This window comes from Gordonia sp. w5E2, assembly GCF_036540975.1.
Lineage (GTDB): Bacteria > Actinomycetota > Actinomycetes > Mycobacteriales > Mycobacteriaceae > Gordonia > Gordonia jacobaea.
On sequence record NZ_CP144213.1, the window covers coordinates 2,532,807 to 2,763,492 of the forward strand.

Here is a 230,686-nt window from a genome sequence, read left to right on the forward strand (position 1 = left end):
ATCATCGGAATGCTCGCCCCGAGGAACATGGCGAGCATCGCGCCCGCACCCACCCACAGCCACCACGCGTCCGCGGGCGCAGCGGCAATACCGAACAGCAGGATCGACACCCAGAACATGAACTCGCCAAAATAGTTCGGGTGCCGCGACCACGCCCAGAGACCGATGTCGACGGTCTGACCGGGCTCGCTCGACCGCCGGAACAGTCTCAACTGTCGGTCGGCGATCGACTCGAGTGCGATCGCCGCGAGACCGACGACGAACGCGACAACGCTCAACCACATCAGCCCGGCGTCGGCCCTGGTGAGCGCGACGTACGCCGGGATCATCGCGAGAAACACCTGCAACGTGGGGATGAGGTGAATGGCGAAGAGATCGGCGACGAACGAGAACCTTCCGGCACGTCGCCGCAGCAACTCGTAGCGCCAATCCTCGTGGACCAGCCCGGGAAACGACCGCACCCAGTTCGCGGTCAGCCGCACCGCCCAGATCACGAGAACGATGCCGAGGAGGGCACAACGCCACTTCGCTTGGGAGCCACCATGTATGGCGTCGCCCGCGAACCACCAGTACAGGGCAAGAAATACCGGGACGACACTCCAGTAGGCGTCGTAGCAACTCGAATTGCCGACCGCCCGGCTCACCACGAAGATGACGAGCGTGGCGAGTACATCGGCAATGAGCGTGTCCGCCCAGAGTTGCCCGACGCTGGGTCCCCATGTCAACCACAGCAACGCCACCGCCAGGGCAACGACGTACGCGGCGGTGATCACCACCAACGACGCTCGTCTCCCCATAAGAGGGATGGTGTCAGGCGACGCCCCACTTCGCGGCGTTTTGGCTGCGACCGGGCGGCAGCGCGCGTCGGGGTCGCAGATGCTCCAGCAGCCAGCGGTAGACGTCGTCGTCGTTGAGGAGGGTGAAATGGCTCGCCCCACCCAGATGCAGTCCGTGCTCGGTAGTGAATCCGACGCTGCGAGCGCGACTTTCGCCGCGACCGCTGGGCGTCAGCACCAATCCGTCGCCGATGAACCTGCCCAGGGGATGGTTGGGATCGCGCGTCAACGATGCGGTGACGAACAAATGTCGCGCCTGTGGCAGCAGCGGTACCGCGGTGGCGGGATGCTGCCGGAAGGCATCCGGATCCCTCCCACTCCAGTCGTCGTCGACAAGACTTCCGTGAAAAAGGTCGCGCACTCCTGCGCTGCGTCGTCCGAGCAGGTTGCCGAACGGGGCGGTCACCGAAACCGACCTGAGCGCTCCGGCCGCAAAGTGCACAGTCCGAGCCAGCGGAGCCCCGAAATGCGGCGTCCCCAAACTCACTGTCTCCGTGACCAATCCGCACCAGTACGCGTCTTGGGTGGCGGCACTGTGGCAGGCGCTTCGGATGATCAACCCGCCCATCGAATGCCCGATCAGGGTCAGTCGCGACACAGGCACCGGCCATTGGAGCATCAGATCATTGAGTAATGCGGCGAGTTCGCGCCCGTTATCGCTGATGTGGCGTCCGGTGTTGAATCGCAGCCGCACCTCGGTCGCGCCGATATCGGTAGCGAGCCGCTCGCCATACGTCGGGCGGTTACCTCTGCGCCACGCGTGCTCGGACTCCATGAGGCCGTGCAGAAAGACGACGATGTGCCCGGCAGCCTCCGGAAAAGCCGCGCGGAGCGCTTCGGCCTCGACCGCCACCGGCATACCGTCGACACGGATCGACATCGGCTGGGCGAGCGGCGAGCGCTGGTCGGCGAGCGAGTCGCCGATCAGCCCGTCCAGAATGGCGAGCACCAGCGCGCCCCGTGAACCCTCCGATGGCGAGTGGCGCGGTTCCGGGAGTGTGGCACCCACCTCAGCGATGGCTTCTAACATTGCCGACAACGACTCGTAGGTCGTGTCGGCTACTGCGTCGTGGACCAGATGTGCCGATCGACTCGACGATCCGCCGAGTCGATCGGTCACCCCGAACACACGATCGGTTACCGCGCGATGCACTTTCGCGACACCGCGGATAGCTCCTGCTAGCTCACTGCACCCCAATTGCGCCAGCGCCGCCAGTTCGGTCGGGGCGACTTTGTCGGCTGTGGTCACAACCCACAGAGTACAACTGTTCACTCACTTGCGGGAGCCCTTGCAGCAACCGCCACCCGAGCACACAGGCAACTCAGGCGTCGACGGTCTCGCGGTAGCCGAACTCGACGACATCGACATCAGAGACGTGCTTACGGCGCTCACGCCTCAGGCCGAGGCCGTAGAGCGCCAGGCCACCGAGAAGCCAGCACCCGAGCACGATGAGCGGATGCGCAATGGCGTTGCCGTTGAAGAACACGACATCCCGCAGGAGCGATCCCGTTGCGCCCGGCGGCAGGAGCTGGCCGATCGCGCCCCACGGGGTGGGCAGTAGTTCAGGGGCGCTCGAGAGTCCGGACAGCGGGTTGCCCAGGAGTATCAGTGCAATGGCCGCGACGACCAGACCCGGACCCCCGAGCGCTTCCCGAAGGCCGAGCACCGCGAAGCACGTGGCCGCGATTCCGAGCATCGCCGCCAGCGACGTCAGCCAGTAGTTTCCGTCGAACGTCCCGACGAGGAACTGCAGAATCGCGATCAGCGCGAAGCCACCGACAACAGACACACCCAGCGCCGCGATGATCCGACCACCCGCCGAGCTGATCACGAGCATGATCACCATCGCACTGATCCAGCCCCCGAGAGCCAGGGGAAGAGCGCCTGCCGCCAATCCGGCACCGCGCGGGTCCTTCGCCGGGAAACTACGCACATCGACGACCTGAGTTTGTGCGTGAGTGGCGTCGGCGACACCTTGTCCCATCGTTTCGATCATCGTTGCCACCGTTGGACTCGCCGCAGAGGCGACGAGCACAGTGAGGTCTGCGCCGGGCTTGACGACCAGCGCGCCGTAAATCGCGCGCGTCTCGATCGCGTCGCGCGCAGCCACCTCGTCGGAGTATGCCGTGACGTCGAACGAGTCACCGGTGAGGCGATCGACCTGACTGACCACCTGCTCAGACCCGACGACCCCGATCGGGACGTGATGAGGCGCCGACCGCGCAGCGGGAAGCGCGAACATCGTGACCATCACCGACAACAGGACTGCGGTTCCGAGCACGACCGCAATCACTCTGACGGGCGCCGGTGGCCCCTTCTTTGCAGGGGTATCGGTCACGGGAATGTCGGGCGCACTCGTCGCACCGGGCGTCGTGGTGGTTTCATCGGCACTCATGGCGCCTCCCTCAAATTAGATACGGTTCGTTTCTTAGCAGAGTAGGACGATCCGATAAGATACGCAACGTATCGGAAGGAGATTATGTGACCAGACGTCGCCGTGGCACAGAACTCGAAGCAGACATCTTCGAGGCCGTCCGTGCCGAGATCACCGAACGCGGATACGCCGGCCTCACCTACGAGGGGGTCGCGGCTGCCGCCGGAACGAGCAAGACCGTCCTGTACCGACGCTGGGACACCAAGGTCGAGATGGTCATGGCAGCAATGGTCGACGTCGCCCGAGAGGTTCTGACCGTCCCGGACACCGGATCGCTCGCCGACGACCTCCGGATGGTCCTTGCCCGCATGCGGGTGCGGTTGGCCGAGGTGGGTCCCCGGACGATCCGCTCGCTGCTCGCGGATCTGCCCGAGGGTTCCACGGGTTCTGTCATCGGACTCATCACCACACATGTCGACGAGGTCATGGCTCCCGTGCTCGAGCGCGCTCGCCGACGGGGCGAGCTCGGTCCGCACCCGCTGCCGCCTCGCGCCGCGTCTCTCCCTTTCGATCTCGCCCGGCACGAGGTCTTCATCGCCGGCAACATGTCCGAGGACACCATCGACCAGATCATCTCGGTATGCGTGATCCCGCTCTGGACGACCTGGACAAATACTCCCGAGTCCGATACTCCCGAGACCGACCGCCACATGACTTCGTCGAGAGGGATGACCCACACATGAGTTCGTCAGCACCGCCGGCCGCCGCCGATCGTCACGACGAGATACGTGTCGTCGGCGCACGGGTCAACAATCTCAATGACGTGACAGTCGTCCTTCCCAAGCGGCGCCTCACCGTCTTCACCGGCGTCTCCGGTTCCGGCAAGAGTTCACTCGTCTTCGGCACGGTGGCCGCCGAGTCGCAAAGATTGATCAACGAGACCTACAGCGCATTCGTTCAGGGATTCATGCCTTCGTTGAATCGGCCGGATGTCGACGTCCTCGACGGACTGACGACCGCAATCATCGTCGACCAGGAGCGTCTCGGTACCGACCCGCGCTCGACCGTCGGAACGGCGACGGACGCGAACGCGATGCTCCGCATCCTCTTCAGCCGACTCGGGACTCCACACATCGGTTCGGCGCAGGCGTTCTCGTTCAACGTCGCGTCTGTCAGTGGCGGGGGCTCCGTCACGACGGAGAAAGCGGGCCGAAAAGTCAAGGAGCAACGGACTTTCGAGGTCGTCGGCGGAATGTGCCCTCGATGTGAGGGCAGGGGCTCGATCTCGTGTTTCGACCTGACTGCGCTCTACGACGGCTCCAAGTCCATCAACGAAGGCGCGATCACGATCCCCGGCTACAGCATGGATGGGTGGTACGGGCGCATCTTCCGCGGCTGCGGCTTCTTCGATCCGGACACACCGATCGACAAGTTCACTGCCCGCCAACTCGACGCCCTGCTGTACAAGGAACCGACACGCATCAAGATCGACGGCATCAACGTCACCTACGAGGGCCTCATCACCAAGATCGGAAAGTCGTTCCTGGCCAAGGACAAAGACGCGCTGCAACCCCACATCCGCGCGTTCGTCGACAGGGCGATCACCTTCTCGGTCTGTCCGGACTGCCAGGGGACTCGACTGTCGGAGAAGGCACGAAGTTCGACGATCGGTGGCGTCAGCATCGCCGATGCGTGCGCGATGCAGATCACCGATCTCGCCGACTGGGTCGGCTCGCTCGACGAGCCGACACTTGCACCGCTGCTCGAATCCCTGCGCGCCACGCTCGATTCGTTTGTCGACATCGGTCTCGGATACCTCTCGCTCGACCGTCCGTCCGGGACGCTGTCGGGTGGAGAGGCGCAGCGTACCAAGATGATTCGCCATCTCGGGTCGGCGCTGACCGACATCACCTACGTCTTCGACGAGCCGACGGTCGGGCTGCATCCACACGACATCGACCGTATGAATCGGCTTCTCCTGCAACTGCGGGACAAGGGCAATACGGTGCTGGTCGTCGAACACAAACCCGAGGTCATCGCCATCGCCGACCACATCGTCGACCTCGGACCACGCGCGGGGACCGGTGGGGGCAACGTCGTCTTCGAAGGCGGCGTCGACGACCTGCGCGCAAGCGACACGTTGACCGGACGCCACCTCGACGACCGCGCCACCCTCAAACCGCAGGTGCGAGAGCCCAATGGAGCGTTGGAGATTCGCGGCGCGAGTTCGCACAACCTGAAGGACGTCGACGTCGACTTCCCGCTCGGGGTGCTGTGTGTGGTCACCGGCGTGGCCGGCTCCGGGAAGAGCTCTCTTGTCGACGGATCGCTATCGGGCCGAGACGACGTGATCACCGTCGACCAATCCGCCATCAAGGGTTCGCGGCGCAGCAGCCCGGCGACGTACACGGGCCTCCTCGAGCCGATCCGGAAGGCTTTCGCGAAGGCAAACGGAGTGAAACCCGCTCTCTTCAGCGCCAATTCGGAGGGTGCGTGTCCGAACTGCAAGGGAGCGGGTGTCATCTACACCGATCTCGCGATCATGGCGGGAGTCGCCGTCACGTGCGAGGTGTGCGAGGGTAAGCGATTCCAGCCCGGTGTACTCGACTACACGTTCGGCGGTCGCGACATCTCCGAGGTCCTCCACATGTCGGTCGACGCGGCGCTCGAATTCTTCTCCGCAGGTGAATCGAAAGTGGCTGCGGCACAGAAGATCCTGGAACGGCTCGCCGACGTCGGACTCGGCTATCTCACGATAGGACAACCGCTCACGACGCTCTCCGGCGGGGAGAGGCAACGGCTGAAACTCGCGACACACCTCGGGGACAAGGGCGGGATCTTCGTCCTCGACGAGCCGACGTCAGGTCTGCATCTTGCCGACGTCGAGCAACTGCTGGGGCTCCTCGACGGCCTCGTCGACGGTGGTAGATCGGTGATCGTGATCGAGCATCACCAGGCGGTGATGGCTCATGCCGATTGGATCGTCGACCTCGGTCCGGGCGCCGGTCACGACGGCGGGCGAGTGGTGTTCGAGGGCACCCCGGCCGATCTCGTCTCAGCACGTTCGACGCTGACCGCACAGCATCTCGCCGACTACGTGAAGAACTGAACCGCCCGACTCACCCGGCGCTACGGTGTCTCATCCGCCCGGGGCGTCGTTGACGACTCCGGCCAACGAGTCGCGGTCGGCGACGTCGAGTTTGATGCAGGCGCGATAGATGTGACCCTCGACAGTCCGTACCGAGACGGTCAGGCGTTCGGCGATCTCGCGGTTGGTCAGGCCGCGACCGATGAGAACCGCGATCTCCCGCTCCCTGGCCGTGATCGGCAGCGGTCGTGCTGTCGCCCTGATGGCGGGAGTCGTCGCGCCATCGCACGCCTTCGACAGCGCGAGAACTCTCGCAGAGCAGGCGGTGGCGTCTCCACGCCGGCCGGCACGCTCGTACAACTGTGCCGCCTGCGCCGCAGCGTCGGCGGCCGACAGCAGCACTCCCGCATCCTCGAAATCATGTGATGCCGCTGCCAATTCGTCCGGATCGCCCGCTGCGTAGGCCGCTGCGTGGCGTGCGTAGACGTGGCCGAGCTCGCCTTGGATGAGTCCTGCGAGCTCCGCGAGGCGCGGAGCCGTGGTCTTGTCGCCGAAGCGAGTCGCGTGATGCAGGGACTCGGCCTCGAGTGCGAGTTGCCCGGAGTCGTGAGCGATTGCGGCCGCGCGATGCGCGTGATCGATTGCCGCGCGTTCGGCGCCCTGTGCAGCGCAGATCCAGGCTTGCGCGAGCACCCGCTGCGAGTCGTGGATCGCCAGGTGCGGACCCCGGTGCTCATCTGCGTCTCGTAGCACCCGTTCGGCTTCGTCGACGTCGTTGAGCGCCGCGTACGCCCGTACCAGAATCAACCGGCCGGGCAAACGCCACGGGAGTGGCTGCTTGGCGTTGAGAGCGGCGAGTGCCTGTTCGAACTCGCTGATCGCCTCACGAAACGAGCCGCTGTACGTCGCCGCAACACCTGCCGCGATCTTGGCGATCGCCCATCCGAGGAACTGACCCGAGGAGGAGAACTGCGTGTACTCGGTGGCGCGGTTTCGCGCCTCCTTGAGGTCGCCGACCATCGTGAGCGCCAGGACGTCGCAGTAGCGCACCATGACGCTGATCATCCCGTCCGTCGCCTTTTTCTTCGCACGGGTGCGCTCTGCGTAGGGGGCGTAGTCGCGCCCGCGCCCGGCAATCGACATGGCCAGCCCGGCACCGAAGGCCGCGAAATCGATGGCCTGTGACGGCGCGTTCGGACTCTCGAGAACGTGCTCGGCGAGCGCGATTCCCTCGTCGAGCCGGTTCTCGTGAACGGCCATCGCCGCGGCAACCGCGTCGACGACGAGTCGTAGCGACGGATGCTCGACCTTCTCGTTGAGCAGTTCGAGCATGCGATAACTCTCATCGACGTCGCCGAGCATCCAGAAGATCAGGCTCATGCGCGATACCGCCCACACCACGAGCTCGAACTCATTGAACGACTCGGGCTCGAACTCGGTGAATACAGCGTCGGCCTCGACGACTCGCCCCTGCCACATGATCGCGCGGGAGAGCAGCTCTCCCGCGGTCAGACTGCCGTCGTGCTCGAAGGCGACGCGGGCGAGCCGCTCACCGAGCGGGAGATTGGCCAGGAAGATCGCATCCTTGGCCGCTGCGATGAGCAGCGCTACGTCGACGTCACGGTGCGCGTCGACGCTCAACTGTGCGAGGCGGATACGCTCGGCGGCGGTGTCGGTTGCGTGGTCGCGCAATGCGTCGACGAGTTCGGCGCGTAGCCGTCGGGCCGCGACGGTGCTGATACGTCGCCGAACCACGTCTCCGTAGAGCGGGTGGGTGAATCGGACGTTGGTCGTGTCGCCGTCGCGAGTTGTCGTGATGAAACCCAGAGTCTCGGCGTCGTCGACCGGTTCCTCGCCGATCAGCCCGATCAGGAGATCGATGTCGATCGGCTCATACAGCGACAACACCTTGAGCGCATCGACAACGTGCGGACCAGCACGGTCGAGACGGTCGTCGAGCAGTGACACCAGGCCGGACGGAACCGCCGTCGCGCCCCGCAATTGCCAGACGCCCGACACCTCCGACAACGCACCGGATTCGACGGCCCCCTCGATCATATTTCGGAGGAACAGTGGATTTCCGCCGGACGAATCCCAGATGACGTCGGCGCTCAAGCCCTCCAACGATCCGCCGAGCACACGTTCGACCAGTTCAGCGCACTGTTCTTTCGTGAGGTTCTGCAGTTCGAGTCGGTGAAGGTAGCCGTCCTTCCACAACGAGGTCACCGCATCGGGCACAGGTTCGCCCGTGCGGACTGTGGCGATGATTCGTGCGCTGCGATCAATCGCGATCTGATGCAGCAGCGTCGCCGAAAGCTGATCGAGCATATGGGCGTCGTCTATCCCGATGACCGTTCCGGGCTCGGCAACGAGGGTCTCGCGCGCGGAGACCAACGCCGCTATGGGATCGCGCGACGCGGTAGGAGCTACCCACGGCGCGAAGGCTCCGAGCGGTATGGCACGCGACGACTCGGTACATGCAGCCCATCGGACAGGCCTACCGAGCGAATCGGTGACCATCCGGGCGAGCGTGGTTTTGCCGACGCCCGCGGGCCCGACAAGTACCACTCCACAGCGATCGCTTGGTCGCAAGAGCGCGGAGCGGATGAACTGTTGCTCGGCGGGCCGGCCGAGGAGTTGCCAGCGCCCTTCCATGGTTGAGCAGTATAGGGCGAATTGCCAGAAATTGAGTCGTGAAGGTTCGAGCAAGGAAACTCACTCGGGGAGTTCGTCCACGCTCGTCGGCTCACACATCGGGGCATTGTTCTTTTGATGCCGGAATCGACTCGACGCATCGTACACGTCGCGCTTGAGGCGGTTAATCGATCCGAGCGGGGTATGTACCTTCAGGCCACGCCAGGAATTGAACGACAGGACGTCGTCGCCGTATGCGCGTCGCTCCGGTGTGTAGGGATTCTGCGTCGGGAATCTGATCGTGGCAACTGTCCGGTGCGGTGACTCCTCCTCCGACCACGCCTTTGTCGCATCGTCGATCGGCATCCGGTCGACATTCGTGCACAGTTGCACCCGCAGTTCATATTCGGCCGGATGCGACTCGAAGAAATCGACGGTCATGTCTTGCAGCGCATTTACTCCGCGATAGTCGGGTGTCGGTTGACCGGCGAGCGCACGAACCTCGGCCGACGACGGCGCGTACAGCATCTTCGCGACATATTTGCCGTAGCGCAGCGGCGCTGACGTATAGAAGGTGTCCCCGAGAATATGCGTGTTCTCCCTGATGAAAACTCTCAGGGTGTCCGGAAACGGGCGCCCGATCTTTGTCAGAATCCTGGCGTCGACTGCGGCCAACAAGCGTTCGCCGAACCCGAGAACGGGATCGGAAACACGGGCGAGCAGCACCGCCGTCGGCATGCCCTTGAGGAGATACTCCTTCGCGTCCGCGAACAGGAACTCCCGATGGGTCACCATGATGAAGTCCTGGGTGACCGCGGTGTCGTCGGGCAGGGCACGGTCTGCGGTCGGATCGACGCCGACGACCTTGATCCCGAGGCCGCGCACGCCTCTCATCTGATCGGTACGTATGGCTCCCGACGTGCTCGATAAGCGGGCGATGATCGGGTAGGTCCGTGGTTCCGCGAACAGCCCCTGGGCGAGTTCTTCCGGCAGGTCGGCGTGCACCTCGAGTTCACCGCGTAGGACAGCGTGACTCTTGGCGTGGGCGTCTCGGATGCCGCGCTTGTACTTGGCGTACGCGTGCTCGTTGTTCGTGTGCAGGATCTGCACCATCTTCGCCACCACCTCCGCCTCACCAGGCGGGGTGTCCTCCATCTCCGGCTCCCACAACACGTACTCACGACTCATCGTCACGGTCCTCTCGGCGCATCAGGGTGCGGGCCAGGGTGCGAAAGGGTTGGTGGCATGTGCGAGCACCGGGGTGAGCGTGGGGAAGTGGCGGAGCAACACTGTGCGCATCGTGTTGTCGCGGATCCACGCCATGCCCGCTTCGGTGTAAACGTCGGCGGTGAAGTCCGTCGTCAGGAATCGATCAGCGGCGATCCTGCGTGATGCCATCAAGATGAACACCCGAAACGCGGTGTCGGAGAATCCGAAGCCTCGGGGTTTGCGTTCTGCGTAGAGACCGATCATGAGATCAACGTCATCGATGTCGCGGTACATCTGCTCGAGCTGCTTCGCCCACTCGGCGTTGTTCGTCAAATCTGCGAAGCTCTTGGCGGGCGGGAGCCGGAAATACCGCCGGAATTCGTTGTAGCGTGGCACGCCACGCTCTCGGCTTCGGAGGACATCGATAGTGGCGAGGTCAATCGACTCAGCGTCCGGCCGCGGGAGATCTCGGAGAGCTTCCGGGAAATTGTGGAGCGTCAAAGCTCCCGGAAATGCCCTTCCGAAGGAATACAGCAAATCGTCCATCGACCATTCCGCCATTCGCTGGTGCACGTTGTCGGCCAGAAGCTCTCCGAGCGGGTGAGTATGCCTGGTCTGGCCCGTGGCCAGGCTCCGTACATCGAGGTGGTCGGGTAGCAGGGGATGCATGCGATACACCGCCACGAATTCTTCGGTCAACGAGAACGGCACCCCGTCGAGATGAGTTCCGCCACCTGGAATCCCGAAGAGTATCTCGCTGTCGACAAGCCGCCCGAACTTCGAGGTGAACTTCTCACCCAGTAATCCGAACCAGTTCGCGTGCATGCCGGTCACGGTTGTGGGGTGCGCGATGATCGCAGGTGTCCAGTCGACAGTGTGGATCTTTGCCATCAGTGCCGAGTTGATCAGTCGCGCAACGTTATACAGCCGCTCTTGATCAGCTGTGAATTCAGGGTGTGCGACCGTGAGTCGTCGACATATCGCGTTGTGTTCCCGCAGGAACAACGACTGCATCAGCGCGAGTCCCAGCCACGAATTCGCCTTGGGTCCGTTCTTGTCCAGCAATTGCTCCGCTGCCAACGTGGGGAGTCCGTCGTCAGCGAGTTCGATGGTGGCGAGCAGATTGCCGTCGGCATCTCGGTGGCGGATCGCGGCCGCGTACTCCTCGGTGTCGCCGTAGATCTGCGACGCGTCCCACCAGTGCGTGTCACGGTTGGCGTACGTCGGCGGGGCGTCGGCCGGGCCGTCGAGTGTCGGCGTTCGTGGAACCTGCATCGGCCGGGAGTGCGGCCAGTGGTCGTCGGCGTCGAGCTCGATGAGCCACGGCTCGGGATCGGGAGGAGTGAGATGACTCACCCAGTCATGCACCTGAAACTGGATCCACGCGGCGGCGAGCAGGTTGAGCGTCTCAGCGGGCTGAAACTCGGTGCGCGCGAGCAGCTTCTCGCTGACGACGCGCGGACTCGGCTCACGAAATCTGTCCCCGAGCTCGGGCCAAGTCGCGTCAAGCGGCACGTTGCGACCGAATCGAGTGCCGACGGACCCCATGTCGGGGTGCGCGAGGTTGTCGAAGCGCCCGTCGATCGTGCGCTTGCGATGGTCCGACGCCGGTAACGGTGGGTCGAGGGGCGGGGCGGGATCGGGATCGGTGTCGACGAGGTTGAGTGCCCGGAGCTGGCTGCGGATGCCGACCAGCACCGCCAGCCCCAACGGTTTCGGTAGTCGCGACCAGCCGACCACCCGGTCGAGCTGCTCCGCGGTCACTGCGAGGACCCGCTCAACGGTACTTCTCTGATCGACCACCGATTCCTCTTCCGTACCCGTGTCGCCCGCCCTGACCGATGTGACGCGATCAGTATCCCCGACGGCGGCGTTCGGGTGCATGCGTACCGGACTACCTCATCGGGAAAACGCTGATTCGAGTACCCCGGTACTCGTGCGACCGCCATCCATGTCGCGAAGGCTGGAAACCCAGTCGGTTCACGCATGTCCGACGCAGGGTCAATCGGCACGATCAACGATGTCGTGCACTACGGGAGAATGGCAGGTGATTCGTGATCGTCCCGATCGGCATCACGCTCAACATCGAGACCGAACTCGACGACGCGGTGTCGGCGCTGGGGTGCCGCGTGGGCGACGCGCGGCACAGTCGATTCTGGTTCGCGGAGGCACGCCACGCATCGATCGACACCCCGACACCCCTCTACGACAACAGAGTGGCGATCAGGTTGCGCACGGGTGCCTTCGACGACCTCACGGTCACCATGCATCCCGAGCGAAGCGAGTGGCTGACAGGCGATTGGGCCAACTCGTTCGACCGTGACCAGTTCGAATATCGCATCTCAGATCAGTGGTGTGGTGGCGATCGAAGGCTCAGGGCGTCGGCACGTACCCGTCATCCGTCCGGGAGCATGTCCGAGGCGATCGAGAACGGCGCCGACCCCACCCACCTCCTCGACACGGCGCAACGACGCTTTCTGGTCGCGTGCGCGTCGTCGGGGCCGCCGATCGACCACCTCGTACTGCGTGGGCCGATCACGTCGCAGGTCTGGGATACGTCGGTGCGCGACGTCCGACAGGTTCGGGTGGCGAGGTGGCTGTCCGATGACATCGACGTCGTCGGGGTCTCCACGTGCATCGGTGTCCGCCCCGGCGAGTCGTCGCACGACCTCGCGGCGCGGGCCTCGGCGGTCGCGAGCGATCTCCGCGACAGCCTCCACGACGCCGGGTGTCACACCAGCCCGCTGACGAGCAAAACCGCTCTGGCGCTTCGTGTGCTCGCAGGGGCGACCCCGTGATTACCCGTCGACGGAGACGATCGTCAGCTCGAAGACCAGACTGTCACCCTTGTTGATGCCCGCCGCAGGATTGCCATTCGGGTATCCGTCCTCAGGGTTCATCGCGACCGCAACCGACGAACCCACCTTCTGACCCGCGATGGCCTTCTTGAAACCGACCACGACCCGGTCGAGCGGGAACTGAACGGGAGTACCCCCCGAGTAGCTGCTGTCGAAGGTCTTACCGTCACGGCCATCGACGCCGACGTAACAGACGCTGACGGTCGCCGTGTCGGGGACAACCTCGCCGCTGCCCTCCCGCAGGGTGTGAACCTGCGTCTGCTCGACCGCGAACGGAGTGGTCACCGTGACTGCCGGTGCCGTCGTCGAGGTCGAGGCGACGACGTCGACACTTCCCGTCGTGCCACGAAGGGTCCAGTCCGGCTTGGCATCCGCTGCCGGTGCCGCAGACGGGCAGGAGGGCGACGCCGCGGAAGTCGATGACGACGCGGCAGAGTCGGAACCGGAATCGGAGCCGCACGCGGCGAGTCCGATCGTCAGCGAGGCAACGGCTACGGGAAGTACGACACGGCGGATGTTCACGGGCGTCACGCTACCGAACGGCTTACCTCAGACCGTGAACCGCATCGAACCACATCGCCGACGTCACGAACCCTGGAGTCCCAGTGCGCGGGAGATGGTGAAGAACAGGTCCGTCTGATCGGTCAAGCCGACGACATTCGCCGCGCTGGGGCCGTATGCGGCGATCCGCACCTGCGTACCGGTGTGGCCCTGATCCATCGCGTCCAGATTGTCCGACGTTCCGTATGACACCGTGAGCGGCTGGCCGTCCTTGCCGGTCAACACGCGGGTCAGTCCGGGGTAGATGGCGTCCTTCTCCACCTGCAGGGGCAGCTTCGCGTCGTCGGCGGCCTTCTGTACGTCCTCGGCAGTCATCGACTCGACGATCTGGCTGCTGTGCGCGTGATCGGCGGTCACGATCACCAGCGTGTCGCGGTTGTCCTTGGCGTAGTCGAGCGCCACCTTCGTCGCTTCGTCGAGGTCGACGGTCTCGCCGATCTGACCGCACGGGTTTGCGGCGTGATCCTGCTTGTCGATCGACGCGCCTTCCACCTGCAGGAAGAAGCCCTTGTCGTTGCCCTTGAGGAGGTCGATGGACTTCTTCGTCATGTCGGCGAGCTTCGGCGTGGATGCGCCACGTTCGGGGTTGTCGGTGCACGTTGCGGCTGGTTCGAGGTAACCACCCTTGGTCGCGACGGGTCCGTTCCAGCGGACAGGCATGTTGCCGTCGGCGAAGAGTCCGAGGACCGGAGAGTCCTGGTTGGCCGTTGTGACGCCGTTGAGCTCGTCGGCGCTGCGCACCATGGTGTAGCCCCGTTCCTTCGCCTGCACCTCGAGCGTCTTGCCCTGGTATTCGCCCGCAGTAGCGGTTTGCTGGAACGACTTGGCGCCACCACCGAGCACGACGTCGGGTCGCGTTCCCAGCAACTGCTCGGTGATCGACCCCTTGCCACCCTTTTCCAGGGCGTCTGTCGGACACTTCTCGGATGTTTCCTCGGGCCCATAGCATTTGCGATTGGTGACGTGCGCGACCTGTACCGCGGGTGTGGCGTCCTGGATCTCAGCGGTGGTGACATCACCGGTCGCCTTGCCCGACTTCTTCGCCAGTTCGAGCAGCGTCTGCTGAGATCGGCCCTCGATGTCGACGGAGATTGCGCCGTTGTAGGTCTTCGTGCCCGTCGACCAGGCCGAACCGCTCGCGGCCGAATCGGTGACGAAGGTCGGCTTGCCGTCCTTGTCGAGCGAGTAGTGCGTGTACTGACCCGTCAGCGGCAAGGCGTCGAGTCCATTGAATGCGCCGCCCGCGCCCTGCGCGTAGTCGCGAGCAACGGTGATCTCGGAATCTCCCATGCCGTCACCGATCAGCAGGATGACGTTCTTGGCGCCGGAGTTTCGGATGGAGTCGGCGATGAGCGAACTGCGGTCATCGCCCGCCCTCGTAGCCCCGCCATGTTCCGAAAGCTTGCCCTTGGCAACGGGATTCAACAGCGGTCCGGCCGCATCGTTGCTTCCGTCACCGCCGCACGCCGCAATCACCGTCGTCGCACACACCAAAGCCGTGACCGCCATGTACCGATGTCGTCGCATCCGCATTCTCCCCATATCCGCCGTTTTACTGAACTCGGACATGGTCGTTGCGATATGTGAACAAAAGTTGTCGCGGGATCGACGCCGGTGCGGCCACCCGACCACGACTCGGGTGACCGCACCACCTCAGCGCTTGAGCGGGCTGTAGAAAACCAGTCCGTTGCCCTTGTTGTCGTAGACGACCGCACGACGCTCGTGCGCGTCGTCGTACGGGCCTTTGATGATGGCGCCACCGCTTTCCTCGACGGCCTTCGCGTCGCCGTCGACGTCGTCGGTCTTGATACCGACCACCACCTTGCCCGGTATGGGATGGTCGACGTCAGTTGCGAGCGCAAGTGTCAGCGATCCGCCGTCGAGGGCGGCGAAATGCGCCCCGTCACGAAACTTGAGCGCCATACCCAACGTCTCGCTGTAGAACTTGATGGAATCGTCGAGATCGTCGGTCGACAGAACGATCATGCGGACTTCGTGGTCACTCACGTTGGCCTCCTTTGGCCGAATCCAGCTTGCTCAGCGTGGGCCCCAACCCCGTATTCGACGCTAGTGCAACCGACAGCCAGACGAATGGGACTTTCGGTCCGCACCCGAGGGTTGCGCACAGGACGCACACAGACCCAGGAAATACAGGCAGACCCCAGAAATACGGGCGGCTCCCGACCTGAATCAGGTCGGGAGCCGGTGTCGTCTGACCGCGCGTCAGCTGCGAACGGAGTCGAGCGCCTCGTTGAACGTCGCGCTCGGTCGCATGACCGCAGCCAGCTTGTCCGAGTCGGGAGCGTAGTAACCGCCGATGTCGACCGCCTGGCCCTGCGCCTTGTTCAGCTCGGCCACGATCGCATCCTCGTTGTCGGCAAGCGTCTTCGCGAGCGGCGCGAAATGCTTGGCCAGTTCCTCGTCGTCGGTCTGCTTGGCCAGTTCCTCAGCCCAGTACATCGCGAGATAGAACTGGCTACCCCGGTTGTCGAGCTCGCCGGTTTTGCGCGACGGCCCCTTGTTGTTCTCCAGCAACCGGCCGGTCGCGGCGTCGAGCGTCTTGGCCAGCACCTCGGCCTTGGGGTTGTCGTTCTTCTTACCGAGGTCCTCGAGACTGACCGCGAGGGCGAGGAACTCACCGAGCGAATCCCACCGCAGGTGATTCTCCTCGAGAAGCTGCTTGACGTGCTTGGGCGCCGACCCTCCCGCGCCGGTTTCATACAGGCCGCCGCCGGCCATCAGCGGGACGATCGACAACATCTTGGCGCTGGTCCCGAGTTCGAGGATCGGGAAGAGGTCGGTCAGATAGTCACGCAGGATGTTGCCGGTTGCCGAGATCGTGTCGAGGCCGCGGATCAGACGTTCCATCGTGTAGCGGATGGCACGAACCTGCGACATGATCTGGATGTCGAGGCCCTCGGTGTCGTGATCCTTCAGGTAGGTATTGACCTTCTTGATCAGCTCGTTCTCGTGCGGGCGGTAGGGATCGAGCCAGAAGACCACCGGCATTCCCGACTCACGCGCACGGGTCACGGCCAGCTTCACCCAGTCGCGGATCGGGGCGTCGCGCACGATGCACATGCGCCAGATGTCGCCCTCTTCGACGTCCTGCGACAGCAGGATCTCACCGGTCTCGAGGTCGACGAAGTTCGCGACACCGTCTGCAGGGATCTCGAAGGTCTTGTCGTGCGAGCCGTACTCTTCGGCCTTCTGTGCCATGAGTCCGACGTTGGGCACCGTGCCCATCGTGGTGGGATCGAACTGTCCGTTGGTCTTACAGAAGTTGACCATCTCCTGGTAGATCCGCGAGAACGTCGACTCGGGGTTGACCGCCTTTGTGTCCTTGGGGCGGCCGTCCGCGCCATACATTTTGCCGCCTGCGCGGATCATCGCGGGCATCGAGGCGTCGACGATGACGTCGCTGGGGGAGTGGAAGTTCGAGATGCCGCGTGCGGAGTCGACCATCGCGAGTTCGGGTCGATGCTCGTGGCATTTGTGCAGGTCGTCGATGATCTCTTCCTTCTTCGACGCCGGCAGCGATTCGATCTTCGCGTAGAGATCAGACAAGCCGTTGTTCACGTTGACACCGAGCTCGTCGAACAGATCGCCGTGCTTGGCGAACGCTTCTTTGTAGAAGGTGCGCACCGCGTGGCCGAACACGATCGGGTGGCTGACCCGCATCATCGTCGCCTTCACGTGCAGCGAGAACATGACACCCGTCTTGTAGGCGTCTTCCATCTCATTCTCGTAGAACTCGATCAACGCCTTCTTGCTCATGTACATGCTGTCGATGACGTCGCCGTCGAGCAGCTTCACCTCCGGCTTGAGCACGATCGTCTCGCCGCTGTCGGTGACGAGTTCCATCTTGACCTTGCGGTCGCCCTGCACGGTGATCGACTTCTCGCCGTGGTAGAAATCGCCCTCCCGCATGTGTGCGACGTGGGTACGCGATGCCATCGACCAGTCACCCATCGAATGGGGGTGCTTCTGTGCGTACTCCTTGACGGCCCTGGGCGCACGACGATCCGAATTACCCTCACGCAGAACGGGATTCACGGCGCTACCGAGACACTTGGTGTAGCGGTCGCGAATCTCCTTCTCCTCTTCGGTCTTCGGATTGCCGGGATAGTCGGGGATGTTGAACCCCTTGGCCTGCAGCTCCTTGATCGCTGCGAGCAACTGCGGCACAGAGGCGCTGATGTTGGGGAGCTTGATGATGTTGGTGTCGGGCTCCTGGGTCAGGCGCCCCAGCTCTCCCAGGTGATCGCCGACCTTCTGCTCGTCGGTCAGGTAATCGGGGAACTCGGACAGGATGCGCGACGCAACGGAGATGTCGGACGTCTCGACGTTGATGTCTGCGGCATCGGCGAACGCCCGGATGACGGGCAGAAAGGAGTAGGTCGCCAGCATGGGCGCCTCGTCGGTCAGGGTGTAGATGATGGTCGGTTGCTTGTCGCTCATAACCTGCCTTCGCTCTCGAGTGCGGTCGCCCGACACAATGGGTCGTGTGTCTCAACCGCTGGCCACGCGCGGGTGTGCACGTCCAGCGTCAACCCTATTCGGTCGGCGAAACCCGTGCCGCATGTGCTCGCGAAATGAGCTGGGTCGCGTCGTGATCGCAGGGTGCCCTCGCCCACTGTGGTGCGCTCGCGACGACGCCGCGGGGCCATGGCAGACTCGACCGCGGTCCGTGAACGAGGTGCAACCGTGAGGTGACGATGGTGAACTCTGCCGTGGATGGGACTCTGACGCTGACCGACACGTTCGAGGCAAACCGCTCGATCCAGCGCTCTGCCGCCGTCCGACTGTTCGCGGCCTCGAACTCGGCCCTGTACGTCACGCTGATGGAACGCCATCTCGACTTCGGAACTCGCCACACCGAGTCGGAGCTCGCTATTCGCCTAGACCGCGACATCGCCGCACTCGGCACGTCAGACCAGCCCGCCGGGCTCGATCTCATCAAGTCGTGGGCCAAGCAGGGGTGGCTACACCGTGTGACCGACGCCGCGTCGCCGTCGGCACCCAACGTGTGCTTCCTGAGCACCGAGGCGCGCTCGGTGATCGCATACATGCGTCGATTGCGGCGCGAGGACAGCGTCGCGACCGGCGGGTCGATCATGGGCGTGGCCGCCGGTCTGCACCGGGTTGCCACGCAGGTGACCGACGATCCCGAACGAATCCGCGAGGACATCGAGAACCAGATCGACGAACTCGACGCCGAACTCGTCGAACTCAATGAGGGCCGCCGTCGACCATTCGACCTGCGGGGAGCCGAGGACGAGGCTCGGGCGATCGCGTATCAAATGGAACAGATCATCACCGACATCGGCCAATACGGCGCGATGCTCGATCGGATCACCACAGCGCTGCTCGACGACCCGCACGACTCCGACCTCGCCTACCGGGATCGGCAGCGTCAGATGTTCGACGACTATGAGTCGCTCCTCGAGTCGTCGCAGAGCGCGTCGTATCACGCCTTCACGCAGATGATTCAGGATCCGATGCAGCGCGCACGCCTCATCTCCGACATCGAGCTCGTCGTCGACAGGCTGCCGAGCATCGATACCGGTCTGCGGGCAGTGATGGAGAATTTCTTCCCGTTGGTCAGTGAGCAGATGGCCGAGGTCGGGCGGATCAGGCAGCGCTGTGCGCGTCGAATCCGACGGTTCGTCGCGTCGGGGACGCTCGAGCAGAGCCGTGGCGTCGCCCGACAGCTCAACGACGCGCTGGCGACAGCCAATGAGCTTCTCAAGGATTCGCTCGCCGACCGTCGTCTCGGCTACGAGTTGCCTGTCGCGACGCCGCAGGTGACGTCGATCGGTCGGCTCGCGTTCGAAATCCGCAATCCGGCACCGCCGGAGCAGGCACGTCCCGCAGACGGACGAACCAACCTGGCATCGTTCGCGTCGCTCGCGGGGCAGGTCGACACGGTGGAACTCGCCGACGTCGTGAACGACAAGCTGACATCGGGACCGCTGTCGTTGAGCGACGCGATCGCCGCGCTCGACGAGCCGTACCTCGCGCACGTCATCGTGTTGTGGTCGTGGGCCCTGCGCCAGCCTCGGGAAATGCCGCGCCAGCATGGGGCGGGGTCGTCGTTCGTGCGGTTCCGGTCGCTGGAGGGCGAGGATCGCGCGATCGAAGTGCCGACGTTGTTGTTCAGCGAGCCTATTCCTTCCCAGCACAGCGATACCGATTCGATTCTCAGCACGGAAGCCGACGCCTGATGACCAGCACCGACACCACGAACACTGACACCACCGACCCGAACACGCCCGGGGCAACGACGAACACCTCGGCCACCTCCGCGCCCGCCGACGAGTTCGCCGGATACGACGACCTGCCGACCGCGGCGACGCACGGAAGAATCGACGGACCACGCGCTCCTCGATTCGACGGCGATGTCTCGGCGATGCCCGATCGCGCATGCTGGGCATTGCAGAATCTCCTCACGCGCAGGCACGTCAGCGGCGACCGCAACCCGCAACTGTGGGCGTGGGTCACCGAGTATCAGGATCTGCTCCGTAGTCGGCTGTCAGAGCTCGACCTTCGACTGCGCCTCGTCGACGAGCTCCAGGTCGCGTTCGTCGAGCAGGCTGGATACGAGTCACGTTGGGGTAGAAAGATTCTCAAACGCGAGACCATCCAGACCTACGACGCGATTCTCGCGTTGCACCTCGCCAAGTTCTTGCGCTCGTCGCGTGAGGAGACAGCGATCATCACCCGTGAGGAGATCCACGAGATGTTCGCAGGCGTGACCAATACGATCGACCGTGATCTCGCGTTGTTCGACAAGCGGATCGAACGTGCGATAGACAAGCTCGAGGAACTCGACTTCTTGCGCCGACACCGCGACGATCCAGACACGTTCACCGTCAGCCCGGTGATCACCGCTGTCATGACCGCCTCGGTGATCACCGACCTGCAGCATCAGTTCGAGCAGTTCATCGGCGCCGGCGACACGGGCGACGATCTCGCGGTCGACGCCGATTCGGTAGGCGCAGAAGGCAGCTCGGCGCCGACCGGCCAGTCGGACTCCACCGACGAATACTCCACTGGCGAATACTCCGACGACGAAGGAGACCAGTGGTGAGTGATCTCGACAAGCTCGATCAGCGGGAAACAGCCGACCAGCAGGACACGGCCGCCCAGCAGGGCAAGGTCGATCAGCGGGACACCGCCGACCAGCGAAGCACCCCGGACCGGCGGGGAACGCTCCATCGCGGCGAGGGGGACGAGCAGTACTACCTGTCGCGGTTGCAGCTCATCAACTGGGGCGTCTTCGACGGCTATCACTCCATCGGGTTCAGCCCGGGCGGCGCGCTCATCACGGGTTCGTCGGGAAGTGGCAAATCGTCACTGCTGGACGCGATCTCGCTGGCCTTCCTGCCCGATCACCGCCGCAACTTCAATGCCTCGGGCGATACCACCGCGGCCGGCTCGTCCGGCGGTCGACGTACCGTCGGCAAGTACGTGCGCGGCGCGTGGGGCGAGCGTCGCGACGCAACGGGAGCGCACCGCGAGATCATGTATCTCCGCGGGAGCGGCCCCGCGTGGGCGGCGATCGCGGTCACCTACACCTCGACGTCGGGCACGGCTATCACCGGGCTTGTTCTGAAATGGCTTGGCGCGGGCAAACTCACCGATGCGCACAGCGCTTACTTCATCCACGACGGTGACGTCGACATCGTGGACGCCTGCAACGAGTGGGCCGCCAATGGCTACAGCGCTGCCCGGTTCCGCGATCGCGGTTGGCAGGGCGGTCCGGGAGAGGGCAAGTACCTGTCGACGCTGTATTCGTTGATCGGCATCCGCGGCTCCGATGCCGCACAGCAGTTGCTCGGAAAGGCCAAGTCGCTCAAGAGCGTCGGCGGACTCGCGCAGTTCGTCCGGGAGTTCATGCTCGACGAACCCACGAGTATCGCGGGCATCTCCGACGCTCTCGAGCAGATCGATCCACTGGTCGAGGCGCGTGAGCTCCTCGACGTATCCCGGCGCAAGCGCACCATTCTCGACAACGTCGAGGCGATGCAGGAGCGCTATGCGGCGGAGTCGGCGACGTTCACGGTGCTCGACACCATCGAGCCAGAAGTCGTCCGCTCGTACGTCACCAACCTGCGGCTGCACAACGCCGAACCCGAGATCGCCGACCTCGACGATCAGATCGCCCGGCTCGATTCCGACCTCGCCGCACTCAACTCGCAGCACGATCAACTCCGCCAGGATCACAGCCACCTACTCGGTCGGATCGCGACGTCGACGGGCGATCTCGCGCCGCTGCAAGAACAACTCTCGACGGCACAGAAGGCAAGCAACGAGGCATCGATCCGGCGCGCCACGTACGAACACAAGATCTCCGCGCTCGGATTCGACATTCCTGAAGACGGCGAAGCGTTCTGGGAGCTGCGTGAGCACCTGATGGAGGAGGCCACCCGACTCGACGGCCAACTCGAGGCCGGCAAGCCACATTTCGCCGAGACGCTCGCCACCGAGGTGGCAGCGCGATCCCAACGCGACGCTGCCCGTGACGAACTCGAGCGTGTACGCCACGCCGGTTCCGCGCTGCCCCGCGCCGAGCACGAGATGCGTCGAATCATCGCCAGCGCACTCCAACTCGACGAGTCCGAACTGCGGTATGTCGCCGAACTCGTCGAGCTCGAACCGTCTGCCGAGAGGTGGCGACTGGCCGTCGAGAAGGTCCTACGTAACGCCGGGCTGCGACTCCTGGTGCCGGACAAGCACTTTGCGGCCGCGCTCAAATTCGTCAACGAGCACGACATGCGCGGACGGATTCAACTCCACCACGCGGAGACGCGTCCCGCGCCGATGGTGGAGCCGGGCACGCTCGGGGCAACGCTACGGGCGGCCGAGCCCGACCACCCGTGCACCAACGAGGCGCTCACGATCCTCGCCAAACTCGGCAATTACGTGTGCGTCGATTCAACTGCCGACTTCGTCGAGCACACCAAGGCCGTCACCGACCGGGGTCTCCGCAAGGATTCGGCGAAACTCGCCATCAAGGACGACCGTCAGCAGTTGCGTCCGTCCCAATACATCTTCGTCGGAAACGTGAGCGCGAAAATCACTGCGCTGCAAGAAGAACTCGAACTCGAAAACGAGCTGTACGAACAGGCGCGAGCTCGCAGCGCCGAACTCGATCGGGAGCGCACCGCCAAGGAACAGCGACGCGACGCGTACCGACGAGTCTGTGAGCAGTTCGCCGGGTGGAACGAGATCGACCTCGACACCGCGGACGATCGCGTCGACGCGCTCACCGAACAGTACGAGCTGCTCATGGAGGAGAATCCCGACACCGAGGCACTGCAACGCAAGGCCGAGGACATCTGGGAGCAGGTCCGCGCCGCCATCTCACAGGCGGCACTTGTGCGTGACAAAATCGCCACTCACGACAAGCGTCGTACTCAGCTACTCGATCTGGTCGACCGGTTGAAGATCGAACCCGTGTCGGCCCACGCAGAGGCGACACTCGATCGCTTCCGTGAGGAGTCCGCGGCGGTGCTCGACGTACTCGCACCGGATCCGTTCCGCCAGGATCTACTCAAAGCCGTTGGGCGCGAGCGTGATCGGATGCGTGCAGACACTCGCCGCTCGCGCGACGAGTTGGGGCGAATCCTCGACGCCTACGACAAGGAGTTTCCCGACGCGATCCCCAACGACAGCGACGATTTCGACGAGCGTGTCCACGACTACGTCGCGCTGTGTCGCCGCATCGACGAACGCGAGTTGCCTGCCGCCTACGAACGGATGCGACGACTCATCACCGAGCAGGCACCGGGCGCGATCCTGAGCCTGCACATGGCGGCCGAAGCCGAGGAGCGCCGCATCGTCGAACAGATCGAGCGAGTCAACTCCGGACTCGGCTCGGTCGCCTTCAACCGCGGGACCCGCCTGCGGCTCTGCCCGGGCCGCAAAACGCTCGCAGCGGTTGCCGAACTGACCGACAAGGCGCGGCAGATCTCGTCGCGTACCGCCGCCGTCGGATTCGGCGACGAGGAGGCGATCCTCGAGCAGTACGCCGACATCCTGCTTCTCCGTGAACGACTCGCCGGTGCAACGCCCGAGGACCGTCAATGGACGCGAGATGCACTCGACGTGCGTAACCGATTCGACTTCTACTGCGAGGAACGCGACGCCGAGACCGGCGAGACCATCCGCACATACAGCAACGCGGGAGACAACTCCGGTGGTGAGCAGGAAAAGTTGATGGCGTTCTGTCTCGCCGGGGCGTTGAGCTTCAACCTGGCGAGTCCGCACGGCAAGGGAAACCGTCCCATCTTCGCGCAGTTGATGCTCGACGAGGCGTTCTCGAAGTCGGATCCCCAGTTCGCGCAGCAGGCTCTTGCGGCATTCCGCAAGTTCGGCTTCCAGTTGATCATCGTTGCGACGGTGCAGAACACCAGCACCATCCAGCCCTATATCGACAACGTCGTCATGGTGTCGAAGACCGAGGACGTCAACAGCCGTCCCATCGCCACCGCGATTTCGACGTCGATTCAGACGTTCTCGGATCTGCGCCGAACCAGTTCGAGCCGCCTGCCGGTGTGAGTGGTCGGGCGACCACCGACGAGAGAGCCTCGGCTGGCAGGCGCCAGCCGAGGCTCTCGTAAGTCAGATCGCGTGTCGCGTCAGGACGCGTAGTCGTAGAAGCCCTTGCCCGACTTCTTGCCCAGGTAACCGGCCTCGACCATGCGACGCAGCAGCGGCGGCGGCGCGTAATGGGGCTGACGGAACTCGTCGTACAGCGATTCCGCGACGTCGAGCACGACGTCGAGTCCGACGGTGTCGCTGAGCGTCAGCGGACCCATCGGGTGGCCGCAGCCGTTCACCATGCCGGTGTCGATGTCTTCCTTGGTGGCGTATCCGCTCTCGTACATCCGGATCGCGTCGACGAGGTAGGGGATGAGCAGGGCGTTGACGACGAACCCGCCGCGGTCGCCTGCCTGAATCGTCTTCTTGCCGAGGTGATCTCGTGCGTACTCGGTGACCGTCGCCACTGCTTCCGGCGAGGTCGCCAGGCTGGAGATGATCTCCACGAGCGGCATGACCGGCACCGGATTGAAGAAGTGCACACCGACGACGCGGCTGGGATCGGCGACGTCCTTGGCGATCCGGATGATCGGGATCGACGACGTGTTGGTCGCGAGAATCGCTGTGGGGGCGGTGATCTTGTCGAGCTCGGCGAAGAAGCCCACTTTGAGTGCTTCGATCTCGGGCAGCGCCTCGATCACGAGCTCACGGTCGGCGAAGTCGGAGACCGACGTGGTCAGCGAAAGACGCGCGAGCGCCTGTTCGGCGTCGTCGGCGCTGATCTTCGACTTCGAGACCGCACGGTTGATCGACTTCTCGATGCGTGCGCGGGCCGCGTCGGCGGCAGCCTGGTCGCGCTCGAGCACGAGTACGTCGTCACCCGCGCGGATCGCGATCTCGGCGATACCGGCACCCATCGTGCCGCCGCCGACTACTCCGAGCTGTGTCATGGAGCTCCTCCAGATTGTGAAACGTGGTCGCAGGTCAGCCTACTGCGCCACTCCCTGCCACCCGGATTCAGCGTCCGCCACTCATCGAACCCGGCGCACCTCACCACGACGCGAGGACGTCAGATCATGTTCTTCCTGGTGAGCCAGTGCATCACCGGCCATCCGATGAACACCGGAAGCCAGCAGGTCAGTACGCGGTAGAGGAGCACACCGGGGACAGCGACCGCCGAAGGGACGCCGAACGCAGCCAAGCCACCGATCAGTGCCGCCTCAACGGCACCGACACCACCCGGGGTCGGTGCTGCCGACGCCAAGGTCCCACCGACCATCGTGACCACGGTCACCGTGATGAACGAGACGTGTCCGCCGAACGCGTGCACGCTCGCCCAGAGCGCGAGCGCACCGCCGAGAGTCGTTGCACCGCAACCCAGTGTGATGATCGCGAGCCGTTTGGGTTCACGCGCCACCGCCCGCAGATCTGCGAATACCTCGATCAATCGCGGCCGCAGCGAGGTGCCGAGCCAATGGCGAAGCGTCGGGATGAACAGGAACAGACCAATCGCACCGAGCACGATTCCCGCGACGAGGTAGAGCACCGTCGCCGATGGAACGAAATGCGACAGGTTGGCCGACGTCCCCGCGATCGCAGTGAAGAACAACAGCAGCACCACGTGCACGATCACCTGCACGCTCTGTTGCAGCGCGACAGCCGTTGTCGCCCGAACACCCCCGAGGCCCGCCTTCTGCAGAAACCGCGTACTGAGCGCGAGCCCGCCGACGCCGGCCGGAGTTGTCGTCGCGGCGAATGTGTTGGCGAACTGCATGACTGTGAGCTTCCACATACTGGTGAGACCGTCGGCGCACGCCCATAGTGCAGCCGCCGCACCGACGTAGGTGAGCAGCGACGCCGCCAGACCGGCCGATGCCCAGGCCCAGTCGAGGGTGCGCAGCTCACTGAAGAAGGTCGGCACCGTACTGATGAACGGGTAGGCCACGTAGACCAGCGCCACCAGCAGGACCAACTGGATGATCTGGGAGCGACTGAACCTCGTGATCGTCTCGGCACGGATCTCGTCCGCGCCTGTCTGCGACCGGATCTCGTCGCGCGCCGACGACAGCACCTTCTTCGCGTCGCTCAACTGATCACGTATCCGCCTCGGCAATGCCGACGAGCTCAACCGACGCGATGCGATCAGGACCGCGTCGGCGCCAAATGCATTGATCGCCGCGGTAACGGCCGGCTCGGGACCGTAGAGATCGGTTGTAGTGGCGAGCAATTGAGCAATGTCGGACTGAAGCTGGACGTCGGTGGCACCGAACTCCGAGAAGTGAAAACCACCGAACACGATGCGGCCGTCAATCACGGTGATCTGCGTAGCTCGAAGGTCTCCGTGCGAGATCCGCTCCGAATGCAGTGTGTGCAACGCGGACCAGATATCGGCCACCGCGACGTCGTCGCTGCACCTGTCGAGCGGGGTCCCGCGGGGCGGTGTGCCCGCGTACATCGTCCAATCCAGATCGAGGGGCGCAACGGCTACCGTGCAGCTATTCGCCAGATCGAGGTCGTTGACGACGACCGTCATGAGACCGCGGTGCTCGACCATCCGATGCACGGAAAGCTGCAGGGGCGCGGTCTCCTCCGAGCGCAACCGGATCTTGCGCCAGAACTCTCGCAGCAGACCTGCACTGCGCTGATTGGGTCCATACAGGTCGACGATGATGTCCTTGTCCGCGTGGGCGACGAGTTCGAGCGGACCGCGACTGGCCGGGCGGACCACACGGAGCGCGGTCACGCGCACACCCCGTTGCTCGAGCATCCGTACCGCATCTTCGAGCGGCACGACCAGCGCGGGCGTGCCCGCAACCCACACGACGAGTGAGCCGACGAACCATCCGGTCGCGAGTCCCAAGACCGCGCGCGCTGGTACGACGGCGCTGACCACGAGGTGGATGGGGACGAAGGCAAGGAGCAGGATCCACCACCAGCGTCGCCAGCGCGCGGGTAGCCACGGTCCCGACACAGTCAGCACCGCGGCGAGCATCGCGATCCACCGCGGATCGTCGAGGAACTGCGACAGGAGCGAATCGAGTCGCTCGTTGCGATCGAAATGCCACGTCGGCGCGGCGATGCCGTTCTCGCTGACCGACAATGCGAGGAAACTGATCGCGGCCGCCGTCGCGTACGCCCAGAGCAGGCGCCATTGTCGGGCGGCAAGCAAGCCGACGAGGACCATGAACGGCAGTGCCAGAATCGCGAGGCCGTAAGCCAGATAGACCAGCCCGGCCTGGGTGGGGGTCAACACTCCGACGATGTCGGAGATCGACTTCTCCAATGCCACCCAGTCACCGCGGGTGATCAGCGAACTGACGATGACGACGATCAGCACGATGGCCGCGGTGATGAGACGAAGGATGTCCGACGTGCGCCGCGTCAGCGGTTGCAGCAGATCACCGGATACGGTGATCTCGCGTCCGTCGACATCCATCGGCTGTTCGTGTCTTCCCACGTTCTGGCACGCCAGCGGTCTGCCGGGCGCGTAGTAAGACCCCAACATATCCGGACATGTGCTTACAACCCGGGAGGCGACGGGTTACCGAGCCGCACGCGCTCTTTCGACAACCAGCGCACCGAGGCTCACGAGATCGGCGTCGGCGTGGGATTGCCTCACGTAGATCTGGAGGTCGGCGACGGCCTGCGCGTGCTCGGCGTCGTGGACCAGCGGACCGGGTCCCAGCGCGCGCCCAACCCGATCGATCACGGAGCTCGCCCGCTGTTCGGCCGACCAGCGAACCCTGAAAGCGCGCCTTCTGGCCGAGTCGATGTCCGACGGGCAGGCATCGACCTCCCGTGCAGCGGCGTCGAGCAGTGCGACAACCGTCGCGATCTCGGCCTCCACGGCGCCGAGGTGCATCAGCAGGATGTCGGACAGTCCACTGTGCGCCGACACCGCCTTGGCGTACAGCGCGTCGGCAACCTTCTGCGTCCCGCCGACCCAGCACGCCGCGACACCGATTCCTCCGTGCCAGAATCCGGCGCGATCGAGGTAGGCGCCTGGCTCGCCGACCGGTCGTCCGACGACGCCGTCGAGGACAACGGTTCCGGTCTCCGTGCGGTCCATGCCCGCGTTGGTCCAGTCGGCCGACTCTCTGCGGACACCCGCCGCGTCGAGTTCGACGGCGAACAGTCGACGCTCGCCGGACGCACATCCGCCGTCGACGACGTCGGCGGTGATCAGTGCGTGATCACACGACAAAACCCCCGAACACCACGGCTTCGCTCCCGTGAGAATCCACCCACCTCCGCGACGAAGCTCAGCGGTCACGCGCGGTGCGGGAGGCTCCGCGGCCCACACACCCCAGAACTCACCCGGCTCGGTGCCACGGCCGGTCAGCTCCCAGAGGATGGCATCGGCGTCGAGGTGTGCTTCCACCAGCCGTCCGACGGCGATGTCGATATGACAGAGCTCCCGTAGCGCTTCCCATCGCCTCCCGGTGTCGCCCGCGCCGGGAAGCGGGACGCACAGGCCATCGTCGAGGAGATGGCGTGCTCGCGCTGAGGCGTCGTCGATCATGCGAAGCCGCCCGTCGGAGAAGCGGCGGGCCGAGACGGGTCGGGCAGAGACGGGTCGGGGAAAGGTGCGGCGGGGCGCGATGCGGAATCGAGCGAGCGAAGGTGAGCGGCGAATCCGTGCTCTGCTCGACCACGAGCGCGGGTCGACGTGATCACCGGCGCGTGATGCGACGCCACGACCCGCGCACCGAAAGCGCGGACACGATGAACCAATTCGACGTCCTCTCCGTGCGGTAGCGGCGAGAACCCGCCCACCGCGTGATAAGTCGCGGCACGCATTCCGAGGTTCGCGCCGTGGATGTGACTGTGGCCCTCTTCGTTTCGATACGACTCGGTGTATCGACGCTCGACGTCTCGCGTCCATCCCGTCCATCCGTCGGGCGTCACGGTGCCGAGGAAGCAGTCGGCGCCCTGGTCGGCGAAGTGGAGTTGCTGTTGGAACCAGTGTGGCGGGACTCGGCTGTCGGCGTCGGTGCTGGCAAACCACGTCGCAGAGTCGTCGACGGCGCCGTGTCGCGCGAAGCCTTCTCGTCGTGCTGCGCCCACGGAGCCGAACGAACACGAGATCACTTGCACGCCAAGGGGTATGCGACGCGCGGTCGCGTCCGTGCAGTTGTCGAGGACTACCGTCACTGCCACTTCATGCGGCGTGTGGCGTGCCGCGACGAGGACACTCGTCACACAGTCGGCGACGAGATCTTCCTCATTGTGTGCCGGCACGACTACTGCAATCCGGTTGACGACGATCGAGACAGGGAGAGTAGAAGCACGCACATGGCCCCCAGGATGGTTCGGACTATCGTGATGCCCATTGGCTGAAGGCGTGGTTACCCAACTCTAGCCCGTATGTGCTCGAACGGTCATCTTCGGCGAGGTCACGCGGCACTTTCGAGCGCCAGCAGAGCCGATTTGACCTCCAGCCCACCGAGGTAGCCGCCGAGCGTCCCGTCGGTACGCAACACCCGGTGACAGGGAACGACAACGGGCAACGGATTGGTGGCGCAGGCCGTTCCGACGGCGCGGATCGCGGCAGGATTGCCCACCCGCTGAGCGAGTTGCTTGTACGTCGTGGTCTGTCCGTACCCGATCCGCGGCAGGTAGCGCTGCACTTGCTCCCGGAAACCCGACGACAAGCGATGATCGAGAACCAGTCCGAACTCCTGTCGGCGCCCGTCGAAGTACTCGTCGAGCTGGGCGGCGGCGTCGTCGAGCATTGCCGGCACTCGCAGAATTCGTGGTCCGACCTTGTCTGCCATATCTTCGAGCACGGCGTCGAACCCCTCGTTCTCGAACGCGACGCGCACGAGTCCTGTGTCTGTCGCCGCCAACAGCAGTGTCCCGATGGGGGTATCGACGGTCCGGTAGCCGACGTCGAGGAGTCCTTGTTGCACTGCACCGATTTCCAGTCGTGCGTGTAGGGCGGTGAGATCTCCGACGGAGACCGGAAAGTCGTCCATGTCGAGATCAGTTGTGTTGTCGTTCATAGTAATTCGTGTCCTCGTTGGTCGTCGGCATCGATGTACACGCGGCGCAGCGTTTTCATACCGTCGGCAGCAGCTCGCCGGACGGCATCGGGTGTGCTGCCGAGCAGTTCAGCGGTCTCGGCGTGGGGCAACCCGCCGATGTAGTGGTAGGCAATGGCGAATCGTTGACGGTCGGGGAGTCGGGCAACCGCATCCCACACCCCCGCACGATCGGAGGGCACAGCATGCGGGTCCGGCGTCTCCGGGATGGCATCGGTGGGGAACGCACGACGCTGTCGACCTCGGATGATGTCGATGGCCTTGCGTTGGGCGACTCGCACCAACCACGCCTCGACATTGGTGTCGTCGGCGAGGTCCGGCCATGCGCGCAGTGCCGCCAGAAACGTCTCTGACCAGGCGTCGTCGGCGTCGGGTCCGACACCGAGGCTGGCCCGGCAGACCCGTAACACCGTTGCGCCATGCGTCGACACAGCACGTTCGAAAGGTTCTTTCATGTCCATCACACGGTAAACGTCGCGGAACGTCAGAACGTGAGATCGGGTCCCGCGACGGTCAGAACAACCTCGATGCTCGGATCTCTGTCGGCTCCTCGAGCTCGAGAAGATGCCGCTTACGCTCCAGCCCGCCTGCGTAACCGGTCAACGAACCGTCGGCTCCGATCACCCGATGGCAAGGGATCACTATGCCAACAGGATTGCGTCCGACGGCCTGTCCGACCCGCTGAGCCTGCCGCGGCATTCCGATCTCTGCGGCCACCCGCCCGTAGGTCGTGGTGGTGCCATATGGGATGGCGCGCAACGCATCCCATACCGCTCGATGGAACGTATCGCCGTGAGTACTCACCGGAAGATCGAAGTCAGTTCGGTCACCCTCGAGGTACTCGAGAAGTTGCGATGCCGCGGCGTCGAGCAACGCATCGTCGTCGACGTGGCGGCCGAACTCCGCGTCGTCGGGGCGACGTCGCTGATCGGAGAAGTAGACCCCGGTGATCGCATCATCCGTCGCGACGATGGTCACCGCACCCAGGGAGGTCGTGACCAGGTCGTATCTCGCCGTACTCGTCGTGTGTGCATTCGTCATTTCCGTAATCCTTGTGTCACCGCACCGTGCTGTTCTTGCCCTGCAGTCGCACAAGTGGGGGCAAACGTGAGGCTCGCGTGTGGCGTCCGCGACCGGTGGACGTGCCACCGGTGAGTCGTCACGGGTCGTTGTCGTTGTGTCTGCTCGCGCCGCTTGCGTCAGGGTCGATCTCGGCAGTGGCCGGATTGTCGAAGGAGACCTCGATCTCCTCGAATCCCTTGCTGCGCTGCGCCTGCGCCTGCGCGGTGTACGCGGCCTCGTCACCTGGGGTCAGGACCACGTTGTCCGTGAATGGCGTCAAAAGCGAACGAGGATAAAGCTTGTCGACGCGGACCGCGTTGCTTTCCACGCAGAAGATGACGAGCACCGCCGCGACGTAGAGGAAGGCCAGCAGCCCCAGCACCACAGCGAACACACCGTTGGTCGCACTCGATCGCACGATCACTCGCTGAACGTAGACACTGCCGAACGTTTGCAGAGCCTGCCAGCACAGCGCTGCCGCGATCGCTCCGGGCAGTACGTCGCGCACACTCACCGAACGCGCAGTTCCGATGACGAACGCGATGGTGAAGACTGTCGCGTACAGGACCACCGACGCGATAATGGCGAGGGGCCTGCCCACCGAGCCGAGGTCGACCGCGGCGATTACGCCGTTCAAGACGGTCAGACCGATGATCGAGCCCCCGATCGTCAGCAGGAGCACAGCCCCTTTGAGACGCGCCTGTATCGGATTCGGCCGCTCATTTCTCGGGACATTCCAGATGATGTTCATCGCATTCTGAATTGCCACGGCCACCCCGAGTCCGCCGTAGATCGCGCCGATGACGCCGATGGCGACCGCCACACCGCTGCCGCTGATCGTGCCCGTCTCGCGCAGTTGCGACCCGATGACAGGTATTTGCGACAACGCGGAGTCAAGGATTCGTTGCTCTAGTTCCGGGTTGTCCCGCAGAACAATTCCCAGAATCGATGTGAAAACAAGGAGCAGCGGAAACAACGAGACGAAGCCGTAGTACGCGATCAGTGCTGCAAGGTATCCGCCCTGGTCGTCGAAGAACTTGTAGAGCACAGCGAGCGGGTATCCGGTCCTTGGATGCCGGTGTTGAAAGTTGTCGATTCGTTCGGGAATCGACAACCGTTCAGATCGTGACAACCGCTCGCCTCTCTCGCCTCCGAGTGGCGACGTTCCGAACTGGCCGCAACCCGCCCACCAGCGAATGCGACTGGCCGCGATTTCCGCCGTCTGGCCTTGTTGAATCCTATTCCGAAGCGTCCCATTCAGTCAGTGCGGCTCGCCGTGGCGACAAGCGCCAAACCCTGACAAAGACAGCCGACGACCCTTACCGCACCGAGTGCTGGTAAGGGTCGTCGTTGATCGTTAAAGCTGCTCCGACGCGACTACTGGGTCGGAACGACCTTGCCATTCACCGTGACCTCGACGGTGTTGGTCGACGAGTTCCAGGTGATCTTCCCGTGCTCGAACGTCGAGGTCTTGACGCCGCCTTCAGTGGTCTCGTCGCTGGTTGCCGTACCGAGCGGACCCTGCGATCCGCCCTTACCGTCAGCGGACGGGTTGCCCTCGGCATCACGCTTGACGTTCCACGCGTCGCGGATCTTGCCCCAGGTGATGTACGCCGGGGTTGCCTCTTCGCCGTTCTTTGCAGTGATGACACCGCCGGCGAACTGCTGGAACACGACGCCGTTCGAGCCGGTGCCCGATGCGTCTACCCCAGTGCTCGGTGCGCCCAGATCGGTCTTTTGCTGTTCGGTCGCCGCCTGATACTTCGCTGCGATCGGTCCACTCAACGTGACCGTGCTGCCGTCGGCAGCTTTGAGGTCAACGGATGCACCGGCAGCCGCCGATCCTGACATCCCCGACATTCCCGCCATGCCGGATTCGCTTGCCGACACCGACGACGACGCCGCCGAACCCGAATCGTTGTCGTCGCTACAACCGGCAGCGACGAGCGCGACTGCCGACGCCGCTGCAACGACACCGGCGATACGACGAGTGGTCTGCTTCATTGGTTCCCCTTCGGTTCGAGACTCTCGAGCACTACACGGTTCTCAAGACCGCATTCAGGACCGTAAGCACACCGGCGGCAGGGATCGACCAGAAATCGGCGACTGGTGCAGTGTTGCAACATCAGCCCGGCAAGGCCGACGTAGCGGACATCGATCGTGTCCCAATCGTGAGTTCCACGTCGAAGCAACCCCGCTATAGGGCCGCGGAATATGTCGGGACTATCGATAGTTGAAGGATTCGACGGTGCCGGATTCATTGCCCCGGGTCCCAACCTTCACCGCTTCGAGCGGATTATTCGCCGAGAGGCGCATTGACCGACACCGTCCATCCAGAAACCACCGACCGCACCGGTCGGTGGTTTCTTGTCTGTCGGGCTGTGGATGCCGGCCCACGATTTTCGGTGACCTGCCGTCGTGCTGTGGTGCACCTGTCCGCGCCGTGCGGAGGGGATGACAGGTCACACTGTCCGAAACCACAACAATTCATCTCGATCCGGAACACTGTCCGCAACCAGCCGACTAGCGTCGAAGTTGTTCGAGTTCGATCCTGACGCGGGCGCATGATGTCCGACGACGAAAGGCGAGACGCACGTGTACCGAAGTAACGGAAATTTCGAGGCATTCGGACGGCCGGAGAAGCCTGCAGATGTCGACGGCAAGAGTGCCTACTTTGTCGGTTCCGGACTCGCGTCCCTGGCCGGCGCGGCGTTCCTGATTCGTGATGCACAGTTGCCGGGCAACAAGATAACGATCTTCGAGGAGCTCGGACTTCCCGGCGGCAGCATGGATGGAATCCTCGACGAGCACAAGGGCTTCATCATCCGCGGTGGGCGCGAGATGGAGGCGCATTTCGAGGCCCTGTGGGATCTGTTCAAATCGATCCCGTCACTGGCCGTCGAGAACGCGTCGGTGCTCGACGAAATGTACTGGCTGCACAAGGACAATCCCAGCTCCAACCCGGCACGCGCAATCCACAACCGGGGCGAGAAGATCGACCAGATGAAAGACCTCACCCTGACGCGGGGTGCCGCTGAGGAACTCATGAAGCTGGTCCTCACGCGCGAAGAAGACTTGCAGGACAAGCGCATCGACGAGGTCTTCGGCAAGGAGTTCTTCGAATCGCACTTCTGGCTCTACTGGGCGACGATGTTCGCGTTCGAACCGTGGGCGAGCGCACTCGAAATGCGGCGCTACACCCTGCGTTTCATCCACCACATCTCCACGCTGGCCGACCTCACGTCGTTGCGCTTCACCCGCTACAACCAGTACGAGTCGCTCATCAAGCCGTTGGTCGCCTACCTCGAGGGCAACGGTGTCACCTTCGTGTACAACACGCAGGTCGACAACATCGAGCTCGACAGCTCCGGAAGCAGCAAGCTCGCCAAGCGAATCCTGCTCACCGAGAACGGCGAATCCAAGTCCATCGACCTGTCCGAGAACGACATCGTGTTCGTCACCAACGGGTCGATCACCGAGTCGTCGACGTACGGCGACAACGACACACCCGCACCCGTCGTCGCCGACAAGGGCGGCGCATGGTCACTGTGGAAGAACCTCGCCGCCCAGGATGCCTCGCTCGGTCACCCCGAGAAGTTCTGCGAGAACATCCCGGAGGCCAACTGGTCCATCTCGGCTACCGTCACGCTCACCGACGACAAGATCTGGCCCTACATCGAGAAGATCACCGGTCGCGATCCGCGCAACGGAAAGATCGTGACCGGCGGCCCCTGCAACATCGCGGACTCGAGTTGGCTTTACGGGTTCACCGTGAGTCGTCAGCCGCACTTCGAGGCGCAGGACCCACAAAAGGAGATCGTGGCCTGGATCTACGGCCTGTTTTCCGACAAGCCGGGCGATTACGTGAAGAAGACGATCAGGGAATGCACGGGAGCAGAACTCTGCGCTGAGTGGCTCTACCACCTCGGCGTTCCGGAGGATCAGATCGACGATCTGGCCCACAATTCGGCGTCGACGGTTCCGTGCAACATGCCCTACATCACGTCGTACTTCATGCCGCGCGCACTCGGCGACCGTCCGCTCGTCGTACCCGAGGGTTACAAGAACCTCTCGTTCATCGGCAATTTCTCCGAGACCGAGCGTGACACGGTCTTCACCACGGAGTACTCGGTGCGCACCGCCATGGAGGCCGTGTACACACATCTCAACGTCGACCGTGGCGTTCCCGAGGTCTTCGACTCGTCGTTCGACATCCGCGTGTTGCTCTCGTCGATCTACTACCTCAACGACCGAAAGCCGTTGAGCGAGATCAAGTTCCCCCTCATCGAGAAGCTGATCGGCAAGGCCGCGCTGAAGAAGATCGAAGGCACCTACATCGAGCAGTTGCTCCAGGACGCCAAACTGGTCTGACGGCACGCGAGGACGAGCACGCCGACGCCGCGACCCACCAGGTCGCGGCGTCGGCTTGTCTGCGTCAGCCATGATCCGCGTAGATTGACGGAATGCCGTCGTCGAAGGACTCCGCTGGTCCGTCTGAACCTGCTGGTCCGTCCCATCCCGCTGGTCCGTCCACAACCGTGCAGATCGATCGCGATGACGAGATCGTCATCCTGCGACTCAACCGGCCGGATCGGCTCAACGCCTTCACACATGAGATGGGCGAGGAGATCAAGGCAGCACTCGCCGTCACCGACGCCGACGATTCCGTGCGCGCCGTCGTGATCACCGGGAACGGCCGGGCATTCTGCGCGGGCGCCGACCTCGAGGCCGGTGCCGACACGTTCGTCCACGGCGAGACCACCCCCGGGGTCGTTCCGCCCGACTCCGGCGGGCAGACCGCGCTCCGAATCTTCGATTCTTTGAAGCCCGTGGTGGCGGCGATCAACGGCCCCGCGGCGGGTGTCGGTGTGACGATGACGCTGCCCGCCGACGCCCGCATCGCTTCCGACGACGCGAAGTTCGGCTTCGTGTTCACCCGTCGCGGCTTGGTGCCCGAGGCGTGCTCGTCATGGTTCCTGCCACGCCTCGTCGGTATCCCGACAGCGCTCAAATGGACGTACGGCGGCCAGATGGTCAGTGCCACAGAGGCATTGGACTCCGGCCTGGTCCAGCAGGTAGTCCCCAAGGATCAGGTTGTCGACACCGCGATCGCCGTGGCACGCGAGATGACCGCCGACAGCGCCCCCGTGTCGGTTGCTCTCACACGTCAGTTGATCTGGCGAATGGCCGGTGCGCCGAGTCCTCGCGACGCGCACGAGGCTGACTCGAAAGCGATCTTCGTCAGGGGTTCGATGCCCGACGTCGCCGAGGGCGTGACCGCGTTCCTGGAGAAGCGTCGAGCAGTGTTCACCGACAAGGTGTCGAGCGATCTGCCCGAGATCTTCTGATCGTCGACGAAACCCACCCACCAGTGAATCCCACCTCTTCGACCGAAAGGTACCCATGGCCGACGTCGACGTAAGTGTCGAGTCGAATCTCTCACCCGAACAGGCGTGGAATTTGGCGTCCGACCTCTCGCGGTTCCCCGAATGGATGACGATCTTCGGCGGTTGGCGCAGTGAACTGCCGGACCAGATCACCGTCGGAACCCACGTGTCGTCACTGATCAAAGTCAAAGGATTTCGCAACGTCATCCACTGGACGGTGACCGAATACTCTGAGCCGGAGACGATTTCACTCTCGGGGCACGGGATCGGCGGGGTCAGGATCGGTCTTCGAATGACAGTCACGAAGACGACGAACGGGTCGCGATTCCACCTCAATGCCACTCTCGACGGCGGCCTACTGAGCGGCCCCATCGGCCGCCTCGTCGCCAAGGTCATCACCTCCGACGTTCGCCGCTCCATCGAGAATCTCGCGGCGCTCCACTGATCGAGGAGAAGACGTTCGCTATGCCCGACATGAGAGATTTTTCTATCGGGCGATAGGCTCCATGATGGTGTCCGGCGGCCTGACCGGCCGTTTCGGCGAGCGCATGGAGGTGTGAGGTGTCGTTCTTCGACGAGAAGGTGCAGGATCTCTACGACGAGGTGGTGGCCCGCAACCCCGGCGAGGTCGAGTTCCACCAGGCGGTACGCGAGGTGTTCGACAGCCTCGGCGCCGTTCTCGTCAAACACCCGCACTACGCCGACGCGGGGATCATCGAGCGCCTCTGCGAGCCCGAACGCCAGATCATCTTCCGGGTTCCGTGGGTCGACGACACCGGAGCAGTTCGTATCAATCGAGGTTTCCGCGTCGAATTCAACTCCGCGCTCGGGCCGTACAAGGGTGGTCTACGGTTCCACCCGAGCGTGTACCTCGGAGTGATCAAGTTCCTCGGCTTCGAACAGATTTTCAAAAACGCGCTCACCGGTCTCCCTATCGGCGGGGGCAAGGGCGGATCGGATTTCGATCCGAAGGGTCGATCCGACGGCGAGATCATGCGGTTCTGCCAGTCGTTCATGACCGAGCTGTATCGCCATATCGGTGAGCACACCGACGTCCCGGCGGGTGACATCGGCGTCGGCGGTCGCGAAATCGGCTACCTCTTCGGCCAATACAAGCGCATCACCAACCGCTACGAGTCCGGCGTACTGACCGGCAAAGGACTGTCGTGGGGCGGCTCGCAGGTGCGGACCGAGGCCACCGGCTATGGCGTCGTCTTCTTCGTGCGCGAGATGCTCAACGCCAGAGGACAAGACCTTGACGGCAAGCGCGTCGTCGTCTCAGGCTCAGGCAACGTCGCGCTCTATGCGATCGAGAAGGTCCACCAGCTCGGCGGGCGAGTTGTCGCCTGCTCGGATTCCGGTGGCTACGTCGTCGACGACGACGACGGAATCAACCTCGAACTCCTCAAGGAGATCAAGGGTGTTCATCGCGGGCGTGTCTCCGACTACGCCGAGAAGCGTGGTGCACCAGCATATTTCGTGTCCTCGGGATCGATCTGGGATGTGCCGACAGACATCGCCATTCCCTGCGCCACCCAGAACGAACTGGATTCCGACGACGCCGCGAGCCTCATCGCGAACGGCTGCACCATCGTCGCCGAGGGCGCCAACATGCCATCCACCCCGGAGGCGATCAAAGCTCTTTCGTCGTCGGGCGTCCTGTTCGCTCCCGGCAAGGCCGCCAACGCCGGCGGTGTCGCAACGAGCGCACTCGAGATGCAGCAGAACGCTTCTCGCGACTCGTGGAGCTTCGAGCACACAGAGCTACGACTGGCACAGATCATGCGCGGCATCCACGAGAATTGCCTGAGCACCGCCGACGAGTACGGAGCGCCCGGTGACTACGTGCTCGGCGCAAACATCGCAGGTTTCACCCACGTCGCCGATGCGATGCTCGCGCTCGGGGTGATCTGAGGCGGCGCCCATCAGCGCGATTGCGGCTGATCGTCAAGCCTCTCGCGGACCGTCCACCGCGGTTGCTGTTTCGGCCGCATGGTTGCCAAGAGTCGACGCCTTCGGCACGGTGGAGGTATGAGCGAACACACGAGTGTCACGGTAGAACGAGTCATCGACGCACCGGCCGACCAGGTCTTCGACGTGCTCAGCAATCCTCGGCGCCACCCGGAACTCGACGGTTCGGGATTCGTCCGCAGCGTCGACCACGCCGATCGGATTCAGGAGGTCGGCGACGTATTCACCATGAACATGGAGGGCGCGCACATGGGTGGTGAGTACAAGACCGACAACAACGTCACCGGCTACGCCAAGGACAAGCTTCTGGCGTGGCAGACCGCACCCGCGGGTACCGAGCCTCCCGGGTGGGAGTGGGTGTGGGAGTTGGAAGCCCAGGGCCCCGACAAGACGCTCGTGCGTCACACCTACGACTGGTCGAAGGTCACCGACAAAGATCTCCTCAAGAAGGTCAGCTTTCCGCTGGTCACCGAAGAACAGCTCGAAGACACACTGGGGCGTTTGGCCGCGGCGGTCAGCGGCTGAGACCCAGGCGCGCCATCACCGATGAGTTCCGCGCTGGCGCATGGTCAGTCGTAGGGTGACTGCGATCAGCAGTCGCTGACGACGAGGACAAGGAGTCTGACGATGGCACGCAAGGCGCAGGTACGGGTCGACCTGATGAGCGTCTCGCTCGACGGCTACGCCGCAGGCGATCACATCACGCTGGACGAACCGATCGGCGGCGCCGGGGAACTGTTCAGCAACTTCGACGGACGCGTGATCGCCGGTGTCCAGAATGCGGACGCACCGATCAGTGCTGACCGCGTCTTCTCCAGCGTGTGGGGTCAGGGTGTCGGCGTGGAGATCATGGGCCGCGGCAAGTTCGGGCCACAACAGGGCGAGTGGCCCGACGACGGGTGGCGCGGGTGGTGGGAAGACGAGCCCCCGTTTCAGACTCCGGTGATCGTGTTGACCCACCACGAGCGCGAACCCATCACGTTCGACAACGGAACCGTCTTCCACTTTGTCGACGCCTCTCCTGCGAAAGCGCTCGAACTCGCCCTCGACCTCGCCGAGGGGCGCGACGTGCGCATCGGCGGAGGACCGTCGACCGTGAATCAGTTCCTCCGCGACGATCTCGTCGACTTCATGCACCTCTCCATCAACCCGATCGTGCTCGGCGGGGGAGTGTCGCTGTGGTCAGGACTCGGCGGGATTCACACACGCTTCGACATCGAGTCCGTCCCGACGTCGACCGGGCTGATCCATCAATTCTGGAATCGTAAATAGCGACCAGGAATCGTAAGCAAGGCCCAGTCTGCTTCTCGCTGGCTAGACTCATTCGATCAGCGTCGACGACCTGCGAGGTACGGGCTATGCGAGTGAAATCTGCAGCAACGCGAGCGTTGGTCGTCGCCGCGACGATGGCCTTGTTCGTTGGGTCGGTTCTGGTCGGGTCGTCGGCCGCCCGTGCCGATGTGATCGCACCCGCCGCCGGCTACGGCTTCGCTCAAGGTGCCCCGCAATTGACCATGAGTGCGGCTGATCTGAATCGCGAACTCGACGCTGTATCGAAGACGCGCGGCGAGTGGTTGCGCGTACTCATCAACTGGTCGGAGATCGAGAGTACGAAGGGCACGTACAACTGGGCGGTGACGGACCGGGTGATCAAGGCAGCGCGTGCTCACAAACTGAAAGTGCTGTCGTTGGTGTTGTCGACTCCGGCATGGGCGCGCCGCGGGGGTGCGTTGGCGGGGATGTACGCACCCCCGTCAAACCCCGCGAGCATTGCCCCATTCCTCAAGGCTTTCATCAAGCGCTACCCCGACGTGACGCGTCACGAGATCTGGAACGAGCCGAACCTGCCGGCCTTCTGGGGCTTGTATCCGGCGAATCCCACCGAGTACACGGCGTTGCTGAAGGCGTCGTATACCGCGATCAAAGCGGTACAGCCGTCGTCGACTGTCGTTGCCGCGGGCATGAGCCCTGGCGCCGGGGCGGTCGACTTCGTCACCAAGATGTACGCCGCGGGTGCCAAGAACTATTTCAACGCGACTGCCATGCACGCGTACGTGTTTCCGAAGGGCATTAACTCAAAGCCGAACGGCTGGAGCGAGACTCAGCAAGTCCGCTCGGTGATGACGTCGAATGGTGACGCCGGCAAGAAGATCTGGCTGACGGAGATGGGTGCTCCGACCCGACCGGCAGCGGGGACATCGGGCTCCAGCGACTTCGGTCTTGGCTCACTGGGATTCGGGGCCACCGACATGGTGACCCAACAGGAGCAGGCGACGCAGATCGTCGACGTTCTGCGGGCAGCCGGACAGTCGGGCTATTGCGGCCCCGCGTTCCTCTACTCGGTTCGGGACCAGGGAACGTCGTCGAATAATCGGGAAGACAACTTCGGTGCGCTGCTCACTAACGACTGGCAGCCGAAGATCACGGCGACGGTGCTGGCCAAATAGGTGCGATACCGCTCGGTGGTCGCACCAGTCCGCCTCGGCCTTCCCGTTTTCAGTCATTTCTGAACAGTCCCGGCGAGCCGACCTGGCCTTTTGCTGTCGGGCAGCTCCGAAATTGACTGAAAACGGGAGAGGTCCAGAACGTTTGCCGACAGAGGTCGGGTTGGCCCACGCCGTGTCAGACGTAGCCGCTGAAATCGGTGGCCGAGTTGCCTACCCCTGGCGTCGACGATCCGTACTCACCGACATACGCGGCTTTCCAGCGCGGCCAGTCGAGGAAGCGATCGCCTGCGTCGTCGCGGTAGCGCCGGTAGAGCCGTTTCTTGGTGAGCCACAGCGATCCTCGTGCAGCGCTGGCCGCGGCCCGTGCGGCTCGGCGGCCTCGGTCGACCTCGATGGCGCTCAACGCGGGTTGTGCCTTGTCGGAGAAGATCGAGCGCTTGGTAGTGCGTGCCATGGGATCTGTCCCCTCGCATGTTTGAGGCTGACTCTTGCAGATTGGTGCGGCTTTGGAAATGGGTGTCGGTCGTTTGAAGGGCGCCTCACCACCTGCGCGTCGAACCCTTTCTCGCACAGTCGATGCACTGGCGTGCGGCGGGCAGAACGTCGAGACGTTCGGGATCGATCGGCTCGCCGCACGTCTCGCATCGTCCGTACGAACCGTGCTCGACCCGCTCGACAGCGGAATCGATCTCGACCAGCCGGTCGCGGGAACGTTGGAGTTGAGCGACGAGTTGTCCGCGCTCGACGGCGAGCGTCGATCCCTCCGGGTCGTGCTCGTCGTCGGACGCCTCGTCGGAGGTCGCCTCGAGCACCGCAGTCAGCCGCGCAGACAGTGACTCGATCAAGTCCATCGTTCGGTCCCGCTCGGCGACGAGCGTCTCAATGGACTGGTTGTGCGAGTTCATGTCAGCCACACTCTACGTCTGGGCCATGCCACGTCTGGGACATGATACGTCCGGGTCGCTCACGGGTGCCCGCATCGGCGTCGAGTAAATATCCCCGTGAGCACAACGGGTGCCAGCGACACACGAACATGACAGCTTGACTTTCCATGACCACCTCATTGACGCAGGATCGTCCCAACCAGGTCGACGACCGTCCCACCGATTTCGACCCCACCTCCTTCGACGACGTCTACGCGACCATTGCCTCGGGTGCGGTCGAGCGCGAGCGGTCGCGCACTCTGGCGCACCCTGAGGTTGCTCTGCTGTGGGAGCGTCGCTTCGGTGCGCAACGGCTGCCCGTCGAACTCGGTGGCTCCGGCGCGTCGGTACGCGACCTATTCACCCAACTGATCGACCTCGCCACAGCAGACTCCAACATCACGCAGGCGCTGCGCGTGCACTTCTCGTTTGTCGAAGACCAACTCATCGCGCGTAACGAACGCCTGATCGCCGCTATCGCCGACGGCATCCTTGTCGGCAACGCGATCACCGAGCCCGGTGCCGGCGCCATCGACGGCTACCGCACCGTGTTGACCCGAACGGGCGACGAGTGGCGGTTGAACGGCGAAAAGTTCTACAGCACAGGCTCGTTGTACGCCGACCACATCCTCGTCGCTGCTGACCGTGACGGTGAACGGGTCAGCGTTCTCGTACCGGCAACACGGGAGGGTGTCAAGCGCATCGACGACTGGCGCGGGTTCGGCCAACGTCTCACCGCAAGCGGCACAACCGTTTTCACCGACGTTGTCGTCCACGACGATGAGATCCTCGGTCCCGGATACGGAGCAGCGGGCCCAACGTATGCCACCGCCTACCTTCAACTGTTCCAGTTGGCCGGACTCGCGGGTATCGCGCAGCGTGCCACCGACGACCTGATCGATTGGGTGTCCAAGCGCGAGCGCACGTTCACCCATTCGGTCGCCGATCGTCAGCGTGACGACCCGCTGGTTCAGGAGATCGTCGGACGCCTCTCTGCCACTGCGTTCTCGGCGCGATCGAGCGTCCTGGCCGTCGCGGATCTACTCGACGAGCTGCTCGCCAACGACCCCGAGGACGCCGAGGCGATCACCCGCGTCGAGCTTGCCGCGGGACAGGCGCAAGCGGCGATCGCAGCGCAGGTACTCGCGGCGACGAACGAACTCTTCGAGGTCGGCGGGGCATCGATCGTCGCGGAAGAGCTTGCGCTGGACAGGCATTGGCGCAACGCACGCACCCTTGCCGTGCACAACCCGATCAACCAGAAGCTGCGGTCGATCGGTGACTACCTGCTCAACGGAGCGGATCTCCCGTATGCCTGGAGTGCCGGTGTGCGCACCGATACCGCTGCGACCGCCGGAGACGCGAAGGGGTAACGCCTCATTTCGTGCGCAGGTCGATCATCAGGAGGACCTTGTCGTAGCGACGTTCCCCGGAGGCGACAAATCTCGGTAGGCGCCCGTACTCGGTGAAACCCAGGGATTCGTAGAGGGATAACGCCGCTATGTTGTCGCCGCGCGCATCCAAGGTGAGTACTTCGACGCCGGCTGCCCTGGCATCGTCGATCAGGGCAGCCGTCAGCGCGCGACCGATGCCCATGCCCTGGGCGCTCGGGCTGACGGCGATCTTCTCGATGTCGGCGTGCGGCCGATGCGTCGGGCGGGCATAGCGACTCCAATAGCCAAGGCCCACAAGCACATCGTCGACGTACGCAGCCTGTAGTGACGCGTCGCCGACTGCAACATGGCTGAGGATCTCGTCGATCAGCTCGGCCACCTCCGCTTCCGATGGCGGATCAACCCATCCGAGCGCGGCGCCGTCGCGGACCAGGCCGAGCAGGATCTGGCGAGCTTCGCGGGCAAACTGCTGCCGCGCCTGCGGATCTCCGGTTGAGTGCGCCGCGTCGACGATCTCGGTGTGCATGGTCGGCAGCATAGCCAACAGGCGCGGTGATTCTCGACGAGCGCGGCGTCGAACTCATTTTCCGGGAGGCGGGAGCTCACCGAAACGGAAGAACGAATCCCACAGTCCCACATAGGTTGACGAGACGGGACCGCCCGTCGGGTTGGCGTTCGCGTCGCCCGGATTCAGCCACTTGTAGGTAATCGTGACGCTGATCGGCGTCGAACCCGTCACGGACACGAAGCCGGTGGGCTTCCAAGCGGAGCCGAGGTACTTTCCGGGTCGGAACAGCAGTACAGCTACGGGTGATGAACCCGTGCCGCCCGATGTGTCGAACGCGGCCCACATCAGTGGCGGGCACCACGGGGTACGGTCATTCGACTTCGCCCGCAGGACCCAGTGCAGATCGTTTCGACCGAGTGGCGGACCTATCTGGCGGAGTCCGCGCTGCACTTCTGACGAAGCAACCGACAGACAGGCGCCACCGACGGAGGTACCGGCGGCATGGGCGCCCGGCGGGGCAGCTGCTGCGGGCGCCGCCGCGAGGGACGTCAGGAACGCGGATGCGGCGAGGAAACTCAGTACACGTGTGCGACGACGAGACATTGATGGCTCCAAGGTTCGAGTGGACGTTTCCCGGCCCTGTGGTGTCTTTCGGCTCGACGTCGTGCCGCGTTAGCCGCTATACCGTTCGATGCGGGGCAGACGCGCGATCGTTATCGAGTGGACCAGACCCATCGACGGTGCATGGTCGATCTGTGGCCGCAATGCCCGACTGGCTACGCTTGCCCCATGAGTCTGCTGCTGAACCCTGCCACCAACGACTACTCGCAGTTCGACGCCGAGACCCGCAGGTTGTTGCGCGCGACGATTGACTTCTTCGAGTCGTACGGCAAGGAGCGCCTGCTGCAGGCCGATCTGAACGCTGAGTGGGTCACCGACTTCCTTGAGTTCGAGAAGAAGGAAAAGCTGTTCGCGACGTTCCTCACGCCCGCCGCATATGCCGACGGCGACGAGAACCGACGCTGGGACGCCGCGCGCAATGCCGCCCTCAGCGAGATCTTCGGCTTCTACGGTCTGTCGTACTGGTACGCCGAGCAGGTCACCATTCTGGGTCTCGGGCCGATCTGGATGTCGAGCAACGAGGTCGCGAAAACCAAAGCGGCACAGCAGCTTCTCGACGGCGAGGTCATGGCCTTCGGGTTGTCGGAGCGAACACACGGTGCCGATGTGTACAGCACCGACATGGTGCTGACCGACGATGGCGCCGACGGGTTCACCGCGTCGGGCACCAAGTACTACATCGGCAACGGCAACGTCGCGGGCATGGTGTCGGTATTCGGCCGCCGCGCCGATATCGAGGGACCCGACGGCTACGTGTTCTTCGCCGTCGACAGCAGGCACGAGAACTACCGTCTCATCGACAACGTGGTGCACGGACAGATGTTCGTGTCGACCTTCGAACTCGAAAACTACCCGGTGAGCGCCGACGACATCCTGCACACCGGCCCCGAAGCATTCGCCGCCGCGTTGAACACGGTCAACGTCGGAAAATTCAATCTGTGTCACGGCTCGGTCGGGATGTGCACGCATTCGCTGTACGAGGCGATCGACCACGCCAACAACCGGATTCTCTACGGCAACCCGGTCACCGACTTCTCGCACGTCCAGGGCAATTTTGTCGACGCATTCGCGCGACTGTCGGCAATGAAACTGTTCAGCGACCGCGCCGTCGACTACTTCCGTTCTGCGAGCCTCGACGACCGCCGCTACCTGCTGTTCAACCCGGTGACGAAGTCGAAGGTGACCTCCGAGGGCGAAACCGTGATGACCCTGCTTCTCGACGCCATCGCCGCCAAGGGCTACGAGAAGAACACGTACTTCCACCAGGCCAACCGATTCATCGGGTGGCTGCCGCGGCTCGAGGGCACCGTGCACGTCAACGTCGGGCAGATCCTGAAGTTCATGCCCAACTACCTGTTCGAACCGGTCGAGTATCCAGAGATCGAGACGCGGCTCGACGCCACCGACGACGCTTTCTTTTTCGCGCAGGGTCCCGTCGGCGGTGCGGGAAAGGTGCGCTTCGGCGATTGGACCGCCCCGTATGCGGCGCGCACCGATGTGCCGAACGTCGCGGTTTTCTACGAGCAGGCGCAGGCACTGCAGAAGCTTTTGCAGACCGCTGCGCCCAGCGCGGAGCAGCAGAAGGACCTCGACTTCGTCCTCACCATCGGCCACCTGTTCTCGCTGGTCGTCTACGGACAACTGATCCTCGAACAAGCCGCGCTCATCGGACTCGACGCCGATCTGCTCAACCGGATCTTCGACTTCCAGATCCGCGACTTCTCCGGCTACGCCGTATCGCTGTACGGCAAGCCGACGGCCACACCCGAGCAGCAGGCGTGGGCACTCGACGCCGTCCGGCGACCCGTCGCCGATGCCGACTCTTTCGACCGGGTCTGGCAGCAGGTGAAGGACCTCGACGGCGCGTACGTGATGCCGGCCTGACAGCCGGCGATCAGTACAGTCGGCAGTGCGCGACGCCCAGCCGCGTCAACCACCCGAGGGAGCTGCGCATGGACTTACCTGATGACCTCGTCGAACTACTGCGTACACCTGCGCTCTGCTACGTCGCGACCGTGATGCCGGACGGATCACCGCAGTTGACACAGACCTGGGTCGACACCGATGGCCAGCACGTCGTGATCAACGTCGTCGCGGGCATGCAGAAGGCCCGCAATTTCGAAAGGGATCCACGAGTCGCTGTCGCGATCTCTGATCCCGCGAATCCGGCGCTGTTTACTCAAATTCGCGGTCGAGTGGTTGAGATGACCACCGACGGAGGCGTCGACTCGATCAACGAGTTGGCTCACAAGTACACCGGCAAGCCGTACGCCTGGTACGGCGGCCAGGAGCAGACCCGCATCATCGTCACCATCGAGGCCGACCGGATTTCGCGGGTGCCGTGACGGCTGTCCGGCCCCGCACCTCATCTGTGTCTATTCACCTTCGGCGGTGCAGAAGGTAAATCGCGACAGATGAGGTGCGGTGCAACCGATGAGTCCGTCGGTGTTGCGGCAGAGCCGAATTCGTCAACTCACGGCGGCCCGCAGCCGGGGGAGTTGCTGCAGCGGGTTGATGCGTTCGACCTCGTAGCGCTGATCTGTGGTGAATACCTTGCTCAATCCGGGAGCGGGATCGCCCGAGCCCTCGAGGAACACTGCTTGGCTGAACGGCCAGTCGGAGCCGAAGACGATATGCGAGCGCGGCGCGACCGCCAGCACAGATCGCATCGCAGCTTCCGACGCGCTGAGCGCGGTGTCGAAGTAGAAGGTGCGGATCAGTTGTTGCACGTCGAGGGCAGAGGGACGAGGCGCACCAGCGGGCCAATGGTTGCCAACGGGTGTTTCGGCAAGGACGCCGATGCGCCAGGACAGGAACGGCAGCGTCCCGCCGGCGTGTGCGAGTTGAAACCGGATACCGGGGTAGCGGCGCAGGGTTCCGCCCGCCAACATCAGAGTTGCCGCCCGAGTGGTATCGAAAGTGAACTCCTCGAGGAAATCCGGTAGTGGCAGTGAGGGTTTGGCGTCGTCGGGGATAGCGGCGGGATGGACGAAGACGAACGCCTTGCGGCGGTTGAGTGCCTCCATGAGCGGCTCGAAACGGGGATCGCCAAGGTAGACCCCGTCGTAGGCCGATAGCAACACGACGCCGTCGAGGTGGAGAGTGTCGAGTGCGTACTCGAGTTCGGCGATCGAGGCCGCGACGTCGGGCATGGGCAGTACCGCGAATGCGCCGAAGCGAGTGCGGTGTGTGCGAAAGAGCCTGGCGGCGTAGGTATTGCAGTAGCGGGCAAGATCGCGGGCTTCTTTGCCTCGCAGGAACGACACACCGGGGTCAGACACCGAGAGCGCCTGGGACTGAATGCCCCATCGGTCCATGAAGTCGATCGCTGATTCTGGCGACCACTGCGGGGTGGGATAGCCGCCGATGGTGACATGGCCGTGTTCGAGCAGTGCGGCACGGTACTCAGGTGGCAGGAAATGGGCATGGAGATCGATCCGGTACCTTCCGGACGGTGCGGCCGAAGCGGTCGCCGGCACAGCGCTCGTTGCGACAGCGATTCCTGCGGCCGCCGCGCCTGCACCGATCAACAGCGACCGACGGCTCATGCCGAAGGACTCGCCAGTGCTGGACGAGGACAGGTTGATATCAGCAGTCATCGGTTGTGAACCTCTCGGAAAATGAGTGTGGACGCTTACGCGTCATGGGTGAGAACGACAGTCTGAGAACGGCTTCCGTCGAGCAAGTCCAGCGCGATGTCGACGAGCATGTCTTCTTGCCCGCCGACCATGCCCCGTCGGCCTGCTTCCACGAGCAGGCTGCGGGCATCGAGGTCGTAGCGTTCGGCAATGCTCTCGGCGTGACGCAGGAAGCTCGAGTACACGCCGGCGTATCCGAGAGTCAACGTTTCGCGGTCGACACGCACGGGTCGGTCCTGCAACGGGCGGACGATGTCGTCGGCGGCGTCTTCGAGCGCATTGAGGTCACAGCTGTGTTCGATCCCGGCTCTCGACGCGGCCGCCACGAGCACTTCCAACGGAGCGTTGCCCGCGCCTGCGCCCATACCTGCCAGCGACGCGTCGACACGATTCGCGCCATGCTCGAGCGCCACGAGCGAGTTGGCCACTCCCAGGGAGAGGTTGTGGTGTGCATGGATACCGATCTCGGTGTCGCCGTGCAGAACTCCACGCATCGCGTCGCAGCGCTCAGCGATGTCACGCATGGTCATCGCGCCCCCGGAATCGACGACGTAGACACAGGTGGCGCCGTAGGACTCCATCAACACGGCTTGCCGCGCCAACTCCTGCGGACTGGCCATGTGGCTCATCATCAGAAAGCCGACGGTGTCCATGTCGAGTTCACGGGCAGCGGCGATGTGCTGGGCGGAGATGTCCGCCTCCGTGCAGTGCGTCGCGACCCTCACGGTGCGCGCACCGGCGTCGTAGGCGTCCTTGAGGTTCTGCACAGTGCCGATCCCGGGAAGGAGCAGGGTGGCCACGGTCGCTCGTTTCACCACGCCTGCAACGGCTTCGATCCATTCCAGGTCGGTGTGGGCGCCAAAGCCGTAGATGCAACTGGAGCCGGCAAGGCCGTCGCCGTGCGCCACCTCAATCGAATCCACACCGGCCGCATCGAGTGCCGTAGCGATGGTGACCACCTGCTCGGTTGTGTACTGATGCCGGATCGCGTGCATGCCGTCTCGCAGCGTGACATCGCTGACATACACCTTGCTCACCGTGTGGCTCCTGTTGTCTGCGCGGCATGAACTGCAATGCGTTCGGCGGTGGCTTTGGCAGCCGACGTCATGATGTCGAGATTGCCTGCGTAGGCGGGCAAGTAATGGGCTGCGCCCGTCACCTCGAGCATTGTGGTCACCCGCGTGCCGCTGAACTTGCCCGTCTCGGGGATGTAGAGCGGATTCTCCGCGGTGAACGTCTCGAACTGCACACGTTGCTTGAGCCGATATCCGGGAACATAGGCGTTGACGCGCTCGACCATGTCGGTGATCGACGCTTCGATCGCCGAGTGGTCGGTGTCGCCGTCGACAAGGCAATACACGGTGTTGCGCATCAGGATTGGCGGGTCGGCCGGGTTGAGGATCATCACTGCCTTAGCGCGCTGCGCACCCCCGACGTCACGTAACGCCGCGGCGGTCGTCTCGGTGAACTCATCGATATTCGCGCGGGTTCCCGGCCCCGCTGACTTGGACGAGATGGACGAGATGATCTCGGCGTAGGAGACCGGAGCAACTGCGCCGACCGCAGCGGCGATCGGCACGGTCGCCTGACCACCACAGGTCACCATGTTCAGATTCGGCGCATCCAGATGCTCGTCAAGGTTCACAACGGGCACACAGAACGGACCGATCGACGCAGGCGTGAGGTCGAGCACCCGGACCCCGGCGGGCTCGAGGGCGGACCAGTTGGCGCGGTGCGCCCCGGCAGACGTCGCGTCGAAAACCATTCGCACATCGGCGAATTCGTCCATGGCAAGCAGTCCGTCGACGCCCGCGGCGGTGGCGGCGACGCCCAGTCGTGTGGCACGCGCCAAGCCGTCGGAGTTCGGATCGATCCCCACCATCGCAACCACCTCGAGTGGGCCGTCGCTTCGGAGGATCTTGATCATGAGATCGGTGCCGATATTTCCCGAGCCGATGATGGCAACCGGGTAGCGCTGAGTCGTGGTCATCGATGGCTCTCTCAGGTGAAGTCAATGGATACGCGGCCGAGACCGGACAGATCCGCTGCTGCGGTGTCGCTGGCGTGAACGAACACGGCTGAGGTGATCGATCCGGACATGACGAACTCGCCGACCTGCAGCCCGATGTCGAACGCGGCCAGGGCGTTCACCAACCAGGCCACCGCCTCGGCGGGGTGACCCAGAACCGCGGTGGCAATTCCGGTGTCGACCTGCTCATTGTTGACGTACAGGTAGGCAGAAATGTCGTCGAGGTCGGGTGCGTCGTTGATCGGCACCCACGGACCGAGGACCACCGCGGCAGAGCTGGCGTTGTCGGCGACGGTGTCGCACAGAGTGATCCGCCAGTCAGCGATCCGGCTGTCGACGATTTCCAGGGCAGCAGCAACTGCGTCGGTGGCATCGAGGACATCGGCGACGGTGATACCTGGTCCTTGCAGCGGACGGTTGAGCCGGAACGCGATCTCCGGCTCGACGCGCGGCGCGCAGAGAGACGACGCCGGAATGGCGCCGCCGTCGGGGTACACCATGGTGTCGAGAATGAATCCGTAATCGGGCTCGTCGACGCCGAGCAACTGTTGCATGGGCGCTGACGTCAGACCGATCTTGCGGCCGACCAGCCGAGCCCCGTCGTCGAGCAGTCGCGTGAGATTTCGTTGCTGAATCGCATAGGCACCGGCCACGTCGAAGTCGGGGATGCTCTCGCTCAGCGGGGCAATCGGCGCGCTGTCGAGCAGTGCGGTGTGCAACCTGTCAGCCCAGTCGTCAAGGTCGGCCGGTGGCAGGGGAGAGATCATGAGTCCTCGTCTCGCGGTGATTCGGTGAGTCGGAGTGCGGCATCGATCAACATGCGTCCGTGGAGTTCGAACAGCGCTGGTAGATCGACAGAGTCACCGCCGATCTCCTTGGCGATGAACAGACCGTCGGCGCCCGCCATGGCGTAGGTGGCGAGTTGATCGACAGCGGCCTCGTCGAGATCCGGCGACAACTCCTTGGCTGCTTCGCGAATTCGGACCTGAGCCTCAGCTCGCACCTGGAGATACATCTCGCGGGCGCGCGGCTCCACTGGTCGGCGTTCCAACGCGAGCATCAGCCCGAGCCGCAGAAAGTCGGGTGACTCCAGCAGCGCCTTGGCAACCTGCATGGTCATCTCCGCGACTCGGTCACGGGCCGTCCCGTCGTCGGGCATTCTCCACGCCGACAGCCACTGGCCGAAGCTTCGCTCGATGACAGCCGCGATGAGGTCGTCCTTGTCGGTGAAATGCCAATAGATCGAACTCGCAGGCAACCCACACCGCTTGCTCACCAGGTTGATACTTGTTCCCTCGTATCCGCGCTCACTGGCGATTTCTGTTGCCGCGTCGAGGATTTTGGCTCTCGACGTCTCGCCGTTCGCTCGACGTCGCCGCGATGTCTCTGCCATTGGTTCACTCTTCTCGATTGGTCGGGGAGTGGCCGCAATTGCCGTAGTGGTCATTACAGTAAGTCCTTGACGGCCCGGGGTCAAGGACTTAGCGTAGTGATCACTACAGCTCGTTTATGTGGCATCTCGCCCTGGTGGCGAGGTCAGGCTCTAGGAGACTTCCGTGTCCGACATTCCGCACTACGACGTGGCGATCATCGGCTATGGCCCCACCGGGGTAACCGCAGCCAACCTCCTTGGTCGACAGGGACTGAATGTGGTTGTGCTCGAACGTGATCCAGACGTCTACAGTCGCGCCCGCGCAATATCGACAGACGAGGAGGTCATGCGTATCTGGCAGCAGGTTGGCCTGGCCGATACCCTGCAGCGCGACATGCTGCCCGGCGGCGTCGTCGCATTCGTCGACGCCGAGGGCAAGCCGTTCTCGGAGGTACAGCCGACATCACGAGGCGCCGGTCATCCACCGCAGCAGTTCATCTACCAACCTGCCGTCGACACGACGCTGCGCGCAGGGGTGGAACGGTTTGCCAACGTCACGGTGCTGACGAGGCACGAGAGCCTCAAGGTGCTCAGCGGCGCCGACGACGTCGAGATCCTGGCCGCCGACCTTGCCGACGACAGCTTCGTGCGGATTCGCGCGTCGTACGTGATCGCCGCCGATGGGGGGTCGTCGGCGACACGGGGACAGCTGGGGATCGGGTATCAGGGCACGACCTACACCGAGCGATGGGTCGTCATCGACACCAAGGTGCTCCGCGACTGGGAAGGTAGCTCGCGCTTACGTTTTCATTGCGACCCGGCGCGTCCCACCGTTGACTGTCCGACGCCGCTCGAGCATCACAGGTGGGAGTTCCCGGTCCGCGACGGCGAAGACGAGGAGTATCTTGCTACGCACCAAGCTATTTGGGCCATTTTGAACAGTCAGGGCATCACCGAGGAGAACGTCGAGATCCTCCGCGCGGTCGTCTACAGCCACCATGTGCGGGTGGCCGACCGTTGGCGTGTGGGCCGGGTGTTCCTGGCAGGCGACGCCGCGCACGCGATGCCGCCATGGATCGGGCAGGGGATGGCGTCGGGCGTACGCGACGCTGCCAACCTGTGCTGGAAACTTGCCGCAGTCGTCGACGGAAGTCTTCCGGAGTCAGCACTCGACAGCTATCAGGTCGAACGTGAGCCCCACGTGCGCGAGACAACCGATCATGCCGTATTCGCCGGCAAGGTGATCACCGAACGTCGCCCATGGGCGGCAAGCGTGCGCAACAACGTCTTTCGGTTCGTATCCAAGTTCTCCATCTACACGCGCTGGATGGTGGACAACAAGTGGATCCCGAATGCCCACTATTCCGACGGGCTCTTCAGCGAGCAGACCCACCCCGCCCGAGGGTGGCAGATCCCTCAGCCGTGGGTGCTTGACGAGCACGGAACCCGAGTTCGCCTCGACGACGTGCTCGACGGTCGCTGGGTAGTGCTCGGTCTCGACGAACGCGACCACACGGCGTGGCACTCGCGCGGCGTCGAAGTGCTGAGAGTACTGCCGGCTGGTGCACGGCCCGCCCCCGACGCCGTCGTCGACGCCGACAGCTCACTGCTGACGTGGTTCAGCACGCACCACGCTTCGGCGGTTGCACTACGCCCCGACGGCTTCGTCTACTGCGCTGCCGACTCCGGACACACCCTCCCAACACCGCCCGCAGGATTGCGTGCGGCGACCGCCACCTCACGATGAAGGAAACCTGATGTTGGCCCCTCACAATGCATCCCACACCGTCACAGTCAATGGCGATACCGAGATCTTCTACACCGAGATCGGTACCGGCGACCCGGTCGTTCTGCTACACGGAGGCGGACCAGGTGCCTCCGGTATGTCGAACTACGCCCGCAACGTCGACGCCTTGGCCAGCAGATTCCGAGTCATCGTGCCCGACCTGCCCGGCTACGGTCGTAGCAGCAAGAACCTCGAGCAGACCGACCCGTTCGGCGCGCTTGCCGACGCGATCCGCGCCCTACTCGATCACCTCGGACTCGACACCGCCCACCTGGTGGGCAACTCGTACGGGGGCGCCTGCGCCCTGCGGCTTGCCCTGGACACCCCACACCGCGTCGACCGGCTGGTGCTCATGGGACCGGGCGGGATCGGCACCACGCGCGGGGCGCCCACCAAGGGACTCAACGCACTTCTCGGCTACTACACCGGCACCGGGCCCAGCCGCGACAAGCTCGAAACCTTCGTCCGCACCTACCTCGTCTACGACGCCGAGGCAGTACCGGATAGCGCAATCGAGGAGCGTTATCAGGCCTCGATCGACCCCGACGTCGTCGCACATCCACCGCTGCGACGTCCCTCGGGTCTCGGTGCGCTCAAAACCCTGTGGCGCATGGACTTCACCCGCGACTCGCGCCTCGAAACACTCCCGAACCGCACGTTGGTCATCTGGGGCCAGAACGACAAGGTCAACCGGCCGGCCGGGGGACAGATGCTGGTCGACGCCATGCCCAACGCCGACCTGCTGATGCCGGCGCGAACCGGCCACTGGGTTCAGTGGGAACGAGCCGACCTGTTCAACCGGGTTGTGGCCGACTTCCTCGACGGCACCTACGCATGAGCGGCCCGATGTTGAGCGCCTCGACGACCATCGCACCGTCGGTGTTCGGGAACGTACACCTCGGCTACATCGTCATCGAAAGCCAAAAGTTCAGTGAGTGGCGACGATTCGGCAAAGACGCCATCGGAATGCACCTCGATGAGTTGTCGCCAGACGTGATTCGGTTCCGGCTCGACGATCACCAAGCACGGTTCATCGTCGTGCGCGGACCCGCCGAAGACGTCGTCGCCCTCGGATGGGAACTCGACAATCACGAGGCATTCGACCAGATCGTTGGTCGTGTCGCCGGCCGTGGTGTGCCGACCGTGGTCGGCACCGACGAAGATGCCGCCATTCGCGGAGTGGAACGGCTGATCCGGTTTCCCGGTCCCAACGGTCTGGCCCAGGAAGTCTTCACCCGTGCGCGAGTGACCGACGCACCACTGGCGATGACCAACCAACACGGATTCGTCACCGGCACATCAGGAATGGGGCACGTGGCGATCACGTCTACCAAACCGCAGCAGATGCGCGGCTACTACAACACCGTCTTCGACGCCCGGCTCACCGACTACATCGACGAGACGATCAGCGGCGCCAAACTCAAGATCCGATTCCTCCGGGTGAACGAGCGTCATCACTCGATCGCCATCGCCAATGTCCGTGCCCTGCCGATCAATCCGATCCGGACTCGAGTTCAACACCTCAACATCGAGGTCGCATCACTCGACGACATGACCCAGGCCTATCAGCGGGTCAAGCAACTCGGCTTCGACATGGCGCTCTCCGTCGGCCAGCACACCAACGACAAAGAGCTCTCGTTCTACGCACAGACCCCGTCCGGCTTCGAATGGGAGGTCGGCTGGAACCCGATCACCGTCGACGAAAAGACGTGGGAACCGACGACCCACAAGGGGATCAGCATCTGGGGGCACACACCAGAAGGCCACACGATCATCGACAAACTCGACCAGTTCCGCCGCGGCGCGCTCTCGCTGCGCCACGAGGAGGACACCGTCTTGGCGCTCTCCGGGATGGGCATCCCCGACAACTGACCGCGAGAACGTGCGACGCCTCGTCACGTCACAGCGGGCTCACGCGCGCCAGCACTGCGCCGGCGGTGGAGTCGGCCATCATGCAGGTGCAGCTGGGTCGGTGCGAAGCAGTTCGACCACCCGGGACCATCCATCGGCGCCGTATCCCTCCTCGACCGCCCGCGTGGCGAGGTCATGCATCAGACGTGGCAGCCGGGCATCGAGTCCCGCCTCGACGCTGGAGTCGACGATATGCCTCAGGGCCGCCGCCTCCATGGCGATGTTTTCCTCGGTTCCTGGATACTCTCCGGCGTCGACGTCGGCCGCAAGTCCCAGGAAGGTAGCGGGCAGGATGTCCAGCATTTCGATGGCCATCGGGACGAAGCTCGACGCGGTATGCCCGGCGGAGGTGACCAGCGCAGCCGCGTGCAGGAACGCGGTCATCCCGCTGAAGAAGATCTCCAGCATGCCGGTGTCGAGTATGGACGCCGTTGCGGGGTCGTCCCCGACGAACGTCGATCGCGGTGCGACTACCTCCAGTTCGCTCCGATACCGTTCGAGGAGGTCGCGGCGTCCGCTGTAGAGGATGAGGGCTTCCGGCGTCCCGATCACTGGGGTGGGCACCAGGATCGCGCCGATCAGGACGTCGATGCCGCGCTCATCTGCCCATCGTTGGGTCGTGCGCGCCTCATGCGGTGTCGACGAGGCGAGGACCACGACGACTCTCCCGCCGAACACCTCGCCGGGCAGTGAGCCGAGCACCTCGCGGGTCGCTTCATGGTCTCGCAAGCATGTGATGACGAGGCGGGCGCTGCTCACGGCCGACGCCAGATCGTCGGCCACGGTTGCACCGGCTTCAGCCATTCGCTCCGACGCCGACCGGGTGCGATTCCACACCGTTGTCGGCACATCAGCGGTGAGAAATGCTTGTGCGAGTGCAGATCCCATCGGTCCGAGACCGATCATCGTCACCCCGGCGCTGCGGTGTGCTGCTTCGTTCTGTGTCATAGGTCTATCGTCGACAGAACAGTTGACGGCGACAAGTACCCACTATTTTGTGGCGTACTTACCTGGAGGTGGGTGTGGAGTGCACCTGCCCGACGAAAGGTGCATCCCATGGCGGGCTTTCTCTGCGGACTCGACGCCGCCGTCGCGGTGGTAGGCGGCAAGTGGAAACCGTTGATCCTGTGGGCGCTGAGCGTGCAGCCGCGACGCACCGGCGAACTGCGCCGTGAGCTCGACGGTGTGTCGGAAAAGGTTCTCACCCAACAACTCCGCGAACTCGAACGCGACGGCATCGTCCATCGTGAGGTCTACAAAGAGGTTCCGCCGCGCGTGATCTACAGCCTGACGCGCAAGGGTGTGGCGCTTGACAAGGCACTCGCACCCCTGGGCGACTGGGGTGAGGAGCACCTGGCCGACATCATCGCAGTCCGGCAATGACGACTCGCACAGGATTCACCACCCGTGACCTCGCGTCGGCCGATCGCGCACTTCTGCGAGAGTCGGTTTGTGTCAAGGGATCTCGATGGTTTGAGCGCGGTGGATCTCGTCGACGGCCCGCACCAGGTACGGCACGTGATCAACCGCGGCATCCGTCGCCATCTCCGCGGCGACCAGCATGGCCGCACCGATGATGGCGGCGAGCGGAATGGCTGCTGCGGCAGCGTCGTCACCACGACGTTCGGAAACACCCAAGGCGCCGATGAGCACCGCTACCACGGAGTCTGGTGGGACCGATACATCCCACTGTGCTGCAGTGTCGACGGTACGGGTGAGGACATCGGACACGTCGTCGCCGCTCACACCGTCCTGGAAGGACGTCTCGAGTAGCTCACGGATTACATAGGCGTGCACGGCGCGGGCCGCATCACCGTGCTTCTCGAGTTGCGCGACAGCGTCGTCGAAATGCTCCCGGTCGTGGCTGCGCACTGCGCTGATACCCTGGTCGCTCGCTGTGGCGATCTCGTGGGCCATCGGCGACCATTGAGCGGGGAATCTCTGGTTTCGAGCCACTGCGAGGTCTCCTGTCTCGTCTGCTGGCGTTCGCGCAGCACGGACACATCACCTACGGCTCAGACTGGCCATTCGCACCCGCTGTCGCTGGCGCCTACTTCGCCGCGAACCTCGAGGACTACCCAGACCTCGACGCCGCGCAGTGCGACGCGATCGAGTGGGCCAACGCGGCACAGATGTTCCCGTGGCGGCCGTTCGTCGCGTATTCAGACTCGGTGGTCACCTGAACCGACTCGACCGATTCTCAGCGAAACGCGGCGACGCCCATCCCGATTGCGCCGAGCACTGAGAGCCAGGTGCGCACGGCGTTCCACGTCCCCCAGGTCTTGGCGAACGTGGACCAGTCCACCGTTCCAGCGGCAAGCCGTTGGTTGAGGGGCACGTTGATCGCCACCGTCGTCACGAACGCTACGACGATGAGCACCGCACCGATCACCCCGGCAAGTCCGCGAACGTCACGAGGACCGAATGCAACGATCCCGACCACGACGGCCACCGCCAGCACCGGCGCGAGGAAGAAGACCGCGAGGAATGGTGGACGCTCGACAGCGGAGTTCATCCTGCGCATCGCGTCAGCGCCGTCGACTCCGCTCAGGGCCGCAATCACCGTGGCGTAGGCGAAGTAGAAACCCGCGAGTACCGCGCTGCAGAGCACGGCCGACCCGATCAGCAATTTCATTGTCATGGTTACAAGCATCGGTCGACTCTTTGGCGTTATCCATGCCGAAATGGCTGATATTCATACGCGAACGTCTAATCTGAGGTCGTGGACCCTCTGTTCAGGATGTTGTCGGGGCTTCGGGCACAGGGCCTGTTCTCACTGCGGCTGTCCATGAGCGCACCGTGGTCGGTCGACATCGACGACGGCGCTCCACTCACCGTGATCGCTGTCGACCGCGGGTCGGCGTGGCTCGTCCGACCGGAAGAGGAAGCGCTTCTGACCGCGGGGCAGGTCGCGTTGGTTGCGCACGGGCCGCGCTACGTGGTCGCCGACGAACCCGACCGCGCCCCGACCGTTCGAATTGTGGAGGGCGGCAAGTGCATTGCGCTCCACGAGTCAATGCAGTCTGCGGTACACCGAGGTCTGCTGACGTGGGGCAATCACAGCGACGGAGCCGACCAACTCCTCGTCGGAACCTATGCGTCGGCATCCCAGGTCGGACGACACCTCACCGAGCAGTTGCCCGACTTCACGGTGCTACCGCCGGGCAGCGTCGACGAAACGACACGCGCTCTGTTGCGTCAGGAACTCGCCGACGCGAAACCGGGACACAGCTTCGTCATCGACCGCCTGCTCGACGTTGTGGTGGCCTCCGCCATTCGCGCTGCGGGACCCTTGGCTGGACCGGGGTGGTTGTCCGGCACACTCGATCCGACGGTTGCCGGCGCACTCGATCTCATCCATGAGTCGCCCGAGAAGCCTTGGACCGTAACAGCACTCGCCGCTGCGCTACACGTTTCCAGATCCGGCTTGGCGGCCAAGTTTCGTGACAGCGTGGGGGAGACGCCCGCGAGATACCTCACGCGCTGGCGGATGACCCTGGCTGCCGACGCACTCGTCGGATCCGACGACGGCCTCGAGACGATTGCCCGGCGGATCGGCTACGGGTCAGCGTTCTCGTTCAGCAACGCGTTCAAGACGATGCACGGGACGAGCCCGTCGCACTACCGCCGCGAGCGTCGATGAGGGTGGCGAGAAGATCTGTGCCGCTTCGAAAGTGGTGACGCGTCGTCGTGAGTCACGCGCGGGCGGCCCTCGAGACCGCACCTCATCTGTGACGGTTTACCTTCTGCACTGCCGAAGGTGCCGAGCGACAGATGAGGTGCGGATTCGCTCATCGCGCACCAGGGTTGGCGTACGGCGGTGGCCCGGCGCCGCCGCGGCTTACGGCACGGCGGCAAAACGCCCAGCCAGGAACGGCGTCGAATCAACGAGTGAGGCCTGCATTGTGCTGTCATGAGTGGTGGGGTATCCGTGGAAGTTCACCGTGGCGCCCGACGCTCTCATGTCTTTCACCAGCGACGCGGGTCCACGACTGTGCTTGCCCTGACACCGTTGATCGGTCAACGGTAACTCCGGCACAGTCCGTGTGCCCGTGCGACATGATCGGGTGAACACGCACGAGCCGAGCACCCGTCACGCTCCGCCGGCCGCGCCACCACTCTGCTTGCGGCGTCGATCAGATGGCGGCTGAGGCGATGACGTCCGCCGCTGTCGCGGCAGCGTTCGTCGCGGCCAGCTGTTGGTAGACAAGGAAACTCACTGGAAAGCCGGGAAGGTGATTCGGGTCGCCAGGACCATCGGAGACCCCGCGTAGGCCGACGAAAGGTATGGCGTGCGCCGCCGCAACCCCGGACACGGCAGCCGTCTCCATGTCGGAGGTGAGATAGCCCGAACCCGAATCGACGTCGGCGAACAGGGTTGCGAGTACACGGGGATCGGTACGGGCAAGCGTGTCGACGTCGCGACGAGTGTCCTCACGGTCTGCGAACGAGCATGGCCTGCAACCGGTCACGGAGCCACTACCGGGTACACACGGAAACGTGAATCCTTGATATGGGTCACTGCTGAGCCCCTTACCGCCGACTACCACCCGCGGTTCTCGGTGCAGATCGATCGGCGGCACCCAGGGCAGCTTGCGTCCGCATGGAGCCAGCGGATTCATGCCGTCGGTGACGGGTTCAGGTGGGGGTGTGCGGCCCGCGCGGCAGCCAGCAGTGAGGGATCCGCGGGAAGTGCCCGTCCTGTGCGAGTGAGGTACCACGTTGCCGGAACCGCGACATCGCCGATGCCCGCCGGCGGTGAACCACCTGCCGTGCCGGAGAACACGATCCGGGCGATCCGAAGGCCGTGCCGCGAGCAGGTGAGGTCTGCAAACGATGCGTTGGCGGCGTGGGTGGCATTGACGATGCCGACCCCTGTCATCACTGCGACGATCGGCTTGCCCCGGATCTCCGTCCGGTAATAGGTGACTCCGTCATCGAGCGGACTCACCCTCAACGACGAGTAGTACTGTGTCACAGAGCCGTTCACACAGCGACGGGTGCGGGCTCGACAATCGTTCCCTCGATGACGACCGTCGCAGTCGTCGCGGCACCCACGCCGTCGGTCACGGTGATCGTAAATGAGTCGTCCTGGATCAGCCCTGCCGCATCGCTAATATAGATCCATTTACCGGTCGCGCGGTCGATCACGACTGTGCCGTGCTCAGGTGCCGCGGCGACCGCGTAGGACAGGGTGTCGCTTTCGGCGTCGCGAGCCACGACGTCACCGGTGACCTGGCCCCGGTTGATGAACCCGATCCGCTGATTGACCGCGTCCGTGTAAACCAGGCTGCCTGTCTGCGGGTCGACGACCATCTCCTGGGGAGCATCCGAGACGGAGACGGAACCGACCACATCGGGGGAGGTAGTATCGATGATCAGAATCCGATCACGGACCGCGACATAAAGGTACTTGCCGTCTGCGCTGAGTGCCTGCGCGCTCGGCGCGCCACCGACGGGGATGTGGTCGTCGCTGCCGTTCTCGAGATCGGTGACCCACACCCAGCCGTCGCCGTCGCGGGCGGTCAGGGTGTACGCGGTCGTGCCGTCAGGGCTGATAACCGGTGAAGTGGGTGAACGTCCGACGCCGACAGAAGTGATCGCACCTGACTCGGTGTCGACCATCAACAACCGGTCGGCAAGGTTATCGGTGACGTACAGAGTTTTCCCGTCTGAACTCAGAACCGGGTCCACCGGCCGGACGCCGAGGTCGAGGGTGCGCACCACCAGCATGGTCTCGGTGTCGACGACGGTCAGCGTCGCCGCCTCGGAGTCCGTCAGGTACAGACTGCGTCCGTCGGACGACAATGCCATTCCGTCGGGGTGCCCGCCGACATCGAACGTCGTGGGATTGGCGGCCGAGTCGTACACGGTGAGGGTTCCTGCCGAGGTAGAGGCTGTGTACACCCTCGACACAGAGGGGCCGATCGCGACGACATCTGGCGTGGTGTCGGCCGGAAACGGTGATTGCGACGCCGACAGCGTGGTGGCATCCGTCGCAGAGACCGCGCGCAGCGTTCCGTCCACCGGGTCGGCGACCAGGATCAAACCGCGAACCTCTCCATTCCGACTGAAGGGCTGCGTCACCGCGATGTCCGACGGCGCGCCTTCCACCATAGAGCTAGATCGCGGGATCTCGCTGTCGCCCTGTGAGACATCGACGACGTCCGGCGCCGTATTGACCGGATCATTCCAGGCCGTGACGACGGTCGACACACTCCCGCCGCGTCCGTCGGAGGTCACCACAGTGAAGGGATCGGGTTGGGATTCGGTGACACCCGAAAGTGCAAGCTGATGTCCATAGAGAGCCGAACGGTGATAGGTGAGGATGTAGGTGCCAGGCTGAGTCGTCGACGGTGTCACCAGCACCCAGCCGTGGTCGGGCGGGTCGGTGACCGTGACGGTCAACGCGTCGGCGTCGACATCGTTGGTCACCAGTGTCCAGTCCGACGTCCGCCCCGTCCCGCCCGGATCTCCCCTCAGGCTCACGGTTGGTGACGTGTTGCCGACGGTCACCGGAATCGTCTTCGACCCACCGTGTCCGTCGGTGATGGTGACACCCGCGACGTCGACGTCACGCACTCCGGCGTGCGATCCCGTGTAGGTGAATTCGCCTGTCGCGGAGTTGATCGTCATGGTTCCCTGTGCGGGAAGGTAGTTCGCCTCGTAGGTGAGGGTGTCGCCGTCAGCGTCGCTGCCGACGACGCGACCGGTCTCGGTCACCGGCCCGACGACGATGATGTCTCCCGACATGTTCGACACATAGAGTTCCCGCCCATCCGGGCTCAGTGCGATATCGTTCGCGGGGCTATTACCCGTCGGGATCGTGGCCACCGTCCGGCCCGTGGTCACATCGGTCACGGTGACCGTCTTCGACCCGAGGATGTACAGGTACCGTCCATCGGGACTGACGTCGACGGCGATCGGATCGGCCGCCGGCACGGAGCCGATCCGGTTCAGGGTCGCCGCATCGACCTGCACCACCTTGTCCGCGCCGGCATCGGCGACGAAGAAGCTTGTGCCGTCCGGGTCGACGGCCACGCCTCGGGGATCGACGAAATCACCTGCCGCGCCGAGGACTTCGCCGGTAGCGGCGTTGACGGCAGCCACCGCCTTCCACTTACCAGACGTCACGACGTACAACGTCGAACCATCCGGGCTGACATCGATGTCCTCCATGTCGTCGAGTCCGACCAGCAGATAGTTCGCCGGCGATTGACTATCCGTGCCTAACACCCATATGACAGGGGAGTCCTCGAGGACATAGAGCTTCTCGCCATCGGGACTGATCACGAGACCCTTGTAGGGTTCGACGGCGTCCGGCGTGGTGAAGGAGTCTCGGACACTCCCGGCCGGCGTCATCTGGGTGATCTGCCCGTAGTTCGTGAAATACAGTGTCGAGCCATCGGGGCTGACCGCCACCGCATTGACTCCTTGCTTGCTGCGGGTTACCGTGCGGGTGGACGTCGTCCGGGAGCCGAGTTCGTAGGTGCCGGTGGGAGCGTGGTTCACCGGGACGACAACCACGGGTGCGGTGACACTGACGACGATCGGGCGGCCGGCAGTCGACTGAGTCACGCCGAAGACAACGGTGTCCTGCAGCGGCTCGGTCGCACCCGATACGGCAAGGGCATGTGCGACAACCGGATCCGGAGTGTATGTCCACGTGCCGTCGGGATTGCGCGCCACACTCCCGTACTCGGGCTCGGTCAGCACGGTAACCGGCGCTTCTGAGTCGCCGAGCACCAGCGTGCTGCTTCCGTCCTCGGTGACAACGACCTCGGTCGGTGTGGCCACCGCCGGCGGATACACCGCGACCTGCACCGGCGTGGCGGCACCGTGTCCGTCAGAGACCTCGACGGTGAAAGCATCGAGGACGAGGTCGTCGGTTGTCGAGGTATAGGTCCACGACCCGGTTTTCCCGTCGATCATCACCGTGCCGTAGACGGGTTGCCCGGTAATCGCATAGGTGAGCGAGTCCCCGTCGTCGTCGTGACCGGTGACCTGTCCGGTCGCGGAACCGCCAGCCGTTGTGAAGTCGCCCGACTGGGCGGCGGGTGGTGTGTTGGTGGATGCGATCGGCACGGTGACCGTCGCCGGAGCCGGCCGCGGGGTTCGGGAGAACAGGTGCAGATGCCGCCCGTTACTTCGATCATCGTCACTGACCAACACGGTGAAGGTGTCGACTGCGGCTGACTCCGGTTGCACTGCAATGGCATGCGCGTACTCGGGATCAGGTGTGTAGGTGTAGCTGCCGTTCGCCTGGACGACGAGCGTCCCGTGATCCGGCCCGTCGATGACGGTGTACGTCACGAGGTCACCGTCCGCGTCCTGGGCGCCCAATGAACCGGTCACCACGCCGTCGTCCGTCGACGTCGTCGGACCGGGGGACACGCTCGGATAGGAGTTCAGATAGCGGCGGGTGATCTGCTGCCAGGACGCCCAGAGGACGGCCAGGGCCGGTTGGGCCGCCGCGGCACCCGCGTGGTTGGGATCGAACCCGAGGATCCTGAACAGTGCCGAGACAACCCTGGACGCGACGGTGCCCGCGGTCGATGCCGGGGTCGGGACCTGCATTGCACTGATTGAACCGACCGACCCGGCGGCGGCAGCGTCAACTGATGTCGCCGACACCTCAACTGACATCGCGGGTTTCATCGGATCAGCCGACGTCACCTGCGAGGTTCGTGGCGATGCCGTCGGTGACCGGGTCGGCTCGACGGGCTCAGGCGACCGGGCCGAAGGTGCGTGGAGATCGTCAGCCGAGTGTTCCACGACGGATCGCTGTGATGCGTTCTCCGAAGCCGATTCATCGACAGCGGCCGGGACGGCAGCATCTTCATTCGCAGTGCCCTCATCGGCCTTGGCCGACGGCGTCGTGTTACCCGCTGCAGGTTCGGTGACGGAATCCTCGGAGCCCACCGGCGCGCCGACGGCAGGTGCATCATCGGATGTGCTGCCTTTCGCGTCGATGTCACCCACCGCCGCTGTTCCGCCCTCGGCTTCTGAATCCTTCGTGACGGGGTGATCCGTGTCGGGGTCGACTGCGGGTTGGGATGTCGCGGGGCTGGGACTCTCGTCGACAGACTCCGATGTGGCCGACGACGGCGGAACGAGATCATCGGCCGACGCCACACCGACGACCCCGAATCCTCCCCATGTGATGGCCCCGATGATTCCCGCAGACGCGGCAATCACACGAGTCCGCTTCATCGATCGCATTGCCCGGCCACCATTCATGGCGTGTCGCCTCACCTTCGTCCAGTCGATGTCGCGCGTTGCTTGATCAACGATGGTGGTGACGCTATGACGGCGCAGTGAAGCCGGATAGCCCCAGATTTCTGGGGCACTCGCCGAGCAGGGCCTGCTGCAGGCCAACCCCCAAACGTGGTTTCAGCACGCTGCCGCTGTCTGTCGATGACTTGGTCGAACTCACTCGCGCTCGGATCGTCATTGAGTCCTCGACACTGCGCGAGTCCATCGCCGTCGGCGACCTGTCGTGGGAGGGTTCGGTCGTCGCAGCTCATCACAGGCTGGCGGCCACTCCGATGTACAACGACGACAACACAATCAACGATGACTTCGCGAATGTTCACCGGGCATTTCACGTCGCACCGCTCGCCGGGAGCGGCAACAGTCACCTCGAGGGTTTCGCATCCTCGCTGCGAGACCGCTCCGAGCTGTACCAATACTGGTCGCGCTATCTCGGCGATGGCCCCAATCGCGACGTCGCCTGCGAGCACCGCGAGCTCGCCGATCTCACAGTGGCTCGCAAGACATCTTCTGCCGCTGACGCATTGGAGCGCCACATTCAGCGCACTACCGATTTCCTTATCGAATACATCCGCACCCACAGTCTTGAAGAGCGCTAGCCGGACTCCGGCGGCACTTATGCCCCTGAGGTCCGCCGCCTTTTCCCGCCCGCCACGATAGCCGCCTCCCCGTGTGGGGGAGGCGGCGTGGCGTCGTGAACTTCAGACTGCGATGAGCTCGTCGTCGGACTTGTTCTTCTCGGCGTATCCGGGAGGTCCGAAGAGGTAGCCGAGGCGGCCGCGCCACGTGTGAGCGCGCGCTGTGTCGCGAAGCATGTTCACTGTCTCGACGTAGTTGTACTTGATGGGATTCTGGGTCTCGACGTCGTGGAGCAGTCCGTACCGCACCGGCTCGGTCTCCTCGGCATACGAACCGAAAATGCGATCCCAGATGATGAACACACCGCCATAGTTCTTGTCGATGTAGGGCTGGTTCGATCCATGGTGAACGCGGTGGTGGGACGGGCTGTTGAAAATGAACTCCCAAGGCGCGCAAAGCTTGTCGATACGTTGGGTATGGAACGGGATCTGGAAGAGGAGACCGGCGGTGTTGAGTAGGAGAATCATCCACACCGGGAATCCCAGTAGGGCCGCGGGGAGCCAGGCGAGGCTGCGCAGCGTATAGGACACGGGGTGAAACCAGGGCAACCGCAGGTTCGTCGACAGATTGAAGTAGTTGCTGGAGTGGTGCACGCTGTGGGCGGCCCAGAGGAGTCTGATGCGGTGGTCGCCGCGGTGCGCCCAGTAGTAGCAGAAGTCGGTGACGACCAGGCATGCCACCCACACCCACCAGTGCTTGGCCGACAAGTGCAGCGGCGTCAGCGCTGAGGCCACGACGATCGTCGAGAACGGCAGGATGTACTGAGTGAGCGCCTTGGCGGCCGTGTTGATCAGGTACGTGGCCCAGTTTCCGACGTAGTCGCGCACAGATCGTTTGGAGAACGTGTGGGTGGCGTCGCGGTCTCGTCTGTGGTCAACGTATTCGACGATAGAGAGCAAGATAAATGCAGGTACAGCTGCGAGGAGCAAGGTACTTGTTGCGTTCATGTGCAGAACACTATTGACGGTGACCTGCGCAAACATCCCGCGAAGAACTGATTTTCCCTCCCTCTCACGGGGGAGTCGACTAGCCTTCACACATGCCGGAGCCAGGACTCGTCGCCGTTCGAAAGTCGCTCGAACGCCAGTCACTCCTGGTGGCACTGTTCGCCGCCGTGATCGACGCCATGCTCTTCATTTCCTCCGGGATCTTCTCTGCCGCCCCGACGGCTGCGCTCACGATGACGATCACGCTGGTCGCCGCCGACCTCTGTCTGGCCTTGCGCCCCAGCACCACAGCCGCGGTTGCCTACATTCAGGTGATCACACGTATCCTCGCGTGCCTACTCCTGAGTCACTACGAACTCGCGGCCGGGATCGGCAACGTCGGCGTGCTGGTCGCCGGCTATCGCGCCGGCGCGTGGCTGCCCGCCCGGGCTTCGGCGACCGTGTTGCCAGTGCTGATGGCGGGAGTCGCGACGGCGGCATATCTCAACGGCTCAGCCGACGTGTGGTGGATGGTTCCTGCCATCGCGGTCTCAAATGCGTTGATCCCGTGGCTCGTTGGCCGGTATACCGCCGCCGGCGGCGCCTACGTCACCAAACTGGAGATGCAGCGGAAGAGTGACCACGCAGCGCTGGCCAAGGCACTCGCCGACGAGCGCGAGGCCATCGCCCGTGATCTGCACGATGTCATCTCCCACCACGTCAGTGCGATAGGCATCCATGCAGGCGCGGCTCGAATGACCCTCGGATCGAACATCGAGGCGTCGGAGCGATCACTGCGGGCGGTCGAGACATCCAGCCAGGCGGCCATGAAGGACCTTCGTCTGCAACTCGACATCCTGCACGGCCGTGACGACGCCGGCGAGGTGCAACCCGGCCTCGCCAACATCCCCGAGCTGGTCGAATCTGTCGGTCGGGCCGGACTCTCCGTGGATATAAACCTACCGCGCGGGCTGGTCACCTTGCCGAAATCGCTCGACGTCATCGTGTATCGAATCGTCCAGGAACTGCTGACCAACGCATTGCGTCACGGCGACGGATCGGCTTGCCTCAAGGTTCGCCGAGATCGATCCCGAATCGTCATCGACGAGTCGAATCCCATTGCTGCCGAGGTCTACACAGGCGACTCGCTGCACCGCGGACTCGACGGTATGCGGCGTCGTGCCGAGTTGTTCGATGGCCGCGTCGAATGCGGCGCCGACGAATCCGGGCGGTGGCGCACCCTTGTCGAGATCCCTGTGAGTACACGATGACCGAACCCATCACCGTTCTCGTCGCCGACGACCACGCCGTGTTTCGCGCGGGACTCAAGGCCGTCATCGACGCCGGCCCTGACACCTCGTGCGTTGCCGAAGCAGACGACGGCCGCGCCGCGATCGAGGCGGCTCAGCGGGTCCAACCAGCCGTAGTGGTACTCGATGTGCGAATGCCCAGGCTCGACGGTGTCGCCGCCATCGAGCCGATCATCGCCGCCACCGACGCCAAGATCCTGATGCTCACGACCTACGACAGTGAGAAGGTGCTCGCCACCGCGCTGCGTGCCGGGGCCTCAGGCTTTCTGCTCAAGTCGTCGCCGCCGGAAGAAATCGTCGGGGCGATACGCATTGTGGCTCGCGGCGATTCGGTCATCGATCCCGCCATGACGCGCCGTTTGGCGGCCCGCGTTGCCGACACTCTGACCGAGGTGCCGGTACCACCGGAGGTGGCGACGCTGACGGCACGCGAATTCGAGGTTCTGCTCCTGATGGCCGAGGCACACAGCAACGCTGAGATTGCTGCGGAATTGTATGTGGGGGAGCAGACGGTCAAGACTCACGTATCCCACATTCTGGCCAAACTGGGTGTGCGCGACCGCATTCAGGCCGTGGTGTACGTGCACCGACACCGACTGTCCGGGGTAACGAGTACCTGACGCCAAGGATCGTGGCAAACCGCGATTCTCGACGGCACGCATTCGGGGCGGATGCTATGTCGGCGCGTTGAGTTCGAGTATCGCGATCTCCGGCGGCGCACCGACGCGGACCGGAGGTCCCCACGCGCCAGACCCGTATGTCGTGAACACCGTGGTCGGTCCGAGATGATCGACGCCGGTGACGTTGGTGGTGGTGGCGAGATCGACTATGTACCGCAGCGGCCACATTTGGCCGCCATGTGTGTGTCCGGAGAGCTGGAGGTCGACGCCGGCCTCGGACGCTTCAACGGCTTGATTCGGTTGGTGCGCAAGGAGCAGCACAAACCGCTGGTCGTCGCGTCCGCGCAGGGCAGCGGAGAGGTCAGGCGCGTACGGCGCGCCGGTGGAGTAGTCGTAAACGCCGGCAATGTCGATGGACGCCGCGCCGCGTCGAATCTCGGTGCGTTCGTTGTTGATTGGGTTGATTCCGAGAGTCTTCCAGTGCGCCATCCAAGCGCCGGTGTCGTCCGAGATCTCCTCGTGATTGCCGGCCACGCCGTAGACACCCATTGGCGCGGACAGGTCTGCCATCGGTTGCAGATCAGTGCCGACACGCGCGACGGTTCCGTCGTCGAGGTCTCCGAGGACCACGATCAAATCTGGCTTCTGCTCGTTGACCATGTTGACGACCTTGCGTGTGAACGACTCGCCTCGAGCAGGGCCTAGGTGCAGATCGCTCACCACAGCGACGCGCATACCGTCGAACTCCTCGGGCAGACGCTCCAGCGTGAGGCTCTCGCGCGTCACGCTCGGGGATGCTGCTTCGGTGACGCCGTAGACGACGGTAACGGCGGCAACGATCGCCAAGCAGCCGCTGGCGACCCGGGTGGTGAGGAGTCGTGTCCGGTTCGTCGATTGGTGGCGCAGCCGACCGACAACCCGTATGCCCAGCAGCGCCACACCGATGATCGCCAGACCCAGCAGAAGGTAGAACACCGTCGCGAGCCAGGTCAGTCCGAGGAAGCCGACGGGTCGCAGCCACGTGGGAAAGATGCTGCCAACGCCTGCCGCGACCACCGCCAGCACCCACCCGAGTACCAGAACGGTGTCGATGCAACGACCCCATCCTCGACTCACCGCGGTAGCCCTGACGAACCGCCGGTGCAGCAGGAAGTGGACCAAGCCCAGGGCCAGTGCAGCGATAACGAGCACCAGCATCAGGCCCGCTTTCCTGCCGCAGGTTGCGCGCTGCTGCGAGAATCGTTCTGAGTCAAGGGATCTCGATGGTCTGATCGCGGCGAATCTCGCCGACGGCGCGCGTTATGTACGGCTCATGATCAACCTCTGCATCTGCCACCAAGTCGGCGGTCACCAGAATGGCAGCACTGATGATCTTGACGAGCGGAATCGATTGCGCAACAGCACCATTGACGCCGGACTGTTCGCCGACGCCCAGTGCGCCAAGGAGTACCGCTGCGACGGCGTCAGGATCGACCGGCGCATCCCAACGCGACGCAGAGGCGACGGCGCGGGTGAGAACATCGGACACGTCGTCGCCGCTCAACCCGTCCTGGTAGGACGTCTCGAGCAGCTCACGAACCATGTGCGAGTGCATTAGGCGGGCTGCGTCACCGTTCTTCTCGAGTTGCGCGACAGCGTCGTCGAAATCCTGCGAGACCTGGCTGCGCGCCGCTCTGATACCTCGGTCGGTTGCCGTGGCGATCTCCCGAGCCATCGGCGACCACTCCGCAGGATATTTATGGTTTCCCGTCACGGAGAGGGTCTCCTGTCTGTCGAAGTCCCGAGGGTACCTGGCCGACGCACCGACGCTCGCAGCCGGATGGGCCGGGGGAGCGCACTCGAGAGTTGACAACCGACTACCGCAGTCGGCGGCGCAGCACCTTGCCGGTGGCCGTTCGCGGCAGGGAGCCGACGATCTCGATCTCCCGGGGATACTTGTAGGCGGCCATTCGTTCGCGGCAAAACTCGATAAGTTCGGTCACTGTCGTCGTCGCGTCGGGCAGTAGGGCGACGTATGCCCGCGGCGATTCTCCGCGGTACTCGTCCGGAATCCCGACCACCGCCGTCTCGAGCACGGCCGGATGTGACTGCAGCACCTGCTCGATCTCGAATGGCCAGATCTTGTACCCCGACGCATTGATCAGGTTGTGGCTGCGATCGATGACAAAAAACCAGCCGTCGGCATCCATGAAACCTACGTCACCTGTACGCATCTCGCCGTTCTTCAGAACGGAGTCCTCGTCGTTCCGGTTCCAGTAACCCGCAGCGATTTGCGGCCCTGCCGTGACGATCTCACCAATTCTCCCTGGCGGCAGCGGTTCTCCGTTGTCGTCCACCACTCGCGTGGTTGTGTCGAAGATTGGCAGACCAACTGAAAGGGCCCCCGTTTCGGGGTCGACCGGCGCGAGAACGCCGGGCGGGACCATGTGCGTCGGCGAGGTGGACTCGGTCTGTCCGTACACGTTATGGATCATCCCTCCCAAGCGTTCCTCGATGCGCTCGGCGACCTCAGGCATGACCGGCGCGCCGCCCGAGTAGCGGAGTCGGAGTGACGTGAACGCCTCGGGCGAGACGTCGGGGTGGTCGGCGAGGGCGATGTACGCGGTGATCGCGGCGACTGAAAAGGCCGGGCGCCATGTGCGGACCGCGTCGACCACCAGACCGGCGTCGAATCGATGTGTGAGGACGAGCGGCGACCGCATCGACAATGCCAGCATGACCGAGCCGACCAAGCCGGTCACGTGGAAGATCGGCGACATGCACAGAATCGGCTCGCCGCTTTTCAGCCCGGTCCAATCTCGGTAGGCCTGCGCACTGAAAGTGAGATTGCGGTGCGTCAACATGGCGCCTTTGGGCGGGCCGGTGGTTCCCGAGGTCGGAGCCAGCACTGCGACGTCGTCCGGTGCCGGCACGTGTCGGACCATCTCAGGAGACCGCCTACCGATCAATTCGAGGAGTTCGACAGTCCCGTTGGCCGGGACCCGCGACACCTCGAACACGCGCTGCAGGTCATCGTTGCCGGCGAAGTCGAGCGGAGATGCGGTGACGACGAGTCGAATGGACCCGGTGTCGGCGACGGTATCGGCCACCTCAGCGTGCACCTCGTCGAGCACGAGGAGAGCGGTCGGCGTGAAATCGTCCAACGCTTTACGGAATTCGGAACGCTTATACATCGGGCTGATCAGCGCGGCGACGCCACCAACCTTCCAGGCCGCAAGGAGACCGAACACGATGGCCGGTCCGTTCTGGACGGCGATCCCCAGTCGGTCGCCGACCGCGAAGTCGTGTTCCTGCAGTACGTGGGCGACGGCGTCGGATGCGGCATCGACATCAGCCCAGCTGAGCGTCGTACCGAAATAGTGAATCGCGGGGGAGTCGGGGGCCGACGCGAGAGCTTCGTCGAACATGTCCAGCGGAGACCCGTATTCGACATCGAGATGGCCGGACAGCCCGGTCGGGTAGTGAGCCAGCCAGGGACGGCTCTCATAGACACTCATGCCGACAAGCGTTCTGCGTAACGCGCGCGATGCGACAGGTTGCAAATCACGAGCATGAGTCTACGAAAATGCGCGCCTCCCCATAAGCTGTTCAGTGTGGCCGAACAACCGATGACCGACAGCGGCGCAGTCGTGCGCGAGTTGCGTAAGCAAGCGGGCGTGACGTTGCGCGGTCTCGCAACTGGCATCGGGGTGAGCGTGGGAACCATGAGCGCGATCGAAAACGGCAAGGTTGGGCTCACCGTCGGCCGCCTGCAAGAGATCGCGCAGTTCGTCGACGTGCCCATCGCACGTTTCCTCGAGCCTCCCGAAACGGCGAGAACAGCAGCCGAAGACGACCCCGCGGACTGGCGGGTGTTCACGCCACTGACCCTCGACCCGGTGCTGGAGTCAGCGATCGACGTATTCGAGGAACTCGGCTATCACGGCGCAACGATGCGACTCATCGCCTCCGGCGCCGACATCAGCGTCGCCGGGATTTATCACCACTATCCGAGTAAACAGCACCTGCTCGTTGCGCTGGTCAACATTGCCTATTCCGAACTGGCACAACGCCTCGACGCAGCCGGAGAGGGCGTCGAGGCGGTAACGGCCTTCGCAAACATGGTGGAAGCGCTCACGCTGTTCCACGTCGAGCGACGTGCGCTGGCGATCGTGCTGGCAACCGAGCTACGACGCCTCGAGGAACCCAACCGCACACACCTGCAGTCGTCGATGGCGCAGATCGAGGGACGCCTGCGAGAGGTGGCCCGACGCGCTTCCGAGGGCGGGTCGTTCCGGTCAGAGGACCTATCGGTCGCGATCAAGGCCATCGTCACGATGTGCATGGCCGTCCCGACGTGGACCGACGATGCAGACGCAGCGCAGGGACAAGGAATCGCTCGTGAGTACGCGAATCTCGCGCTTGGCATGGTGGGGCTGCGCACCGACCACTAGGCGGTACGCCCCGTCGCTCGGTCAGATATCTCGAAGCGAGACTGTTCAGTATTTCTGAACTCGACTCCTGTGCTGGACATTCACGCCAGCCGCTGACAAATACTGAGCCATAACTGTTTTCACTCCTTGACGCCCGGCGCAGTCGAATGCGATGCTCGTCACAATGAACTTTCCGAGCGATCGCTCGCAATGTTCAGTCTGCAACTTCAGGATGTTTCCGGAACCGTTTCAGTTCCGCTCGGGTACGAATCAAAGGAGATCCAATGACCGAGATCGCTGCGCCGTCCATGGGTAGTCTGCTGGGGGCCGACACACCGTCGAACTGGGGTAAGTGGGGATCCGACGACGAGGTCGGCGCTCTGAACTACCTGGACGCGGCCGAGGTGCTCCGCGGCGTCGGCCACATCAAGTCCGGCGAGACCTTCACCCTGCAGATCGAGATGGGCCGCAAGGAGAGCCCCGGTGACCCGCTGTGGCCGGGGCGCGAAGGCATCAACAGGACCAATATCCTCGACGAGTCGTCCTGGGACGGCGAAGACGCACCGCAGTTCCCCGGTGGACTGCACTACGCCGACGACACCGCGAACATCTTCCTGCAGGGCTCAACGCAGTACGACGCTCTCGGTCACGTCTGGTATGACGGCAAGCTCTACAACGGCTACGACGCGCGCAGCACCGTCGACGCGCTCGATAAGGCGTCAGTCCTGCCGATCGCCGAGAAGGGTGTCGTCGGCCGCGGTGTGCTCATCGACATGGCCCGCCATCGCGGTAAGAAGTACCTGGACAAAGGGGAGACCTTCGACCACACCGACCTCGAAGCGGCCGCTGCCGCACAGGGTGTCACCATCGAACCGCACGACATCCTGGTCATCCGCACCGGATGGCTCACCTACTGGTACGAGCTAAACAACCCGGAGGAGTTCTACGACGGGTTCTGCGAGCCCGGCCTGACCTACTCTCGGGAACTCGTGCAGTGGTTCCAGGACAGGGAGATTCCGAACCTGGTCACCGACACCATCGCCAACGAGGTCACGACCGACCCGGAATCCGGTGTGGCACTGCCGCTTCATAACGCGCTGATGCGCAACCTAGGTGTGGTGTTCACCGAGATCGTCTGGCTCGAGGAACTCGCGGAGGCATGCGCGGCCGACAACCGCTGGAGCTTCCTCTACGTCGCGGCTCCGCTCAAGGTCGTCAGCGGCACTGGCGCGCCCGTGAACCCCGTCGTCATCCGCTGACTCATCCGTGAGCCATTCGCCGAAAGAGGAACGTCAGACATGAGTGTCTACGACGACAAGGTGTGGCGCAGCCACTACCGGAAACAGGATCTCGCGCCGCGGAACATCGAATTCGACACTGCGCTCGACATGTTCGCTGCCACGGCCGCACGCACCCCGGACGCCGACCTGATCCGTTACTTCGACGGGTCTATCACGGCCGGTGAGCTCGACGAGTTGACCGACGCGTTCGCCGTCGGGATCCTGGATCTGGGCTTCACCCCGGGCGACCGTCCGGTGATCTACGCCCAGAACATTCCGCAGTTCGTCATCGCGCAGCTGGGAATCTGGAAGGCCGGCGGCATCGCCGTGTCCGCCAATCCGATGTACCGCAGCCGTGAATTAGCCGAGATACTGGTCGATTCCGGCGCGACGCTACTGGTCGCGATGCAGTCCCTGTTCCGCGACGTCGCACAGGAAGCCCTGCGCGACAACGAGACTGCGGTTCGGACTGTAATCACAACCTCGGAGCTGGAGTACCAGTCCGCGAACACCGGAACCCTCGCCGGCGTCGAGCAGATCGACTGTCCCGACACTGTCGACCTTGCAACGATGCTCGCGAAATACCGCGGCCAACATCCGCCGAAGGCGGATCTGTCGGCCGACAGCGTCGCGTTCCTGACCTATACGTCAGGGACCACCGGACCACCCAAGGGCGCGATGACGACTCATCGCAACGTGGTCTTCAATGCGCAGACCTACCGCGACTGGGTCGGCATTGATGCCGATGACGTAATCCTCGGTGTGGCACCGCTGTTCCACATCACCGGCCTCATCGCGCACATCGCACTGGCCGAGTTGACGGGAGCGCCGCTGGTCCTGATGTATCGGATGGATCCGGCGGACACCATCGCGATCATCGCCCGCGAGAAGGCGACCTTCACCGTCGGATCGATAACGGTGTTCATTGCCTTGATGAACGTGCCGGACGTCGACCCGGTGGCGCTCGCCAGCCTGTCGAAGATCTATTCCGGCGGGGCACCTATCCCGCCCAGCACAATCGCTGAGTTCCAGGAGCGGTTCGGGCACTACATTCACAATGTGTACGGCCTGACCGAGACAACCTCGCCGTCGCATGCGGTGCCGTTCGGCGTGACTGCCCCGGCAGATGAAGAGACGGGTGCCACGTCGGTGGGCATTCCCGTCTACGACACCGTCGTCCGAATAGTCGACGAGCAGGGCAACGACCTGCCTGCGGGCGAGATCGGCGAGTTGGTCACGGCCGGTCCGCAAGTAGTCGCCGGCTACTGGAACAAACCGGAGGCGACCGCGAAGGGCATCCCCAACGGCGTACTCCACACCGGCGACGTCGGCTACATGGATGCCGATGGCTGGTTCTACATCGTCGACCGCAAGAAGGATCAGATCAATACCAGCGGCTTCAAGGTGTGGCCACGCGAGGTCGAAGACGTTCTCTACGAACATCCTTCGGTTCGCGAGGCGGCCGTCGTCGGCGTACCGGACTCTTACCGTGGCGAGACCGTGAAAGCCTTCGTGAGTCTGCGTCCGGGAACCAAGGCGACGCCGGAGGAACTGATCGATCACTGCAAGACACGCATGGCGGCATACAAGTATCCGCGTGAGGTCGTGGTCATGGGTGACATCCCCAAGACTGCCACCGGCAAGCTGCTGCGTCGTGAATTGCGAACGGTCGCACAGTGAGTCCGTGCCCGACTCCGGCGTCCTTTACCGAGCACCTATCTGGGTGAGGAACGTCAGGTTGTCCTCGAGGTGCCAGTCGGCGACGATTTGCGATCGTCCGACCTGCTGAATGTCGAAAGCGTTGAATCGGACTGGCTGGCCGTGCCCACGCACTCCGTCGTAAGTGCCTGTGAAGTGACCGGTGTAGACCTGCCTGACCGATACCCGGTCACCGCTGACCAGGACATCGGCAACGCTGCAGTGCAAATCGGGCACCGCGGCCCGGAACTGCCGTGATGCTTGTTCGATCCCTCGCAGCCCCTGCTGGCGCCCCTGCGGGAGCGTGTGATCAATAAACGAAGGACTGTCGGCGCGATGGAGGTACGTGACATCACCGGTGTCCCAAAAGGTGTACAACTCGCGCACCCGCAACAGCACCAGGCGCGCCCGCTGCGGCGATAGGCCAGCGTCGATCGTCACATGCTGCGGCTGAATCAGACCGTCGCCTCGCGCTGTCTCGTGTTGAGCGACTGCTGCTGGCTGACCGGTCTCTTTTCCGTCGGTGGCATGAGCGTCGGCGCCCACGCCACCGCCGAGAGTCACGATCGCGAAACCGGTCGCGATCAACACTCTGGTTCTCGAAAACACGCTGTGTCCCTTCGTAATCCGCTGTTACCGGAACGACAGTATGGTTTAGAAACCAGTACCTACAACGATACCGTCGAGACGCAGCTACTTCTGGCACGCAGTTACCCGCCGCGGTCTGCACTTCACGCCTCCGACCGCGCGGTACTCGGCGAACGCTGGACCTTCCTGGTTGTCGGGCACCGCGCGTCGTCGTGCCCCCTGGGGGCTCGTTTGATTTTGGAGCCGATGCTGTTCCGCACCCCTAATGACCTGCACTAACAGTCGCTTTTGCGCGTGCAAAGTGTGACAATGGCCATATTAGAGGTCGGCCCCTATCCGCGATATCCGACTACAACGCAGGGGACACAATGAAGTGGCGTCAATTCTTGACCGGCGCGCTGATCGCCGGCATTCTGCCCGCGATTCTTCTGCTAACCGCGGGCACCGCGGGCGCGAGTCCTGCACCGGACCCCAGGAATGATCCCTTCTACCGCCAGCCGACGTCGTTCGCCGGGCACACACCTGGGCAGATCCTCAAGAGTCGACCGATCGAGGTCGGCTTGGCCGGAGTCCCACTACCTTTCACCGCGTACCAGATTCAGTACGTCAGCACCGACACCTCGGGTGTCCGCCAAGCCGCTATCGCGACGCTTCTCAAGCCACTGACCGCGAGCGGATCACCAAAACTGGTGTCCTACCAACCTGCGATCGACAGCCTGTCGTCAAGGTGCGATCCGTCGTATCAGCTGCGGAGCGGCACCAGTCTCGAAGTCCCGCAAATCGCAGGCCTACTCAACCAAGGGTGGACTGTTGTGGTGCCGGACTTCCTCGGCCCCGACCACCAGTGGGGCGTCGGGCACGTCGAGGGTCAGAGCACGTTGGACGGAATCCGCGCAGCCGAGAACTTCGCCCCGGCCAAACTCGAGGCTCGGAAAACACCGGTGGCGCTGACCGGTTACTCCGGCGGTGCGCGGCACCGAAATCGCCTACGAACTCGCCCCGGCCTACGCGCCCGAGCTCAACATCGTCGGCGCCGCGGCTGGGGGACTCGGTGTCGACATGGAGAGAATCAGTCGCAACGCCAACGGAGGCCTCTTCTCTGGGGTCGTATTCGCCGGCCTATTCGGCCTTGACCGCGCCTATCCATCGATGAAGATGGACTCGATCCTCACTGAAAAGGGCAAAGAGCTACGACGCACGCTCTCCGGTATGTGCGTATTCGAGTACACCGCCGCCTATGCGTTCAAGCGTGTGCAGTCATACACCGTCGGCGGTATCGACCCGCTCACTGTGCCCGCGGTCCGGACCGCACTCGCCGAGAACAAGCCCGGCGCTTTCGGTACACCCAAGGCTCCCGGCTATTTCTACAACGCCAGTGCCGACGAGCTCGTGATCCCGGCTGATGTCGACAAGCTCGCTGCTCGATACTGTGCCAAAGGTGTTGTGGTGCAATCAGTAACCCAACCCGGCGATCACGTCTCTATGTTGGCAACCGGCTATCCCGGTGCCGTCGATTGGATCGCCGACCGATTCGCCGACAAGCCAGCCCCGAGCACCTGCTGAACGCGAGAGCACGTGCCGCACAAGCAGATAGCCTCTTCGTCCTAGTTGACGCACTGGAGCAGCTGGGTCTGGCGTTCGGCGGGCTGGATCAGCACCCGGGGGATCCGGCAGGTGCTCGACGCCATCTCCGACGCCCCGGCGCGGGTCCGCAACGCACGTCACGACATGCTGGCCGCTGACGACATCGCAGCCATGCTCCGCATCGAGGCCGGCCGTAGCCCGCACGACAAGAACCTCATCGCATTGATCGGTGAACTCTCCACGCAGAGCGAGGAATTCCGGCAACGATGGGCCGCGCACAACGTGCGCTTCCATCGGACCGGACGCAAGATTCTCCGACATCCGGTGGTGGATGTACTCGAACTCGACTACGAGGCAATGGAATTCCCCGCGCACCCCAACCTGACCCTGCTGGTCTACACCGAGGCCGCCGCCGGGACGCCCGCGTCCGATGGATTGAAAGTCCTCGCCAGGTGGGCGGCCACCGCCACCGAATCGGGCGCACTCCGCACTCTACCGAGCTGATTGTCGCGTCATTCTGTGGCGGCGGCGTTGGGGACGTCGAGCATCGCTCGTTTCAGAGTCGCGAGAGGTGACGCAGGTGATTTGCACGTATGCGCATGGTTTGTTGTCGATACACGACTGTGGGGTTCTGGCAATACCCCTTACACCTGTACATCGCCCAAAGCGAGCCGGTGGTCCGAGCCGCCGCTGACCCCGCGGCGTCACACCCGATGACGGGGTTATCTGCGCAATTCGCGGAGTCCGAGGAACAACGGGAATGTGAATGACACGGCAACCAAAAATGAGAGGGGGATGAGCAGCAGTGGCCAGGGGTGCGCTCCGAGGCTGCGTCGGTGGCGCCAGAAGTAAAGGCACGCTGCGGCGGTGATGACGAGTAGGTCTGTTCCCGCGGAGGATGAGGCGCTGTTGGCGAACCATCCGGTGAGGTAGTTGCCCAGACTGAAACCGCCTTCAGCGCTGGTCCATTGAATGTTGAAGTACCAGGTCCCGATGAGCCCGGCGATAGCGAGGGCGAAGTAGACGGCGGCAGCAGCTCGTTGATTCAGTTTGTGCCGGGAGGGATCAGTGGGCTGTGTAGCGGGAGCTGTGTTGTCAGTCATGGTTGCCTCGTGTCGTGGTGCCGATGACGTCGGTGCGGGAGGGTGTGTGTGGGCGTAGCGGACGATGCCGGCAGCTGCGGTAATCGCGGCGAGACCCAGAACGGCTATTGCTGTCCAGGTGATCGAGTCGGGCTCGAGGAGGGCTTGGCCTCGCAGTGCTTGCCAGAGCACTCCAGCGGTCACGGCAGCCCATGCGGCGGAGAGGAATACGACGATGCGGGTGCGGGTTCCGACACTGAGTCGATGTCCCCGTGTGACGGCGAGATAGACAGCGACAAGCGGAATGATTTGCAGTGCGTGCATTCCGACGAAGTGGGCGATGCGCAGGTCGCCGTGGCGAGAGTTCCAGCCCAGCAGAAAGATTCCACCGGATGAGTCGTCGCCTCCGACGGAGTGGGATCCGGCTGTGGTGGGCGGTAGCTCGGTGAGTTGATGTGTGGTGGGGATGAGCATGATGAATCCGACGGAGATTCCAGCGAGAGCGATGACGACACTGAGACGTAACGCCCACTGGATACTGCGGTCGGCCATGGTGGTGAAGAACGCAAGCGCACCACCGATGATGGCGGTGGTGGTGAACAGCAAGATCGCGCCTACTCCCATCACAATGTAGAGCGCTGAGTTCAGGGGTGTCGACACATTGAAGTGGCTGCTCGTCCCGCGGATCACCTGAATCGAGATAATGGCGATTTCGATGAGAGATGCGGTGGCCCCGGTCAGCGCAGCGACGCGGCCCGTCCGGGCAAGGCGCGGGCCCTGGACTTGGCCGAGCATCCAGGCCAAGGTGATGGCATACACGCACAGCGAGACGCTGAACTTAAACGGTTTGGCCCAGATGGGGTCTCCGCTGAGGGTGCGAGGATCGACGACAATACCGATGGCGCTGACGATTGCCCACACCGCCATTGCAGCGGACAGCCACAGCAGCGGCCGGTACCAGCCCTTGATGTCGCCGGTGGACACGTGCGCCGTCTGCCGCCAGCTCGTCGGCGCAATCTGCGCGCTCATACCACGATCTCGATCGAGGTCATGTCTTCCGACAGATCCCAGAGGCGTTGCGCAACACCGGCGGCTCTGGCGCGCTTCGATGCGCGAATCACTTGTGCGCCGCCACGCATGTGGAAAAGGTGCCGAGGACCGGTGAACGATCCCGCTGGCAGCTCACCGGTAGCGGCGAGCATGACCGGCAAGGCACCCGCCTGGGGCGACTGCCCCAGCACCGGGACCAGCCTGTCCCACACACCTGGTCGTGTGCCGGGGTCGCGGTCGTAAATCGCGGTGGTCACCAGGCCCGGATGCGCGGCGAACGCGGTCACCGGCGAGTTCGCCGTGGCCAGCCGGCGTGCGAGTTCAAAGGTGAACAGAAGATTCGCCATCTTCGAATCGGCATAGGCGCGGGCCGGGTTGTAGGCGCGCCTGGCCCAGTTGACGTCATCGAGATCCAGTCGGCTGGCACGCTCGGCTTGCGACGCCACGGTCACGATGCGCGATCGCACCCGCGGAAGCAGCAAAGCCGTCCAGGCAAAGTGACCCAGGTGGTTGGTGCCGAACTGCATCTCGAACCCATCGGCGGTGTGTTGCAGAGTCGGCGACGACACACCCGCGTTATTGACGAGGATGTCGACAGGCTCGGTGACAGAGGCCGCACCGCGGCAGATCGAGTCGAGGTCGGCCAAGTCCACCTCGACCACCGCATGCTCGCTGAGGCCGCCACGCAACGTCTGCGCGACCGCGGCCCCGCGATTACGGTCGCGCACCGCGAGCAGGACTCTCGCCCCGGCATCGGCGGCGGCGACCGCGGTGGCCCGGCCTATTCCACTACTCGCGCCGGTGATCAGCACGGTCTGTCCGGTCAGGGCGGCATATCTCGAGGAGGGGTTCATAGCCACAATGTAGCGCTCGCCTACATTGTAGGCAATGCCTACATACATGTAGGGTGGCCTAATGACGCCGTACCACCATGGGTCTCTACGTTCTGCGCTGCTTGCCGAGGCGCGAGAGGTGATAGCCGTCGACGGCGTTGACGCCGTGACGATGCGGGGTTTGGCCAAGCGGGTGGGGGTTAGTCACGGTGCGCCGGGGAGGCATTTCCCCGACCGCGATGCGCTCCTTGATGAAGTGGCCGCCGAGGGCTTCGCCGAACTGACGGCGATACTGCGCGCAGCCGACGTCACCGACGACATCGACCACGGTCTACGGCACTACATAGCCGAGCACGTCCGCTTCGCGACAACCAACGCCGCGCTGATGGAGCTCATGTTCTCGACTAGCGCTCGCGGACCACGAGCATCGGCTGCCGCCGACGAGTTTTTCACCCAAGGCCGAGGACTCCTCGGCGACAGCGCGTCCGGTCCTCCCGGGCCATTGGTCTATGCAGTGACCGCGATGGTGGAGGGTATCGGCGCATTGGCTGTGTCAGGTCGTCTGCCGGCCGAACGCGTTGACGATGTCATCGATTGCGCACTAGAACTGCTGTGGCCTGCAATGGCAGCCCAACGTTCACCTGTGCACTGGCGTCCTCACCCGGCTCCGTACACTGTGCCGCCGCACCAGTCAGATAAGTCGACCTCGTGATCACGACCGCGGTTGTCGGACTGCGCAACCGGGTTCCTTCGGCAATTGCGACGCTTCGTCGTAGCGTCATCGCCACCGAGTGTGTTCCAGCGCCACCCGTTGCGCTCCAGGTTCTAGACACAAGGAGTCTCACAACATGGACATGGAATTCCGGTCGGGCATCGTCAACACGGAGCGTCACTCGACGTACTTTGTGACGTGCGGTCCGGTCGACGGGCCATTGATGTTCTTCGTGCACGGCTGGCCGGGAATCTCGGCGATGTGGCGAGCCCACATGGCGGCGTTCGCCGCAGACGGATGGCGCTGCATCGCTCCAGACCTGCGCGGTTACGGCCAATCGTCAGCCCCGTCGGGTGCCAGCTCGTACACCGTCGAGAACGCGGTGAACGACCTTGCAGAACTCCACGACCATCTCGGCGGTACCGCAGCAATTTGGGTGGGACACGACTGGGGAAGCGCGGTCGTCGGAGCGCTTGCAGCGCACCACCCACAGCGGTGCCGGGCCGCGGTCTTGACGTCGTGGGCCTACTTCCCTCGAGCCAACAGCCTGGCAAATCTCGTCGCGGTCGTGGACCGCGATATTTACCCGGCAGACGAGTACCCCTACGGACAGTGGGACTACTTCCATTACTACACAACACATTTCGACGAAGCTGTCGCCGACCTCGACGCCGACACCGCCGCCGCGTTGGCCTCCATCTACAGACCGGGGGACCCGGCCGCGGTTGGGACGGTATCCCCGAGTGCCTCTGTGACACGCAACGGAGGCCGTTTCGGCCCGTCACACCGGCCTCCTGCTGCGGAGCCTGACCCAGCCCTGTGGCCAGCGAGCGACTTCAACCTCCTGGTAGCCGGGTTTGAGTCGCACGGCTTCGCTCCGTCGTGTGCGTGGTACACCAACGACGACGCCAACACCGACTTTGCCCGGCGAGCCCCCCACGACGGGCGCTTGTGTCAACCGGTTCTCTTCGTCAACGGCGAGTGGGACCTCATCTGCACCATCACGGGCAACCATCAAGGAGACCCGATGCGAGAGGCCTGCTCAGACCTCACCATCGTCGACATCAACGCCGGACACTGGCTCCCGCTCGAGCGGCCAGACGAGCACATCAGCGCCATTCGCGCATGGCTAAGTAATCACCGCTAATCGCGCCACTTCGCTTCTCAATACGATGAAGTTAGCGTTGACCCCGGATCTTGGCACAGGGTTGCAGCGGTAGCCGCAAACGAGGCAGGCCAACGCGGGCGCGCCCGTGCGACATGCTCAAGTGACACCGTCGACGTCGGGGGAGCCCATCCGCCGGCCAGAGCTACGCGGTACCGGCCACCCGCCACAGGTCGTCGCCCGCCTCCGCGCGAGTAGGAGAGTGTGTGACAGTGGCTGATTCTGCCACGCTGCGGTCGTGATCGGGGGTCAGCGCTGCGGACGCATGGTGGCATGAGCGTCTGCGAACTCCCATACGTCGTGCACCAGGCGGTCCGGGGTCTCGACCTGGGGTAGGTGACCTGCGTTGGCAATGACGTCGAGACGGGCACCGGGGATGGCCGTGGCGTACCTCCGCCCGTGGCTGATCGGCACCATTGCATCTGCCGCACCCCATACCACCAGCACCGGTGCGGTGATCTTTGCGAGCCGCCCGAGTAGCGTGCGGTCGCCCATCTGCACTCCTGAGAGGGCACGCAGGGTGGCCTTGTTCGAAACCATATTTTGCTGCACGGCCGCCGGCAGTGCAGACGTGTCGAGTCGGTAATGGTCGGGGTTGTAGTAGCTGATGTCGGTCACCTCGTCCATGGTGAGGCTGAAGAAGTCTTTGGTGGGGTCGTCTTCGATGATGAGGCCCACAGCATTGACGAGTACGACACTGCTTATACGAGAGTTGAGGGCGAGGGCCATTTCCGCTGCGGTCCACCCGCCTACAGAATTGCCCACCACGGTCACGTCGTGGAGGTCCAGTTTCTCAATCAGCGCAAGGTGGACCGCGGCGAGATCTTTGATGGTCGTCAACGCGGAAGGCCGAGGGGTGCCGTCGAACCCGGGATGGATTGGAGCAATTACGCGAGCGTGGCGGGTGGTGGCCAGCAGTTTGACGAATTCGCGGACCGAGTTTGAACCTGCGCCTCCGTGCAGGACCACGAAAGGGTGGCCTTGGCCGTGTTCGAAATAGCTGACGGGTGTGGCACTGGAACCCGATTACGTCACAGTGACGAAATGGGGCAGACGGCGAATCCGTCCGCGTCATGCCCGAGCAGGCCATCTTGGTGGCGATAGAGGCTGGATCTTCCTTGAGCAGCACAGCCGGTCACAATGAGCACGCGTCGCCGCACCGAACGATAGCCTCTGCGCAACCCGACGACTCAAGCGATGGAGTGTTGTCGAAACTACGACGGAACAGACCGACGGCTCGCCAAATGGATGACAATTCGCCAATCTCGGTAATCATCAACGACGACGACGCGCCCGAGGCCAGCACGCGCTTCTCGGTATAGTGCCGATAAGAAACATTATGTAAAGTAAACCGCTGCATATTGCAGCAGATGAATCACAGCTAGACCACCGCCCGCGCCCTGTCGGATGAGTGAAACGGCGATACGTTGTGGTTGGAAAGTCTATCGAGAGGATCGAGCCATGACGGCCGCACCTCCTGGAAGACCCAAGCTTCCGAACCGTCTGTCTCAAGGAGTGCTTCACATCGATCTGGACTTCTTCCTCGTCCCAGAATGCCGCAACAGTTTCGACGAAATCCTGCTCGTCCCCGTCGGCGTCGGACTGAGCGTCGAGAACCTGACTGGGCGTGGGCTTGCGAGGCGAACGCTTGCGTACGCACGTCAGAAACCCAGACTTGCAACGGTCCCAAATCGCCCTCACGCATCCGGTGTCGGTACTCGCCGAACCCTGTCCCTCGCTGCCGCGCCTCGCTATTGAATACAACGCTGCCGCGCGGCCAGGCTGTGCACCTGGGTGCGAATATGCAGCGATCGAATACGCAGGATTACCAGTAGCACCGAAACGCGCGGTTCGAGAGCAGCGCCGGATCGTCGGTCCACCCCGACATCGCAGGCGTTAACGTTGGACGTCGAGAACTTGTTTTTGAATTCCGTTGTTGTAGACCTCATGTTCGACTAGGACGAGCTTGGTTGCGTCTTTATCGGTCCGGCTGAACAGCTGTTTTCCGGCGCCGAGAAGGAGCGGAAACACCAGTAGGTGGTATCGGTCGACTAGACCGGCGTCGGCCAGCGCGGCACCCAACGTGGCGCTGCCGTGGACCGCAATCGGGCCACCGTCACCCTCCTTGAGTCGGCGCACCTCGTCGATTGAGCGCAGCACCGTCGCCGGCCACCGCTTGTCGTCACCGTCGAGAGTCGTTGACACCACGTAGCGGGGCATCGAGTTGTACCCCGCGAATTCGTCCATTGTGGGCCAGACCGGCGCGAACGCCTCATACGATCGGCGCCCTAACAGCAAGGCAGCTGTTTCGTGCTGCTCGCGGCCCTTGAGTTCATACGCCGCCGGATCGAAAGCGACATCCTTGAACGTCCAACCCGAGTTGCGGTACCCGGGCTCCCCACCAGGGGCCTCCATGACTCCATCGAGTGAAACGAAGGCCGAGACGATAAGTGTGCGCATGACTCTCCTGGACTGGTGATGAAACGGCTAACCGCCGCTCCGGGGTGGAACGGCTTTGCGTGATTGTTGACCACAACCACTGCCGAAACTCATCGCCAAGCTACCGTTCGAGTTCCACGAGCCGCCACCGAGCATCCCGCCCTCGACGACGTTCGCTACGGCCTCTACTTCGTGCCATTCCGTGCTATCGTGTAGCACATGAGTGTGCCGCGCGAGGTAAGCCAACGCGACCTCCGCATGCGTTCCAAAGAGATCATGGACGCGGTGGAGTCCGGTGATTCCTTTACGGTGACCCGCGACGGCCGTGGGATAGGAGAACTCGTCCCCCTACGTCGACGACGCAGCTTTGTTTCCCGCACAGAGTTCGCCCGCGGCTCGGTGTCGGCTCCATTGATTGATGTGGAGAAGTTCCGGTCTGATCAGGACCGCGTATATGACGAAACGTTGAGCGACCCGTATGCCTGACGAAGTACGGCGGGGGCTACTCGACACCAACATCTTGATTCTTCGCCACGCAATCGAGCCTGCGGAACTGCCGGACGAGATGGCAATTAGTGCGATCACCCTGGCTGAGCTCTCCGCAGGCGTACACCTGGTAACTGGCGACGACCCACAGGCCTCCGACGAACGCGCACGCCGCGCGGATGTTCTCCAGCGCGTCGAGAACGAGTTCGACCCCTTACCGTTCGGCACTGATGCTGCTCGCGCATTCGGCCGCGTCAGCGCCGCGGTCCACGCTCGCGGAAGAACGCCGCGGAGACGACTGGCGGACCTCATGATCGCATCTGTTTCGACCGCAGCCGGGCTTCCCCTCTACACCACCAACCCCAACGACTTCGAAGGCTTGGACGGCATTGTTCGCGTCATACCCGTGAGTCGCCCCTGAGCTGAGAGCTGACCTCAGCTCGAGTCTCTCATCGACAGGGTCCAGACAAGATGCAACAACCGAATATGCAGGGTTACCGGTAACCCACCTCGTGCATCATCAGATCGATCGACGGCTCCTTTCGTCCTGACTGCCCTGCTCACACCCCGCTTCCGGCGGTACCCTCCCTCCACGGCGCTGGGACACCCCCACAGCCAGTCGTGAGTCCGGAGGTACCGCGATGATGTCAGACGACGAGACCTTCGAGGCCATTGCCGATGAACGACGCTCGCTCGCAAACACATTGGAAACACTGACACCGGCTCAGTGGGATCACGCGACGCTATGTGGCGAGTGGACCGTCCGCGATGTCGCAGCACATCTCGTGGCACCACTGGTGATTCCGATCTGGCGATTCGGTGTTCTCATGCTTCGCGCCCGCGGCAATTTCGACGAGGCCAACAAAATGATGACCGACATGGTGGTACGCCAGCACGGCACTGAGCTGGTCTCACTCCTCCGTGCCCGCGCCGACAAGCGTTTCACGCCGCCTGGCCGGGGTCCCGCTGCTCCCCTGACCGACGTCGTCGTGCATGCGCTCGATATCTGTCGCCCCTTGAAAATTGCACGCAGTTCGCCCGACGATCGTCGCGTCGTCGTTCTCGATTACGTCACCGGTCTCCGCGGGCGCGATGCGTTCGCACATTCCGCTGCTGCGGTGCGATGGGAAGCCACTGATATCGACTGGAGTCACGGCGACGGACCGACCGTGCGCGGGACGGCGGATACGCTGATGCTCGCTATCACCGGACGACGTGGTGTCGTCGACGAGTTGTCCGGTGACGGCGTGCGTCTTCTGCGCGATTAGCGCGTCGATCAGCACACCGACGTCGATCAGCTCACACATCTCAGGGCTACTACAGTTGACCCCACATGCCACACCTCGACGCAGCAAGCACCGTGATGCTGATCATCAGCATCACACTCGGCGTGGCCGCATCCGCCTGCGCACTCGCCGCCGCCTACGTCTACCTTCGCGAAAACCCGAAGCGCGACAACATCGCTCGCGATCATCTTGCTCGACGCTGGCTCATCGCCACCGCCATTCTCGGGTTCGCAGTTGTCCTGATGCGTTTCGTTTGGCTGCTGGTACGGTAGTTCCGCGAAATCGTCGGCGAAGTAACACAATCGATGCGTCAGCGAAGCGACCGGCTCATCTGCTGGAGGGCCCGCAACAGCGACGCCTGTTCGACGTCGCTGAGGCCTGAGAGCATCCGCTCCTCCACCGAACGCACTGCCGCAGAAGCCTTCTCGAGCTTACGACGCCCACGGGGCGTGAGCCGTGCAGGGAGCACTCTGCCCACGGGCGCGGCGTCGGGTCGGCTGACGAAGCCATCTCGTTCCAGCGCTTGCAGCAAGACGTTCATCGCTTGGCGTGTCACGAAGGTACCGCGAGCCAGTTCGGAGTTCGACAAGCCAGGGCGCTGCGCAAGCAACTCAAGACACGAGTATTGGGTAACGCTCATACCGAGCGGCCGGAGAACGTCCTCCATCGCCGCGCGGAGCGCACTAGCCACCTCCTTGAGGGCATACCCCACGGAGGTCTCTAGTTCGACGGTCTCTGGTTCGACGCCGCTTCCGTCTTGACTCATGTCAACATACTGACATACATTCTCCTATGTCAGTTTATTGACACTCGATTCCGGAGGAAAACATGCCCGTCAGCGGCCCCGACTTCATCTCCCTACAAACACGCAACCTCGAAGCCTCCCAGGCGTTCTACGAGAAGTACCTTGGCTTGGTCCGCTCCCCGGCCGGGCCACCGCACGCGGTCGTGTTCGACACCAAGCCGATCGCCTTCGCCCTGCGAGATCTGATTCCCGGCACCGACCTCGACACCGTCACTCAACCCGGCATCGGCGCAGCAATCTGGCTGCACGCCACCGGCGTGCAGGAGATCCACGATGCTCTCGTCGCAGACGGGTACACGATCGTGTCAGAGCCCATCGACGGCCCATTCGGACGGACATTCGCATTCGCCGACCCCGACGGCTATCACATCACCCTTCACGATCGCGCCTGAACCGCGCCCGCCTCGTGCTGTCTGCTCGCCGATGCGAAAGTCACTGCGGCAACGACGAATCGCTCGCGGTCGGCCGGCGACGCACCCAGTGCGTCGAACCACGGCATCAAGTTCGGATTCGCGGCGCGTCTAATGGCAGACCGTTCAACACTCACATCACATGCGGGCGCGTAGCCGAGTCCCGGTACAGCGACCGTAGGTGCGAAGTTGCGCCACCCGCCGACGAAAAGCGGAACGTACGGCGCGACCTTGCGACGTATCGCCTCCTGTACCGCGCTGAACACGTTGCTGATCCGGTATGCGAATGACAGGGAATTGTGCTCGGTCACGCTCTCGTCGTCGCTACATAGAGTGGTACCCAACCGTTTCCAGTCAATGGCCACACCGGAGCGTCGTTCGTCGCGAGCCGTTGCCTCAGATGCCATCCACAGCAACGATTTGTCGGAGTAGTAGCAATTCTCGTACCCTCCCCCGACGTCGCTGTGCACGCCGTCGAACCAGACCTGGCTGATGTCGGAGTGCCGACCTCCCCAGAGGCACGGCGCGAAGACTCGTCGACGCTCGGCGATCGCCAGCGCTTGCCTGGCGGTCTTCACCATCGGCGAGAGCGTCACGTCGTGGAACTTGTACTTCGCGCGCGCGATTCCCGGAACACCCAGGGCGCCAACAGTGTCGAACACCCCGAGGAATTCGATGCGTACCTCGCCACGCCGGTGGGCGTGCCTATCGATGGCCGCAAGCGCGCGCTCGTGCGCGGGATCGGCGGGAGGAGTCCCTGTGGAGCTTTTCGCGCGCGGTCTGTTGCGGTAGAGGTCCATCGCTGTGGGAAGCTGTCCCTCCGCGACCCCCATCGGGGTGAGCAGTCCGACATGCGCAATCATGCCGCACAGACTCCTGGCCGTGTATGCGCCGCGGCTGAATCCGAACACAAAGATGCGGTCGCCAGGTTCGTAGTTCAGCGCGAGGAATCGATAGCAGTCGACGATCGCGTCGTCGAGGCCCACGCCGAATGCGCCGGCAACGATACGTTCTATCCAACTGCCTGTTGACCCGACGCCGCGCGCGTAATGCACGATCTGGGTCTCGCCGTCGAAGCCGCGGGGTGCAATCGAACGCGCGATCTTCTCGACGTTCGAGACGTAGCGATCGTCGGAGTTCTTCCACGTCCCGTCGCAGCACACCACGAGATTCTTGGTCATGGTGTCGACGCTAAGGCACTACCTATGCGCCCACACGGGTAGCACGGTACGCGTTTGCGTTCCGGTCAGCCGATCAAGCCTGCGTAGTCGGGCCGGATCGACGCCGATGAGAAAGAAGACGGAACCCGATTCATCGAGGACCGGATGTGTCCGCTATCCCTCATAACGTCGCCGTTGTCAGATCAACCCGCCACCCAGGAGCACCTGATGACGACAGCACCGCTTGAGTCCGCCGACGACAATGTCGTCGACCTCTCCCTTGTCACCACCCGACGTTCGCCTGAATCATCGCCTGACGCAACGCCTTCCGGTTCCACGCCAGGTATTGCGGGCAAGGCACGAACAATCGCGCTGATCTGCTTGCTCGCGGCGTCGTTCATGGAGCTCATGGACGCAACCGTCGTCAACGTCGCGCTACGCACGATGCAGGTCGACCTCGGCGCGTCCGCAGTGAGTCTGCAGTGGATCGTCGCGGGCTATCCACTCACCTACGCCGTTGGCCTGATCCTCGGCGCACGGCTCGGCGACAACTTCGGCCGACGGAAACTCTTCGTCGCCGGTCTTGCCGCGTTCGGACTCGCTTCTCTGGCATGCGGACTCGCGACCGGTCCCACCGAACTCGTCGTCTTCCGCCTCATCCAAGGAGTGGCAGCAGCGCTGATGGTGCCGCAGGTGCTCAGCAACATTCAGGTGCTGTATCCACCGGCCGAGCGCGGGAAGGCGATGGGAATGTTCACGTCCGTGATCGGTCTGGCGGCCGTCACCGGCCCCATCCTGGGTGCCGTGATCACCGACGGCGATTGGTTCGGCTTGTCGTGGCGACCGGTCTTCCTGATCAATGTGCCGCTGGCCGTGCTCGCCATCGCGGCCGCGATCGCCTTCATTCCCGAGTCGCGCTCGGCGATCAAGACACCCATCACGGCTGGTGCGGCACTGCTCCTCGGCGGATCGCTGGCGGCGATCATGCTTCCGATCACACTCGGACCTGAGAATGATTGGCCGGCTTGGGGATTCATCGTGATGGTCGTTGGTATCGCTGGGCTCGGGTTGTTTGGCGTCCGACAGGTGCGTTCGGCTCGACGCGGCGTCGAACCCATGGTCCCGCCGGCCTTGTTCGCCACTCGCTCATTTTCGGTCGGGCTCGCGGCATTCACGGCGCTGATGGTCCCCACCGGCGGATACTTCCTGGTCCAGTCGTTGCACGTCCAGCTAGCGCTCGGCTGGTCGGTACTTCACACGGGCCTCATGTGGATTCCGTTCTCGCTCGCAGTGCCGATCTCGGCTGGTCTCGCCGCGACGGTGCTCGTCGCACGATTCGGTAAGCGGGTCCTGCAGGTCGGAGGTGCGGTGTTCATCGTCGGCATGCTGCTGATGGCCTTCGCCGAACAATCGGCGCATCCCGCATTGTGGTTTGCCGCAGCTCTGACCGTCGCGGGGCTTGGCTTCGGCGGGATCGTCGGCTCGGCTGGGCTGCTGGTACTCAACGACGTTCCGGTGCGCCTCGCAGGTGCGGCGTCGGGCGTCTTCAACACCGCCCAGGCACTCGCGGTGTCGTTCGGCGCCGCGGTCGTCGGGACCGTGTATACGTCGGTCGGAGAATCGTCAGGGCTCGAGCGCGCCTACCACGCCTCACTGATCGTCATGATCGGGTTCATCGTGGTGGGCGCCCTGATCGCCCAGGCATTGCGCACCTCGGCCACGACGTCCGACGCAACTGACCTCGAACCCGTGGTCGCGTAACGTCTCACCTGATTTCGCTGTCGGACGACGGGGGCCTGCACCAGCAGGCCCCCGTCGCCGCCGTTAACACGTGGTTGCCAACCAATTCACGGCCGACGCACCCAGCACCGATGAGTTCCGATGCGGCGCTGAGTCACAATCTTCGAGAACCCGGCGTCGACACAGAGGGACACAAGATGGCCACTGAGATGCTGTTCCTGCACGGAGCGGGCGGATTTCACGACGATCAGCCGCTGGCCGCTGCGCTGGGAAGCGAACTCGATGCGCATGTTTCGATGCCGGAGTTGCCCGACGAGGACATGTCGGTCTCGGCATGGACGTCGGCGATCCGCCCGTATGTCGACGAGCTGACTGACTCCGACGTGCTTGTGGCCCATTCGTTCGGTGCGTCGATGTTGCTCGCACTGTTGAGCGCAATGGCGACGCCTCCGCCGCGCGCGTTTCTACTGGCGATGCCGAACTGGGGCGATCAGGGCTGGGCAGTCGCCGACTACGACTTCATCGGCCCGGAACCGACGACGGCCCTCTCGCTGCATCACTGCGAGGACGACGACGTCGTGCCCGTCAGCCACGTGGCGCTCAACCAGCGGCTCCTGCCATCAGCAGACGTTCGCCTCCACGAAGTAGGTGGACATCAATTCGACGGATGCGCCTCGCTCGTCGCTGCCGGCATTCGTGCGCACAGATGACGCCCACACCCGACCGGCCACCGCTCAGCGAAGTTTGGCGCCGTACACCCGCGTAACGGTCAGCTTGAGCAGCACGCGCCTATCGCTGACCATCACTTCGCGGTATTCGGCCCAATCCGGATGCTCGCCCGCGCCCAGGCGGTAGTAGTCGACCAATGCATCGATCTCGGGACCGTCAGGATCGCTCGACGGGCCGATCAGTTCGGCGGTTCCCTCTGCCGTGGCCCAGGTGAAGCCGTCGGCGCTGGTGTATTCAATGGCGGCGCGTGGATCCCGGCGGAGGTTGGCGGTCTTCGCACGTCCGTCGGTCATGGATACGTAAATCGTGTCGGACTCACGGTCGTACACCGAGGTGACCGGTGAGAGTTGAGGAAGTCCGTTCGCCTTGATGGTGGCGAGGATGGCGATCGACGTGTCGGCGATCAGGTCACGGGGGTCGTACTGCTCGTCAGTCATGGTTGTGGCAACCGTCACCGAGCCGGGGGCATTCCCGTGCATCGTCGACTCACCACTACCCTCTGCCCGTGACTTTCTCGACCTGGGCGGCGCTGCTGACTGCGTGCGTACTGATCAGCTTCACCCCGGGCGCCGGCGCGATCAACACGATGAGCAACGCCATGAATGTCGGATTCCGACGCGCAGTCTGGGGTGTGCTCGGTCAACAGGTCGCGCTGCTCATCCAACTCCTCATCGTCGCCGCAGGCCTCGGCGTGATCATCTCCCGATCGCACACCGCGTTCCAGGTCATCCGCTACACCGGCGCGGCGTACCTCATCTACCTCGGAATCCGACAGTTCTTCCGACGGCCCGACATGTCCGACGAGGCAAACGCGGCCGTGTACAACGAATCGGCCGCGTCGATGTTCGTACGAGGACTCTGGGTCAACCTACTGAACCCGAAGGCGATCGTGTTTCTGCTCGCGTTCATACCGGGATTCGTTCGCCCAAACGATCCCCAGCTGATCCAGTACTTGGTCATCGGAGTGACGATGGTGGTCGTCGACGTGATCGTGATGTGGTTCTTCTTTGCCCTGATAGCACGGGGATTCGCGCGCGTCACGCGGACCGAGCAGGGCCAACGTCGTCTCAACCGTGTTTTCGGCGTTCTCTTCGTCGCCGTCGGCGTCATGCTCGCGATTGTGTGACGATGTTCGAGGCAAGAGCACTCGAAGGCTTCACAATTGCAAGCAGTACCAGCGTCCACTGGAGGACTCACGATGTCATCGCCTGAGATCGACGATCGAGCACGCGTCGAGAGCCTCCTCGACGCGCAGACCAAGGCTGAACGACTCTTCGACGAGGTGGAGCGGCGCGGCATGATCCGCGCGGGAATCGGCGAACGCGCACTCTCCGACGAGATCCGTGACCTCGCCGCCGAGATGTTCGGCGTCACGCGTCACTGGCACAAACGAATCGTCCGCGCCGGAGAGAACACGCTGGAGACCTTCCGCGCCAACCCACCGGACCGGATCATCGCCGACGACGACATACTGTTCCTCGACTTCGGGCCGATCTTCGAAGAATGGGAAGCCGACTTCGGCCGCACGTTCGTCCTGGGCGACGACGCACTCAAGCGACGTCTCGCCGACGACCTGCCCCGAGTCTGGGAAGCCGGCCGCGCCTACTTTCGTGCGCATCCCGAGATCACCGGGGCCGAATTGTTCGACCACGTAGTCGAACTCAGCGAGGAAGCCGGATGGCATTTCGGTGGCGAGATCGCCGGACACCTCGTCGGCGAGTTCCCGCACGAGAAGATCTCCGGCGACGAAATCGAGAGTTACGTCGCGCCAGGTTCATCAGGTCCCATGCGTCGCCTGGATCCGTCTGGGCGCGTGTGCCATTGGATTCTCGAGGTGCACCTCGTCGAGCCCGACCGTCAATTCGGTGGCTTCTACGAGGAACTCCTCGACCTTCCGTGAACAAAGTTGTGTGTGCGGGGAATGAGACTACTTCCCCACTGCCGGTGACCTTTTGCGCGCTGTATTCCCTGCCGGGTTTGCGGCGTGTCCACCGCCTCTCGACGGTAGTCACCATGTCCAGTGCCGTGACGTGGCACCATACGTTACGACGACCGCTTCTCCACCGCTGTCACGTCGAAGAAAGACTGGCCGGTCTCTCCGCTACCGTTACTGGCGCGTGAACGTCACTCGGGCCTTGCGGGCTCGAAGGCGCCCTGATTCGCCTTGCGGCGTCAGGGATTAGGACACTGTCGCGATGTCGTCGGGAAGAGGCTTTCGCTTGTGTGGTGGGAGCCACGCTGGACTTGAACCAGCAACCTGCCATTCTGCAAATGACCGCTCTGCCAATTGAGCTAGTGTCGCGTCGACTGAGGATGTGCTCTTCCGCGCGGTTCCGGGCCTTTTGAACCCAGAATGCCGCACACCCTCGACCTTTCGGATGTCGGTCCTACTCGATCTCTCCTGCCTCGGCGAAGCCGCCACGCCCCGCCTCCACAGTCATGGAACACGCCCTCGACTGAACCATCTCGGACTCAAATTCCCTCCCTCACCGCAACATTCGTCACCACTGACCACACCTGGCAGGTGTCGGGTCACCGATCGGCTCTCCCGGCTCTCACCATCAGATCGCTTCGACGTTGCCTCCACCCTGGGGTGAAGGTTCCGGCTCGGAGTGCATGGGGTACCGGAACTTCTCCCGGCGACGGATGTCACCCGCCTTTCACCGGATCACTCCGGCTTATGCGCCATGCCGCATTCGTATGTCGATGTAGTTGTCAAACGTACTGCACCACTTGGGTTGTCGTCGTCAAGCAGTGCGAGTAGCGACTCTAAGCGGTCGGTCCACGACGCACAACAGATTTTCTGCCGATTCCGCGAAAACCGACGCTGAGCGGTACTTCTCAGTTCCGATCGGCGTCGTCCGACAGATCGTCGAGACGCTGCTGTGCGCGCGATCGCGCGTCGGATGCCGACTCCAGAGCGGTCGCGGCTTCGTCCCGCTGTGACCGCGCTGTCTCCGCCGCTCGCTGGGCGAAGCGCTGCTCCTGTTCGGCACGATCCAGTTCCGCGCGCATCCGCGCGACTCGGCCCGCGAGATCGGTAGCGGCGCGCTCGGCATCGTCGACGCTGCGCTGAGCGCTATCGAGTTCGACGGTCGCCGAGTCGACGTCGGCGGTGTGTCGATCGAGAAGTGCTCTGGCGGCGTCTATCTCCGCCGCGCGGTCGGCCGTCGAACCCTCTTCAGCGGTGGACGAGGGTTCGGGCATCTCTGCGGTCGCCTCGTCGGCGGGTCCCGGCGAATCGGCGAGCGCCACCAGCCCGGCCGGGCCGAAGCCGCTGTACTCCATCGCGGTGACCAGCCGACCGCGACGCAGCAAGTCGGCCACCTGTTCGTCGCCGATCGCCGCACGCAGTGTCTGAACAGCCTCTCGTTCGACCGTCGTGCTCATACCCGCGCCGATCTCGGTGGCGAACGACCGTAGGTGCTCGAGCGCAGTCTGCACCACATCGCGTCGTCGTGTTGACAGCTTCCGCAGGAGTTCGGCCGACGAGCGACGCTGCGCCTCGCGGAGTTCGTCGGCAACGCTGAGCAGGGGGTCGAGATCCGTCGGCGAACGTCGAATCCACTGGTTGAGCAACCAGGCGACCTGCGTCGGCTTGCGCGCACGCGCGATGTCGAGGGCGAGCCCGGGAGCATCGGCCGCGCGTGCCGAACGTGTCAGTTCGCGCCTACGTGAGACGAATTCACTTGGTGCGCAACCATACAACTCGTCGAGAGCGTCGTCGAGGTCCACGCGCGAACCCTCAGATGCCGAACTCGATGATCGCTCGCTCGCCGAACTTTCGAAAGCCCATGCGCTGCAACAGCGGCGACGATGTGGCGGTCTCGGCGTGCACGAGCCCGAGCGAGGCTCCCCGACGTCGCGCGTCGTGTAGTCGAGCGACGATCAACGCGCGGTAGATGCCGCGACCCCGATGAGCGGGCAGGACGGCACCACCCCACATGCGAGCGACCTCACCCTCGATCGTGTAGCCACCGGCGCCGGCCGCGTCGAGACCGTCGCGCGATGAGACGCCAGCCACGAAAAGGCCGGGCGGCGTGTCGTTCCGCGTGGCAGCGTCGTCGAGGATGGGTGGCGGAAAACCCCAGGCGTCGAGGGAGATTCGGGCGAACTCGGCGATTCCGGCATCATCGTCGACGCGGCGCGCAACCACGTCGTCGGGCATCGGTATCCGGTCGACGATCTCGACCGCCGTCTTGAGCGCGACGATGTCGCGGACGGCGATCGTAGTGGCATCGCGTCGCTCGAGTTCGGCATCGTCGATACCCCCGAACAGTCCCGGCGCGCGTGTGAAGCGCACTCGTCGAGCGTCGAGTCGGCTCGCGTGGGCAGCAGCCTCATCGAGCACAACGATCGGATCGCGTTGTGCCCCGTGATAGTTCAGGAGGGTGGCGATTCCGTCGATCACATAGAACTCGTAACCGTCGATCTCGAGATGACGCGAGCCGACCGGATGCCAGGACGATGTCCACCGTATCGACTCAGCGCGTACGCGCTCCGGTGTCCACATCACCAGACCAGCGTGCCACAGCGGAGACGCGCCGATCACGCCGTCTCAGTTTGAGAGAAATCCTGAATCATTCCAGAATGCGTTGCATACTGTCGAGGTGTCCCCCACGCCGGAGTACGCAGACCAACTGCGTGCAGCCGAACTTCGAGTGACCCGTCCGCGGGTCGCGGTGCTGCAGGCCGTGAACACCCACGCGCACGCCGACACGGAGACCATTTTTCTCGCCACACGCACGATGTTGCCCGACGTCTCACGGCAGGCGGTGTACGACGTACTCGGTGCGCTGACCGACGCCGGACTCGTCCGACGCATCCAGCCGTCCGGTCTCGTCGCCCGCTACGAGGCGCGGGTCGGCGACAACCATCACCACACCGTGTGCCGTTCATGTGGCGCGATCGGCGATGTCGATTGCGCTGCGGGAACAACGCCGTGCCTCACGGCATCCGACGACAACGGCTTTGTGCTCGACGAGGCCGAGGTCATCTATTGGGGCATATGCCCCGACTGCAACCCAACGTCCATACCGGGGTCACATTCGTGATCACAGCCCGAATCACCACTTACCGGAAGGAAGACAGTGTCTGAAGAGAAGTCAGCCCCCGAAGCTCCCCCCATCGGTGAGGCTCAGACAGAGCCTGCCGAATCAGGTTGTCCGATGCACATCCGCCCACCGGTCGAAGGCGGCGGCAATCAGCAATGGTGGCCGGACAAGCTGAATCTGCGTGTGCTCGCCCACAATCCGCAGGTCATTCGTCCCCGCGAACCCGACTTCGACTACGACGCCGCGCTCGCCGACCTCGATGTCGACGCACTCGTCGGTGACCTCAAAGACGTCATGAAGGACTCGAAGTCGTGGTGGCCCGCCGACTTCGGTCACTACGGCCCCTTCTTCATCCGGATGTCTTGGCACGCAGCGGGCACCTACCGCGTCGAGGACGGCCGCGGCGGAGCCGGAACCGGAATGCAGCGTTTCGCCCCGCTGAACAGCTGGCCCGACAACGTGAGCCTGGACAAGGCACGACGACTGCTGTGGCCCGTGAAGAAGAAGTACGGCAAGGCTCTGTCGTGGGCCGATCTCCTGGTCCTCGCGGGAAACGTCGCGCTCGAGGACATGGGCCTGCCGACCAAGGGCTTCGCCTTCGGGCGTCCTGACGAGTGGGAGGCCGACGAGGTCTACTGGGGTGCCGAGTCGGTGTGGCTGGGCACCAACCTGCGCTACCAGGACGGTAAGCGCGAGCTCGAGGAGCCACTGGGTGCAACCACCATGGGTCTCATCTACGTGAATCCCGAAGGCCCGGAAGGTGTCCCGGACTACCTCGCGGCCGCAGCCGATATTCGCGAGACGTTCGGCCGGATGGCCATGAACGACGTGGAGACCGCAGCGCTGATCGTCGGCGGTCACACCTTCGGCAAGACGCACGGCAACGGCGACGCCGAGCTTCTCGGCCCCGAGCCCGAGGCCTCACCGCTCGAACAGATGGGTCTTGGTTGGAAGAATCCCCAGGGCACCGGCGTTGGCAACGACACGGTCACCAGTGGCCTCGAAGTGACGTGGACTCACACACCGACCAAGTGGGACAACAGCTTCCTCGAGATCCTGTACGGCAATGAGTGGGAACTCTTCAAGAGTCCCGCGGGCGCCAATCAGTGGCGGCCGAAGGACGGCGGCTGGGCCAATTCGGTGCCAATGGCCCAGGGCAACGGGAAGACCCACCCGTCGATGCTCACCACCGACCTGACGATGCGTTTCGACCCGATCTACGGGGAAATCACCCGCCGTTGGCTCGACCATCCCGAAGAACTCGCCGACGAGTTCGCGAAGGCGTGGTTCAAGCTCCTCCATCGCGACATGGGGCCTGCCATCCGCTACCGCGGTCCGCTCGTGCCGTCGGAAACCTACATCTGGCAGGACAACGTCCCCGCCGCCGAGGGTCCGCTGCTCTCCGATGCCGACGCCGACAGCCTGAAATCCGCGATCCTCGAGACCGGCCTCACCGTGCCGCAGCTCGTGTCCACGGCATGGAAGGCGGCGTCGACGTTCCGCGGTAGCGACTACCGCGGCGGCGCGAACGGCGGACGGCTGCGCTTGCAGCCGCAGCTGGGTTGGGAGTCCAGTGAGCCCGACGAGCTCGCTCAGGTCATCAGCAAACTGGAGCTGGTCGCCGAGCAGTTTAACGCCGAGCCCGGCACCAAGGTGTCGTTCGCGGATCTGGTTGTTCTCGGCGGAGCTGCCGCAATCGAGAAGGCCGCCGAGGACGCGGGCTTCTCGGTGACCGTCCCGTTCACCCCGGGTCGTACCGACGCAACCCAGGAACAGACCGACCAGGAGTCGTTCGCCTATCTCGAACCGAAGTACGACGGGTTCCGCAACTACGAGGGCAAGGGCAACGAGCTTCCCGCGGAGTACAACCTTGTCGACAAGGCCAACCTGTTGACGCTGTCGGCGCCGGAGATGACCGGGCTGGTCGGTGGTCTGCGCGTACTCGGCGCGAACTACAAGGGCTCGTCGCTCGGCGTGCTGACGACCAAGCCGGGCACGCTGACGAATGACTTCTTTGTCAACATCACCGACATGGACGTCGAATGGTCGCCGTCCCCCGCCGACGACGGCACCTATGTCGCCGTCGACCGGGAGTCGGGCGAGCAGAAGTGGACGGGTTCTAGGGTCGATCTCGCCTTCGGCTCGAACTCCGATCTGCGTGCACTCGCCGAGGTCTACGCCGAGGACGACTCGAAGCAGAAGTTCGTCGACGACTTCGTCGCCGCGTGGGCCAAGGTCATGGAACTCGACCGCTACGACCTGCACTGAGTCGACTCATCACCACCGATGCACCCCGCGGACATAATCCGCGGGGTGCATCGGTGTGTGTGGCAGACCACGTAGTCTTACGCCATTGCCCGACACGTCGAGTAACTCCCCCGTACTCGCGCGTAGCGCAACGATTCGACACAATCGTCCGGGGCCGCAAGTTTTACAGTCACGCGTGCGTCCGCATGGGCGTGACTCACACGCGGCCCTCAACCGCGGAGTTTCGTGCTTCGCACCCAGCGGAGTTTCGTGCTTCGCACCCAGCGGAGTTTCGTGCTTCGCACCCAGCGGAGTTTCGTGCTTCGCACCCAGCGGAGTTTCGTGCTTCGCACCCAGCGGAGTTTCGTGCTTCGCACGGCGAGCGGGGGCGCTGCCGACAGCAGTTCCAGAAGAGAAGGGAGTCGGTGATGTTCACGCGCATTGCCATCGTGAACCGAGGTGAGGCCGCGATGCGGCTCATCCACGCCGTCCGCGGATTGTCTGCCGAGACCGGTCAGCCCATCGAAGTCGTAGCCCTGCACACCGACGTCGACCGCAACGCCACATTCGTCCGCGAAGCCGACATCGCGTACAACCTGGGAGCGGCAGCCGACCGCCCCTACCTGAATCTCAAGGTGCTCGAGCACGCATTGCTCGAGACCGGAGCCGACGCCGCATGGGTCGGCTGGGGATTCGTCGCAGAAGATCCGCTCTTCGCCGAACTATGCGACCGCATCGGCGTCACCTTCATCGGCCCGTCCGCCGAGGCGATGCGCAAACTCGGCGACAAGATCGGCGCCAAGCTGATCGCCGAAGAGGTCGGTGTTCCGGTCGCGCCGTGGAGCCGTGGGTCCGTCGACACCATCGACGACGCGCTCGAAGCCGCGGCGTCGATCGGCTATCCGCTGATGCTGAAGGCAACCGCAGGCGGTGGAGGTCGCGGTATCCGCGTCATCACCAGCGACGACGAACTCCGCGACGCCTTCGACCGCACCCGCGATGAAGCCGCCCGCGCCTTCGGCAGCGGCGTCGTCTTCCTCGAACGACTCGTCACCGGCGCCCGCCACGTCGAGGTTCAGGTCATCGCCGACGGCCAGGGCACCGCATGGGCGCTCGGCGTCCGCGACTGCTCGGTGCAGCGTCGAAATCAGAAGATCATCGAGGAGTCGGCATCGCCGGTTCTCGCACCCGAGCAGGTCACAGACCTCAAGACATCCGCAGAGCGTCTCGCAGTCGCAGTCGGGTACCGAGGCGCCGCAACCGTCGAGTTCCTCTACCACCCCGGCGAACACCTCTTCGCGTTCCTCGAAGTCAATACCCGCTTGCAGGTCGAACACCCGATCACCGAATGCACGACGGGAATCGACCTGGTTCGTGCGCAGCTACACGTCGCGTCGGGCGGCCGCCTCGAAGGCGAGCCCCCGGCCGAGCGCGGCCACGCGATCGAGGCGCGCCTCAATGCCGAGGATCCTGACCGCGACTTCGCCCCGGCCCCCGGCCGCATCTCACGACTCGAACTCCCCGCCGGTCCCGGCATCCGCGTCGACACCGGAGTCAGTGAGGGCGACACGATCCCCGCTGATTTCGACTCGATGATCGCCAAGATCATCGCCTATGGCGCCAACCGCAACGAGGCCCTCGGCCGTCTGCGTCGCGCCATGAGCGAGACTCGGGTCGTCATCGAGGGTGGTGCCACCAACAAGAGCTTCGTCCTCGAACTCCTCGGACAGCCCGCCGTGATCGACGGAAGCGCCGACACCGGGTGGATCGACCGCGTCCGAGCCGAGAACGGACTCATCGTCAACCGCCACTCTGCGATTGCGCTGATCGCCGCCGCGATCGACAGCTACGAGGAAGAAGAAGCCGTCGAGCGTCAGCGCCTGCTGTCGACGGCGTCGGGCGGACGCCCGCAGGTGCAGCACGAGAGCGGTCGCCCGCTCGACCTGAAACTGCGCGGTGCTGCCTACCGGGTTCGCGTCGCCCGGATCGGCGCGAGCCGCTTCCGCGTGTCCATCGAATCGGGAACCGACACCTACACCGCGGACGTCGACATCGAGCGCTTCGACGAGCACGCAGCGCAGATGGTGCTCAACGGGGTCCGCTATCGCCTCGTCACCGACACGCACGGACCAACCCACCTCATCGACGTCGACGGCGTCGCACACCGCGTCAGCCGCGACGAGGGCGGCGTTGTCCGCTCTCCCGCACCCGCACTCGTCGTGGCCACTCCGTTGGCCGTCGGCGACGAGGTCGAGGCCGGCGCACCCGTGCTGGTTCTCGAGAGCATGAAGATGGAGACCGTGCTGCGCGCACCCGTGCGCTCCCGCCTCAAGGAGTGCTCGGTGTCGGTCGGCTCCCAGGTCGAGACCGGTGCGACACTGATGCGTCTCGAACCGATCGCCGACGCCGAGGACGACGACGAGGCAGCCCAGGCGCCCGTCGAGAGCGTCGAACTCGAACTGCCCGCGGCTCCGGACAACGTCGACCCGGATGTCCGGACCACCCGCACACAGGAGGATCTGCGCAGTCAGCTCCTCGGATACGACGTCGATCCGCACGACCGATCGCGACTCCTCGACGACTACCTCACCGTGCGGCGCGAAGTCCGTGCGTCGGGTCGACGCCCCATCGGCGACGAACTCGAGCTGCTCACGGTATTCGCCGATCTCGCCGAACTGAGTCAGAAGCGTCCGCCGTTGGGCTTGAATCCGGGGTTCGAGCACGTGCACAGCTCGCGCGAGAACTTCCACACCTATCTGCAGAGCCTCGACGTGGAGCGTGACGGTCTCCCCGAGGCGTTCCACGACCAGCTGCGGTTGGCGTTGCGCCACTACGGTGTCACCGAACTCGACCGCTCACCGGAGCTCGAGGCAGCGGTCTTCCGCATCTTCCTGACGCTGCAGAATCCTGGTGCATCGGTCACCGTCATCACCACACTGTTGCGGGAGTGGCTCAATGAGCCGACGCCGCGCGACGAGTTGCGCGAGGACATCGGCTTTGCGCTGGATCGGATCGTCGCCGCGACACAGGTGCGCTTCCCCGCGATCGCCGATCTCGCGCGCGGTGTGATCTACGCCTGGTACGGCCAGGCAATGCTCCTGCGCGACCGTGCACGCGTCTACACGAACGTGCGCAAGCACCTCAAGTACCTCGACGAGAATCCCGATGCCGCCGACCGCAGTGAGCGCATCGCCGACATGGTGCGAAGCACTGAACCTCTGGTTCGCCTTCTGGGACAACGTATTCAGCGCGATGGCACCGACAACGCCGTCATGCTCGAGGTGCTCACCCGCCGTTACTACGGCAACAAGGGCGTCGACATCGTCTCGACGCAGACAGCGCAGGGCACAACGTTCGTCGTGGCTGCACGCGACGGCGCCAGCGTGGTGTCGGCAGCGGTGCCATTCAACGAACTGGCCTCTGCGGCAAGCGGACTCATCGAGCTCGCACGCAACAGCGCGGCCATCGCCGCCGACATTTATGTCAGTTGGGAAGACCAGCCCGACGACTTCGACACGATGGCGTCGGCACTGCACGAGATCGTCGCGGCATCGCCGATGCCCGGCCAGGTGCAGCGCGTCACGTTCACCGTCGCCGGACGTGGCACCGCCGTGATGCATCACCACTTCACGTTCCGACCGTCGGCCACCGGAATGGTCGAGGAACGACTGATCCGTGGGCTGCACCCCTACATCGCGCAGCGGATGCGCATGGAACGGCTCCGAAAGTTCGACCTCACGCGGCTGCCTTCGGCAGACGACGAGGAGATCTACCTGTTCCGCGCCGTCGCGAAAGAAAACCCGGCCGACGACAGGCTGGTCGCTTTCGCGCAGGTACGCGACCTGAGTTCGCTCCGCGAGAACGACGGTCGGCTGCTGTCGCTACCCACGGCCGAGACCGTGCTTGCCTCCTGCGCCGACTCCATTCGTCGCGCCAAACGCGGTCAGAAGCGAGCGGTCAACACCAACCGCATCGTCATGTACGTGTGGCCGCCGATCGACGCTTCTGCGGATGATCTGGCCACCATCGCCGATCACATCCGTGGCACGACGGCCGACGTCGGACTCGAAGAGGTCCAACTCATCGCCCGACGCCGCGACCGTGAGACCGGTGAACTGCGCAAGGTCTCGATTCGCTTCTCCGTCAACGCAACCGGCGGATTCGACGTCTCGGTGGGCGAACCGACCACCGACCCGATAGAGCCCGTCGACGAATACCGCCAGAAGGTTCTCAGCGCCGCTCGACGCAACACGGTCTACCCGTACGAGTTGACCGGCCTGCTCGGCGACTTCCGCGAGTACGACCTCGACGCCGAGCAGCGACTCGTACCGGTAGCGCGCCCCAAGGGGCAGAACACCGCGGCGATCGTCGCGGGCGTCGTGACGACGCCGACCGAGAAGTATCCGCAGGGCATCTCACGCGTCGTCTTGCTTGGTGATCCGACGAAATCGCTTGGCGCATTGTCGGAACCCGAGTGTGCGCGGGTGATCGCGGCGCTCGATCTCGCCGAGGAGATGAAGGTCCCCCTCGAGTGGTACGCCCTCTCATCCGGAGCGCGCATCTCGATGGATTCGGGTACCGAGAACATGGATTGGGTGGCACGTGCACTGAAGCGAGTCGTCGAGTTCACGCAGGAAGGCGGCGAGATCAACATCGTCGTCGCGGGCATCAACGTCGGAGCCCAGCCGTACTGGAACGCCGAGGCAACCATGCTGATGCACACGAAGGGCATCCTCGTGATGACCCCGGAGTCGGCCATGGTGCTGACCGGCAAGCAGTCGCTCGACTTCTCCGGTGGTGTGTCCGCGGAAGACAACTTCGGCATCGGCGGCTACGACCGGGTGATGGGCCCCAACGGTCAGGCGCAGTACTGGGCACCGAATCTCGGTGCTGCCCGCGACGTGCTGATGGCGCATTACGACCACACGTACGTGATGCCCGGTGAGCAGACACCGCGTCGCCTCATCACCAGCGACCCGGTCGACCGCGACATCTCCGACTACCCGCACGTCCTCGCAGGCAGTGACTTCACCACCGTTGGACAGATCTTCTCCAAGGAGATGAATCCCGACCGTAAGAAGCCGTTCGACATCCGGACGGTCATCCGCGCGGTCGCCGACCAGGATCATCAGGTTCTCGAACGTTGGGCCGGAATGGCCGACGCCGAAACCGCCGTCGTCTCCGACGTCCATCTCGGCGGAATACCGGTGTGCCTACTCGGGATCGAATCGCGCGAGGTGTCGCGCCGTGGCTACACCCCCACCGACGGACCCGACACCTACACTGCCGGAACACTGTTTCCGCAGTCGTCGAAAAAGGCTGCGCGAGCAATCAATTCGGCGAGCGGCAACCGCCCGCTCGTGGTGCTCGCCAACCTGTCCGGATTCGACGGTTCGCCGGAGTCGATGCGCAAACTGCAGCTCGAGTACGGCGCTGAGATCGGACGCGCGATCGTCAACTTCCGCGGCCCGATCGTCTTCTGCGTCATCTCGCGGTATCACGGTGGAGCGTTCGTGGTGTTCTCCAAGGCGCTCAACCCGAACATGACCGTATTGGCGATCGACGGCTCGTTCGCCTCTGTGCTCGGCGGGGCCCCCGCCGCGGCCGTGGTGTTCGCGGGCGATGTCAACAAGCGAGTCGCCACCGACCCGCGTGTCCGCGACATCGAGGCGCGGTTGGCGCAGGCGTCTGGCTCGGACCGGTCGGCGCTGAGCGCAGAACTGGCCGACGTACGTCAGTCGGTGCGGGCCGAGACGATCAATGCTGTCGCCGCAGAGTTCGACGCCGTGCACAGCATTCGACGCGCCGTCGAGGTGGGTTCAGTGGACGCGGTGATCGACGCCGCCGAACTGCGCCCGCGGATCATCGCCGCGATCGAGGGCAACGCAACATGGTCGCATCGCCGCCATGAAGCCGCCGATCCCGAGCAGGTCGGCACCGAGCAGGTCGGCACGAGCTCGGAGTCGTAACACCGGCAGCGATACTTCGACAACCTACGGCGCGGGGCCGGGATCAGAGAAACCTTCTCCGATCCCGGCCCCGCGCTCGTTGTCGGCGGGCTCGTGCGTCAGGCGATCTCGTCGGCTCCGGCACGTACGACGAAGCGTCGAACTCGGTCGCGTAGATTGTCGATCCTGTTGAGCCGCAACGCTTCCCGATCTTGACCTGCCATCGCCGAGGACGGCAACCGGTGGACGTTGCGTGAACACTCGAAGTGCGAGCAGATCAATGTGCCGATCGTGTCGCCGCGACGACCGGCCTTGCCCACGCGCCGCGCCGTGTATAGCAGGACCTCGTTCGGGATCGAGACGTCTTCACACAGTGCGCACAACACGCGCGTGCGTGGCGGCACGACGCCCGCCCGCAGGCGCAGGCCGACGAGACCGTCCGCGGTTTCGGAGTCAGACACATCGGACGCATCAGGGACGTCGGAAGCGTTGGCGAGATCGACGACCAGGTACCCGATGGTCGGCGTCTTGGGGTCGCGCCAACCGAGGTATTCGAGCTGATCCCAGTCGAGCGTGTCGAACTCGGTGGGCAGATGGAGTTCTTTGCGTTCCCGTACCGAGGCATTGACGAGGGACGCGCGCAGTTGTTTTTCGGAGAGTTGTCGCATGGTGAATTCACCTGTTCCGTGAGTGGCGTGCCGCCCTTGGAAACCTGAGAACCTTGGAGTCTGGAACCCCTGGAGACGGCACGAAGCGATGAGGACAGCCGGATCGGCGTATGAACGATCGCGCACTCACCGGTCACGGCGAGCGCGCACTCAGAGCGGACGGCTATCTGTTGTCGGCATGCACGCCGACAACCCCCTCACACCGCACGAGGCGGACAGATGGTGCAGACACGTAGTCGAGTCTGCCGTCGACCTCGTGTCGTCGTCAACGTGATTAGCCAACCAACGGGCCATCACTCGCCCGGCGAGAGCCTCTGGTTGTGGCTATGCTGGCGGTTTCCCGACGCGCCGACGCGACCTCACGGTGGCTCCGACCGCGACGCCGGGGCCACCCGCGGAAGGAGCGCACCGTGTCAACCGACTCCGGCGCACAGGCCAGACCGACATCCGGGCAGCGTCTGCCCGGTCACATCAGATTGACGTCGCACAGCGGTGGAGTCGACGCTCCGCCGATCACCTGGGGAGCGTCGACCGCGGCAGAGCGGGGCCCCGTCATCGCGACCACCACGACGCGCGGACACCGCAACGTCGTCGGCACTCATTCGGGCTCGTACAGCGTGTACCGGGCATTGGCAGTGGCAAGCGGGGCGCTCTCACGCGAACACCGCGCCGACCTCACCAATACCTCGCCCACAGACGTGGTCGGCCCCTACCCACAGTGGAGCGACCCCGAGGCCATCGTCAGCATCGACCCCTGGGGCGCGACGATCGCTGACTCGTTTCCCGATCACCTCGCCGCCGGGTTCGACGTCCGCCCCACCATCGCCATCACGAAGGCTCACGTCATCCTCCCCGAGATCGCCGAGGCGATCGCCAAGGGGCGCTTGGTACCCGACAACGAGACCTTGCTGCCCAACGGCGCCGCACTTGTGACCAAAGCCGCCGTCGAACCGGTGTGGTACCTGCCCGGGGTCGCCAAGCGATTCGGTTGTAGCGAAACGGAATTGCGTCGCGTTCTGTTCGAAGAGACCGGTGGCATGTACCCCGAGTTGGTCACACGGTCCGACCTCGACGTCTTCCTACCGCCCATCGGCGGGCAGACCGTGTACATCTTCGGCAACCCGCGCGACCTCGCCGATCCGACCGTCGAGCTCACGGCCCGCGTTCACGACGAATGCAACGGGTCGGATGTGTTCGGCTCCGACATCTGCACCTGCCGCCCCTACCTCACGCACGCGATCGAGGAGTGCATCCTCGGAGCACAACGCGGCGGCGTCGGCCTGGTCGCGTACTCGCGCAAGGAGGGTCGCGCATTGGGCGAGGTGACGAAGTTCCTCGTCTACAACGCACGCAAACGACAGGTGGGCGGCGACACCGCCGACCAGTACTTCGCACGCACGGAATGCGTTGCGGGAGTGCAGGACATGCGCTTCCAGGAGCTGATGCCCGACGTCTTGCACTGGTTCGGAATCTCCAAGATCGACAGACTGGTCTCGATGAGCAATATGAAGTACGACGCGATCACCGGATCCGGGATCACCGTCGGAGAACGCGTCGACCTGCCCGACTACCTGATTCCCGACGACGCACGCGTGGAGATCGACGCGAAGACAGCAGCAGGTTACTTCACGAGCGGCGTGATCCCGGATGCCGACGAACTGCGTAAGGCGAAAGGGCGGGGTCTGACCACATGAGGGCGACGGACACGGTCGTCGATCCCCTCGCGACCCTGCACAGCACCGACACCATCCGCGACCGGGCGACAACACTTCTCACCCGCGCACGCGAGGGCCAATCGCACTGGTTCACCGTCGACGACGATGCCATCGGAACGACGGTCAGCCTGGTTGCGGACGTCACACGGGCACGCTACCCCGACCTCGACGTCCCGTTCCACAGCCGATGGCGCCACTTCGAGGCCGCGGGAGTCCACAGGGTCGCCGGGCTGGCGCAGCGGATGAGTGCGTCAACTGTGGCTGAACGGATCAGCACGCGTATCGACCTCGCCGTCGTGAGTGTGTTGCTCGACGCGGGCGCAGGTCCGCGGTGGCACTTCGACGAGCCTGGCACCGACATCCGCCTCACCCGCTCAGAGGGACTCGGCGTCGCCAGTTTCCACGCGTTCACCGATGGTCTGTTCTCCAGCACCGACGAGGATGCACTGCGCGTCGACGCAGCAGGTCTGCGAGCACTGACCGCTGACCAACTCGCGCAGGCATTCCAGGTGACTGCCGACAATCCGCTTGTCGGCGTCGAGGGCCGGCTCGGGCTGCTCCACGAACTCGCCGACGTGCTGGAGGCGACGCCGGGTGTCTTCGGCGAGGACGGCCGCCCCGGCGGACTGGGGAATGTACTGATCGGTGGCACCGATGGTGTTCGCGCAGCTGACATCCTCGCACTACTGCTCACCTACTTCGCGCCGATCTGGCCCTCTGCCAATCGGATCGACGATCGGCCACTCGGAGACTGCTGGCGGCACAGCGACGTCGGTGGCGACGGCGTCACCGCCGGATGGATGCCGTTCCACAAGCTGTCGCAGTGGCTGACGTACTCGTTGCTCGAACCCTTCGGCGACGAGGGAATCCCCGTCACCGGACTGGAGTACCTGACCGCGCTGCCCGAATACCGCAACGGCGGCCTGCTTCTCGACACCGGAGTCCTCGTTCCCATTCCAGCCGACTGGTCGACACGCGAATGGCAGGTCGACGACGAGTTCATCGTCGAGTGGCGCGCGCTTACCGTGGCGCTGCTCGACGAATTGGCGCCACTGGTCTGCACCGAACTCGGACTCGACGCTGCCGCCACTCCCCTCGCGTGCATCCTCGAAGGCGGCACATGGGCTGCGGGTCGTGAGGCCGCCGCGCAACGGCGACAAGGACTTCCACCCCTGACCATCATCAGCGACGGCACGGTCTTCTGACCGTCCGAAGAACGAGAAGAGCACACATGGGCGGCACGGTTCACGTCATCGATCACCCGCTGGTCGAACACAAACTGACGTTGATGCGTCAGAAAGAGACCTCTACCAACGACTTCCGACGCCTCCTCGACGAGATCTCGACTCTGATGGCCTACGACGTCCTCGCCGACATCCCGATGCACGAGATCAAGGTCGAGACACCGATGGAGGTGACGACGGGACGAGTGATCGACGGCAAGAAGCTCGTCTTCGCGTCGATCCTGCGCGCCGGGACGTCGATCGCGGACGGCATGTTGAGCGTGGTGCCGGGCGCACGCATCGGTCACATCGGGCTGTATCGAGATCCGAAGACGCACATCGCTGTCGAGTACTACTTCAAGATGCCCAAGGAACTCGCCGAACGTGACGTCGTCATCGTCGACCCACTCCTGGCGACAGGCCACTCTGCGGTCGCGGCGGTCGACCGGCTGAAGGAATATCAGCCGCGCTCGATCCGATTCGTCTGCCTCCTCACCTGTCCCGAAGGACTCGCCGCGCTCCACGACGCACACCCCGACGTCCCCGTCTACACGGCCGCGGTGGACCGCGAACTCAACGACGACGGGTACATCCTTCCCGGCCTCGGCGACGCAGGCGACCGGATCTTCGGAACCCAGTAGGCACAACCCACCCGCCGTAGGGTGCCCGCCGGGCGGCGCACTGCGTTGGGGAGAATAACCGCATGCAGGCTTCCGCGATAGGTGCGTCGCTCGAGCGCCACCAGGTCGCTGTGTACCTGTGCGCGTTCGCCCTCGGTGGCCTAGTTGGGCTGGCGTTGCCGGAGACCAGCGGTGCCGCAGAGTATTTGGTGACGCCGGCGCTGGCGGCGCTGTTGTTCCTCACGTTTCTTCAGGTACCGGTGTCGGGATTGGCTACGGCGTGGCGGGACTGGCGCTTTCTTCTCGCGCTCGTCGCCGTGAACTTCGTGGCCGTCCCCGCGGTGGTCGCGCTGTTGACTCTGGTCATGCCCGACTCCGATCCCGTTCGCCTCGGGATGCTGATCGTGTTGCTCTGTCCGTGTGTCGACTACGTCATCGTGTTCAGCGGACTCGCGGGAGCGCGCAGCGACCGACTGCTGGCAGCGACCCCGCTGCTGCTGATCGCCCAATTCCTGTTGTTACCGGCCTATCTCGCGATTCTCGGCGGCGGCGCCTCCCTCGGCGCAATCGACCCGGCACCGTTCGTGTCAGCGTTCATGTTCCTGATCGTCATTCCGCTGCTGTGCGCCTGGGGCGTTCAGTTGTGGACACGCAACAGTCCGACACGCGAATCGCTGGTCCGTCGACTCGATGTGGCCATGGTCCCGATGATGGCGTTAGTTCTGGCGCTCGTCGCCGCGTCGCAGGTGGCGCGCCTGGGTTCAGACTTCTCGACGGTGGCAGGCGCGCTGTGGATCTACGTCGTGTTCCTCATGGTGACGCCGTTGATCGGATGGGCGGTGGGACGACTCCTCGGCCTCGACACCGGATCGACGCGCGCCGTCGCATTCTCCGGCGCGACACGAAACTCGTTGGTGGTCTTACCCCTTGCCCTGTCGCTGAACGAGGGGGCCGACCTCGCGGCCACAGCGGTGGTGGCGCAAACGGCCGTCGAACTGGTCGGGATGGTGGTGTTCGTGCAACTCATCCCGCGGATGATCCGCGACCGCTGACCCGCCCCCGCTACTTGTGCGGCACGTCGGCGGAAAGCCCGCCGTCCATGACGAACTCGGCGCCCGTCGCATACGACGACTCGTCACTCGCGAGAAAGACCACAAAGGTCGACACCTCGCTCGAATCCGCTGCACGGCCGAGAGGCACCTTGACCATGTCCTCGGGCAGACCCTCCGTCATCGGCGTCCTGATGAGGCCGGGGTGAATCGAGTTGACCCGCACGTTGTGTGGCGCGAGTTCGAGAGCGGCCGACTTCGCCAGGCCACGAACACCCCACTTCGACGCGACGTAACCGTGCGCCCACGGACTTCCACGGAGCCCCTCCACGGACGACACGTTGATGATCGACCCGCCGCCGGCAGCGATCATCGGATCCGCCACCGACTGGATTCCGAGGAAGGTGCCCGTCAGGTTGACATCGATGATCTGCTTCCACTTGTCGAGGCGAAACTTCTGGACCGTCGACCCGTTGACGATGCCCGCGTTGTTCACCAGAACGTTGACCTTGCCGAAGTCGTCGACCGCCGCGGCGACCGCCGCCTGCCAGTCCTCCGGTGACGTGACGTCGAGGTGCACGTAGCGTGCCGAGTCTCCGATCGCGGCGGCGAGCGCTTTGCCCTCGTCGTCGAGAATGTCGCCGATCACGACCTTCCCGCCCTCTGCGACGAGTGCCCTCGCGTGCTCCGCGCCCATGCCGCGGGCACCGCCGGTAATGATCGCAACCTTGCCGTCAACACGTCCCATGGCGACACACGGTACCTGCTCGGAGGCCAAATGAGAACACGTTCTACCCATCTGCGTCGTTCCGTGTTCTACTCATATGGACATCAGTCCGGACAGATGTTCACCCCTGCCTGGCTTTCACCACTGACAGAGGTTCACACAGCGAGGAGGCATTGGCACATGACGATCAGGGTGGCTCTCGTCGGCACCGGAAACGCGGGCAGACTCGCGCTGACCCAACTCATCGACGACGACCGGTTCGATCTCGTCGGCGTCTGCGTGAACAACCCGGACAAGGTAGGCGTCGACGCCGGAATCCTGGCCGGAGGTGACAGCGCCACCGGCGTCGTGGCTGTCGGCGATCTGCGGTCGATCATCGAAGGTTCACCGGACGTCGTCGTCTACTGCGCCATGGGCGACACGCGCCCGATCGAAGCGTTCAACGACATTCTCGCGATCGTCTCGGCGGGCATCGACGTCGTCGGCTCGGCGCCCGGTGGACTGCAGTATCCCTGGGGCGTCATGCCGGACAGAGCGATCGCCAAACTCGAGGAAGCCGCCCGCGACAACGACGCGAGCGTGTTCATCACCGGCGTCGATCCCGGATTCGCCAACGACCTCATCCCGTTCGTCTTCGCAGGTACCTGTCAGCGGATCGAGCAGGTCCGGTGCATGGAGATCGCCGACTACGCGACCTACGACGGCGCCGAGGTCATGTTCGACGTGATGGGTTTCGGCAAGCCGCTCGACGAGACGCCCATGCTTTTCCTCCCCGGAATCCTCGGGCTCGCGTGGGGCACGACGATGCAGATCCTCGCCGCCGGACTCGGCATCACCATCGACGAGGTCGTCGAGCACCACGAAAGTGAGCCCGCACCAGAGGAATTCGAGATCGCGGCGGGGGTGGTGGAGAAAGGTACCCGAGCCGCAGTGCGTTTCGAGATCATCGGGATGTCCGCTGGACGCGAAGCCGTCGTGATCGAACACGTCACGCGGCTACGCGACGATCTGCGACCCGACTGGGCGCGGCCGTCACAACCGGGCGGGTGCTATCGCGTCGAGATCGTCGGCGAACCGTCGTACCGCGTCGACATCATGCCGACGAGCGCGAAGGGCGACCACAACCACGCCGCGATCGTGGCCGCCATGGGACGGATCGTGAACGCGATCCCGGCCGTCCACGACGCCCCCGCAGGTATCCGCACAACACTCGATCTCCCACTGGTGACCGGTAACGGCGTGTTCGCCACAGGCGCCCCGACCGGCGAGGATGGCCTCCGGTAAGTTGACCCCCATGAGCGAGCAGACCGTCAGTGACCGTGAATGGAAGGCCTTCGAGGTCGATGTGGCCGACCAGGTCGCCGAAGTCCGTCTCACCGGCCCCGGCAAGGGCAATGCGATGGGACCCGACTTCTGGCGCGAACTTCCCGACATCATCGAAGGGCTCGATGCCGACGATGAGGTTCGCGCAATCATCATCACCGGGTCGGGAAAGAACTTTTCCTACGGACTCGACATTCCCGCGATGTCAGGATCACTTGGCCCGGTTTTGGCCGACAACGCAAAAGCCAAGCCGCGCATGGACTTTCATGACACGATCATCTACATGCAGCGTGCGATCAACGCCGTTGCCGACTCTCGCACTCCGGTCATCGCGTCGATCAGCGGTTGGTGCATCGGCGGTGGTGTCGACCTGATCACCGCGGCAGACATCCGCTATGCGAGTGCCGATGCCAAGTTCAGCGTCCGCGAGGTGCGCGTCGGCATGGTCGCCGACATGGGCAGCCTCGCCCGACTCCCCGCGATCATCGGCGACGGCCACATGCGTGAGCTGGCTCTGACCGGCAAGGATATCGACGCGCAGCGGGCCGCCGCGATCGGCCTGATCAACGAGGTCACAGAAACCCCCGAAGAGTCTCTCGCTCTCGCACGCACGACGGCCGCGCAGATCGCCGCTAATCCTCCGCTCGTCGTCAAGGGCGTCAAAGCCGTTCTCGATCACACGCGTTCAGCGGCGGTTGCCGACAACCTCCGCTACGTTGCCGTGTGGAATGCGGCGTTCCTGCCCAGTAACGACCTCACCGAGGCGGTCGCGTCGATCTTCGAGAAGCGCGACCCGAACTTCACCGGCTCCTGACGTCGCACCTCACCGGTCACTGACTCGTGGTCCGGTCTTCTCGTTCGTCGGTGACGAGCGAGAAGACCGGAATCTTTCTGTCCGTGCGCTTTTCATACAGATCGAAGTTCGGCCAAGTCGCACGCAGCACCTGCCAGGCCTGTGCGCGCTCGTCGCCGTCGAGCTCGCGCACCGTCGCCTCCGATGTCAGACCCGCGTGACGCACCTTGACCGTGTCCGTCGCGCGCAGGTTGAAGACCCACTGCGGCATATCGGGCCCGCCGAAATACGAACCCGCGATCAACCAGCCCGCATCGGTGGGGGCCGCGAGCAGCGCGGTGGCGCGCTCGACACCGCTACGGCGTCCGCGCACGATCAGCGTGATGTGCGGAAGGCCCGCGATATCGAGTAAGCCGTAGCGCTGACGCGTGAGCACCGCAATCGCCTTGTCGCACTTCACGATCTGCGGAAGATACTTCGGCATCCATGGGATGGAACCGACCTTGATCGCCAGCGGAGTCAACAGGCCCATGTGGTCAGTGTTCCATGCGACCATTTCGCGGCCCGATTCCGCCACACCGAATGCCTCCTACGCACCGTGCCAACGTCGCACCGTGTCAAGGCGGATGTGCACAGCTGTGGAAGCGGCTCTGATCGTCTCGTCCGATCGGGACGACGATGACACGCATGAACCACGACAACGCTTCTGACCGCATCTCCGACGCACCCGACAGTGAGCCCATTCCCGACATCAAGACCGCGAAGCTGCCGTTCGACAGCACCGAGGCGCTGCGCCAGCGGTGGCGTGCCCTCATGGGACCGCTCGGCTTCAGCGAACCCTGTCTCTGGATCGCCTTCATCGACGATGCTCGCCTGGCCCCCGGGGCTCTGCCGCGCATGACATTGCCGACCGTGCCCGACGCGCATCTGATCGACACCCTGGTCACCCAGCTCCGCACGGTGACCGATGACGGGCATCTGTCGCTGGCGTTCCTGCTCACACGACCTGGCAGGGACGGGATCACCGCGCGCGATCTCGGATGGTGCCGTCTCCTCGTGAGTGCCGCGCAACGCTTCGGCGTGCCCATTCTTCCGATCCACCGAGCCAACGACGTTGCACTCCTGACCATCCCGATCCCCGTCGAACGCGCGGCATGAGCGGGTAGTTTCGGACCGGGAGGTGCCATGACAACCGGACCGGACACACGTCGAGTCAGCATCGACGGAGGGCAGAGCGGCTCACGCGTCCGCGTCGCCATCGACGGTACGACGACGGACCGCGACGACGGGCCGATCTTCACGTCGCGACCGGTCGTCGAGCAAGTCGCCGAGATCGCACGGCGAGCGCTCGCCGACGCGCCGGTTCGAGCGACGACCCTCACCGCGGGAGTGTCCGGCCTGACGCCCGATCAGTCACGTCCCGAGCGACTGCTGGCGCTGACCGCCGATCTCGGCGTCGATTCGGTGTTCCTGGTTCATGATTCGGTGTCTGCGTATCTCGGCGCCAACGGATTCGACCATGGAGTCGTCACCGCAGTCGGGACCGGGGTGGTGACGTTGGGCGTCGGAGACCTCGGTACGGCGCGGATCGACGGGTGGGGTCACCTTCTCGGTGACGCGGGCAGCGCCTACTGGATCGGGCGCGCCGGACTCGACGCGGCGCTGCGTTCGTTCGACAGACGAAGCGGTCCCACCTCGCTGGAACGCGCGGCGGTCGACGAGTTCGGTGAGCTACCTGAGCTGTACATGCGACTGCAGGGTGCGCCGGACCATGTCGCGTCGATCGCGGGATTTGCCCGGATCGTCGGGCGGGAAGCCGACAGCGGCGACGGAATCGCCGTGGGCATTCTTCGCGACGCAGCCACAGAGCTGGCCACGTCGGTGATCGCGGCGCTACGCCGCACCGGATGGCACGAGGGCGATGCATCTCGCGTGAGCTGGATGGGGGCGGTCCTCACCCGCAACGACATGCTGCGAGAGCATCTGCGCGACGAGATCAGCACGCGCGCACAGGGAGCCGTCGTCCAGGCGCCGCTGGGCACGTCGCTCGACGGCGTCGAAAGAGTCGCCGATACGCCGCCGGGGCACCCACTCGACATCGAGATCTACCGAGCAGGCTGATGGCTGGGCGCGACGTTCCCATCGCGCCCAGCCATCAGGTGGTCGCCTGCACCTCGTCAGCGAGACGCGGTGAAGGTGGGCTGGGCAGCCGCGAGGTCGACAGAGCCACTGAGGTAGTCGCTGTCGGTGTAGCTTCCCGGGCCGGACGAGGTCGACATGTACGTAGCGGGCCACTCCACACTGCCGTATACCTTCACGCTTGTGGGAGTCTCGTAATCCGGGCTGAGCCTCAGTTCATTGATGTCGGTCGGCTTGGTCCAGCGGACACTGCCCGGGACGACCGACTGGTACAGCGACTGCGAACATCCCGGCTTGTCCTTCGACGCGTCGGCCTGCGTGGAACCCGCGCAGTTCGTGAAGTACGTGTCGAGGGCGGTCGCCACGGCCTTGGTGCCCTGATCGCTCAACTCGACTTTGAGGGAGTTGTACGACGCGTATGTCGGCCCCAGCGGGAAGTCGCCGGAGTTATCGGCCTTGACCGAGAAGTTTGGGTTGGCCGAACCCCACTCGACCGGCCCCGGGAACACGTAGACCTTGCTGTCCTTGCTGACGTCGACACCGAACGCGGTCAGTTGCGGCACGCGGGTGTCATCGACGTCGATCGGGATGGTCCCATTGTCGACGGTCCACTTGCCGTCGGACTTCTTGAGCATGAAATCGATGTCGGCGTTGCGATCTCCGAATTTGTACGTGGCTTTCACCGTGGCCATCGACGACAACGACGTCGACGGTTCGCGCACGTTGATGTCCGAGATCTTGGCGGTCGCCTGTTGCTTTTTCAGCACCTCGTCGGTGAGCAGTTTTTCCGACGGCGGAGTTCTGACGACGCTCAGCGCCTTCTTGGCGTCGCCGCTGGAGAGACCTTCGAGATAGGTCTGGACCGCGGCCTTCGGCGAACCGCCGGGACCCGAGTCGCCGGTGAACACGACGATCAGCGTCACCACGAGGGCAACGATCAGGACCAGGGCGCCGCCGCCGATGCCCAGAAGCAGAAAGAGCCGCTTGTTCTTCTGCTTCGGACGTTGCGGCGGCACTCCGCCGCCGCCCATCGCCGGCTGCGCACCCCACCCCGCACCGGGTTGCTGACCATATCCCTGAGGTTGGCCGGCCTGACCGTACTGGGGCTGACCGTATTGAGGCGGCTGGCCCGGGTTCGCGTCGTAACCCTGGTGCGGCTGACCGACATTCGCCGCCGGTTCGGCGGTGCCGGCCGGCGCCGACTGCCACTGCTCGTACCCGCTCTTGCCATACGCCGGCTGGCCGGTGTCGGCCTGGCCATACGTCGACTGGCCATAGTGCGACTCGCCATACGCCGACTGTCCGTACACCGGTTGCGCGGGACTCTGCTGCCCGTATGGCGCGTACCCGCCCGCCGACTTGCCGTCACTCGAGGTCGCATCACTCGCGCCGGGAGCACCCTGGGGCGTCGCTTTCTGGGGCGTCGGTTTCTGGGGCGTCGCGCCCTGGGGCGTCGAATCGCCCGGCTGAAACGGATCGTGCGGATAACTCACGGCGGCATCTCCCCCTGTCGTCGCCGACGCGGCCAGCCTCTGTGGCTCGTTGCACTCGCTGTCGGACTCGTCGGAATCGGACCAACCTTAAACGAACGTGAACGACCTATGGCAGTCGGGTCAGACGGGTGAATGAACGTCAGTCGCTACCACCTGCAGGGGCTACGGAGGCGGTGAGCGTTCCCGTCAGCAGGCGTGCGAAATCGGCGGGGTCGTCGAGCTCCCCGCCCTCGGCGATCAACGCCATCCCGTAGATGAGCTTGGCGGTAGGGGTCAGCCGCGAATGGTCGGTGTCGGCCTTGAATGCCGCGTTGAGACCGACGACCAGCGGATGATCGGCGTTGAGTTCGAGGGCACGCTTGGTCTTGGGCAGTTCCTGACCCGAGGCACGATAGAGGCGTTCGAGTTGCGGCGACATCGAGTAGGTGTCTCCGACGAGACACGCGGCCGACTCGGTGAGACGGTGCGAGAGTCGGGCTTCACTGATGTCGGCGTCAAGCGCCTCACCGAGCCAGGTGAGCAGTTCCTCGAACTCGGCATTGCGCGCATCGGTCGACTCGTCGGAAGTGCTTGCGTCACCGTCGAGTTCGTCGAGATCGACTTCGCCCTTGGCGATCGACCGGAACGGCTTTCCGTCGAATTCGACGCCGCTCGATACCCACATCTCGTCGACGGGGTCGTGCAGGAAGAGCACCTCGATGCCCTTGGCCCGGAACGCCTCCATGTGCGGCGAGTTCTCGATCTGCTGACGGGATTCGCCGGTGAGGTAGTAGATCGACTTCTGCGCGTCGGACATCCGACCGACGTAATCGGCCAGCGATGTCAATTCGTCTGCGGCATGGCTGGTTTCGAATGCCGATGCCTTGAGAAGCGCATCACGATTGTCGGCGTCGTTGACCAGACCTTCTTTGAAGACGCGGCCGAAGTTGTCCCAGAACGTCCGGTAGTCGTCGGGACGGGCGGCGCGCATCTCGTCGACGGTCGAGATCACCTTCTTGGTGAGTCGACGACGGATTGCTCTGATCTGTCGATCCTGCTGGAGGATCTCGCGGGACACGTTGAGCGAGAGGTCCGCAGCGTCGACAACGCCCTTGACGAAGCGGAGATACTCGGGCATCAGCTCGTCGCAGTCGTCCATGATGAACACTCGTTTGACGTACAACTGCACTCCGCCGGTGCGTTCACGCATGAACAGATCGAACGGCGCCTGCGACGGGATAAACAGCAGCGCTTGATATTCGAACGTTCCCTCGGCCTTGAGGGTGATGATCTCGAGCGGATCGTCCCAGGCGTGCGCGACGTGGCGGTAGAACTCCTTGTACTCCTCGTCGGAGACCTCGTCGCGCGAACGCGACCACAGCGCCTTCATCGAATTGATGGTTTCGGTTTCCGTGGTGGTCGTGGTGACCGGTTCGTCGCCGTCGTTCTCCGCGGGAGTGGTGGTCGTCTTCTCGACGTCCATCCGGATCGGCCACGCGATGAAATCGGAGTAACGCTTGACGAGTGCGCGAAGCTTCGTCTGGTCGGTGTAGTCGTAGAGGTGGTTCTCGGTGTCGGCCGGCTTGAGCGTCAGCGTCACCGACGTTCCCTGCGGTGCGTCGTCGACATCTGTGATGGTGTAGGTGCCGTCACCCGTTGACTCCCAACGGGTTCCGGTCTGCTCGCCTGCCTTGCGGGTGACGAGGGTGACCTTGTCGGCGACCATGAACGTCGAATAGAAGCCGATGCCGAACTGTCCGATCAGCTCTTCGGTTGCCGCGGAATCCGACGCCTGCGCGAGCTTGGCACGCAATTCAGCGGTGCCCGAGCGCGCGAGGGTGCCGATCAGTTCGACGACCTCGTCGCGTGACATTCCGATGCCGTTGTCGCGAATGGTGAGGGTGCGCTCGGCGCTGTCGTTCGAGCTCGGCTCGAGCGTGATGTGCAGATCGGAGGTGTCGACGTCGAGGTCCTTGTCGACGAGCGACTCCAGTCTGAGCTTGTCGAGCGCGTCGGATGCGTTCGAGATCAGCTCCCGAAGAAAGCTGTCCTTGTCGGAGTACACGGAGTGCACCATCAGGTCCAGTAGCTGACGGGTCTCTGCCTGGAATTCGCGGGTTTCCGACTGGGTGCTCATCATGTGCCTCCGGATCAGTACGACTGGGCGCGTTGTCTGCCGATTCGATGCCATCGCGACCTCACGGGGTGCGACGTGCGCGACGTAAGAATTTTACCGACGCCGCGCGCAGTACCCTGAGGAGGGTCGGAGCACGGCGAACCTCACCGCGTTCGGACACAATCGACCCCAGTACCAACGACCGCAGCACCACCGAGCCTTGGAAAGCGAAGGATGTCGACGCCGCGCATCATGCTCGTTCACGCACACCCCGACGACGAGTCGCTGTGGACCGGCGGCCTGATCGCCCGCGCGATCGCCGCAGGTGGCGAGGTCTCCGTGGTGATGTGCACGTGGATGTCGGGCACTCCACGGCATCGCGAGTTGCTCGACGCACTCGGCGAACTAGGCGTTCACGACGAACCGATACTGCTCGACTACGCCGACCTGAAGGTGCCGGAATCCGCGCCCGGGCATCAACGGTTGACCGATGCGTCGTTCGACAGCGAGGTCGCCGAGTTGGCCGGCCACATCCGCCGTCTACAACCCGACGTTCTCGTCACCTATGACGCGTATGGGATCTACGGACACCCCGACCACATCAGGGCACACAGAATCACCTGTGCTGCCGCCGATGCTGCCGCCACCCCAACCATGTACCGCGATGGCTTACCGGCCTGGCAGGTACGTTCGCTGTACTTCGCGACCATCGCCGACTGGATGGTCGCCGAACTGGCGGACACGCTCTTTCCGCTACTGCAGCCCGGTGACTTTCCCGGCGCGCCCACACATACTCTCGGGCTTCAACTCGATGTATCCGAGTGGATCGAACACAAGGTTCGCGCGATCGAGTCCCACAAGACAGAACTGGCACGACGATCCACCGTCTCTGCGCTGATGAGTCTGCCGCGCGCGCAACGTGATCTGGCCCTCGGCACCGAGTGCTTCCTGCGGCGCGACCTCACCGCAGACGGCTGCGACATCTGAACCGGGCCGAGGACATCCGAATCAGGCCAGGTCCCGGACCGACGACCGCAACCCACTTGCCCGATGAACACGGCGAGTAACGGCCTCGGCCAACACTTCTCGCGTTCCGACGATCCGCACACGAGTACGTGCCCTCGTGATCGCGGTGTAGAGGAGTTCACGGGTCAGCAGCTCTGAGCCCGACGGCGGCAGCACGATGGTAACACCTCCGAACTGGCTTCCCTGACTGCGGTGAATCGTCATCGCGTACGCGGGTGCGACGTCTGGCAGTTGCACCGGGGCGATCAGGCGCTCCTGCGCGCCGCGGCGGAACGCGACCTGCACCCGGTCGGGATCGGTCTCGTCACCGGTACGGACAACCACTCCGCAGTCGCCGTTGAACGTCCCGGTCTGTCGGTCGTTCGACGTCACGAGCAGCGGCTCACCCACTGACCACACCATCGTGTCGAGCTCGATCCGCGGAAGGCCCGGCGACTCCGACAGCCAGTCGGCAACGCGTCGTTGCCAACCGCGAACGCCCCAGAGCCCCTCACGATGCGCGCACAGAACCCGGTGCGAGTCGAGCGCGGCCAACGCGGCGTCGACGTGTCCGGTGTGCGCCGCGCGGTGCAGCGCCCTGCCCCAGGCGACGATGTCGTCGCGTACGGAGTCGAGGTTGTCGGGGGCGACGAGCTGTACGTCGGCGATCTCAGGCGAGGTGACCAGGTCGACGACGGCATCCGCGTCGCCACGATTGACCGCATCGGCCACGCGGGAGATCTCACCGCCGAATCGAAACCCGCGACGCAGCGTGACGACTCCGTCACTCAGACGTGCCGATTCGTCGGCATCCAATTCGATCGACGAGTCGAGCGGCATCGTCGGGTACGCCGACGGGGTTGGGGGGCCGGGCGCACGCTCGACGAGGTCGGCAAGGACTGCACCCGCTTCCACCGAGGCCAGCTGGTGGGGATCGCCCACGAGAATCAGCCGAGCGTCTGAGCGGACGGCGTCGAGCAGTCTGCTCATCGCGGTCATCGACAGCATCGACGTCTCGTCGACGACGATCACGTCGTGCGGCAGCTTGTTGGCCCGTCCGTAGCGGGGCGTCGAGCCCGGGCGCCAGCCGAGGAGGCTGTGCACGGTCACCGCCCGCACCGAGGTGGGCAACGTCCCGTCAAGGTCGACCGACGCCTGCAACTGGGCTGCCGCTCGACCGGTCGGCGCGCACATGCCGATGCGCAGGCCACCTCCGGCGACGTTGTCGAGAACAGCGAGGTTGTCGAGAACGGCAAGAATCCGCGCGACCGTGTACGTCTTTCCCGTGCCCGGCCCACCGGCGAGAATCGACGTCCAGTGCGAGGCGGCAACCTCAGCCGCGAGGCGCTGTCGCGGCTCTGCGGTGCTGTCGGCGAACACCTGCTCGACCTGCGCCCGCACCGCGGCCGCATCGACATCGGGCGCACTGGTCGCGCGGTTGGCGAGCGTCTCACGGATCGACTGTTCCTGGCGGAAGTACTTCTGGAGATAGATCAACGGACCGTCGTCTGAATCCATCAGCACGACGGGCTGCAGTGTGGACCCGCGGGCGCCGACGATCAGCGGAGAATCGCGCAGTTCGGCGAGCATCTCGGCGGCACTCGGAAGCGCGAGCGATCCCACGCCCGGGAGATCGTCGACGGAGGCAAGCGCGAAACACGTCGACCCGAGACGCACCGAGCGCACGGCGAATGCGGTGGCAACCTGAGCCGCGACCGACACCGGCTCGCCGCACATGCGGACCACGCGCGAGGTGATGTGCAGATCCGATGCCACGAAAAGGCCCGCGGCGTTCGCTTCGGCAAGGATGCCGTTGGCGTCGCGGACTCGCCGCGCATCGTTCACCGCCAGTGACTGAGGGGTCTCGGTGGTCATCGGTCGTCGCCCCCTTCGATTCCTGCGAGCAGGTCTGACAACGCGGTGACCAACCCGGTGGGGATGTCCCACTCGTAGACCCCACAACCCGGCGGGGTATCGGCGCCAACCATCCCCCGCACGAAGTGATACTGCACCGGACCGAGGTGCTCGCCGGGTGTGTACCCGGGTAGTCGCCAACGTAGATACCGGTGCAACGCAACGGAATAGAGCAGAGCCTGCAGCGGATAGTGTGCACCGATCATCTCCGCGGCCATCGCATCGGCGGTGAAGTCGTCCGCGTTCAGCTCGCCCGGACGCAACCGATTGGTCTTGTAGTCGACGACGACGTACCGGCCGTCGGATGTACGTAGCACCGAGTCGATACTTCCGGTGAGATAGCCGCGCAGCGCGCGCGGCGGTATCTCGGCGAGCAACTCGGCGTAGGCACGAAGCCGATCATCTTCGGGCAGATGGTGATTCATCAAAGCCGCGACGTCGGACAGGACTGCCGCGGCGGCCGAGGTTGACACCGCGTTGCCGAGTGGGAACTCGAAGTCCAATTCGGCCAGTCGATCTCGCGGCTTGATCGACCACAGGGTGGCCTCGAGCGACCCCAGCGGAGTCGTCAGCACGGCACGTAGCGCGGCGGCGAGGTCGGCGACGTCGACGTCGAGCGCATGCCTGGACGCCGACGTCATGCACAGTTCACGAACGTGGTCGTCGATGTCGGGCGCCGCGGTGTCGACGTACTCGAGCACCTCGTGGACGAGGGTTCCGAAGGCCGCTCCGAACGGCATTCCGTTCATCAGCGACGGCGTCCCGTCGGGGAGCTCCGAAACCTGTCCGGCTGCCGGAACCGTTGCCGCGTAAGGATCGTCGGGGTCGACGGGGTCGGCGGGCTCGTCGGTGATCAACTCACCGTCGGCAGCGGAGCCGACGTCGGGTTCGCTACCGGTCGTCAGGGTCGGATGCCGGTGCGCGGCACCGGCGATCAGCGCTGAGTACGAGGTGCGACGCCACTGCTGGTCGATCGTGCGGGTGAACCGCGCGACGTCGAGTTCGTCATGGCGATCCGCGTGGTCGGGAGGTGTCCACACCGGTGCCTGCGAGCCGTCGGCGTGCTCGACACTGATCGAGACCGGCGGGTCGGCCGCAAGCGCACGCAGCGTCGACACGCACGTGTGGTCGTCCGGCACGTTCACCGAGGTCGGCACCGTCCCGTCGCTGGCGCCACCCCCCGCCTGGTGCCGTCCGAACAACAATCGGTGCAGTGGGCCCTTCGACGTATTGAAGGACGGCGCCCAGTGCACGACCACCTGAGATGCGGCGCGCGTCAATGCAACATAGAGCAGGCGCAGGTCCTCCCCCGCTTCTTCGTCGTTACGACGGGCGATCCGCTCGCCCCAGCCGCGGGTGCCCTCGCCACCGACGTCGAGATGACGACGACCGGCGTCGTCGTGGTAGCGAAAGGTTTTCGGCTTCGAGACCCGCGCGGCGTCCCACCCGAACGGTACGTACACAATCGGGAACTGCAGTCCCTTGCTCGCGTGCACGGTCATGATCTGCACGACGTGCGTGTCGCGGTCGAGACGTCGGGTCTGATCTTCATGGCGCCGCCACTGTGACTCATCGGCGATGCGATCGGCGAGCCACTCCACGACGCCTGCCAAACCGCACTCCGTCTCTACGACGTGCTTGTTCACCAGTGACGCCACCTGCAGCAGGTCGGTCAGTGCGCGTTCGCCGTCGTCGATGCCGAGCACGCGCGCAGCGACGTTCTCGGCCGCGAGGAGACGTTGGGACAGCGCGGCGAATCCGCCGTCGGCGAAGACTCGACCGAGTTCGGCGAACGTCGACGATAGCTCCGCCAGCCGTGTGTCCGACGCTGCCGCGAGTTCGCTTGCCTCCCAACCGATCAGGGGCGTCAGGGCGGCCAGCCGGACCCGGTCGGCACGCGCGGGTTGCTCTATCGCTCGGATCACCCACAGCCAGTGCAGCGCGCCGATCGTACGGAAAACACTTGTCCCGGTGCCCACGACCGATGCGACGCCGAGCTCAGCAAGCGCTCGCTGCAGCGGCTCGATCGTGCCGTTGGTGCGAACCAGAATCGCGATGTCGCCCGGTGTGACAGCGCGTGGTCCGTCGCCGGTGTCGAGCAGTGTGTCGGAGGCGAGTAACCGCGCGATGTCGTTCGCGACGTCGGCAGTGATCGCGGCCCGGACATCGGCGACCGACGGGTACCCACTCTTTCCACGGACGGTGAAATCACTTCGCGACAGGGCACGTACCCGCAGCGCCGGTGCACCCGAGAGTCGACTCCCCGACCGCGCGGCCCGAACGGGATGCACCGTGATCGATCGATCGCCGAGGCTGGCGCCGCCGTAGATCCGATCCAGCGCGGTCACGAGGTCGGCGTCGGAACGGTGGTTCGTGTCGAGCGCACGGAGCGAATCGGCGACGTCGACAGCCGTCAGATAGCTGCGGACCTCCGCGCCGCGGAACGCATAGATCGACTGTTTCGGATCACCGACGAGGACCAATTGTCGATGGCCGTGGAAGCACCGCCGCAGGATCTCCCACTGGAACGGGTCGGTGTCCTGGAACTCGTCGACGAGAATCAGCGTGAACGACTCCCTGATTCGCTTGCACGCCGCCTCACCGAACTCCGGGTCGGTGACGACGCGGTAGAGGATCATCTGAAGATCGTCGTAGGTTCGCAGGCGCGCGAGACGCTTTCGACGCTCGACACGGTTTCGCACGCGCTCGCAGAAACGCACCCGCTGGGTTGCGGCCGACGGTCGGGCGTCTGCTGCGTCGTCGGGTTGCGGAGCCAGCGGAACCCCTGCGCTGCGGACGGCTTCACGGGCGATCGCCATCGCCTCCCCGACGGAGAAGGGTGGGCGGTCGGAATCACCCGCGTACGACGACAGGTACAGATCGAGCGCCGTTTGTTCGACGATGTCGTCGGTGTCTTCGACGACGTCGTAGATCAATTCGCGTTCGCCGAGGAAGCCGAGCGCTTCGAGCATCCGGTTACAGAACGTGTGTGTCGTCGCGATCGTCGACGCGTCGAAATCGGAGAGCGCCTGCATGAGTCGCCCACGGCGCGTGGCGATCTCGTCGGGGCCTCCGGTCAGCACGGCACGCAGAACAGGGTCGTCGTCGCCGTCACGATCAGAGTGCACGCGGGACGGGTCGAGCGCGACGACGAGTTCGGCGAGGCGAGCACGCATACGCTCGCGCAGCTCGGCGGTCGCCGATCGACTGAACGTGACCAGCAGCAGTTTGTCGATCGGGAGACCGTCGGCGATCTGTCGGGCCGCGACGCCGACGATCGCGTACGTCTTGCCCGTACCCGCGCTCGCCTCGAGGACGGTCGTGCCCCCTGGCAGGGGTGCCACGACGTCGAAAGGCTGCGGCGCAGCGACATCCAATGGCTGCTGCGCAGCGGCGTTTGCCGGTTGCGGGCTTTCCGTGTCGGGGGCTGTGTGCGCGCCGGTCATGACATCGTCTCGTGGTCGAGGAGCGGATTCCAGAGCGCGCGGGCAAGCCTGGTGAACAGAGGCGCGTCGGGCTCTCCCGGCACGTCGACGTCCGCCCATCGGGAGTCGTCGGAGGTCGACATCCGCAGGATCTCGTCGAATGCGACCGACGACGTGACGTCGGCCCCGAACACGAAGCGCAGGTAGGTGTCGGTGCCCGCGCCGAACATCCCGTCGAAGCTGCGTCGTGCGATCTCCACCGCCGCGTCGGACCGCACACCCGCACGCACCTTGCTTGCGTACTCCTCAGCAGGTTCGAGTGGTAGCGGAAGCGGCGAGCGTAACCCGAGATCGCGCAGACGCACGAGATCGTTGAGCACGCCGCGTGCGTCGTCGGGGGCAGTCAGCATGGACTGTGCAACCGCCCCCGCCCCACCGCGACCGACGACGAGCGCCGACGGTGGTGGCGCGTCGGTGGCCGACGCCGCGAGAAGCAGCAACCCCAACCACGCGGTCATGCGTTGCTTGGCCCGCACACGCGAGTACGTCGCGGTGACGATCGTCGTACCGAACGGCGAGTTCTCGACGATGTCGGCGATGCTGCCGTGGACACGACGACCGTCGGGCAACGCGACGACGACGTCGCGGGTGACCGGCGGCTGCGTGCGTACCGAAGCGGCAGCGTCGTACACACGCGAGACGGTCTCGGAGATCTCGGCCAGTTCGCGGCGCCCGAATTCGTACGGGGGCAGATTGCCACGCCGCAACTCGGCGGCCTGACAGGTGACGAGGTCGTCGCCGGCGAGCATGTGTCGAAGGAATCGGTCGCCGACGCCCCACCTGTCGAGGGCGTCGAGTTCCACGTCGAGTTCGTCGGAGTGTGCCCGATCGTCGTCTGGCATACGCGCGCCGAGTCGCTGGCGCACGAAGCCCTCGATCGGGTTCGTGAGGAACGCGACGAGGTCGCGCAGTTCGATGTCGGCGGATTCCGCTGCGCCGACTTCGACATCGGACAGTCGCGTGGACGGCACCGCATCGGCGTCGAGAGCCCGTGCGCCCGCCAGCAATTCGGCGTCGAAGCTGAACGGCGCGGGTATCGAGCACAGTGCGCCGGGCGTGAAGTTGAGCCGATCGAATCCGTGCAGAGTGTGGCTGATGACAACGTCGGACGGATCGTCGAGTCCTCGCAGGGTGGCGACACTCTCGGCGAGTTCGCTGACGACCACCGCCGGCGGGATGCGGCTTCCGCTCACCGGGTCGGCCCCGTTGTAGAACACGAGGAGCGAATCACGTGCGGCACCGATCGCATCCAGGAATAGCTGACGATCCTCGTCGCGCGGATTTCGTTCTCCGACAAGCGGATCACGGCCGAGGACGTCGTCGCCGTCGGTGCGCTGGGCACGTGGGAAGGTATCGGCGTCGACCCCGAGGAGCACGATCACCCGGTGAGGGACCGAACGCATCGGCACCATGGTGCAGACGGTCAGTTCGCCGGTCCGGAAGTTGGCGCGCGTCGGCCGTCCCGCGACCACCCCGGCCATGAGGTCACGGACGTCGGCCAACAGCAATTCCTGCGAATCCGAGTCATCGGCGTCGAGCGCATCCGTGATCACCCGAACCGCCTGTGCCCGTTGCCATTCTTCGCCGGGAGCGGACAGGGTGAGCTGGTCGACGACGTCGATCAGTGTCTGCAGCCACGTGGCACGGGAGGAGCGCCCGCCCATGCGGTCGAAGAGGTCTGACAGCCGGTCGACGAACTCGGTAAACGTGCCAACCAGGTCGATCTCGGTGCTTTCCACACCTGCCAGCGGGAGCGCTGTTCCCAACCACTCGCCGTCGGCCTCCTCGGCGACCGCTCCGAGGGCGATGCGATCAACACCGCTGGCAAAGGTGCCCTGTCGAAACCCGGACAGACCGAATCGGGCGCGTTCATTCTCTCCGAGACCCCAGCGAATGTTGCTGTGCGCCAACCACTCCCGAATCATGTCGAGATCGTCGTCGTCGATCGCGAATCGCGAACGAACCGGCGAACGACTCAACAGGTCGACGACGTCGCCTGCCGCTGCTCGGGTCGCGGCGAGTTCGACGATCGAGGCGACGACGTCGAGGACGGGGTTCATCTGGCGCGGACCGCGGTCGGCAAGGCGCACCCTGAGTTCGAATGCCGGGTGGTTGAGTCCGGATTGACCGAATGCACCACGGATCAGTGGTGCGAACGACTCGACGTCGGGACACATGATGAGGACGTCGCGCGGTTCGAGAGTCGGATCGTCGACGAACAAGTGCAGCAGCCTGTCGCGCATGACCTCGACCTGTCGCTCGGGACCGTGGCACGCGTGTATCTCCAGCGACGAGTCGGCCGACGCTGTGGCCGGGCGCACCGTGTCGTCGCGTAGGTCGGCCTGAAGGCGCGGCAGCAGACGTGCCGGATGGTCGCCCGCCTCGACTTGCGGCTCGTGATGGATATCCCTGTCGACGATCGGAGCTATGCGTTGCTGGAGTTCCTGCACATCGCGCGACAGCCCGGCGAGCAGCGGATGATCGATCGCGGGGATCGGCCGGTCGGCGCGGCGCGGCACCTGATCGACGGTCTCCGATGCCACAGCGCCTGTCTGTTTATTGGCGCCCGTCTGTGTAGTGGCGCGCGCCACCGATGACCAGAGTGCAGGCGAGGGGTGCGGGAGGAAGAGGTGCACATCGCGGTGCGGCGCGAGCGCCGACAGTACTTGTCGGAATGATTCGGTGACACGAGTCGTACCGAAGACACTCAGGCGTTCGGGAAGGTCCACCGAATCCGGATCGGTGCGCACGCGTGCGCACACGTCGTCGAGGAGAAGCGCGGGATGGTCGACGCCGATCCGCGCGTGCACCGCCCGCCAGAAACGTGCTTGCCACACCATGTCCGATGCGAGTTCGGTACCGGTTCCGTCGGTGTCGTGGCCGGTGGCCCATTCGACCAGCATCGCTGGACGCTGGCGCCCGTATCGATCGAAGAGGTCGGCGAGATGACGGGCGGTGGCAAAGCGTCGGCCGACCCGCAGGTCGTTGTCGGCGCCCGTCGCGGCGCGACCCGAGCCGCCCGTCGCGGCGCGACCCGAACCGATATGTCGCGCAATGATGTCGAGTGCCGGGTCGTCGATGTTCTCGTCGAGAACGGCGAGGACCTGCCACACCATTCGCCCTGGCTCCCATGGATCGTGACGGCCGTACGGTCCCGCATGCGACCGCGGTGTTGTACGCACGGCATCCACCACGGCCTCGCTCAGTGCCGCAGGTGACGAGAAGTCGATGTTCGCGGCGATCCCGTCGGTACCGCCGGCGCCTGCGCCCAGTGTGGTCGCGAGGTGTTGGGTCAGCCATCGTTCGACGCCGCGCGCAGGCACTGAGATGACCTCGGTTGCCATCGGATCGGCAAGCGGAACCCGCAGTACGTCGGCGAGTGCGTCGGCGAGGGTATCGCTGCGCTCTGCGCGGTGAAGGGTCAACACGGGTGATTCCGACCGCGGTCAGTTCGTGTGCATCGGCTGCGGCTCGATGCGATGCGATTCGAGAATGGCGCGGGCATCGTCGGAGAGGGGTCGCGGGCGAGAAGTGCTCGGGTCGATGGCGACGAGCGTGGTCTCGGCAACGGCGCACACGAGACCGGACGGATCGGTCAGGACGGCTGACATCGTGTACGACGTCCGCCCGATTCGCGAGACGCCGGTGGTGATGGTGACAGGGTCGAACGAGTACTCGAGCACTGCGCGGAACTCGATGATCTGACGCGCGACCAGTATCGGTAGCACGACCGATACCCCCTCGAACCACTCTGCGAACGTGCGCACACGACTTTCTTCGAGCAGCCGAGCGAACTGCACGTTGTTGACATGTTTGTTGACATCCATGTCGCCCCAGCGCAACTGTAGGGAGACCGTGGTTGCACCCGACGGCGACACCGTGCCGGGGCTGGCGTCGGCGGCTGGTTCGCTACCGACGATCGGAATAGTGGTATCTGACACGCTCCGCAGCCTATCCGGCGGAACCGACATCGGCGGCGGGGAGTCTTCGACAGGCGCCGCGTCGGAGACGCGCACGACACACCGCGTCGGAGACGCCCCTGGCACACCGCGTCGGAGACGCGCGCGACACACCGCGATGATCTGACCCGGCTCGGCCTGATACTACGTAGACTCCCTGACCGGGGAGAGACTTGCAGGGGGCCACGAACCGCCCGGCACGCTCGGTTTTCTTGGGGGATGTGTGAACGTTGAGACTCGCCGTCTACGGCTGCGACCGGTCGACTCGACCGACGTCGATGCGCTCGTGTTTCTCGACTCCGATCCCGAGGTCATGCGATTTGTCTCAGACGGGCGCCCGACGCCGCGTGCCGAGATCTCCGACTGGGTCATTCCCCGCGCCCGAGCGGAACTGAGCACCGGTCGGGGTGGGATGTGGATCGCCATCGACCAGCGCTATCAGGCATTTCTCGGCTGGGTGCTCCTGCGGGCGCCGCGTCACAGTCAGCGCTCGGAGATGGAGCTGAGCTATCGGCTGCGCCGCGACACGTGGGGCCGTGGCCTCGCCACCGAGGCTGCCCGCGCCGTCGTCGGACTCGCATTCGACGAGTTGCATACCGAGCGTGTCTTCGCGAGCACCACTCTGCGCAATTCCTCGTCGCGACGTGTGATGGAAAAGCTCGGTATGCGGGTGTCGGGCGTACGCGCGGGCGGCGACCACCTCGGCAGGCGGTACGAGCATGCTCACGGGAATCGCGACAACCTCGGAGAACTCGAGTACGAGCTGCTCAGACACCATTGGGAAGCGCTGGTCATGGGCGCCGACGCACGTCGACACCAGGTGATGAACCTTCCAGCGTGACGTCGGGGTGACGTGCCACATCAGACATACGTGACGCCGTCCGCAGCACGGCCGCGCGAGCAGTTCGGCGTCAACCCAAGGCTCACCGCGACCTACGACTGATCATTGACTACCGTTGAGATGTACGCGCGCCCTGCGCGTCGTTCCTGCAATGCGCGAAGGAGATGTTCTCGATCATGAGCAGCCCCGCTCCGACAGCCCCCGCTCGTCCCCGTGTCGTCATCATCGGCTCGGGATTCGGCGGATTGTTCGCCGCGCAGCGACTCCGCAAGGCCGACGTCGACGTCACGTTGGTTGCCAAGACCACGCACCATCTGTTCCAGCCCATGCTCTATCAGGTTGCGACCGGAATCGTCGCCGAGGGTGAAATCGCTCCGGCAACCCGCGTCGTACTGCGGAAGCAGAACAACACCGCCGTCATCATGGGTGACGTCTTCGAGATCGATCTGAAGAACAAGGTCGTCAAGTCGCGTCTGCTCGAGAGAGTGACCGAGACACCCTTCGACAAACTGATCATCGCTGCAGGCGCCGATCAGTCCTACTTCGGCAACGACCAGTTCGCCGAGTTCGCCCCCGGCATGAAGACGATCGACGACGCGCTCGAACTGCGAGGTCGGATTCTCGGTGCATTCGAGCAGGCAGAACTGTCCGACGATCCGGCCGAGCGCGACAAGCTGCTCACGTTCGTCGTCGTGGGAGCCGGACCGACGGGTGTCGAACTCGCAGGGCAGATCGCCGAGATGAGCGACAAGACCCTCAAGGGCGCATTCCGCAACATCGATCCCACCCAGGCGAGAGTGATCCTGCTCGACGCCGCGCCCGCTGTCCTTCCGCCGATGGGTCCGAAGCTCGGCTCCAAGGCCGCCAAGCGCCTCGAGAAGCTCGGCGTCGAGATCCAGCTCAACGCAATGGTCGTCGACGTCGACTACGACGGTCTCGTGGTGAAGGAGAAGGACGGCACGACCCGTCGAATCGAGTCGCAGTGCAAGGTGTGGTCGGCCGGTGTTCAGGCCAGCCCACTCGGCAAGCAACTCGCAGAGCAGTCGGGCGTCGAACTCGATCGCGCGGGCCGCGTCAAGGTGCTCGCCGACCTGTCGATCCCCGGCTACCCCGACGTCTTCGTCGTCGGCGACATGATGTCCGTCGAGGGTGTGCCGGGGATGGCGCAGGGCGCGATCCAGGGTGGTCGGTACGCGGCCGATTGCATCAAGAACGAGCTCAAGGGTCAGACCCCGCAACAGCGCAAGCCGTTCTCGTACCACGACAAGGGTTCGATGGCGACGGTCTCGCGCTTCTCCGCGGTGATGTCGGTTCCGATTCCGGGTACCGACAAGCGGTTCGAGACCGAAGGCTACTTCGCATGGGTCGGCTGGTTGGCGCTGCACCTGGTCTATCTGGTCGGCTTCCGTAACCGCCTCAACACGCTGATCAACTGGTTCTTCGCGTTCAGCACCCGCGGTCGCACCCAGCTCGCGGTGACCGAGCAGCAGGTCTACGCCCGCACCGCCATCGGGCATCTCTCCGAACTCGAGAACAAGCCCATCTACGAGGTCGAGGGCGAATCGGTCGGGGCCGACGCGAAGAAATCGGAGGCCGACGCCGAGGTCGCGAAGAAAACCGATACCAAGGCGAGCTGACCGCCTGCTCGACTTATAGTTCAGGTCACGGCGCCATCGTCGCGAGTTCCATCTCGTCGACGAGGCGCCGTGTCTGTGTGACGTTCTCTCCGAGTGCGGTAGCGAGCGATCCGCCCGACGCCAAGCTCAGGCGGGCGGCGAAAGCCTCTCCGTCGACCTGATCATCGCGCGTATCCGGGTAACGGAAGACGCTGCTGGCCGCGCGAAGGCCGGTCCGATGGGCGGTGGAGCCGACACCTAGCGCGACCCGGTGTCGCAGCGCGGGGGCGTCACCGACATCGACGTGCAGTCCGCCCTCCCAGCGCCCGGCGGCGTCCTTGTCGCCGAATTCCGCGGAACGCCCGATCTGCACATCCTCGGCGAGGGTGAGGATCGCGTCATCGGCCATTCCGACCACGATCTCCGACCGATGATCAGCACCGGCCGCGACGACGGTCGGCTCTGGATGCAGGTGTAACCGGGCACCTGGCCCGAGTTCGATGTGCCACGACATCGTCGAATCGACACGCCGCGTCGACGGCAGCGCGATGGTCGCGGCAACACTGCCGAGGTCGAGGTGGGCGCCCGCTTCGACGATGACGCGCACCTCGATGTCGTCACCGCCGAGCGGAGTTGCCGCCGTTCCGATGAGATGCGCTGCCTGCGAACCCGTTTGGCGCACGGCCAGTCCACCGGATGCCCGGTGTCGGAAGCGCCGACCGGGCTCGACGACGATCTCGACTCTGGTACGCATTACCCCGTCGCCACGGGGGCCGCGAGTTGCGTGCGAACCCACGCCAACACATCGGTGGCCGCCGGGTCGTCGGTCAACGAGATCATCGCGGTCGGTCGGTCGTCGCGAACCTTGGCGGCGTCGCGACGCATGACGTCGAGATCGGCATTGACCCGCTCGGCGAGGTCGGTCTTATTGATCACCAGCAGATCCGAGAAAGTGACGCCCGGTCCGCCCTTGCGGGGGACCTTGTCGCCACCGGCGACGTCGATCACGAAGATCTGCACGTCGATCAGACCGGTCGAGAAGGTTGCGGTGAGATTGTCGCCACCGGATTCGACGAGAATCAGATCGAGCGGTGGATTCGCTGCGACCAGGTCGTCGATCGCGTCGAGATTCGCCGTGATGTCGTCGCGGATCGCGGTGTGCGGACAACCACCCGTCTGCACAGCGGTGATGCGCTCGTCGGGCAGAACCGCGTTGCGCCGCAAGAAGTCTGCGTCCTCGGTGGTGTAGATGTCGTTGGTCAGGACCGCGACGGAGAGTTCCTCACGAAGCTGACGGCACAACGCGGCAACCAGAGCCGTCTTGCCCGAGCCGACCGGCCCGCCGACACCGATCCGCAACGCCTCGCCCGGCTCGCGGTGACGTCGCGGACGATCGTGATCGTGGCTGTGCGGCTCTCCGTCGATGAGATGCGGTGGCATGGTGATCCTTTCGGTGACTGTGGACGGTGCGGGTTGGACTACGTGAGTTGAGGGATTTGAAAGACAACGTCAGGACATGAAGAGTGGCATCGGTTGTCGCTCATGGCGTTCGGCGAACACGTCGAGAACCGGATCGGACAGATCGGCGAGACCCACCGCCGCCGACGCCGCGACACGTTCACACTCGGGACCGAGGTCGGCGATCATGAGCGCCACGTCGGCGGGGTCGAGTGCGAGGAGTCGCTGGCCCGCGGTCGCCGAACCGCTCATCGTCGTGTACACGAGCACGAGGGCGGTGTGAAATCCCGACAAGGCACTTGCCGCACCCACCGCGCCACTGATGACCGGCAGATGCGTCGTCGGCGTGTGCGAGGACCAATCCCGTTCCGGCCACATGCGTTTGGCCAATCGGAGCATTCCTCGGCCCTGAGCAATCGACGCTTTGCGTGCGGCCGCCGACGGCGTGCGTGCGTCCGTTTCCAGCAGCGCACGCTCGACGTCGAGGCCGCCGTCGGCGACGGCCGCCGCGATGGACGCAGCAACCAGACCGCTCGTGGTGACACGGCGATGGAGGAAGGACGCGAGATCGCTGACCCCACGGATAAAGCCGTCGGCGATGGCCTGTTCGACGCCGCCCGAATGCACGTGCCCGCCGACGGGCAGCCGAGAATCTGCCAGCGACAACATCATTGCCAGCGGCGCGCCCGCGTAGCGCGATGGTTGGTCAGGTGGGGTCATGGTGTGGTTTTCGAGATCGGAGCGGGAGCATGAACAACTCAGAACAGGAAATAGCGTTGTGCCATGGGCAGTTCGGTGACGGGCGGCGCGTCCCACACCTCGCCGTCGACGGTGACTGTGAACGTGTCCGGATCGACGGTGATCTCCGGCCGCGCGTCGTTGTTGGTCATGTCGGCTTTTCCGATTCCGCGCGTGTCGGTGACCGGAACGAGTTTGCGTCGCACACCGATTCGCTCGGCGAGGTCGGGATCGCAGCCCGGTGCGACGAAACTGATCGACGTCGCGGCAGCCAACGGTGCGCTCGCCCCGAACATCGGACGCGGTAGTACCGGCTGCGGCGTGGGGATGGACGCGTTCGCGTCGCCCATCTGTGCCCACGCGATCGCGCCACCCTTGATGACGAGATCCGGTCGGACACCGAAGAATGCGGGATCCCAGAGCACGAGGTCGGCGAGCTTACCCGTCTCCACCGACCCGATCTCGGAATCGAATCCGTGCGCGACGGCCGGGCAGATCGTGTACTTGGCGATGTAGCGCTGCGCGCGATTGTTGTCGGCTGCGCCGTCGCCCGGCAGTGATCCGCGTTTGCGTTTCATCACATGCGCGGTCTGCCAGGTACGCAACACCACCTCACCGATGCGACCCATCGCCTGCGAATCCGAACCGATCATCGAGATCGCACCCAAATCGTGGAGCAGGTCCTCCGCGGCGATCGTCGACGGTCGGATACGACTCTCGGCGAACGCGAGATCCTCGGGCACCGTCGGATTGAGGTGGTGGCAGACCATCAACATGTCGAGGTGCTCGTCGAGTGTGTTGACGGTGTGCGGGCGCGTCGGATTCGTCGAACTCGGAAGCACATTCGGAACCGATGCGACAGTGATGATGTCGGGTGCGTGCCCGCCTCCGGCGCCTTCGGTGTGATACGCGTGAATGCTGCGTCCGGCGATCGCACCGAGCGTCGACTCGACGAAGCCCGCCTCGTTGAGGGTGTCCGAGTGCAGGGCGACCTGCACCCCGGTCTCGTCGGCGACGCGCAGGCACGCGTCGATCGCGGCGGGGGTACTCCCCCAGTCCTCGTGCAGTTTGAAGCCTGACGCACCCGCCCGGATCTGTTCGTGCATCGCCTCGGCACTCACGGTGTTGCCCTTGCCGAGCAGCGCGATGTTCATCGGCCAGCCGTCGGTGGCGGCGAGCATCGACGCGAGGTGCCACGAACCGGGCGACACCGTGGTCGCCTTACTCCCCTCCGCCGGACCGGTGCCGCCGCCGATCAGCGTGGTGATGCCGTTGCCGAGCGCCTCGTCCATGATCTGCGGGCAGATGAAGTGGACGTGGCAGTCGATGGCGCCCGCGGTGAGGATCTTGCCGTTGCCCGCGATGATCTCGGTGGAGGCGCCGATCACCAGATCGGGATGGACACCGTCCATGGTGTCGGGGTTACCCGCCTTGCCCAGCGCGACGATCCGGCCGTCGCGAATACCGACGTCCGCCTTGATGATTCCCCAGTGATCGAGGACGACCACACCGGTGATGACGGTGTCGGGGGCGCCGTCGGCGCGGGTGGCGCGACTCTGTCCCATCGACTCACGAATCACCTTGCCACCGCCGAATACCGCTTCGTCGCCCGCGAGACCCGGTCCGCCGGAACGATCTTCGGTCACCTCGATGAGCAAGTCGGTGTCGGCGAGGCGAATTCGATCGCCGGTCGTCGGACCGAACAGCTGTGCGTAACGGTCGCGTCCCAGAATTGCCATGTCAGTCAACCTTTCCAGGCGCGTCCAGCGAAATCCCGTACACCTCACGGGTTCCGCCGAGCGGTACGAGCGTCACGGTCATCTCGATGCCGGGTTCGAATCGCACCGCGGTGCCGGCGGCGATGTCGAGTCGACGGCCACGCGCGGCTGCTCTGTCGAAATCGAGCGCCGAATTGGCTTGGGGGAAGTGCACGTGACTCCCGACCTGGACGGGTCGATCACCCGAGTTCACGACGGTCAAGGTCACGGGGTCGGCTCCTGCGTTGAGCTCGATGGTTCCCGGTGCGGCGATCACCTCGCCGGGGATCACCGCGGGATTGTTGTCGGACATGGCACCTCTCGTTCTGGCAGCCGCGCGGGTGTCGCCGACACGCCGAGACACGGCATCACGAACTCGGAAAACGTTGTAGCCGTGCGCTTCTGCGATGCGCTGCGCTGTCGCATCGCCGTGCTCTTCAGCGTCGCGTGCGCGCGGTGGTTCATCAGGATCACCCGATCGGATGATGCACGGTGACGAGCTTCGTCCCGTCCGGGAAAGTCGCCTCCACCTGAACGTCGTGCAGCATCTCGGGCACACCGTCCATCACGTCGTCGCGAGCGAGTACCTCACGCCCCGATGCCATGAGTTCGGCGACGCTGCGTCCGTCCCGTGCACCCTCGAGCACGTGATCGGTGATCAACGCGACGGCCTCGGGGTGATTCAGCTTCACGCCCCTGCCCTGCCTGCGCCGGGCCAGTTCCGCTGCGTAGGAGATGAGCAACCGTTCTTGTTCATGTGGCGACAGCCGCACCTGAACCCCTCTTCACGACGATGCGGGGTCGACACACCCCACTGCTGGTGTGGTCATACTGCCACGCGCGCTGCGCGGCGGCGCGTCGAAGCGCCGTCACTCGTCGACTAGTGCACCGCCGGTGGCGCGCAACTGCGCGAGGCGGGTCAGGGTGCACTGCGGAGCGATCGCCGTGACCTCGTCCTCGGTGAACGCGCCTGCCGCCAACCCCCGGCCGACGACCAGCGCCAACGACATTGCGGTGGCCGGCTCGTCGACGACGTCGCCGCCACGTCGCTCGAAATAGCTCTGCAATCGCGCCACCGCCGTCGGCATCGCCGACCGGTAGAACCCGGTCACCGCGGCCCAGCGAGTGATCAGATGCCCCGGATGCATATCCCATCCCTGGTAGTAGCCCCGCTCGAGCGAACGCAGCACCAGCGAATGGTGGCGCCGCAACGCGGCCGCGACCTGGGCGTCGTTGCCGGTCGGCATGACCTGCGTCGAGCCGTCACTGAGCCAGACGCCGGTCTGCGCGGCCGCGGCCTGCATGACGTTCTTGGCGTGATCTGCGACCGGGTGCGCGAGGGATTGCTGAGCCGAGACGACTCCGCATGCTGCGCTGTAGTCGTAGGTGCCGTAGTGCAGCGCGCTCAGCCGCGGGGCGCCTCGATGCACCGCCTCGGCAACCGTTGCACGACCGTCCTGGCCGAGGATCGCCTGCGGAATCTCGATCTGCAGTTCGTACCGCAACGACCCGACCGGAACCCCGTGTACGCGCTCGAACTCGGCACACAGCAGGTTCACGGCATCGACCTGCCGCACGTCGCGCAGCTTCGGCACGGTGAACACGAAACCGTCGGGAATCCCACCCGCGGCGTCGAGGACCAGTTCGAGCGTGCGCAGACCGCGGTTGCGCTCGACGACCCCGAGCCCCTTGGCCCGCACACCCGCGGACCGAGGTGCGTGGGGGCGTTGCTGAGTCCAGGCGGCGAGCACCTCACCGGCCCGACGCGCGTCGGCATCTTCGGTGGCGTCCGGACGCCACCCGTAACCGTCTTCGAGGTCGATCCGGAGGTCCTCGATCGGGTTGGTGCGTAACCGCTCGAGCACGATCGCGACCACGTCGTCGTCGGCGAGTTCACCTAGGACACCCGACGAGGCGTCGGCGATCCGAAGCGCCTCGTCGCCCCACGACCGCGGCGTCTGTTCGTCTACATCCGCAGCGCTCACGTACACCGTGTGCACCGGCTGCGGCTCGGCCCGGTCGCCGGGGTATTGGGCCGCGAGGTCGTCGTCGACGGGCGCGAGGATCTCTTCGACCGAGCGCCGGACGTCGGCGCCCAACGTATGCCGCGACGTCACGCGCCCGCGGGCAGGTCGATGTTCTGCAGACGTACCTGCGACGTGGCCAGGAGGCGACCCGCGTCGTCGGACATCTCGACACGCCATAGCTGCTGCCGGCGTCCACGATGAATCGGCGACGACGTGGCGGTGACGACGCCACTGCTGACAGAACGGAGGAAGTCGGTGTTGTTGTTGACGCCGACCGCGGTCTGACCCGGCCCCTGCTTGGACAGCCACACGAAGCCACTGGTGCTGGCAACGCTTTCGGCGACTGCGCAGTAGATGCCGCCGTGCACGATGCCGAACGGCTGGTGATGTCGAGAATCGATCTCCAAAGTCGCGGTGACCGCGCCGTCGTCGTCGATGTCGGTGATCTGCAGGCCGAGCAGGGCGTCGAGACCCTTACCCGCGAACTTCGTGAAATCGTCCGTGTCGTCAACAGTCATGCGAACAAGAGTGTCACGACTCACGCGGCCGAGCATCGCTGGCCCTGTGCCGCTCCCCGGGAACCAGTAAGCCCCACATCCCGTTGGGGATGTGGGGCTTACCGCGACGTGGACCGGGGGTCTCTGCAGCCCTCAGGACTCTCGCGCGGTCCGACGTTGTGATTAACGTAGGCTAGCCTTACCAACATTGTCAAGGCACCCCGCGGGACGAGTTGGCCCCGGCGTCGAGCATGAAGAGGAAACGGCAGTAAAATGCGAAAGATGAACGGATTGGGCGACTTGGAGCGTGCGGTGATGGACTCCCTCTGGGAGAGTCCGACACCCCAGACTGTTCGCCAGGTCCACGCGGACCTGTCCCGGGATCGCTCCCTCGCCTACACCACGGTGATGACCGTGCTGCAGCGTCTGGCGAAGAAGAACCTGGTCACGCAGATCCGCGAGGACCGAGCCCACAAGTACGTCCCCACCCATCCACGCGAAGACCTCGTGGCGTCGCTGATGGTCGATGCGCTCAGCGAAGCGCACGCCCCCGGCTCTCGGCACGCGGCCCTCGTGAGCTTCGTCGGTCGAGTAGGCGCCGACGAAGCCGCAGCGCTTCGTCGTGCGCTCGATGAACTCGAAGCAGCCCGCGGAGCTCAAGAGACCGGCTAGATTCGCTTCAGTACCGTTGATTTACTCGCGTTCGTTCTATGTATTTACCTGCACGACTGATTCACCCTGCTACTGATTTACCCCGCGACTGATTCTCCTGCTACTGCTTGACCTGCAACTGCTCCACCCTGTTACTGATCGACCCTGTTACTGATCGACCCTGTTACTGATCGACCCAGCACCACAGCCCACCGCTAGGACAGCACTCGATGACCGCACTGCTCTTCGGCATCATGACGCTGGTTTTCGTCGGCCCTGCCCCTGAGGCGTTGTCGCGAGCCCAGTGGCCGATCCGTGCACCCCGAGCAGCTATGACGCTCTGGCAAGCGATCGCACTCGCTGCCGTGCTGTCGGCGTTCAGTTGCGGTCTGGCAATCGCGGCCAATCTGCTCTCCCCCGGCCCAGACGGCACGCCGACGACGCACCCGCTGCGAGAGATCGAACGGGTCGGACTTCCGCTGTGGATTGCCTACGTCGGAGTCTTCGCGCTGACACTGCTCATCGGCGCCCGTTTGATCTTCACCATCGTTCGCGTCGGCGTACGCACCCGTGCGCGACGGGCGACACATCGCCAACTCATCGACATCCTCGACCGCTGCGACCGTTCCGATCAGTCGCATCCGCTGTTCGGTCGCGATATCCGAATGATCGATGTCGAGCAGCCGCTCGCGTACTGCCTGCCCGGTATTCGCCAGCGCGTCGTGCTCAGCGAGGGCGTCGTGGCGCGACTTTCCCGGGACGAACTCATCGCCGTCATCGCGCACGAACGTGCGCACCTCCGAGCGCGCCACGACCTCGTCCTCGAGGCGTTCATTGCGCTTCATGAAGCGTTCCCTCGCTTCGTGCGCAGTTCCTCGGCGCTCGGGTCCGTCGAGCTTCTCGTCGAGGCCCTCGCCGACGACCAGGCCGTTCGGGCGACCGCGCCGACGACACTCGGGCGTGCGCTGGTGGCCTGCGCCGACGCCGTCGCTCCACGCGGCGCGATGGCCGTCGGCGGCCCGACAACCCTGACCCGCGTTCATCGACTCCGCCACGATCGCGCGCCGATCTGGTTGGTCACAGTGGCATATTCAGGGGCGATCGCGATCTTGGTGGTACCGACGCTCGCCGTCGCGATCCCGTGGCTGACCGAACTGAGCAGGCTCGTCTCGGCTCACTGATGCTCTCGCCGGCCGCGCCCACGTGGGACACAGTCGACCTCTGCGGTTGCGACACTTCGGACGCCACAGAACACAGGACGCCTTCGAGGCAATAGGCTATTGGCATGACCAACTCCGCCACATCGTCCGCGTCGTCGAAGGCCCAGATCGGAGTCACCGGGCTAGCAGTCATGGGCTCCAACATCGCCCGCAATTTCGCCCACCACGGATACACGGTGGCACTCCACAATCGCTCGATCGCCAAGACCGACGCTCTCCTCGATGAACACGGCAGCGAGGGCAACTTCATCCGTACCGAGACGATGCAGGAGTTCGTCGACGCGTTGGAGAAGCCACGTCGCGTGCTGATCATGGTCAAGGCCGGCGACCCCACCGATGCGGTCATCGGTGAGCTGGCCGACGTGATGGAGAAGGGCGACATCATCATCGATGGCGGCAACTCCCTCTACACCGACACAATCCGTCGCGAAGCGGCGATGGCCGAACGCGGCCTGAACTTCATCGGCGCGGGCATCTCCGGCGGCGAGGAAGGTGCACTCAACGGTCCGTCGATCATGCCCGGCGGCCCCGCGGTGTCCTACGAATCGGTCGGCCCGATGCTGGAGAAGATCTCCGCGCACGTCGACGGTGAGCCCTGTTGCACTCACATCGGCCCCGACGGCAGCGGCCACTTCGTGAAGATGGTCCACAACGGCATCGAGTACGCCGACATGCAGCTCATCGGCGAGGCGTACGACCTGATGCGCCGAGGCCTCGGCATGGAGCCCGCCGAGATCGCCGACGTCTTCGCTGAGTGGAACAAGGGTGAGCTCGAGAGCTACCTGGTCGAGATCACCGCGCAGGTGCTGGCCCAGGTCGACGCGGAGACCGGGAAACCACTGGTCGACGTCGTCGTCGACCAGGCAGGCCAGAAGGGTACGGGCCGATGGACGGTGAAGGCCGCACTCGATCTCGGCATCCCGGTGACCGGAATCGCCGAGGCGGTGTTCGCCCGAGCGCTGTCGAGCGCCTCCGACCAGCGCTCTGCGGCAACGTCGCTGGCGTCGGGAACACTGGCAGAACCGCCCAAGGACAAAGATCAGTTCATCGAGGACATCCGCCGCGCGCTCTATGCATCCAAGATGGTCGCGTACGCGCAGGGGTTCGACGAGATCAGCGCGGGCAGCCAGGAGTACGACTGGAACGTCAACCCCGGCGCGCTTGCCACGATTTGGCGCGGGGGCTGCATCATCCGCGCCAAGTTCCTGAACCGAATCCGCGACGCATACGCCGACAACAAAGATCTGCCGAGCCTGCTGCTCGCGCCCTACTTCACCGACGCCGTGGAGTCGTCACTCGACAGTTGGCGCCGAGTCGTGTCGTCGGCGACGCTGATGGGAGTGCCCGTACCGGCATTCGCCTCGTCGATCTCCTACTACGACGGATTGCGTAGCGAGCGGCTGCCTGCCGCCCTGACGCAGGGCCTGCGCGACTACTTCGGCGCCCACACCTACAAGCGCATCGACAAGCCCGGAACGTTCCACACACTCTGGGGCCAGGATCGCACCGAGGTGCAGACAGACTGAACGCAGCGGAGCTGTCGCGGGTTCTGGTCATCTCTCCGCATCTCGACGATGCGGTGTATTCGGCCGGCGCAGCGCTGTCGGCGATGGACGACGTCGTTGTCGTGACCATGTTGGCCGGGCGGCCCGATCCGCCTCAGCACACGGAATGGGATCGCTCGACCGGCTTCGCGTCTTCGACCGAAGCACTCGACATCCGCCGAGCAGAGGACGAGAAGGCCGTCGCGACGATCGGTGGTCGCGCGGTACATCTCGATTTCCTCGACCAGCAGTACGGTGGCGCCGACCTCGAGGCGCTGAGCGGTGCGGTATCCGAACTGGTGGAAACCCACCGACCACAGGTGGTTATCGGACCGCTCGGTGTCAGGCATGCCGATCACTTGCTCGTACGTAACGCGGTTCTTGCGGCACGGGTGCCGGTTCCCCTGTGGATGTACGCGGATCTGCCGTACTGCAATTACAGCCGCAGCGACGAGATGGCCAGTCGCGACGTGTTGCGTTGGCGGGGATGCGTGCTCGACGAGGTGCATCCGGCCGCCGGGTCGATGGATCTCAAACGCGCGGCCGTCGAGTGCTACCCCACCCAGAACACGCAGTTCGACATGAACAAAATCGTTGCACCCGAACGTTTTTGGGCTGTCACCCGCGACCTCTGACAGTCACCGGAAGCGCACCAGGCACGTCCACCGCCGGGGCGGACGCCGGATGCGGCAGAGTCCGGCGACGACCATGCCGTCGGCGACTGACCTGGTCCCGATCTCACTGAATGCTGGACTCGGGCACGGCGGCCGGCGTCGCTGCGTACACAACTGCGACGCCAGCGGGACGCCGCGACAATTATTGTCGCGGCCTCGCGCTGACGACCAGATTGTGTACGTACCCCCGCCGTGCTCCCACGAGGGCTACCCCACCCGAGAACACGCAGTTCGACATCGACAAAATCGTTGCGTCCGAACGTTTTTGGGCTGTCACCCGCGACCTCTGACAGTCACCGGAAGCGCACCAGACACGTCCACCGCCGTGGCGGACGCCGGATACGGCACAGTCCGGCGCCGAACATGCCGTCGACGACTGAGCCCGACCCGATCTCACTGAATGCTCAACCAGGTCACGGCCGCACCAAGCCGATGCGTACACACAAGCCGATGCGTACTCAACTGCGACGTCAGCGGGACGCCGCGACAATAATTGTCGCGGCCTCGCGCTGACGACCGGATTGTGTACGTACCCCCGGCAGCGCTCCTACAAGTGCGCGCGTTCTTGGCGGTCACCGGGTGCGCAGCACTCGCGCGTACGCCGATGGCGACGCCGCCATGCCGACCGCGAACGCCGCGGAGCGCAACTGGCCGCTGGCGACCAGCGGGACCACGTCGGCAAGCGACGACCGCCGGCGCGACTCCGCGATCAGAGAACGGACTACCTCGGGGTCGCCGGAGTTGGCCTGCGCGGCGCGCATCGCCATGTGCGCGGCGGGTATGAGCACCTCCCGATATCGAAACGCGCGGGCGAGCGAGCGGTTCCGACTCCCCTCCAGCCAGCTCGATCCCCACCCCGATGGCGTGTTGCGCTCGCGAAGCTCCGGAGCAAGTCGGGCCACTTCGTCGCCCATCGCGAAGACATCGGCCGTGTGCGTGCACGTGACCTGAGACGTCGACTCGGGATGCTGCCGATACCAGAGCAGCGGCTCGTCGACGAGGGCGACGCGGTCGGCGCGCAGAGCGATGCGCAACGTTGCGGCCATGTCCTCGTAGGCCCTGCGTTCGTCCCAGGGCGCGTCGCCGAGCACCGCACGCCGGAACAAACGTGCGGGTGGATAGGCCTTCACCTTGCCCCGCATGAGCATGCGAGCGAATTCGTTGCCGCCGACAGCCCCCTGACGTGGTTGTCGCGGTTCGGCAACTCCGAGAGCAGCGCCGACCGGATCGACGAACACCGTTCGGCACGAGGCGAAGTCGGCATCTTCGCGGACCAGCGCGTCGAGCATGCGGGCGGCGAACGTGGGGTCGGCGAGGTCGTCGCTGTCGAAGAACCAGATCACGTCACCGGTTGCGGCACGCAGGCCCGCGTTTCGCGCATAGCCCGCTCCGTGATTGCGGTCGAGTTCGACGACACGGTGTTCGACATCAGCGGACGTGAGGATGCGTGTCGCCATCCCGATCGATCCGTCGTCGCCGCGGTCGTCGACCAGGACCACTTCGTCGACGGGCCGGGTTTGGCTCAAGATCGCGCGCAGGCACGGCTCGATGTACTGCGCACTTCGATACACGGGAATGACGACCGACAGGCGCGTCGGTTCGGGCGTCGGCGCCACCTTGCCCACGTCACTCCTCGTACTCAGTCACTTCACAGCGGTTTGCCAGCAAAGTTAGCCTAGCCTTGCCCGCAAGAAAAGACTCCGATCGTCCGACGCGCCGAATGGCAACAACCGGCGATCGCAGTCGAGTCCTCGCCGGGTACAGTGTGCGTACGTGCGCTTTCTCTCGGGACACTCGCCCGCTTACGACCTCACCTACGACGATGTCTTCGTCGTTCCGTCACGCAGTGACGTGATCTCCCGCTTCGACGTCGACCTCGCGTCTTCTGACGGCTCCGGCACGACCATCCCCGTCGTCGTCGCGAACATGACCGCTGTCGCCGGAAAGCGGATGGCCGAGACCGTCGCCCGCCGCGGCGGGTTGGTCGTGTTGCCGCAGGACCTGCCGATTCCGGCCGTGGAGTCGAGCATCGCGTTCGTGAAGTCGCGCGACCTGGTCGCCGACACACCGGTCACGCTCGAACTCGACGATTCGGTCAGCGACGCGCTCGCACTGATCACCAAGCGTGCGCACGGCATCGTCGTGGTCGTCGACGGTGACGGACGACCCGTGGGCACCGTGGACGAGGCGGCATGCACCGACGTCGACCGCTTCACCCGCCTCGGCGACGTCCTCGACCGCGGGTTCGTGTCGGTGGCCGCCGGAACGGACGTCCGGGAGGTGTTCGAGATCCTCGACGCCGCGCACCAGCACGCCGCGATCATGCTCGATGACGACGGACGTCTCACCGGCGTGGTCACCCGAACGGGCGCGCTGCGCAGCGGCATCTACCGTCCCGCCGTCGACAACGAGAACCGCCTCCGCATCGCGACGGCCGTCGGCATCAACGGTGACGTCGTCGGCAAGGCAAAGGCACTTGTGGCCGCGGGTTCGGACCTGCTGGTCATCGACACGGCACACGGCCACCAGGAGAAGATGCTCTCGGCGCTCGAAGCCGTCGCAACAGCCGACCTCGGCGTCCCGTTGGCCGCCGGAAACGTCGTGTCGGCCGCGGGCACGCGCGACCTGATCAACGCCGGTGCCGACATCGTGAAGGTCGGCGTCGGGCCGGGCGCGATGTGCACGACTCGGATGATGACGGGAGTCGGACGGCCGCAGTTCTCCGCGGTCGCCGAATGTTCAACCACCGCAGCAGAACTCGGCAAGCATGTGTGGGCCGACGGAGGTGTCCGCCATCCGCGCGACGTCGCGCTGGCGATTGCCGCGGGCGCGTCGAACGTCATGATCGGGTCGTGGTTCGCGGGAACCTACGAGTCGCCCGGCGACCTCAAGCGCGACGCGTCGGGCGCGCTCTACAAGGAGAGCTTCGGGATGGCGTCCAAGCGCGCTGTGGCAGCACGCACCTCTGCCGATAGTGCTTTCGACCAGGCCCGCAAGGCGCTGTTCGAGGAGGGCATCTCCAGTTCACGGATCAAACTCGACGCCGAGCGCCCGAGCGTCGAAGACCTCATCGACCACATCTGTTCCGGTGTGCGCAGCACGGCCACCTACACCGGCGCGCGATCGCTCGGCGAACTACGCGAGCGCGTGGTTCTCGGAGTGCAGTCGCCCGCAGGCTTCGCCGAGGGCAAACCGCTACCGACAGGTTGGTGAGCCCTCGCCACCGACGCCGCACCTAGAATGGTCTGCGTTGCCCACGGAGTGCACCGACTCCGTGGCGCTGTTCCCAGCCACTCGGTGCGTCATGGAGGGATCGCCTGTGCCACAGGCACCGGACGCTCTGTCTCGCCACGAAGGTGACACGTGCAGGCGCTGATCATCGTCGCCAGCCTGATCGGCTTCATAGCGCTGACACTTGGTACCGCGATCTTCGTCGCAGCCGAGTTCTCCCTCACGGCGCTCGAACGGTCAGCTGTCGAATCCGAGGTCGCCACGCGTGGCGACCGTCGTTCACGCATTGTGCAACGCGCGCACAAGACGCTGTCGTTCCAGCTCTCCGGCGCACAGCTCGGTATCACGATCACCACGCTGATCACCGGTTACATCGCCGAACCGGTGCTCGCGCAGATCCTCGGTCCCGCGTTCCGCGCGATGGGAGTGAGCGAATCGGTCGCGTCGGTCCTCTCACTCGTATTCGCGCTGCTCATCGCGACGTCACTGTCGATGGTGCTCGGCGAGCTGGTACCCAAGAACATCGCGATCGCACGCCCGATGGCGGTGGCACGTGCCACCGCCGCACCTCTCGCCTACTTTTCGCTGGCGTTCCGCTGGGTCATCCGCGGTCTCAACGGTGCCGCGAACTGGATCGTGCGTCGGATGGGTATCGAGCCTGCCGAGGAACTGCGGTCGGCACGATCGCCGTCGGAGTTCGGTTCGCTCGTGCGCAACTCGGCCAAGCAGGGGTCGATCGACCCGGAGACGGCGATGCTGGTCGATCGCTCACTCAAGTTCGGTGAACTCACCGCCGAGGATCTGATGACGCCGCGGGTCACGGTCGAATATCTCGACCGCGACGACACGATTCGTGACCTCGTGATGGCGACGTCGCGCACCGGACACTCGCGCTTCCCGATCGTCAACGACGGCGATCTCGACGACATGATCGGGGTCGTCCACATCAAACAGGCGTTCACCGTCGCACCGGAAGAACAACTCTCGACGACCCTCTCGTCGATTGCGCGCTCGGTGCCCACCGTCCCGACCACCCTCGACGGCGACGCGTTGATGGAGCAGATCCGTGCCGACGGCATGGAGGTCTGCGTCGTGATCGACGAGTACGGCGGCACGGCCGGCATCGTGACCACCGAGGACCTGATCGAAGAGATCCTCGGCGACGTCACCGACGAGCACGACGACGAGCGCGCCGACGTCCAGGTCGACGCGAACGGATACCTGCTCTCAGGGCTGCTCCGCACCGACGAGGTCGCCGACGCCACCGGCTACCGCGCTCCCGATGGTCCCTACGACACGCTCGGCGGGCTGGTGATGAACGAACTCGGTCGCATCCCGGCAGCAGGCGATTCCGTCGACCTCCCGGTGGTGGTGACCCTGCGCGACGATGACGAAGACGAATCCGACGAGGAGTTCGACACGACCCCGTGGAACGCGACTGTCGTCGCGATGGATGGCCGACGCGTCGACGTCGTACGGCTGACCCCGATCACACCAGACGACGCAACGTCCGACAGTCCGGGAGCTCGCGATGAGTGACGCATGGGCAATCGTCCTCACCGTCGTGTTGCTCGCGGGCAACGCGTTCTTCGTCGGCGCCGAATTCTCCCTCATATCGGCACGTCGCGACCGACTTGAAGCGCTCGCCGAGAGTGGAAAATCGCGGGCCCGCACCGTGATCCGAGCAGGCGAGCATCTCTCACTCATGCTCGCGGGCGCCCAGCTGGGCATCACGATCTGTTCGATCCTGCTCGGTCGGGTCGGCGAGCCTGCGGTCGCACATATCCTCGAGCGTCCCCTCGACGCCGCTCACGTCCCCGAATCGCTGCTGCACCCGATCTCGTTCGCCGTGGCCCTCGGACTCGTCGCGGTGCTCCACATCCTGCTCGGCGAGATGGTGCCCAAGAACATCGCTCTCGCCGGTCCGGAACGCTCAGCCATGCTGCTCGTCCCCGTTCACCTCGGCTTCATCAAGATCGTCCGCCCGCTCATCGCGTTCTACAACTGGTTGGCGAACATCACGCTTCGCGCATTGCGTATCGAACCCAAGGACGAACTCGACTCGACGGTCTCCCCCGTCGAACTCGCCCAGATGCTCGGTGAGTCCCGCGAGGAAGGCCTGATCGACGCCGAGGAACACGAGCGCCTGACCCGCGCACTGCGCTCGGTCGCACGCACGGTGTCGGAGGTGATGATCCCGCTCGATCGCATGCGCAGCGTCGACGTCGAGGTCGATCCGGTGACCGGTGGCGTCGGACCGACCCTCGGGTCGGTCGAGCGGGCCGTCAGCGACACCGGTTTCTCCCGATTCCCGGTGCGCGGCCTCGACGGCACCTTCACGGGCTACCTGCACCTGAAGGACGTGCTCGACGACATCCTCGACGACAACGTCGGCCAGGAGACGATCATCGGCGTCGACAAGATCCGTCCACTTCCGGTGATCGGCATCGACACCCCACTCGACGACGCGACGCGTGCCCTACGCCGCACCAGCTCGCACCTCGGTGCGGTGGTCAACGACTCGGGACGCACCGTCGGCATCGTGGCGCTCGCCGACCTCGTGGAGGAATTCGTCGGCACCGTCCGCGACGAAACGCATCGGGTGTGACGATGCCGTCCGCAGCACCCGGCCAACCCATCGAGCTCTCAAACGCTGTCCTATCCCCCGCCACCTGGCAGGCGCGCCGCGCCGAGCACGAGTCGCGCGTCGAAGATCTCGTCGGGCCATACCTGCGTTCGAGGGCGCAGGGCGAGAAGCACCCCGTCCTCGACTTCTTGTTCACCTACTACTCGGCACGCCCGTCGCACATACGCCGATGGCACCCGGGGTACGGCGTCCTGCTGGCGGCGCCGGGGACAGCGGGCGGCCGCGACCTCGCGCGTGTCCTCGACGAACTGTCGACGCTGCGGGGCTACGCCCGAACCCGCGACGGAGGCGTGACCGTCGACCCCGCGTTCCTGGATGAACGTCGCGGTGCGCTTCTCGCCACCTGCGCACTGCTCGACGCCACTGCATCCCGCCCCGCACGCCTGGGATGCTTCGGTCTGCACGAGTGGGCGATGGTCTATCGCACCGACGCTCCCCGACATTCCGTCCCGCTGCGGCTCGGACCCGCGGCCACCGAAACCGTCGTCGAATCGATGCCGTTGCGGTGCACACACTTCGACGCCTTTCGTTTCTTCACCGACGCTGCTCGTCCACGCAATGAGTCGACGTTGACGCGGCGCACACAGATCGACCACGAACAACCCGGCTGTCTGCACGCGACCATGGATCTGTATCGCGCATGCATCACTCTGGCGCCACTCATTCCCGCGGAGTTGACGCTGGACGCGTTCGAGCTCGCTCTCACCGCCCGTGAGCTCGACATGCGGGCGAGTCCCTACGATCTGCGCGACCTCGGATATCTGCCCGTCGAGATCGAGACGGCTGCGGGACGCGCCGAGTATGTCCGCGAGCAGTCGGCCATCGCCGATCGTGGCGCCGAGCTGCGGGGCACGCTGCGTTCTCACCTCGGCGTGCTGCTCGACGCCTGCTGACGACGCGATTTACCTCGCGGGTAACATGGAGCGCGTTCACGATCGCCCCTGTTGTCCCGATGAGGGCTGATGACGTGCGCGGATTCGACACCGAAGCCGCAACGCCACCGGCTTCCGGGCCACCGGAGAAGGAAGGCTCTTATGTCGGACCAGACCCCTGCCGTTGACTCCACCGCCCGCACGAATGTGGAGGGCCTTCAGGTCGCCACCGTCCTCTACGACTTCATCAACAACGAGGCGCTTCCGGGCTCGGGTGTCGACAAGGACACCTTCTGGAAGGGCGCCGCTGCCGTCATCAACGACCTCGCACCCCGCAACCGTGAACTGCTCGCGGTGCGTGACGACCTGCAGAGCAAGATCGACGCGTGGCACCGCGACCACAAGGGCGTCGACTTCTCCGACCCCGCGGTGTTCGGCGAGTACAAGCAGTTCCTCACCGAGGTCGGCTACCTCGCCGAGGTGCCCGCCGACTTCCAGATCGGCACCACAAACGTCGACCGCGAGATCTCCGAGACGGCCGGACCTCAGCTCGTCGTGCCGATCCTCAACGCGCGATTCGCACTGAACGCGTCCAACGCACGCTGGGGCTCGCTCTACGACGCCCTGTACGGCACCGACGTCATCAGCGACGAGGGCGGCGCCGAGAAGGGCAAGGGCTACAACAAGGTTCGCGGCGACAAGGTCATCGCGTACGCAAAGAGCTTCCTGGACAAGGCTGTTCCGCTCGAACAGTGCAGCTACACCGACGTCACCAAGATCGCCGTGGTCGACGGCGCGGTCCAGGTGACGCTCGCCGACGGCACGACGTCGACCCTCGCCGATCCCTCAGCGTTCGCGGGCTACACCGGCGACGCGGCGTCCCCCGCGTCGGTCCTGTTGCGCCACAACGGCTTGTACCTCGACATCGAGATCGACCCGTCGTCGCCGATCGGGCAGACCGATCCGGCAGGCATCAAGGACGTCGTGATGGAGTCGGCGATCACCACGATCATGGACTTCGAGGACTCGGTCGCCGCAGTCGACGCCGACGACAAGGTCCTCGGCTACCGCAACTGGCTCGGACTCAACAAGGGCGACCTGTCCGAAGAGGTCAGCAAGGGCGGCAAGACGTTCACCCGCGTGCTCAACCCCAACCGGACCTACACCGCGCCCGACGGCACGGGCTTCGACCTGCACGGTCGTTCGCTGCTGTTCGTGCGCAATGTCGGCCACCTCATGACCAACCCCGCTGTTCTCGACGCCGAGGGCAACGAGGTGCCCGAGGGCATCCTCGACGCTCTGGTCACCTCGCTCGCGGGCATTCACGGATTGAGCGAGGACGGTCTGCAGAACTCGCGCACGGGTTCGATCTACATCGTCAAGCCCAAGATGCACGGACCCGACGAGGCCGCGTTCACCGTTGAGTTGTTCGGTCGTGTGGAGAAGGTTCTCGGCCTGCCGGAGAACACCCTCAAGGTCGGCATCATGGACGAGGAGCGCCGCACCTCGGTGAACCTCAAGGCCTCGATCAAGGCCGCAGAAGACCGTGTGGTGTTCATCAACACCGGCTTCCTCGACCGCACCGGCGACGAGATCCACACCTCCATGGAGGCGGGTGCGATGATCCGCAAGGGCGAGATGAAGAAGGCCAAGTGGATGGTCACCTACGAGGACTCCAACGTCGACATCGGTCTGCACGCCGGTCTCCAGCACAAGGCGCAGATCGGTAAGGGCATGTGGGCCATGACCGACCTGATGGCCGACATGGTCGAGCAGAAGATCGCACAGCCCGAGGCCGGCGCGAGCACCGCGTGGGTGCCCTCACCCACCGGCGCGACACTGCACGCGATGCACTACCACCTCGTCGATGTGTTCGAGCGCCAGGACGAGATCGCCAAGCGCGACCCGGCATCGGTCGACGACATCCTGACCATTCCGCTGGCACCGAAGACCGACTGGTCCGACGCGGAGAAGAAGGAAGAACTCGACAACAACTGCCAGTCGATCCTGGGCTACGTGGTGCGCTGGATCGACCACGGCGTCGGCTGTTCCAAGGTTCCCGACATCCACGACGTCGCGCTCATGGAAGACCGCGCAACGCTGCGCATCTCCAGCCAGCTGCTCGCCAACTGGATTCATCACGGGATCGTCACCGCCGACGACGTCGTCGCTGCGCTCGAGCGGATGGCCCCGGTGGTCGATCGGCAAAACGCTGACGATCCGACCTATTCGCCGATGGCTCCGGATTTCGACACGAATATCGCATTCCAGGCCGCCAAGGAACTTATCCTCGAGGGAGCGAAGCAGCCGAGCGGCTACACCGAGCCGATCCTGCATCGCAAGCGCCGCGAGTACAAGGCTGCCGCGGCCAAGGCGTGAACACGCGTGAGGTCCCGGACGGACGCCCTTTCTGTCCGGGACCTCGCACGCGACAACGGAGGCGGTAGTGGCGCATCATCGGGTAACCGGTGGCGGAAGCGGAATCAGGCAGCGGGGGATCAGCCGCGGGCTGGTGTTCGTATTACTCGCTCTCGTGCTGATAGCCGCCGTGATCGTGGCATGGCAGCAACTCGGCGACCACCTCGACAAGCAGGCTGATTCTGCCGCTGCCTCGTGCATCGAGGGGCCCGCGACGGTCGACGTCGTAGCCGACGCCGACGTCGCTCCGGCACTGATCGCGATCGCTCGCGAGTTCGGTGCGAGCAAACCCGTCGTCCGCGACCACTGCATCACCGTCGCCGTGCGTGCGGGCGACGCGAAGACCACCCTGGACGGGCTGGCCGGAAATTGGGACGCCGCGTCGATGGGCGCGTTTCCCGCCGCGTGGATTCCGCAGTCGTCGGTATGGGCCGCAGAGTTGGCTCAGGCGAAACCGTCGGCACTCGAGGGCACACCGACGTCGTTGGTGACCTCACCGGTGGTTCTTGCGACGTCAGCAGAACTGGGCAGCAAGATCGACGGCAAGATCGACTGGGGCCAGGTCCCGACGCTGCAGCAACGCGACGACAGCCTCCGCGACTTCGACATCACGGGCTGGGGTTCGCTGCGCATGGCGATGCCGCTCGGCGCGCAGTCCGACGCGTCCTCGCTCGCCGCACAGGCGGTAGCCATGCGCGTCATGCGCACCACCGGGCCACTGACCAACGACGACGCCTCATCCGATCGCGTCGCGTCGAGCGTCGGTGCGATGCTCGACGGCGCGCCCCAATCACCCGACGGCAGCCCTGTCGGCGCGGCGACGGTCATGCGCGACGCGACCGACGCGAAAACCTCGCCCATCCACGCTGTTCCGATCACCGAGCAGCAGCTCTACAAACTCACCCGCGAGGATGCGACGGCCCGACTCGCCGAGATCGTGCCGAGCGGCCCGACACCCTTTGCCGATTTCCCGATCATCCGGCTCGCCGGTGATCAGGTCTCGCCCGTGTCGAGCGCCGCGATCGCCGACTTCTTCCGCTTCGCCCAGGACCAGAAGCACCTGTCGTTACTGACGTCGCAGGGATTCCGCGGCAACGCACCACTTCCGCCCGCGACCAAGACCGTCGGATTCCCGATCACCAAGGAGCCGATGCCGCAGCCCGAGAACTCGGCCATCGTGACGATCAACAAACTCGTCTACGGACGCGACTTCGGCCCCTCCGCCTGAACCAAGGCGGTCAGTCCGCGAACGCCTCGATCGGCGGGCACGAGCAGACGAGGTTGCGGTCTCCGTAGGTGCCGTCGATACGTCGCACCGCCGGGAAGACCTTGGCGCGCGCACCCGCGGACGGCAATCCCTGGGGATAAACCGCTTCTTCGCGTGAGTACGCGTGATCCCACTCGGCGACAAGGCATTCCGCGGTGTGCGGTGCTCCGCGCAGCGGGTTGTCGTCGACCGTCCAGGTGCCGTCGCCCACCTTGTCGATCTCGGCACGAATGGCGATCATCGCGTCGCAGAAGGCGTCGATCTCGTCGAGATTCTCACTCTCGGTCGGCTCGACCATCAGGGTGCCCGCCACCGGGAAGCTCATCGTCGGCGCATGGAACCCGTAGTCGGCCAATCGCTTTGCGACGTCGTCGACGGTCACGCCGGTTTCCTTCGTCAGCCCGCGGAGATCCAGGATGCACTCGTGCGCGACCCATCCACCGTCGCCGGTGTAGAGCACCGGGTAGTGATCACCGAGGCGTCGGGCGATGTAGTTTGCCGACGCAATCGCGGTCAGGGTGGCGCGACGCAGCCCCTCGGCGCCCATCATGGCGATGTAGGCGTAGGTGATCGGCAGGATCGACGCCGAGCCGTACGGCGCCGCCGAAATAGTTGCCGCACCCGGCAGTTCGTCGGCCAGGGGATGTCCGGGCAGGAACGGTGCCAGGTGTGAGCGCACCGCGATCGGCCCGACGCCCGGACCACCGCCACCGTGCGGAATGCAGAAGGTCTTGTGCAGATTCAGGTGACTGACATCGCCGCCGAACCGACCCGGCCGCGCAACACCCACCAGCGCGTTGAGGTTTGCGCCGTCGATGTAGACCTGACCGCCTGCATCGTGGACTGCCGCGCAGATGTCGCGGATGTCGTGCTCGAACACACCGTGGGTCGACGGGTAGGTGATCATGATCGCGGCCAGCGACTCGCCATGAGCGTCGATCTTGGCGCGCAGGTCATCAACGTCGACATCACCGTTCTCGCGGCATGCGACGACCACGACGCGCATGCCCGCCATCACCGCGGATGCCGCGTTGGTGCCGTGCGCGCTCGACGGGATCAAGCAGATGTCACGAGCGGCGTCGTCCCGGCTGAGGTGATACTGGCGAATCGCGAGCAGGCCGGCGAACTCACCCTGCGAACCTGCGTTCGGCTGAAGGCTCACGCTGTCGTAGCCGGTGATCGTCACCAGCCACTGTTCGAGGTTGGCGATCAGTTCTCGAATGCCTGCGCCGTCGCTGCCCGGCGCGAAGGGGTGCAGCCGGGTGAATTCGGGCCAGGTGATGGGTTCCATCTCGGTGGTGGCATTGAGCTTCATGGTGCATGACCCGAGTGGAATCATGCTGCGGTCGAGCGCGATGTCCTTGTCCGACAGGGCGCGAAGGTAGCGCAACATCGACGTCTCGGTGCGGTACCTGTTGAATGCCGGATGCGTCAGGAACTCGCTTGTCCGAGTCTCGATCGACTGCGCGAAGCCGCGGGGCATCACACCTGCCACCTCGAACACCTCCAGCACCCCGTCGATGTCTGCGGCCGAGGTGGTCTCGTCGCACGCGATCGACACCGTGTCGGCATCCACCCTGCGCAGGTTGATTCCGGCGCGGTGGGCATCGGCGACGATCGCGTCTGCACGACCGTCCACGCGGACCTGCACAGTGTCGAAGAAGGTCGCGTGTTCGACGCTGAATCCGGCAGCGCTCAGACTGTCGGCGAGCGTCACGGCATGTGCGTGTACCCGACGTGCGATGGCGCGCAAGCCTTCTGGTCCGTGGTACGCGGCATACATCGCGGCCACGATAGCCAGCAGCACCTGCGCGGTGCAGATGTTGCTTGTCGCCTTCTCGCGGCGGATGTGCTGCTCACGCGTCTGCAGCGCCAACCGGTAGGCGAGGTTGTCGTCGGCGTCCTTGGAGACACCGACGAGACGCCCGGGCAGCTGACGAGAAAGCTTGGCGCGCACCGACAAGTAACCTGCGTGCGGTCCACCGAAGCCCATCGGAACGCCGAATCGCTGGGTGGTCCCGAAACACACATCGGCACCCTGCTCTCCGGGCGGCGTGATGAGGGTCAGTGCGAGGAGATCAGCCCCGACCGTGACCAGTGCACCGGCCTCGTGCGCGGCGTCGATGATCGGCGCGACGTCGAGGATTCGACCCGACGCTCCCGGCGTCTGGAGGATGACACCGAAATAGTCGCCGTCGGGCAGCCCACATCCCGGCAGCCCCGGATTCAGCGTCGCCTCGACGACCTCGATACCGAGCGGCAGTGCGCGGGTGTCGATGACAGCCCTGGTCTGCGGGAAGAGATCGGAGTCGACGACGAGCCGATTCGACTTCGACTTTCCGGCGCGCCGCATAAGTGTCATGGCTTCGGCGGCGGCGGTGGCCTCGTCGAGCATCGACGCGTTCGCCACCTCCATGGCCGTGAGGTCGGAGACCATCGTCTGGAAGTTCAGCAGCGCCTCGAGCCTGCCCTGGCTGATCTCCGGCTGGTACGGCGTGTACGCGGTGTACCAGGCCGGATTCTCGACGACGTTGCGCAGGATGACGCCGGGCGTGATGGTGTCGTAGTAGCCGAGACCGATCATCGACCGGTTGACGGTGTTCTTCGATGCCAGCGCCGACAGACGCTCGAGCGCCTCCTGCTCGGTCAGCGGGGCGTCGAGTGCCGACAGCCCGTTGTCCGACGGATCGTCGAGGATCAGTGACGGCACGACCCGCCGAGCGAGGTCGTCGAGTGACTCGACGCCGAGGAGCGCGAGGATTCTGGCGGTCTCATCCGCGTCCGGCCCGACGTGGCGGTCGACGAAGGCAGCAGACGTGAACTCGGAGCCGCGGATCTCAGGGGTCGAGGCATCGACGGATGTCATGGGGTGGAACCTCTCGCGCGCACCGGTCGTACCGGCGGGTCGGCCCTCCCCCTCTGTCATGCCGCGGGGCGGCGCCTGAGAGATTCAGTCATCGTGTCAGCGATGACACGAGAACCTTTCACCGTGGGCGGGTAACGGCTTGGCCGTCACCACTTTCCAGAGACGCCGTCGACAGTACGGTCCGGGTGCCTGAGAGTTTGACGAGGAGGTGTTGCTCCTTCGGCGGCCATTCGAGATGACGCTCTCCCGTACTGCAGCGACGCGTTGTTCAGTCTACCCGTACGCTCATCCGGTTCGGCGAGTGCGGTTCTTGCGACGCGCTGCGAGTTCGTCTTCGGGGGCCGACTCGGTGACTCCACCGTCGGCTCGTTCGCCGGGGAAATCGGCGATGGCGCCGGTCAGCTCGCGCATGGCACCGTTGACCGCGATGCCGAACACGCCCTGTCCGCCCTGCAGGAGGTCGACGACCTCTTCGGCAGATGTGCACTCGTAGACGGTGGTGCCGTCGGAGAACAGGGTGATCCCGGCAAGATCTTCGACGCCGCGCTGGCGCAGGTGATCGACGGCGACGCGGATGTTCTGCAACGAGATACCGGTGTCGAGCAGACGCTTGACGATCTTGAGGACCAGGATGTCCTTGAAGGAATAGAGGCGCTGACTGCCCGAGCCCGCCGCACCGCGGATGGACGGCACGACGAGTGACGTGCGTGCCCAGTAGTCGAGTTGTCGGTAGGTGATTCCGGCGATCTGGCACGCGCTCGGCACCCGGTAGCCGACGAGTTCGTCGGGAACGGTGTCGTTGGGGAAGAGTCCCGGCGCAATGTCGTCGAGGCTGCCCTGGGTAGCCCTGCGACGCGGGGTCGGGTCGTCCGACGGGTGCTCGGCTTCCACGCCGACGCTGCCGTCGGTCGTCGTCTCGCTGTCTGACGGCTGACCATCTTCACCGTCGAACGGCATATCGCCCACTGCAGACTCCCTCGCCACGCTCGGATCGGACCGGTGCGGACCTGCAACCACGATACGCCGCCGAACCCGATCTGCTCTCCACCATCGGGTGTGTCCCCGACGATCACGTGCGTGACCGTATGTCGCGGCGATGCACCGAATCAATGCGACGCGCCCTAAGACTCAACCTCAACTTGAGATCGAGACAAACGGTGATCTCCGGGATATGGAACCGTGACGTGTCGCTGCAGCGCCGTACAGAAAGCTACGAAACCATCCGCCGAGTCAGGCTCCGCCGCTGGCCTTGAAGTCGTCGGGCGAAACGTTGTCGAGAAATTCGCGGAACTTCTCCACCTCGTCCTCTTTCGCCTCGGGACCGTCTTCGGATTCCTCGTCGGGAATCAACAGGCCCGCCTCGGCAAGGACTTCCTCGTCGGCGATGATCGGCACCTCGGCGCGCATCGCGACCGCGATCGAATCCGACGGACGCGCCGACACCCGCACATCGCCGGAGAAGACCATCTCGGCGTAGAAGGTGCCCTCCTGCATGTCGACGATGCGCACCTCGACGAGTGTCTGCCCGAACTCTTCGATGAGGTTCACGATCAGGTCATGGGTGAGCGGCCGGGGCGGCTCGATCCCTTTTTGGCGCAACGCGATCGACGCCGCCTCGCTCTGCCCGATCCAGATGGGCAGGTAGCGCTCGCCGTCTACTTCACGCAGAAGCAGAACCGGCTGACTCTGCGGCGGCTCGACTCGAATGCCCACCACACGCATCTCGCTCATCTCGCACCTCCCGAGCCGTCAATGATTGCCATCGACGCTACACCGACTGGACCCGCAGCGGCGTCGTGGCGAGATACACAGCACCGGCGCGCCGTGTCGCAATCGTCGAGAAGGACGTCAATCGAGCACGCCGCGCACGGCCTGCTTGACAAGTTGCGTGTGCAGGGTCACCGAGAGTGCGGCGATTTCGCGGATGAGTTCCTCGGCACGGTCACGGGCACCGGTGCCCTTGCCCTTCGCGATCGGGTTGGCGATCTGCGCGACGAGTCCTGCCTCACGATCCGCGGACACCTTGAACGCGCGCAGATGTCTGGTCTCCACGCCGTAGTTGGCGAGGGCCGCTGCGGCTTCGACGAGCCGTACCGCGTCCTCGTCGAAGAATCCTGCAGGTCCGGATGTCAGTAGACCGTTGCGCTGGAGTTCGGTCACGAACGCCGAATCGACTCCGGTTCGCTCGATGAGAGTCTCGCGGGAGACGCGACCACCACGCGCCGAGAAGTCGGTGGCCGGTGCGACGACGCTGCGCGCCGTCGACAGTGCAGGTGTGCCACCTGCGCCGAATCCCCCGTCGCCGTGGTCGATGGCGTCGAGTTGCTCTTTGATGACCTTGAGCGGCAGGTAGCGATCGCGCTGTGCCGTGAGCACGAAACGCAGGCGCTCACAGTCGGACTGACTGAATCGCCGGTAGCCCGACGGCGCGCGTTCGGGCGTGACAAGCCCTTCGGCTTCGAGGAAACGAATCTTTGAGATCGTCACATCGGGAAAGTCCTCGCGCAGCAGCGCGAGGACCGACCCGATGGACATCGATCCCCCGCCGCGCGCGTCCGCAGTCGAGGCCGGCACGGTGTCAGGCGCCGGAACCGTCGCGCGGACCACTCAGGAAGACCAACCGGAACTTTCCGATCTGGACCTCGTCACCATTGCTGAGAGCCGCGCTGTCGACGGGCTCGCGATTGACGTAGGTGCCGTTGAGGCTGCCGACGTCGACAACCTGGAACTCGTTGTCTCCCAACCGGAATTCGGCATGTCGACGGCTCACCGTGACGTCGTCGAGGAAGATGTCGCTGTCGGGGTGCCGCCCCGCCGATGTGGTCGGCTGGTCGAGCAGGAAGCGAGAACCGGCGTTCGGGCCACGCTTCACGACGAGCAATGCGGTACCGGGCGACAACCGCTCGACACCCGTGTCGGCCGGCTCGCTCGAGGTCGCCGCGCCCGCGTCGAGTTCATTGATGAACTCTTCGCGAAACACCGATGTGGTTTCCACCGGCGCCTCGTAGCCGTTGTCGTTATCGCTCACCGCTTCTCCTTCGTCCTCATCCGTTCGTCACCTTGAGTGCACTCACCGTCGGCGTCCGCGCTCACGCGCTGCGAGGTCTCGCACCAGGCCACCCGACGCCGCAGATGCGACGTCGATTTCCGTTGGCTAAACCGTACCGCCTGTGCCGAACGCAACCACGTGCGACTCGGCCACGACAACGACGATCATACTTTCCCATACCCCGGGAATGGTCAGCCTTCGATCACGGCCCGGTAGCCATCAGCATCGAGCATGTCGGCCAGTTGCGCGTCGAGGACCGATGCGTCGTCGAGGCTGATCTCGACGAGCCAACCGGAGTCGTAGGGCTCCGAGTTGACCAGGTCGGGCGACGAGTCGAGTTCGTCGTTGACCTTCGAGATCGTCCCGTTGAGCGGCCCGAAGATATCCGAGACGCTCTTGGTCGATTCGACCTCGGCAAACGACTCGCCCACCTCGACCTCACTGTCGATCTCCGGGAGCTGCACGAACACGACGTCGCCGAGCTGTCCCTGCGCGTAGTCGGTGATCCCCACTCGGACCGTGGTCGGACCGACCTTGCGCACCCACTCGTGTTCGGGGGTGTAGCTCAGTTCAGCCGGCACATTGGTATCGGTCACGTCGACCCCTTTCTAGTCCACCGAGACTTTAGGCCATGTCCCTGCCGGTCGGCACGCCAGCACGCGGCATCTTCGTTACCACTGCAATCGTCTGCGCCCAGTACAGCAGGAATGACCACACGTACAGCGCGACGCCCCAGATCAGGAACGCCCAACCGATCGGATAACAGATCGTGCCGATCACCGAATCCAATTGTCCCGCAAGCAACCACGGGAACGCACTCATCAACGCGAATGTCGCTGCCTTGCCGATGTAGAGCACCGGTAAAGCCAGCAGTCCCCGACTGCGCAGCAGCGGACCGGACGCGAACAGCAGCACGTCACGCGCCACGATGATGCCGATGATCCACCACGGGATGATCCCCCTGATCGCAAAGGCGACCGGAATGATCACGATGTAGAGCCGGTCGGCCAGCGGATCGAGCAGTTCACCGAGCCGCGACGACTGATTGAGCAGGCGAGCCAGCTTGCCGTCGGCCCAGTCGGTGAAGCCCGACAACATGAGTACCCAGAACGCCCAGGCATCGGCCTCGACGTCGAGCAACAGCCACAGGAACACCGGGATGAGCGCCAGACGCAGCACGCTCAGCACGTTCGGAACCGTGACAATCCGCGACATCGAGCCCACGGACTCGGGGTGGTCGTCCACGTCAGCGGAAGATGCCGATGACGCCCTGCAGGGTCTTGGCCCCGCCCGACGCGAACAGGTTGTCGTGGACCATGTAGGTCCACGTGGTCGTCGATCGGTGGAGGTCGGCGGAACCGAGGTCGACGCCGTCGGCGGTGATCGCAACGTCACGGAACGTTGTACGCGCATTCTCGACGGCCTCGTTCGGCAGTTCGCCGAACTCGGCGAGGATCAGCCGATGGAACTCGTCGAGCGGGCTCTCCTTGCCGATCGCCCTCAGGTGGATGCTTGCGCGCACATCCGAGACGAAGGCGAGGTGATCGGCCCAGGCGCGGTCGAGGTGGTAGAGCATGATCTCGCGGGCCGCCTGGACGAGAACATCGCGGTCGACCGGCTCGACGGGTGTCGCGGGGGTGGATTCAGCCTCGTCGGTCGTGTCGGCCACCGCGTCGTCCGGGTCCTTGTCAGCCGCCGACTCTTCCGCCGCCGCCTTGTCGGGCTTGCCTGCCTTGTCTGCCGTGTCTTCGCGGTCTGCCGACGGGCTCGCGGTCCCGGTCAGTTCGGCGTAGCGCTCCGGCTCGAGTTCGGCGAGCTCCTCGAGGGCGGTGTCCGTCGTGAGCAGCTTCATCCGACGTGCGACGACGATCTCACGCTGCTGATTGACCAGCTTGTTGTAGCGCCAGGTGTTGGCGTGGAGTTCGAGCATCACGCCCTCGGCGACACGCTGAGCCTGCTCGATCAGGTCGATACCCTTCTGTCCCATCGATCCGTCGGGTTCCGACGAGACCGGGTCCCGCTTGAACGCCAGGTTCTTGGTGACGACCGGATCCTCGAGACTGCTGAAGAACACCGCAGAACCCGGGTCTCCCTGACGGCCTGCACGGCCGCGGAGCTGATTGTCGAGCCGTTCGGTGTCGTGACGGCCGGTTCCCACCACACACAGGCCGCCGAGTTCGACGACCTCCTCACGTGCCGCCGGATCGTCGTCGGAACCGCCGAGCCTGATGTCGGTGCCTCGGCCTGCCATCTGGGTCGACACGGTGACCGCGCCCTTCACACCCGCCTCCGCGATGATCTTCGCCTCCTCGACGTCGTTCTTCGCGTTGAGGACGACGCTCGGGACACCTGCTTTCTCGAGGAAGTAGGCCAGCTCCTCCGATTCGGCGACGTCGTGGGTTCCGATCAGCACCGGTTGCCCGGTCTCGTGGATCTCCTTGACGTAGTTGACCACCGCTTCGACCTTGTTGGCCTTCGTGTCGTACACACGATCGGGAAGGTCGGTACGGATGTTGGCGGTGTTCGGCGGGATCTGCGAGACGCGCAATTCGTAGAACTGGCGCAACTGCTCGCCTGCGGCGAGCGCTGTACCGGTCATGCCGCACACTCGCGGGTAGCGGCCGATGAGCGCCTGCACGGTGAGCGTGTCGATGACCTCGCCCGAATCCGTCTGTGCGAGTCCTTCTTTGATCTCGACCGCGGCCTGCACGCCGTCGGGCCACCGCTGCAACTGCGCGACGCGACCACGCGAGGCGTTGATGAGATGGACACCGCCGTCGCGAACGATGTAGTGGACGTCGCGCTCGAGCAGGTAGTGCGCGTGCATCGCGATGTTCACGTGGACGAGCGTGGTGCCGACGTGTTCTTCGTCGTAGAGGTTGATGCTGCCGAGTTCCTCTTCGACGAAGGCAGCGCCCTCGTCGGTGAGAGTCACGTTCCGGCCTTCGGCGTCGATGTCGTAGTGCTTGTTCTTCAACCGCCCGACGACCTCGTGGATCGCCTGATCGGGAACCTCGGCCTCGGTCGAGCCTGCGAGCACCAGCGGAATGAGCGCCTCGTCGACCAGCACGGAGTCGGCCTCGTCGATGATTGCGACGTCGGGCGTCGGCGAGACCAGATCATCCTCTGACTGTGCGAGCTGGTCGCGCAGCACGTCGAACCCGATCTCGTTGACCGATCCGTAGGTGATGTCGCCCGCGTAGGCCCGCTTGCGTTCTTCGCGAGTCGAGTTCTCCGACACCGCGCCTGCGACGATTCCGAACGAATCGAACAGCGGTTTCATCCACTCCGCGTCACGAGTGGCCAGGTAGTCGTTGACCGAGATGACGTGCACCTGATGGCCGTCGAGGACATAGCCGACGGCAGCGATCGCGCCGGCGAGGGTCTTGCCCTCACCCGTACCCATCTCGATGACGTCGCCCTCGAGCAGACGTAGCGCGCCCTGGAGCTGGACGTCGAACGGCCTCAGGCCCAGTGTGCGATCGGCAGCCTCCCGAGCCAACGCGAGAAACTTGGCTCGGTCCTTCTCGTCGGCACTGATCTCGAGTTTCTCGGCCTCTTCACGAAAGTGCTCGGTGTCCAAGCCCGCGGCCCAGTCGGTGTAGTTGTCAGCCTCTTTGATCAACCCGACCGACTTGGACTGGTTACGTGAGGACTGGGCTCCCAGCAACCGCCACATGCTGTTCGTCAGCTTTCCCACCGAACGATTCTCCTACCTCGTCGTTTCATCCGAACTCCGACGTCACGGCCCGGATCGACAACCACGGTACGCGGCCACGCGGCCGCGAATTACGACGCATCCAACAGACGCTTTCGACTACCGTGAATCACGTGAGCATCCGACGCCGGGGTTCGACGTGTCAGTACCGACCAGCACCGTCTCGTTCACCGGTGGGACTGCTCGTCGCGTCGTTGGTCGCTGCATGTGTCCTCATCCTCGCCGCCTGTGGTGGGAGCACGGACTCGGCATCACGAGAGGTCGACCCTGGCGTGCTGGTCGGCAAGAACTACTCGTCGACCTCGGTGACCGGTACACCGATTCCCGGCGGCGGGCCGATGCAGGTCTCGTTCCCCGAAACCGGGCGAATCTCGGCAACGGCAGGCTGCAATCGCCACAACGGTGCGCTGACCTTCGTCGACAACACGTTCCGAACCGACAAGCTCGCCACCACGATGATGGCGTGTCCCCCGCCGCGTGCCGGCGCAGACAAGTGGTTGACCGATTTCCTCTCCGATTCGGTCACCTGGGATCTGCAGGGAAACACGTTGACCCTCACCCACGGCGACACGAAAGTCGTTCTGACCGAGGGTTCTCCACAGACCTGACGTATTCCCGCCGACCTGACACCTCCCCACAGACCTGACCGGCCCCACAGACCTGACCGACGCCGCCTCGGGTACACATCGACACGTCACCTACAACGAGACAGGAAATCGAAGATGACAGACACCACCCCTGTGGTCGTCACCGTGACCGGCGCCGCCGGAAGCATCGGGTACGCAGCAGTGTTCCGCATCGCCGCGGGCGACATGCTCGGACCCGACCGCCCGATCAAGCTCCGGCTACTCGAACTCCCCCAGGCGATCTCCGCGGCACACGGCACGGCCATGGAGTTGCAGGACGGAGCATTTCCGCTGCTGACCTCCGTCGACATCTTCGACGACGCGCGTGCGGCCTTCGACGGCACCGACTTCGGGCTCCTCGTCGGCGCGAAGCCGCGCTCCAAAGGTATGGAACGTGCGGATCTGCTGTCGGCGAACTCGGCCATCTTCGCCGAGCAGGGTGCTGTCATCAACGACGTCGCGGCCGACGACATCCGCGTCATCGTTGTCGGCAATCCGGCGAACACCAATGCGGCGGTCGCGGCGGCGAGCGCCCCCGACGTGCCCGCCGAGCGATTCACCGCACTGACACGACTCGACCACAACAGGGCCATCGCGCAACTCGCGGCACACACCGGAGCCCCCGTGCGCGACATCAGCAGGGTGAGCATCTGGGGCAATCACTCGGCGACGCAATACCCCGACATCTTCCACGCGCGCGTCGGAGATCGCAGTGGAGCCGACGTCGCCGCGGACACCGACTGGCTCGTCGACGACTTCATTCCGACGGTCGCCGCGCGAGGCACCGCCATCATCGAGGCGCGGGGCGCGTCGTCCGCGGCGTCGGCCGCCAATGCGGCAATCGATCACGTGCGCGACTGGGTCCTCGGTACCCCCACCGACGACTGGACGTCGGCCGCGGTCAGTTCCCCGGGTGCGTATGGAGTTCCCGAAGGCCTGATGTGCTCGTTCCCCGTCCGATCGGTCGACGGCGCGTGGCAGATCGTCGACGGCCTCGAGATCAATGAGTTCTCGCGAGCCCGCATCGACGCGTCGGTGGCCGAACTGCAGTCAGAACTCGACGCGGTCGCCGCACGGCGCTGACGCGGGGGCAGCTGAGTACCACGCCGGGTACCACTAGGTCTCCTGTTGGTCACTCTTGACTACCCAATCGTTCACGGCAGCTTAAACTTCCGACATGTCAAAGAAGTCGACGTCGAAAAAGTCGCAGTCCGCCGAGCCCAAGCAGAAGAAGATCTCCAACAAGGTGTACGAGGCCGAGCTCTTCCGGCTGCAGACCGAAATGGTCAAGCTGCAGGAGTGGGTACGCGAGACAGGTGCTCGCGTGGTCGTCGTCTTCGAGGGCCGCGACGCAGCCGGTAAGGGCGGCACCATCAAGCGCATCACCGAGTACCTCAGCCCTCGGATCGCGCGCGTGGCCGCTCTGCCCGCCCCCACCGATCGTGAACGCGGCCAGTGGTATTACCAGCGCTACGTGGCTCAGCTGCCCGCTCCCGGCGAGATCGTGCTATTCGACAGGTCCTGGTACAACCGTGCAGGAGTCGAAAAGGTGATGGGCTTCTGCACCCCCGAAGAACACACCCGCTTTCTCCGACAGACCCCGATCTTCGAACAGATGCTGATCGACGACGGAATCCTCTTGCGTAAGTACTGGTTCTCGGTGTCCGACGACGAGCAGCTCCGCCGGTTCCGCTCGCGCATGAACGACCCTGTGCGACAGTGGAAATTGAGCCCGATGGATCTGGAGTCCGTCTACCGATGGGAGGACTACTCCCGCGCGAAGGACGAGATGATGGTGCACACCGACACCGCGCTGAGTCCCTGGTTCGTCGTCGAATCCGACATCAAGAAGCATGCGCGACTCAACATGATGTCGCACCTTCTCTCCACCATCGACTATCACGAGGTTCCACGCCCGCAGGTCTCACTGCCGAAGAAGCCGATCGAGAGCGGTAACTATCACCGCCCGCCGCGCTCGTTGTCGAAGTACGTTCCCGACCACGTCTCAGAACTCATGGGACACAGTGATTGATGAACACCGGTGATTGATGAAGACCGGTGACTGACCCGAAAACCCGGCGACCAGAACGGAACACCTGCGTAGCATGAGTCGCGATGTGGATCGGTATCGCTGAATTCGACTTCCTGCTCGGTGACGTGCACTCGCTCAAAACGAAACGCTCGCTTGTCCGCCCGTTCGTCGCGGAGTGCAAACGACGTTTCGCGGTGGCAGTCGCAGAGGTCGGCCATCTCGACGCCCACCGGCGCACGACGATCGGGGTCAGCGTCGTCGCCGCCGATCGGGGGCATGTCGTCGAGATCCTCGATTCGGTGGAGCGGTTCGCGGCGGCGCGCCCCGAGGTCGAGCTGCTGTCGGTGCGCAGACGTGAACTGTCGTCCACCGACATCTGACCGGCACGCAGACCGCTCACTCAGCAGACATCGCCGACTCAGCGGGCTGACCGACTCAACGGTCGACGATTCCGGCCTCGGCAGCGACGACGCGATACGCCGCCGCAAGGGTGTCGACGGTTTCGTGTGCGTTGAGTCCGCTCGGGTTGGGCACCACCCACACCCGGGCGGCGCCCCAGCGTTCGCCCTGATCGCCCGGCTGTGCGTGGCGATCGCCGAATGCGCTGCGGTACGCGGTGATACCGGCAACAGCCACAACCTCGGGACCGATGTGTTCGACCCTCGCCCGCAGTCGTTCGCCGCCCGCGACGAGCTCCGCCTTGTCGAGTTCTGCGGCTGTCGCCGTTGCCCTTTCGACGACGTTGGTGATTCCCACCCCGGCGCCGATGACCTCATCGCGATCGGCGTCGCTCATCCCGGCCGACGCGTCGACGACGTGGTCTGTGATGCCCGCTCGATACAGCGCAGGCCAGAACCTGTTGCCGGGTCGGGCGAAATGCGCGCCGGTTGCCGCGCTCCACAGACCGGGATTGATGCCGACGAACAGTAATCGGCAACCCGGCCCGACGAGGTCGGGAACCAGCCGATCGCTATACGTAGCCAGTTCGGCTTTGGTGAAGCCCATCTGGCAGACGCTACGCGCGTCACCTCGTTACGTGCTTGACTTCCTGCCGTCGGGCGCATTCCATGGGTAGATGAGCTTCGACGACGCCCCGCGTTCAGCGCTTCCCCTCCTTGTCGTCGACGCCGCCAACGTCGTCGGTTCGGTTCCCGACGGTTGGTGGCGGGACCGTCGTGCAGCGACCGAACGCCTCCTCGACTCGGTGGCACCGTTCGCCCACACCGGCGTGCCGGGTATGCCCGGCCCCGTCGACATCACGGTTGTCGTGGAGGGGCGCGCTCGCGGGGCCGTGGGCCGGCCGGGCATCCGCATTGTCGAAGCGACTGGATCGGGCGACGACACCATCGTCGACGTGGTGTCGGAGAACCGTGACAGGCAGGTCGCGGTGGTCACCGCCGATCGCGAATTACGTTCTCGGGTAGAAGCTTTGGGCGCTGAGACCATCGGCCCAAAGGTGATCCGAGAGGGGGCGTAACCGACGCAGGCGCGGCAGGTACCGCGCGCGGCGTGCCTACGATGGGATCAGAGCACGCCGAACTGAACGCCCCGTCCCCGATCAAGGAGTGTGCACGTGGCACGAACCGTGGCCGACAGCATCATCGAAACGCTCGATCGATCCGGAGTGCAGAGGGTCTACGGAATCCCCGGCGACTCGTTGAACGGATTCACCGATGCGTTACGCAAGGATCAGCGGATCGAGTGGGTCCACGCGCGCCACGAGGAAGGTGCCGCATTCGCCGCCTCTGCGGAGGCGGCACTCACCGGCGAGCTCGCGGTGTGCGTCGGAAGCTGCGGGCCGGGCAATCTGCACCTGATCAACGGTCTCTTCGACGCGCAGCGCAGTCGCGTGCCGGTGCTCGCGATCGCTGCGCACATACCGGCCGCGGAGATCGGCAGCGGATACTTCCAGGAGACGCACCCCGAGCAGTTGTTCGTCGAGTGCAGCGACTTTTGTGAAATGGTCAGCACCCCAGCACAATTGCCCCGCCTGCTCGACATCGCGATCCGCACCGCCGTCGAACGACGCGGTGTTGCCGTGCTCGTGATCCCCGGTGAGAACTTCCTCGAGAAGGAGCATCAGCGTCGGGGTGGCGCGGCGATCCGCGCCATCGACAGGATCGTCCGCCCCACCGACGCCCAATTACACGACGTCGCGGCCGCGCTGAATGCTGCCGAGAAGGTCACCATCCTGGGAGGCGCAGGCACTGCGGGCGCCCACGACGCCGTCGTCGAGTTGGCAGGAGCTCTCCAGGCACCTGTTGTCCACGCACTGCGCGGCAAGGAGTTTCTGGAGTACGACAACCCGTACGACGTCGGGATGACCGGACTGCTCGGCTTCAGCTCGGGGTATCGCGCCATCGAGAAGTGCGACACGTTGTTGATGCTGGGCACCGACTTTCCGTATCAACAGTTCTTCCCCTCCAAGGCGACGATCATCCAACTCGACATCCGCGGCGAGCAGATCGGTCGACGCACACCGGTCGACGTCGGGCTCGTCGGGTCCGTCGCCGATACGATCCCTGCCCTGCTCCCCCTCATCGACCGGAACCGCAGCTCAGAACATCTACGTTCGTCGCGTGAGCACTACATCAAGGCGCGCGCGTCGCTGAACGACCTTGCCGTGAACGACGGCAAGACGCCGATCCATCCGCAGTATCTGGCCAAACTGCTCTCCGACCACGCCACCGACGACGCAGTGTTCATCCCGGACGTCGGCTCGCCGGTCGTCTGGGCGGCGCGATACCTCGAGATGAACGGGAAACGGCGACTGATCGGCTCGTTCACGCACGGGTCGATGGCGAACGCGGTGTCTCAGGGAGTCGGCGCACAGGCGAGCTACCCGGGTAGGCAAGTCATCGCCATGGCGGGCGACGGCGGGCTCGCCATGTTGCTCGGCGAGTTGCTGACGCTCACGCAGAACGCCCTGCCCGTGAAGATCGTCGTCTTCAACAATTCGTCGCTGAACTTCGTCGAGTTGGAGATGAAGGCCGCGGGGTTCGTGAACTTCGGTACCGACCTGGAGAACCCCGACTTCGCCGCACTGGCGCGTGCGATCGGGATCAAGGGCGACCGCGTCGAGAATCCCGGCGACCTCGATTCCGCGGTACGCGAGTTCCTCGCTCACGACGGGCCTGCGCTGCTCGATGTCGTCACTGCGCGACAGGAGTTGTCGATCCCGCCAACGGTATCGGCAGCGCAGGCGAAGGGATTCACGCTGTATGCGATTCGGACCGTTCTCTCCGGACGCGGCGACGAACTGATGGACCTGGCCGAAACGAACGTCTTCCGCAGGCTCTTCGACTGAGGCCCGCAGCGCTCAGTGCGGCACCTTGCTGAGGTCGGCGCGCAGCAGCATCACGTTGTAGTCGCTCCAGCGCGAGGCGTTGAAGAACAGTTCGGGCGATGACCCGACGACTGCGGGCGAGTGCGGTTGGATCATGGGTCCGTACAGGACGACGGCACCCTTCTCCACGAGGTAGGTCGGTGCGCTCCACGGACCTTCTGGTCGATCCGCTGTGCGGATGCGAATCCCGTTGTCGCCGTCGAGCATCATGTACTTGTTCAGGTACGGACTCCACGCCACCGACAGTTCCGTGACGGGAGCTGGCACGACGATCGCCGATCCGTCGTCGGGAACGTCGGCGATGTTGTCGACCCACTTGCGATCGCGACCTGCCCAGTACTGGTACTTGGTCACGTCGAGGATGTCGGTCGGCTTGAACCGTGCGAGGAAGCCTGCGCCGAATCGTCCGTTGGGCGTACCGAATTGGTACACATAGTCGCTCTGCGCACCGTGCCCGCGTACGTAGGCGTTCTGCTGAAACTTTCCGTTGTTGGGTTCCGCAGGCGGCAGATCGAACGGAAGGGCTGCGGCCACAGGCGAATTCACCAGGATGGTGTCGCGATCGACCGTCCAGTTCTGTCCGTTGTCGTCAGAGTGCGCGACGGCTGAATAGTTGGTCACCCAGTGACCGGCGGAGCCCCATGACCGTACCGACATGAAGTTGATGAACTGCCGATACCCCGATCCCCAGGGCAGCGATATCGCGGCGGTGGGGATGGTGGTCGTCTCGATGGGACTGACACCGAGTGCCGGGATCAGTTCGCGCGCAAAGGTGGGACGGGCAGCGTCGACGGGACTGCCTGACTGCACGTCGCCGGGCACGCCGGGCGGGACGCTCACGCCGTCGTCGAACTTGGTGTCGCGTGTCCGCATGAGCGTGTTGTGTCGCCACTCCTGACCGGCTGCGTTGCAGTCGCCGAAGGTGTCGCCGAACGCCATCAGAGTCTGCCCGGAGCCGTTGTCCCAGGAGATGCCGAGGTCGGTCCCACTGATCGTGAATCGACTGAACGTGCGGTTGATGCTGCGTGGCCCGGTCACCCACGACACCGTCCGGGCGCGTGGGGTGATGTAGATCGGCAGCGGGCCCTGCGTTCCGAGGCCGGGGCGCGCACCGGACGAGCCAGAACCCACGGAACCCGACCCCAGTGACCCGGTTCCCAGAGAGCCGGTCCCCAGTGAGCCCGTCCCGCCCAGCGACCCGGATGCGCTGCCGAGATCGGGAAGCGAGCCGTTACCCGCATTCGCGCAGGGTGCCGCAGTCGCACGTCCCTCACCAGCGACGAGAAAAGCGCCCACGGAGGTCGCCACGAGCGCCGCGACAACGAGTCTGCGTGCACCTGCTCGTATTCGGAGCATGGTCGATGGTCCTCTCGATGAACGGTCCGACTGCGGGTCGGCTGCAGCACATCTGTCACGTGTGTGGCAGATGTGATTCAAGAGGCCATTGTGGCGTATGGGTATTACCGTTCACACATGGGCACGGTCACGATCACGTTTCGGAGCGCGAGAACTCCGACGCTCGGGCGACCTGATCCGCGGTCAGTACCCTGCCGGTGTACTTCTCGAACTGCGCCGCCGCCTGTAGTGCGATGACCTGCGCACCGGTGATCACCGGTGTCCCCGCTGCCGAGGACGCGCGGATCAGGGGCGTCTGCGCCGGCAGCGCGACGACGTCGAATACGAGATCAGCAGCGGCGATCGCGTCGTCGTCGAACGACTGCACGTTCTCGTCGGCGCCCTGCATGCCCAGCGGGGTCACGTTGACCAGGATCTGCGTTCCCGGGGCTTGCGCGCTGTCGGTCGCTCGGTAGCCGTACTTCGACGCCAACTCCTCGCCCGCCGTAGCGTTACGAGCCCACACCGTCAGATCGTCGAAACCTGCGCCACGAAACGCCGCCACCACGGCTTTCGCCATTCCACCTGATCCCCGCACCACGACCGAAGACGCGGGATCGATGTCTGCGATGAGTGTGGCCACCGCCTCATAGTCGGTGTTCGACGCCCTGAGATGGCCGTCGTCGTTGACGATCGTGTTCACGGAGTCGATCGCCGCCGCAGACTCCTCCACCTCGTCGACGAGGTCGATGACAGCCTCTTTGAACGGCATCGACACCGAACACCCACGAATGCCGAGCGCACGAACACCGGCAATCGCGCCGTGGATGTCGGTGGTGGTGAATGCCTTGTAGATGTAGTTCAGACCGAGCTCGTCGTAGAGATAGTTGTGAAACCGCGTACCGATGTTCGACGGCCGCGCGGCGAGCGAGATGCACAGGGTCATGTCCTTGTTGAGAATCGGCATGCGCGCCACGCTACTGCCCGCATCGCCACTCAGACCGACCGAACGACGATGTGACAGCACGACGAGTCGCGTCGTAGCCTCGTCGTTAGTCGCACCGAGACATCAGGAGGTCGATTCTGTGGGCTGGAACACATATGTGGCACTTGGTGATTCGTTCACGGAGGGGGTCGGCGATCCGGACCCCACCCGCCCCAACGGGTTACGCGGATGGGCCGATCGTGTCGCGGAACAGCTCGCCGTCGATAACCCCTCGCTGCGCTACGCCAACCTCGCGATCCGTGGGCGCCTGCTCGATCAGGTGCTCGACGAGCAGATCGACCGCGCCCTATCGCTGCAACCCGATCTGATCACCATCTACGCGGGTGGAAATGATCTGATGCGTGGCTCCGTCGACCTCGACGCCATGATGTCCCGCTACGAGAAGGCTTTGGCCCGACTGCGCTCGACGGGTGCAACGGTCATCGTGTTCACCGCGTACGACGCCGGCTGGGCTCCCATCTTCCGGCTCACTCGCGGTCGGAGCGCCATCTACAACGAGCTGCTGCGGGCGATCGCTGAGCGCCAGGGCGCGCGCATCCTCGACTTCTGGCGGCTCGCCGGATACGACGACTACCGCATGTGGGACACCGACCGACTGCACATGTCGTCGCTCGGACACGCACGCATGGCATCCGAGGTACTCGACCTGATCGGCGCAACGCACACTATCGACGTACCCTCACTGGCCCCGCTACCAGTGCAGACACGTGAGCAACGGCGACGCGACAACGTCGAGTGGGCGCGCACGTTTCTCTATCCCTGGCTCATGCGTCGTGTGCGAGGGGTGTCGTCGGGTGACAGCATCAGTCCGCGGTGGCCCGAGCCGGTCGTCGCTGCCGACGCGCTCAGTGACGTCAACGCCGAGCCAGCAACAGCGGGATGATGTGGTCGGCGAGCAGCGGCGCCAACGGGACATTCGCCGACGCGACGTCGATCCACTGAAGTTCCGCGATCTCGGCGGCGGGCGCGTCGACGCGGACGTACGGATGCTCGAACACAGTGGCTTCGACGAGATGGCCGACCTCGTTGGCGGCGTCGGCGCGAAACACACCCAGTTCGACGAGGTCATCGGCGCGTAGCTCGACCGCCAATTCCTCCCGGGACTCGCGCAGCGCCGTACGTCGACCATCCTCCCCCGGTTCGGGCTTACCGCCGGGCAGCATGAATCTGACGGCTCCCTTTTTCCGGACCGTCAGCAACCGACCGTCGTCGTCGCGGATGACGACCGCAGCAACCGTGATGACCGGGGCGGGCCCGCCGGGCGACGTCATCGGCTCGCCGTGCTCATGGATGACCAGTCACGCTGCGACGTAAGCGAAGTCGTTCCCCGAGCTCGCGTCATGTCCACACACCCGCGTCATTTTCCGAAGCCCGCGTCGCGCAGCGCCTGGGCCATCGATCCGTTGATCGGCTGGGACTCTCGTCGGTCCCGTCCCTTGCCGTCACGTCCCTTACCTCCGCGCGGTTGACCGCCACGAGCCTGCCCGTTGCCTGCGCGGCCTCGATCGGCACGGCCGTCGTTTCCGCCGCGTCCGTTCGCAGAGCCGCCACGTGGGGCTTGGCGCGAGTCCTGACCCGTGCGGGCGTCGTTGCGGCGCGCGCCACGATCGCCGCCCGGTGTGCGCACCTCGTCGTCGAGTCGAAGACTCAGGCCGATGCGCTGTCGGTCGACGTCGACCTCGACGACCTTGACCTTGACCACCTGGCCGGACTTGACCACCTCGTGCGGGTCGGAGACGAACCGAGTCGCCATGGCCGACACGTGGACGAGCCCGTCCTGATGTACTCCGACGTCGACGAACGCGCCGAACGCGGCGACGTTGGTGACGACACCTTCGAGGACCATGCCGGGCTGGAGGTCGGAGACCTTCTCGACGCCCGCGGCGAAGGTTGCGGTGGTGAAGGCGGGGCGCGGATCGCGTCCCGGCTTCTCGAGCTCGCCGAGGATGTCGGTGACCGTCGGCACGCCGAACCTCTCGTCGGCGAACTCTGCGGGCTTCAACGACTTCAGTGATCGCTCGTCGCCGATGAGTCCTGCGAGTTCGAGGCCTGTGCGGTCGAGGATGCGACGCACCACGGGATACGCCTCGGGGTGCACGCCCGACGCGTCGAGCGGGTCGTCGCCATCGGTGATCCGCAGGAATCCCGCGCACTGCTCAAATGCCTTGGGCCCCAATCGAGGAACCTCGAGCAATGCCGCTCGACTGCGGAATCGGCCCGCGGCATCCCGATGTGCGACGATGGCCTCGGCGAGTGTCGGTGCCACACCCGACACCCGGGCCAGCAGCGGCACCGACGCGGTGTTGAGGTCGACGCCGACGGCGTTCACCGCGTCCTCGACCACCGCGTCGAGGCTACGGGCGAGCGTGCCCGGCGTGACGTCGTGTTGATACTGACCGACACCGATCGACTTCGGATCGATCTTCACCAGTTCTGCCAGCGGATCCTGCAGGCGGCGCGCGATCGACACCGCGCCACGGATCGAGACGTCGAGGTCGGGTAGCTCACCCGACGCGTACTCCGACGCCGAGTAGACCGATGCTCCCGCTTCGCTCACCGTTGCCTTGATCGGCGGCCGTGCTCCCGATGCCGAGATATCCGAGATGAGTTCGGCGGCAAGTGAATCCGTCTCCCTCGACGCCGTGCCGTTTCCGATAGCGATCAATTCGACGCCGTGGCGCGCCACCAACGCGGCCAACGTCGCCTTCGCCGTGTCCCACTGCTTCTGCGGCTGATGCGGAAAGATCGCGCACGTGTCGAGCACCTTTCCGGTGCCGTCGACCACGGCGACCTTGACGCCTGTCCGGAACCCCGGGTCGAGGCCCAGAGTGGTGCGGTTGCCCGCGGGTGCTGCGAGGAGCAGGTCTTTCAGGTTCTTCGCGAACACCGCGACGGCGTCGTCCTCGGCGCGCTGACGCAGACGGACCCGAGCGTCGACGGCCGTGGAGATCATGAGTTTGGTGCGCCATGCCCATCGCACGGTGGTGGCCAGCCAGGTCGACGCCGCGCCCTTCCCGGACAGGTCGACGCCGAGGCTCGCCGCGACCATCGACTGATAGCCCTCGTCGTCGCCTCCGGTGAGGTCGACGGCGAGCACGCCCTCCTTCTCGCCGCGCAACACGGCGAGCACCCTGTGCGACGGCATCTCGTCGAGCGGCTCCGCGAAGTCGAAGTAGTCGCGGAACTTCTGTCCCGCAGCGCTTTTCGCGATCTCCTCCGAGCGCGGGGCGCTGGCGCACGATCCCTGTCGCCAGAACGTCTCGCGCACCTCGCCGACGAGTTGTGCATCTTCACTGGCCCGCTCGATGAGGATGTGTCGGGCACCCTCGAGTGCCGCAGCGGCGTCGGTTACCGCGTCGGAGACGAATTCGGCTCCGATGACAGTGGGATCGAGCGATGGGTCGCTGAGCAATCGGTCGGCGAGTGGTTCGAGGCCTGCCTCGCGCGCGATCTGCGCCTTGGTTCGACGCTTGGGCTTGTACGGCAGGTAGATGTCCTCGACGCGCGACTTGGTCTCCGCCGTCAGCAGAGCGTTCCGCAGCTCGTCGGTGAGTTTGCCCTGTTCCTCGATCGACGCGAGCACAGCGGCGCGTCGTTCATCGAGTTCGCGCAGGTAACGCAGCCGTTCGTCGAGCAGTCGCAGTTGCGCGTCGTCGAGCGAGCCGGTCACCTCCTTGCGGTAGCGCGCGATGAACGGAACCGTCGAACCCTCGTCGAGGAGTCTGACCGCCGCAGCCACCTGATGCTCGCCGACCTGGAGTTCGTCCGCCAGGCGTGCGTTGACCGACTTGATTCCGGAAACCGTCTCGGATGCACTCGAAGTCACCCGGAGCACCCTACCGAAGCGCGCCGACAACGATCCGTGCGGTGGATGTGCGTGTCGTCGACGACATCGTCGCGGATGCGGCAAGCGATTCCGTCCCGCACCTCCGGGACCAGCCGTAAGATCGGCCGGTGGGGGTCACCACCATTGGGTCCGCTATCCGAGAATCGAGTGCCACATGGGATTCCTGATCGGCTTCTCCCCCTGGATCATCTACTGGATTCTGGTCGGCAACACCTCGTTTCGCGTCGCCGTGATCGTCGCCCTCTGCCTGGCCGTGCTCGCTGTCGCGGTGCAGCGGCTGCGTCGACAGCCCTGGCACACCCTCGAGGCCGGTGCTGTATTGGTTTTCGCGATGTTCACCGTCCTCGCATTCACCGTCAGCGACTCGTTTCTGGAGCGCTGGCTACAACCACTGGGCAACGCCGCGATCTTCCTCATCGCCCTCGTCGGCATGGTGATCGGTCGACCGTTCGTCCGCGAGTACGCGCGTGCGTCCGTCACCGACGACGTCGCGCGCAGCGACGGATTCCGCGTGATCACCTCTGCGATGACGTGGATGTGGATCGCGGTCTTCGGAGTGATGACAGTGGTGTCGCTGATCCCGCCCCTCGTACAGGGCGAGGCGACGATCCGCGACGGCGCGTCGACATTGTCGATCGTCTGCTACTGGGTTGTGCCGTTCACGCTCCTGGGTGTCGCAGGCACCGTCTCCGGGGGTCTTCCCCGCGTGGTTCTCGTCGCACACCGATGCGATCAGCAAGCGACAGGACGCGACGCATCCGGGTGATCCGGTCGCCCAGCCCGACGCTCCTGCCGACGATCAGGACCCCCGCGTCGTCGTACGCGCGCCGTCGACCAGCCGCCAAGACGAACCGTTCTCCATCGGCGTCGACGCCCCCGGCATCCCCGACATCGCGGTGTCGGTGTCCGGGCAGGATCTCTACGGCCGACTCTGGCGGTGGCAGGGCCGCCTGGCCGGCACCGGACAATCCGTCGACGACATCCTCTGGGCAATGGCATTCACCGGCGAACCCGACCGCGCCGACCTGTTCATTCCTCCCGCGGAACCGTGGCAGCTTCGCATCGAGGCGAGAGGAGGCCAGCATCGCTCCGACGTCACGCGACTCCGGTCCGCAACAGCTCCCGGCGTTCGCGTCAGCGAGGTCGACGTCGACGGCAGACCCGGTCTCCTCGCACTGCCGGCAGAGGGCCATGCCCGACGCGCCGTGGTCTGTTTCGGTGGTTCGGAGGGCGGATACGACTCCCAGCGGGCGACGATCTGCGCACTGGCATCGCGCGGCATCGTCGCCCTTGCCTATGACTGGCTCGACGCCGACCCGGAAGCAGTTCCGGTCGCAGGCATTCCACTCGAGCGCTTCGCCACCGCGATCTCGTGGCTGTCACGGCGCACCGAGGTTGATTCGACCACCGTTGCCGCGCTGGGCATCTCCCGTGGAGCCGAAGGCGTGGCGGCCACCCTCGCGCGCGAACCCGACCTTCCCGTCGGAGCCCTCGTCTTGTTGAGCCCGAGTTCGGTGACCTGGCAGGCGATCGGCGACGGCGGCGAGATACCCGACACCTCGTCGTGGAGCTACCGCGGCCAATCGTGCTCGTACGCGCCGCTGCCGAGCGGAGTCCTCATGCCACAATTGATCAGCAACGCATGGCATCTCTCGCGAGATGTCGCACGCAACAAGCCGACGTTGCTGAGGTTGGCACCCGCATACAGTGCGGGCCTCGACACCGTGTCACGTAACCGCTCGCAGACGGCAGATGCCGTCATCGCGTGGGAGAAGATCGCGTGCCCGATCCTGTGCGTGAGCGGCTCCGACGATCACCTGTGGCCATCCGAGCAGATGGCTGACGCGCTGCTCGGCCGCCGAGGGTCGCAGTCCGATACGCATATCCGCTACGACGGCGCGGGGCACCTCCTGCGTCCTGGTCTCTACCCGTCGCAGGTCCAGGTGGTCGGCGGGATCGATCTCGGTGGCCAACCACGCGAACACGGCATGGCCTGCCTGGCGCTGACAGCCGAGATCACCGAATTCCTCGACTCCACCCTGGCGTGAACCCGACTGCCCATGGCCCCCAACTACCTACGGCCCCCGACTGCCTATGACCCGACCGCCTATGACTCGGTGGTCTTGGGTATCCAACCCAGCGCTGGTCCGAGATGCTGCGCCATGTCGGTGATGATCTGCTCGTAGTCTGCGGCGTCGAAGGTAAAGGGCAACGCGAACGCCACCTCGGTCGCTCGTTGAAACCCCTTGTGCGAGAACAGCTTCTCAGCCAACTCAGCGGAACTTCCGACATAGTCCGGCGAGAACATCATTCCGCGCGGACCCTGCGGGCTCAGCGTCCGCTCGAAGCGAGACTGCGCGTATGCCTCGTATTTGCGTACCTGGTCGGGTGTCGCGGAGTCCGTCGGGATCACCACGAGCCCTTGCGACACGCGCGCCGACGACGGATCGGGATGGTTTGCCCGGTAGGCGTCGATGTGTTCGGCCTGAATTGTCGCGAAGTCCCGCGACGTCGTGCCCTCGATACTGACCACCGAGGAAGTCAGGTAGTTCAATCCGTGCTGAGCGGCCCACTTCGCCGATTCGAGTCCGCCGCCATACCAGACGCGGCCGGCCAAACCCGGTGACTGCGGCTGAACGCTTCGGGAGAAGGTCTCGATCCCGACGGTTCCCTCGAACTCACTCACCGGTTCACCCCGCAGATGCGACAGCAGCCGCAGCACCCGGTTCTTGGAGAAGTCCTCACGGTCGTAGGTGTCCGGGTAGAGCGCGGTCTTGAAATCGTCGTATCTCATCGGAGTACCCACGGACACACCGGGATTGATACGACCGCCGGAGAGAAGATCGACCGTGGCGAGGTCTTCGGCGAGGCGGAACGGATTCTCCAGTCCGAGCGGTATCACCGCCGTACCGAGTTCGATCCGCGTCGTCCGCATCGACGCGGCCGCGAGCATCGCAACCGGCGACGAGATGCCGTGCTGCAGGTGCCGGTCACGCAACCACACGCTGTCGAAGCCGAGTTCTTCGGCCGCCTCTATCGTGCGCAGCGTCTCGAGGTGACCAGCCCTCGGGTCGGCCTCGTCGAACCGACCTATCGTGAGGAACCCCATCTTCTGTAGTGATTCGCCTTCGCGCGGCATCACATCTCCCATCGTGATTCTGCTCTCCTGTCAGTGATACCCCGTCCATCCCTGCCGCGCGTCGCGGAGCGTCGTCGCAGGAAATGCACGTCGGTGCGATGACCTGACCACGTCCGACTTTGGCTCACCGGTATCGAAAAGTCGGCGGGTACAAGCGCGCTCGGTTACCGTGCCGGGAATGACCAGAACGGCGACGCCTCGCCTTCACAACCGCGTTCGGGTCGCACCGACCGCACTCATCCTCGCGTGCTGCCTCGCCGTCGGCACCCTCACCGTCCTTCTCCCTGCACGTGCGGGAGCGGTCACGGGCGACGTCTACGCCCTGGCGAACACCTGCGTGCAGATCGCCGATCGAGGCGGGAAGAACGTGGGCGGGCAGTCCGGGCCGTTCACCGCCAAGGCCGCAGGCCTCGGCAGCTATCTCTTCTCCGGTAGGGGCGAACGTCTACTCACCGCGACTGCGGGCACGCCAACACTCACGCACCCCGTCAGCCCTCGCGCCCAGTGGAATGTGACAGGCAGCGGTCGCGACTTCACACTGACACCCGCCGTCGCAGGAAGTGGCGGACCTCGAGAAGTACATCTCACGCCCGCGATGGGATGTCGACCGTTTCCCGAACCGGAGATCGACGTGACCGGTCCCGTCATGCGTGGCACCGACGCCCAGGGCAATCTCCGCGGCTTCGTCGACTCGCACGCGCATCTGCTTTCCGAGCAGTTCCTCGGCGGAGAACTGCACTGCGGTAAGCCTTTTGATCCGCTGGGTGTGACGGTTGCGTTGCGCGACTGCCCCGACCACGAGCCCGACGGCATTCCCGCGGTGTCCGAGCAGGTGCTGTCGCGCCCCGGCCCGCACGCCACCGACGGCTGGCCGACGTTCTCGCAGTGGCCGAGATGGGATTCACTAACGCACGAGCAGACCTACTACCGCTGGATCGAACGTTCCTGGCGGTCGGGACTGCGCATGATCCAGAACTACTACGTGCAGAACCGCGTGCTGTGCGAGAAGTACTGGCGCGGCGATCAGCCGTGCAACGAGATGGAATCGGTGCGCATCCAACACCGGCTGTTACACCAGCTCGTCGACTACGTCGACGCCCAAAATGGTGGCCCCGGAAAGGGATTCCTGCGCATCGTGTCCTCGGCGGCAGACGCCCGTCGAGTCATCGCGGACGGCAAGGTGGCCGTGACTCTCGGCATCGAGATCTCCGAGCCGTTCGGGTGCCGTGAGGTCTCCGGTCGTTCGCTGTGCTCGCGCACCGATATCGATCGAGGACTCGACGAACTGAAGTCGATGGGCATTCGCCAGGTGATCCTCACGCACAAATTCGACAACGCGCTCGGCGGAACGCGATTCGACCAGGGCGTCACCGGAACCGCCGTCAACACCGGCGAGCAGTTGTCCAACGGGCATCCGTGGCAGGTCGAGAAGTGCCAGACCGCCGAGAAGGACAACCCGGTCCTCGGCTACCCGCGCGGGCAGCAGTGCAACGTTCGCGGGCTGACGTCGTTGGGCGCGTACGCGGTCAACGGACTCATCGACCGCAACATGGCCATCGACATCGACCACTTCAGCGCCAAATCGGCCGAAGCCGTCCTCGACATCATCTCCAGGCGTCACTATCCAGGAGTGATCTCGTCGCACACGTGGACCGATCCGCGCAACTATGGCCGCATTCTCTCCGCCGGCGGCATCGTCGGATTGTTCGCGACACCTGCCGAGGGCAAACCGGGTGAGAAGGGGCGACACGGAGACCTTCCACCCGACTACCTTTCTGCGTGGCGTGTGCTGCGCGAGCAGCGCAGTCCCGACTATTTCTTCGGTGTCGGGTTCGGCCCTGACATGGGTGGTCTCGGCGCCCAGGCACACCCGCGACCGTCAGCGAGTCGCAACCCGGTGAGGTATCCGTTCCGCGGAGCCGACGGTGTCACCGAGATCAGCAGGCAGGTCTCGGGGAAACGCGTCTTCGACGTGAACGTCGACGGCACAGCACATTACGGACTTCTGCCGGACTGGATCGAGAGCCTTCGCGTCCAGGCGGGGCCGGTCGACGGCCCGCGCGTCGTCGACGACCTGTTCGCCGCCGCGGAGGCGTACACCCGAATGTGGGAACGGGTCGAGGCATACCGTGGCTGACCGACCCGCGGCACCTGCAGACGTGCTCGGACGTCGAACGCTGCTGTCGTATGCCGCGGGCAGTGTCGGTACGGGTGGTTTCGGCACGCTCCCCGGATTGGTACTGGCGTACTACCTCACCGACACGCTTGCGGTTGCGGCGACGGTTGCCTCGATAGTCGTGGTCGCACCGAAGATCATCGACGTCGTGGTCAACCCGATCATCGGTGCCCGCTCGGATGCACGCGCAGCCCGCACCGGGAGCCGACGCTCCTTCATGGTCTTCGGGGCGCTGGCACTCGTCCCGTTGTTCGTACTCACGTTCCTCGTCCCACCGAGCGCGTCCCCTGCTCTGGCCGCCACCTGGGTGTTCGTGTTCTTCACGTTGACGGCTATCGCCTACGGCTTCTTCCAGGTGCCCTACGTCGCGTTACCCGCAGAGATCACGCACGACTATCACCAACGGACCCGCCTCATCACCACACGAATCGCGGTCCTCGCACTCGCTATTCTGCTGGTCGGCGCGGGCGGTCCCGCGATCCGCGACGCCGCGGGCGGCGGCCACGTGGGGTACGCGGTCATGGCTGTCGTGGCAGCACTGGTCCTCTGCACCGGAATGCTCATCGCGACATTCGGCGCAGCACCCCGATCCGCTGCGGCGTCACGAGTCGCCGAACCTCCCAGAACCCGCCTGCGCGACGGTGTCGCAGCGCTGACACAGGTACGCAACTTCCGACTCCTCGTCGCACTCTTCGTGATTCAGGCACTCGCGAGCGCGGTCATGCTCGGTGGCGCGCAATACGTAGCGACGTATCTCCTCGGCAACAAGTCCGCGCTGACGTACATGTTCGTCGCGCTGGTCGGACCCGCGCTGATCGTGATGCCCCTCTGGTATCGACTCGGACACCGATTCGGGAAGGTGGCCGGGCTGGTCCTGGCGTCGGTATTGTTCATCGCCGCAACGGCGTCGTTGCTGGTGGCGGCGTGGGCCCCCGGCTGGTGGATGCTGGCGTCCGTGGCGGTTGCAGGCGTCGGATATGCGGGCATGCAGGCGTTCCCGCTCGCGATGCTCCCCGACATCATCGAATCGGATCGCCGTACCACCGGCCACGACCGGGGCGGTGCCATGTCCGGGGTGTGGACCGCCTGTGAGACGGTGGGCCTCGCTCTCGGCCCGGGCGTGTTCCTGCTGATTCTCGCGATCGGCGGGTTCGTGTCGTCGAGCGGCGATACCGCAGTCGGACAACCGGATTCGGCGCTCACGGCTATCGCACTCGCCTTCTCGCTTGTGCCGGCGCTGCTTGTCGTGTTCAGTCTGCTGTTCCTCCGCGACTACCGCGACGACGCCGGCGTCGACGCTCTGACCGCTCACCCCAGCACGACGGGGCACCCCACTCAGTGACCCGAAAGGACCGATGTCGATGACCTCCAGCCCCGACGCAGCCGACCCGGTGGATCCACGAGCTCAGGAACCGCCGAACCTGAAGGATCGAGCCGACGCGGCTCTGCACGAACTGACTGACTATCGATCGACGGATGCGCCGACGCACGGCGGACATGTGCTGTCGTACGTCTACGACTCCGGACTCGAGGTGCTCGACGAGGTCGCGGCGTCGGCCGCACGAATGGTGCAGTCGGTCAACGGACTCGACCCGACGGTGTTCGGCTCCGTGGCAGCGATGGAACGCGATCTGATCGAGTTCGGCCGCGCCACTTTTCATGGTCCGGACGCCGTGGGGTCGGTCACCTCTGGTGGCACCGAGAGCTGCCTGCTCGCCGTGAAGGCTGCCCGCGATCGCGTGGGCGCTGCACCCGGGCAGTCGTCGATGGTCCTGCCGACGACCGCACACGCGGCATTCCTCAAGGCCGCCGAACTGTTCGGTGTCGAGGCGATCCGGGTGCCCGTGCCGACGGCATCGACTGCGGTGCGCGCCAACGACATCGCCGATGCCATTCGGGACGACACGATTCTCGTCGTGGCCTCGGCACCCAACTACCCGACGGGAGTGCTCGATCCGATCGCCGAGATCGCCGAGATCACCCGGTCGCGCGATCTCGCCTTCCACGTCGACGCCTGCCTCGGCGGTTTCGCACTGGCGTGGTGGGATGGTCTGCCTCCCTGGGATTTTCGAGTCGACGGCGTCACCAGCCTCTCCGCCGACCTGCACAAGTACGGCTACGCACCAAAGGGCTCGTCGCTCCTGCTGCACCGCGACCGCGACCGACACCGCGCCCAGTTCTTCTCCATCACCGACTGGCCCGGCTACCCGATCGTCAATCCGACGCTGCTCGGCTCCCGCTCCGCCGCGGGACTCGCCTCGGCATGGGCGGTCAGCCGGACCCTGGGTGCCGACGGCTACGCCGCATTGACGGGACGAATCCGACACGCGTTCGATGCCGTCGTCACAGCCATAGACGGGATCGACGGGCTACGCGTCGTCGGCGCGCCGTCGGGACCTGTTCTCGCCGTACGCACCGACCCCGAGGCGGCCGAACCCGTCGACACCCACCTGTGGGGCTCCGCAGTGTCGGCGCGCGGATTCGCACTGCAGGCACAGCCCGCGTTCACGCAGCCGGACGGCACAGTCCTGCCTGCCACCACACACCTGACGATCACACCGGTCACCGATTCCGTCGTCGACGAACTCGTCGAGGTTCTCGCGCTCGCGGCCGAGGAGGTCCGCGGCGCGCCCGCCCGGCTGGCGCCCGAGGCACTACGTGAACTGGCCGGAGCGTTCGACAGCGGCGCCGTCACTCTCGACCAGGCGCTCGCATTGCCCAGTGCGGCAGCGGAAGAGGTTCTGATTGCTGCCGGGATCAACCCGCATCGGCATGGTGGCGCGTCAGACCTGGACATGCCCGCGATCATCGCGGCCGTCGAATCGTTGCCACGCCCCGTCACCGCCCGCCTGCTCGCCGAGTTCCTCGCCGCGTATTGCAGCCCGTAGATTGAGTCGGCTCGACAGTGACATTGAGTCGGCTCGCCGACAGTGACATTGAGTCGGCTCGCCGACAGTGACATTGAGTCGGCTCGCCGAGAGTGACAACGTGGACAGCGTGACCATCTCCTCGCTACACGACGACAACCACCGCTCCTTCGCCAGCGACAACTACGCGGGAATCCATCCCGACGTGCTCGCAGCGCTCGCAGCCGCCAACGGCGGACACCAGTCTCCGTATGGCGCAGACGAGTACACGCGCAGCCTGCGCGACGTCGTCCGTGGTCAGTTCGGCGATCGTGCCGAGGTCTACCCGCTCTTCAACGGCACGGGCGCGAACGTCGTCGCACTGTCGGCGCTTCTCCCGCGGTGGGGTGCTGTCATCGCCCCTGCCAGCGCCCACATCAACACCTCTGAAGGTGCTGCACCCGAGCGCCTTTCGGGCATCAAGGTGATCGGCATGAGCACCGACGACGGCAAGCTGACACCCTCGCAGATCGAAGCAGGGGCGGCCGCGCTCGGCGATGAGCAGCTCGCACAGCCCTTGGCGGTCAGCATCACACAGGTCACCGAACTCGGAACCCTGTACACCGCAGCAGAAATCGCCGAACTCAGTGAGACGGCACACCGATTCGGAATGGCAGTCCACGTCGACGGGTCGCGGCTCTGGAACGCCGCCGCCGCTCTGCGGCAACCGTTTCGAGAGTTCCTCACCGACGCCGGTGTTGACATCGTGAGCCTCGGCGGGACCAAGAACGGGACCATGGCCGCCGAGGCGGTCGTGGTGATCGACCCCGACCGCGCCCCCGGCGTCGGATTCCTCCGGAAATCGACCACCCAACTGTCGAGCAAGATGCGGTTCACCACCGCACAGCTACTCGCGCTGTTCGACGACGACCTCGGTCTCCGAAACGCCGCGCACGCCAACGCCCTGGCGGCCCGGCTGCGCGCCGAGCTGGAGAAGGGCATCGACGACGGCTCACTCGCCGGGCTCACGTTGACCCAGAAGACGGAGTCCAACACCGTCTTCGCCCGACTGCCGGTCGAGATCGCCGACCGCATCCGCGAACGCGTCCACTTCTACGACTGGAACCGAAGCGTCGGCGAGGTGCGCTGGATGACCGCCTGGGACACGACCACCGACGATGTCGACCGCTTCGTCGACGCGATCCGCTGGGGATTCGCGACGACGTGACCCATCCTCGCCGCGGCCCTGTCACGTCTGAGTGCTGTCACATCTGCGTGCTGTGAACCGTCAACAAGGTGTGAGTCAACAACAGACACTGAGACCGGGACACAACGGACTGGGACAAGCCAACCAGAGACGAGGTGGTGACATGGTTCTGAACGCGAATGATCGCGCCCACGAATTCGAGGCGGAGCGGCCGCGCCTGATCCGCGTGGCCGGCCGCATTCTGGGCGACGACGCCGAAGCCCAGGACGTGGTGCAGCAGGCCTGGCTGCGAATGACCGCGACCGAGACCGACATCGAAAATCTGCCGGCTTGGCTGACCACCGTCACCAGCAGGCTGTGTCTCGACCGGCTGCGCGCGCGAATCCCCGAAGCCGCAGAAACCGCGATCGACGAGCACTCCGAGGATCCCGATCCCGCTGACGTGATCGCGCTGTCGGACTCAGTGGGGATCGCGCTCACCGTGGTTCTCGACCGCCTGTCACCGGCCGAACGCGTCGCGTTCGTCATGCATGACACCTTCGGTTTCGAATTCGCGACCATCGCGTCAGCACTCGACATCACGCCCACCGCCGCACGCAAACTCGCCTCGAGAGCCAGGGCGAAAGTACGCCAACCCGCTGCCGACGACGCCCTCGCCGACTGGGAGGTCGTCGACGCGTTCATGGCTGCAGCCCGCGAAGGTGACTTCGAGCGTCTTCTCGAGCTCCTGGCTCCCGACGCTCAGGTCAGAGCCGACGAGGTTGCCATAGCCACCGGCACGCCCGCGCAGATCGACGGCCGGCGCAGCATCGCCGACTTCTTCAACGGAAGCGCCAAGGCCGCTCTGGCGGTCTTCGTCGACGACCGCCCGGCGTCGGCCTGGTTCCATCGCGGCACCGCGATGGTTCTATTCGACTTCGACGTGGTCGACGGCATGGTCGCCCGAATCACGTTCCGCGCCGACCAGGACGTTCTCGGCCGTGTTGTCCGACGCGAGAAGAACGAGCACCGCGCCTGACCTCGTTCGGTCACATCCGAGGTCGCCGATTCGTCATCCCTATGCAGCACCAAGAAATCGATGACCAAGACCCGGCCGTGCCACCAAGAACGGCCCCTTATTGAGGAGATCCGATGAAAACCATGACCTGCACGCAACTCGGAGGCCCCTGCGGACTAGCGCACCACGGCGCGACCGCTGACGAGATCATCAAAGCGCAGGACCAGCATCTCAAGGATGCCGAAAAGGCCGGCGACGCAACACATCAGGACGCGCGCGACGCGATGAAGGGTCGCTGGCGTCACCCTCGTCAGTCGATGGGTTGGTACAAGGGCATCAAGCAGACGTTCGCAGGGCTGCCCGAGGACTGATCAGGTGAGCGTGTGGAAAGCGCGGTCGCGGTAGACCATCGGCGGTTGCGTCGACGAACCGAGCCTCGTCTCGAGCACCTCGGCAACGACAAGGGTCGACGACCCCACCGCAATCGTTTCGACGACGACACACCGCAGCGCCGCGTGTGCATCGCGCAGGATCGGCTCGCCCGACTCGAAACTCGTCCAATCCTGGTTCGTCGTGAATCTGGGTGCCCCTGGACGCGCAAAGGCGTCGGCAACGTCGACGTGTCGGGCGTCGAGCAAACTGATCCCGATCGTGTCGGCGCCGAGTACCGCACCGGCACTCCCCCGCGAACTGGTCACGGAAAACGACACAGCGAGCGGGTCGACGGACACCGACGCCAGGCTCGAGACCGTCAGGCCCGCGAGGCCGTCGGAAGTCTCGGCGGCGACAATGGCAACTCCCGCGGGGTGAAGACGAAACGCGGTGGTGAAGGCAGTACGCGCATCCACCGCGTCAGACAGCGACTGCATACCGTCGACAATAAAACCTCAAGGGCACTTCAAGTCCATGAGATGGGATGCAGATCACCCCGCGGGAGCTGCCGATATCGTCACTCGAGCACGAACACCGGGATCTGACGATCGGTCTTGGTCTGGTATTCGGCGTAGGGCGGGTACGCGGCCACCGCGAGCTCCCACCAGTGCTCACGCTCATCGCCCTCGACCTCGCGGGCGGTGAGCTCGTACACCTTGTCGCCGTCCTGGGCTGTGATCTGCGGATTCGCCTTGACGTTGAAGTACCACGCCGGATGTTCTGGAGCCCCGCCCTTCGACGCGACCATGGCGTACTTGCCGTTCTCCTCGACGCGCATCAGGGGTGTGTAGCGCTTCTTCCCCGACTTGGCACCCGTAGTGGTGAACAGCACGACGGGACGATCGGCGACCTGCACGCCGTCGGTTGTCCCCTGCTCGAGAATCTTCTTGGTCTGATCGCGTACCCAGTCGCTCGGGCTCAATTCCGGTTGTTCGCTCATGGCTCGCACAACACTCGCCGTACCGCGCTGATTCCGCATCGGCGCAACGTTTCGATCACGAGTGGTAGGCATGAAAGGGGACCCGACGCGGAAGGACCAGCGACATGGCCATTGCCACCATCAATCCGGCGACCGGAGAAACTGTCCGGGAGTTCGATTCCCTGACAGAAGCGCAAGTCGACGAGGCGCTCGACCGCGCGGTCAGTGGATTCGCCAGCTATCGCACGACGTCGTTCGAGCAGCGGGCGACCTGGCTGCGTGCCACCGCCGACCTGCTCGAAGCCGAAGCGGACGGTGTCGCAGCCATGATGACCGAGGAGATGGGCAAGACCCTTGCCTCCGCCAAGGCAGAAACACTGAAGTGCGCGAAGGCTTTTCGCTACTACGCCGACCACGGTGCCGCCATGCTTGCCGACGAGCCCGCCGACGCCGAGGCCGTTGGCGCCAGTCGCGCATACATGCGCTACCAACCACTCGGCGTCGTACTGGCGATCATGCCGTGGAACTTCCCGCTCTGGCAGGCGGTACGCTTCGCGGCACCCGCGTTGATGGCAGGCAACGTCGGCATCCTCAAGCACGCCTCCAACGTTCCGCAGTCCGCGTTGTATCTCGAAGACGTCCTGCGTCGAGCCGGTTTTCCGGAGGGCTGCTTCCAGACACTCCTGATCGGTTCGGGAATGATCGAGTCGATCCTGCGCGACCCACGGGTCGCCGCAGCGACACTGACCGGAAGCGAGCCAGCGGGTCGATCAGTGGCCGCGATCGCGGGTGACGAGGTCAAGCACACCGTGCTCGAACTCGGAGGAAGCGACCCCTACATCGTCATGCCCAGCGCCGACATCGCGGCCGCAGCGAAGACCGCCGTCACGGCACGAGTGCAGAACAACGGCCAATCCTGTATCGCCGCAAAACGATTCATCGTCCACGCCGATGTGTACGACCAATTCGTCGACGCGTTCACCGACGGCTTCCGCGGGCTCGTCATCGGAGATCCCACAGACGAGGCCACCGACGTCGGACCGCTCGCCACCGAACAGGGACGCACCGATCTCGAAGAACTCGTCGACGACGCGGTGGGCAAGGGCGCGAAGGTACTCATCGGGGGCAACCGAGTCGAGCGACCCGGCTGGTTCTACGAGCCGACGATCCTCGCCGACATCACCGACGACATGCAGATCTACTCCGCCGAAGCGTTCGGACCGGTCGCAGCGCTTTATCGAGTCGAGAACATCGACGAGGCGATTGCGATCGCCAACGACACCACCTTCGGCCTCGGCGGAAACGCCTGGACCACCGACACCGCCGAACAGGATCAATTCATCGACCGGATCGAATCGGGCCAGGTGTTCATCAACGGCATGACCACCTCGTATCCCGAACTGGGATTCGGTGGAATCAAGCGGTCGGGCAACGGCCGCGAACTGACCTCCCACGGCATGCACGAGTTCTGCAACATCAAGACGGTCTGGATTGCCTGATCAGGCGGCTTGATCGTCAGATCGTCTGGTGAGGGGTCACACGCCCGCACCGGTCGCGCCCGCCTCGGCTTGCGGCAGACATCGTCGCCCTCGTGAAAGGCGAATTCAGGCCGCAAGTTGCGGAGTCGTAGGCTTGATGAGTGGTTGATTTTGCATATGTCATCGCCGGTTCGGAAGCGACTGGCGGCGCCGGGATCCAAGTCGATCTGAAGACTTTCCAGGAGCTGGGTGTCTACGGAGTCGGCACCATCACCTGCATCGTCTCGTTCGATCCGAAGAACAGGTGGGCGCACCGGTTCGTCCCTGTCGAACCGCAGGTCATCGCCGACCAGATCGAAGCGGCCACCGCCACCCACGATCTCGACGTGGTGAAGGTGGGCATGCTCGGTACGCCTGCGACCATCGACGTCGTCGCCGACGCCCTCGCCGCTCGGGAGTGGCGTCACGTCGTCGTCGATCCCGTCCTCATCTGCAAGGGGCAGGAGCCTGGAGCTGCCCTCGACACCGATACCGCGTTGCGGGAGAAGATCATTCCGCTCGCGACGGTGGTCACCCCGAATCTCTTCGAGGCGCAGATCCTCTCCGGGATGGACGAGATCACCAGCGTCGAGGATCTCGCTGAGGCCGCGCGCCGGATCGCCGATCTCGGGCCGAAGTACGTCATCGCGAAGGGCGGCGTCGAGCTCCCCGGCGACGACGCCGTCGACGTGCTGTTCGACGGCACGGACGTGACCGTGCTGGCTGCGCCGAAAGTCGGGTCGGAGCGTGTCTCCGGCGCCGGCTGCACGCTCGCTGCCGCCATAACCGCCGAGTTGGCAAAGGGCGCCGAGGTCGGAGACGCTGTCGCGTTCGCCAAGGAGTTCACCACAGCGGGAATCAACGGCCGCGTGTCGGCGCACACGCCGTTCGACACCGTGTGGCAGGGCGCTTTCGTGGACGCGCTCGAGGGCTGAGCTGCACACTTTCAACGTGAGTCAGGGCAATCTGCCTCGACGTCAAGGGTTGCGCCCAGCGGACGCGAATGGCCATGGGTGCGACGTCGTCGACGTTGCAGAAAGAGTCACATCCGCGACGACTCAGGGAGCATCGAATGACCGGAGCACTGTCCACCCCGACGACACCAGCCGACGGCGACTTCGCCGACGAATGGCAGCAGTGGCACACCATTCGCGAGCGTGACCTCGCTGCTCCGCTTGGATGGCTGTCGATCAACCGCCTCGAATGGCTCGACACCCAACCGTCGCGTTTCGAGGGACTACCGGGAACCTGGTGGTTCGACGGCCCGACCGCCCACCTTCGACCAGGCGACGGCGAGTCCTTCGACGCCCGCGATTTCGACCTCGAACCGACCGGCCCGGGCGAGGTTGTGGACATCGACAATGTGCACATCGAGGTCGCACGTCGCGGCGACGGCTATCTGATCCGCGTGCACAACGAGAACGCGCCCACGGTGCGCAATTTTCGCGGCGTGCCAGCGTATGACGCCGATCCCGCGTGGGTCGTCGAAGCGCGGTTCGAGCCATACGAACAGCCGCGGCCGGTCACCGTCGGCGCAGTCGCGGAGGGCCTGGCCCACGTGTACGTCTCCCCCGGTGACCTGGTCTTTGACCACGACGGGCAGCAGCGTCGACTCATCGCCTTCAACGGCAAGCAGGGCGGGCTGAGCGTCCTGTTCACAGACGCCACCTCGGGAATCACCACGTACGCGGCGAATCGAAGCCTGGCCGTCGAGGCTGCCGACGAGGTTCTGCGCAACGGCGGACGTGTGGTGCTCGACTTCAATCGCGCGACCAATCTGCCGTGCGCGTTCATCGACTTCGCCACGTGCCCGCTACCGCCCGCGGGCAACCACCTCGATGTCGAAGTCACCGCCGGCGAGAAGACGCCGTACGAGCGCTCAGCTCAGTAAAGCCACGGTCGGTACGCTTCGTCTCCGAACTCCTCGTCCGGAATGTCGTCGAGGCCCGCCATCACCTGTTTGGCGAGCTTCGCGGTGCTCGGCACTCTGGTGGGTTCCCACGTCTCGGGCTTCCAGAGTTCGGATCGCATAAACGCTTTGGAGCAGTGGAAAAACACCTCCTCGACGTCGACTTCGACGGCGAGGATGGGTCGCTTGCCACGGACCGCGAGCTGATCGAAGTACGGACCGTCGTCGACGATGCGTGCCGATCCGTTGACCCGCAAGGTATCGCCGCGCCCAGGAATCACCGCGATCGCGCCGATGTGCGGATTGCTGAGAAGGTTTTCGTAGCCGTCCACCCGCCGATTGCCGGGGCGCTCCGGGATCGCGATGGTGCGTTCGTCGATGACGTGCACCACCTTGCCCGCAGGGTCGCCCTTGGGTGACACATCGACACGCCCCGACGCGTCGGATGTGGCCAGGAAGATCATCGGTGTCGCAGCGAGCCACTCGATGTGCGCCGACAGCAGCTGCGACATGGCTTTGTTCGCGATGATCTCTGCCGGATGTCCGACGATCTCCCGCAACTGTGCCTGCGTGGTGATCTGCATACCCTCCATGATGCCCAGGCGACTCGATGCCCAGTCAACTCGATACGCGGTCACCCGGCTGCGGCGGTCGGCAGTTCCAGATCCAGTTGAAAGCCGGCGGCCGTGCGCTGCGCCCGAATGGTGCCACCGTGCGCTTCGACGATGCCCCGCACGATCGCGAGGCCCAGACCTGCGCCAGTCGTCGCGGAGTCATCGCGGTCAGACGTGCGCGCGGTGTCCGCGCGGCTGCTGTCAGCGTTTCAGCTCTGCAACTATTGGTCGGCGGATCAGCTCGTCACGCAATACCCGATCATGCTTGCGCTCTCTGTAGCCGTCGCGGCATTCGCGTCGTCGGCGTCACGAGTAAACCTGCGCACCACACTGGCGGCCGTCAACCCGCATCACAAATCGCCGCTACCGATAGGTCACCACGAGCGGCGCGTGGTCTGATAATCGCTGCGCCGGTGACGGTTCTTTGTCCACTGTCACCGACACCGCGCGGCGAGCCAGACCTGGCGTGGCGAGCTGATGGTCGACGCGCCAGCCGACGTCCTTGGCGAACGACTCCCCCGCCCAACTCCACCAGGTCAGCGGTCCGGGTCGGTCGCCATAGACCTGCCGGACCACGTCGACGAGTCGACGCGACCCCAGGACCGCGTCGAACCAGGCGCGGTCTTCGGGCAGAAAGCCGTCCATCGACCGGGCCGCACGCCAGTTGGTCACGTCGTATTCGGTGTGGGCGATGTTGAGATCCCCGACGAGCAGAAATTCCCGACCGTCGCGTTGGACCGACAGGCGATTTCGGTTCAGCTCGCGACCAAAAGCACTCAGGAATCGTTGCTTACGTTCGTACTTCACTCCACCGTCGGGTGCGTCGCGCATGGCTCCTGCTCGTTGACGATGCGCGGGCAGTCCGCCCTTCGGTAGGTAGATGCATCCGACGGTGACCGGTCGGTCGGCGAGGTCGACCTCGATGTACCTTCCGTGCGTGGCGAACTCGCTGAGGCCGCGTGCTTTCGGCGGATCGGTCAGCCAGGTCCGCACTGCGGTCGGTGGTGTCTTCGTCAGAATCGCCACGCCGTTGCGTCCGGCGATCGACCCGACGTCGAGCGCCACCGAGTAGCCGGGGAAACTTCCGACTTCCGTTGCCGGAGAGCGCAGTTCCTGAAGCGCCACGACGTCGGGATTTCGTTCTGCCAACCACCCGTCGAATCCCCGACGTCGCGCTGCTCGAATCCCGTTGACGTTGAACGACACCACGGTGAACGGGTCAGTCCGGTCGTCGGACGTGGACCCGGCGTCGTTCATCGCGTGTGAGTGCCGACGTTGATCACTCGACCGTCGGACGCCCGGTAGAAGAATCGTGTGACGCCCCACGGTTCGTCGGTCAGCGGGTGCACGATCTCCACTCCTGCGTCACGAGCCCGGGCGAGCGCTTCTCGGACGTCGTCGACGAAGATCGAGACGTCGGGGTTGACCGGCGCGGATGCGTCGGCGGTCATGATGCTGAGCTGGTGCCCGTCGTCGTCTCCCAGAGTCACGATCCACCCGTGATCCATGAGGACGCGCACCCCGAGAATCGCAGAATGCTCGGCAACGGCCTGGTGGAGGTCCGAGACGGTGAGATTGGGAACCACTCGATCAACGTGCATGCTCCCACTCTCTCACCGACTGCCTGGCCCGACGGCCAGGGCTGCCGTCAGCGGCGGTCGTAGGTGAGCACCCGTACACCGCCGGGCAGATGTGTCTCGTTGACCGGGGTGAACAGGGTCGGCGCGAATGGCCCGTTGAACAGGGGCACGCCACTGCCGATGATCGACGGATTCACTTTGAGCACCAGCCTATCGATCTCGGGAAGCAACGCATGTGCCAGCGTTCCGCCGCCGACGAGCCAAATGTCGAGTCCCTCTTCGCGTTTGAGTTCGCGCACTATCTCGGCGGGTTCTTCTCGCACGATCTCCACCGCACCAGAGTTGTTGTCGGGAAGCGTCGTGGAGAACACCAGGTGGCGAAGATGCGGATATGCGTCGTCGATACCCGCGGCAAGACCGAGCTCGTACGATGCACGCCCCTCGACGACGGTGTCGAAAACTGTTCCTGCACCGTCGATTCCGAGTGCTTCGCGCGCAGGCCCCGGTAGCGTCTCGGGATAATTCTCGACGATGAACTGCACAACGTCGTCGGTGACCGGGAAGAAGTCGGCGCCGGAGGGGTCGCCACCGTCGGGTCCTGCGATGAATCCGTCGAGCGTCGTTGCCACGTAGTAGACGAGTCTGCGCATCGGTTGATTCTCGCAGAACAGACGTCGATCGACTGCGCCTCCCCACGCGCGCGTCGTCGTGGGGCGGCGTGCGCTTCACTCACACGTTGACATCAAAACCCAAGTCCACATCACAGGCGGCCTGTCCGCCTCGAATACCCCAATTTGTGGTCTCGATGTCGCGAACGATGACGGTGATGTGATCAGCCGGAATGCCGAGCACGCCCAGTCGTCGTGAAACCTCTCGGTAGAGAGCACGTTTGGCGTCGACGCTCCGGCCGGCAAAGCAGTCGACGACGACAAGGGTGTACGCCTCCGGCGAGGACAGCGTCGGCGGTACCGCGAAGCGATGAGGCTCGTGCACAACAAGTCTCACGTGTTTGTCTTCGACAGGGATCGCGAACGCTGCGACCAAGGATTCGTGAACCGCGTCCAGAATCGCCGCCTCGGTCTCTGGGGCGTACGTCCGACGAACTTCGACCTGGGTGCTTGGCATCAAGAAACGATACCTTCTGCCCACCACGGGCGGACTCGGCGAGCATGCCGCAACGATGTGAGTGCGACGATGTACCAATGACCGCATCACTCGTCGCCAAGGACATCGCCGGCGGCTACGCCCATCGTGTGCTGTTCGATCACCTCGATCTGACAGTCGCGCCGGGCGACGTTGTCGGGGTCGTTGGCGCCAACGGCGCGGGCAAATCGACGTTGCTGGCGGTCCTGTCGGGCAGCCTCGCTCCGCTCGAAGGCACTGTCAGCCGTGCGCCGGCAGACGCCTTCGTCGGATGGCTGCCGCAGGAGCACGAGCGCGTGCCCGGTGAGACTGTCGCACAGTACGTCGCTCGACGAACAGGATGCGCCGCGGCCAGCGAGGCCATGGAGCTAGCAGCGGCAGCACTGGCCGACGATACGCCGGCGTCTGGCGCAGAGGATCCGGCCGATGTGTATTCGGCTGCACTCGACCACTGGCTGGCGACCGGCGCCGCCGATCTCGACGAGCGACTGCCTGCCGTACTCGCCGACGTCGGCCTTCAAACCGGCGACACTCCTCCCGAAGACGCACTCATGACCGGACTGTCGGGAGGCCAGGCCGCTCGCGTGGGGTTGGCCGCGCTGCTGTGTTCACGTTTCGACGTCGTGCTCCTCGACGAACCCACGAACGACCTCGATCTCGACGGCCTAGCACGACTCGAAGACGTCGTCAGCGGCATGCGCGGTGGCATTGTGCTGGTGAGTCACGACCGAGAGTTCATGGCGCGCTGCGTGACTCGCGTGATCGAACTCGACCTCGCCCAGCACACCAACACCGTCTACAACGGCGGCTACGAGAGCTTCCTGGAGGAGCGAGAGGTCGCGCGGCGCCACCGCCGCGAGGAGTACGAGGAGTTCGCCGAGAAGAAGGCCGACCTCGTGGCTCGGGCGCGCACTCAACGAGAGTGGTCGAGTCAGGGCGTGCGCAACGCCATGCGCAAGGCTCCCGACAACGACAAGATTCGACGCCGCGCGGCCAGCGAGTCCAGCGAGAAGCAAGCACAGAAGGTGCGGCAGATGGAGAGTCGCATCGCTCGGCTCGACGAAGTCGCCGAGCCCCGCAAAGAGTGGGTGCTCGAATTCACCATCGGATCGGCGCCGCGATCGAGCTCGGTCGTCGCCACGGCCGCCAACGCCGTTGTACGCCAGGGAGACTTCACCCTCGGTCCGGTGTCGCTGCAGGTCAACGCCGGCGAGCGGATCGGCATCACCGGACCCAACGGAGCCGGAAAGTCGACACTCCTGCGCCTACTCACCGGGTCCGTGACGCCCGACGAGGGCACGGCAAGTCTCGGCGCGAGTGTGGCGATCGGCCAAATCGACCAGGCGCGTGGACAATTCACCGGTCCACAACCGCTCGCCGACCGGTTCGAGGAACTCGTCCCCGACTACTCGACCGAACAGGTACGCACACTACTGGCGAAGTTCGGCCTCCGCGCCGACCACGTCGACCGCGCCGTCGGCGACCTGTCACCAGGCGAGCGCACCCGCGCGGCATTGGCACTACTTCAGGCGCGCGGAGTCAACGTACTCGTGCTCGACGAACCGACCAACCATCTCGATCTGCCCGCGATCGAACAGCTCGAAGCGGCACTCGAGTCGTTCGACGGCGCGCTGCTACTGGTCACCCACGACCGTCGGATGCTCGAGAAGGTGCGCATCGATACCCGATGGCACGTCGACGGCGGGCACGTGACGGTCGAGTGATCCGGGCGGCGACCGCGATAGGTTGCGCGCCGGTTTGGCGGCAGGCTTCCCGGCAATCTACCCAAATGGGAACAATGCGACGTCCGGTGGTGCTGAATGGTGGACATCACGGTGAAGGGTGGACGCAAAATGCACGCATCGCTCGAGGCACGGTTACAGCGCGGTAGTGATCGCACGGAAGAGGTGCGCCGATGACGAGCAGCGAACCCGACTGGCCCCCCATCGTCGACCGCGCTACCTGGGACGACGCCAGGAGTGTTCTGCTGCAGCAGGAGAAGGCGCTCACCCGAATGAAGGACGCCGTCAGCGCGGCACGACGCCGCATGCCGATGGTCGAAGTGCGCTCGGACTATGCCTTCGAAGGCCCGAATGGCCGCGTGACACTGCTTGACCTGTTCGACGAACGGCCTCAACTCATCGTGCAGCACTTCATGTTTGGTCCTGACTGGGAGGAAGGCTGTGACGGCTGTTCGATGATGGCCGACCATATCGGTCCGCTCTCCCACCTCCACGCTCGACGGACGTCGTTCGTCCTGACCTCCCGTGCACCACTGGATCGGCTGAGTGCCTTCAGGGATCGCATGGGCTGGCAGCTGCCGTGGTACTCGACCGTCGGCGACACATTCAACACCGACTTCGGTGCGACCGTCGACGGCGAGGAGCGCCAGGCGATCAGCGTCTTCCTTCGCCGGGGTGACCGTGTATTTCACACGTGGTCGACGTTCGGTCGAGGCGAGGAGACATTCATGCTCGTGTTCGACCTTCTCGACCTCACGCCGTTTGGTCGTCAAGAGGACTGGGAGAACTCGCCACCCGGTGTCCCGCAGGAACCGACGTACTCGTGGATGCGCCTCAGCGACCGGTACGAGAACGACTAGCGCACCTGCCGAGGGGCGGGACCTCCCACAGCGCGCCGCTCCCTGGCGGTGTCCGCTTGCGGTTGCCCACGCGCGGAATCCGCGCTTATGGGCAACCGGAACTCGACTGGCCGCTACCAGCGGAATCCCGGAGACGAGAAAACCCCTTCCGATGCTTCCCCGAAGGGATTTCGCTGCGTCGGACTACCTCGGCGATCGTCCACGACTTGGCCGTGGCCTCGACATCGGACTTAGTGGGCTCGATTGCGTCATTTGGGCGCTCGACGAGCTTAATCACGTTATCCGCGATCACGACTCTGATCGACGAACGACTGCCCACGCTGGTAAGAGCTGTGAGCGTCGACCGGGTGTGATCCATGCCTCTGCTGCGGTCGCATCGGTTGCGGCACAAGCGCACCTGATCATGACCAGCGGTAGCGCTGGCTCGAACTCCGCTCGGCCAGCCGTGGGTGTTCGGCGGCGGCTAAATCGAGGGTCTAGGTAAGGCGCTGGTCGCCACCTCTCCGACGACGACTAGCGCAACACCGTGGCAATCCGGGACACCGTCGCGCCCACTGAGAACGAAGACTTGGCCATCGCCGAGCGGTCGATGGGTGTCAGATACGAGCCGGGCCGTCGCGACCACTTGGCTAGAGTAGTCGCCGTCAGCCACCGAACGGAGGTGGGTTAATTACGCCGCCGTCTTCCCATTCGAGCTGGTGGTCATCCAGAACGACTGGACTAGAAATGCCCGCCCATCGATCTCCGTTGGAAAAGTGCCCCCAACCCCCGTCGTATCCGTGCGTTTCGGCCTTGTCACACAGCTCTTGGGCATACCGTCCAAGTTCTGAATGATTGCAACGCGCTCGCTGGTCAACGTACAACTGCCGACTGCCGTCGCCTTGGATTACCAGCAGTCCGCAGAACAACGGCTGTGCTCGAAGCTGATCAGCCGGACACTCATCCCACGGCAGCACTTCCCCGATGAACGGAGGCAATGGTGGCAGTGATTCGACCTCGTCGCGAGCAAGCTCCAGAGCCAAAGGCGCACCACCGCCCGCAGTCGCACCAAACCAAAGGTCGAAAGGCTCAGGGTTGACAATTCCCGGAATCACCAACGGGATCGACGTGGAGAGTTCAGAGCGAAGTTCGTGGTGTTTCGGCTGGTTAGGATCGACCGGCCAGTGCATTGCGCCGACGGCAACCGTGCGACGACCGACCTCGCGATCCAACATCGCGATCGCTCCAAAGTCTGGTTCATCGACTGACGACTCGGTGGTAAGCACTAGGACGCTGTCTGCTGACCGTCCGGTGCTGCCGGGATTCGAGTCACCTTCGAGCCGACCTCACCGGGACTCGTCCGCAACTCGCTGTCCGCAAACGACAGCATGAGCGCGATGTCCCAGTGCCCAAGCTGTGTGCCCTCAACTCGTTGCCAGCGCGCAATCGCTGCGCGATCGCCAGCCCGCATCGCACCGCGAGTTGGTCCGGTATGCCCAAATTGCCTGTACCCGCTGCTGTGAAGGCTGAACTTCACCTCGGATGCCCGCAGTCGAGGCGCGGCGTAGACCTCATCCGTGGGGCGCTTGTCGCCGGTCCACACGCGCCACACTGCGGAGCGCCGCCCGTCCTCGGCCACAACCACAAAACGGCAGGTCGTCACAGGTTTATCAGCCATGGTCGCAACTTAGTCGACGAGACCCACCTTGCCGCGTGTCCTGCGTGCGGCAGGGGTGGATTTCGGTGCCGATCGCGATCGCGTCACGCGGAGGCGCCAGACGGACGCCGCAACTAGGTTGGGACGTCGCCGGGAGCACCGTCCAGCGTCAAAATCTCTCCGAGGGCGACGTACGTCTGCAAAAAAACGAATCGAGCCTCATCGACAGTCACCTCTGCGTGCGTCCCCGCTGAGCACCGGCCGTAGAGATCGCTCAACGTTCGTCTGAGCCGGTCGCGCCGGCTCTTCGGGATCTGAAGCTGATGCATGTACGCCTGTAGTCGATTCAGAACGTTCTGCTGTCCGACGGTTAACTTGGCCTCACCATCCATTTCATACGGCTCTGCCCGCGCAGGAAAAACGTGATCAGCACACGAGTCAATCAGCCGCCGACACGTCGTGAGCGCCTGACTGATGGATTCAGAATCTCCATCGCGCAGGCGATCCGAAACGCGTTCGATCTTGTTAAGGGCAGACCCACTCGCGACCGACAGCAGCCCATCCACCCGTGTTTGAGTGTCGCCGAAAAGCGTGGCTTGCAACTCGCTGAAAAGCAGTTCGTGGTAAATCTCGACGATCAAGTCGTAGATCGTGGAAACGACCTGCCCGGCAATACCGGACATTATCGCGATTTGCCTTGAAGCGGTGGTGATTCGCTTGTCGTGCTCTCGTGAGGCGATCGCAATGTAGTCACCAGAGTAGTTTCCACCACCTCGCAGAGCCGCCAGTGCTTCGTGGGCGCTGCCAAGGCCCGCGTCGACCTTGGCAAGTGGCATCGGGTAGAACTTGCCATCATTGTCGGGTCCCCATCGGCCCGCCCGACCAATCCACTTCTTAGCCGAGCCGTCTAGCGGGTAGCCGTTTCGCTCGTGTTCAAGAAACTCAGTCAGATCGCGGTGCCCAACGAGTCTGGCTACTCTGTTCGCCTTCAACGCGATCTCTGATGCTTGCAGGCGCTTGAGCTCGATGTCGGCTAACAGTTCCTCGGCAACGCGTAGCGCGTCCTCTTGCCTGCCCATGCTTCGCTCCGCCCTCGATCACTCCGTCGAACACGCCACTCCGTCGTTGCCCCCTGGCAGGTTCTTGGCAGGATGGGCCTGAAATACAAGTCAGGGACCGTTCTCGGATCTATCCGAAAATGGCCCCTGACCTGCTAATTCAATTGTCGGGCTGACAGGATTTGAACCTGTGGAGAATCTGGGCATCAAAACCGTCTCTGACCTGCCGATTGTTGCTCAATTGTGCCCTCCACCAGGCGAACACCGATCGGACATAAGCGCACGTGAGCGGCACCGATGTAAGCTCATTGGGCACGTAGTGGGCACGAATCGGAGGCATGGGCATGGCAGGACAACGGTCGTTCGGGAGCATCCGCAAGCTGCCGAGCAAGAAGTTTCAAGCCCGCTACGTCGGCCCGGACCTCGCGCGCCATGCGGCACCGACCACTTTCACCGCGAAGATCGACGCCGAGGCGTGGCTCGCCGCCGAGAGGCGTCTCATAGAGCGCGACGAGTGGACCCCACCGACGACACGCGCCGAGGAGAAGGTCACCGGCGGACTCACCCTCAAGGTGTACGCAGACCGTTGGCATGACGAGACGGTCAACCGGCACAAGCCCCGCACCCGAGCCCTCAATCGCGGGTATCTCGACAACGTCATCCTCCCCGGCCTGGGAGACCACCGGCTCAAGGCCCTCAAGGTCTCCGACATCCGCGAGTGGTTCGCGGGTCTGGAGGACTACCCGACGCGGAATGCCAACGCCTACAGCTTGTTACGGACAATCCTCAATCAGGCCGTCGATGACGAGATTCTCGATGCCAACCCGGCGCGGATCAAGCGCGCGGCCGTGAAGCACCGCAAGTCCGAGCCCATCGCACTCACTCCCGACGAGATCCGCGCGTTGGCCGAGAAGATCACTCCGAGATACAAGGCCCTGATCCTGCTCGGTGGTTTCAGCGGGCTGCGCTTCGGCGAACTCACCGCGCTCCGACGATCGGACATCGACATGTCCAAGGACTCGCTGGCCGTCACGGTCCGGCGCGCGGTGGTCCGCGTCGATGGGAAGTTCGTCACCGATCGGCCGAAGTCGCGCGCCGCGTTGCGGACCGTCCCGCTACCCGAGGGACTGCGGCCTGCTCTGGAGGAACACCTCAAGACATACGTCACCGGCCGCGACGGTCTGGTGTTCACCACCACCAGCGGGGCCATAGTGTTCGCCGCGACGTTCCGTTACAGCTTCCAGCGCGCCGCCGAGGCGATCGGCAAGCCGGACCTCACCCCGCACCATCTGCGACACTCTGCGGCCACCCTGTTCGCGCAGGCCGGTGCGACGCTGGCCGACCACATGGTGCTGATGGGCCACACCTCGGCGTCGATGTCAGCGCGGTACACGCACAGCACCGAGAGCCGGACCCGCGGCCTGGTCCAGGGCCTCTGGAGTTAACCCTCCCCGTTAGCGTGTTGACGCGTGAAGTCAACACGGGCGCAACGGATCTCGACAAGTCATGTTTGACTCGATCGGACGCGTCGGCTACCGTCGTGCTCATCGCTTTCCGCGATCGGGCTGGAAGACTCGGAGAAGAAGAGGTTCACCGCAGCGCAGCGCCGTAAAATGGGCCAGGGCAAACCCTGGGACCACGGAGTGATTTCTACCTTCGTGATCTCAGGAGTTCTCACCGTGGCCTCTCGCAACTTCACCCCCGCGACCAAGCGGCGCAATTTCTCTACCCCGACCACGCTCGCCGAGGAACTCGGCGTGTCCGATCGCACTGTCCGGCGGTGGATCGCCGAGGGTCGACTCAAGGCAATCCGGCTCTCCGAGCGCGTCATCCGCATCGAGCCCGCCGAAGTCGAGCGGTTCCTCGCCGCTGCACAGACATCAGGGGACATCAGCCCCGACGCCGCGTGACGCGGACACGAAATACCAACCCGAACAAGGTTTTTCGTCGTCCTACTCACAAAGGCATAACCGTGACAATCTCAGCTCTACTCATCATCGTGGCCGCGCTGGCCTACCCGGCCGGTTACGGCGTCGGCGTCCTGCTCCCCCACCGTCTGGCGGGTGGTCGCCGATGAGTGAAACCATCACCCTCAGCACCGGCGAGGTGACGACCGTCCAGGGCGTCATCGCCACAGAGATCACCGAACTCAAGGCAGCGGTCAAGCGGGCGGAGAACAAGGCGGCCAGGCTCAAGTCTGACGAACTCGACAAGGAGCGCAGGCGTCGAGCCAACAAGAAGATCATCGACGCCGAGGAACGCGCCGAAGCTGCGGCGATCAACGGCACGCTCACCGATCGTCTGCTCGACGTTGACGGGTTCCTGGACGCAGAGCCACCCATGGCTCTGGTCAAGGACGTGCTCGACGGTGGCGGTACTTCCATGCTCATCGGGCACCGAGGCAGTTATAAGACCGCGATCGCCCTGGCCATTGCGCTCTGTATCGCGTGTGGGAAGTGGTGGGGACGCCACCAGACCACACGCGGACGGGTCCTCTACCTCGTTGGTGAAGGTGGCGGGCGCGCGTTCGGCATCCGGCTGGAGGCGTGGCTCAAGCATCACGGGGTCTCGCGCGACGAGATCCGGCCGTGGTTCCGCGGCGTCGATGGAGCGGTTCCGTTCATGTCTGACGCATGGGATGAGCTGGTCGAGGTCGCCAAGGACTACAAGCCCGCACTGATCGTCGTGGACACACTCGCACGTCATCAAGTCGGGCTAGAGGAGAACAGCAACAGCGACGCATCCGATGCCGTCGATAAGGCCGACCACCTCCGGGCGCAGACCGGCGCGGCCGTCATGGTGCTGCACCACCCGCCGAAGGGTGGCACCAGCGGACGCGGCGCATCGGCCTGGGAAGGCGCGGCCGATTCCGTGTTCCTCCTGACCAAGGATGAGCCGGTTCCCGGACAGGTCGAGATGACCACGACGAAACAGAAGCACCGACCGGAGACCGGCCGATGGGCATTCCGCATCGAGCAGGTGGAAGTCTCCGACAACGGCATCTGGCCCACCTCCATGGTCCCGGTTCACGCCGACCCGCTCGTTGTGGACAAGGCCGCGCTAGAGGCCAAGGCCGCCAAGGACGCCGCGCTCCAGGCCGAAGTGCTGGAGTACATCCGAGGCCGCGAGTCCGCCGACATGGCTCCGAACAAGTCAGAGTTTCGTGACCACTTCCAGGAGACCAAGCGACGCGAGTCAGCGCTCGACGCACTCGCCGAACTCCGCCGACGCGGAGAGGTCGAGGAGATCCCCGGCAAGGGCCGAGCAAGGGTGCTGCACGTCGTCGCCGATGCCAAGATCCTGCCGTTCTCAGCACGGAATGAGGGCACCGATGCCTGATCTATCCGCGCTCTATCCGCGCAAACATCCGCGCAACAGCCGTCCACCGTAGCGCGGATAGCCGATGCCGCTTGACCTGCAAGAACAGACCTATCCGCGCATCCGCGCTTATCCGCGTTCTATCCGCGCAACTATCCGCGCTATCCGCGCTGGGCCTGTAAGGCCCGGAGTGGTGGATAACAGCGGCGGTGGAAGACAACCAAGGAGAACAACCTCGTGAGTGACCACATCGACAACCCCATTCTGACCATCATGCTGAGGGCATTGGCCCGCGAGGCAGCTCGACAGCATCCCATCCAGATTGTGCAGACGGCATCGGGTGGGTTCGACGTGATGCTGCGCCTTGACGGCACCTACACCTACCGCGAGCACGCCGAAGGCGTCGCCGAGTTCCTCACTGACGCACTGCACGACGCCGCTCGACCTCCAGGCATCCTGTCGGCCGCCGACGCCGACGTAACACCCGGCTCAGGCATCGGAGATCTGCTCATCGCCATGGGCGAGCACCGGCAGGACTGCGACCAGTGACAACAGCACGCATCCCCGGCGTCGATATGCGTCTGCGGCATCGGGGAGATCCAGCAGCCGAGGAGGTGCTCACCCTTCGGGAGTGGTGCCTGGAGCTGGCCGACATGTTGGACGACTGGCTCGACGGCCGCGAGCGCTTGCGACAGCAGCAGGCCGGGCAACGAGAAGCAGCAGAACACCGAGCACAGACCGAACACCTACGACACCGGAGGCAACACCCGTGACCACACAACAACCCCGACGACTCGACACCGACGACATGAGGGACGCACTCGCGTACATGCGCGCCACCGTGCTCGGTGACACCGCCGGCCGAATGGCGATCGCCACCAACTGCGACCCCGCGCACATGCTCGACTGCCTAACCGCGTACGCGCTCGGGCTCGCCGAGCAGGCCGTCGAGGGCGGACCACTCGCCTGGCTCGACATGCTCACCCAGAACGTCGGCGCGCTCGACCGACTGATCGACGCTGCACGCGAGCACCGGCTCGATGAGGACGGTGACTGATGCCTCCCCGACCCTGCACCGTCTGCGGTGAGCCCCACCATGGAGCGGGCAGGTGCCCCGACTGCGCACGTGCAGCAGACGCGCGACGACCGAGGGCATCGGCGACCTCGCGCGGGTACAACGCACGCTGGGAACGTCTCAGCGCCAAGGCACGTCGGCTCCAGCCATTCTGCTCGGACTGCGGCACCCGCGAGGACCTCACGTGTGACCACTCGCCGGAGGCATGGGACCGGACCGCCCGCGGGCTGGCTGTCAGGCTCCGCGATGTCGATGTTGTGTGCCGAGGGTGCAACGCGCGACGTGGGGCCGCGAGAGGACCTCTCAGCCCCCAGGGGAGGCACCCGCTCGCCGACCCCTCCCGGACTCCGCCGGTTAGGCAAGAACGCGATCTCACACCGCTGACCTGCGGTGACCCGCGACAGTCTCAATATGTGGGACACTTGGACCGGGAGGTGAGACGGTGAAGGCAGGACCGAAGGGCTCACGCGATGAGTCGCCGCTGGCGTGGAAGACCCGCGCGAAGGGTGCTCGCCAGTTCGAGTTGTTCGCGGCGCGCTACCTCATCACGCCGAAGGGCACAGGTGCCCGGACGCCGGTGAAGGTCCGGCCGTGGCAGCGGCAACTTGTCTCGACGTTGCTCGATGACCGCGTGCCGCTGAACGTGTGGGTACTGCCACGTGGACAGGGAAAGTCAACTCTCACAGCAGGTTTGGCGTTGCATCACGTGTTCATGTCCGGCGTGGAAGGTGCCCGCGCGGTCATCGTCGCCCAGGATGAACGGTCGGCGATGAGGTTGTTGGCGACCGCTGCCCGCATGGTGAGCCTCAATCCCGAGCTGGAATCACGCGCGATGACCTACAAAGACCGCATCGTGATACCCGGATCGGACTCGCAGATCATCGCACTACCCGGTGAGGCTCACCGTGTGGAAGGCGAGGACGCATCGCTGGCGATCGTTGACGAGATCGGGTTCGTCCGACGCGACGCGTACGAGGCGACGCTCCACTCGACGGGTAAACGGGAGGGCTCGCAGCTCCTCGCGATCGGTACACCGTCACCACCATCCTGGCGCGACGTGAGTCCGCTCATGGACCTGGTACTCGACGGCCGCGCCAACCCCGACAGTGAATCGTTGCGACTGGTCGAGTTCGCCGCGCCGATCGGCTGCGACGTAGACGACGAGGAGGCATGGGCGGCGGCCAATCCTGGCCTGGATGACCTTGTGCAGCGCTCGACGTTGCGCGCGTCCCTGCCACCCAGGAGCCGCGAGAGCGAGTTCCGACGCGCTCGGTTGGGCCAGTGGGTCGAGCACGATGACTCATCGTTCCTGCCTCAAGGCCAGTGGGCATCGCTGGCCACCGGGGAGGGCATCGGCAAGGGTGCCCGCGTCGTGCTCGCGCTCGACGGCAGCCACTCGCAGGACGCGACCGCGATCGTTGTGGCGACCGTGAGCGATCGGCCTCACTTCGATGTCGGTGGGCTCTGGGAGCCGCCGGAGGGCAACGCCGACTGGCGCGTCCCGATTCTCGATGTCGAGAACCGCATCCGCGAACTCTGCCGTGAGTACCAGGTGGTCGAGATCGTCGCCGATCCGTTCCGGTGGGCTCGCACACTGCAAGTCCTGGAGGGTGAAGGGCTCCCGGTTACCGAGTTCCCCCAGAACGGACCCCGGCTCACACCGGCCACCACCGAGCTGATCCAGGCCTGCGGCAACGGTCTGGTGACACACTCAGGCAACAAGGATCTCGCGCGCCATGTGTCGAACGCGATCGTCACCGAGGACGCGCGGGGAATCCGGCTCGACAAGTCGAAACGAGGCAGCAACCGCCGCATCGACCTGGCGGCCTGTCTGGTGATGGGCCACTCACGCGCCACCTGGCGAGCACACAAGAAACCGAAACGACGCCGCGTCAGATCCTTTGCGGCATAGGAGATCACAGTGACCGAAGTAAGCAACATCGAACTCGACCGCGCGCTCGACGTACGCGCCGCGCGGCTACACCTGCTCTCGCAGTATTACGCGGGCGAGCAGCCGCTCGCGTTTCTGTCCCCCGACGCCAAGAAGGCGATCGGGCAGCGGTTCGACCGCATCGCCACCAACCTCCCCCGGCTGGCCGTGTCGGCGATCGCCGAGCGGCTGCGGGTCACCGGGTTCATCGACGCCGAGGGGAAGCGGGACACCGCGCTCTGGGAGGCGTGGACGCGCTCGGATCTCGACCAGGCCTCACCAGCAGGGCACCGGGAGGCCCTGGCGATCGGTGAGGCGGCCGTCATCGTCTGGGCCAACACCGCGGGCAAGGCGGTGGCAACCGTCGAGAGCGGCCGCCAGGTCGCCGTATACCGCGATGCTGGCAGCGGGGAAACCCTTGCAGCAGTGAAGCGTTGGACAGACCTCGCACCGGACGGCACCAAGGGAGCCACCCGATGGGTCATCTACCGGCCGGATCGGATTGAGCATCTGATCGGGGACGGTGCCCAGATCACCGGCGCGAAGATCACCAAGGTGATCGACAATCCGCTCCTCGCGGTCCCCGTCGTCGCGCTGACGAATACCGATCGCCCGCTCGACGTGTTCGGCGTCTCCGAGTTCACTGACCTCATCCCCATCGTGGACGCACTGAACAAGATCTCGGCCGACATGTTGACGGCATCGGAGTACGGCGCACGTCCCCGCCGATGGGCGACGGGGCTGGAGCTGGAGGAGCAGCCGAAGATCGGCGACAACGGGGAGCCCGTGCTCGATGACGACGGTGACCCCGTGATGGAGGTGGTCAATCCGATCTCGGAGACCTCCCGGCTCATGGTCAACGAGGCCGCTGACGGCAAGTTCGGGCAACTTCCCGGCGCGGATCTGTCGGGATATGACACCGCGGTCCGGGTCCTACTCCAGCAGGCGAGCGCAGTCTCGGGCCTGCCAGGGCACTACCTCGGGATCAACTCGACGGTCCCGGCGTCTGCGGACGCGATCCGGGCCGCCGAGGCAGCTCTCACGGCACGCGCGGAGGCACGGCAAGCGGTGTTCGGCCGCGCGTGGGAGCAGGTCGCTCGACTGATCCTCGCCGTCGAGCGCGGTGGCGAAGTCGCCGACTACTCGCCGCGCGTGCAGTGGGCGGACCCATCGACGCGCTCGGCAGCCGCCGAAGCGGACGCGGTGGTCAAGCTCCATGGAGCGGGAATCATCACGACGACCGAAGCGCGCACGCGATTGGGCATCGACAACCCCGAGCAGGGACCGGCAGATGACACCACCAGCTCGACCCCGGAGGCAGCAGCGTGACCGACGACGACAAGAAGACCCAGCAGGACCCCACCGACGAGGCTCCCGAGGCAACGGAGACCACCGGCAGCGAGAGCCCCGCCAACGCCGAAACCGGCTCGCAGAACACGGAATCCGGGGACCAATCACCCCAGGGTGACTCCGAAACTCCGGCAGCGGGCGACTCAGCGGCCAACAATTCCGAGGCATCGGCGGACACTGACGGCGCAACGGACACAACGGAATCCGGCGACACCGACACGTTCTCACGCGAGTACGTGCAGGAACTCCGACAGGAGTCGGCCGGATACCGGACCCGCGTCCGCGATCTGGAACAGCAGCTCCACCGGCTCCAGGTCGAGCAGACCGGCGCGCTCGCCGATCCGGCCGACCTGCCGTTCGACGCTGCACACCTGGAGTCCCCCGAAGCGCTCCAGGCCGCGATCGACGCGTTGCTCGCCGACAAGCCGCACCTGAAAGCACGTCGGTTTGTCGGTGACGTAGGGCAAGGTAGTCGTGGCTCCGCACCCGCGGAGGTCAACCTACTCGGCATGTTGCAGGGCCGGGTCTGACAGATGGAGAAAACCGTGGCAGACGAAGACAGCATCAGGGCGAAGTGGGAGGCAGCGGTCAAGCACGTGCTCGACAAGGCAGCCAGCGACACCGCTGGGAGCCGCGTCAAGGAGTGGGCAGAGGCATACGCGTTTCTCGCCGCCAACCCCGCGCGTTACGACGACTGACAGGACAACGGACGTGTCGAACGACAACATCAACCCGGACTACGAGGAAGTCAGCAACTCGCAGATCCTGGATGAACTGCGACAGATCAACGAGAACCTCAACGGGCTCTACGAACTCCTGCACGACGGGCTGATCCTCCCTTTCAAGGACGACCACGCCAAGGCGCTCAAGGCGCTCGGCGCGATCAAGGATCACACTGACGGCATCGAGGCGAACACCTCGCGCATCGAGTGACCTCATCGTTGCCGACACCGGGCCTCATCTCATATAGTGGGATGAGGCCCGGTGCCGTTTCTGCTCGACCGCTGAGTGAGCCAGGTGCTCCAATCGCGTGAATCCTGTTCCATCACTTCACCATTGGAGAATCCCGTGGCAACCGAAACCACCACCACCAATCCGACTCTGCTCCAGGAGCAGGTCGCCAGCCTCCTGGTCCAGCCCTTGGAGGCCCAGTCCGTCGTCCTGGCCAGCTCGCCGAAGATCTTCGACACCTCCAGCCCGCTGCGCATCCCGCGACTCACCTCCGGCGCATCGGTCGGATTCGTCGCCGAGGGTGCCCAGATCCCCGAGGGCGACGTGTCGTTCGATGAGGTCAAGCTCCTGCCGTCCGATCTCAAGTCGCTCAAGGTCATCGTCCGGTTCACCAACGAACTGATCCGGCAGAGCGTGATCGGCCTGGACGCGGTGCTCAAGACCCGTCTGGTGACCGATGTCGCCAACGCGCTCGACACCGCGCTCCTGTCGGGTACCGGGGCCACCAAGACCATCAAGGGCATCGTCAATCAGGCGGGAGTCCAGACCGGCGTGCTCGACGCCGACAACCCGGACAGCTACCTGGACGCGATCGCCAAGGCGCACGCGGCCGAGGTGACCCCCAACCGATGGTTCATCAACTCGCAGGACTTCATCGCGCTGCGCAAGGCCAAGGACTCGCAGGGCCGCTACCTCCTGGAGACCGACCTCACCGCCGATGCCGTCTATCGACTGTTCGGCATCCAGGTGACGCCGACCAACAAGCTGGCCACCGGCAAGGCGATCCTGCTCGACACCAACCAGGTGGCGATCGCCCGCGATCTCGCACCCTCGGTCACCCTGCTCCCCGAGCTGTACGCGGCGACCGACGAGACCGCGATCCGCGTCGTCGCGCGGTTCGATCTCGGGCTCCTGCACCCCGAAGGTGTCGTCGTCCTCACTGCGGCCTGACGGTCCCACAATCGTGGTCCGGGGCTTGGGTTTCGTCACGGTTTCCCAAGTCTCGGGCCGCTTCACCAGGAGGCCGACATGGCAGTAACACCAACGGATCTCGTTAAGTGGCTCGGGGAGCCGACCACCGACACCGACCTCATGGCCCAGGCTGGCCAGGCGATCACCATGGCGTCGGCCATGTGCGACGCCTACACCCGCGGGCAGCACGTCAAGGCCGATGGGATCACCACCCGTCCCGGCGTCGATGCCGTGGTTCAAATGGCAGCAGCGCGAATGCTCGCCAACCCCGAAGGTCTGCGGTACTCGACCGGCGTCGTGACGTTCAATCAGGCATTCGAGGGCTTCACCCTCGCCGAGCGCATCGTCCTGGACCGCTACCGACGCAAGGCGGCCTGACCGTGCCCAGGTTGCCACTCAAGGACTCAGTGACGCTCAAGATCGGTGGCGGACGCGATGAGAACGATGATCCCATCCCGGTGCAGAACATCCCGATCCGCGCATCGGTCACGCCGATCTCCGGGGACCAGCAAGCCCAGCGCGGCCGATCGACCACGCTCACGACGTACCGGCTCACCGTGACAGATCCGCGCATCGAGCAGGTGACCACCGTCATCTGGCGAGCGCAGACGTACACGCTGGAAGGGCGAGCGATGCCCTACCGCATCGGCAGCGGCAACACCCCGCACCACTACGAGGTGATGATGTCGCTCGGGTCCGGCTGAGATACTGGTCCCACAATCGAATACGCGGAGGCCGGAAGGTTCCCGCACCACGCTGACAGAGGCCCCAGATCCGAAGATCCGGGGCCTCTGTCATGTGCTGATTGGGCACGTAGTGGGCACGGTGACCCTGATTCAGCGTGTTTACGCTGGTCAATCTGTCGGGCTGACAGGATTTGAACCTGCGACCACTTGACCCCCAGTCAAGTGCGCTACCAAACTGCGCCACAGCCCGTTGCCCTCTCGCGAGGGCCTCGACAACATTAGCCGACGGCGGCCGTTCGAGGCTAATCGCCTGGTCACGGCCGCGCCGACGGTTCTGCTAGGAGACCGTGGAGCGCTTCCGGTACCAGATCCAGCCACCGGTCACGATGAGTGCGCCGACCAACGATCCGATGATTCCACTCGGACGCAACGACAGTCCGTCACCCGAGAGCAGGCTGATCAACAGTCCGCCGACGAACGAGCCGACCAGGCCCGCGACGATGGCCAAGGTCCAGTCGATGTTCCACATGTTCTTGCCACCGATGATCAGCTGCGCGAGGGCGCCGATAACCATCCCGAATACGATGATCGCCAAGATAAGCACGCATGGGAGTATGTCACGACTTCGGGCGGGACTCGCTGTCTGGGGCGGTCAACGCTTCCGGCGGTCTCGCTTGTCGCGCACGCGCACGTTGATCCGGACCGGCGAGCCGTCGAAGTTGAATTCCTCGCGGAGACGACGCTCCAGGAAGCGGCGGTAGCCCGCCTCCAGGAATCCGGTCGTGAACAGCACGAACGTCGGCGGTCGCACCGATGCCTGGGTCGCGAACATCACACGCGGCTGCCGTCCTCCGCGAAGAGGAGGCGGATTCGACGCGATGACGTCTTTGAGCCAGTTGTTGAGCTGGCCGGTGGAAATGCGCTTGTCCCACGACTCCAGCGCACCTTCGAGGGCAGGCACCAACTTCTGGACCGCACGTCCGGTCATCGCCGAGATGTTCACACGCCGTGCCCACGGCACGCGCGCGAGTTCGCGGTCGATCTCCTTGTCGAGCTGGTAGCGACGATCCTCGTCGACCAGGTCCCACTTGTTGAACGCGATCACCAAGGCACGTCCGGTCTCGATGATCAGCGACAGCACGCGTAGGTCCTGCTCGGTGATCGGCTCCGACGCGTCGATCAGCAGGATCGCGACCTCGGCGGCTTCCAGCGCCGACCTCGTGCGCAGCGACGCGTAGTACTCGTGTCCGCTGGCGGTGTGCACCTTGCGGCGCAAGCCCGCGGTGTCGACGAACAGCCACGGCCGTCCGTCGAGTTCGACGAGCTCGTCGACGGGATCGACGGTGGTGCCGGCGACATTGTCGACGACCGAGCGGTCGGAACCCGCGAGCTTGTTGAGCAGCGAGCTCTTCCCGACGTTGGGCTTACCGACCAACGCCACGCGACGGGGACCGCCGAACGCAGGCGCCGCATCCCGCGGGGTCTCGGGCATCTTCTCCAGGATCACGTCGAGGAGATCGCCCGCTCCCCTGCCGTGCGCGGCAGAAACCGTATGCGGTTCACCGAGTCCCAGCGACCACAGCGACGCAGCTTCGGCCTCGAGCTTCTCGCTGTCGACCTTGTTGGCGACGAGGATGACCGGCGTCTTCGACCGTCGAAGCACGCGGGCGACGGCCTCGTCGGTCGCGGTGGCACCGACAGTGGCGTCGACGACGACCACGATGACGTCTGCGGTCTCCATGGCCGATTCGGCTTGTTTCGCGACGGCCTGTTGCAGGCCCTTGGCGTCGGGTTCCCATCCGCCCGTATCGACGACGGTGAAGCGGTGCCCCGACCACGACGCCGAGTACGACACGCGGTCGCGGGTGACGCCGGGGATGTCTTCGACGACGGCCTCACGGCGGCCGAGGATGCGGTTGACCAACGTCGACTTGCCCACGTTGGGACGGCCGACGATCGCGACGACGGGGAGTCGTTCGGGTTCGCCGCCCTCCTCGCCGAGGTCGAATTCGCTCAGCTCCCAGTCGGTTTCGTCCGACCAGATACCGTCGCCTGGTTGGGCTGTTACGTCGGTAGTGATGAAGTCATCGTGCTCGGTCACACGGCACCTCCGGTTCGTGTCTGGACCAGTCCGGCGAGTTTGTCGAGAACCTGCTCGAGTGACAGGTCGCTGGTGTCGACGATGACCGCGTCGTCTGCGGGTCGCAGTGGCGATACGGTGCGCGTCGAGTCGAGATGATCACGGCGGTTCACACCCTCGAGAACCTGCTCGAAATCGCTGTCACGACCGGCGGAAAGGTTCTGCCGATGTCGTCGTAGTGCTCGCGCTTCGGGCGTCGCGGTGAGATAGATCTTGACCTGCGCGTCGGGAAAGACGACGGTCCCGATGTCTCGGCCCTCGACGACGACGAAGTCGTCGACGGCGTGAATCCGTTGCAGCGCAACCATCTTCGACCGGACGGCGGGCACGGCTGAGACCGCGGAGACCGCGTTGGTCACCTCGTCGGTGCGAATGGGCGCCGAGACGTCCTCACCGTCGAGGAACACCCGTGATCCACCCGATCCGTCTGCACGCAGTTCGATCCGCGCGTCGTCGACGACCGCGGCGATCGAGTCGGGAGCATCAGGCGAGACACCTGCTCGCTGTACAGCGAGCGTCGCGGCACGGTACATGGCCCCGGTGTCGAGGTAGTGCGCACCGACCCGCTGCGCGAGAAGCTTTGAGACAGTGGACTTTCCGGTCCCCGCGGGTCCGTCGATCGCGATCACGCGCGAGGACGTGACGGACTCGCTCACATCCCCACCGCCTTGTACAGCGCACCGACCTCGTCGCGTCCGAGCACTCGCAGCGTTCCTGGACGCTGCTCGCCGAGTGCCACGTTGCCGATGTGGGTGCGCACCAGCGAGGTCACCGGGAACCCGACGGATTCCATGAGTCGACGCACGATCCGATTACGGCCCTCGTGCAGAGTGATCCGCACCAGCGACTGTCCCTCGTTGACGTCCATCACGGTGAATCCGTCGACGGACACCGGACCGTCGTCGAGTTCGATGCCGTCGCGCAGCGTGCGCGAGAGCCCACGAGGAACCTCGCCCTTGACCGTCGCGAGGTAGGTCTTGGGCACCTCGTAGGAGGGGTGCATCAGCCGATGGGCGAGTTCGCCGTCGTTGGTCAGCAGCAACAAGCCCTCGGTCTCGGCGTCGAGCCGGCCGACGTGGAAGAGGCGCTGACCCGCCATGACGCGTTCGGCCACGATGTCGCCGACGCAGGGGCGGCCCTGGTCGTCGGCCATCGTCGACTGCCAGCCCTTGGGCTTGTTCAGCGCGAGGTACTGCTTGGTCTCGTCGATGATGACGCGGGCACCGTCGACGCGGATGACCGCGGTGTCGGGGTCGATGCGCAGCCCCTGCTCGGTCACGACCTCGCCGTCGACCTCGACGCGACCGGCGGCGATCATCTCCTCCGCGCCGCGTCGCGATGCAACGCCTGCCTGTGCGAGGACCTTCTGAAGTCGGACGCCGTCGTCGACGTAGGTGGCGTGGCCACTCTCGTCGGAGCCGCCCTGGTGGCGTGCTGGTCGCGCGTTGTTCAGCCTGATGCGCCCTGCCTCGACGTCGGGCGTCGAACGGCCTTTGCGATGCCTCTTCTTTGTGCTGGGCTGCTGGCCCTTATACCCATGCCCCTTACCGCCCGCGGGGATGCTGCGACCGCTCGCGGACTTGCCCGACGCGCCGCGCCCGGCTGCCCCACCTGCGGAGCGCTGCCCGCGGGGGTTGTCATTGGAGCTGTTCTTTCGGTTGGTGCGACCCGCATTGTTCTTCCTGCGGTCGCCCGGTGTGCCGTCACGGCTAGCGGATGCCATATGTCATTCCTGGTCGTCGATTGTGGTTCCCGACGAGGCGTCGGGTGTGTCGTCTCCCTTTGAGTCTGAACGCCCACTACTCAGTTTGGCGAATCGCGGGTCAGACAGGAGCTCTTCGTCGAGGTCGTCAATGAGGTCGACGTCGGGCAGCAGCGGGGCCAAATCGGGTAGTTCACTCAACGACGCGAGCCCCAGACGCTCGAGGAACAGCTCGGTTGTCCCGTAGGTCGTGGCACCAGACGCGGTATCGGACCCGACCTCGTTGATGAGTCCTCGGGCGACGAGTGTGCGGACGACGCCGTCGACGTTCACACCTCGGATCGCGCTGACGCGCGCCCTGCTCACGGGCTGTCGATACGCGATGACGGCGAGCGTCTCCAAGGCTGCTCGGGTCAGTTTCGAACGCGCCCCGTCGAGGAGGAGACGCTCGACGTACGGCGCGTACTCGGCTCGTGTATAGAACCGCCAACCATCACCGGCGAATCGAAGGTCGATGCCGCTGCGCGCTTCGGTCAGGTCAGCCGCCATCTGGGTGAGCGTCGAATGCACGCGTGCGCGATTGTCGCCGACCGCCGAGGCGAGTTCGTCGGCGGTCACCGGCGTGTCGACGACGAGCAGCACGGCTTCGAGCGCCGCACGCAGGCGGGCGTCGTCGAGAACTGGTTCGGAGTCTGCCTCGTCGACGACCATGTCGCCGACGTCGAGTGCCGTCTGCTCGGGTGCAACGCTCTCGGGCGAGTCGGCGTCGGGGCCGCCTGAATTCTCGTCGATGTCGGTCATTCGTAGTCCTCTGCTTTCTCCATGCGTAGTTCGTCGCGGTCGCGTTCGCCTGTCCACGACACCTGGAGTTCTTCGAGTGCCTCCGGCTGCTCGAAAGTGACCGCACGCTCACGGAAGAGTTCGAGCAGTCCGAGGAAGCTGCCGACGACCTCAAGTCCGTTCTCACAGTCGGCCACGAGCGCGCGGAAGGTCAGCCACTCGCCGGGCTTGGCAGCCAGCAGCGCGGCCATGCGTCGAGCCTGCCCGGGCACCGACACCTTGTGCATGTCGTGAAGGTGATCGAGACCGACTGTCGGGATAGGTCGCGGGGTCAACGCCGCGACGGCAACCTCGGCGAACCCGTTCGCGTCGACGCCGAGTGTCACCTCTGGCAGCAGGTCGGTGAACTGCTGCTCCAACGACACCGCGCGCGGATACCGCTGCAGTGCCGCGGCTTCGAGTTCGCCGAAGAGTGCGGCCACCTGCTTGTACGCGCGGTACTGCAGGAGTCGCGCGAAGAGCAGGTCACGCGCTTCGAGCAGCGCGAGATCCTCCGGGTCGTCGACCTCTCCGGTCGGCAACAACCTCGCCGCCTTGAGATCGAGCAAGGTCGCTGCGATGACCAGGAATTCGGTCGTCTGCTCGAGCCCGAGCTCGGAACCCATCTCCCGCGTGTACGCGATGAACTCGTCGGTCACCGCGTGCAGCGCGACCTCTGTGACGTCGAGACGGTGCTGGCTGATCAGGTTCAGCAGCAGATCGAACGGACCCTCGAAGTTGGCGAGCTTGACCCGAAAGCCCTGCTCCTCGGCCTCCGTCGCCCCCGCCTCCGTGGTGCCTGCCTCTGGGGTTCCTACCTCTGGGGCCTCGACGTCGGCGGTGCCGGCCTCCGAGTTGGCAATCTCAGCGGCGTCGGCCTCAGCGGTGCCGGTCTCGGTCATGCCTGCTTGACGTTGCGCGCGATGACCTCGCGTGCCAACGCGCGATACGCCTTGGCGCCCGCGGACTTCGGTGCCCACGACGTGATCGGTTCACCTGCGACGCTGGTTTCCGGGAAGCGCACGGTACGCGCGATGACGGTGTCGTACACGGCGTCGCCGAAGACCTCGACGACGCGAGCCATGACCTCGCGGGAGTGCAGGGTTCTGGCGTCGAACATCGTGACGAGGATGCCGCCGAGGGTGAGACGGAAGTTGAGTCGGTCGCGCACCTTCTCGATCGTGTCGGTGAGCAGCGCCAGACCGCGCAGACTGAAGTACTCGCATTCCATCGGGATGATCACGGTGTCGGCGCAGGCAAGGGCGTTGACGGTGAGCAATCCGAGCGACGGCTGGCAGTCGATCAGCACGACGTCGTAGCGGTCGAGGACGGGGTGCAACGCCCTACCGAGTGCCTGTTCGCGTCCGACCTCGCTGACGAGTTGGATCTCGGCGGCAGACAGATCGATGTTCGACGGCAAGAGGTCGAGGTTCTCGACGCGCGTACGCATGAGCACATCCTCGATGGAGGCGTGCGGTGGGACCAGCAGGTTGTAGACGGTCTCGTCGAGTTTGTGATGCGGCACGCCGAGGCCCGCAGACAACGCACCCTGCGGATCGAGGTCGACCAGCAGTACGCGTCGCCCGTACTCGGCAAGTGCGGCACCCAGGTTGATCGTCGACGTCGTCTTACCCACGCCGCCCTTCTGATTGCACACGGCAATGACGGTCGCGGGTCCGTGTCGGTCGAGCGGCGCAGGCGTCGGAACGTCGCGGTAGGGACGCCCGGTCGGGCCGATCTCGTCGTCGGGATGATCGCCCTCGTCGATGTCGATGCCGGACATCACATGAAGTCGGTACTGATCGTCGGCATGACCTCCCGACCGCGGTGTACTCGGTGTGCTCACGTACCCGCCTTTCTCACTGATCACGTATCGACGCCGCTTGTCAGCCTAATGGTTCACTGCACCGAAGCCGTGGAGCATCGCCGCACGGGCCCCTTCCACGACGCTCAGCGCGCTCTCGGATGGGCCGTGGCGTAGACCTCACGCATCGTGTTGACCGTGACGAGGGTGTAGACCTGCGTCGTCGTCACAGAGGCGTGCCCGAGCAACTCCTGGACCACTCGCACGTCGGCGCCGCCATCGAGGAGGTGCGTCGCGAATGAGTGCCGCAGGGTGTGCGGTGAGACGGCCGTACCGATTCCTGCCCGCTCCGCGGTGTCGGCGAGCACCTGCCACGCGCCCTGTCGGGTGAGCCTGCCGCCGCGCGCGTTGAGAAACAGCGCGGGCGTCGAGCGTGTCACCAGAGCGGGCCTGCCACGCACCAGATACGCCTCGATGGCGCCGACGGCGGGACCGCCGACCGGCACGAGTCGCTCCTTTCCGCCCTTGCCTCGCAGCAGGGCAGTGCGTGCATCGGTGTCGAGGTCGTCGACGTCGAGCGACGTCGCCTCGGTGATGCGTGCTCCACAGCTGTAGAGCAGTTCGAGGAGCGCGCGGTCACGCAGGGCACGCGGATGGTCGCCCGCCCCCGCTGCTTCCAGGATCGCGACGACGTCGTCGACGGGTAAAGCCTTGGGGAGGCGTCGCGCCGGACGCGGTGGCCGCACCCCGTGCGCCACGTCGGCGGGCACGACACCTTCGGCAGCGGCGAACTTGTGAAAACCCCTGGTGGCCACCAGCGTTCGTGCTACCGAGCTGTCAGCGAGGGGTGTTGTCCCGGCCTGCTCGTCGCCGCGTCGCAGATCGACGAGGAACTCGCGTACGTCGTTCTCGGTGACCTCCGCGAGATCGACGATCCCCCGGCCGGAGAGATAGCGCCGGTAGCGGTCGAGGTCGCGACCGTAGGACGCAAGCGTGTTGGGCGCCATGCCGCGTTCGACGGTGAGGTGGTCGAGATACCTCGACACCACGTCGTCGACACGCGTCCCGGCGGTCACGTCGATGCCCGACCCGCCTTGCGATCGGCGAAGGCGTGGGGCTTATCGCGCCACGGCGAATCCGGTGTCCGCAGCTGCGTGTCGGTGCGATCCGCGGCAGAGAGCGCGAGAATCCCCGACACCGCGGTCGCGTTCACGATGTCGCCGGACAGCACCATCGACACAGCGTCGTCGAGCGCGACCCACTCCAACGACATATCGGCCTCTTCGTCCTCGCGTTCGGCCACATGGTGCTCCGACAGTTCTTCGGCCAGGTAGACACGCAACGCTTCGTCGGTGAACCCGGGCGAGAGGTCGAGGTCGATCAACACCTGCCACCGCTGCGCACGCAGGTCGGTTTCCTCCGCGAGTTCACGCTGCGCGGCGGCGAGCGGCGGCTCTACCCCACCCTTGTCGAGCAGCCCCGCGGGAATCTCCAACAACCTGCGGCCGACAGGATGCCGATACTGACGCACCATCGCAATCCTGCCGTCCTCATCACGCGCGACGACGGCCACGGCACCAAAATGCTCGACGACTTCGCGTTCGGCAACCCGACCGCCCGGCATCTCCACCTGGTCGAGGCGAAGCGCGAGTATCGCTCCGTCGTAGACCACTCGGCTCGACTTCACATCGAAGTGGTGGGCGCCGGGGCCGGTGCTCTCGCTCAAGCGTCCTGTTCCTCGACCTCGACGGCGACGTCGTCTTCGACCGCCGCCGCGGGCGGAGGATCGTAGTCGCCCAGGTCCACCGGAAGCCGTTCTGCCGCTTTGTATTTCAGCGAAGCATCGATGAACGAACGGAACAGCGGATGCGGGCGCGTCGGCCGGCTCTTGAGTTCGGGGTGCGCCTGGGTGCCCACCAGGAACGGATGAATCGACTTCGGGTACTCGACGAATTCGACGAGGTGACCGTCCGGCGACGTCCCCGAGAACACGAGACCCGACGCGGCGATCTTGTCGCGATAGGAGTTGTTGACCTCGAAGCGGTGCCGGTGGCGCTCGGAGACCTCTGTCGAGCCGTACGACTCCGCCACGATGCTGTCGGGCTTGAGCGTTGCCGGGTAGGCACCGAGCCGCATCGTGCCGCCGAGATCGGCTTCTCCCGCAACGATCTCGGTTTGGTCGGCCATGGTCGAGATGACGGGGAACGGGGTGTCGGGATCGAACTCGGTCGAGCTCGCGTCCTCGAGGCCCACCGAGCGTGCGGCCTCGATCACGATGCACTGCAGGCCGAGGCACAGTCCGAGCAACGGAATGCCTCGACGCCGCGCGTACCGGATCGCTCCGAGCTTGCCCTCGATCCCCCGGATGCCGAAGCCACCGGGAACCAACACGCCGTCGACGTCTCCGAGCGCTGCCTGCGCACCCGCCTCGGTGGCGCATTCGTCGGACGGAACCCACTTGATCTCGGTCTTGGCGCGCCACGCGAAGCCACCTGCGCGGATCGCCTCGGTCACCGACAGATAGGCGTCGGGCAGGTCGACGTACTTGCCCACCAACGCGATTCGGACCGTCTCACGCGGCTCGTGCACACGGTTGAGCAGTTCGCCCCACACGGTCCAGTCGACATCGCGGAACGGCAGCCCGAGCTTGCGCACGACATAGGCGTCGAGTTGCTCGGAGTGCAGCACCTTGGGGATGTCGTAGATCGACGGGGCGTCGGGCGTGGAGATGACGCCGTCGATGTCGACGTCGCACATCAGCGCGATCTTCTTCTTGAGCCCCTCGGGCACGTCGCGATCGCACCGCAGGATCAGCGCGTCGGGCTGGATTCCGACGTTGCGCAGAGCGGCGACCGAGTGCTGGGTCGGCTTGGTCTTCAGCTCACCCGACGGCGCGAGATAGGGCACCAGTGAGACGTGGATGAAGAAGACGTTGTCGCGGCCGACGTCGTGACGGATCTGGCGAGCGGCTTCGATGAACGGGAGCGACTCGATGTCGCCGACGGTTCCACCGATCTCGGTGATGACCACGTCTGGCGGCTCACCGTCGTCGCCGGGCGCACGCATCGCGAGCACCCGCGATTTCAGCTCGTCGGTGATGTGCGGGATGACCTGGACGGTCTCGCCGAGGTACTCGCCGCGTCGCTCCTTGGCGATGACGGTCGAATACACCTGTCCGGTGGTGACATTCGCCGACTGCGAGAGATTGCGGTCGAGGAAGCGCTCGTAATGCCCGACGTCGAGGTCGGTTTCGGCGCCATCCTCGGTGACGAAGACCTCACCGTGCTGGAAGGGATTCATCGTGCCTGGATCGACGTTCAGATACGGATCCAGTTTCTGCATGGTCACGCGCAGACCGCGCGCTGTGAGTAGTTGGCCGAGGCTCGACGCCGTCAGACCTTTTCCGAGCGACGATGCGACGCCGCCCGTAACGAATATGTGCTTCGTGCCTTCATGCACGTGGCGAAGTGGTCGCAAAACCCGTCTCTCCCGTCGGCTGGATCAGGCCGGAAAACCTGTTGACCTACGGGACTCCAGGGTAACACCCATCGGCGGTTCTCCGCTCCGCCACACCGGAAGCGTGCTCGCCGAAGGTGTGATCCGCGTCGTGATCCGCCGACCGGCCAGGGCGAGCGGCGTCCCCGTCGGAACGCCCCGCCCCCGACGGCGTCAGGTCGACGGTCGGTCGGTGGCCCCGACGGTGATCGCCTTGGCACCTGCTCCGGTGCCGTAGGCGCCGGTCCGTCCGCCCTTCTCCTCCTGCAGGACGAGGATCGACGTGATGCGCCCGGTTTGCTGATCGACGTTGTCGACGGTCGAGACGGCGTTGCCCAGACCGGGGTCCGAGCGAACGACGGCGATCGGCGAACCGCCCGCAGTCGAACCCGTCCGACCGAGCAGCGCTCCCCCGTCGCCACGCCCCGAGAGTGCCGCGGCAAAGCGGGCGACGAGTTGTCCCTGCGCACCTGAATCCTCGGGATAGCCGCCACCGGTCACCACGACGGCGAGGTCGGCAGGTGTCGAGCCCGCCCCGGCGTAGTCGATGAACCCGCCGTCGCGCAACGCTTCGAGTCCGGTCCGCCGGTCGTCGGCCGACGCTGCGCCCTTTCCGCCGCGGTCGAGCGTCAGAGCACCGAGTAGATCACCCGCGCGGCCACCGGAGTCGACCAGTTCGGCACGCAGCGTCGAACCCGGAGGAATCGTCTGGTCGATGATCGTCGAGAGTTGCTCGGATTTCTGATCGGAGACGAATTGTGGCGTCAACGCGATCTGACCCGACACCTTGGCGCCCGCGCCTGCGACCGCGTCCTTGATGGCGGCGACGTCGGCGTCTGCTGCGCCGGGCGCGGTCACCACCAGGACCGACTGGCCACGAAGCGTTCCGTCGATCACCCGTCCGGTGATCGCGGTGTCAAAACTGTTGGCGCTGTTGAGCTGATCGTTGAGCTGATCGCGCTCGTCCTGCAACGCCCCGATGCGATCACGACTGGTGCCTGTCAACGAATTCATTCTGTCGCCGACAAAACCGGAGCCGATGAACAAACCCACCGTGAGTGCCAAAAACACCGCGGCGAGCGAGATCGCATGCTGCCGAACCGAAATCATTGTCTACCTGTTCCAGACCCCACGGGCCCACTCGACGAGCTGATGCCACTGTGCGACAACCCAATCGGTCACTTCGCCGCCCGCGCTCGACAACATCACCGCAGCGATCACCGCGATCAGCGCCGCGAGTACAACGAAGGCGACGGCCGCCCCCGACACGCGGCTCCTGTACAGCGTCGCAACGGCTTTCGCGTCGACCAGCTTGGGTCCGACCTTCATTCGGGTGAGGAAGGTCGACGGATTGCTCTCACGCCGCGAGCGGTCGAAGAAGTCGTCGAGGGTGCCGCCATAGCCGACGGTGACGATGAGGTCGGCGCCGTGGTAGTCGGCGAGCAGCAGAGCGAGATCCGACGCCGCGCCGGCAGCGGGGAATGTGGTCGCCCCGATTCCGAGGTCCTGGATTCGCTCGAGACCCGCGGCATGACCGTCGGTGTCTGCCGGAAGCACCAGTTGCGCACCGCATTTCAGCGTCGCGACCTTCATCTCTTCCGGGTCGCCGACGATCAGAGAGGGCTTGTACCCAGCTTTCGTCAGCGTGTCAGCACCCGCGCCGACACCGATGATCACCGGTGAGTACTCCTTGATGAACGGCTTGAGTGCGCGCAGATCGGCCGCGCGGTCGGGTCCGTCGCCCACGATCACGACGTGCTTGCCGACCAACGAGGCGTCGATGTCGGGCACGCCGACACCGTCGATCAGCAGTGGGGACTCGCTCCGGATGAACTCAATCGTGTTGCCGGAGAAGGCTTCGAGGTGATCGACGAGTCCGGTCTTTGCCTCGATCATCATGTCGGCGATCTCGTGCTCGTCGAGCGTGGTGCCGCGCGCGAGGCGTCGTTCACCGACGAACACCTTGCCGTCGTCGACCCGGAGTTTCGCGCCGTCCTTGACGCGCTTGAACACTTCGGGTCCGACCTCATCGACGAGGACGATCCCGGAGCCGACAAGCACCTCCGGTCCGAGGTTGGGGTAGCGCCCACTGATGGAGCGGGACGCATTGACAACGGCGACGACATTGGCCTCGACCAAAGCGTCGGCGGTGACGCGGTCGAGGTCGACCTCGTCGAGGATGGCTATGTCACCCGGTCCGACTCGGTCGATGAGGCGGCGGGTGTTCTTGTCGATCCTGGCGATACCGGACACGCCAGGCAGTTCTTCGGAGTTACGTGCGAGCAGTGCGGGCATCTTCATGCACCACATGATTGACCGTGCGCCGCGCAGCCTTGGGGAGGCGCGCCGCAACATGGGCAACTTTTGTCACACGAGTACCAACTGTCTCAGCGCTTCTTGCGGGTGCCCTTCGCTTTTGTCGCTGCGCTCGTCGCTTCACCTGCCGACGATCCGACGGCGTGAGCCTTCTCGCCATCAGCGGTGGCCAGTAGTTCCTCAGCATGCGCCCGGCCCGTGTCGGATTCGCCGAGTCCCGCGAGCATGCGCGCCAATTCGGCGATGCGCGCGTCACGGTCGAGTGGCCGCAGTGTGCTGGTCTGCGCACGATCGCCGGATTTCGACGTCTTCCCGATCACCAGGTGGTTGTCGGCGAAGGCCGCGACCTGCGGAAGGTGCGTCACGACGACGACCTGGTGGGCCCGTGCGAGTCCCGCGAGCCTACGTCCGATCTCCACTGCGGCCCGGCCACCGACACCGGCGTCGACCTCGTCGAAGACCATGACCGATCCCGACGTCGGCTCTGCGAGAACCACTTCGAGGGCCAGCATCAGTCGCGAGAGCTCGCCGCCGGACGCCGATTTGGCGATCGGCAGGGGGTCGGCTCCGGCATGTGCGACGAGGGCGAACTCGACGCGATCGGCGCCGTCGGCACCTGCGTGCGCGGCGGCTCCATCGACCGTGATCGCCAGCCGATCGTCGGGGGCCGCGACGTCGGGGATGACGTTCACCGACAGCGCGGCGTCGCCCATGGCAAGGCCTGCCAATTCGGCCGACACCTTGCTCGACATGGAGGTCGCCGCCTTACGACGCATGGTTCGCAGCGTCGACGCCGCTGATTCGACGTCGGCACGCGCCGACGCGGCCGCCGCCTCGAGTTCGTCGATCGAGCCCTGCGGGTCGTCGATTTCGGAAAGTCGACGTTCCGCAGTCTCGCGCCACGCGATGACGCCGTCGATATCAGGTGCGTACTTGCGGACCAGGGCTTTCAGCTCACCCTGGCGAGCGAGCAGCTTCTCGAGTTCGTCTGCGTCGCTGGGCAGCCCGGATAGAAACGACGACAACTCGTCGCCGATATCGGTGACGACGGTCAGCGTCTCCGACACGCGAGCAGCGAGCGTTCGCAGTTGCGCGTCGGCCGCGGACTCCAGGAGCGAACGAACCTGCCCGAGACCGTCGACGAGCGAACCGTTATCGCCCGCAACTACGTCGTGCGATCCCGCAGCCGCCGAACGAATCGACTCGAGATCGGAGAGTCGTCGGATGGTGTCGGCGAGCGCGTCGTCTTCTCCCGGCTGCGGGTCGACCGCGGCGATCTCGTCTATGCCGAAGCGCAGTCGGTCGGCTTCCTGCGCGAGTTCACGATGGTTGGCGCGGCGTGCGTCGAGTTCGTCGAGTATTGCGACCCAGCTCTCGCGCGCCGAGCGATACCGCCTCAGCGCCGCGGCCGCCTTGTCGCCGGCGAAACTGTCGAGGGCGTCGCGCTGATGGTCGGGACGAAGCAGACGAAGTTGATCGTTCTGGCCGTGAATCGTCAACAACGCGCCCGTGAATCTGCCCATCACGCCGACCGGCACCGACCGCCCGCCGAGGTGTGCACGCGAACGACCATCCGAGCCGACGGTGCGCACCACGATGACCGAGCCGTCGTCGTCGAGTTCTGCACCAGAAGATTCGACGATGTCGGCGACAGCGGCACGCGTGGCATCGTCGGCGGACTCAGCGAGTCGGAACCGCCCCTCGACGGTCGCTTTCTGGCTCCCCGATCGCACTCTTCCGGCGTCGGCGCGCGCACCCGACAGCAGCCGCAGGCTGGTGACGATCATCGTCTTGCCCGCGCCGGTCTCGCCCGTCAATACGGTGAACCCGGGGCTGAATTGTGCGGAGGCCTGATCGATGACGCCGAGGCCGGAGATCGACAGCTCTTCGAGCACTACTTCCCCTCACCCTGCCGCCCGCGCCATCCGGTCACCGGCAGGTCGAATTTCGTGACGAGTCGATCGGCAAACGGGTCGGAATCGATGCGTACCCACAGCACCGATCGGTCGCTTCGGACCACCTCGACACGGCCGCCGGCCGGGACGAAGATCTGGCGTCGGCCGTCGCACAGGGCGATCGCCGACCGTCCGTGCTTGTCGATTTCCACCGCGATCCGCGATCGAGGGCTGGTCACCATCGGCCGGGCGAACAGCGCGTGCGCATTGCTCGGAACGATCAGGATCGCTTCGAGGTCGGGCCACATCACCGGTCCGCCGGCCGAAAAGGCGTAGGCAGTCGATCCGGTCGGTGTCGACACGAGCACGCCGTCGGCTCCGAACGCGGATACCGGCCGACCGTCGACTTCGGTCACCAACTCGAGCACGCCGTTGTTGGTTCGGTTGAGGATGGCGACCTCATTGAGTGCCCAGCTACGGCGCACCTCGTCCGGTTTGGTCGGATGGCTGATCGAGATGTCGAGGGTCATCCGCGGTTCGACACGGTAGTCACGCGATATGAGCTGCGCCATCACGTCGTCGATGCGGTTGGCCTCGGCCTCGGCGAGAAACCCGATGTGCCCGAGGTTGATTCCCAGCACCGGAACACCCGCCGGATAGGCGAGTTCTGCTGCGCGCAAGAACGTTCCGTCGCCCCCGAGCACGATGACCACCTCGCACCCGACGGCCGATTCCGGGTCGCCCGTCGCGACGGTGACATCTGCCCCGAGCTCGCGCAATCCGTCGATGTCGAGCGGATGGCTCGGTGGCCGCGTGGGGCCATGGTCGCGGTTGGCGGGATCGTCGTGACCTTCCCTGTCGTCTCGTCCGCGAAGGTCGACGTCGTCTTGCGTCGCGGGGTTGTCGGCAGTGAGGTCGTGGTCGATGATGCGTAGGCCAACACCAGCCGCAGCGCAGTGGCGTGCGATCGATTCGACCGTACGGGTCACCACAGCACGTCCGGTGTGCGCCACCACCATGAACTCGCGCTGACCGGACACGGCGACCACTGATTCGTCGATCACCTTGTTCCTTTCACCATTCCCGATCTGCGGGCACGCTCAGCGAGGTCCCTCGTCGACGGCACGGTGGATCATCCCCCGCAACTGCGCATCATCCGCAATGTCGGCGACTTCGTCTGCCCCGCCACCAGTCTCCCCGACAGTATCGTCCGCCGGAACGTCGGGCTGCGCGTGGTGGTCAGCCGGCCGGTATGTCAGCCACAAGAAGTATTCGACGTTGCCCGACGGCCCTGGCAACGGACTCGCCACGACGTCCCTGGTGACCAGACCGAGCTTCGCCGCGTCGCGCGCGACGTGGTAGACCGCCTCGGCGCGCAACTCGGGGTCGCGCACAACGCCACCGGAGCCAACCCGGTCCTTACCCACCTCGAACTGCGGTTTGACCATCGGCAACAGGTCGGCGCCCGGTCGGGCACTGGCAGCGAACGCCGGTAAGACCAGCGACAGCGAGATGAACGAGAGATCGGCGACGACGATGTCGACGGGTCCCCCGATGTCGTCGGCGTTCAGGTGACGAACGTTGGTACGGTCGTGCACGTCGACACGGTCGTCGGACTGGAGCCGCCAGACGAGCTGCCCGTAGCCGACATCGACCGCAACAACCTCGGCGGCCCCGCGTCGAAGCAGAACGTCGGTGAATCCTCCGGTCGACGCGCCCGCGTCGAGGCAACGCTTGTCGGCGATGGTCAAACCCTGCGGCTCGAATCGTTCGAGAGCACCGAGCAGCTTGTGCGCACCGCGCGACGCCCAGTCGTCGCGGGGGCCGTCGTCGGAAACGAGGATGGGGGTGTCGCGCGTCACATTTGTCGCGGGCTTCGCGGCAAGCACCCCATTGACGGTGACCTGCCCCGCCTCGATCAGCTCACGAGCCTGCTCTCTCGAGCGGGCCAGCTTGCGGCGGACGAGCTCGGCGTCGAGCCGTGCACGCGTAGCCACTCAGTGAACCCTGAACAGTGTGATCACCCGCGACAGGCCGGCCGTCATCGAGGATCAACCTCTGCCAACGCTGAGGTGAGTACGTCATGAGCCTTCTCCAGCAGCTCACTCTGCCGCGCGAGCGCCGCGAGATCGAAGGTGTCGCCTGCCTGCTCGCGAATACGGTCGACCTCGTCGAGCAGCGACTCGACCGTCTCCGCGACCGGAATCTGCGGCTCGGCCGCAAGGTCAGCAGGCGAGGGCGATTGCGGCCCGGGTCGCAGGTGCGCTCCGGGGACGGGGTGTTGCGGTTGCTGGTAGTTCATGACACGACCACGCTAGCGCAGGTCTCCGACACCGAGCTTGTCGATCTGCGACCGAACGTCCGGGTCGTCGCTGGTGATCGCCACATCCGACGGGTCAACCGGCCCGGCTTCGACGTCCCGGCCATCGAGGAGTGCCCACGCGGCGTGCGCGAGTGCAGGCAGAAGCGCCTCGTGCGCGGGCTCTTCCCCAGTGGCACTGACCGTGATGGTCGCGCCGGACACCTCGACGTCCCAGTCCGGCTGTTCTCCGATCCGGACGGTTTCCTCATCATCGAGAAGGCCGGTGAGGTCGTCGATCACGTGCGACGGCCGCTGCTCGGGTGGTGCAAGCAGCAGATCCTTCGGAGTGCTCACACCGGTCAGGACGAGCGCACTGTCGAGGCCGACCGAATGCGCTCCCTGGATATCGGTATCGAGTCGATCGCCGACGACCAGCGAATTGGTCACCCCGCTGCGCTTCATCGCATCCGCCATCAGCGGCGCAGCGGGTTTGCCGGCGACGAGAGGTTCGGCGCCGGTCGCGTTGGCGACAGCGGCGACCAGTGACCCGTTGCCGACGAGCAGTCCACGCTCGGAGGGCAACGTCGCGTCCGTATTGGTGGCGATCCACAGTGCGCCCGCACGGATCGCGAGCGCGGCTTCCGACAGCGTCGACCAATTGGTGTCCGGAGAGAATCCCTGGATCACGGCGGCAGGTCGGTCGTCTGCGCTCCTGGCGACACCGACTCCGACCTCGCGCACCTCCTGCGCCAGTCCGTCGGTACCGAGGACGAGCGCACGCGAGCCTGGCTCGACGTGTTCAGAGAGCAGACGAGCCGCGCTCTGAGCACTCGTCACGACCTGATCCTCGGTCGCCGAGAAGCCCATCGAATTGAGATGTGCTGCAACCTCACTCGGACGTCGGCTCGCGTTGTTGGTGACGAAGATCTGGGGAAGGTCGAGAGCGTCGAGGGTCTCTCGTGCTCCGTGGGTCGGCTCCTTGCCCGCGAACACGGTGCCGTCGAGGTCGAGGAGCAGCGCCTCGTAGTGATCGACCAACGATCCTTGCGGCGGAGCCTGCGGCTCGGGCGAAGGCGCGCTGGACGCTGCCGGCGTCGCAGGTTGAGCAGCCGGTGCCGGGGGTTGAGCAACCTGAGCCGTGGCCGTCGATGCAGTGCTCGATGAAGCCGCTTTCTCGTCGGATGATTCTGTACTCGACGTGGGTGGGACTTCTGCAGGCACGGACGTCGTCTCCGACTCGGCAACGTCATCTCCCGAGGCGTCTACCGAGCTATCTCCCGAGTCCTTATCTCCCGAGCCATCTATCGACGCGGCACCGACACCATTACCGGAAGCGCCTTCGGTCTCATCAATGGCACCGACGACGTCGACGTCTTCCACTGCCGAGGCATTGCCGTCAGATGTGGTGTCAGGACTCATGTCCTCCGACAGCTCCATCAGGCGGAACTCCGCATCGGTGGCGTCGTCGACGTCGGCCGCTGCGGCGTTCATGTACCAGGTCACCGCATCATCACGACGGTCAGCAGCCAATAGCGCGGACGCGTAGGCGTAGAACAATCGTGCTGCCATCGTGCCGGTCCGGCCTGGTGCGAGATCCTCCGCCTGAAGGGTCACGAGCGCCTTCGCGGGTTCGCCCGCATCGATGCGGGCGCCAGCCTCGACGATGCGCATTTCCGTCGCCTCGTCGCCGGTCAGTGAGCGCCCCTCCTCGCTACGAGCGATTTCGATAGCTCGTTCTGGGCGTCCGAGTCCGCGCTCGGCGTCGGCGATCAATGGCAGCAGCGATGTGCCGCCGTTGATTCTGCGCGCGGCTCGCAACTCGGTAAGAGCCTCTTGCCATTCGCCGGCGTTGTAGGCCGCGATTCCCGCGGTCTCGCGGACCAGTCCGACCCTCGAGGCGCGCTCCCGCGCCGCACGTGCATGAGCCAGCGCCAATTCGGGATCTGAATCGAGCAGCTGAGCGACCATCACCAGATGCCTCGCCACCCGATCGGCGTTCGCCTTGTCGAGCGTCAACAGATCACGGCGTACTTCCTGGTCGAGGTCCGACGCCACGACGTCGTCGGGCAACGGCGGACCCGCAGGCCGGCCCTCGGGCCCTCGTCGATCCGAACCGCGTCGATCCGACGGTCGTCCACGGCCGTCTGGCCCACGTCCGCGATTGTCCGACCCACGCCCTCGGCCTCGTTTGTCCTGTCCCCGATCGCGATCGTTCATGACTCTCAATCTATGCCCTGCGGAGTCTTGGTGCGGAATCCACCGCGACCCGGAGCTCCCGCGTGCGCGAAATGTAAATGCCCGTGAATGCAGTAATGCCCCGCACCACGGGGGTGCGGGGCATTACTGGGATGTTGTGCTCGGCGGTGTCCTACTCTCCCACACCGATTAGAGTGCAGTACCATTGGCGCTGGTGGGCTTAGCTTCCGGGTTCGGAATGGGACCGGGCGTTTCCCCACCGCTATAGCCGCCGAAACAATATGAAACAGCATCCACGCAGAATGTTGCTCTTTATGTGAGCGTTGCGTGTGTTGTTTCAGAAGTGTCATAGTGGATGCGAACACACCTTTATTACAAGTTGATGTGTTGGGTGTTGTTGGTAAGTCCTCGGCCGATTAGTACCAGTCACCTAAACCTATTACTAGGCGTACAGTTCTGGCCTATCAACCCCATGGTCTGTAGGGGGCCTTAACCCTTCAAGAGGGTGAGAAACCTCATCTTGGAACAGGCTTCCCGCTTAGATGCTTTCAGCGGTTATCCCTTCCGAACGTAGCTAACCAGCAGTGCTCCTGGCGGAACAACTGGCACACCAGAGGTTCGTCCGTCCCGGTCCTCTCGTACTAGGGACAGGTTTCCTCAAGTTTCTAACGCGCGCGGCGGATAGAGACCGAACTGTCTCACGACGTTCTAAACCCAGCTCGCGTGCCGCTTTAATGGGCGAACAGCCCAACCCTTGGGACCTACTCCAGCCCCAGGATGCGACGAGCCGACATCGAGGTGCCAAACCATCCCGTCGATATGGACTCTTGGGGAAGATCAGCCTGTTATCCCCGGGGTACCTTTTATCCGTTGAGCGACACCACTTCCACACGTTGGTGCCGGATCACTAGTCCCGACTTTCGTCCCTGCTCGACATGTACGTCTCACAGTCAAGCTCCCTTGTGCACTTACACTCAACACCTGATTGCCAACCAGGCTGAGGGAACCTTTGGGCGCCTCCGTTACATTTTAGGAGGCAACCGCCCCAGTTAAACTACCCACCAGGCACTGTCCCTGAACCCGATCAGGGTCCGAGGTTAGAAGTCCAATACGATCAGAGTGGTATTTCAACAATGACTCCATGAACACTGGCGTGCCCACTTCACAGTCTCCCACCTATCCTACACAAACCGAACCGAACACCAATACCAAGCTATAGTGAAGGTCCCGGGGTCTTTTCGTCCTGCCGCGCGTAACGAGCATCTTTACTCGTACTGCAATTTCGCCGAGTCTGTGGTTGAGACAGCAGAGAAGTCGTTACGCCATTCGTGCAGGTCGGAACTTACCCGACAAGGAATTTCGCTACCTTAGGATGGTTATAGTTACCACCGCCGTTTACTGGGGCTTAAATTCTCAGCTTCGCCCCCCGAAGGGAACTAACCGGTCCTCTTAACCTTCCAGCACCGGGCAGGCGTCAGTCCGTATACATCGTCTTACGACTTCGCACGGACCTGTGTTTTTAGTAAACAGTCGCTTCTCTCTGGTCTCTGCGACCCACACCAGCTCAAACAGTAAATGTCGTCACCAGAATGGGTCCCCCTTCTCCCGAAGTTACGGGGGCATTTTGCCGAGTTCCTTAACCACAGTTCTCTCGATCGCCTTAGTATTCTCTACCTGACCACCTGTGTTGGTTTGGGGTACGGGCCGTGTACCAACTCACTAGAGGCTTTTCTCGGCAGCATAGGATCATGGACTTCACCACAACGGTTACGCATCACCTCTCAGACTTGATGAAACACGGATTTACCTATGTTTCGTCCTACAGGCTTACACCAGGACAACCATCGCCTGGCACCACTACCTTCCTGCGTCACCCCATCGCTTGCCTACTACCAGCCAAGGTCCTGTGCATCACCCCACTCGAGACCCGAAGGCCTTCTCGGAGGATCTGGACAGTTAGTACAACTGATTCAGCATGGGCGCGGATACACGGGTACGGGAATATCAACCCGTTGTCCATCGACTACGCCTGTCGGCCTCGCCTTAGGTCCCGACTCACCCTGGGCGGATTAGCCTGGCCCAGGAACCCTTGGTCATTCGGCGGCAGAGTTTCTCACTCTGCTTTCGCTACTCATGCCTGCATTCTCACTCCCACACCCTCCACACCTCGTTCACACGGGCGCTTCCACGGATGCAGGACGCTCCCCTACCCACCCACACACCTAGCCCACAACCCGTAGATCATGGGCGGGCTTATGTGAGTGCCGCGGCTTCGGCGGTGTACTTGAGCCCCGCTACATTGTCGGCGCAGGATCACTTGACCAGTGAGCTATTACGCACTCTTTCAAGGGTGGCTGCTTCTAAGCCAACCTCCTGGTTGTCTTCGCGACCCCACATCCTTTTCCACTTAGTACACGCTTAGGGGCCTTAGCCGGCGATCTGGGCTGTTTCCCTCTCGACTACGAACCTTATCGCCCGCAGTCTCACTGCCCTGCTCTCACTTACCGGCATTCGGAGTTTGGCTGACGTCAGTAACCTAGTAGGGCCCATCGGCCATCCAGTAGCTCTACCTCCGGTAAGAAACACAGAACGCTGCACCTAAATGCATTTCGGGGAGAACCAGCTATCACGGAGTTTGATTGGCCTTTCACCCCTACCCACAACTCATCCCCTCCATTTTCAACTGAAGTGGGTTCGGGCCTCCACGACGTCTTACCGACGCTTCACCCTGGCCATGGGTAGATCACTCCGCTTCGGGTCTAGACCCGGCGACTCCACGCCCTATTCAGACTCGCTTTCGCTACGGCTACCCCACACGGGTTAACCTTGCCACCGAGCACTAACTCGCAGGCTCATTCTTCAAAAGGCACGCCATCACCCACAACCAACCAAATGATTCGCAGGCTTTGACGGATTGTAAGCGTCCGGTTTCAGGTACTATTTCACTCCCCTCCCGGGGTACTTTTCACCTTTCCCTCACGGTACTTGTCCGCTATCGGTCACCAGGAAGTATTCAGGCTTACCGGGTGGTCCCGGCAGATTCACAGCAGATTCCACGAGCCCGCTGCTACTTGGGCACCCATCACGCAAGACCACACGTTTTCAGCTACCGGACTCTCACCGTCTACGGCAGACCATTCCAGGCCACTTCACCTAACATGCAGCATTTATCACTCACGCCCCGACAGGTAGATCGGAGAAGATGAACCCCACAACACCACACACACAACCCCTACCCGGTATCACATGCGCATGGTTTAGCCTCCTCCGCTTTCGCTCGCCACTACTCACGGAATCACAATTGTTTTCTCTTCCTATGGGTACTGAGATGTTTCACTTCCCCACGTTCCCCCCACACAGCCTATACATTCAGCTGGTGGTAACACGACATCACTCGTGCTGGGTTTCCCCATTCGGACACCCTCGGATCACAGCTCGTTTGACAACTCCCCGAGGACTATCGCGGCCTACCACGTCCTTCATCGGCTCCTGGTACCAAGGCATCCACCGAACGCCCTAAAACACTTACAACAACACCTACAAACACACCCACACACAACGCGCAGGCACGAATGTAGACACAAAAACTCGACAAAACACACAACCAAAAAACTTGTATGCATTGCAAAAATAAAGATGCTCGCATCCACTATGCACTTCTCAAACAACACACACCCGTAACCGCTTCTCTCTCCTGCCGCCATCACAGCGACGATCAACGAGACAACCTGCATCACGGGCACAGAGAAAACTCAGTGTGTTCTCTCAGAACCCCGATAGTGTATTGACAG

The 230,686-nt window shown here is 64.6% G+C and carries 202 protein-coding genes, 2 tRNA genes, 2 rRNA genes, 5 pseudogenes and 1 riboswitch (1 of these 212 running past the window's edge); of the genes and pseudogenes, 99 read left to right on the plus strand and 112 right to left on the minus strand.

Annotated elements, in window-relative coordinates:
- From RND64_RS11390 to RND64_RS11400, 3 genes are all read right to left on the minus strand, one after another.
- On the minus strand, positions 1–797 hold the 5' portion of the coding sequence (locus tag RND64_RS11390) for a DUF1295 domain-containing protein (RefSeq protein WP_049697411.1). Its footprint begins 121 nt before the window's first position; the window shows 797 of its 918 coding nt (coding positions 1–797); the start codon lies at positions 795–797; its stop codon lies off the left edge, out of view.
- 13 nt (positions 798–810) lie between these two features.
- On the minus strand, positions 811–2,085 hold the full coding sequence (locus RND64_RS11395; RefSeq protein ID WP_053117332.1) for an esterase/lipase family protein: 1,275 nt from the start codon (positions 2,083–2,085) through the stop codon (positions 811–813).
- A 73-nt stretch (positions 2,086–2,158) separates the two neighbouring features.
- Entirely contained in the window at positions 2,159–3,232 is a 1,074-nt protein-coding gene (locus RND64_RS11400) for a hypothetical protein (protein ID WP_083444285.1), read from the minus strand.
- Between the two features lie 86 nt (positions 3,233–3,318).
- Between RND64_RS11400 and RND64_RS11405 the strand changes: the two genes are divergently transcribed.
- Together RND64_RS11405 and RND64_RS11410 are read left to right on the plus strand one after the other, a co-directional pair.
- The gene (locus RND64_RS11405; protein ID WP_049697413.1) at positions 3,319–3,954 is read left to right on the plus strand and encodes a TetR/AcrR family transcriptional regulator; all 636 of its coding nucleotides are present in this window, start codon (positions 3,319–3,321) and stop codon (positions 3,952–3,954) included.
- Complete coding sequence (locus RND64_RS11410; protein ID WP_049697414.1) at positions 3,951–6,320, plus strand: ATP-binding cassette domain-containing protein; 2,370 nt, start codon at positions 3,951–3,953, stop codon at positions 6,318–6,320. The genes RND64_RS11405 and RND64_RS11410 overlap by 4 nt, the downstream gene beginning before the upstream one ends.
- Positions 6,321–6,350: 30 nt before the next feature.
- On the opposite strand, the gene RND64_RS11415 is transcribed toward RND64_RS11410, so the two are convergent.
- The 3 genes from RND64_RS11415 to RND64_RS11425 are packed head-to-tail and all read right to left on the minus strand — an operon-like array spanning position 6,351 to position 12,026.
- Entirely contained in the window at positions 6,351–8,954 is a 2,604-nt protein-coding gene (locus RND64_RS11415; protein ID WP_049697415.1) for a LuxR C-terminal-related transcriptional regulator, read from the minus strand.
- Between the two features lie 60 nt (positions 8,955–9,014).
- Positions 9,015–10,121, minus strand: coding sequence for a catalase family protein (locus tag RND64_RS11420; protein ID WP_049697547.1), 1,107 nt, complete (start codon positions 10,119–10,121; stop codon positions 9,015–9,017).
- Between the two features lie 21 nt (positions 10,122–10,142).
- On the minus strand, positions 10,143–12,026 hold the full coding sequence (locus tag RND64_RS11425; protein WP_152929984.1) for a peroxidase family protein: 1,884 nt from the start codon (positions 12,024–12,026) through the stop codon (positions 10,143–10,145).
- Between the two features lie 170 nt (positions 12,027–12,196).
- Here RND64_RS11425 and RND64_RS11430 point away from each other — a divergent pair, with 170 nt between their 5' ends.
- Positions 12,197–12,940 (plus strand): hypothetical protein, encoded by a 744-nt coding sequence (locus tag RND64_RS11430; protein WP_049697416.1) that lies wholly within the window; start codon positions 12,197–12,199, stop codon positions 12,938–12,940.
- Here the strand turns inward: RND64_RS11430 and RND64_RS11435 are convergent, their stop codons facing one another.
- The 4 genes from RND64_RS11435 to RND64_RS11450 all read right to left on the minus strand — a co-directional run bounded on the left by RND64_RS11435 (position 12,941) and on the right by RND64_RS11450 (position 18,022).
- Positions 12,941–13,474, minus strand: coding sequence for an FKBP-type peptidyl-prolyl cis-trans isomerase (locus RND64_RS11435; protein WP_162491221.1), 534 nt, complete (start codon positions 13,472–13,474; stop codon positions 12,941–12,943).
- A gap of 111 nt (positions 13,475–13,585) precedes the next feature.
- Positions 13,586–15,088, minus strand: a complete 1,503-nt coding sequence (phoA, locus tag RND64_RS11440) for an alkaline phosphatase (RefSeq protein ID WP_152929985.1) — start codon at positions 15,086–15,088, stop codon at positions 13,586–13,588.
- Positions 15,089–15,214: 126 nt separating this feature from the next.
- On the minus strand, positions 15,215–15,568 hold the full coding sequence (locus RND64_RS11445; RefSeq protein ID WP_005203020.1) for a VOC family protein: 354 nt from the start codon (positions 15,566–15,568) through the stop codon (positions 15,215–15,217).
- Positions 15,569–15,784: 216 nt separating this feature from the next.
- Entirely contained in the window at positions 15,785–18,022 is a 2,238-nt protein-coding gene (locus tag RND64_RS11450) for an NADP-dependent isocitrate dehydrogenase (RefSeq protein WP_049697419.1), read from the minus strand.
- A 257-nt stretch (positions 18,023–18,279) separates the two neighbouring features.
- On the opposite strand from RND64_RS11450, the gene RND64_RS11455 reads away from it, so the two are divergent.
- From RND64_RS11455 to RND64_RS11465, 3 genes are all read left to right on the plus strand, one after another.
- Entirely contained in the window at positions 18,280–19,788 is a 1,509-nt protein-coding gene (locus tag RND64_RS11455; protein ID WP_049697549.1) for a DUF3375 domain-containing protein, read from the plus strand.
- Entirely contained in the window at positions 19,788–20,654 is an 867-nt protein-coding gene (locus RND64_RS11460) for a DUF4194 domain-containing protein (protein WP_049697420.1), read from the plus strand. The genes RND64_RS11455 and RND64_RS11460 overlap by 1 nt, the downstream gene beginning before the upstream one ends.
- 155 nt (positions 20,655–20,809) lie before the next feature.
- Positions 20,810–24,127, plus strand: coding sequence for an ATP-binding protein (locus RND64_RS11465; protein ID WP_049697550.1), 3,318 nt, complete (start codon positions 20,810–20,812; stop codon positions 24,125–24,127).
- A gap of 80 nt (positions 24,128–24,207) precedes the next feature.
- Here the strand turns inward: RND64_RS11465 and RND64_RS11470 are convergent, their stop codons facing one another.
- From RND64_RS11470 to RND64_RS11510, 9 genes are all read right to left on the minus strand, one after another.
- On the minus strand, positions 24,208–25,059 hold the full coding sequence (locus RND64_RS11470) for a 3-hydroxybutyryl-CoA dehydrogenase (protein ID WP_049697421.1): 852 nt from the start codon (positions 25,057–25,059) through the stop codon (positions 24,208–24,210).
- A 119-nt stretch (positions 25,060–25,178) separates the two neighbouring features.
- Positions 25,179–27,545 (minus strand): lysylphosphatidylglycerol synthase transmembrane domain-containing protein, encoded by a 2,367-nt coding sequence (locus RND64_RS11475; protein ID WP_049697422.1) that lies wholly within the window; start codon positions 27,543–27,545, stop codon positions 25,179–25,181.
- Between the two features lie 105 nt (positions 27,546–27,650).
- The gene (locus tag RND64_RS11480; protein WP_049697423.1) at positions 27,651–28,631 is read right to left on the minus strand and encodes an acyl-CoA dehydrogenase family protein; all 981 of its coding nucleotides are present in this window, start codon (positions 28,629–28,631) and stop codon (positions 27,651–27,653) included.
- A complete protein-coding gene (locus RND64_RS11485; RefSeq protein WP_083444286.1) occupies positions 28,628–29,404 on the minus strand; it encodes a glycosyltransferase in 777 nt (258 codons plus the stop codon). The genes RND64_RS11480 and RND64_RS11485 overlap by 4 nt, the downstream gene beginning before the upstream one ends.
- Before the next feature lie 101 nt (positions 29,405–29,505).
- Positions 29,506–30,114 (minus strand): methylated-DNA--[protein]-cysteine S-methyltransferase, encoded by a 609-nt coding sequence (locus RND64_RS11490; protein WP_049697424.1) that lies wholly within the window; start codon positions 30,112–30,114, stop codon positions 29,506–29,508.
- The gene (locus RND64_RS11495; protein WP_049697552.1) at positions 30,111–30,608 is read right to left on the minus strand and encodes an RNA polymerase sigma factor; all 498 of its coding nucleotides are present in this window, start codon (positions 30,606–30,608) and stop codon (positions 30,111–30,113) included. The genes RND64_RS11490 and RND64_RS11495 overlap by 4 nt, the downstream gene beginning before the upstream one ends.
- Positions 30,609–30,666: 58 nt before the next feature.
- A complete protein-coding gene (locus RND64_RS11500; RefSeq protein WP_049697425.1) occupies positions 30,667–31,194 on the minus strand; it encodes a methylated-DNA--[protein]-cysteine S-methyltransferase in 528 nt (175 codons plus the stop codon).
- A gap of 118 nt (positions 31,195–31,312) precedes the next feature.
- Positions 31,313–32,329 carry a YihY/virulence factor BrkB family protein gene (locus tag RND64_RS11505; RefSeq protein ID WP_049697426.1) on the minus strand — a complete coding sequence of 339 codons (1,017 nt, stop codon included), beginning with the start codon at positions 32,327–32,329 and terminating at the stop codon, positions 31,313–31,315.
- 263 nt (positions 32,330–32,592) lie between these two features.
- On the minus strand, positions 32,593–33,219 hold the full coding sequence (locus RND64_RS11510; RefSeq protein WP_049697427.1) for an LGFP repeat-containing protein: 627 nt from the start codon (positions 33,217–33,219) through the stop codon (positions 32,593–32,595).
- Positions 33,220–33,810: 591 nt separating this feature from the next.
- Between RND64_RS11510 and RND64_RS11515 the strand changes: the two genes are divergently transcribed.
- The 7 genes from RND64_RS11515 (at position 33,811) to RND64_RS11545 (ending at position 41,020) form a co-directional block, all read left to right on the plus strand.
- Positions 33,811–35,586 carry an oleate hydratase gene (locus RND64_RS11515; protein ID WP_049697429.1) on the plus strand — a complete coding sequence of 592 codons (1,776 nt, stop codon included), beginning with the start codon at positions 33,811–33,813 and terminating at the stop codon, positions 35,584–35,586.
- A 92-nt stretch (positions 35,587–35,678) separates the two neighbouring features.
- Complete coding sequence (locus tag RND64_RS11520) at positions 35,679–36,563, plus strand: enoyl-CoA hydratase-related protein (protein WP_235434272.1); 885 nt, start codon at positions 35,679–35,681, stop codon at positions 36,561–36,563.
- A gap of 55 nt (positions 36,564–36,618) precedes the next feature.
- Positions 36,619–37,047, plus strand: coding sequence for a type II toxin-antitoxin system Rv0910 family toxin (locus RND64_RS11525; protein WP_049697430.1), 429 nt, complete (start codon positions 36,619–36,621; stop codon positions 37,045–37,047).
- A 116-nt stretch (positions 37,048–37,163) separates the two neighbouring features.
- On the plus strand, positions 37,164–38,516 hold the full coding sequence (gene gdhA / locus RND64_RS11530; RefSeq protein ID WP_049697431.1) for an NADP-specific glutamate dehydrogenase: 1,353 nt from the start codon (positions 37,164–37,166) through the stop codon (positions 38,514–38,516).
- Between the two features lie 117 nt (positions 38,517–38,633).
- On the plus strand, positions 38,634–39,098 hold the full coding sequence (locus RND64_RS11535; RefSeq protein WP_049697432.1) for an SRPBCC family protein: 465 nt from the start codon (positions 38,634–38,636) through the stop codon (positions 39,096–39,098).
- Between the two features lie 102 nt (positions 39,099–39,200).
- Positions 39,201–39,845 (plus strand): dihydrofolate reductase family protein, encoded by a 645-nt coding sequence (locus RND64_RS11540; RefSeq protein WP_049697433.1) that lies wholly within the window; start codon positions 39,201–39,203, stop codon positions 39,843–39,845.
- Between the two features lie 86 nt (positions 39,846–39,931).
- Complete coding sequence (locus RND64_RS11545; protein ID WP_049697434.1) at positions 39,932–41,020, plus strand: cellulase family glycosylhydrolase; 1,089 nt, start codon at positions 39,932–39,934, stop codon at positions 41,018–41,020.
- A gap of 175 nt (positions 41,021–41,195) precedes the next feature.
- Here RND64_RS11545 and RND64_RS11550 read toward each other — a convergent pair whose 3' ends face one another.
- A complete protein-coding gene (locus RND64_RS11550) occupies positions 41,196–41,474 on the minus strand; it encodes a hypothetical protein (protein ID WP_053117339.1) in 279 nt (92 codons plus the stop codon).
- 85 nt (positions 41,475–41,559) lie between these two features.
- Positions 41,560–41,925 carry a TraR/DksA family transcriptional regulator gene (locus RND64_RS11555; protein ID WP_049697435.1) on the minus strand — a complete coding sequence of 122 codons (366 nt, stop codon included), beginning with the start codon at positions 41,923–41,925 and terminating at the stop codon, positions 41,560–41,562.
- Positions 41,926–42,071: 146 nt separating this feature from the next.
- Between RND64_RS11555 and RND64_RS11560 the strand changes: the two genes are divergently transcribed.
- Positions 42,072–43,316: an acyl-CoA dehydrogenase family protein gene (locus RND64_RS11560; RefSeq protein ID WP_049697436.1), complete on the plus strand. Its 1,245-nt coding sequence runs from the start codon at positions 42,072–42,074 to the stop codon at positions 43,314–43,316.
- A 4-nt stretch (positions 43,317–43,320) separates the two neighbouring features.
- Here RND64_RS11560 and RND64_RS11565 read toward each other — a convergent pair whose 3' ends face one another.
- Both RND64_RS11565 and RND64_RS11570 read right to left on the minus strand, forming a co-directional pair.
- Positions 43,321–43,863, minus strand: coding sequence for a GNAT family N-acetyltransferase (locus tag RND64_RS11565; protein ID WP_049697555.1), 543 nt, complete (start codon positions 43,861–43,863; stop codon positions 43,321–43,323).
- A gap of 54 nt (positions 43,864–43,917) precedes the next feature.
- Complete coding sequence (locus RND64_RS11570) at positions 43,918–44,448, minus strand: LppP/LprE family lipoprotein (protein ID WP_049697437.1); 531 nt, start codon at positions 44,446–44,448, stop codon at positions 43,918–43,920.
- 186 nt (positions 44,449–44,634) lie between these two features.
- On the opposite strand from RND64_RS11570, the gene RND64_RS11575 reads away from it, so the two are divergent.
- Together RND64_RS11575 and RND64_RS11580 are read left to right on the plus strand one after the other, a co-directional pair.
- Positions 44,635–46,350, plus strand: coding sequence for an acyl-CoA dehydrogenase (locus tag RND64_RS11575; RefSeq protein WP_049697438.1), 1,716 nt, complete (start codon positions 44,635–44,637; stop codon positions 46,348–46,350).
- Between the two features lie 68 nt (positions 46,351–46,418).
- Entirely contained in the window at positions 46,419–46,811 is a 393-nt protein-coding gene (locus tag RND64_RS11580) for a PPOX class F420-dependent oxidoreductase (protein ID WP_049697439.1), read from the plus strand.
- A gap of 123 nt (positions 46,812–46,934) precedes the next feature.
- Here RND64_RS11580 and RND64_RS11585 read toward each other — a convergent pair whose 3' ends face one another.
- The 5 genes from RND64_RS11585 to RND64_RS11605 are packed head-to-tail and all read right to left on the minus strand — an operon-like array spanning position 46,935 to position 51,526.
- Complete coding sequence (locus tag RND64_RS11585) at positions 46,935–48,065, minus strand: amidohydrolase family protein (RefSeq protein ID WP_270482876.1); 1,131 nt, start codon at positions 48,063–48,065, stop codon at positions 46,935–46,937.
- A 35-nt stretch (positions 48,066–48,100) separates the two neighbouring features.
- Complete coding sequence (gene dmpG / locus RND64_RS11590; protein ID WP_083444498.1) at positions 48,101–49,141, minus strand: 4-hydroxy-2-oxovalerate aldolase; 1,041 nt, start codon at positions 49,139–49,141, stop codon at positions 48,101–48,103.
- Positions 49,138–50,094 carry an acetaldehyde dehydrogenase (acetylating) gene (locus tag RND64_RS11595; protein WP_049701020.1) on the minus strand — a complete coding sequence of 319 codons (957 nt, stop codon included), beginning with the start codon at positions 50,092–50,094 and terminating at the stop codon, positions 49,138–49,140. Before RND64_RS11595 ends, dmpG begins: the two co-directional genes overlap by 4 nt.
- A gap of 11 nt (positions 50,095–50,105) precedes the next feature.
- A complete protein-coding gene (locus tag RND64_RS11600; protein WP_049701021.1) occupies positions 50,106–50,900 on the minus strand; it encodes a 2-keto-4-pentenoate hydratase in 795 nt (264 codons plus the stop codon).
- Entirely contained in the window at positions 50,897–51,526 is a 630-nt protein-coding gene (locus RND64_RS11605; protein WP_049701022.1) for a TetR/AcrR family transcriptional regulator, read from the minus strand. The genes RND64_RS11600 and RND64_RS11605 overlap by 4 nt, the downstream gene beginning before the upstream one ends.
- 163 nt (positions 51,527–51,689) lie before the next feature.
- Here RND64_RS11605 and mhpA point away from each other — a divergent pair, with 163 nt between their 5' ends.
- Genes mhpA through RND64_RS11620 form a run of 3 tightly spaced genes read left to right on the plus strand, consistent with a single transcriptional unit; the run spans position 51,690 to position 55,163 of the window.
- Positions 51,690–53,252 carry a bifunctional 3-(3-hydroxy-phenyl)propionate/3-hydroxycinnamic acid hydroxylase MhpA gene (mhpA, locus tag RND64_RS11610; protein ID WP_049701023.1) on the plus strand — a complete coding sequence of 521 codons (1,563 nt, stop codon included), beginning with the start codon at positions 51,690–51,692 and terminating at the stop codon, positions 53,250–53,252.
- Positions 53,253–53,262: 10 nt separating this feature from the next.
- The gene (locus tag RND64_RS11615) at positions 53,263–54,129 is read left to right on the plus strand and encodes an alpha/beta fold hydrolase (RefSeq protein WP_049701024.1); all 867 of its coding nucleotides are present in this window, start codon (positions 53,263–53,265) and stop codon (positions 54,127–54,129) included.
- Positions 54,126–55,163, plus strand: coding sequence for a VOC family protein (locus RND64_RS11620; protein WP_270482884.1), 1,038 nt, complete (start codon positions 54,126–54,128; stop codon positions 55,161–55,163). Before RND64_RS11615 ends, RND64_RS11620 begins: the two co-directional genes overlap by 4 nt.
- Before the next feature lie 78 nt (positions 55,164–55,241).
- Here the strand turns inward: RND64_RS11620 and RND64_RS11625 are convergent, their stop codons facing one another.
- On the minus strand, positions 55,242–56,150 hold the full coding sequence (locus RND64_RS11625) for an NAD(P)-dependent oxidoreductase (protein WP_049701025.1): 909 nt from the start codon (positions 56,148–56,150) through the stop codon (positions 55,242–55,244).
- Positions 56,151–56,258: 108 nt separating this feature from the next.
- Here RND64_RS11625 and RND64_RS11630 point away from each other — a divergent pair, with 108 nt between their 5' ends.
- Positions 56,259–56,585 carry a winged helix-turn-helix transcriptional regulator gene (locus tag RND64_RS11630; RefSeq protein ID WP_049701026.1) on the plus strand — a complete coding sequence of 109 codons (327 nt, stop codon included), beginning with the start codon at positions 56,259–56,261 and terminating at the stop codon, positions 56,583–56,585.
- Positions 56,586–56,657: 72 nt separating this feature from the next.
- On the opposite strand, the gene RND64_RS11635 is transcribed toward RND64_RS11630, so the two are convergent.
- Positions 56,658–57,119 (minus strand): hypothetical protein, encoded by a 462-nt coding sequence (locus RND64_RS11635; RefSeq protein WP_049701027.1) that lies wholly within the window; start codon positions 57,117–57,119, stop codon positions 56,658–56,660.
- A 50-nt stretch (positions 57,120–57,169) separates the two neighbouring features.
- On the opposite strand from RND64_RS11635, the pseudogene RND64_RS11640 reads away from it, so the two are divergent.
- Positions 57,170–57,385: pseudogene (locus RND64_RS11640) on the plus strand (hypothetical protein); the annotation flags it as partial.
- Positions 57,386–57,402: 17 nt separating this feature from the next.
- Here RND64_RS11640 and RND64_RS11645 read toward each other — a convergent pair.
- Positions 57,403–57,843, minus strand: coding sequence for an anthrone oxygenase family protein (locus RND64_RS11645; protein WP_235434489.1), 441 nt, complete (start codon positions 57,841–57,843; stop codon positions 57,403–57,405).
- A gap of 81 nt (positions 57,844–57,924) precedes the next feature.
- Between RND64_RS11645 and RND64_RS11650 the strand changes: the two genes are divergently transcribed.
- Positions 57,925–58,845 carry an AraC family transcriptional regulator gene (locus RND64_RS11650; RefSeq protein WP_235434490.1) on the plus strand — a complete coding sequence of 307 codons (921 nt, stop codon included), beginning with the start codon at positions 57,925–57,927 and terminating at the stop codon, positions 58,843–58,845.
- Positions 58,846–59,338: 493 nt separating this feature from the next.
- Here RND64_RS11650 and RND64_RS11655 read toward each other — a convergent pair whose 3' ends face one another.
- The 3 genes from RND64_RS11655 to RND64_RS11665 form a co-directional block, all read right to left on the minus strand.
- On the minus strand, positions 59,339–59,674 hold the full coding sequence (locus RND64_RS11655; protein WP_200903302.1) for a phosphorylase family protein: 336 nt from the start codon (positions 59,672–59,674) through the stop codon (positions 59,339–59,341).
- 146 nt (positions 59,675–59,820) lie between these two features.
- Positions 59,821–60,180, minus strand: coding sequence for a phosphorylase family protein (locus RND64_RS11660; protein ID WP_160318062.1), 360 nt, complete (start codon positions 60,178–60,180; stop codon positions 59,821–59,823).
- Between the two features lie 8 nt (positions 60,181–60,188).
- Positions 60,189–64,415: an Ig-like domain-containing protein gene (locus RND64_RS11665; protein WP_270482891.1), complete on the minus strand. Its 4,227-nt coding sequence runs from the start codon at positions 64,413–64,415 to the stop codon at positions 60,189–60,191.
- A 104-nt stretch (positions 64,416–64,519) separates the two neighbouring features.
- Between RND64_RS11665 and RND64_RS11670 the strand changes: the two genes are divergently transcribed.
- A complete protein-coding gene (locus tag RND64_RS11670; protein ID WP_083444501.1) occupies positions 64,520–65,074 on the plus strand; it encodes a GntR family transcriptional regulator in 555 nt (184 codons plus the stop codon).
- Positions 65,075–65,176: 102 nt separating this feature from the next.
- Here the strand turns inward: RND64_RS11670 and RND64_RS11675 are convergent, their stop codons facing one another.
- Complete coding sequence (locus RND64_RS11675; protein WP_049701051.1) at positions 65,177–66,061, minus strand: sterol desaturase family protein; 885 nt, start codon at positions 66,059–66,061, stop codon at positions 65,177–65,179.
- A gap of 92 nt (positions 66,062–66,153) precedes the next feature.
- Here RND64_RS11675 and RND64_RS11680 point away from each other — a divergent pair, with 92 nt between their 5' ends.
- Positions 66,154–67,311, plus strand: a complete 1,158-nt coding sequence (locus RND64_RS11680; RefSeq protein WP_049701032.1) for a sensor histidine kinase — start codon at positions 66,154–66,156, stop codon at positions 67,309–67,311.
- Positions 67,308–67,970: a response regulator gene (locus RND64_RS11685; protein ID WP_049701033.1), complete on the plus strand. Its 663-nt coding sequence runs from the start codon at positions 67,308–67,310 to the stop codon at positions 67,968–67,970. The genes RND64_RS11680 and RND64_RS11685 overlap by 4 nt, the downstream gene beginning before the upstream one ends.
- 54 nt (positions 67,971–68,024) lie before the next feature.
- On the opposite strand, the gene RND64_RS11690 is transcribed toward RND64_RS11685, so the two are convergent.
- The 3 genes from RND64_RS11690 to RND64_RS11700 form a co-directional block, all read right to left on the minus strand.
- Positions 68,025–69,167: a metallophosphoesterase gene (locus RND64_RS11690; protein ID WP_049701034.1), complete on the minus strand. Its 1,143-nt coding sequence runs from the start codon at positions 69,165–69,167 to the stop codon at positions 68,025–68,027.
- A gap of 52 nt (positions 69,168–69,219) precedes the next feature.
- Entirely contained in the window at positions 69,220–69,684 is a 465-nt protein-coding gene (locus tag RND64_RS11695) for a hypothetical protein (RefSeq protein WP_049701035.1), read from the minus strand.
- 142 nt (positions 69,685–69,826) lie between these two features.
- Complete coding sequence (locus RND64_RS11700) at positions 69,827–71,467, minus strand: class I adenylate-forming enzyme family protein (protein WP_049701036.1); 1,641 nt, start codon at positions 71,465–71,467, stop codon at positions 69,827–69,829.
- A 96-nt stretch (positions 71,468–71,563) separates the two neighbouring features.
- Here RND64_RS11700 and RND64_RS11705 point away from each other — a divergent pair, with 96 nt between their 5' ends.
- From RND64_RS11705 to RND64_RS11715, 3 genes are all read left to right on the plus strand, one after another.
- Complete coding sequence (locus RND64_RS11705; RefSeq protein ID WP_235434491.1) at positions 71,564–72,403, plus strand: TetR family transcriptional regulator; 840 nt, start codon at positions 71,564–71,566, stop codon at positions 72,401–72,403.
- Between the two features lie 263 nt (positions 72,404–72,666).
- Positions 72,667–73,641, plus strand: coding sequence for a cyclase family protein (locus RND64_RS11710; protein WP_049701037.1), 975 nt, complete (start codon positions 72,667–72,669; stop codon positions 73,639–73,641).
- 39 nt (positions 73,642–73,680) lie between these two features.
- Positions 73,681–75,342, plus strand: coding sequence for a class I adenylate-forming enzyme family protein (locus RND64_RS11715; RefSeq protein WP_331436044.1), 1,662 nt, complete (start codon positions 73,681–73,683; stop codon positions 75,340–75,342).
- A gap of 24 nt (positions 75,343–75,366) precedes the next feature.
- On the opposite strand, the gene RND64_RS11720 is transcribed toward RND64_RS11715, so the two are convergent.
- Entirely contained in the window at positions 75,367–75,969 is a 603-nt protein-coding gene (locus tag RND64_RS11720) for an ester cyclase (protein WP_200903303.1), read from the minus strand.
- A 347-nt stretch (positions 75,970–76,316) separates the two neighbouring features.
- On the opposite strand from RND64_RS11720, the pseudogene RND64_RS23135 reads away from it, so the two are divergent.
- The 3 genes and pseudogenes from RND64_RS23135 to RND64_RS11730 all read left to right on the plus strand — a co-directional run.
- Positions 76,317–76,859 (plus strand): annotated as a pseudogene (locus RND64_RS23135) (lipase family protein); the annotation flags it as partial.
- Between the two features lie 55 nt (positions 76,860–76,914).
- Complete coding sequence (locus RND64_RS11725) at positions 76,915–77,511, plus strand: lipase family protein (protein WP_331436045.1); 597 nt, start codon at positions 76,915–76,917, stop codon at positions 77,509–77,511.
- A 102-nt stretch (positions 77,512–77,613) separates the two neighbouring features.
- A pseudogene (locus tag RND64_RS11730) lies at positions 77,614–78,036 on the plus strand (MmyB family transcriptional regulator); the annotation flags it as partial.
- A gap of 218 nt (positions 78,037–78,254) precedes the next feature.
- Here the strand turns inward: RND64_RS11730 and RND64_RS11735 are convergent.
- Positions 78,255–79,643: a DUF2834 domain-containing protein gene (locus RND64_RS11735; protein WP_049701040.1), complete on the minus strand. Its 1,389-nt coding sequence runs from the start codon at positions 79,641–79,643 to the stop codon at positions 78,255–78,257.
- On the minus strand, positions 79,640–80,518 hold the full coding sequence (locus tag RND64_RS11740) for an SDR family NAD(P)-dependent oxidoreductase (protein WP_049701041.1): 879 nt from the start codon (positions 80,516–80,518) through the stop codon (positions 79,640–79,642). Before RND64_RS11740 ends, RND64_RS11735 begins: the two co-directional genes overlap by 4 nt.
- A 61-nt stretch (positions 80,519–80,579) precedes the next feature.
- Between RND64_RS11740 and RND64_RS11745 the strand changes: the two genes are divergently transcribed.
- Both RND64_RS11745 and RND64_RS11750 read left to right on the plus strand, forming a co-directional pair.
- Positions 80,580–81,209 carry a TetR/AcrR family transcriptional regulator gene (locus RND64_RS11745; protein ID WP_083444503.1) on the plus strand — a complete coding sequence of 210 codons (630 nt, stop codon included), beginning with the start codon at positions 80,580–80,582 and terminating at the stop codon, positions 81,207–81,209.
- 136 nt (positions 81,210–81,345) lie between these two features.
- Positions 81,346–82,356 (plus strand): alpha/beta fold hydrolase, encoded by a 1,011-nt coding sequence (locus RND64_RS11750; protein ID WP_049701043.1) that lies wholly within the window; start codon positions 81,346–81,348, stop codon positions 82,354–82,356.
- Positions 82,357–82,623: 267 nt separating this feature from the next.
- Here the strand turns inward: RND64_RS11750 and RND64_RS11755 are convergent, their stop codons facing one another.
- The 3 genes from RND64_RS11755 to RND64_RS11760 all read right to left on the minus strand — a co-directional run bounded on the left by RND64_RS11755 (position 82,624) and on the right by RND64_RS11760 (position 84,834).
- Complete coding sequence (locus tag RND64_RS11755) at positions 82,624–83,343, minus strand: alpha/beta fold hydrolase (protein WP_331436046.1); 720 nt, start codon at positions 83,341–83,343, stop codon at positions 82,624–82,626.
- A gap of 412 nt (positions 83,344–83,755) precedes the next feature.
- Complete coding sequence (locus tag RND64_RS23140) at positions 83,756–84,079, minus strand: antitoxin MazE-like protein (RefSeq protein ID WP_349680266.1); 324 nt, start codon at positions 84,077–84,079, stop codon at positions 83,756–83,758.
- A gap of 191 nt (positions 84,080–84,270) precedes the next feature.
- On the minus strand, positions 84,271–84,834 hold the full coding sequence (locus tag RND64_RS11760; RefSeq protein WP_049701046.1) for a dihydrofolate reductase family protein: 564 nt from the start codon (positions 84,832–84,834) through the stop codon (positions 84,271–84,273).
- A 198-nt stretch (positions 84,835–85,032) separates the two neighbouring features.
- Between RND64_RS11760 and RND64_RS11765 the strand changes: the two genes are divergently transcribed.
- From RND64_RS11765 to RND64_RS11780, 4 genes are all read left to right on the plus strand, one after another.
- Positions 85,033–85,299: a type II toxin-antitoxin system Phd/YefM family antitoxin gene (locus tag RND64_RS11765; RefSeq protein ID WP_005206757.1), complete on the plus strand. Its 267-nt coding sequence runs from the start codon at positions 85,033–85,035 to the stop codon at positions 85,297–85,299.
- Entirely contained in the window at positions 85,292–85,720 is a 429-nt protein-coding gene (locus RND64_RS11770) for a type II toxin-antitoxin system VapC family toxin (protein ID WP_049701063.1), read from the plus strand. The genes RND64_RS11765 and RND64_RS11770 overlap by 8 nt, the downstream gene beginning before the upstream one ends.
- Positions 85,721–85,940: 220 nt before the next feature.
- Positions 85,941–86,567, plus strand: a complete 627-nt coding sequence (locus tag RND64_RS11775; protein WP_083444508.1) for a maleylpyruvate isomerase family mycothiol-dependent enzyme — start codon at positions 85,941–85,943, stop codon at positions 86,565–86,567.
- Between the two features lie 65 nt (positions 86,568–86,632).
- Positions 86,633–86,857 (plus strand): hypothetical protein, encoded by a 225-nt coding sequence (locus RND64_RS11780; RefSeq protein WP_235434493.1) that lies wholly within the window; start codon positions 86,633–86,635, stop codon positions 86,855–86,857.
- Between the two features lie 38 nt (positions 86,858–86,895).
- On the opposite strand, the gene RND64_RS11785 is transcribed toward RND64_RS11780, so the two are convergent.
- On the minus strand, positions 86,896–87,351 hold the full coding sequence (locus RND64_RS11785) for a MarR family winged helix-turn-helix transcriptional regulator (RefSeq protein WP_049701062.1): 456 nt from the start codon (positions 87,349–87,351) through the stop codon (positions 86,896–86,898).
- Positions 87,352–87,413: 62 nt separating this feature from the next.
- Between RND64_RS11785 and RND64_RS11790 the strand changes: the two genes are divergently transcribed.
- Positions 87,414–87,782: a VOC family protein gene (locus RND64_RS11790; protein ID WP_049701061.1), complete on the plus strand. Its 369-nt coding sequence runs from the start codon at positions 87,414–87,416 to the stop codon at positions 87,780–87,782.
- Here RND64_RS11790 and RND64_RS11795 read toward each other — a convergent pair.
- The gene (locus tag RND64_RS11795) at positions 87,767–88,981 is read right to left on the minus strand and encodes a DUF2235 domain-containing protein (protein WP_083444507.1); all 1,215 of its coding nucleotides are present in this window, start codon (positions 88,979–88,981) and stop codon (positions 87,767–87,769) included. The two genes, RND64_RS11790 and RND64_RS11795, sit on opposite strands and share 16 nt — an antisense overlap.
- 207 nt (positions 88,982–89,188) lie before the next feature.
- On the opposite strand from RND64_RS11795, the gene RND64_RS11800 reads away from it, so the two are divergent.
- Positions 89,189–90,721 carry an MFS transporter gene (locus RND64_RS11800; protein WP_331436047.1) on the plus strand — a complete coding sequence of 511 codons (1,533 nt, stop codon included), beginning with the start codon at positions 89,189–89,191 and terminating at the stop codon, positions 90,719–90,721.
- Positions 90,722–90,897: 176 nt separating this feature from the next.
- Positions 90,898–91,410, plus strand: coding sequence for an alpha/beta hydrolase (locus tag RND64_RS11805; RefSeq protein WP_064861361.1), 513 nt, complete (start codon positions 90,898–90,900; stop codon positions 91,408–91,410).
- A 24-nt stretch (positions 91,411–91,434) separates the two neighbouring features.
- Here RND64_RS11805 and RND64_RS11810 read toward each other — a convergent pair whose 3' ends face one another.
- A complete protein-coding gene (locus RND64_RS11810; RefSeq protein WP_064861362.1) occupies positions 91,435–91,866 on the minus strand; it encodes a PPOX class F420-dependent oxidoreductase in 432 nt (143 codons plus the stop codon).
- 68 nt (positions 91,867–91,934) lie between these two features.
- Here RND64_RS11810 and RND64_RS11815 point away from each other — a divergent pair, with 68 nt between their 5' ends.
- Both RND64_RS11815 and RND64_RS11820 read left to right on the plus strand, forming a co-directional pair.
- Complete coding sequence (locus tag RND64_RS11815; RefSeq protein ID WP_064861346.1) at positions 91,935–92,555, plus strand: LysE family transporter; 621 nt, start codon at positions 91,935–91,937, stop codon at positions 92,553–92,555.
- Positions 92,556–92,627: 72 nt separating this feature from the next.
- Positions 92,628–93,329: a M24 family metallopeptidase gene (locus tag RND64_RS11820; RefSeq protein ID WP_331436048.1), complete on the plus strand. Its 702-nt coding sequence runs from the start codon at positions 92,628–92,630 to the stop codon at positions 93,327–93,329.
- A 331-nt stretch (positions 93,330–93,660) separates the two neighbouring features.
- Here RND64_RS11820 and RND64_RS11825 read toward each other — a convergent pair.
- The 3 genes from RND64_RS11825 to RND64_RS11835 form a co-directional block, all read right to left on the minus strand.
- Positions 93,661–93,731 (minus strand) — tRNA-Cys (locus tag RND64_RS11825).
- Positions 93,732–94,270: 539 nt separating this feature from the next.
- Entirely contained in the window at positions 94,271–95,164 is an 894-nt protein-coding gene (locus RND64_RS11830; RefSeq protein WP_064861348.1) for a hypothetical protein, read from the minus strand.
- A gap of 10 nt (positions 95,165–95,174) precedes the next feature.
- On the minus strand, positions 95,175–95,981 hold the full coding sequence (locus RND64_RS11835; protein ID WP_231894705.1) for a GNAT family N-acetyltransferase: 807 nt from the start codon (positions 95,979–95,981) through the stop codon (positions 95,175–95,177).
- 58 nt (positions 95,982–96,039) lie between these two features.
- Between RND64_RS11835 and RND64_RS11840 the strand changes: the two genes are divergently transcribed.
- The 3 genes from RND64_RS11840 (at position 96,040) to RND64_RS11850 (ending at position 104,699) form a co-directional block, all read left to right on the plus strand.
- Positions 96,040–96,483 carry a Fur family transcriptional regulator gene (locus RND64_RS11840; protein ID WP_085941945.1) on the plus strand — a complete coding sequence of 148 codons (444 nt, stop codon included), beginning with the start codon at positions 96,040–96,042 and terminating at the stop codon, positions 96,481–96,483.
- Positions 96,484–96,519: 36 nt separating this feature from the next.
- Positions 96,520–98,751 carry a catalase/peroxidase HPI gene (katG, locus tag RND64_RS11845; protein ID WP_064861349.1) on the plus strand — a complete coding sequence of 744 codons (2,232 nt, stop codon included), beginning with the start codon at positions 96,520–96,522 and terminating at the stop codon, positions 98,749–98,751.
- A gap of 407 nt (positions 98,752–99,158) precedes the next feature.
- A complete protein-coding gene (locus tag RND64_RS11850) occupies positions 99,159–104,699 on the plus strand; it encodes an ATP-binding protein (RefSeq protein WP_064861350.1) in 5,541 nt (1,846 codons plus the stop codon).
- 98 nt (positions 104,700–104,797) lie between these two features.
- On the opposite strand, the gene RND64_RS11855 is transcribed toward RND64_RS11850, so the two are convergent.
- Entirely contained in the window at positions 104,798–105,346 is a 549-nt protein-coding gene (locus RND64_RS11855) for an FBP domain-containing protein (RefSeq protein WP_064861351.1), read from the minus strand.
- Between the two features lie 410 nt (positions 105,347–105,756).
- On the opposite strand from RND64_RS11855, the gene RND64_RS11860 reads away from it, so the two are divergent.
- The 4 genes from RND64_RS11860 to RND64_RS11875 all read left to right on the plus strand — a co-directional run bounded on the left by RND64_RS11860 (position 105,757) and on the right by RND64_RS11875 (position 109,956).
- Positions 105,757–107,040 carry a GTP cyclohydrolase II gene (locus RND64_RS11860; protein WP_064861363.1) on the plus strand — a complete coding sequence of 428 codons (1,284 nt, stop codon included), beginning with the start codon at positions 105,757–105,759 and terminating at the stop codon, positions 107,038–107,040.
- A complete protein-coding gene (locus RND64_RS11865; protein WP_064861352.1) occupies positions 107,037–108,266 on the plus strand; it encodes a URC4/urg3 family protein in 1,230 nt (409 codons plus the stop codon). The genes RND64_RS11860 and RND64_RS11865 overlap by 4 nt, the downstream gene beginning before the upstream one ends.
- 26 nt (positions 108,267–108,292) lie before the next feature.
- Complete coding sequence (gene upp, locus RND64_RS11870) at positions 108,293–108,925, plus strand: uracil phosphoribosyltransferase (RefSeq protein ID WP_049700665.1); 633 nt, start codon at positions 108,293–108,295, stop codon at positions 108,923–108,925.
- Positions 108,926–108,987: 62 nt separating this feature from the next.
- Positions 108,988–109,956 (plus strand): arsenic resistance protein, encoded by a 969-nt coding sequence (locus RND64_RS11875; protein WP_049700666.1) that lies wholly within the window; start codon positions 108,988–108,990, stop codon positions 109,954–109,956.
- Positions 109,957–109,966: 10 nt separating this feature from the next.
- Here RND64_RS11875 and RND64_RS11880 read toward each other — a convergent pair whose 3' ends face one another.
- Complete coding sequence (locus tag RND64_RS11880) at positions 109,967–110,701, minus strand: glucose 1-dehydrogenase (protein WP_049700667.1); 735 nt, start codon at positions 110,699–110,701, stop codon at positions 109,967–109,969.
- Between the two features lie 159 nt (positions 110,702–110,860).
- Here RND64_RS11880 and RND64_RS11885 point away from each other — a divergent pair, with 159 nt between their 5' ends.
- Both RND64_RS11885 and RND64_RS11890 read left to right on the plus strand, forming a co-directional pair.
- On the plus strand, positions 110,861–111,964 hold the full coding sequence (locus RND64_RS11885) for an NAD(P)H-dependent amine dehydrogenase family protein (RefSeq protein ID WP_049700668.1): 1,104 nt from the start codon (positions 110,861–110,863) through the stop codon (positions 111,962–111,964).
- Positions 111,965–111,974: 10 nt separating this feature from the next.
- Positions 111,975–112,817 carry a crotonase/enoyl-CoA hydratase family protein gene (locus RND64_RS11890; RefSeq protein WP_049700669.1) on the plus strand — a complete coding sequence of 281 codons (843 nt, stop codon included), beginning with the start codon at positions 111,975–111,977 and terminating at the stop codon, positions 112,815–112,817.
- Positions 112,818–112,833: 16 nt separating this feature from the next.
- On the opposite strand, the gene RND64_RS11895 is transcribed toward RND64_RS11890, so the two are convergent.
- Positions 112,834–113,328: a nitroreductase family deazaflavin-dependent oxidoreductase gene (locus tag RND64_RS11895; RefSeq protein ID WP_049700752.1), complete on the minus strand. Its 495-nt coding sequence runs from the start codon at positions 113,326–113,328 to the stop codon at positions 112,834–112,836.
- 155 nt (positions 113,329–113,483) lie between these two features.
- Between RND64_RS11895 and RND64_RS11900 the strand changes: the two genes are divergently transcribed.
- Positions 113,484–113,954: a hypothetical protein gene (locus RND64_RS11900; RefSeq protein ID WP_083444467.1), complete on the plus strand. Its 471-nt coding sequence runs from the start codon at positions 113,484–113,486 to the stop codon at positions 113,952–113,954.
- A 27-nt stretch (positions 113,955–113,981) separates the two neighbouring features.
- Positions 113,982–114,917: an N-acetylglucosamine kinase gene (locus RND64_RS11905; RefSeq protein WP_049700671.1), complete on the plus strand. Its 936-nt coding sequence runs from the start codon at positions 113,982–113,984 to the stop codon at positions 114,915–114,917.
- Positions 114,918–114,973: 56 nt separating this feature from the next.
- Here the strand turns inward: RND64_RS11905 and RND64_RS11910 are convergent, their stop codons facing one another.
- Together RND64_RS11910 and htpG are read right to left on the minus strand one after the other, a co-directional pair.
- A complete protein-coding gene (locus RND64_RS11910) occupies positions 114,974–116,428 on the minus strand; it encodes a DUF4878 domain-containing protein (protein ID WP_049700672.1) in 1,455 nt (484 codons plus the stop codon).
- Between the two features lie 139 nt (positions 116,429–116,567).
- Positions 116,568–118,544 (minus strand): molecular chaperone HtpG, encoded by a 1,977-nt coding sequence (gene htpG / locus RND64_RS11915; protein ID WP_049700753.1) that lies wholly within the window; start codon positions 118,542–118,544, stop codon positions 116,568–116,570.
- A gap of 213 nt (positions 118,545–118,757) precedes the next feature.
- On the opposite strand from htpG, the gene RND64_RS11920 reads away from it, so the two are divergent.
- Positions 118,758–119,510, plus strand: a complete 753-nt coding sequence (locus RND64_RS11920; protein WP_049700673.1) for a PIG-L family deacetylase — start codon at positions 118,758–118,760, stop codon at positions 119,508–119,510.
- A 21-nt stretch (positions 119,511–119,531) separates the two neighbouring features.
- Here the strand turns inward: RND64_RS11920 and recD are convergent, their stop codons facing one another.
- From recD to RND64_RS11940, 4 genes are read right to left on the minus strand one after another with little or no spacing between them, the layout of a single operon-like run.
- A complete protein-coding gene (recD, locus tag RND64_RS11925; protein ID WP_200903290.1) occupies positions 119,532–121,403 on the minus strand; it encodes an exodeoxyribonuclease V subunit alpha in 1,872 nt (623 codons plus the stop codon).
- The gene (locus RND64_RS11930) at positions 121,400–124,888 is read right to left on the minus strand and encodes a UvrD-helicase domain-containing protein (RefSeq protein ID WP_200903291.1); all 3,489 of its coding nucleotides are present in this window, start codon (positions 124,886–124,888) and stop codon (positions 121,400–121,402) included. Before RND64_RS11930 ends, recD begins: the two co-directional genes overlap by 4 nt.
- Positions 124,885–128,355, minus strand: a complete 3,471-nt coding sequence (gene recC / locus RND64_RS11935; RefSeq protein WP_049700674.1) for an exodeoxyribonuclease V subunit gamma — start codon at positions 128,353–128,355, stop codon at positions 124,885–124,887. The genes RND64_RS11930 and recC overlap by 4 nt, the downstream gene beginning before the upstream one ends.
- A gap of 18 nt (positions 128,356–128,373) precedes the next feature.
- A complete protein-coding gene (locus tag RND64_RS11940) occupies positions 128,374–128,868 on the minus strand; it encodes an acyl-CoA thioesterase (RefSeq protein ID WP_235434459.1) in 495 nt (164 codons plus the stop codon).
- Positions 128,869–129,109: 241 nt separating this feature from the next.
- Between RND64_RS11940 and RND64_RS11945 the strand changes: the two genes are divergently transcribed.
- Together RND64_RS11945 and RND64_RS11950 are read left to right on the plus strand one after the other, a co-directional pair.
- Entirely contained in the window at positions 129,110–129,727 is a 618-nt protein-coding gene (locus RND64_RS11945; RefSeq protein ID WP_005206823.1) for a GNAT family N-acetyltransferase, read from the plus strand.
- A gap of 176 nt (positions 129,728–129,903) precedes the next feature.
- The gene (locus RND64_RS11950) at positions 129,904–131,364 is read left to right on the plus strand and encodes an NAD(P)/FAD-dependent oxidoreductase (protein WP_005206826.1); all 1,461 of its coding nucleotides are present in this window, start codon (positions 129,904–129,906) and stop codon (positions 131,362–131,364) included.
- Between the two features lie 25 nt (positions 131,365–131,389).
- Here RND64_RS11950 and RND64_RS11955 read toward each other — a convergent pair whose 3' ends face one another.
- From RND64_RS11955 to RND64_RS11990, 8 genes are all read right to left on the minus strand, one after another.
- Entirely contained in the window at positions 131,390–132,097 is a 708-nt protein-coding gene (locus tag RND64_RS11955) for an urease accessory protein UreD (RefSeq protein ID WP_049700675.1), read from the minus strand.
- Positions 132,097–132,783 carry an urease accessory protein UreG gene (ureG, locus tag RND64_RS11960; protein WP_005206829.1) on the minus strand — a complete coding sequence of 229 codons (687 nt, stop codon included), beginning with the start codon at positions 132,781–132,783 and terminating at the stop codon, positions 132,097–132,099. The genes RND64_RS11955 and ureG overlap by 1 nt, the downstream gene beginning before the upstream one ends.
- Before the next feature lie 69 nt (positions 132,784–132,852).
- A complete protein-coding gene (locus RND64_RS11965; RefSeq protein ID WP_049700676.1) occupies positions 132,853–133,521 on the minus strand; it encodes an urease accessory protein UreF in 669 nt (222 codons plus the stop codon).
- Positions 133,522–133,559: 38 nt separating this feature from the next.
- The gene (locus tag RND64_RS11970) at positions 133,560–135,278 is read right to left on the minus strand and encodes an urease subunit alpha (protein ID WP_049700677.1); all 1,719 of its coding nucleotides are present in this window, start codon (positions 135,276–135,278) and stop codon (positions 133,560–133,562) included.
- A 1-nt stretch (position 135,279) separates the two neighbouring features.
- Positions 135,280–135,609 (minus strand): urease subunit beta, encoded by a 330-nt coding sequence (locus tag RND64_RS11975; protein ID WP_005206832.1) that lies wholly within the window; start codon positions 135,607–135,609, stop codon positions 135,280–135,282.
- A 157-nt stretch (positions 135,610–135,766) separates the two neighbouring features.
- Entirely contained in the window at positions 135,767–136,069 is a 303-nt protein-coding gene (locus RND64_RS11980) for an urease subunit gamma (RefSeq protein ID WP_005206833.1), read from the minus strand.
- A gap of 96 nt (positions 136,070–136,165) precedes the next feature.
- Positions 136,166–137,413: a DUF6986 family protein gene (locus tag RND64_RS11985; protein WP_049700678.1), complete on the minus strand. Its 1,248-nt coding sequence runs from the start codon at positions 137,411–137,413 to the stop codon at positions 136,166–136,168.
- Positions 137,410–137,841 carry a PaaI family thioesterase gene (locus RND64_RS11990; protein ID WP_049700679.1) on the minus strand — a complete coding sequence of 144 codons (432 nt, stop codon included), beginning with the start codon at positions 137,839–137,841 and terminating at the stop codon, positions 137,410–137,412. Before RND64_RS11990 ends, RND64_RS11985 begins: the two co-directional genes overlap by 4 nt.
- Positions 137,842–138,093: 252 nt before the next feature.
- On the opposite strand from RND64_RS11990, the gene RND64_RS11995 reads away from it, so the two are divergent.
- The 4 genes from RND64_RS11995 to RND64_RS12010 all read left to right on the plus strand — a co-directional run bounded on the left by RND64_RS11995 (position 138,094) and on the right by RND64_RS12010 (position 141,870).
- Positions 138,094–138,492 carry a BlaI/MecI/CopY family transcriptional regulator gene (locus RND64_RS11995; protein WP_049700680.1) on the plus strand — a complete coding sequence of 133 codons (399 nt, stop codon included), beginning with the start codon at positions 138,094–138,096 and terminating at the stop codon, positions 138,490–138,492.
- Between the two features lie 209 nt (positions 138,493–138,701).
- Positions 138,702–139,652 carry a M56 family metallopeptidase gene (locus tag RND64_RS12000; protein WP_049700681.1) on the plus strand — a complete coding sequence of 317 codons (951 nt, stop codon included), beginning with the start codon at positions 138,702–138,704 and terminating at the stop codon, positions 139,650–139,652.
- A gap of 104 nt (positions 139,653–139,756) precedes the next feature.
- Complete coding sequence (gene gndA / locus RND64_RS12005) at positions 139,757–141,217, plus strand: NADP-dependent phosphogluconate dehydrogenase (protein WP_049700682.1); 1,461 nt, start codon at positions 139,757–139,759, stop codon at positions 141,215–141,217.
- 29 nt (positions 141,218–141,246) lie between these two features.
- Entirely contained in the window at positions 141,247–141,870 is a 624-nt protein-coding gene (locus tag RND64_RS12010; protein ID WP_268760691.1) for a PIG-L deacetylase family protein, read from the plus strand.
- A gap of 611 nt (positions 141,871–142,481) precedes the next feature.
- On the opposite strand, the gene RND64_RS12015 is transcribed toward RND64_RS12010, so the two are convergent.
- On the minus strand, positions 142,482–143,534 hold the full coding sequence (locus RND64_RS12015; protein WP_049700684.1) for a glycosyltransferase family 2 protein: 1,053 nt from the start codon (positions 143,532–143,534) through the stop codon (positions 142,482–142,484).
- A gap of 148 nt (positions 143,535–143,682) precedes the next feature.
- Here RND64_RS12015 and RND64_RS12020 point away from each other — a divergent pair, with 148 nt between their 5' ends.
- From RND64_RS12020 to RND64_RS12045, 6 genes are all read left to right on the plus strand, one after another.
- Entirely contained in the window at positions 143,683–145,122 is a 1,440-nt protein-coding gene (locus RND64_RS12020; protein WP_049700685.1) for a GuaB1 family IMP dehydrogenase-related protein, read from the plus strand.
- 150 nt (positions 145,123–145,272) lie between these two features.
- A complete protein-coding gene (locus RND64_RS12025; RefSeq protein WP_049700686.1) occupies positions 145,273–146,679 on the plus strand; it encodes a hemolysin family protein in 1,407 nt (468 codons plus the stop codon).
- On the plus strand, positions 146,672–147,748 hold the full coding sequence (locus RND64_RS12030; RefSeq protein WP_049700687.1) for a hemolysin family protein: 1,077 nt from the start codon (positions 146,672–146,674) through the stop codon (positions 147,746–147,748). Before RND64_RS12025 ends, RND64_RS12030 begins: the two co-directional genes overlap by 8 nt.
- A gap of 2 nt (positions 147,749–147,750) precedes the next feature.
- The gene (locus RND64_RS12035; protein ID WP_331436049.1) at positions 147,751–148,680 is read left to right on the plus strand and encodes a 3-methyladenine DNA glycosylase; all 930 of its coding nucleotides are present in this window, start codon (positions 147,751–147,753) and stop codon (positions 148,678–148,680) included.
- Positions 148,681–148,821: 141 nt separating this feature from the next.
- Positions 148,822–151,038 (plus strand): malate synthase G, encoded by a 2,217-nt coding sequence (locus tag RND64_RS12040; RefSeq protein ID WP_005206862.1) that lies wholly within the window; start codon positions 148,822–148,824, stop codon positions 151,036–151,038.
- A gap of 67 nt (positions 151,039–151,105) precedes the next feature.
- Complete coding sequence (locus tag RND64_RS12045; protein ID WP_005206864.1) at positions 151,106–152,305, plus strand: substrate-binding domain-containing protein; 1,200 nt, start codon at positions 151,106–151,108, stop codon at positions 152,303–152,305.
- A gap of 10 nt (positions 152,306–152,315) precedes the next feature.
- Here the strand turns inward: RND64_RS12045 and gcvP are convergent, their stop codons facing one another.
- The 8 genes from gcvP to secA2 all read right to left on the minus strand — a co-directional run bounded on the left by gcvP (position 152,316) and on the right by secA2 (position 161,959).
- Complete coding sequence (gcvP, locus tag RND64_RS12050) at positions 152,316–155,210, minus strand: aminomethyl-transferring glycine dehydrogenase (RefSeq protein ID WP_064865210.1); 2,895 nt, start codon at positions 155,208–155,210, stop codon at positions 152,316–152,318.
- Between the two features lie 167 nt (positions 155,211–155,377).
- Positions 155,378–155,469, minus strand: a riboswitch (glycine riboswitch).
- Between the two features lie 26 nt (positions 155,470–155,495).
- Positions 155,496–156,176 carry a MerR family transcriptional regulator gene (locus RND64_RS12055; protein WP_005206866.1) on the minus strand — a complete coding sequence of 227 codons (681 nt, stop codon included), beginning with the start codon at positions 156,174–156,176 and terminating at the stop codon, positions 155,496–155,498.
- A 264-nt stretch (positions 156,177–156,440) separates the two neighbouring features.
- Positions 156,441–156,941, minus strand: coding sequence for a bifunctional nuclease family protein (locus RND64_RS12060; protein WP_005206867.1), 501 nt, complete (start codon positions 156,939–156,941; stop codon positions 156,441–156,443).
- Positions 156,942–157,058: 117 nt separating this feature from the next.
- A complete protein-coding gene (ftsR, locus tag RND64_RS12065; RefSeq protein WP_064865221.1) occupies positions 157,059–157,745 on the minus strand; it encodes a transcriptional regulator FtsR in 687 nt (228 codons plus the stop codon).
- Between the two features lie 43 nt (positions 157,746–157,788).
- The gene (gene garA, locus RND64_RS12070; RefSeq protein WP_005206869.1) at positions 157,789–158,238 is read right to left on the minus strand and encodes a glycogen accumulation regulator GarA; all 450 of its coding nucleotides are present in this window, start codon (positions 158,236–158,238) and stop codon (positions 157,789–157,791) included.
- A 212-nt stretch (positions 158,239–158,450) separates the two neighbouring features.
- On the minus strand, positions 158,451–158,855 hold the full coding sequence (gene gcvH, locus RND64_RS12075; RefSeq protein ID WP_005206871.1) for a glycine cleavage system protein GcvH: 405 nt from the start codon (positions 158,853–158,855) through the stop codon (positions 158,451–158,453).
- 28 nt (positions 158,856–158,883) lie between these two features.
- The gene (locus RND64_RS12080; protein ID WP_064865224.1) at positions 158,884–159,474 is read right to left on the minus strand and encodes a CDP-alcohol phosphatidyltransferase family protein; all 591 of its coding nucleotides are present in this window, start codon (positions 159,472–159,474) and stop codon (positions 158,884–158,886) included.
- Positions 159,475–159,505: 31 nt separating this feature from the next.
- Positions 159,506–161,959 carry an accessory Sec system translocase SecA2 gene (gene secA2 / locus RND64_RS12085; protein ID WP_064865213.1) on the minus strand — a complete coding sequence of 818 codons (2,454 nt, stop codon included), beginning with the start codon at positions 161,957–161,959 and terminating at the stop codon, positions 159,506–159,508.
- A gap of 131 nt (positions 161,960–162,090) precedes the next feature.
- On the opposite strand from secA2, the gene RND64_RS12090 reads away from it, so the two are divergent.
- From RND64_RS12090 to RND64_RS12105, 4 genes are all read left to right on the plus strand, one after another.
- Positions 162,091–162,585: an META domain-containing protein gene (locus RND64_RS12090; protein ID WP_231894662.1), complete on the plus strand. Its 495-nt coding sequence runs from the start codon at positions 162,091–162,093 to the stop codon at positions 162,583–162,585.
- Positions 162,586–162,699: 114 nt separating this feature from the next.
- The gene (locus RND64_RS12095) at positions 162,700–163,686 is read left to right on the plus strand and encodes a malate dehydrogenase (RefSeq protein ID WP_005206879.1); all 987 of its coding nucleotides are present in this window, start codon (positions 162,700–162,702) and stop codon (positions 163,684–163,686) included.
- A 94-nt stretch (positions 163,687–163,780) separates the two neighbouring features.
- Positions 163,781–164,635 carry a polyphosphate kinase 2 gene (gene ppk2 / locus RND64_RS12100; RefSeq protein ID WP_005206882.1) on the plus strand — a complete coding sequence of 285 codons (855 nt, stop codon included), beginning with the start codon at positions 163,781–163,783 and terminating at the stop codon, positions 164,633–164,635.
- 83 nt (positions 164,636–164,718) lie between these two features.
- Complete coding sequence (locus tag RND64_RS12105) at positions 164,719–165,015, plus strand: DUF503 domain-containing protein (protein ID WP_005206883.1); 297 nt, start codon at positions 164,719–164,721, stop codon at positions 165,013–165,015.
- Positions 165,016–165,070: 55 nt separating this feature from the next.
- Here RND64_RS12105 and mug read toward each other — a convergent pair whose 3' ends face one another.
- Positions 165,071–165,640: a G/U mismatch-specific DNA glycosylase gene (gene mug / locus RND64_RS12110; protein ID WP_005206885.1), complete on the minus strand. Its 570-nt coding sequence runs from the start codon at positions 165,638–165,640 to the stop codon at positions 165,071–165,073.
- A 70-nt stretch (positions 165,641–165,710) separates the two neighbouring features.
- Here mug and RND64_RS12115 point away from each other — a divergent pair, with 70 nt between their 5' ends.
- Positions 165,711–166,112, plus strand: coding sequence for a hypothetical protein (locus tag RND64_RS12115; protein WP_064861235.1), 402 nt, complete (start codon positions 165,711–165,713; stop codon positions 166,110–166,112).
- A gap of 96 nt (positions 166,113–166,208) precedes the next feature.
- Positions 166,209–167,942: a ubiquinone-dependent pyruvate dehydrogenase gene (gene poxB, locus RND64_RS12120; protein ID WP_005206895.1), complete on the plus strand. Its 1,734-nt coding sequence runs from the start codon at positions 166,209–166,211 to the stop codon at positions 167,940–167,942.
- Positions 167,943–167,954: 12 nt separating this feature from the next.
- On the opposite strand, the gene RND64_RS12125 is transcribed toward poxB, so the two are convergent.
- Positions 167,955–169,337, minus strand: a complete 1,383-nt coding sequence (locus RND64_RS12125; protein ID WP_005206898.1) for a DUF4185 domain-containing protein — start codon at positions 169,335–169,337, stop codon at positions 167,955–167,957.
- 133 nt (positions 169,338–169,470) lie between these two features.
- On the minus strand, positions 169,471–170,283 hold the full coding sequence (locus RND64_RS12130) for a shikimate 5-dehydrogenase (RefSeq protein ID WP_064861237.1): 813 nt from the start codon (positions 170,281–170,283) through the stop codon (positions 169,471–169,473).
- 118 nt (positions 170,284–170,401) lie between these two features.
- Here RND64_RS12130 and RND64_RS12135 point away from each other — a divergent pair, with 118 nt between their 5' ends.
- The gene (locus RND64_RS12135) at positions 170,402–171,205 is read left to right on the plus strand and encodes an SGNH/GDSL hydrolase family protein (RefSeq protein ID WP_064861236.1); all 804 of its coding nucleotides are present in this window, start codon (positions 170,402–170,404) and stop codon (positions 171,203–171,205) included.
- On the opposite strand, the gene RND64_RS12140 is transcribed toward RND64_RS12135, so the two are convergent.
- Together RND64_RS12140 and RND64_RS12145 are read right to left on the minus strand one after the other, a co-directional pair.
- Entirely contained in the window at positions 171,177–171,593 is a 417-nt protein-coding gene (locus RND64_RS12140) for an NUDIX hydrolase (RefSeq protein WP_064905209.1), read from the minus strand. The two genes, RND64_RS12135 and RND64_RS12140, sit on opposite strands and share 29 nt — an antisense overlap.
- Before the next feature lie 86 nt (positions 171,594–171,679).
- Positions 171,680–174,148, minus strand: coding sequence for a Tex family protein (locus RND64_RS12145; RefSeq protein WP_064861888.1), 2,469 nt, complete (start codon positions 174,146–174,148; stop codon positions 171,680–171,682).
- 175 nt (positions 174,149–174,323) lie between these two features.
- On the opposite strand from RND64_RS12145, the pseudogene RND64_RS12155 reads away from it, so the two are divergent.
- Positions 174,324–176,217 (plus strand): annotated as a pseudogene (locus tag RND64_RS12155) (acyl-CoA thioester hydrolase/BAAT C-terminal domain-containing protein).
- Between the two features lie 59 nt (positions 176,218–176,276).
- Here the strand turns inward: RND64_RS12155 and RND64_RS12160 are convergent.
- Positions 176,277–177,308, minus strand: coding sequence for an LLM class flavin-dependent oxidoreductase (locus tag RND64_RS12160; protein WP_064861893.1), 1,032 nt, complete (start codon positions 177,306–177,308; stop codon positions 176,277–176,279).
- A gap of 178 nt (positions 177,309–177,486) precedes the next feature.
- On the opposite strand from RND64_RS12160, the gene RND64_RS12165 reads away from it, so the two are divergent.
- The 6 genes from RND64_RS12165 to RND64_RS12190 all read left to right on the plus strand — a co-directional run bounded on the left by RND64_RS12165 (position 177,487) and on the right by RND64_RS12190 (position 184,905).
- Positions 177,487–179,445 carry a hypothetical protein gene (locus RND64_RS12165; protein WP_064861894.1) on the plus strand — a complete coding sequence of 653 codons (1,959 nt, stop codon included), beginning with the start codon at positions 177,487–177,489 and terminating at the stop codon, positions 179,443–179,445.
- Positions 179,438–180,826 (plus strand): MFS transporter, encoded by a 1,389-nt coding sequence (locus RND64_RS12170; protein ID WP_064861889.1) that lies wholly within the window; start codon positions 179,438–179,440, stop codon positions 180,824–180,826. Before RND64_RS12165 ends, RND64_RS12170 begins: the two co-directional genes overlap by 8 nt.
- Positions 180,827–180,845: 19 nt before the next feature.
- Positions 180,846–182,372, plus strand: a complete 1,527-nt coding sequence (locus RND64_RS12175; protein ID WP_064861895.1) for a pyridoxal phosphate-dependent decarboxylase family protein — start codon at positions 180,846–180,848, stop codon at positions 182,370–182,372.
- A gap of 109 nt (positions 182,373–182,481) precedes the next feature.
- Positions 182,482–183,558, plus strand: a complete 1,077-nt coding sequence (locus tag RND64_RS12180; protein ID WP_064861896.1) for a threonine aldolase family protein — start codon at positions 182,482–182,484, stop codon at positions 183,556–183,558.
- A gap of 142 nt (positions 183,559–183,700) precedes the next feature.
- Entirely contained in the window at positions 183,701–184,555 is an 855-nt protein-coding gene (locus tag RND64_RS12185) for a sigma-70 family RNA polymerase sigma factor (RefSeq protein ID WP_064861890.1), read from the plus strand.
- A gap of 113 nt (positions 184,556–184,668) precedes the next feature.
- Positions 184,669–184,905 (plus strand): hypothetical protein, encoded by a 237-nt coding sequence (locus tag RND64_RS12190; protein ID WP_064861891.1) that lies wholly within the window; start codon positions 184,669–184,671, stop codon positions 184,903–184,905.
- Here RND64_RS12190 and RND64_RS12195 read toward each other — a convergent pair whose 3' ends face one another.
- Positions 184,906–185,403 carry a flavin reductase family protein gene (locus RND64_RS12195; RefSeq protein WP_064861892.1) on the minus strand — a complete coding sequence of 166 codons (498 nt, stop codon included), beginning with the start codon at positions 185,401–185,403 and terminating at the stop codon, positions 184,906–184,908. It lies immediately after the preceding gene.
- Between the two features lie 80 nt (positions 185,404–185,483).
- On the minus strand, positions 185,484–185,906 hold the full coding sequence (locus RND64_RS12200) for a nitroreductase family deazaflavin-dependent oxidoreductase (protein WP_331436051.1): 423 nt from the start codon (positions 185,904–185,906) through the stop codon (positions 185,484–185,486).
- A gap of 104 nt (positions 185,907–186,010) precedes the next feature.
- Between RND64_RS12200 and RND64_RS12205 the strand changes: the two genes are divergently transcribed.
- From RND64_RS12205 to RND64_RS12215, 3 genes are all read left to right on the plus strand, one after another.
- Complete coding sequence (locus tag RND64_RS12205; protein ID WP_049700712.1) at positions 186,011–187,384, plus strand: NADP-dependent succinic semialdehyde dehydrogenase; 1,374 nt, start codon at positions 186,011–186,013, stop codon at positions 187,382–187,384.
- Between the two features lie 140 nt (positions 187,385–187,524).
- Positions 187,525–188,337, plus strand: coding sequence for a bifunctional hydroxymethylpyrimidine kinase/phosphomethylpyrimidine kinase (gene thiD, locus RND64_RS12210; RefSeq protein WP_049700713.1), 813 nt, complete (start codon positions 187,525–187,527; stop codon positions 188,335–188,337).
- A gap of 137 nt (positions 188,338–188,474) precedes the next feature.
- Positions 188,475–189,293: a DUF1684 domain-containing protein gene (locus tag RND64_RS12215; RefSeq protein WP_049700764.1), complete on the plus strand. Its 819-nt coding sequence runs from the start codon at positions 188,475–188,477 to the stop codon at positions 189,291–189,293.
- Here RND64_RS12215 and RND64_RS12220 read toward each other — a convergent pair.
- The 6 genes and pseudogenes from RND64_RS12220 to RND64_RS12245 all read right to left on the minus strand — a co-directional run bounded on the left by RND64_RS12220 (position 189,287) and on the right by RND64_RS12245 (position 192,630).
- Positions 189,287–189,895 (minus strand): MSMEG_1061 family FMN-dependent PPOX-type flavoprotein, encoded by a 609-nt coding sequence (locus tag RND64_RS12220; RefSeq protein WP_049700765.1) that lies wholly within the window; start codon positions 189,893–189,895, stop codon positions 189,287–189,289. The genes RND64_RS12215 and RND64_RS12220 overlap by 7 nt on opposite strands.
- A gap of 50 nt (positions 189,896–189,945) precedes the next feature.
- A pseudogene (locus RND64_RS23145) lies at positions 189,946–190,119 on the minus strand (ATP-binding protein); the annotation flags it as partial.
- Positions 190,120–190,288: 169 nt separating this feature from the next.
- Positions 190,289–191,182 carry an exodeoxyribonuclease III gene (locus RND64_RS12230; protein ID WP_049700715.1) on the minus strand — a complete coding sequence of 298 codons (894 nt, stop codon included), beginning with the start codon at positions 191,180–191,182 and terminating at the stop codon, positions 190,289–190,291.
- Complete coding sequence (locus RND64_RS12235) at positions 191,179–191,526, minus strand: VOC family protein (RefSeq protein ID WP_049700716.1); 348 nt, start codon at positions 191,524–191,526, stop codon at positions 191,179–191,181. Before RND64_RS12235 ends, RND64_RS12230 begins: the two co-directional genes overlap by 4 nt.
- Positions 191,527–191,573: 47 nt before the next feature.
- On the minus strand, positions 191,574–192,155 hold the full coding sequence (locus RND64_RS12240) for a dihydrofolate reductase family protein (protein WP_049700717.1): 582 nt from the start codon (positions 192,153–192,155) through the stop codon (positions 191,574–191,576).
- Positions 192,156–192,234: 79 nt separating this feature from the next.
- On the minus strand, positions 192,235–192,630 hold the full coding sequence (locus RND64_RS12245; protein ID WP_049700718.1) for a tautomerase family protein: 396 nt from the start codon (positions 192,628–192,630) through the stop codon (positions 192,235–192,237).
- 77 nt (positions 192,631–192,707) lie between these two features.
- Between RND64_RS12245 and RND64_RS12250 the strand changes: the two genes are divergently transcribed.
- Together RND64_RS12250 and RND64_RS12255 are read left to right on the plus strand one after the other, a co-directional pair.
- Positions 192,708–194,372, plus strand: coding sequence for an ABC-F family ATP-binding cassette domain-containing protein (locus tag RND64_RS12250; protein WP_049700719.1), 1,665 nt, complete (start codon positions 192,708–192,710; stop codon positions 194,370–194,372).
- Positions 194,373–194,563: 191 nt separating this feature from the next.
- Entirely contained in the window at positions 194,564–195,250 is a 687-nt protein-coding gene (locus RND64_RS12255; RefSeq protein ID WP_049700720.1) for a DUF899 domain-containing protein, read from the plus strand.
- A 644-nt stretch (positions 195,251–195,894) separates the two neighbouring features.
- On the opposite strand, the gene RND64_RS12260 is transcribed toward RND64_RS12255, so the two are convergent.
- Positions 195,895–196,464, minus strand: coding sequence for a hypothetical protein (locus RND64_RS12260; RefSeq protein WP_152930153.1), 570 nt, complete (start codon positions 196,462–196,464; stop codon positions 195,895–195,897).
- Positions 196,465–197,020: 556 nt separating this feature from the next.
- The gene (locus RND64_RS12265; RefSeq protein ID WP_049700723.1) at positions 197,021–197,965 is read right to left on the minus strand and encodes an AbiTii domain-containing protein; all 945 of its coding nucleotides are present in this window, start codon (positions 197,963–197,965) and stop codon (positions 197,021–197,023) included.
- A 323-nt stretch (positions 197,966–198,288) separates the two neighbouring features.
- Here RND64_RS12265 and RND64_RS12270 point away from each other — a divergent pair, with 323 nt between their 5' ends.
- From RND64_RS12270 to RND64_RS12335, 14 genes are all read left to right on the plus strand, one after another.
- On the plus strand, positions 198,289–199,389 hold the full coding sequence (locus tag RND64_RS12270) for a tyrosine-type recombinase/integrase (RefSeq protein WP_049700766.1): 1,101 nt from the start codon (positions 198,289–198,291) through the stop codon (positions 199,387–199,389).
- 234 nt (positions 199,390–199,623) lie between these two features.
- The gene (locus RND64_RS12275; RefSeq protein ID WP_049700724.1) at positions 199,624–199,854 is read left to right on the plus strand and encodes a helix-turn-helix domain-containing protein; all 231 of its coding nucleotides are present in this window, start codon (positions 199,624–199,626) and stop codon (positions 199,852–199,854) included.
- Positions 199,855–200,017: 163 nt separating this feature from the next.
- On the plus strand, positions 200,018–201,283 hold the full coding sequence (locus RND64_RS12280) for an AAA family ATPase (RefSeq protein WP_049700725.1): 1,266 nt from the start codon (positions 200,018–200,020) through the stop codon (positions 201,281–201,283).
- Between the two features lie 216 nt (positions 201,284–201,499).
- Complete coding sequence (locus RND64_RS12285) at positions 201,500–201,811, plus strand: hypothetical protein (RefSeq protein WP_049700726.1); 312 nt, start codon at positions 201,500–201,502, stop codon at positions 201,809–201,811.
- Complete coding sequence (locus tag RND64_RS12290; RefSeq protein ID WP_049700727.1) at positions 201,808–202,035, plus strand: hypothetical protein; 228 nt, start codon at positions 201,808–201,810, stop codon at positions 202,033–202,035. The genes RND64_RS12285 and RND64_RS12290 overlap by 4 nt, the downstream gene beginning before the upstream one ends.
- Complete coding sequence (locus RND64_RS12295; RefSeq protein ID WP_049700728.1) at positions 202,032–202,319, plus strand: hypothetical protein; 288 nt, start codon at positions 202,032–202,034, stop codon at positions 202,317–202,319. Before RND64_RS12290 ends, RND64_RS12295 begins: the two co-directional genes overlap by 4 nt.
- A 460-nt stretch (positions 202,320–202,779) precedes the next feature.
- Positions 202,780–204,249: a terminase TerL endonuclease subunit gene (locus RND64_RS12300; protein WP_049700729.1), complete on the plus strand. Its 1,470-nt coding sequence runs from the start codon at positions 202,780–202,782 to the stop codon at positions 204,247–204,249.
- 9 nt (positions 204,250–204,258) lie between these two features.
- Complete coding sequence (locus tag RND64_RS12305; RefSeq protein ID WP_049700730.1) at positions 204,259–205,596, plus strand: phage portal protein; 1,338 nt, start codon at positions 204,259–204,261, stop codon at positions 205,594–205,596.
- Positions 205,593–206,147 (plus strand): hypothetical protein, encoded by a 555-nt coding sequence (locus RND64_RS12310; protein WP_200903293.1) that lies wholly within the window; start codon positions 205,593–205,595, stop codon positions 206,145–206,147. Before RND64_RS12305 ends, RND64_RS12310 begins: the two co-directional genes overlap by 4 nt.
- Positions 206,148–206,162: 15 nt before the next feature.
- Positions 206,163–206,315: a hypothetical protein gene (locus RND64_RS12315; protein ID WP_160318058.1), complete on the plus strand. Its 153-nt coding sequence runs from the start codon at positions 206,163–206,165 to the stop codon at positions 206,313–206,315.
- Positions 206,316–206,328: 13 nt separating this feature from the next.
- Complete coding sequence (locus RND64_RS12320; RefSeq protein WP_049700731.1) at positions 206,329–206,550, plus strand: hypothetical protein; 222 nt, start codon at positions 206,329–206,331, stop codon at positions 206,548–206,550.
- 135 nt (positions 206,551–206,685) lie between these two features.
- A complete protein-coding gene (locus tag RND64_RS12325) occupies positions 206,686–207,519 on the plus strand; it encodes a phage major capsid protein (RefSeq protein ID WP_049700732.1) in 834 nt (277 codons plus the stop codon).
- Positions 207,520–207,597: 78 nt separating this feature from the next.
- Positions 207,598–207,918, plus strand: coding sequence for a hypothetical protein (locus RND64_RS12330; protein ID WP_083444471.1), 321 nt, complete (start codon positions 207,598–207,600; stop codon positions 207,916–207,918).
- Between the two features lie 2 nt (positions 207,919–207,920).
- The gene (locus RND64_RS12335) at positions 207,921–208,244 is read left to right on the plus strand and encodes a hypothetical protein (RefSeq protein ID WP_049700734.1); all 324 of its coding nucleotides are present in this window, start codon (positions 207,921–207,923) and stop codon (positions 208,242–208,244) included.
- 158 nt (positions 208,245–208,402) lie between these two features.
- Here RND64_RS12335 and RND64_RS12340 read toward each other — a convergent pair.
- The 20 genes from RND64_RS12340 to RND64_RS12435 all read right to left on the minus strand — a co-directional run bounded on the left by RND64_RS12340 (position 208,403) and on the right by RND64_RS12435 (position 230,426).
- A tRNA-Pro gene (locus RND64_RS12340) sits at positions 208,403–208,476 on the minus strand.
- A gap of 87 nt (positions 208,477–208,563) precedes the next feature.
- Positions 208,564–208,830: a GlsB/YeaQ/YmgE family stress response membrane protein gene (locus RND64_RS12345; protein ID WP_049700735.1), complete on the minus strand. Its 267-nt coding sequence runs from the start codon at positions 208,828–208,830 to the stop codon at positions 208,564–208,566.
- A gap of 48 nt (positions 208,831–208,878) precedes the next feature.
- A complete protein-coding gene (gene der, locus RND64_RS12350) occupies positions 208,879–210,327 on the minus strand; it encodes a ribosome biogenesis GTPase Der (protein WP_005206958.1) in 1,449 nt (482 codons plus the stop codon).
- Positions 210,324–211,022, minus strand: a complete 699-nt coding sequence (gene cmk / locus RND64_RS12355; RefSeq protein WP_049700736.1) for a (d)CMP kinase — start codon at positions 211,020–211,022, stop codon at positions 210,324–210,326. The genes der and cmk overlap by 4 nt, the downstream gene beginning before the upstream one ends.
- Positions 211,019–212,089, minus strand: a complete 1,071-nt coding sequence (locus RND64_RS12360; protein ID WP_049700737.1) for a pseudouridine synthase — start codon at positions 212,087–212,089, stop codon at positions 211,019–211,021. Before RND64_RS12360 ends, cmk begins: the two co-directional genes overlap by 4 nt.
- 3 nt (positions 212,090–212,092) lie before the next feature.
- Positions 212,093–212,869 (minus strand): SMC-Scp complex subunit ScpB, encoded by a 777-nt coding sequence (gene scpB, locus RND64_RS12365; protein WP_049700738.1) that lies wholly within the window; start codon positions 212,867–212,869, stop codon positions 212,093–212,095.
- Positions 212,866–213,789: a segregation and condensation protein A gene (locus RND64_RS12370; RefSeq protein ID WP_049700739.1), complete on the minus strand. Its 924-nt coding sequence runs from the start codon at positions 213,787–213,789 to the stop codon at positions 212,866–212,868. The genes scpB and RND64_RS12370 overlap by 4 nt, the downstream gene beginning before the upstream one ends.
- Positions 213,786–214,733: a ParA family protein gene (locus RND64_RS12375; protein WP_049700768.1), complete on the minus strand. Its 948-nt coding sequence runs from the start codon at positions 214,731–214,733 to the stop codon at positions 213,786–213,788. Before RND64_RS12375 ends, RND64_RS12370 begins: the two co-directional genes overlap by 4 nt.
- Before the next feature lie 104 nt (positions 214,734–214,837).
- Positions 214,838–215,767, minus strand: a complete 930-nt coding sequence (gene xerD, locus RND64_RS12380; RefSeq protein ID WP_049700740.1) for a site-specific tyrosine recombinase XerD — start codon at positions 215,765–215,767, stop codon at positions 214,838–214,840.
- Positions 215,764–216,417, minus strand: coding sequence for an NUDIX domain-containing protein (locus tag RND64_RS12385; RefSeq protein ID WP_049700741.1), 654 nt, complete (start codon positions 216,415–216,417; stop codon positions 215,764–215,766). The genes xerD and RND64_RS12385 overlap by 4 nt, the downstream gene beginning before the upstream one ends.
- Positions 216,414–218,168 (minus strand): CTP synthase, encoded by a 1,755-nt coding sequence (locus tag RND64_RS12390; protein WP_049700742.1) that lies wholly within the window; start codon positions 218,166–218,168, stop codon positions 216,414–216,416. The genes RND64_RS12385 and RND64_RS12390 overlap by 4 nt, the downstream gene beginning before the upstream one ends.
- Positions 218,169–218,360: 192 nt before the next feature.
- Positions 218,361–219,296, minus strand: a complete 936-nt coding sequence (locus RND64_RS12395) for a copper transporter (protein ID WP_049700743.1) — start codon at positions 219,294–219,296, stop codon at positions 218,361–218,363.
- 3 nt (positions 219,297–219,299) lie between these two features.
- Positions 219,300–220,481, minus strand: a complete 1,182-nt coding sequence (steA, locus tag RND64_RS12400) for a putative cytokinetic ring protein SteA (RefSeq protein WP_200903294.1) — start codon at positions 220,479–220,481, stop codon at positions 219,300–219,302.
- 92 nt (positions 220,482–220,573) lie between these two features.
- A complete protein-coding gene (gene recN / locus RND64_RS12405) occupies positions 220,574–222,397 on the minus strand; it encodes a DNA repair protein RecN (RefSeq protein WP_049700745.1) in 1,824 nt (607 codons plus the stop codon).
- The gene (locus RND64_RS12410) at positions 222,397–223,461 is read right to left on the minus strand and encodes an NAD kinase (protein WP_049700746.1); all 1,065 of its coding nucleotides are present in this window, start codon (positions 223,459–223,461) and stop codon (positions 222,397–222,399) included. The genes recN and RND64_RS12410 overlap by 1 nt, the downstream gene beginning before the upstream one ends.
- Positions 223,462–223,497: 36 nt before the next feature.
- Positions 223,498–224,394, minus strand: coding sequence for a TlyA family RNA methyltransferase (locus RND64_RS12415; RefSeq protein ID WP_049700747.1), 897 nt, complete (start codon positions 224,392–224,394; stop codon positions 223,498–223,500).
- A 44-nt stretch (positions 224,395–224,438) separates the two neighbouring features.
- Positions 224,439–224,699 (minus strand): hypothetical protein, encoded by a 261-nt coding sequence (locus tag RND64_RS12420; RefSeq protein WP_049700748.1) that lies wholly within the window; start codon positions 224,697–224,699, stop codon positions 224,439–224,441.
- Positions 224,700–224,711: 12 nt separating this feature from the next.
- Positions 224,712–226,916 carry an HAD-IIA family hydrolase gene (locus RND64_RS12425; protein WP_049700749.1) on the minus strand — a complete coding sequence of 735 codons (2,205 nt, stop codon included), beginning with the start codon at positions 226,914–226,916 and terminating at the stop codon, positions 224,712–224,714.
- A gap of 138 nt (positions 226,917–227,054) precedes the next feature.
- Positions 227,055–227,171 (minus strand): 5S ribosomal RNA (gene rrf / locus RND64_RS12430).
- A gap of 120 nt (positions 227,172–227,291) precedes the next feature.
- Positions 227,292–230,426 (minus strand): 23S ribosomal RNA (locus RND64_RS12435).
- Positions 230,427–230,686 lie beyond the last annotated feature (260 nt).

Excerpts from the sequence above, each read along its gene's own strand:
- RND64_RS12160 (WP_064861893.1), bottom strand. The coding sequence starts at position 177,308 with ATGCCGCGCGAAGGCGAATCACTACAGAAGATGGGGTTCCTCACGATA.
- RND64_RS11715 (WP_331436044.1), top strand. The coding sequence starts at position 73,681 with ATGAGTGTCTACGACGACAAGGTGTGGCGCAGCCACTACCGGAAACAG.
- RND64_RS11885 (WP_049700668.1), top strand. The coding sequence starts at position 110,861 with ATGACGATCAGGGTGGCTCTCGTCGGCACCGGAAACGCGGGCAGACTC.
- RND64_RS11765 (WP_005206757.1), top strand. The coding sequence starts at position 85,033 with ATGAGTGTGCCGCGCGAGGTAAGCCAACGCGACCTCCGCATGCGTTCC.
- RND64_RS12125 (WP_005206898.1), bottom strand. The coding sequence starts at position 169,337 with ATGCTCCGAATACGAGCAGGTGCACGCAGACTCGTTGTCGCGGCGCTC.
- RND64_RS11745 (WP_083444503.1), top strand. The coding sequence starts at position 80,580 with ATGACGCCGTACCACCATGGGTCTCTACGTTCTGCGCTGCTTGCCGAG.
- upp (WP_049700665.1), top strand. The coding sequence starts at position 108,293 with ATGGGCGGCACGGTTCACGTCATCGATCACCCGCTGGTCGAACACAAA.
- RND64_RS12185 (WP_064861890.1), top strand. The coding sequence starts at position 183,701 with ATGGTTCTGAACGCGAATGATCGCGCCCACGAATTCGAGGCGGAGCGG.
- RND64_RS11595 (WP_049701020.1), bottom strand. The coding sequence starts at position 50,094 with ATGACCACGACTCAGCGCTACCCGGTTGCCATCATCGGCTCGGGAAAT.
- RND64_RS12420 (WP_049700748.1), bottom strand. The coding sequence starts at position 224,699 with ATGAACTACCAGCAACCGCAACACCCCGTCCCCGGAGCGCACCTGCGA.
- phoA (WP_152929985.1), bottom strand. The coding sequence starts at position 15,088 with ATGCGACGACATCGGTACATGGCGGTCACGGCTTTGGTGTGTGCGACG.
- RND64_RS11630 (WP_049701026.1), top strand. The coding sequence starts at position 56,259 with ATGGCGGGCTTTCTCTGCGGACTCGACGCCGCCGTCGCGGTGGTAGGC.
- htpG (WP_049700753.1), bottom strand. The coding sequence starts at position 118,544 with ATGAGCACCCAGTCGGAAACCCGCGAATTCCAGGCAGAGACCCGTCAG.
- RND64_RS11425 (WP_152929984.1), bottom strand. The coding sequence starts at position 12,026 with ATGCACCCGAACGCCGCCGTCGGGGATACTGATCGCGTCACATCGGTC.
- RND64_RS12360 (WP_049700737.1), bottom strand. The coding sequence starts at position 212,089 with ATGGCATCCGCTAGCCGTGACGGCACACCGGGCGACCGCAGGAAGAAC.
- RND64_RS12140 (WP_064905209.1), bottom strand. The coding sequence starts at position 171,593 with ATGACGTCGCCCGGCGGGCCCGCCCCGGTCATCACGGTTGCTGCGGTC.
- RND64_RS11470 (WP_049697421.1), bottom strand. The coding sequence starts at position 25,059 with ATGACACAGCTCGGAGTAGTCGGCGGCGGCACGATGGGTGCCGGTATC.
- RND64_RS12255 (WP_049700720.1), top strand. The coding sequence starts at position 194,564 with ATGACGAGCAGCGAACCCGACTGGCCCCCCATCGTCGACCGCGCTACC.
- RND64_RS11695 (WP_049701035.1), bottom strand. The coding sequence starts at position 69,684 with ATGGCTCGGGAGATCGCCACGGCAACCGACCGAGGTATCAGAGCGGCG.
- RND64_RS11600 (WP_049701021.1), bottom strand. The coding sequence starts at position 50,900 with ATGATCTCTCCCCTGCCACCGGCCGACCTTGACGACTGGGCTGACAGG.
- RND64_RS11740 (WP_049701041.1), bottom strand. The coding sequence starts at position 80,518 with ATGAACCCCTCCTCGAGATATGCCGCCCTGACCGGACAGACCGTGCTG.
- RND64_RS11615 (WP_049701024.1), top strand. The coding sequence starts at position 53,263 with ATGTTGGCCCCTCACAATGCATCCCACACCGTCACAGTCAATGGCGAT.
- RND64_RS12395 (WP_049700743.1), bottom strand. The coding sequence starts at position 219,296 with ATGATTTCGGTTCGGCAGCATGCGATCTCGCTCGCCGCGGTGTTTTTG.
- RND64_RS12425 (WP_049700749.1), bottom strand. The coding sequence starts at position 226,916 with ATGAACGATCGCGATCGGGGACAGGACAAACGAGGCCGAGGGCGTGGG.
- RND64_RS11775 (WP_083444508.1), top strand. The coding sequence starts at position 85,941 with ATGATGTCAGACGACGAGACCTTCGAGGCCATTGCCGATGAACGACGC.
- RND64_RS11800 (WP_331436047.1), top strand. The coding sequence starts at position 89,189 with ATGACGACAGCACCGCTTGAGTCCGCCGACGACAATGTCGTCGACCTC.
- RND64_RS11855 (WP_064861351.1), bottom strand. The coding sequence starts at position 105,346 with ATGCGACAACTCTCCGAAAAACAACTGCGCGCGTCCCTCGTCAATGCC.
- RND64_RS11685 (WP_049701033.1), top strand. The coding sequence starts at position 67,308 with ATGACCGAACCCATCACCGTTCTCGTCGCCGACGACCACGCCGTGTTT.
- RND64_RS12205 (WP_049700712.1), top strand. The coding sequence starts at position 186,011 with ATGGCCATTGCCACCATCAATCCGGCGACCGGAGAAACTGTCCGGGAG.
- RND64_RS11875 (WP_049700666.1), top strand. The coding sequence starts at position 108,988 with ATGCAGGCTTCCGCGATAGGTGCGTCGCTCGAGCGCCACCAGGTCGCT.
- RND64_RS11570 (WP_049697437.1), bottom strand. The coding sequence starts at position 44,448 with ATGTCTCGTCGTCGCACACGTGTACTGAGTTTCCTCGCCGCATCCGCG.
- RND64_RS11905 (WP_049700671.1), top strand. The coding sequence starts at position 113,982 with ATGACAACCGGACCGGACACACGTCGAGTCAGCATCGACGGAGGGCAG.
- RND64_RS12040 (WP_005206862.1), top strand. The coding sequence starts at position 148,822 with ATGTCGGACCAGACCCCTGCCGTTGACTCCACCGCCCGCACGAATGTG.
- RND64_RS11690 (WP_049701034.1), bottom strand. The coding sequence starts at position 69,167 with ATGCTGGTGCTCGTTATCGCTGCACTGGCCCTGGGCTTGGTCCACTTC.
- RND64_RS11525 (WP_049697430.1), top strand. The coding sequence starts at position 36,619 with ATGGCCGACGTCGACGTAAGTGTCGAGTCGAATCTCTCACCCGAACAG.
- RND64_RS12080 (WP_064865224.1), bottom strand. The coding sequence starts at position 159,474 with ATGTCGCGGATTGTCACGGTTCCGAACGTGCTGAGCGTGCTGCGTCTG.
- RND64_RS11535 (WP_049697432.1), top strand. The coding sequence starts at position 38,634 with ATGAGCGAACACACGAGTGTCACGGTAGAACGAGTCATCGACGCACCG.
- RND64_RS11920 (WP_049700673.1), top strand. The coding sequence starts at position 118,758 with ATGTCGACGCCGCGCATCATGCTCGTTCACGCACACCCCGACGACGAG.
- ftsR (WP_064865221.1), bottom strand. The coding sequence starts at position 157,745 with ATGTCCATCGGGTCGGTCCTCGCGCTGCTGCGCGAGGACTTTCCCGAT.
- RND64_RS11810 (WP_064861362.1), bottom strand. The coding sequence starts at position 91,866 with ATGACTGACGAGCAGTACGACCCCCGTGACCTGATCGCCGACACGTCG.
- RND64_RS12240 (WP_049700717.1), bottom strand. The coding sequence starts at position 192,155 with ATGCGCAGACTCGTCTACTACGTGGCAACGACGCTCGACGGATTCATC.
- RND64_RS11400 (WP_083444285.1), bottom strand. The coding sequence starts at position 3,232 with ATGAGTGCCGATGAAACCACCACGACGCCCGGTGCGACGAGTGCGCCC.
- RND64_RS12130 (WP_064861237.1), bottom strand. The coding sequence starts at position 170,283 with ATGCCGATTCTCAACAAGGACATGACCCTGTGCATCTCGCTCGCCGCG.
- RND64_RS12270 (WP_049700766.1), top strand. The coding sequence starts at position 198,289 with ATGGCAGGACAACGGTCGTTCGGGAGCATCCGCAAGCTGCCGAGCAAG.
- RND64_RS11410 (WP_049697414.1), top strand. The coding sequence starts at position 3,951 with ATGAGTTCGTCAGCACCGCCGGCCGCCGCCGATCGTCACGACGAGATA.
- RND64_RS23140 (WP_349680266.1), bottom strand. The coding sequence starts at position 84,079 with ATGCGTGAGGGCGATTTGGGACCGTTGCAAGTCTGGGTTTCTGACGTG.
- RND64_RS12235 (WP_049700716.1), bottom strand. The coding sequence starts at position 191,526 with ATGCACGTTGATCGAGTGGTTCCCAATCTCACCGTCTCGGACCTCCAC.
- RND64_RS11780 (WP_235434493.1), top strand. The coding sequence starts at position 86,633 with ATGCCACACCTCGACGCAGCAAGCACCGTGATGCTGATCATCAGCATC.
- RND64_RS11480 (WP_049697423.1), bottom strand. The coding sequence starts at position 28,631 with ATGATCGACGACGCCTCAGCGCGAGCACGCCATCTCCTCGACGATGGC.
- RND64_RS11950 (WP_005206826.1), top strand. The coding sequence starts at position 129,904 with ATGAGCAGCCCCGCTCCGACAGCCCCCGCTCGTCCCCGTGTCGTCATC.
- RND64_RS11620 (WP_270482884.1), top strand. The coding sequence starts at position 54,126 with ATGAGCGGCCCGATGTTGAGCGCCTCGACGACCATCGCACCGTCGGTG.
- RND64_RS11450 (WP_049697419.1), bottom strand. The coding sequence starts at position 18,022 with ATGAGCGACAAGCAACCGACCATCATCTACACCCTGACCGACGAGGCG.
- RND64_RS11785 (WP_049701062.1), bottom strand. The coding sequence starts at position 87,351 with ATGAGTCAAGACGGAAGCGGCGTCGAACCAGAGACCGTCGAACTAGAG.
- RND64_RS12000 (WP_049700681.1), top strand. The coding sequence starts at position 138,702 with ATGACCGCACTGCTCTTCGGCATCATGACGCTGGTTTTCGTCGGCCCT.
- mug (WP_005206885.1), bottom strand. The coding sequence starts at position 165,640 with ATGGGCTTCACCAAAGCCGAACTGGCTACGTATAGCGATCGGCTGGTT.
- RND64_RS11930 (WP_200903291.1), bottom strand. The coding sequence starts at position 124,888 with ATGACCGGCGCGCACACAGCCCCCGACACGGAAAGCCCGCAACCGGCA.
- RND64_RS12095 (WP_005206879.1), top strand. The coding sequence starts at position 162,700 with ATGACAGACACCACCCCTGTGGTCGTCACCGTGACCGGCGCCGCCGGA.
- RND64_RS11975 (WP_005206832.1), bottom strand. The coding sequence starts at position 135,609 with ATGTCCGACAACAATCCCGCGGTGATCCCCGGCGAGGTGATCGCCGCA.
- RND64_RS12215 (WP_049700764.1), top strand. The coding sequence starts at position 188,475 with ATGACCGGAGCACTGTCCACCCCGACGACACCAGCCGACGGCGACTTC.
- RND64_RS11760 (WP_049701046.1), bottom strand. The coding sequence starts at position 84,834 with ATGCGCACACTTATCGTCTCGGCCTTCGTTTCACTCGATGGAGTCATG.
- gndA (WP_049700682.1), top strand. The coding sequence starts at position 139,757 with ATGACCAACTCCGCCACATCGTCCGCGTCGTCGAAGGCCCAGATCGGA.
- RND64_RS11710 (WP_049701037.1), top strand. The coding sequence starts at position 72,667 with ATGACCGAGATCGCTGCGCCGTCCATGGGTAGTCTGCTGGGGGCCGAC.
- RND64_RS11865 (WP_064861352.1), top strand. The coding sequence starts at position 107,037 with ATGAGGGCGACGGACACGGTCGTCGATCCCCTCGCGACCCTGCACAGC.
- RND64_RS11575 (WP_049697438.1), top strand. The coding sequence starts at position 44,635 with ATGAGTCTGCTGCTGAACCCTGCCACCAACGACTACTCGCAGTTCGAC.
- RND64_RS11770 (WP_049701063.1), top strand. The coding sequence starts at position 85,292 with ATGCCTGACGAAGTACGGCGGGGGCTACTCGACACCAACATCTTGATT.
- RND64_RS11735 (WP_049701040.1), bottom strand. The coding sequence starts at position 79,643 with ATGAGCGCGCAGATTGCGCCGACGAGCTGGCGGCAGACGGCGCACGTG.
- RND64_RS11795 (WP_083444507.1), bottom strand. The coding sequence starts at position 88,981 with ATGACCAAGAATCTCGTGGTGTGCTGCGACGGGACGTGGAAGAACTCC.
- RND64_RS12230 (WP_049700715.1), bottom strand. The coding sequence starts at position 191,182 with ATGAACGACGCCGGGTCCACGTCCGACGACCGGACTGACCCGTTCACC.
- RND64_RS11995 (WP_049700680.1), top strand. The coding sequence starts at position 138,094 with ATGCGAAAGATGAACGGATTGGGCGACTTGGAGCGTGCGGTGATGGAC.
- RND64_RS11415 (WP_049697415.1), bottom strand. The coding sequence starts at position 8,954 with ATGGAAGGGCGCTGGCAACTCCTCGGCCGGCCCGCCGAGCAACAGTTC.
- RND64_RS11560 (WP_049697436.1), top strand. The coding sequence starts at position 42,072 with ATGACCACCTCATTGACGCAGGATCGTCCCAACCAGGTCGACGACCGT.
- RND64_RS11990 (WP_049700679.1), bottom strand. The coding sequence starts at position 137,841 with ATGACTGTTGACGACACGGACGATTTCACGAAGTTCGCGGGTAAGGGT.
- RND64_RS11965 (WP_049700676.1), bottom strand. The coding sequence starts at position 133,521 with ATGACCCCACCTGACCAACCATCGCGCTACGCGGGCGCGCCGCTGGCA.
- ppk2 (WP_005206882.1), top strand. The coding sequence starts at position 163,781 with ATGTCAAAGAAGTCGACGTCGAAAAAGTCGCAGTCCGCCGAGCCCAAG.
- RND64_RS11460 (WP_049697420.1), top strand. The coding sequence starts at position 19,788 with ATGACCAGCACCGACACCACGAACACTGACACCACCGACCCGAACACG.
- RND64_RS12190 (WP_064861891.1), top strand. The coding sequence starts at position 184,669 with ATGAAAACCATGACCTGCACGCAACTCGGAGGCCCCTGCGGACTAGCG.
- RND64_RS11500 (WP_049697425.1), bottom strand. The coding sequence starts at position 31,194 with ATGACGAATGCACACACGACGAGTACGGCGAGATACGACCTGGTCACG.
- RND64_RS11820 (WP_331436048.1), top strand. The coding sequence starts at position 92,628 with ATGTCATCGCCTGAGATCGACGATCGAGCACGCGTCGAGAGCCTCCTC.
- recD (WP_200903290.1), bottom strand. The coding sequence starts at position 121,403 with ATGACCACCGAGACCCCTCAGTCACTGGCGGTGAACGATGCGCGGCGA.
- RND64_RS11545 (WP_049697434.1), top strand. The coding sequence starts at position 39,932 with ATGCGAGTGAAATCTGCAGCAACGCGAGCGTTGGTCGTCGCCGCGACG.
- RND64_RS11955 (WP_049700675.1), bottom strand. The coding sequence starts at position 132,097 with ATGCGTACCAGAGTCGAGATCGTCGTCGAGCCCGGTCGGCGCTTCCGA.
- RND64_RS11520 (WP_235434272.1), top strand. The coding sequence starts at position 35,679 with ATGCCGTCGTCGAAGGACTCCGCTGGTCCGTCTGAACCTGCTGGTCCG.
- RND64_RS11890 (WP_049700669.1), top strand. The coding sequence starts at position 111,975 with ATGAGCGAGCAGACCGTCAGTGACCGTGAATGGAAGGCCTTCGAGGTC.
- RND64_RS11680 (WP_049701032.1), top strand. The coding sequence starts at position 66,154 with ATGCCGGAGCCAGGACTCGTCGCCGTTCGAAAGTCGCTCGAACGCCAG.
- RND64_RS12260 (WP_152930153.1), bottom strand. The coding sequence starts at position 196,464 with ATGTTGGATCGCGAGGTCGGTCGTCGCACGGTTGCCGTCGGCGCAATG.
- RND64_RS11510 (WP_049697427.1), bottom strand. The coding sequence starts at position 33,219 with ATGAAGCAGACCACTCGTCGTATCGCCGGTGTCGTTGCAGCGGCGTCG.
- RND64_RS12195 (WP_064861892.1), bottom strand. The coding sequence starts at position 185,403 with ATGCAGTCGCTGTCTGACGCGGTGGATGCGCGTACTGCCTTCACCACC.
- RND64_RS11550 (WP_053117339.1), bottom strand. The coding sequence starts at position 41,474 with ATGGCACGCACTACCAAGCGCTCGATCTTCTCCGACAAGGCACAACCC.
- RND64_RS11970 (WP_049700677.1), bottom strand. The coding sequence starts at position 135,278 with ATGGCAATTCTGGGACGCGACCGTTACGCACAGCTGTTCGGTCCGACG.
- RND64_RS12165 (WP_064861894.1), top strand. The coding sequence starts at position 177,487 with ATGACCAGAACGGCGACGCCTCGCCTTCACAACCGCGTTCGGGTCGCA.
- RND64_RS11900 (WP_083444467.1), top strand. The coding sequence starts at position 113,484 with ATGAACCACGACAACGCTTCTGACCGCATCTCCGACGCACCCGACAGT.
- RND64_RS11790 (WP_049701061.1), top strand. The coding sequence starts at position 87,414 with ATGCCCGTCAGCGGCCCCGACTTCATCTCCCTACAAACACGCAACCTC.
- RND64_RS12220 (WP_049700765.1), bottom strand. The coding sequence starts at position 189,895 with ATGCAGATCACCACGCAGGCACAGTTGCGGGAGATCGTCGGACATCCG.
- RND64_RS11490 (WP_049697424.1), bottom strand. The coding sequence starts at position 30,114 with ATGAACGACAACACAACTGATCTCGACATGGACGACTTTCCGGTCTCC.
- RND64_RS11850 (WP_064861350.1), top strand. The coding sequence starts at position 99,159 with ATGTTCACGCGCATTGCCATCGTGAACCGAGGTGAGGCCGCGATGCGG.
- RND64_RS12060 (WP_005206867.1), bottom strand. The coding sequence starts at position 156,941 with ATGAGCGAGATGCGTGTGGTGGGCATTCGAGTCGAGCCGCCGCAGAGT.
- RND64_RS12280 (WP_049700725.1), top strand. The coding sequence starts at position 200,018 with ATGAGTGAAACCATCACCCTCAGCACCGGCGAGGTGACGACCGTCCAG.
- RND64_RS11805 (WP_064861361.1), top strand. The coding sequence starts at position 90,898 with ATGGCCACTGAGATGCTGTTCCTGCACGGAGCGGGCGGATTTCACGAC.
- gcvP (WP_064865210.1), bottom strand. The coding sequence starts at position 155,210 with ATGACATCCGTCGATGCCTCGACCCCTGAGATCCGCGGCTCCGAGTTC.
- RND64_RS12370 (WP_049700739.1), bottom strand. The coding sequence starts at position 213,789 with ATGACCGAGACCGGCACCGCTGAGGCCGACGCCGCTGAGATTGCCAAC.
- RND64_RS12175 (WP_064861895.1), top strand. The coding sequence starts at position 180,846 with ATGACCTCCAGCCCCGACGCAGCCGACCCGGTGGATCCACGAGCTCAG.
- RND64_RS11555 (WP_049697435.1), bottom strand. The coding sequence starts at position 41,925 with ATGAACTCGCACAACCAGTCCATTGAGACGCTCGTCGCCGAGCGGGAC.
- RND64_RS11475 (WP_049697422.1), bottom strand. The coding sequence starts at position 27,545 with ATGGATGTCGACGGACGCGAGATCACCGTATCCGGTGATCTGCTGCAA.
- RND64_RS11645 (WP_235434489.1), bottom strand. The coding sequence starts at position 57,843 with ATGACAATGAAATTGCTGATCGGGTCGGCCGTGCTCTGCAGCGCGGTA.
- RND64_RS12115 (WP_064861235.1), top strand. The coding sequence starts at position 165,711 with ATGAGCTTCGACGACGCCCCGCGTTCAGCGCTTCCCCTCCTTGTCGTC.
- ureG (WP_005206829.1), bottom strand. The coding sequence starts at position 132,783 with ATGCCACCGCATCTCATCGACGGAGAGCCGCACAGCCACGATCACGAT.
- RND64_RS11495 (WP_049697552.1), bottom strand. The coding sequence starts at position 30,608 with ATGAAAGAACCTTTCGAACGTGCTGTGTCGACGCATGGCGCAACGGTG.
- RND64_RS12035 (WP_331436049.1), top strand. The coding sequence starts at position 147,751 with ATGCCGTCCGCAGCACCCGGCCAACCCATCGAGCTCTCAAACGCTGTC.
- RND64_RS11585 (WP_270482876.1), bottom strand. The coding sequence starts at position 48,065 with ATGACTGCTGATATCAACCTGTCCTCGTCCAGCACTGGCGAGTCCTTC.
- RND64_RS12250 (WP_049700719.1), top strand. The coding sequence starts at position 192,708 with ATGACCGCATCACTCGTCGCCAAGGACATCGCCGGCGGCTACGCCCAT.
- RND64_RS11625 (WP_049701025.1), bottom strand. The coding sequence starts at position 56,150 with ATGACACAGAACGAAGCAGCACACCGCAGCGCCGGGGTGACGATGATC.
- RND64_RS11635 (WP_049701027.1), bottom strand. The coding sequence starts at position 57,119 with ATGGCCCACGAGATCGCCACAGCGAGCGACCAGGGTATCAGCGCAGTG.
- RND64_RS11420 (WP_049697547.1), bottom strand. The coding sequence starts at position 10,121 with ATGAGTCGTGAGTACGTGTTGTGGGAGCCGGAGATGGAGGACACCCCG.
- RND64_RS12030 (WP_049700687.1), top strand. The coding sequence starts at position 146,672 with ATGAGTGACGCATGGGCAATCGTCCTCACCGTCGTGTTGCTCGCGGGC.
- scpB (WP_049700738.1), bottom strand. The coding sequence starts at position 212,869 with ATGACCGACATCGACGAGAATTCAGGCGGCCCCGACGCCGACTCGCCC.
- RND64_RS12105 (WP_005206883.1), top strand. The coding sequence starts at position 164,719 with ATGTGGATCGGTATCGCTGAATTCGACTTCCTGCTCGGTGACGTGCAC.
- RND64_RS11565 (WP_049697555.1), bottom strand. The coding sequence starts at position 43,863 with ATGCACACCGAGATCGTCGACGCGGCGCACTCAACCGGAGATCCGCAG.
- RND64_RS12330 (WP_083444471.1), top strand. The coding sequence starts at position 207,598 with ATGGCAGTAACACCAACGGATCTCGTTAAGTGGCTCGGGGAGCCGACC.
- RND64_RS11675 (WP_049701051.1), bottom strand. The coding sequence starts at position 66,061 with ATGAACGCAACAAGTACCTTGCTCCTCGCAGCTGTACCTGCATTTATC.
- RND64_RS11880 (WP_049700667.1), bottom strand. The coding sequence starts at position 110,701 with ATGGGACGTGTTGACGGCAAGGTTGCGATCATTACCGGCGGTGCCCGC.
- RND64_RS12245 (WP_049700718.1), bottom strand. The coding sequence starts at position 192,630 with ATGCCAAGCACCCAGGTCGAAGTTCGTCGGACGTACGCCCCAGAGACC.
- RND64_RS12200 (WP_331436051.1), bottom strand. The coding sequence starts at position 185,906 with ATGAGCGAACAACCGGAATTGAGCCCGAGCGACTGGGTACGCGATCAG.
- RND64_RS11750 (WP_049701043.1), top strand. The coding sequence starts at position 81,346 with ATGGACATGGAATTCCGGTCGGGCATCGTCAACACGGAGCGTCACTCG.
- RND64_RS11700 (WP_049701036.1), bottom strand. The coding sequence starts at position 71,467 with ATGAGTGTCTATGAGAGCCGTCCCTGGCTGGCTCACTACCCGACCGGG.
- RND64_RS12265 (WP_049700723.1), bottom strand. The coding sequence starts at position 197,965 with ATGGGCAGGCAAGAGGACGCGCTACGCGTTGCCGAGGAACTGTTAGCC.
- RND64_RS11455 (WP_049697549.1), top strand. The coding sequence starts at position 18,280 with ATGGTGAACTCTGCCGTGGATGGGACTCTGACGCTGACCGACACGTTC.
- RND64_RS11895 (WP_049700752.1), bottom strand. The coding sequence starts at position 113,328 with ATGGGCCTGTTGACTCCGCTGGCGATCAAGGTCGGTTCCATCCCATGG.
- steA (WP_200903294.1), bottom strand. The coding sequence starts at position 220,481 with ATGCCCGCACTGCTCGCACGTAACTCCGAAGAACTGCCTGGCGTGTCC.
- RND64_RS11580 (WP_049697439.1), top strand. The coding sequence starts at position 46,419 with ATGGACTTACCTGATGACCTCGTCGAACTACTGCGTACACCTGCGCTC.
- RND64_RS11540 (WP_049697433.1), top strand. The coding sequence starts at position 39,201 with ATGGCACGCAAGGCGCAGGTACGGGTCGACCTGATGAGCGTCTCGCTC.
- RND64_RS11665 (WP_270482891.1), bottom strand. The coding sequence starts at position 64,415 with ATGAAGCGGACTCGTGTGATTGCCGCGTCTGCGGGAATCATCGGGGCC.
- RND64_RS11605 (WP_049701022.1), bottom strand. The coding sequence starts at position 51,526 with ATGGCAGAGACATCGCGGCGACGTCGAGCGAACGGCGAGACGTCGAGA.